The organism is Variovorax sp. KBS0712, assembly GCF_006323185.2.
Taxonomy (GTDB): Bacteria; Pseudomonadota; Gammaproteobacteria; order Burkholderiales; family Burkholderiaceae_C; genus Variovorax; species Variovorax boronicumulans.
This window is the reverse complement of record NZ_VCCD02000003.1, coordinates 457818-685133: the sequence shown is the minus strand read 5'-3', so window position 1 is coordinate 685133 and position 227316 is coordinate 457818. Positions and strand designations below refer to the sequence as shown.

Below are 227316 nucleotides of genomic sequence, written 5' to 3'. Positions count from 1 at the left end.
GGGCAGGAGACGTTTGTGGCGGATGTGACCGTCGGCGCGCCGGCTTCGGGCGGCGATTCGGTGGAGGGGCTGGGCGTCCTTTTTGGCAAGGTTTGTTAATGCGTTTTGGAGCAAGACCGCTTAAGTTGTTGATTTCACAGCGCTTTGGCGGTCATCCAGAGTTTCTGTGGATAACTTTGTTGACAAGACGGCTGGATAGTCGCCGAAGCCTTGATTTTCAAGGCTTCCGCTGGAATGCCTGTAAAAAAAGCAAAAATCAAAACCTATATAAATCAACCACTTAGCGTCGCTATTGGTTTAGGAGCAGAACCAACGGCCCCTCAGATAATCTTGCGCAGTGCAACACGCGTTTTGTGCATAAGTCGGGCGTCCGGGGCCGTTTTAGGGCTTGACAAACGCCGGACGACTGGCTTTCGGGGGGGCGCTGAGTCTGCCAACCGGGCGGTCGGCAGTTCACATTTGTCAGCTCAAGCGCGCAGCGCGCGCGACTGGTCGTGCACCGCCTGGACCAGCGCCGCGACGTGGTCGGGCGGCGTGAACTGGCTGATGCCGTGGCCCAGGTTGAAGATGTGCGTCGGGCCTGCCGTGGTGCGGTCGGTGTGGGGCTTGCCGAAGGCCTGCAGCACCTTGCCGACCTCGGCCTCGATGGCCGCGGGCGGGGCGAACAGCACGTTCGGGTCGATGTTGCCCTGGATCGCCTTGGCCTTGTCCTCGGTGCCTTCGGCCACGAGGCGGCGCGCGGCGGCCAGGTTCACGGTCCAGTCGACGCCGAGCACTTCGCAGTCGAGCGCGCGCATGGCGCCCAGCCACAGGCCGCCGCCCTTGGTGAAGACGATGCGCGGCACCGGCTGGCCGTCGGGGCCGTGGCGCTTCAGGCCGGCGAGCACGCGCGCGGTGTAGGCCAGGCTGAATTCGTGGAACGCGCCGTCGGCGAGCACGCCGCCCCAGCTGTCGAAGATCATCACGGCCTGCGCGCCGGCGTCGATCTGCGCATTGAGGTACGCGGCCACCGAGTCGGCATTGACCGCGAGGATGCGGTGCATCAGGTCGGGGCGGCCGTACAGCATGCTTTTCACGAGGCGGTAGTCGCTCGAGCCCGCACCTTCGACCATGTAGCAGGCCAGCGTCCACGGGCTGCCCGAGAAGCCGATCAGCGGCACGCGGCCGTTCAGCGCCTTGCGGATCGAGCCCACGGCGTCGAACACGTAGCGCAGCTTGTCCAGGTCGGGCACTTCGAGCGCGGCCACGGCCGCTTCGTCGCGCACCGGGCGCGCAAAGCGCGGGCCTTCGCCGGCCTCGAACGACAGGCCCAGGCCCATCGCGTCGGGCACCGTGAGGATGTCTGAGAACAGGATGGCGGCGTCGAGCGGGTAGCGCGCCAGCGGCTGCAGCGTGACCTCGGTGGCGTAGTCGGTGTTGGTGGCCAGCCCCATGAAGCTGCCGGCCTTGGCGCGCGTGGCAACGTATTCAGGGAGGTAGCGGCCGGCCTGGCGCATGAGCCAGACGGGCGTGTGATCGGTGGCCTGGCGCCAGCAGGCCCGCAGGAAGGTGTCGTTTTGCAAAGGGGCGAAAGGCATGGCCCGATTGTCGCAGGGCCCCCCGCGTTCGCCGTCAGTTGACCCACAGCGCACTTTGCGTTGCATCAACCCGCCCCGATGCGCCAGGGCGCGCGCCAGCCGCGAGCATCCGTTCCCGACAACAACTTCAGTCTGGAACGGACATGGCGCAGCAGGTTTTCGATGTGGTGGTGGTGGGCGCCGGCTCGGCCGGCTGCGTGCTGGCGCACCGGCTGGTGCGCGCCGGGCGCCGCGTGCTGCTGCTGGAGGCGGGCCCGCCCGACGACGACCGCTTCATCCACATGCCCGCCACCTTCGTGCGCGTGATCGGCACCGAGCGCACCTGGGCCTACGAGAGCGAGCCGCAGCCCGCCGCCGCCGGCCGCCGGATGTTCGTGCCGCAGGGCCGCACGCTGGGCGGCGGCAGCTCGGTCAACGCCATGGTCTACGTGCGCGGCACGCCCGCCGACTACGACGGCTGGGAGGCGCAGGGCTGCGAAGGCTGGGGCTGGCGCGACGTGCTGCCGTGGTTCCGCAAGGCCGAGGGCAACGCGCGCTTCGCCTGCGAGCTGCACGGCACGAACGGGCCGCTGAAGGTGAGCGACACGCGCTTTCGCCATCCGCTGAGCCTGGCCTTCCTGCGCGCCGCGCAGCAAAGCGGCCTGGCCTACAACGACGACTTCAACGGCGCCGCTCAGGCCGGCGTCGGCTTCTACCAGACCACCACCTTCGAAGGCCGGCGCGCGAGCACCGCCGCCACCTACCTCGCGGCCGTGCGCGACGACCCGAAGCTCACCGTGGTGACGGGCGCGCACGTGCTGCGCGTGCTCACGCAGGACGGCGCGGCCACCGGCGTGGTCTACCGCACGGGCCGCAACGGCAGCGGCGAAGAGGTGGTCGCCACCGCGCGCGACGAAGTGATCCTCTCGGCCGGCGCGCTCGCCTCGCCCAAGCTGCTGCTGCTCTCGGGCATCGGCCCCGGCGCGCAGCTGCAGGCGCTGGGCCTGCCGGTGGTGAAAGACCTGCCCGGCGTGGGCGAGAACTTCCAGGACCACCTGGAGGTGTCGGTCTACGGCCGCACGCGCGAGCCCGTGAGCCTGCTGGGCAACGACCGCGGCCTGGCGGCGCTGAAGCACGGCCTGCAATGGATGATGTTCGGCTCCGGCCTGCTCACCTCGAACGTGGTCGAGAGCGGCGGCTTCGTCGACACCACCGGCGAAGGCCGGCCCGACCTGCAGTTCCATGTGCTGCCCGTGCTCGTGGGCGACGTCGACCGCGAACCGCTGGCCGGCCACGGCCTGTCGATCAACCCCTGCTTCCTGCGCCCGCAGTCGCGCGGGCGCGTGGCGCTGCGCAGCACCGATCCGATGGCGCCGATCCTGTTCGACGGCGGCTACCTGCAGGCGCAGGCCGACGTCGACACGCTGGTGCGCGGCGTGAAGCTGGCGCGCCGCATCCTGCGCGCGCCGGCGCTGCGCGAGGTGGTGTCCGAAGAGCTGGCGCCGTCAGCCGCCGACGACATGTCCGACGAGGCCCTCGAGGCCTACGTGCGTCAGCGCGCCAAGACCGTCTACCACCCGAGCGGCACCTGCCGAATGGGCCGCGACGCCATGGCCGTGGTCGATGCGCGCATGCGCGTGCACGGCGTGGCCAGGCTGCGCGTGTGCGACGCCTCGGTGATGCCTTCGCTCGTCAGCGGCAACACCAACGCGCCGACCGTGATGCTGGCCGAGCGCTGCGCGGACTTCGCGCTGTCAGGCAACTGAGATTGCACGGTCGGTCAATCGCCGAAGCGCACTGAAACCTAGAGTCCTTCCCAACCAGGAGACACAGCGAATGAGTTCCCCGAATTCCATGACCGGCAAGGTCGCCTTCATCACCGGCGGCGGCACCGGCATCGGTGCGGCGGTGGCCGCGCAGTTCGTCGCGGCGGGCGGCCGCGTGGTGCTGATGGGGCGGCGCCTCGCGCAACTCGAAGCGGTGGCGACGAGGCTCGGCGGGCTCGCGGTGGCGGGCGACGCGGCCAGCACCGCCGACGTGCAGCGCGCCCTGGCCGCCGCGCGCGAACGCTTCGGCGGTGTCGACGTGCTGGTCGCCAACGCGGGCGGCCACGGCGTGGGCGACGCGCTGTCGACAGACGACGCCTCGTGGGCGCTGTCCACGCGCCTGAACCTCGACACCGCCTTCGTCTGCGCGCGCGAGCTGCTGCCCGAGCTCATCGCGCGGCGCGGCAACATCGTCGTGCTCTCGTCGCTCGCGGGCCACTTCGCGGGGCCGGGCGTGGTCGGCTACGTGACCATGAAGCACGCGCTCATCGGCCTCGTGCGTTCGCTGGCGCGCGACTATGGCCAACAGGGCGTGCGCGTGAACGCCGTGTGCCCCGGCTGGGTGCGCACCGAGATGGCCGACGAGCAGATGCAGGTGCTCGTCGACAAATACCGCCTGCCCGATGCCGACGCGGCCTACGCCCTCGTCACGCGCGACGTGCCGATGGGCCGCGCCGCCAGCCCCGACGACGTGGCGAATGCCGTGCTGTTTCTCGCCTCGCCGCTGGCCGCGATGGTCAGCGGCAGTTCGCTGATGGTCGATGGCGGTGCGTCCGCGGTCGACCTGCCCACCATCGCCTTCGCGCACGACGCCTGAGAAGAAGGAAGCAATCCATGAGCACCGACACCACCAAGCCCGCCGACTGGAAGACCTACGACCAGTTCGCCCTCGGCATCGCAACCAACCGCCTGCCTGTCACCGACGCACTCGCCGGCCAGACGCTGCGGCTCGCGCTGCCCGGCTTCCAGCTCACGCTGCAGCCGCGCGCGCAGCACACGCTCGACTGGCACGAAGACGGCGCACGCGGCGGCGAAGGCAAGGGCGACTGGTACGAGGCCATCGAGGTCGCGCCCGACACCTTCTTCCTCGACATCACGCAGGCCAGCCGCCCGAGCGAGGCGCTGACCGTGGTCCTCAACACGCGCACGGCCCGCGTGCTCGCGATCCGCTGCCGCATCATCGGCGCCGACGAGGCCGCGGGCCAGCCGCGCGTACCGCAGGACTTCTGGCCCGGCACGCTCGAAGGCGGCACTGCAACGGGGAGTGCACCGCACGCCACGCGCGACCTCATCGGCCTGCGTACCTGGCAGACCTACAGCCCCAACCACACCTACGAGCACACCTACCTGAGCGCCGAGCGCTATGCGTGGCAGTGCCTCGTGGGCGTGCAGCGCGGCCACGGCGACGTCGATCTCGCGAGCTACTGGAAGTTCGACGACGACCAGTACGTCTTCACCTTCCGCGAGTTCCTGATTCCGGTCGCATCGGTGTTCTTCTTCGACTTCGCGAGCGGCCGCTCGACCGGCAAGTTCCTCGGGCTCACCGGCACCGGCGCGATCGCCAACAACCCCGCCGGCGCCTTCATGCGCAAGGCCTCGCAGACCTTCTACCCGCCCGAGTTCGGGCCCGTCTGACCTCACCGTTGTCCAGGAGCTTTTGTCATGCGCACCCCTTACCAGATCGTGGCCGACCACTACGCCGCCTCCGACCGCCACGACCTCGCCGCGATGTTCGCCGACGTGGCCAACGACGTGCAGTGGACCGAGATGGCCGGCTTTCCCTGCGCCGGCACGCACGTCGGCCCCGCGCAGGTGGTCGAGAAGGTCTTCCAGGTGCTCGGCGCCGAGTGGGAGGGCTACCGCTTCGTGCTCGAGCGGCTGGTCGACGGCGGCGACACCGTGGTCGGCATCGGCGACTACCACGCGCGTCACCGCAAAACCGGCAAGCCGATGCAGGCCCGCGTCACGCATGTGTGGCAGGTGCAGGGCGGAAAGGTGCGGCGCTTCGAGCAGTTCACCGACACGCTGCTCGTCGCGCGCGCCATGCAGCCGTGACGCCTCTTTCTTTCGCACCCCTTCACGGAGCCCGCCCATGAATCTGCGCGACCTGTCGATCGAACACCTCGGCCAGGTGGGCCTGCTGGCGCAGCGCCGCCGCGGCAACCACATCGACGGCCACGAGGTCGTGCCCCGCAACGGGCAGTACCTGCCGGTGGTCGACCCGGCCACCGAGATGACCGTGGCCGAGGCGCCCGACAGCGACGCGGACGACGTGCACGCCGCCGTCGCCGGCGCGCGCCGCACCTTCGAGAGTGCCGCGTGGAAGTCGCTGCGCCCGGCCGACCGCGAGCGCATGCTGTACACGCTCTCGACGCTCATCGAGTCGCACGCCGACGAGCTCAGCGCGCTCGAAACCCTGCAAAGCGGCAAGCTGCGCGGCATCGCGCGCATGGTCGACGTGGGCGCGGGCGCGGAGTTCGTGCGCTACATGGCGGGCTGGGCCACCAAGCTCGAAGGCCAGACGCTCGACAACTCCATCGGCATCCCCGGTGCGCAGTGGGTCACGTACACGCGGCGCGAGCCGGTGGGCGTGGTCGCGGCCATCGTGCCGTGGAACTTTCCGCTCGCCATCGCGCTGTGGAAGGTGGCGCCCGCGCTCGCGGCCGGCTGCACCGTGGTGCTCAAGCCCTCGGAAGAAACACCGCTCACCGCGCTGCGGCTGGCCGAGCTGGCGCTGGAGGCGGGCTTTCCGCCGGGCGCGCTCAACGTGGTGTGCGGGCGCGGCGCCACGGCCGGCGCGGCGCTCGCGGCGCACCCGGACGTCCGCAAGATCAGCTTCACCGGTTCGACGGCGGTGGGCCGGCACATCGGCCACGCGGCCGTCGACAGCATGGCGCGCTTCACGCTGGAGCTGGGCGGCAAGTCGCCGCTCATCGTGCTCGGCGACGCCGACCCCGTGGCGGCGGCGCAGGGCGCGGCCAACGGCATCTTCTTTCACCAGGGCCAGGTGTGCACGGCAGGCTCGCGCGTGTACGTGCAGCGCAACCTGTTCGACGAGGTGGTGCGCCGGCTCGCGCAGGCGGCCGAGGGCCTGCACATCGGCTCGGGCTTCGACCCGAAGGCGCAGTTCGGGCCGCTGGTGTCCAAGCGCCACCTGGCGCGCGTGATGGCGCACATCGACGGTGCCGTGGCCGAGGGCGCCACGCTGGTCACCGGCGGGCGTCAGGCCTTCGACGGCGGCTGCTTCGTGCAGCCCACCGTGTTCGTCGATGCGCAGCCGTCGATGCGCATCGCGCGCGAAGAAGTGTTCGGCCCCGTCGCGACGGTCGTGCCCTTCGACGACGTGGACGACGCGGTGCGCCTGGCCAACGACAGCGCCTACGGCCTGGCGGCCAGCGTCTGGTCGAACGACCTCTCGGCCGTGCACCGCATCGTGCCGCGCCTGCAGGCGGGCGTGGTCTGGGTCAACGCGCACAACGTGCTCGACAACGCGCTGCCGCTGGGTGGCGTGAAGCAGTCGGGCAGCGGGCGCGACCTCGGGCGCGCGGCGGTGGAGAGCTTCACCGAACTCAAGAGCGTGTGCATGGCGGTGTAGCCCCGCCCCGGTTTCGATCACCAAGAAAGAAGGAGACACCTCATGCAAAGCAAAAGACGAATCGCGCTGTCGGCCGTTGCCGGCGCGCTGGGCCTCGCCGGCTTCAGCGGCGCCTGGGCGCAGGCCAGCCCCGACTGCGGCCTCAACACCGGCAAGCCCGCCACGGGCGAGCCCATTCCCATCGGCGCGGTGGTCGGCAAGACCGGCCCCGACGACTTCAGCGCCTCGGGCCAGGCGGCGGCCGCGTACTTCAAGTGCGTCAACGCCAACGGCGGCATCCACGGCCGGCCGGTCGACTACCTCGTGCTCGACGACCAGTGGAACCCCGAGACGGCCGCGCAGGTGGCCTCCAAGCTCGTGAAGGACCGCAAGGTGGTCGCGCTCGTGGGCAGCACCAGCTTCGTGGAGTGCGGCGCCAACGCCAAGATGTACGCCGACGAGGGCGTGATGGTCATCGCCGGCACCGGCGTGCCGCGCGAGTGCTTCAACGCGCGCAACTACGTGCCGGTGAACGCCGGGCCGCGCGTGTCGGCCACCATCGCCGCGATGTACGCCGCGCAGAAGTACAAGGCGAAGAAGATGGTTTGCATCATTCCGAACATCCCGAGCCTGGGCAACTGGGCCTGCGAAGGGCCGAAGGAATGGGGCAGGAAGAACGGCGTGACGGTCGAGACCCTCACCATCGACCCCGGCTCGGCCGACGCCACCTCGACCATGCTGCAGGCCGCCGCGAAGAAGCCCGACACCATCATCATGAACGTGCCCAAGGGCATCCTCGTGCCGATGCTGGCCGCGGCCGAGCAGCAGAACCTGGGCAAGAAGATCCACTTCGTGTCGGCCGCGCCGGCCTACAACGTCGACGTGCCCAAGGCCATCGGGCCGTACTGGAAGGGCAACTTCGACGTCAACCTCGAGTTCAACCCGCTCGAATCGGCCGGGCCCGACAACAAGAACTGGCTCGCGGTGATGGACAAGCACGGTGCCAAGAGCGACCCGCGCGACACCTTCTCGCAGGCCGGCTACCTGGCCGCGCGCCTGGCCACGCAGGCGATGCTGAAGATGGACCCGAAGAAGATCGACCGCGCCGGCGTGACCGATGCGCTGCGCAAGGTGAGCGACTTCCGCAGCGACATCCTGTGCAAGCCCTTCTACGTGGGCAACGGCAACCGCCACAACGCGAACAACAGCGGGCCCATGGCCAGCCCGGACGGCAATGGCTGGCGCTTTGCACCCGGCGGCTGCCTCACGGCGGACGACCCGGAGCTGGTCGACATCCGTGCCGACGAGCAGAAGATGGGCCTGAAGTAAGCGCGCCGGGCCATGGAGGACTACCTGCCTTTCGTCATCTCGGGCCTGGGCCTGGGCGCGGTGTACGCGCTCTCGGGCGTGGGGCTGGTGGTGCTCTATCGCTCGTCGGGCGTGCTGAACTTCGCCTTCGGGGCCATCGGCGCGCTCGGTGCCTACGTGGCCTGGACGCTGCTCGAAGCCGACTGGCCGCAGGGCCTGGCGTGGTGCGCGGCGGTGCTCGCGGCCATGGCGCTGTCGCTGGCCTACGGGCGCCTGCTGGCGCCGCGCCTGTCGCACCGCGACCCGACCATCCGCAGCATCGCCACGCTGGGCTTCGCGCTCGTGGTGGTGGGCTTCACCGAATGGACCTGGGGCGAGCAGCCGCGCCGCCTCGTGCTGCCGACCGACGGCGGCGCGCTCGAATTCGTGCTGGGCGAGGTCGAGGTGCGGCTCACCCACACGCGCGCGCTCGGCCTGGCGCTCGCGGTGCTGATGATGGGCGGCGTCGGCCTGCTGCTGTCGAAGACGCGCGTGGGTCTGAAGATGCGCGCGCTGGCCAACGACCGCGACCTGAGCGCGCTGCTCGGCATCCGCGTGCTCGGCGTCGACACGGTGGCGTGGATCTTGAGCGGCGCCTTCGCGGGCGTGTGCGGGCTGCTGCTGGCCAACATCGTGCGGCTGCAGGCCACGCTGCTGACCTTCCTGGTGATTCCGGCCTTCGCCGCCGCCATCATCGGCCGGCTGCATTCGCTGCCGGCGACCGTGGCGGGCGGCATCGCCATCGGCGTGCTGGAGGCGCTGGCGATCACGGTGCCGGGCTTCGCGGCCTTTCGCACGGCCACGCCGTTCCTCATCGCGCTGGCGATGATCGCGTTCTACCGCGCGGGGACGCGGTCGGCATGAACGCGTCGATCCTCGAAGGCGCCATGCCCGTGTCCGACGCCGCACCCGCCGCGCTCGCGCAGGCCACGCGCCGCGCCCGCCGCTCGCTCATCTTGATGGTGGCTTGCGTGCTGCTGATCGGCTGGGCCGTGCCGTGGTTCGCGAACGCGTACTGGATCAAGACGCTGACCTCGTCGCTCGCGCTGTCGGTCGCAGCGGCCGGCGTGGCGCTGCTCTACGGGCAGCTCGGGCTGGTTTCGCTGTGCCAGTACGCGCTGCTCGGCGCGGGCGGCTGGGTCGCGCTGCGCGCGGGGCACGGGCTGGGCTGGCCCTTCGAGCTGTCGGTGCTCGCGGGCGGGCTGCTGTCGTGCGTCGTGGGCATGCTCGCGGGGTTGCCGGCGTTGCGGCTCAAGGGGCTGTACCTGGCGCTCGTCACGATGATGATGGCGGGCGGCTTCCAGGTGGTCGTCAACGTGACGGGCTTTCCCGACGGCGGTGCCGGCTGGCTGGGCCGCGTGTTCGGCAGCGAGCGGCTGATGATGCCCAGGCCCGCGCTGGCGTTGTCGGACGCCGCGTACTTCCGCTACGTCGCCGTGTGGCTGGCGGCGGTGCTGGCGCTGATCGAGCTGCACCGGCGCACGCGCGCGGGCCGCTCGTGGGCGCTGATCCGGCGCGGCGAGGCGGCGGCCGTGGCGGCCGGCGTGAACATCCTGCGCTACCAGACCTGGGCCTTCGGGCTCGCGGGCTTCTGCGCGGGCGTGGCCGGCGCGCTGCTCGCGGGCGGCGTGGGGCAGCTCGACGGGCGTGCCTTCACGGCGGGCGAATCGGTGATGCTGTTCGCGCTCACGGTGGTGGGCGGCGTGTACCACTGGGCCGGCGCGCTCATCGCGGGGCTGCTGCTGCGCGCGGTGCCGGCGCTGCTGACCGACTTCGGCGTCAACGGCTACCTCGCGATGATCTTCTTCGGCGTGGCGCTGCTGCATGCGCTCATCACCGCGCCGAGCGGCATCGCGGGGCAACTGATGGGTGTGTTCGAGGCGGTGCGCCAACGCTTCGCTTCGCCGAAGGACAAGGACGCCGCGCCATGATCCGCATCGACGATCTCACCGTCGCCTTCGGCGGCGTCAAGGCCATCGACGCGCTCACGGCGCAGCTCGATGCGCCCGTGTGCGGCCTCATCGGGCCGAACGGCGCGGGCAAGACCACGCTGGTCAATGTGCTCAGCGGCCTCGTGTCGCCCAGCGCCGGCCGCGTGGCGGTGGACGGCGCCGACCTGCTGGGCCTGAAGCCCATCGCGCGCGTGCGCTTCGGCCTGCGCCGCTCGTTCCAGACCGAGCAGGTGGTGGAAGACCTCAGCGTGTGGGACAACGTGCGCGCGCTGCTCGACCACGTGCCGCACGCGCGCGGCGAGGCCGCTTCGCAGGTGGCGCGCGCGCTGTCGCACACCGGCCTGCTCGACGTGGCGACCGTCATGGGGCACCGCCTCAACCTGTTCCAGCGCCGCATGCTGGAGCTTGCGAAATCGCTGGTCGGCGCGCCCAAGCTGCTGCTGCTCGACGAGCCCGGCGCCGGCCTCACCGAGCAGGAGGCCGGCGTGCTGCGCCGCACGATCGGTGCGGTGCACGCCTTCTGCGGCGCGCAGGTGCTGCTGATCGACCACGACGTCGATCTGATCGCCGCGACCTGCACGCAGACCCTGGTGCTCGACTTCGGTCGCCGCCTCGCGCTCGGCCCCACGCGCGAAGTGCTCGACGATCCGGCCGTGCGCAAAGCCTACCTGGGAACGGAGTGACCACCCCATGCTGAACGTGACCGATCTGCGCCTGCAGCGCGGCGGCAAGGCCGTGCTGCACGGCATCGACCTGCAGGTGCCGCCGGGCGAGGTGACGGCGCTGCTGGGCGCCAACGGCGCGGGCAAGTCGAGCACCGTGATGGCCATCGGCGGCGTGCTGCCGCTCGCGGGCGGGCGCATCGAGGTCGAGGGCCACGCGCTGCACGGCCAGCGGCCCGAGCGCGTGCGCGCGCTGGGCGTGGCGGTGGTGCCGGAAGGGCATCGCGTGCTCGGCGAGTTGTCGGTGCTCGACAACCTGCGTGCAGCCGCCACCGCATTGCCCGCGGCCGGCGTGGCCGATGCGGTCGAGCGCGTGCTCGGCGTGTTCCCCGAGCTGCGCGTGAAGCTCGCGTTGCCCGCGCGTTCGCTGTCGGGTGGACAGAAGCAGATGGTCTGCATCGCGCAGGCGCTCATCGGAAAACCGCGCTACCTCGCGATCGACGAACTCTCGCTGGGGCTCGCGCCCGCGGTGGTCAAGCGGCTGGTCGAGGTGGTGCAGCAGGTCGCGCGCGAGGGCGTAGGCGTGCTGCTGATCGAGCAGTTCACGACGGTGGCGCTGGCCGTGTCCAGCCGTGCCTATGTGCTGGAGCGCGGGCGCATGGCCTTTGCGGGTTCGTCGGAAGAACTGCGCAGTCGGCCGGAGATCCTGCACAGCAGCTATCTCGCGGCGGCCTAGGCGCGCTCCTTCTGCGCCTTCCGTGCGGTGGGCATGACGAAGGCCTGGAAGTAGTCGCGCAGCCGCGCGGTGAACTCCTCGGCGATGGCCGAAGGCGCCGACTGCGGCGAGAAGGCCATCGACACCTCCACCGGGCAGCGCGGCGACAGCGGAAGGATCTTCAGGTCGCGCGCGAACACGGACGCCACGTAGGGGTTGACGATGCCGACGCTCGAGCCCTGTGCCGCCATCATGCAGATGGTGACCGAGTAGGTGGTCTCGACCGTGGCGGCGCATTCGATGCGGTGCTGCTGCAGCGTGCGCTGGAACTGTTGGTGGATCTCGTCGTCGGCATTCAGCGTGAGCAGCACCTGCTGCTTCAGGTCGCGCACATGGACGGCGTCGCGGTGCGCCAGCGCGTGCCCGGGATGCACGACGCACACCGCACTGGCCTTGTGCAGGCTGACCGCGTCGAGCTGCGGGTCGTGGAAGGCGGCGGTGCTGAGCGCGACGTCGTACAGGCCGTAGAGCAGGCCTTCGCGCAAGGCGTGCGTGCCGACGGTCTGCAGGTTGACGTGCACCTCGGGGTGCAATCGCGAGAAGGCATGGATCACCTGCGGCATCACACCGAGCCCGAGCGCCGGCGTGCAGCCCACGCGCAGCGAGCCCGCGCCCGACTTGCGCAGCACCGCCACGCTCTGCTCGATGCGGTCCAGGCCCAGGAAGTGGCGCTGCACCGTGTCGAACAGCTGGCGCGCCTCGTGCGTGGGGCGCAGCCGCCCCTTGTGGATGTCGAACAGCTTGAGCCCGGTGGCATGCTGGATCTGCGAGAGCAGGCGGCTCACGGAGGGCTGCGTGGTGTGCAGCAGCGCCGCCGCGGCGGTGGTGGTGCCGGTCTGCATCACGGCGCGGAAGGCCTCGATCTGGCGGAAGTTCAACGGTCGCGACATGCGGGGACTCCTGGGGCTGCACGGTGCAAGGCAGAAAGCATGGCATATCTTTTCTGCATAGCCTGTGAATGAAAATGAATTTTTCAGAATGATGCTGCGTTCCTAGACTGCGCCCTATCCACCCCCTCCATCGCGCCGTCGCGGCGCACAGCAAGGAAGACGCATGACACAGCACTGGCCCCGCAGGGCCGCCGGCCTCGGCCTTCTCGCACTGGCCCTGGGCGTCGCTTCGATGTCGCAGGCATCGCAGCCGCAGGCCTACCCCGGCCGGATGATCCGGCTCGTGGTGCCCTTCACCGCCGGCGGCAGCTCCGACGTGCAGGCCCGCATGCTGGCCGACCGGCTGGGCAAGCTGTACAAGCAGTCGGTGGTGGTCGACAACAAGCCCGGCGCCGGCGGGCACATCGGCGGCAAGTTCGTGGCCGACGCACCAGCCGACGGCTACACGCTGCTGCTCGGCTCGATCGGGCTGCACGCGACCTACGGCGTGTTCAAGAAGCTGAGCTACGACCCCGCGACCGACCTGAAGGTGGTCACGGTGCTGGCCGAAATGCCGCACGTCGTGGTCGCCAATCCCGCGCTGCCCGCCAACGACCTGAAGCAGCTGGTGGCGCTGGCGCGCAAGCAGCCGGACACCATCAACTTCGGCTCGGCCGGCGTGGGATCGTCCGTGCACATGATCGGCGAGCTGTTCAAGCTCACGGCCAACGCGCCGATCGTGCACGTGCCCTACAAGGGCAGCACGGCCGCGCTGAACGACCTGCTGGCCGGGCAGATCCAGCTGATGTTCGAGAACCCGCCGACCACGCTGGCCCACATCCGCGGCGGCAAGCTCAAGGCGCTGGCCGTGACCGGCAAGACCCGCCTGCCGGCGCTGCCCGAAGTGCCGACCGCGATCGAGTCGGGCTTTGCGGCCTTCGAGGCCACCTCGTGGACCACGGTGGCGGTGAGCGCCAAGGTGCCCGACGCCATTGCCGACAAGCTCAATGCCGACATCCGCAAGATCGTCGCCGCGCCGGAGTTCCGCCAGGGTCTGTCGGAGCAGGGCATGACGCCGGTGGCCAACACGCGCGACGCCGCGACGCGCTTCATCGCCGCCGAGAAGCTGCGCTGGGACAAGGTGATCCAGCAAGGCCGCATTGCCGCGGAGTGAGCCCATGTCGTCGAACCCACTTCTTGAGCAACCCCGCCTCGCGCCGGCACCCTGCCGCCGCGTGGGCGATGGCGCGCAGCACCATTTCTTCGGCTACTACAACAAGAGCGCCTGGGACCGCAGCGGGCGCTACCTGCTGGCGCAGCAGGTGCCCTGGATGGACGCCGAACTCACGCCGACGGCGGCAGCACGCATCGGCTACTTCGACCTCCAGGACAACGACCGCTTCCATGCAGTCGGCGACACCACCGCATGGAATTGGCAGATGGGCAGCCAGCTGCAGTGGCTCGACGGTGCACCGGGCCGCCAGCTGGTCTACAACAGCCGCACCGGCGATGCCGATGCGTTCTACCCCGGCTTCGGCGCCACGGTGCTCGACGTCGACACCGGCGCCCGGCGCCTGCTGCCGTTGCCGATCTACGTCGTGGCGCCCGACAGCCGCTGGGCCCTGAGCGTGGATTACCGGCGCCTGTACATCGCGCACCGCACCATCGGCTACAGCGAGGCCGGCGGGCCGTTCGAGCTGCCGCTCGCACCGGCCGACGACGGCATCCACGCGACCGACCTGGCCACCGGCACGGCGCGGCTGCTGCTGAGCTACCAGGACCTGCGCCGGTTTCATCCGCGCGCGTCGATGGACAAGGCGATCCACTGGGTGAGCCACATCGAGGTCAACCCGTCGTCGTCGCGCGTGCTGTTCCTGCACCGCTGGACCGAGCGCGTCGAGGACGAGACCTGCTTCTTGCACCGCCTGCTCACGATGAACCCGGACGGCTCCGACCTGCGCCTGCTGGAGTGCTCCGACCATCCGCTGCCGCAGCTGGCGGACGATTTCGATCCGACGGCCGTGGGCACCTTCGACTACGAGAAGTCCGAGTACCAGATCTCGCACCCGCTGTGGCAGGACGACGCGCACATCATCGTGTGGGGCCCGCACGCCGGGAAGATCCACTACCACCTGTACCACGACCGCGTGGGCGGCGAGGTCCGCGTGATCGGCGACGGCGTGCTGGTGGAGAACGGCCACATGACCTTCTCGCCGGTCAACACGCGCTGGCTGCTGAGCGACACCTACCCCGACGCCCGCACGCACGAGCGCGTGCTGTTCCTGTTCGACATGGCCACCGGCCGTCGCCACGACCTGGGCAGCTTCTACGCCTCGCCGGCGTTGAGCAAGGAGAACCGGTGCGACCTGCACCCGCGCTGGCGCCGTGACGGACTGCAGGTGTGCATCGACTCCGTGCACGAATCGCAGCGGCAGATGTACATCGTGGACGTGTCGGGGATCGTGGGCAGCCCCTGAAGGGGGTCGCCTAGTGCGTCAGCGCCGGCGACGCCGCCCGCTGCGCCTCGCGCCGCTGGAACTCGCGCGGCGACACGCCGTACTGCGCCTTGAACACGCGGCAGAAATGCGCGCTGCTGTTGAAGCCCCAGGCGAAGGCGATCTCGGACACCGAGGCGCGGCCGCCCGCAGCCTGGCGCAGCGCCTCGCTGCAGCGCTCCAGGCGCATCTGCCAGATGAAGCGGTCGAGCGTCTGGTCTTCGTCCTCGAACACGCGGTGCAGGTAGCGCTTGGAGCAGCGCAGCTGCTGCGCGATGAGGTCGAGCGACAAAGCCGGGTCGGCCAGGTGCGCGTGCACGAACTGCTTCACGCGCGCCTTCAGCACGCCGGGCAGCGGCTGCGCGCCGAACTGCTCGTCGGCGTGCGTGGCGAGCGTGGAGGCCAGCAGGCCCAGCACGGTGTCGCTGACCGAGCGGCCAACGGCGTTGGGCAGCGACGGCAGCTGGTCGGCCAGCGAGGTGAGGAACGACCCGAGCACCGCGTACAGCCCTTGCATGGCGGGCGTGTGGGCTTCGCAGGTGTGCAGATCGGGCATCTTCATGCCCTTGAACTGGTGGCGCGGGATCGTGATGGCCAGCAGGCGCGAGCGCTCGGGGTTGGTGATGGCGTAGGGCACGCGCGGGTCGTACAGGCTCCAGTCGCCCGGGTGCAGGTGGAACTCGCGGTCGCGCTGCGAGATGTGGCCGTGGCCTTCCAGCTGCAGCACCAGCTTGTAGTGCTCGTCGAGCGCGATCTCGCGGTGCGTGTCGGGCCGCGCCACGCGGTGCGAAGGCGCCTCGATCATGAACATGCCCAGCGGCCCGAGCTCGTAGGCGTCCATGCGCGCGTCGAACGGGCCGGGGTCGAGGCACTGCACGCGCAGCGCGCCGAAGTACGACTCGTTGATGCGGCCCCAGCAGGCCTGCCGGTCGGCCGGGTGTTCGAGCCGGGTGCTGAAGTGGTGTGCGTTCATGCCGTGGTTCCCTGGGGGCGCCGGAAGCGCTGGTGCAGGATAGGCAGGTCGGCGCGCGCCATCATCGGTACTTCCACCCGGGGCGGCAGGGGCGGTGCGCTCCCGGTCAACGGCCGGTGCGCGCTGGGTCAATGCCCGGGGATCAGACGACGGGCACGCGGCCCGCGTCGGCCGGGTCGACGTTGCGGCGGTACAGCATGAGCGTCGCGATCAGCCCGCAGGCCGCGGCGGCCGTCATCCACAGGCCGGGCGCGCCCTTGTCGCCGGTCATCTCGATCAGCCCTGTGGCAATGGCCGGCGTGAAGCCGCCGAACAGCGCCGTCGCAAGGCTGTAGGCCAGCGAGAAGCCCGCGGTGCGCACGCTGACCGGCATCACCTCGGTGAGCGCCACCACCATCGCGCCGTTGTAGCTGGCGTACAGGAACGACAGCCACAGCTCCACCTCGAGCATGCGCGCGAAGCTCGGCGCACCGACCAGCCACTTGAGCGACGGGTAGGCCGTGAGGATGGTCAGCACGGTGAACAGCACGAGCAGCGGCTTGCGCCCTACGCAGTCCGACAGCGAGCCCATGACCGGCAGCCAGAAGAAGTTGGAAATGGCCACACACAGCGTGACGATCAGCGCGTCGGTCGTGCTCAGATGCAGCACGGCCTTGTCGAAGGTGGGCGTGTAGACGGTGATCAGGTAGAACGACACGGTGGTCATCGACACCAGCATCATCCCGGCGACCACGAGGCCCCAGTTGGCCACCATCGAGCGGAAGATCTCGCGCGCGTCGGGGCGGTGCTTGCGCGCCATGAACTCCTCGGTCTCCTGCAGCGAGCGGCGGATGATGAACAGCACCGGCACGATCAGGCAGCCGACGAAGAAGGGAATGCGCCAGTAGAAGTCGCCGATCTCCTGGGGCGTGAAGGTCACGTTGAGCCAGTAGCCGAGCGCAGCGGCGACGACGATGGCCACCTGCTGGCTGGCCGACTGCCAGCTCACGTAGAAGCCCTTGCGCCCCGGCGTGGCCATTTCCGACAGGTACACCGACACGCCGCCCAGTTCCACGCCGGCCGAGAAGCCTTGCAGCAGCCGTCCGACCAGCACCAGCAGCGGCGCGATGACGCCGATGGTCGCGTAGCTCGGCACGCAGGCGATGAGCAGCGTGCCGACGGCCATCAGTGCGAGCGTGACGATCAGCCCCTGGCGGCGGCCCACGCGGTCGACGTATGCGCCGAGAAAGATCGCGCCCAGCGGCCGCATCAGGAAGCCCGCGCCGAAGGTCATGAAGGTCAGCATCAGCGACGCGAACTCGTTGCCCGCGGGGAAGAAGGCCTTCGAGATCTGCGTGGCGTAGAAGCCGAACAGGAAGAAGTCGAACATCTCCATGAAGTTGCCGCCGGTCACGCGCAGGACGGTGGCGAATTTCGAGGAGGAATGCGCGTTGGCAGGCGCGGAAGTCATGGTGTGTCCCCTGGGGCGGTGTTGTGGGCCCAAGGGTAGGTCGGGGTTCCCGACCGGGACCTGACGAAGGGAGTCAGGTAGCTGTCAATGCAGCGCCGCGCGTGCTTGGGCGCTTGTGCAGGTGCCTTGTGCGGCGCAATCCAAAGGAAGGGTCTTCAGTCCTCATGTCGATTGAAATCGGCCAGGAGTTGCCATGGATCACCGTCGGGGATGGAAGTCGAACTACTGGTCAGCGCAGCTTGACGGGCTCTGAGACCAGATATTGGCGACGGATTTGAATATCACTGAGTCTCGTGGCGGTCCAGGGATCTTTGTCGGGGCCGTTCAGATAGGTGAACCTGACCTCAACATCAAAATCCCCCTGTGGCTGCTTCAGCGGTGAGTACAAGAATGAGCCGCCATTGAAATAGGGCAAGCCATGAAGCGGGGCCATTTCAAATTGAAGGTTACCCCCGTCCGGGCTCCACCCATGCACGACCTTGAGCTGCAGCAGCTCCTCTAGGCGCTCGCGTGGGATGTTCATTGGGGGACGGAAATCGATCTGGAACCACGCTGGCTCGAAGCCCGCGCCGCCATCCCGTTTCGGGATCGTGCTCACGTCGATGCCGGTCCACTTGTTCAAAAAATCCGAATCGAAATCGAATCTGGAGCTGGTGTTCGGCCTCAACCCCATACCCGTGCCGGTGACAGGAAGCAACTGCTTCAGACTGTCGAACTCAGCCTCGCCGCGAATCACCTGCATGGCCGCACCGATGAACTCGATGGTCTGCTCGCGCTGCGCGTCGGTGTAGCGGAAGTTGTCATAGGCAGCCTGAGCCCTCTGCGCCTCTACCTTGTACGCCGCACGTTGAGCTTTCTTCTCGGCTTCAGTTTGCATGGCTGATTCCTCCCGGGGTACTGCTCTCCCGGGCCTGGACGGCGTAGCGGAGAGCAGTTGTGCAAAAGCCGGGTTCAGGCAGCAGATTGTCAGGATCACCGCTCTAAAGGCGCTCGACCAACTCGTCGCATGCGAAGCTGTCTTCTTCCCAAGGGGGCATGTGGTCGCCAGAGCCGCCTCCCTTGGCTTTAGCCATCGCATCCAGGTCGATGGACAGGCCGCCAAGGCCGACGTCTTAAAGGTCATTTGCGGCCTCTCGTGCACTGCGGCTCTGTTCAAAGCCTCTGTTGTCCGCTCGATGGAAAAAGCCTATTCAGTTCGGTCGCCAGTCGATCGGACCCCAGCAACTGCCACCACGCGTACACAGGTTGCCGCTGCCTGGTCGTGGGGTTTGGGGCATCCATCACTCCTAGCCACTGGCCTTCGCTATAGGTGCATGTGCGCTGCTCAAGGGGGCGAAGCGGTCAAAGCGTCGTCTGCAAACACCGCCGCGTAGTGCCCGTCCTTCGGGGCGCGCTCACCGGTCTGAGGCAGATGGCGGAGCTTCTGGTCGTTGCGCTTCTTGATCTGCTCGGGCGTCAAGTAGTCGCGGATGATTTGAAGACGCACAAGCCTCTGCGCTGTCCAGGGATCCTTGTCCGGGCCGTTCAGGTAGGTGAATCTGACTTCAACATCAAAATCCTCCTGTGGCTGCTTCAGGGGTGAATACAGGAATGAGCCGCCATTGAAATATGGCAAGCCATGGAGCGGAGCCATCTCCCACCGAAGATTTCCCCCGTCCATGGTCCACCCATGTACGACCTTGAGCTGCAGCAGCGTCTCCAGGCGCTCGCGCGGGATGTTCATTTCGGGGCCGAAGTCGATCTGGAACCACACAGGTTCGAAGCCCGCGCTGCCATCCCGCTTCGGAATCGTGCTCATGTCGATGCCGGTCCACTTATTCAAGAAACTCGAGTCGAAATCAAATCTGGCGCTGGTGTTTGGCTTCAGCCCGATGCCCGTGCGCAGGACAGGCAGCAAGCGTTTCAAGCTGTCGAACTCGACCTCGCCACGAATCACCCTCATCGCCGCCGCGATGAACTCGATCGTCTGCTCGCGCTGCGCGTCGGTGTAGCGGAAGTTGTCATAGGCATCCTGGGCTCTTTGAGCCTCCTCCTTGTAGGCCTCGCGCTGGGATTTCTTCTCGGCTTCAGTTCGCATGGCTGGCTGCTTCTGAGGTGCCGCTACCCCGACCTCTAAGGGCGTAGCGGAGCGCAGTTGTGCAAAAGCCGGGTTCAGGTAGATGATTGTCAGAATCACCGACCCAAAGGCGCTTGACCAGTTCGTCGCACGCGAAGCCGTCTTCTTCCCAAGGCTGCATGCGGTAGCCGGTGCCACCTCCCTCGGCTTTGGCCATCGCATCCACGTCGATGGACAGGCCGCCGAGGCCCACGTTTTCAAGGAGGTCATAGGCAGCCTTTCGTGCCAGGGGAAGTTCGATTGGAAGAATGTCGGAGAACGCGATGGGCTTGTTCACGGTGGGAGGGTCGCGTTTGACATGCGCCGCGATGCGGGTCAGTTGCCAGTAGTACATGCCGATGACCATGCGGTGTAGTCCCGCGCGAGCGCTGGGCTCATTGGGCACGGGGGTTGTGCCGGCCAATTCGAATATTCTGGAAGGCATCACGCTCTTCCAGAATCCCCGCATGCTGGGCAGATTCTTGTAGTCATCGGGGAACTGCTGCGCCATGGCTGCCACCCAGAAGAACTGCTGCGCATGGCGTGCCTCGTGGTACATGGTGCTAGCGAATTCTCGAACGCACTCCGTCAACTCTGTGGAGTCACCGCTCTTTGCAGCATCGATCATGAACGTGACTCCGCGTTTGCAGGCCACGAGCAACCAGTCGTTGGTGCGCATCTGCCCCTTGAGATCCTTGTCGTCGGGCTTCATGCCAAGCGCAATGGCCTCGGAGTCTCTCGGTATCAAAAATGTCGGCATCGCCCCCTCTGGCAGGCCGAACGACGTTGTGGCGAGTGCGCCCCCGATATTCGCCCTGAGTGTTCCAAGCAGGCTCTTGAAATCCTCTTCACCCAACGGCCAAGTCGCTTCCTTCCAATTGAGCGCCATCAACGCCGGTTTGATGGCCTTCACATAGGCGCCAATCACTGGGTACTCCCAGCGCGTCGCATCCTTGGCCTTCGGCTCGCTCTTTCGCAACCCCCAGTTGTTCGGATCGCAACTGGTGTGAACCGGTGCTTTGCCTTCGCTGGTGGCCTTGTCTTCATTGGCCTCGTGGTCCTTGCCCCCAATTTTCTTCTTTGGCGTGCGCTGCTCGGCCACCACACCACCATCGTGCTCGTAGGTCTGTGTCGCGGGCGTTTGCACAAAGGGCGTGTAGCTGGCCAGCACTCCATCTTCTGAATTTCGCAGCACCTCCACGGTTGTGATTTGACGCACCATGCTCTGTACGACCTCGGTCTCGCCCTGGTCGTTGGACTTGCCCTCGATGGTTCTGCCGCCTTGGAAGGTGATGCGGTATTTTTGCTCTGGCAAGCGCAGTCCACCCGCGTGCTCGATCAACACGAAGTGCTCTTCGATCAGATTCTGTTTCTCGGCAAAGCCTGCCTGGGGAAATACCGGATACAGCGCGTCGAGGCTCATAGGCCCGACCTGCGCATGCAGCGCCGCATGCTCCTGCCAGGTGCCGGCAGTGCCATGCTTGATGCCGCTCTCGCTCCACTCCGAGTAGCTGCCCCCACCGATGAGCACGACCTTCTTCTTGGCGGCGATGTGCAGCTCGCCCTCCACGCTCTTGATGACGACGTCCTTGTGCGCAACAAGAACCACCTCGTCGCTGTGCGCCTGGATCTCGATCGGGTCTTCGCTCGCGATGAGCTTGACGCCCTTCTTGTACGTGAACGCGCGGATGCCCTCGGCTGCGCTGGCCAGCCAGCGCTTGGCGGTGCCGATGGAGGTGTGCCCCTGGCTCGTGAAGGCTGTGTGCTCTCCGGTGTGCAAGTGAATGCTGCCGGGCGTGCTGGCCTCGATGCCCGCGGGGCTGGCGAGCACGAGGTGTGGTTCGTTCAGCTCAGGAAAGCGGCCATCCTCGTCCTGGCCTTCCTTGCCTTGAATCGCGGCGTTCTGCGCCTTCAAGGCCTTCTGCACGATGTCTTGATCGGTGCCTTGCTCTTGTGCCTTGTGCACTTGCGCTGCTTCGGCCAGCGCGTCGTGCTGATCTTGCGCTGCTTTTAGTCGCTGAACCGTCTCCCCCATGTCCTTGGCATGGTTCGCCGCGTTGCCCCTTGCTTCGGTGGTGATGAGCATGCCGTCCTGCGCCCTGAGCACGCCATGGGCGTCAGTCCTCAGCTCGAAGCCCTCACCCCTGGGGTCTTTTCTGCCCGCGTTGTCCTCGATGCGCGTGATCGCCCCCAGGCTCAGGCTGCTGGATTGGTGATCGCTCTTGAGCTGCGCCTGGATTTTTTCGGCCGTGTCATCCAGGATCAGGTGGTTCGACCTGCCCGCCGCACCGTTGCCTCCGCCCTCGGTCAGCTCCCGGCTCCTGAACCCGCTCAATGCGCTCTGGCCAGGGGAGTTGCCACGGCGGCAGGTTCACTTGGTTGTGCACTCTTCCCATGCAGATGGGCAGGTCCGCATCTCCCGCGATGAAGCCCACGATGACTTCCTGCCCGATGCGCGGGATCTGGATGCCCCCGAGCTGGTTGCCCGCCCAGGGCGAGCTCACCCGCACCCAGCAGCTGCTGTGCTGGTTCTTCTGTCCCTGCCGGTCCCAAGGGAACTGCACCTTGATGCGCCCCAGCTCGTCCGTCCACAGGTTCTGGCCCTCGGGGCCCACCACCAGCGCCACCTGCGGGCCGACCATGGCGGGCTTGGGCTGGGTCGGCTCTGGGCGTAATGGTTCGTTCACCGGGTGGGCCGTGAAGTCCACCTGCACGCGCCATTGCTGCTTGCGGTCGACAGTGGCTTCTCGGTTCTGGCTGTCTTCGGCCACGTCCTCGATGAGCAAGCGGGTGTCCAGGATCAGGTATTCGGCGTTGGCCGACTCCCTGGGGTGCTTCTTCAGCTGGAAGGTGCACCCGGGCACCATGCCCCGCAGGTTGCCGCTGGCCTGGGCTCTGGCGCCATGGGTGCGCAGTGCCTGCATGCGCAGCAGGGAGAGCAAGTGGCCTTCGCTGTGAGGATCGGCGCTTGCATCTGCACCCGCGTTGGGCTGGGCGTAGTGACTGCCCCCAGCTCCCGATGAATGCCACTGGTAAACCTCGCCCTCTGCCTGTCCAGTGGGGCGCGGATCGCTTCTCGAGACACTCAGATCAGCCCTGGGCCGGGTGTAGTCGTAGTCCCGGGTGGCGTACTTCCCGCTGGTGAGCTGGTGCTGGGGAACGAAGCTGTGGATGTACTCGGCATCGATCTTCCAGCCCGGGGCGTGGTATTCCACATGCTCGTACAGCGGATCGCCAGCCGCATAGGCGCCCATGGCGTCCGAGAGCACCAGGCGGTGCTTACCGTCCGAATGTTCGAAGTGGTAGCTGATGCCCCATTCCTGGCACAGGCGGGAGAAGAAGGCGAAGTCGCTCTCGTTGAACTGGGTCTGGTAGTCGCGCACGGGGTAGTGCTCGATCAGGCGCTTGTCCACGGAGAAGGCGTAGCCGCCCAGAAGTTCGTCCAGGATCTGAACGACGCTGAGGTTCTGGAAGATCCTGCAGTCGGTGCGCAGGGTGGCCAGGTGCAGCCAGGGACGCAGGGTGAGCTTGTACTGGGCGTGGCGCCCTTCCTCGCCCCACAGGGCTGCGTCGGTGATCAGGGCGTTGAGCTGGCGAGGGGAAGAGCCATCGAGTTCGATCTCGCAGCTGATCTCCTGGCCGATGAAGGCATCCAGGTCGAAGTCGGCGCAGGAAGAGACGCCGGACAGAGCCAGCGCATCCGGGGTCTTGAGAAAGAGCTCGTAGGCAAAGAGGCTGTTGACCCCTTCATGCCCCGACAGCCGCACGGGCTCCAGTGCAGCCTGACCAAGAACAACAGGGATCGCAGCAGAAGAAACAGACAGCGTGCGCGGCATCGACGACTTCCTTGGGAGGAAAACAGGTCGCGCAGTTTGCGAGTCGCCTCGCGATCACACTGATAACAATCGTCAAACTCCACGCACCGCATTCACCAGCCGTGGGATTTGTCATTCGTAGTGAAGAAGAATGGGCCTGTTTCAGTCCGGGAAACAGCGCCTCATCGAAGACGCAAGAAAGGAATGCTGCGCTCTGCCTTGAGCGTGATTCACAGCGGGCACGGCGCCCGCACGCTCAACTCTTGTACTTGATCGAACACCCGTACGGCCGCGTGCTCGCCATCGACACCGGTTTTCCGCCGGTCACTTCGCCCAGCGCCTGGTTCACGTAGTTGGTGGCGGTCTTGATGTCGTCCACGCGGGCCGAGGCGATGCTGTCGATGCCGCCGGCATACACCAGCGTGCCCTTGGGATCGATGATGAAGATGTGGGGCGTGGTGCGCGCGCCGTAGACCTGGCCGATCACGCCGTCTTCGTCCATCAGCACGGCGGTGGGCGAGGCCTTTTGCGACTTCATCCAGGCGTCGAGTGCGTCGGCCTTCAGGTAGTCGCTGGCGGCGCGTTCGGTGGAGTTGATGGCGAGCCAGACCACGCCCTTGTCGGTGGCCGCCTTCTGCGTGGCCGGCATGTTGCCGCTGCCGTAGTGCTTGCGCACGAAGGGGCAGCCGGGGTTGGTCCATTCGAGCACCACGAACTTGCCCGCGAAGTCGGAGAGCTTGTGCTTGGCGCCGGTGGTGTCGACGGCCACGAAGTCGGGCGCCTGCTGGCCCACGGCGGGCGCGGCGAAGGCGTTGGTGCCCATGAGGAAGGTGGCGCCCAGCGCGACGGCGGCAGCCACGACGGCGCGGCGGGAAGCGCGGCTGAGGGCGGCGCGTGCCTGGCGCGCGGCGCGAAGGGAGCGTGAGTCGACAGTGGGCGAGAGCGTCATGGCCAGCTTGAACTCCAAAAACAAAATTCCAAACAACAACTGCAGCTTAGAACGGTTTCTTCAAGTGCGTGTGACAACCCATGACAGCGGCGTTGTCATCTCGTTTCAATTCACTGCATCGGCGCTCAAAGCGCTGCCAACGCGGCGCGCACCTCGTCTTTGCTGAGGATTTCGGTCAGCACGACGGGCGCCTTGCCCGGCGCCTGCAGCACGTACACGGGTACGCCGCTGCGGCCCAGCGCGGTGAGCGCGGCGGTGATGGCGGGGTCGCGGCGGGTCCAGTCGGCGCGCAGCATGGCGACCTGCTTCGTGTCGAAGTCGGCGAGCACCTCGGCGTCGGCCAGCGTGCTCTTCTTGTTGTACTGGCAGGTCACGCACCAGGCGGCGGTGAAGTCGATGAACACGGGCCGGCCCGCGGCCGCCATGTCGCTCACGCGCTGGGCCGACCACGGCTGCCAGCGCTCGCCGTCGTTCGGTGCTGCCGAGGCCAGCTTCGCAGTCGGCTCGGGCACCTGCACGATGTTGCGGCCGATGGTGCCGGCCAGCACGGCGGTGAAGGCGATCATCACGGTGGCGATGACGACGCGCGTGCGTCCGGTCAGCGTGAGCGCCCAGACCACGGCGGCCAGGCACACCAGCAGCGCGAGCAGCGTGCCCGCGCCGTCGATGCCGCTTTGCTGGCCCAGCACCCAGACCAGCCAGGCCACGGTCGCGAACATCGGGAAGGCCAGCAGGCGGCGCAGCGTGTGCATCCACGGGCCCGGCTTGGGCAGCAGGCGCGCCACGGCCGGCACGAAGCCCGCCACCAGGTAGGGCAGCGCCAGGCCCAGGCCCAGCGCGGCGAACAGCAGCAGCGCCTGGGCCGCCGGCAGGCCGATGGCAAAACCGAGCGAGGCGCCCATGAACGGCGCGGTGCAGGGCGAGGCGATCACCACGGCGAGCACGCCGGAAAGGAAGTCGTTGGCCAGCGGATGCTTGGCCTGCGCGCTGCACACCGACTGCGGCGCCGCGCGGCCGAACTCGAACACGCCGGCCAGGTTCAGGCCGAGCAGGGTGAAGAGCGCCGCCAGCGCCGCCACCACGCCGGGCGACTGCAGCTGGAAACCCCAGCCGAGCTGCGCGCCGGCCGCGCGCAGCGCCAGCATGGCGCCGCCCAGCGCGAGGAACGACAGCATCACGCCGCCCGTGTAAGCCAGGCCCGCCTTGCGGTGCGCGCTGGCGTTGCCGGCCTGCCGCGCGAAGCCCAGCACCTTGATCGCGAGGATCGGGAACACGCAGGGCATGAGGTTGAGCAGCAGGCCGCCGAGCAGCGCGCCGAGCAGGGCGACGATGAAGGTGCCGGCGGGCTGGGCCTGCGCAGCGGCAGCAGGGGCCGCCTGGGCCGCGTTGGCGGCCAGCGCCGCCTGCAGCGCGGGCGACACCTCGGCGGCGCGCGGCGCAGCGGTGGCGGCGGGCCAGGTGCCCGACACCGGCGCCTCGGCGCGCCAGGCCACGGGCTGGCCGGCCTGGCGGTCGGCCTCGGCCAGCGCCACCACCACCGGCATGGCGGTGGGGCTTTCGCTGCGCTGGTCGGCCAGCGGCATGGTGGCGGTCCAGGTCGCGCCGTCCCAGGCCTGCGTCCAGTCCTTGCCGGAGACGGCCGCGGTGCGGATCACCTCGGGCGTTTCGGGGAAGAACTCGAGCGTCTTGCCGCGCACGGCGGCGGGCAGGCCTTCGAGGCGCACCTTCAGTTGCTGGCCCTCGACGGCGATAGTGCCGGGCGCACCCAGCGGCTGCGGCTGCGCGGCCTGCGCGGTGTCGAAGGCCGCCTTGTTCAGCGCGGTCGAGCCGCGCGTGGGCAGCGAGAGCGTGAACTCGCCCTCTTCAGGAATGCATTCCTTGCGGCAGACCAGCCAGGAGGCCTGCAGCTTGATGTCCATGGCCGGCGAGCCGCCGGTGAGCGCCACGTCGGGCTTGTAGAGCGTGGAGACCTCGAGCGGCACCGGCAGCAGCACGGTGTTCTCGTAGCCGTAGTTGGCAAGGGTGCCGACGGGGATCTTCTTGGGCACCGGCCAGGCGATCTCGCCGGTCGAGACGCCGGCGGGCAGCGTCCACTTCAGCTCGGTGGGCAGGCCGGAATCGCCGGCGTTCTTCCAGTAGGTGTGCCACTCGGGCTGGTGGGTGATCTGCAGCCCGACCCAGACCGGCGCGCCGGGCGCCACGCCCTGGGGCGCATGGGCGACCAGTTCGGCGCGCACGTGGGGGGTGGTGACCACGGCCCCGGTCTTCGGGGCCAGCTGGGCCGCAGCCGGCATGCAGGCTGCGGCGGTAGCTATCAGAAAAGTAGCGAAAGAGATGCGCGAAAAGGTCATGCCGGTCAGTCGGAGCCAGAGGGCGGGGCGAAGTTCCTGGGGGCCGGGTCTTCCCCGAGGCTCAGGCTGCGGTGGCCGAAGGCCAGCCCAGCACCACGCGCCGGGTGGTCGCGCTCTTCTTCTCGATCTTGGTGACGACCATGGCGCCGATCTCCGCCGTGTTGGCCACGTGCGTGCCGCCGCAGGGCTGGAAATCGATCGACGGCGCGCTGCCGTCTTCGCCCGTGCCGCCGATGCGGATGGTGCGCACCGTGCCCGTGCCGCGCGGCGGCTGCACGCTCATGCTCTTGACCAGCGCGGGGTTGGCGTCGAGCTCGGCGTCGCTGATGGCGCCCACGGTCAGCGGGTGGGCGGCCTCGACCAGCTTGGCAAGGCCCGCGGTGAGCGTTTCCTTGTCGAGCGGGTCGGTGATGTGGAAGTCGATGCGCGCGTACTCGGGCGTGATCGAGCAGCCGTTCACCGGCACCGGCACGAGGTGGCACAGCAGGTGGCTGGCGGTGTGAAAGCGCATCAGCCGGTGGCGGCGCTCCCAGTCGAGGCGGGCGGTGACGGTGTCGCCGGGCGCCAGCGCGGCCAGCAGATCGGCCTGGTCGGGCGCGGGCACGTGGACGAATTCGGCGGTCGGCTGGCCTTCGGCGTCCTTGGCCTTGCGGGTGTCGGCGATGGCGACTTCGCGGCCGTCGGCGAGCACCAGCACGCCGGCGTCGCCGGCCTGCCCGCCGCCCAGCGGATAGAACACGGTGCGGTCCAGCACGATGCCGGTGTCGTCGATGCGCAGGATGCGGGCTTCACAGGTGCGCAGGTAGGCGTCGGCGCGGAACAGGTCGTCGGTCATGCGGCGATGGTAGCGACGATGCGCGAAGGAGGTGCGCGCACGCCGGAAAGCGCCCACGACCGACACGCCCGCGCCGCGCGATTGCGCATGATCCGGCGGTCTGCGGCCGCCCGCCGCGCAAGGAATCCGCATGAACGCATCGCCGCACCTTCCCGTCCGCTTCGCTGTGTCCGCCGCGGCCGTGGCCGCCGTGCTGCTCGTCGCCGGTTGCGGCGAGACCGCCAAGCTCGCGCCCGAGCTCACGACCGGCCCCCGGCCGCAGCTGGCCGACCCGAACAAGACGCTGATCCCCACCGTCAACGTGGCGCCCGCCGTCGGCTGGACCGACACCGCCGCGCCCACCCCCGCCGAAGGCCTGCGCGTCACGGCGCTGGCGCGCGGGCTGGACCACCCGCGCTGGGTCTACACCCTGCCCAACGGCGACGTGCTGGTGGCCGAGAGCAACAAGCCGCCCAAGCCCGAAGGCAGCGGCGCCGGCGGCCCGGTCGCCAAGGTGCGCAACTGGGTCATGGGCAAGGTCATGGGCCGCGCGGGCGCCGGCGTGCCCAGCGCCAACCGCATCACCCTGCTGCGCGACGCCGACGGCGACGGCCTGGCCGAGGTGAAGCAGGTGTTCCTGGCGAACCTCAGCTCGCCCTACGGCATGGCGCTGGTCGGCAACGAGCTCTTCATCGCCAACGCCGACGCGCTCGTGAAGGTGCCCTACACCGAGGGCCAGACCTCGGTCAGCGCCACGCCCACCATGGTGACGGCGCTGCCCGCCGGTATCAACCACCACTGGACCAAGAACGTCATCGCCAGCGCCGACGGCAGCAAGCTGTACGTCACGGTCGGCTCCAACAGCAACATCGGCGAGAACGGCATGGCGGCCGAAGAGGGCCGCGCCGCGATCTGGGAGGTCGATGCAAAGAGCGGCGAGAAGCGCCTGTTCGCCAGCGGCCTGCGCAACCCCAACGGCCTGGGCTGGGAGCCCGAGACGAACGTGCTGTGGACCGTGGTGAACGAGCGCGACGAGATCGGCAGCGACCTCGTGCCCGACTACCTCACCTCGGTGAAAGAGGGCGCCTTCTACGGCTGGCCCTGGAGCTACTGGGGCGGCGTGGTCGATGCACGCGTCACGCCGCAACAGCCCGAGCGGGTGGCCAAGGCGCTGGCGCCCGACTACGCGCTGGGCGCGCACGTCGCGCCGCTGGGGCTGGTGTTCTCGCACGCGCGCGGCATGCCGCCCGAGTTCGCGAACGGCGCCTTCATCGGCGAGCACGGCTCGTGGAACCGCAAGCCCAAGTCGGGCTACAAGGTGGTGTTCGTGCCCTTCATCGGCGGCAAGCCGAGCGGGCCGCCGGTCGACGTCCTCACGGGCTTTCTGAGCGCCGACGAAAAGGCCCACGGCCGGCCCGTGGGCGTGGCGCTCGACAAGAGCGGCGCGCTGCTGGTGGCGGACGACGTGGGCAACGCGGTGTGGCGCGTGTCGAAGGCGAAGTAGCCAGGCGCGGTCGTTTCAGCGCTGCGGCCTGGCGATCCGGAACAGCCGGTGGCCGCGCAGCGCATGGCCTTCGGGCACCGCCGGGTGCTCGAAGGCGCCGGCCACGTCCTCGTGCATGCCGATGCGTGCCATCACGGCGGCCGAGCGCAGGTTGCCATTGGCGGTGAACGCCACGATTTCTTCGAGCCCGAGCCGTTCGAAGCCGACCTGCAGCGCGCCGCGCGCGGCCTCGGTCGCGAAGCCCTGGCCCCAGCTGGCGCGCGACAGGCGCCAGCCGATCTCCACGCAGGGCGAGAAAGGCAGCGTGGCCATCGGTACGTTCAGGCCGGTGAAGCCGATGAATTCGCCCGTGTCCTTGCGCTCGACAGCCCAGAAGCCCCAGCCCTTCTGCGCGATGAGCGCCCGGGCACGGTGGGCCGCTGCGTCGCTCTCGGCGCGCGTGGGCAAGGGCAGCAGGAACTCCATCACCTGCGGGTCGCAGGCCAGCGCGAAAAATGGCGCGAGATCGCTCTCGCGCCATTGGCGCACCCGCAGGCGCGGGGTGTCGAATTCGATGAGGGGCGGGTGTGTGCTTTCTTCGGTCATGCGACCGATTGTGCTCAGAACCCGGCCAGCACCACTTTGCCCTGCGCCTTGCCGCTCTCGATGAGCGCATGTGCCTTGCGCAGGTTCGCGGCGTTGATGGTGCCGAAGCTCGCATTCGCCGTGGTGCGGATGCGGCCCGCGTCGACCAGCGCGGCCACCTCGGCCAGCAGCTTGCCCTGCTCGGCGATGTCGGGCGTGGTGAAGCGCGAGCGCGTGAACATCATTTCCCAGTGCAGCGAGATGCACTTGGTCTTCAGCGGCATCGCGTCGAGCACCTTCATGTCGTCGATCACGGCGAGCTGGCCCTGGGGCTTGAGGCTTTCGATGAGCTGCGTGTAGTGCTGGTCGGTCTGCGTGAGGCTGGCGACCATGTCGACCTCGCCGATGCCGGCGGCCTTCAGTTCGGCGGCGAGCGGCTTCGAATGGTCGATGACGACGTGCGCGCCGAGCGCCAGGCACCATGCGCGCGTTTCGGCGCGCGAGGCGGTGGCGACCACGCGCAGCTTCGTGAGCTGGCGTGCGAGCTGGATGAGGATGGAGCCCACGCCGCCCGCGCCGCCGGTGATCAGCAGCGTCTGGCCTTCGCCGCCGCCCTTGGGCACCTGGAGGCGGTCGAACAGCAGCTCGTAGGCGGTGATGGTGGTCAGTGGCAATGCGGCGGCCTGGGCGTCGTCGAGGCTCTTCGGTGCGAGGGCGGCGATGCGCTCGTCGACCGCGTGCAACTCCGAATTGGCGCCGGGGCGAATGATGGAGCCTGCGTAGTAGACGCGGTCGCCGACCTTGAAGCCGGTCACGTCGCTGCCGATGGCTTCGACGGTGCCGACTGCGTCCCAGCCCAGCACCTTGGCCTGGCCGGCCTCGGGAGCGGCGTTCTTGCGGACCTTGGTGTCGACCGGGTTGACCGACACGGCCTTCACGCGCACCAGCAGGTCGCGCGCGCCGGGCACGGGGGCGGGGAGCTCGATGTCCTGCAGCGATTCGGGGTTGTCGATGGGGAGGGACTGGTGGTAGCCGACGGCTTTCATGGGAAGAAACCTTCTTTATTGAACGATGGCTGGACTGTAGGATGACAACGTCTGTTTGATAAGGTGGCCTGAATCACCAACACTTTCAAATGAAGATTGAAAATATATCGGACCTGCAGGTGCTCGTGCAGACGGCGCGTGGCGGCACGTTGACGGCGGCGGGGCATGCGCTGGGGATCACGCCCGCCGCGGCCAGTGCGACGTTGAAGCGGCTGGAGGCGCAGTTGGGGGCGCGACTGTTCGAGCGCTCGACGCGGGCGATGCGCTTGACGCCGCAGGGGCAGACGCTGCTCGACTATGCGGTGCGTGCTTTTGAGCTGCTGGATGAAGGGGAGTCGCTGGTCACTGCGGATCGCGGCGAACTCGTCGGCACCTTGCGGGTGGCCTCGCCGTCGGACCTCACGCGCAGCACCTTGCTGCCGTGGTTCGACGAGTTCCTGGCGCTGCATCCGGGGGTGCAGTTGTCGCTCTCTGTCGGGGATCGGCCACTGGACGTGATGCGCGACGAGGTGGATGTGGCGTTGCGCTACGGGGCGCTGGCCGATTCGCGGCTGGTGGCGCGGGCGTTTGCGCTGACGAATCCGGTGCTGACGGCCTCACCGGACTATCTGCGTCGGCATCCCTTGCCTCGGGTTCCGCAGGACCTGCTGCAGCACAACTGCCTGACGTTCAACCGGAGTGGGCGAAGGCATCGGGTGTGGCGGTTTGCGCAGTTGGGGCAGTGGACGGAAGTGCGGGTGAATGGGGATCGGAGTGTGGATGATGCTTCGCTGGCGCGGGAGTGGACTGTGGCGGGGTATGGGATTTCGCTGAAGTCCGCTTTGGATGTCCGTAATGACATTCGGGAAGGTCGTCTTGTGCGGCTGCTGCCTGACTGGGAGACGGAGCCTTATCCGTTGCATGCGCTGTTGCCTAGTGGGCGGTTTGTGCCGGCTCGGGTTCGTGGCTTTGTGGATTTTCTTGCGTTGAAGTTCGAGGGATTGTTGGCCGGATAGGCCTGCTTCTGGCCCCTGATCGACCAGGCCCTACCGCACGGGCCTGTCACCGAGATGTACTTTTCTGTACGTCTCCATGTACTTCCCCACCTTCACGGTTCGGGGTAATCAATAGGTTGTATTGCCCTTCGATCGACGAATAATTGTTCAACAATTTTTCGATCAGATCCGGTTCGGATTCGAGGATTGCACATCGACAGGGCGCATCGCCGTGTCGCGTCACTTGGCAGCTTCACTCCGTTGGAAGGGGATTCCTCCCATGCTCAGAACGTCTTTCATTGCCGCCGCGCTCTCATGCGCTGCAACGCTTGCGGTGGCCCAGACCAAGTGGGACCTGCCCACCGCCTACCCCGCGACCAACTACCACACCGAGAACATCACGCAGTTCGCGAAGGACGTGGACGCGGCCACCGGCGGCAAGCTGAAGATCACGGTGCATGCCAACGCGTCGCTGTTCAAGGCGCCCGAGATCAAGCGCGCCGTGCAAAGCGGCCAGGCCCAGGCCGGCGAGATCCTGCTGGCCAACTACGCCAACGAGAACCCGATCTATGCGCTGGACGGCGTGCCCTTCCTGGCCACCACGTACCCCGAAGCCCGCAAGCTCTACGACGCCTCCAAACCCGCGATGGACAAGCTGCTGGCCGCGCAAGGCATCAAGGTGCTGTTCGTGGTGCCGTGGGCGCCCCAAGGCATCTACACCAAGAAGGAGATCGGCTCGGTGGCCGATCTGCGCGGCATCAAATGGCGTGCCTACAGCCCGGCCACGGCCAAGATCGCCGAGCTCATCGGCGCGCAGCCCGTGCAGATACAGCAGGCCGAACTGAGCGCAGCGATGGCCACCGGCGTGATCGAGAGCTACATGAGCTCGGGCTCCACCGGCTACGACACCAAGACCTTTGAGCACATCAAGAACTTCTACGACACGCAGGCCTGGATTCCGAAGAACGCGATCCTCGTGAACGCCAAGGCCTTCGATGCGCTCGACGCCGCCGGCAAGGCCGCCGTGACCAAGGCCGCGGCCGACGCCGAGGTGCGCGGCTGGAAGGTCGCGCAGGAGAAGAACGATGAGTACAAGCGCCTGCTCGCCGAGCGCGGCATGAAGGTGCACAAGCCTTCGCCCAAGCTGGACACCGACATGCGCCAGGTCGGCGGCATCATGCAGGCCGACTGGCTCAAGGCCGCCGGTGCCGATGGCGCCGCCATCGTCGACGCCTACAAGAAGAAGTAAGCCGCCATGCGCCGCTTTCTTGACCGCCTGTACGACGGTGCAGGCGCCCTGGGTGCGTCCTGCGTCTTCCTGATCTTCGTGCTGATGATCGTGGCCGGCGTGGGCCGCCAGATGAACTGGCACGTGAGCGGGCTCAACGACATCGTGGCCTGGCTGTGCGCAGCCGCTGCCTTCCTGGCGATGGCGCATGCCTTCCGGCATGGTGACTGCGTGCGCGTGACGCTGCTGCTGGACGCGGTGCCGCTGAAAGTGCGGCGCGTGCTGGACGTGATGTGCCTGCTGATCGCGGCGGTGTCGGTGGCTTACCTGACCTACTGGGCCACCAGCTTCACGTACGAAAGCTACGAGTTCGCGGAGATGGCCACGGGGTTGGTGGTCATTCCCATCTGGATTCCGCAGTCGAGCTTCGTGATCGGCTGCTGGATCCTCTTGATCGCCATGCTCGACGAACTGGTGGGCGTGGTGTGCGGCGAGAAGCCCAGCTACCAGCGCGCCATCGAAGAGCGGCACGCCGCCGGCGATTTTTCTTCCGACGTCTGAACGCTCTCCATGCTCGAAACACTGCTCATGGGCGCGTTCTTGCTCGCCATCATGCTTCTCCTGCTCGCCGGCGGCGTCTGGATCGCCATGACCCTGGCCATCGTCGGCTGGGTTGGCCAGGCCTTCTTCACCAACACCCTGCCCGGCAAGAACCTGTTCTCGGCCTTCTGGGAAAGCAACGCGAGCTGGGAGCTGGCGGCGCTGCCGCTGTTCATCTGGATGGGCGAGATCCTGTTCCGCACCAAGCTCAGCGAAGAGATGTTCGAGGGCCTGCGCCCGTGGCTCAACCGCGTGCCCGGCCGGCTCATGCACACCACCATCCTGGGCTGCGGCGTGTTCGGCTCGGTCTCGGGCTCCTCGGCGGCCACCTGCGCCACCATCGCCAAGGTGGCGCTGCCCGAGCTCAAGCGCCGCGGCTACAACGAGAAGCTGGCCATCGGCTCGCTGGCCACCGCCGGCACGCTGGGCATCCTGATCCCGCCCTCGATCACCATGGTGGTGTACGCGGTGGCGGCCGACGCGTCCATCATCCGCATCTTCCTGGCCGGCTTCCTGCCGGGCTTCCTGCTGATGCTGCTGTTCTCGGGCTACATCGGCTGGTGGAGCCTGCGCCATCCGGACCAGGTGCCGCCAGCCGACCCGCCCACCACCTTCATGCAGAAGATCCGGCTGTCGGGCAACCTCATTCCCTGCGCGCTGCTGATCGTGTTCATCGTCTGGGTGCTGGTGGCCGGCTGGGCCACAGCCACCGAGTGCGCGGCCTTCGGGGTGCTGGGCTCGCTGGCCATCGCAGCCTACGGGCGCAGCCTCACCTGGCAGAACTTCAAGGACGGGATCATGGGCGCCACGCGCACCAGCTGCATGATCATGTTCATCCTGGCCGGGGCCGCGTTCCTGACCAAGACCATGGCCTTCACCGGCATCCCGCGCGAGCTGGCCGAGTGGGTCGACAGCATGCACCTGTCGCCCTATGCGCTCATCGGTGCGCTGGTGGTGGTGTACCTGGTGCTGGGCACGGCGCTGGACGGCATCTCGATGATCGTGCTGACCAGCGCCGTGGTGCTGCCGATGATCCAGAAGGCGGGCTTCGACCTGGTCTGGTTCGGCATCTTCATCGTGCTGCTGGTCGAGATCGCCGAGGTCACGCCGCCCGTGGGCTTCAACCTGTTCGTGCTGCAGAACATGACGGGCAAGGACAGCAACGTGATCGCCAAGGCCGCGATTCCGTTCTTCTTCTGCCTCGTGCTGTGCATCGCGCTGATCACGCTCTTCCCGGGCATCGTGACGATGCTTCCGGACCTCGTCATGGGCAAGGAGCGGTGACCGTGTGTCCGACGAGTTCATTTCTCTCGGTTCTGCAAGAGCGATGTCGATCCTTTCAGGGAGAAAACGACGTCTTCACTTGCCGCATTTGCGCGCCCATGAATCAACACACGCTGTACACATCATGAAAAGAAAAACTCGCACGCCACTCCAACTGCTCGCGATCTCCGGTCTCGTTGGGGTCGTTGTCGCCGGCTGTGGCGGCGGCGACGGAGGTGGGGGCCAGTCCCCGATCTTTCCGCTGCCCACCGTCGCGCCGGCGACCGCCGATCCTGCGCCGCCTCCTGTCGTGGACCCGGAGGCTCCGCAGCCGTCGCGCACCGCGCGCTGCGCCGTCGACACCACCGTGCCGGCTTCGTACGAAGAGAGGCGCTTGCCCAACAAGCTCCTGCCCAGCGATGCGTTGAGCTTCTCCGAACAATTGCTGAAGGCCAGCGGCTTCGACAAGTTCGGTCCGGCATTTGCCGAAACGCTTTGCAAGGACGGCTTGTCAGGCGCTGCCAGCTACGACGAGGCTGTCGTCTTGCTCCGGCGTGAGGGGCAGAAACTGTGGCAGGCCGCACTGGACCGTGTGCAAGGACGCGTGGTAGAGGGCCCGCTGTCCAAGAGCGACGATCGCATGCGCTACTGGGCCCGGCTCACCATGACGAAGGCCTTGCGCCAATGGAGACCCGACTTCACGCTGGACGAGGGGCAGCGCGCCGCGCTGGAGCGCGAGTTCGAGCGCGCTTCCCGCGGGCAATACGCGATCGACTTTCCGGAGGGGCCGGGCGTCAAGCGCATTCTCGTCAGCGGATTCGATCCGTTCACTTTGGGAAACCCGGACGCCGTCAGCAACTCCAACGTCCGCATCGGCAATCCGTCCGGGGCCACCATCCTCTCGTTGGACGGCGCCACCCGTACATTGCCCGATGGCTCCAAGGCGGTCATCCGCACCTTCATCCTGCCGGTCAACTATGGGCCGTTCATGGAGGGCATGCAGGAGGACACTCTGGGGCCCTGGTTCAAGCCAGGGCCCAAGCGCGTCGACGCATCGATCACCATGAGCCAGGGACGCGACGCGTTCGATCTCGAGCATTTCAACGGCCGCTATCACCTGGCAACGATCCCCGGAAACGACGACACGTACCCGCCTTGCAAGGAGGCAGGAGGGTATCCCGCCGCGGCGGACTGCGACATCCATCCAACCGCCCGCTGGATGGGGCATGAGTCCAAGCCCTGGCTGCGCGACAGTCCGCCGCAATTCACACAAGCATCGTTGCCGTTCCAGAAAATGATCGATGCCCAGACGGGACAGGGGATCGTCAATCCCGCCACCAAGAAAACAGGAGGATGGGGCGTTCGACGCAATGACCAATACAGCATCAGGCTTTGCACCAAGGCCGCAGCCGATTCGCAAGCGCTGCAAGAAGAGAACGACCTGCGCACGAAACCGCTTAAGGACGCGTTCGAAGCGGCTTGGGCGGTGGCGACGACGGTGAGCGAGCGGATGAGGATCCTGGAAGACTATAAGAAGGCTGTTGCTGCGCTCAATCTTCCTGTTGTCCCGGAGATCAGCCCGATTGAAACCAATTGCGCGTTCTCCGGGAGCGGCGGGACCTACCTGTCGAACGAGAGCGCCTATCGAAACACGTTGCTGCGGGACTTTTACAGGCTCCAGATTCCCGCTGGCCACATTCATACGCCGGTCATGACCATGTTCGGAGCAGGCAGCGGTGGTGCGATCACCGATGCCACATTCGAGAGCTACCGGGACGCCATCGTCGCGCAATCTCGCAACCTGGTGTTTGCCGTCGCCGAAACGCTGACGAGCAGTACAGCGCCATGATCTTCCTCACATTCAGGAGTGCAACCATGAAATTCCCATCTCCGTTTCGCCTCGGGCTTCTTTCGTTCGGGTTCCTTTTCGCCGCTGCGGCGGTCGTGGCTCAACCGTCGGGAGGCTTCTACCTTTTCAAGAACCAGCAAACCGGCCAGAGCATGTGCCTGCAATGGCAGATGAGCCCGGACTGGATCAAACAGGCAGGCCCTTTTGCGGACCATGAATGCAAGGTGCCCGAACAGCCTGCGTCCGCCGAGCAACAAAAGAAGCGAGCGTCCCTGCCGGCAAACCCCCTGGAACTGACCCCGCCAAAGCGGTGATGGGCGGGAGGCGCGATTTCCGTGCATGCCTCGTGTCGGGCGCTGAACGACCGAGGTCTTGCAAAGGTCAGATCATGGGCGTCACCGCCCCATCCATCGCCACGATCGCGCCGGTCACATAGCTTGCCTTCGGCGACGCCAGGAAGAGCACGGTGTTGGCGACTTCCTCGGGCGTCGCGATGCGGCCCAGCGGCAGGCGTGCGGTGGCGCGCTCCAGCGCTTCGTCGGTGTCGATGCCCTGCAGCTTGGCGTCGGCCTTCATGCCTTCCTGCAGCCGCGCGGTCAGCGTGAGGCCGGGGTTCACGGCGTTCACGCGCACGCCTTTGGCGGCGTAGGCGGCGGCCATGCCGGCGCTCACGAGCATGAGCGCGGCGTTGGCGGCACCGCCGGCCATGTGGACGGGGCTCGCAACTTTGCCGCCCTGGCCGATCACGTTGACGATGGCGCCGCGGCCGCGCGTGCCCATGCGCTTCACGACCGGGTCGATCATGTGGATGTAGGTGAAGTACTTGGCGTCCATCGCGTCGTGCCACGCGGCGGGCGTGAGCTCGTCGGGCGGGGTGCGGCGCGCGGCGCCTGCCGAGTTGACGAGCACGTCGACGGGGCCGAAGGCCTGTTCGGCGGCGTCGAGGGCGGCGACGGCGCTGGCGGGGTTCTTGAGGTCGGCGGCGTGCAGGCTGACGCGGCCTTCGGCTTGCGGGAACGCGGCGATCAGCGACTGCTGGCCCTGCTGCAGGTTCTGCAGGTCGCGCGAGACCAGGCTCACGCGCGCGCCTTCGCGCAGGAAGCCCAGCGCGCAGGCCAAGCCGATGCCCTTGCTGCCGCCGGTGATGAGAACGTGCTGGTCCTGGAGCTGGAGGTCCATGTCGGGGTCCTTGGAAGAAGGTGAATCTGTCTGCGGCGCTGCCGCCGCGCGATTGAATCACCGCCCCGAAACCCCTGCAGCGACGCGGCCGAAAGGCCGCGTCGGTTGCCCTGTGCGCGTCAGGCCTTGCGGCGCTTCGCTGGTGCTTCTTCTTCCAGCGCGGCCGGCGCGGTGTCGGTGGCGTCGCGCAGCTGGCCGTGGTGGTCGTGGTGCGCCAGCAGCTGGCGCGTGCGCTGCCAGGTCGACAGGCGCGCGGGCGCGACTTCGATGTACGACGCCAGCGCGAACAGCGACGACTGTTCCTTCTCCGGCGGCGTCTCGCTGCGGTGCTGGCGGCGGCGCAGCGGGCCCATGATCAGCATCGAGGCGAGGATCACGCCGATGACGATGGCGTACAGGCCCAGCAGCTGAAGCACCTCGGGCTGGGAGCGCGCGCCCATCACGTAGGGCCAGGCGTACCAGATGGCGCAGAACCAGATCGCGACCGTGATCGCCGGGCGCAGCACGCGCAGCCACAGGTACATGGCCAGGGTGCGCGCCGGCGAACGGCCATTGCCGAAGGCGTGCAATGGAATGCGCGCGGCGTCGATGATGGGTTCGTCCACCGCGGGTTGGCCCCACGAACGGGTGCGGGGCGGCGGGGCTTCGTGCAGCGCCGGCGAAGAGAGCGGGTTCTCAGGATGCATCAGAAGAAACTCCTCGGTCAGGGCTCGTCCACACCGCGCGCTTGCCGCGACGACGCATCAGAGCGTTGGGAAGGGCGACCACCGTGGTGGCCATCGTGATCGTCCAGAACGCGATCGGGTACCAGATCGTTCCGGCGAAATAGCGCATGAGGTCGCGGTCGTAGCGACGGTCGATCCACAGGCTCAGCAGCATCTGCAGGATGCAGGTCATGGCCAGCAGCGTGCCCTGCCAGTGCGGCAGCAGCGCCGAATGCCAGGCCGACTCGTGCGGCAGGAAGGGGCGGATGAAGCTGATCAGCAGCACCAGCGCCATCGCATAGGCCCACACCACGCTCACCATGTACTCGCTGTAGATGAGCCACAGGCGCCAGCTGCGCAGGCGCAGGATGGACGGCGTGATGCGCAGCATGGTCTGGATGCCGCCGACGGCCCAGCGCAGGCGCTGCTTCCACAGGCCGCGCAGGGTCTCGGGCATGAGGATCCAGCACAGTGCGCGCGGCTCGAAGCGCAGGCGCCAGCCGGCGAGCTGGAGCTTCCAGCTCATGTCGATGTCCTCGGTGAGCACGTCGGGGCTCCAGAAGCCCACCTCGAGCACGGCGCGGCGGCGGAACATGGCCAGCACGCCCGACACCGTGAACAGCGTGCCGATGAGTTGCTGCGAGCGCTTGATGAGGCCGATGATCGACGAGAACTCGCCCACCTGCATGCGCCCCAGCAGCGTGGTGCGCGTGCGGATGCGCGGGTTGCCGGTGACGGCGCCGATGCGATCCGAGGCCAGCATGCGCTTGAGCATCCAGGCGATGGCGTTGGGGTCGACCAGCGCGTCGCCGTCGATGCCCAGGATGTACTCGCCGCGCGCCAGCTGGCAGGCGGTGTTCAGGCCCACGGCCTTGCCCTGGTTGCTGGCGTTGTGGATCACGCGCAGGCGGCTGAACTCCTGCGTCATCTCGTCGAGCAGCTCGCCGGTGCCGTCGGTGCTGCCGTCGTTGACGGCGATCACCTCGTAGTTCGGGTAGCGCGTGCGCATGAGCTGCTCGATCACTTCGCGCAGGTGCGGCGCCTCGTTGAAGCAGGGCACGACCACGGTCACGAGCGGCTGCGAGGGCAGCAGCGGCAGCGGGTCGACCTCGACGTCGCGCTTGCGCTCGAACGACCACGCGTGCGAGAGGCCGCCCGCGATCCACACCCACGCCATGAAGAACGGGTAGTAGAAGACGAAGCCGAAGAGCACCGGCGGAATCAGGTCCACCAGCATCTGGAGCGTGTTCATCGGGGCTTCCCTCCTTCAGGCGGCAGCGTGGCGGCGTCGTGGTTGCGCCGGGGGGCGCGCGACAGCAGCGAACGCACCGAGATCGCGCGGCGCACGGTCTCCAGCGAGGGCTGGTTGTTCAGGAAGTCGTCGGGGTAGTAGCCCAGGTGGCGCACGCCGGCGCGCTGCAGCAAGGTCCACTGGCGCGTGAGCTCGGCGTCGGCCACGGGTTTCCCGGTGCGCCAGTCGCGCGCCTGCAGCTCGAACACGGTGCGGTCCAGGCCGTGCGGCGTGGCGGCCGCGCGCTGCGCCAGGCGGCCCAGCCAGGCGTCGCTGTCGGCTGGGGTGCGGGCCTCCTGCTCCATGCGCGGCATGGCCATCAGGCCGACGTAGTCGTAGGCGGCAAGCGAGGCTTCATAGTTTTGGGCAAACCATTGCTCGGCCTGCGGCTCCAGCACCGGGCGCGCGTAGAGGTTGCGCGCCGTCTCCAGCGCGGGGCGCCAGGTGCCGACGCGTGCCGCGAGTTCGTGCGTGAAGTCGATCAGGTAGCGGGTCTTGGCGGCGGTCCAGCGGGCCATGAGCGCGGGGTCGGCGCGCAGCGCGGCCACGTCGGCCGGCAGGCCCCAGCGGCGGTAGGTGTCGAGCGCGGCGGGGCTGGCGTCCTCGTCGTCCGAGAGCATGGCGTCGTCGTGGAACAGCAGGCCCTCGAAGAAGGTGTGGCGACCCAGGTCTTCGTACAGGTCGCCGACCAGCGTGCGCACGGCCGGGTCGAAGGGCGAGAGCCGGTGGTAGCGGTCGGCCGGCGCGTCGCCCTTGAGCGTGCGCACCGTGTGCGTGGCCAGCGGGTTCGACGCCGGCAGCCGGTAGGCCGTGACGGGCATCCAGGCGTAGACCTTCACGCCGGTGCGGCTGCGCAGCTGCCAGGCGGCGCGGGCGAACAGGTCGGCGCGCATCGGCAGGTGGCGGTTGGGAAAGTACAGCGCGTCGGCCACGCCGTCGCCGTCGGGGTCGGCATAGGCCTGCAGGAACACCGAGCGCGGGCGCACGGCGGCCACGCGCTCGATCAGCGCCGAGAGGTTGCGCTCCTGCTGGGCCGGGTCGGCGTCGTACACGTAGTCCAGGTCGACGTGCATCACGCGGTTGATCGGGCGCACCTCGCCGCCCACCGGGCTGCGCAGCATCTGCACGTAGTCGGGCGCCTCGTTGTCGTAGGCGGCCAGCGCGCGGCGGATGCGGCTGAGCGGAATCTCCTTCGTGTTCGCGCCGTCGTCGAGCGTGAAGGTGATCGGCATGCCCACGCGCGCCGAGGCTTCCAGCGCGGGCGTGTTGTAGGCGCCGTAGGGCCATACGGTGGCGCGCACCTTGGCGCCGGTGCGCTTTTCGATCAGTTCGCGGCTGCGGCGCAGGTCGGTCTCGATGCGGCGCAGGTAGGCGGCGTCGTCCTCGTAGCGGCCGGTCGTCGGGTCGTAGCGGTGCGTGGCCGCGGCGGGCAGCATGTTGCCCTGCGGGTTGGCTTGGATGCCGGTGTGCATCGCGTCGGTGTGGCTCGCGAACTCGACCAGCGGCGAGCGCGCCATCTCGGCGGCTTCGCGCCACAGCAGGAAGTTCTCGCGCGGCGCGGGCTTGTCGCCCCAGTGCACGGGCTGTCCTTCGGGCACCTCGAGCCAGCTCGTCACGAGCGCGAACAGCGCGGGGTAGTTGAAGCGTTGGAGCAGCGGGAACACGTGCGTGTAGGCGCTGCGGTAGCCGTCGTCGAAGGTCAGCAGCACGGGCTGCGAGGGCAGCGGCTTGCCGCCTTTGCGCGCATCGATGATCTGCTGCAGGCTGACCGGGTGGTAGCCGCTGTGGCGCAGCCAGGCGAACACTTCGGCGAGCGTGCGCTCGTCGATGGCGGTTTCGTCGGGCGAGGTCTCGAAGCTGGCGCGCACGTTGGGGCGCACGTCGTGGAACGAGATCACGCGGAAGTCGACGCCGTTGTCGGGGTCGGCGGGCAGCACCGGCGCCGCCAGTACAGGCAACGCCGTCGCCAGCAGCAGCCCGAGCAGGGCCGCGCGCAGCCGGAGGAAGAAGGTGGGGGCTTGCATCACGGACATCACTGCAGGGGCATCGAAAGGTTCAGGAACACGCCGCGCTGTTTTTCGCGCACGCCGTCGTAGGGGTGGCTGCCGAAGGTCAGGCCGTAGCGCAGCGTGAGCTTCTGGCCCAGGGCCCAGCGGTGCTCGTAGCGCACGTTCCACAGCGGGCCGCTGCCGAAGCCGGCCTGCTGGTAGCTGCCGCCGCCGAGTTCCAGCACCTGGAAGAACTGGCGGTCGTCGCTTTTCCAGGTGAGCCACTGGCCGCGCACCGACAGCTGCGCGCTGGCGTCGCGCGAGGGGCTGAAGTAGCGCACGTCCTGCAGGCGGCTGCGGCTGGCATCGACGCCCAGCCGCGTCTCGATCTGGAAGCGCGGCGTGCTGACCCAGCGCTCGCGCCAGCCGAAGTCGAGGCCGTCGCGCAGGTTGCCGTCGCTGAAGTCGAGCCGGCGCCATTGCAGGTCGAAGCGGCGCGACTCGTTGACGACGTAGGCCGCGCTGGCGCCGAACTCGCGCGCGCCGATGGCCTGCGCGCCGAAGGGCACGGCGCGGGCCTTCCAGGGCAGCTCCTTGCTGTCGCCGTCGTAGGTGGCCGACAGGCGCCAGGCGTCGCTGGCGCGGTAGTCGACGCGGCCGGCCACGCTGTTGCGGTAGCGCCCGCTGTTCGCATGCTGCAGCACGCCTTCGGCCAGCCAGCGGCCTTGCTGCCAGCTTGCGCCGATGCCGCCGCGCGCCCACTGGGCCGTGCCTTCGGAGGTGTAGCCGCGGCCCAGCGTCTGCGCGTAGAACACGCGCCATGCGTCGCCGATGAGGCCGGAGCTGAGCCGGCTGTCGACGCGCCATTCGCGGCTGGCCAGCGTGCCGCCGCCGCGCGAACCTTCGGCATCGATCTCGAGCTGCGGGCCGACCAGCGAGCGGCGCTTGCGCGCCATCTCGCGCACTTCGGCGGCGTCGGGCGCATCGGCCTCGAGCGACTCGGCACGGATGCGGGCCGCGCGGAATTCGTCGGCGTCGAGCAGCGCCTCGACATGGCCGGTGCGCACGCTCAGGTCGTCGGGGTGGTCGGCGCTCAGCGCCTCGAAACGCGCCACGGCCGCCTCGGGGTGCTCGCGCAACCGCTCGGTGAGCGCGGCGCCGTAGGCGTAGCCCGCGTTGAGCGGGGCTTCCTGCGTGAGCGTGTTGAAGCGCGGCTGCGCGATCTTCGGGCGGTCGCCGTAAAGCTGCAGCAGCGCACCCAGGCCGCTCACTTCGGAGAACTGGTCGTTGGGGCGGCCGGCTTCCGGCGCCAGCCGCATCAGCACGGGCGTGGCGCTTTCGATGCGCTGGAGCAGCGCCTCGGCGTCGTCGAAGCGGCCGGTGTCCAGGTAGGCGTAGACCAGGCCGAAGTGCAGGCTGTCGGGCATCGGCAGGTCGACGACCGCCTTCTCGAACAGCGGCACGGCATCGGCCGAGCGGCGCTCCTGCGCCAGCGCGCGGGCGGCGGTGCCCAGTGCGTACGGCGGCAACGCGGTGCCGTCGGCACGCAGGCTGTCGTACAGCGCGATGGTGTCGGCGGGGCGGCCGCGCTCCAGCAGCGCCATCATGCGGTCGGACTGCAGCCGCGTGCGCAGCGTGCGCCAGGTGTCGGCGTCCGGCGGGGCGGCCTGCGCGAGCGCGGTGTCGACGCGGGCCAGCGCGGCACTCTGGGCGGCCAGCACCTTGTCGAGGTCGGTGACGCGCGCCGCGCCCAGGCGCTGGTCGCGCGCCTTCACGGCCCAGCGCAGTTGCTGCGCCAGTGCCTGCTGTTCGAGCAGGGCGAGCGTCAGCGGCGCGAGGCTGCCGGGCTGCTTGCGTTCGGCCGCCTGCGCGTCCTCGAACGCAGCGGTGGCACCGCCGTACTCGGCCAGCAGGAAGTCGGCGTCGCGCTGCGCATCGCGGCGCGTGGGTTGCAGCGCGGAGATCTCGCCGTAGGCCGTGAGCGCCTGGAAGGGCTGGCCCTGCGCACGCGCCAGTGCGGCGCGCAGGTCGAGCAGCGCGACGCGGTCGGCGACCTCGGTGGGCGCGGGCTGTGCGAGTGCGCGGTAGAGGGTTTGCGCGCCCGCCGTGTCGCCGCTGGCCAGCCGCCAGAAGGCTTTGTGGATGCGCGGTTCGCGGGCGGCCGGCTGGCGCGCGCGCCAGACCTTGACGGTGTTGCCTTGCAGTGCGATGTCGCCCGTGCGCCGCGCGGCGCCGGCCAGCGGGCCGAGCGCGTAGTCGCCCAGCTCGCCGGGCGGCACCTGGCGGCCCACGGCCACCGCGTCGGCGAAGCGGCCGTCGGCCACCGCGATCGCGATGGCGTCGGACGCCACGCGCCGGCGTTGGTCGTCGGCCAGGGGCGCCTCCAGCCATTGGCGCAGCTGTTGCAGGGCTTGGGCCGGCGTGATGCGACCGGCACGGCGCGCGACGATGAGGGCGTCGTGCTGCGAAGCGTCATACGCCAGCGCGCTGCCCAGGGGGGCGGCCGGCGAGGGCGCGACAGTGGATTCCGCGTACGCGGTGCTGCTTCCGAAGACCAGCACGCACACGATCGGCGGCAAACCCCGCACGGCTCGTGCGAGATGGTGAGGCAATGCCTTGAAGGGCGCGACTTTGCGCCCGGCAACGACGGTGCCTCCATTTTTTTGTGGATGGATGGACACGCTACTCCCTTTTGCGTGAACTCTCCTGGGCCGTGACAAGCCGTGGCGGAAAGTTCGTGAAAAGGGACTCTAGGCCAATTTGTAAACAATAGGACCGAACATCGGGAAAGATGAGAACTAATCGTGAACAGATTCGCGATCAATTCATCCGATGTTGGCAAGTTGTATGCAAGTGTTGCCCCATGCGCCGCCCATGGCCCCGTCCTAAGATCGCGGCATGAACGCACTTCCGGTCTCTTCGCCCCGTTGGCCCCGTTTCTGGTCCCAGTTGACGACGCGCGACTTCGCCGCGCTCGACGCGGCGACCACGGTGGCGGTGCTGCCGCTGGGCGCGACCGAGCAGCACGGCCCGCACCTGCCGCTGGGCGTGGACACCGTGCTGGCCGACGGCATCGTGGCCGCCGCGCTGCCGCTGCTGCCGCCGGAACTGCCGGCGCTGTTCCTGCCGACCCAGCAGATCGGCCTGAGCCCCGAGCACGCGCGCTTCGCGGGCACGCTCACCTTCTCGGCCGAAACGCTGATCCGCATGTGGAACGAGATCGGCGCGGGCGTGGCGCGCGCCGGCGTGAAGAAGCTGGTGCTGTTCAACGCCCACGGCGGCCATGTGGGCGCGATGGACATCGTGGCGCGCGAGCTGCGCGCCGCGCACGGCCTGATCGTCTACAGCGTGAGCTGGTTCAACCTGCCGCTGGGCGATGCGAACGCGCAGTTCAGCGCCCGCGAGCACCGCTTCGGCGTGCACGCGGGCGAGATCGAGACCTCGATGATGCTGGCGCTGACGCCCGCGCTGGTGCGCATGGGCGAGGCGAAGGATTTCAGTTCCACCTCGGAGCAGCGCGCGGCCGACTGCGCGATCCTCGGCAACGGCAAGAGCGCCAAGCTCGGCTGGGCCATGGAGGACTACAACGCGCAGGGGGCGGCCGGCAATGCCGCAGCGGCCACGGCCGAGAAGGGTCAGGCGGTGATCGATGCGGCCGCGCAGCAGTTGGCCTTGCTGCTGGCCGAGGTGTCTCAGCTGCCGTTGAGCACGGCGAACACAGGGCCGCTGCCGTAAGGGCGTAGTTCAGGGCGACGCTCCCGCCGACGCGGTACCTTGCTCCGCGAATGTCCTCCGGCCTACGGCCTCCCCCTTGATTTCGCTGCGCAAGGCACCGCATCGACGTGAGCGTTGGGCAGTGCAGTGGTTGATCGGCCGCGAACCGGCAGCGTGCCCTGTGCCCAGGACACTGGGTGCTTCCCGCAGCGAAATCAAGGAGGAGGGCGAAGCCCGGGGGACATTCGCGGAGGGAAGTACCCGGTGGCCTGGGTACGTGCCCTGAACAGCAGAGCCTGGTTCAGGAAGCGCTGCGCCCCAGCACCCCGGCGAACATGTCCGCGTCGACATTGCCGCCACTCAGCGCAACGCCCACCGTCTGCCCGTGCCAGCGTTCCTTCTGCTGAAGCGCGCCCGCCAACGCAGCCGCACCCGCGCCTTCGGCCACGTTGTGCGTGTCGCTGAAGAGCACGCGCATGGCTTCGGCCACCTCGTCGTCGGTCACGGTGATCACGTCGTCGGCCTCGCGCAGGATCACCTCCAGCGATTCGGGCACCGGCGTGCGGCAGGCCATGCCGTCGGCCAGCCGCGTGGTGGCGGGCGACTCGACCGCACGGCGCGCGCGGAAGGAATCGCGGTAGGCCGTGGCATGCGCCGACACCACGCCGATGAGCTTGGTCGACACGCCGCAATGCGCGCGCGCCGCCGCCGCGCCGGCAAAGCCGGAGCCCAGGCCGATGGGCACGAACAGCACGTCGGGCGGTGAAGCTTTCAATGCGCTGAAGAACTCGACATACGCGGTCGACACGCCGCGCACCAGTTCGCGATGGAACGAGGGCACGCGGTGCAGCGCATCGCGCTCGGCCAGCACCGCCGCATGTTCGGCGGCCGCTTGAAAGTCGTCGCCGTGCTCGACCAGCGTCACGCCGAGCGCGCGCATCGCCGCGTTCTTCTCGCGCGAGTTGCCGTGCGGCACCACGATGGTCGCGGCCAGCCCGTGGCGCTGCGAGGCGAAGCCGACCGACTGGCCGTGGTTGCCGCGCGTGGCGCTGATCACGTGGCGCACGGCGGGCTGCTCGCGCGCGAGGGTCTCGAAGTAGGTCAGGCCGCCGCGGATCTTGAAGGCGCCGACCGGCGTGTGGTTCTCGTGCTTGGCCCAGACCGTGGCGCCCAGGCGCTGCGACAGCTGCGGCCAGGTGTACTGGGGCGTGGGCGGCATGGCCGCATGCACGGTGCGCTGCGCGGCTTCGATCTCTTCGCGGGTGAATCGCATCGACGTCCTTCGGGTTGCTTACTTGCGTTCGGTGAGTGCCACGCGCACGGCCAGCGCGGCCAGCACGCTGCCCATGATGTAGCGCTGCGCGCGCAGCCAGCCCGCGCTTTGCGACAGCACGGCCGTGATGCTCGCGGCGCCGACGATCATCACGGTGTTGACCAGCGCGCTGCTCGCCATCTGCGCCATGCCCAGCTGCAGGCTCTGCAGCAGCACCGAGCCGCGCTCGGGGTGGATGAACTGCGGAAAGAACGACAGATAGAACATCGCCACCTTCGGGTTCAGCAGGTTCGTGAGAAAGCCCATGCGGAACAGCTTGGCCGGCGGATCGGCCGGCAGCGCGCGGGCCTCGAAGGGCGCGTTGCCGCCGGGCTTGACCGCCTGCCACGCGAGCCACATCAGGTAGGCCGCGCCGGCGAAACGGATCGCGTCGAACGCGACCGGCACCGCCAGCAGCAGCGCCGTGAGGCCCAGCGCCGCGGCGAACAGGTGCACGAGGAACGCCATCAGCACGCCGCCCAGCGAGATGAGCCCCGCGCGGCGGCCCTGGATCAGCGTGCGCGACACGCAATAGATCATGTTCGGCCCCGGCGTGAGTGCCAGCAGCAGCGAGGCGAGGGCGAACCAGGCGATTTCGGTCAGGGTGAGCATGGGGTCAGAGTCCTTGCGATTCGAGGGTGACGGGGCCGCGCGGCGTGTCGAGCACGGCGACGAGATTGGGTGGCCCGGCGTCGACCGGCAGGCCGCCCATGCCGATGGCCGTGAGTGCGGCCGACAGCGCCGGCGCGCGCGGATGCGCCACGCGCAGCGAACGCAGCGCCAGGCCCGAGGCGGGCATGGCGTCGGTGGGGTGCACCGCGCCCCACTGGATCAGCGTGGGCAGCGCGCCGTAGAACAGGCGCTGGCCGTCGTCGCGCACCGTGATCTGCCATTCGAGCCGGCCGGCTGGCGTGTCGCGCGAGGCTTCGAGCAGGTGGCCGCGGTCGATGTGCGCATGCTCCTCGCGCGCGAGCGCCTGCGTGGCGGCGTGCGCATCGGGCACGCGCGCCACGAAGTGAATGAGCCGCGGGCCGCGCTGCGCGAGCGCGGCCTGCAGCGCGGCGTCGTCCAGGTCGAACCAGCGGTGCGTCTTCGGCCGCGACGGCGCCTTGCCGGGCTCGATCGCGATGATCTCGGCATAGGCGCGCGGGAACGCGTCGCTCGCGATGTTCAGCAGCCGGTTGTGCGTGCCCATCAGCGGGTGCACGCCGCCCGGCGCGGGCGTGACGCCGAGCGTGGCCTCGCACCACGCCACGCCCTCGGCCAGCGAGGCGGCGGCGATCACCAGGTGGTCGACTTCGGCGGGGTGCATGGTGGGGCTTTCGTTCAGAGCGTGACGTGGCCGTCGACGCAGGTCACGGCATCGCCGCCGACCCAGATCGTGCCGTCGCTGTCGCGCTCGATGTGCACGCGGCCCGCGCGGCCCAGGCACTGGCCTTGCGCGGCCAGGTAGCGCTCGGGCATGTGGCCGTCGGCGATCAGCCATTCGGCCAGGCTGGCGTTGAGGCTGCCGGTGACCGGGTCTTCCTGCACGCCGATGGGCTCGGCGAAGGCGCGCACCTCGAGGTCGATCTTCGCGCCGTCGTCGTTCGGCGTGGCGGGGCGGTTGCCGAAGGCGCGTGCCTCGCGGTTCGAGCGGCCGATGAGCAGCGAGGTGTCGTGCGCCGAGGGCACGCCGGCCACGCCGGCCTTCACGCCCAGTTCCTTCAGCGCGCGGTGGTCGGGCTGCAGCGCCAGCACGGCGTCGGCGTCGTTCAGCAGCAGGCCGAACCACACCGGGCCGTTGTCGAGCACCTGCGCCGCGATGACCTGCTGCGCCTTCAGGCCCAGCGCGCCGGCCACCTTGGCCAGCAGCGCGGGGCTCGGGGCGCTGCGCTTGAGCGGCGGCGCGGCAAAGGCCAGGCGCTCGCCGTCGCGCCGCAGCGGCACGAGGCCGGCGCCGCACTGCTGCACCACGCGGCCCGCCACCTTGGGCTTGCCGCCGGCCTGCAGCCAGGCATGGCAGCTGCCGATGGTCGGGTGGCCGGCAAAGGGCAGCTCGCCGCCGGGCGTGAAGATGCGCACGCGGTAGTCGGCGCCCGGGTCGGTCGGCGGCAGCAGGAAGGTGGTCTCCGACAGGTTGGTCCACTGCGCGAAGCGCTGCATGGCGGCGTCGTCCAGGTCCTGGCCGTCGATCACCACCGCGAGCGGGTTGCCGTAGTAGGCGGTGGCGGTGAAGACGTCGACTTGCTTGAAGGGGCGGGATTTCATCAGGGTCATTCGAGGGAAAGGTCGAGCACGCCGCGCGTGCCCGGGCGGGAAAGCAGGTCGGCGTACCAGCGCTCGACGTTGGGCCAGGCGGGCCGGCGGTACTCGGCGCCGGGCAGGCCGAACCAGCGGTGCGCCTCGCAGCCGATCGGGATGTCGGCCATGGTGAAGCGCTCGCCGGCCATGTAGGGGCGCTGCGCGAGGTGCGCGTCGAGCATGGCGAACAGCGCCTCGCTCTCGCGCACCGACGCGGCGATCAGCGCGGGCTGGCGCTCCGAGGGCGCCGTGCGCACCCATTGCACGAAGGCGTCGCGGCTGGCGCGGTTGAGCGTGGTCTGCTGCCAGTCCATCCAGCGCTCGGCGTCGAAGCGCGCGGGCAGCTCGCTCGGGTAGAGCGTGCCGTGCGAGTAGCGGGCGCACAGGTAGCGCACGATGACGTTCGACTCCCACAGCGTGACGCGCTCGGCGCCTTCGCCGTCGTCGATGGTGGGCACCATGGCGTTCGGGTTGAGCGCGCGGTATTCGGGCGTCTGCACCACGCCGAACTTGCCGCCGGCCTCGGTGCGCTGGAAGTCGAGCCCAAGCTCCTGCGAGCACCACACGACCTTGCGCACGTTGATCGAACTGATGCGGCCCCAGATGTTGAGCATGGTGTTCAGTGTCCTTGTGCGGAAAGGGTGTCGGCCGTGGCCTGCAGATATGGCTCGATGTTGCGCAGCGCGCGCGCCACGTAGTCGTCTTTTTCACCGACCGGCGCGACATAGTGCAGCGCGCTCTTCGCGGCCTCCAGGCCTTCGGTGCGCGCGATGAGCCAGGCCGCGAGGTAGGGCGCCGAGAAGCAGCCGCCCGCGGTGGCCACGTTGCCCTGCGCGAAGAAGGGCTGGTTGAGCACCTCGACGCCGGCTTCCTGCACCCAGGGCTTGGTCGTGAGATCGGTGCAGGCCGGCACCGTGCCCAGCAGGCCGAGCTTGGCCAGCAGCAGCGTGCCCGAGCATTGCGCGCCGATGAGCTGGCGCGACGGGTCGAGCCCGCGCAGCACGCCCATCAGGCCCGCGTCGGCGGCGATCTCGCGCGTGCGGATGCCGCTGCCGACGATCACCGCACCCGCGTCGCAGGCCGCTTCGAGCGTCGCGGTGGCGTGCACCGTGACGCCGTTCATCGAGGTCACGGTGGCGCTGGGCGAGGCCAGCGTCACGCGCCAGCCCGGCTTCTTCACGCGGTTGAGCACGCCGAGCGCGACCAGCGAGTCGAGCTCGTTGAAGCCGTCGAAGGTGAGGATGGCGATGTGCATCGTCGTCGGCTTTGTCAGGCGTGGGCGGGGGCCAGCAGCGCCAGCTCTTCGCGCAGCGTGACGGCAAGCGCGGCGATGGCGGTGTCGATCTCCTCGACGCTGGCAGTCACGAACGACAGGCGCAGCGTGCGCGGATCGCCTTCGCCCGCGTAGAACGGCGCGCCGGGCACGAAGGCCACGTTGCGCTCCACGGCCTTGGGCAGCAGGGTCACGGTGTCGATGCCCTCGGGCAGGCGCGCCCACAGGAACATGCCGCCCTTGGGCGCGTTGAACTTCACGTCGAGGCCGGCCATCTCGCGGTGCAGCGCGGCGATCATGGCGTCGCGCTGGCGCTTGTACAGCGCACGGATGGTGGGCACGTGGCGGTCCAGGAAGCCGTCCTTCATCACGGCCGAGACCATGCGCTGCGTGAAGATCGGCGTGTGCAGGTCGACCGCCTGCTTGGCCTGCAGCAGCTTGGGGAAGATGGCCTTCGGTGCCACCAGGAAGCCCAGGCGCAGGCCCGGGGCCAGCACCTTGGAGAACGAGCCCAGGTAGATCACGCCCTCGGGGTTGCGCGCGGCCAGCGGCAGCGGCGGGGCTTCGTCGAACCAGAGCTCGCCGTAGGGGTTGTCCTCGACGATCGGCAGGTTCGCGGCGGCTGCGGCAGCGGAGACAGCGGCGCGGCGCGCCTCGGTCATGGTGCGGCCGGTGGGGTTCTGGAAGTTGGGCAGCAGGTAGACGAAGCGCGCGTCGGCCGCCTTGCTCACGAGGTCGTCGACGATCACGCCCTCGTCGTCGCTGGCCACGCCCACGGGGTGCGGCTCCATCGGGCCGAAGGCCTGCAGCGCGCCCAGGTAGGTGGGCGTCTCGACCAGCACCTTGCTGCCCGGGTCGATCAGCACCTTGGCCACGAGATCGAGGCCCTGCTGCGAGCCGGTGGTGATGAGCACCTGCGAGGCGTCGACGTCCCAGGGCAGCATGTCGGCCACGGCCTGGCGCAGAGGCGCATAGCCTTCGCTGGCGGCGTACTGCAGCGCGGCCTGGCCATCGTTGTGCAGCACTTCGGCGCAGGCGTCGGCGAATTCCTGGATCGGGAAGGTCTTGGGCGAGGGCAGGCCGCCGGCCAGGCTGATGATGCCGGGGCGCTCGGTGACCTTGAGGATTTCACGCAGCACCGAAGGATTCATCTTGGCGGCGCGGGCGGCGAGTTTCCAGTTCATGGGAGGCTTTCTTCTTTCTGGCGAATGAGAGGTGAGTCTGAGTGTGTCGTCAGGATGGCGGGATGTCGCCACGGTGCACGACATGGATTTTGTTGCCGTCCGGGTCGCGCAGGTAGGCGCCGTAATAGCCCTGCCCGTAGCGGGGGCGGGGCCCGGGCGCGCCTTCGTCGCGGCCACCGTGGCGCAGGGCCGCCTCGTGGGCGGCGTGAACGGCCTGCGGCGAGGGCGCGCAGAACGCGACCATGCTGCCGTTGCCGGCGCTGGCGGGTTCGCCGTCCAGCGGGATGTACACGTAAAAGCGCGGCAGCGTCTGGCCCGGCGCGATCCAGCAGGCGGCGTCGGGGCCGCCGTCGGGCGTCACGGGGCGGCGGATGAGGCCGAGCGGGGCCAGCACCGCGTCGTAGAAGGCGGCGGCGCGCGGCAGGTCGGTGCAGCCGACGGTGACATGGCTGAACAGCGTCATGGTCCTCAGCTCCTGGCCTGCGGCTCGGCGCCGCGTGGAACAGCGGCAGGCGCCGCCGGTTGCGACAGCCGCTTGCCCGCGACCACCGTGGCGACCACGGCGGCGGCGAAGCCCAGCGTCACCAGGTCGAGCGGCTCGCCCAGCAGCGGGATCGACGCGAGGATCGACAGGAAGGGCTGCAGCAGCTGCGTCTGGCTTACGCGCAGCGCGCCGCCCAGGGCCAGGCCGCGGTACCAGGCGAAGAAGCCGATCCACATCGAGAACATGCCCACGTAGGTGAAGCCGACCCAGGCCGAGGCGGCCACGGGCTGCTGCGGCCACAGGGCGATGGTGGCGGGCAGCGTCACGGGCAGCGCCATCACGCAGACCCAGCAGATCACGCGCTCGGCGCCGAGCGACGGCGTGACCTGCGCGCCGTAGATGTAGCCGACCGAGGCCGCGACGACCGCGCCGACCAGCAGCAGGTCGGCCCATTCGAAACCGAAGCCGTGGCCGCTCTGCTGCGCGCGCAGCACCGAGAACACCACCACCAGCAGGCTGCCCGCGATGGCGCAGAGCCAGAAGCCCAGCCGCGCGCGCTGGTGCAGCACCCAGGCCGCGACCGCGGCCGTGACCAGTGGCAGCAGCGCCGTCACCACCGCCGCATGGCTGGCCGTGACCACGCGCAGCGCAAAGGCCAGCAAGAGCGGAAAGCCGATGCAGTTGCCCAGCACCGCCATGCCCAGCGGCTTCCACTGGTGCGGCGCCGGGCGCGGCGAGCGCGTGACCAGCAAAAAGACGGCCGACAGCACGCCCGCCAGCGCCGCGCGCCCGAGCGTGACGAACCACGGCGACAGCTGCGGCGCCTCTTGCGTGCCCGTGGCCAGCCGCGTCATCGGCAGCGTGATGGCGAACAGCGCCACGCCGACCACCCCGAGCCACATGCCCAGCGTTTCGTCCTTGATGGCGAGCTTCATACGCCCACCATCCACCAGGCCGTCAAGACCAGGATGAGGCCCATCGCGCGGTTGAACCACAGCAGGCGCCGGCCCTTGGCCAGCCACTCGCGCAGCAGCGCGCCGACCAGCGCATAGGCGAAGTTGCTGGTGAAGGCGTAGGTCAGCATCACGGGCGCGACGATGGCGAAGCGCGCGAGCGCGTCGGGCTGGCCGGCGATCCAGCCCGCCACCAGCGTGAGCGCCAGCAGCCAGGCCTTGATGTTCACGAACTGCAGCATCACGCCTTGCCCGAAGCCGACCGAGAGGCGGGCGTTGTCGGCCTTGCCGAGCTGGGCGCTGCCGCTGAGCTTGTAAGCCAGCCACAGCAGGTAGGCGATGCCCAGCCCCTTGATCGCCAGGCGCAGCGGCGGCATCGCCACCACCAGCGCGCCGAGGCCGGCCGCGCAGATCGCGAGCAGCAAGGTCCAGCCGACCGGCACCGCGACCACGAAGCGCATCGCACGCGGCAGGCCGCCGTTGGCCGCCAGGGCGGTGGAGAGCGTGGTGTTGGGGCCGGGCGAGAAGCTCATCGCCGTGGCCAGCACCAGCAGCGCGGTGAATTCTTGCCAGTTCATGTCACAGACTCTAAACTTTGGACCATTACAGTTCCAGTACAGATGATCGAACAAATCTGAAATCTGTATTGGTCATTCCTTCGACACACGCCGCCCTTTTCTTGCTCTCTGTGCGATGCAGCCCGATCCGATGCTGACCCGAACCTCCACCCAGTCCCTGACCGGGCAGCTGGCCGACCGCCTCGCCGAGCGCATCCGCAACCGGCTGCTGGCGCCCGGCGCGCGCCTGCCCTCGGTGCGCGAGTGCGCGCGCCAGCAGGGCGTGAGCCCGTACACCGTGGTCGCCGCGTACGACCAGCTGCTCGCACAAGGGCTGGTCGAGGCGCGCCGCCAGCGTGGCTTCTACGTGCGCGACGCCGCGCCGGCGCCCGAGAGTTCGCGCAACCCGGCGCATGCCGTGCCCGTGGTGCCGCCGATGATGGCCTCGCGCGTGCCGGCCGACGCCAGCTCGCTGATCCGCAGCATGTTCCACCGTCCGAGCGACAAGCCGCAGCCAGGCATGGGCGTGTTCCCGCCCGACTGGATGGCCTCGACCTTCCTGGCGACCGCGGTGCGCCGCGTGACCACCACGTCGGCGCTGCAGGAACTGTCGCTGCAATACGGCGAGCCTTCGGGCGATCTCGCGCTGCGCCGCAGCCTGTCGCAAAAGCTGGTGCGCATCAACGTGCCGGCGGGGCCGGACCAGATCGTGACCACCATCGGCGCCACGCACGCCCTGGACATCGTGAGCCGCACGCTGCTGCGCGCGGGCGATCCGGTGATGGTCGAGGAGCCCGGCTGGGCGCTGGAGTTCGCGCGGCTCGAGGCGCTGGGCATGCGCATCCTCCCCGTGCCGCGCCGCGCCGACGGACCCGACCTCGACGTGATGGCGCAGTACTGCAAGCTGCACAGCCCCAAGCTGTTCGTCAGCGTGAGCGTGCTGCACAACCCGACCGGCTACAGCCTCACGCCGGGCAGCGCGCACCGCGTGCTCAAGCTGGCCAACGAGCACGACTTCCACATCGTCGAGGACGACACCTACAGCCACCTCGCGCCCGAGCACGCCACGCGGCTCAGTGCGCTCGACGGGCTGCAGCGCACCATCTACGTCAGCGGCTTCGCGAAGATCCTGGCGCCCAACTGGCGCATCGGCTTCCTGGCCGCCTCGCCCGCGCTCAAAGAGCGGCTGCTCGAGACCAAGCTGCTGGCCACGCTGACCTCGCCCACGCTGTTCGAGCGGGCGCTGTCGTGGTGCATCGACCAGGGCCAGCTGCGCCGCCATTCGGAGCGCGTGCGCATCCGCCTGGACGGCGCGCGCGGCCGCGCCGTGAAGCTCGCCATGTCGCACGGCTGCACCTTCGCCTCGGAGCCGGCGGGGCTGTTCGGCTGGGTCGACACGGGCGTGGACACCGACGCGCTCACGCAACGCATGCTCGACCAGGGCTACCTGCTGGCGCCGGGCTCGCTGTTCCATGCGCGCCGCCCGCCGAGCACGATGATGCGGATCAACTTCGCGACCTCGCAGGACGCGAATTTCTGGAAGGTTTTCAGCCGGGTCAGGGACGAGCTCTGATTCGCTTGCAAAGGGCTTGGAGTAAGCTGGCAACACAAGAAAACCCAGCCAGGAGACCTCCCGCATGAGCAACGCCAGCAAACCCTTCGACTTCAGCCAGTTCGTCCCCGGATTCGACTTCCTGAAGAACCTCGCCGGCGGTGCCGCCGCGGGCTCCGGCTCGGTGCCCGGCATCCCCAGCCTGGCCAGCTGGGTGGCGCCCACCATGAGCGTCGAAGAGGTCGACAAGCGCATCCAGGAACTCAAGACCGTCCAGTACTGGCTCGAACAGAACGGCCACGCGCTCAAGGCGACCATCCAGGCGCTCGAGGTGCAGAAGATGACGCTGTCGACCCTGCGCGGCATGAACGTGCGGATGGAAGACATCGCCAGCGCGTTCACCAAGCAGGCAGCGGCCATGGCGCCGGCACCTGCACCGGCTCCCGCCCCGGCGCCCGCACCCCGGCCCGAACCGGAGCCCGTCGAGGAAGAGGAAGAAGAGTTCGACGAGGCCGAGGAAGAAGCGGAAGAAGAGGAAACCCCGGCGCCGAAGAAGACGTCGCGCGCCAAGCCCGCCTCGTCCAACGGCGCTGCCGGCGTGGTCGACCCGATGCAATGGTGGGGCTCGCTCACCGAGCAGTTCCAGCAGATCGCGAGCACCGCGCTGCAGGACGCGGCGCAGCTCAAGGTGCCGGCCATGGCGCAGCCGCTGGCCGACGCCGTGGGGCAGGTCATCGGCAAGGCGACGGCGGCGCGCAAGCCGGCCGCCAAGACCGCCGCGAAGAAAGCTGCAGCGAAAAAAGCCGCGCCGGCACCCGCCGCGCGCAAGAAAACCACGTCCACCGCCGCGCGCAAGCGAACCTCCGGCCGGCGCTGACGTCTTACAGACACCTTTCCAGACGACGACGCACGGGTCGGTACGCACCATGAAACTGTTTCCCACCGGCCATGCCACCCACCCGCAATGGCGCATGGCCGCCGGCCTCGTGCTGGCCCAGTTGCGCGCGCAGATGGCGCTGCCCGACTACGCGTCGAACCCGACGCTCGGGCTGCTCTACATCACCGACCACTACGCGGCCGAGGCGCAGGAGATCCTCGATCACCTGAGCGCCGAGCTGCCCGAGGTCACCGACTGGTCGGGCACCGTCGGCATCGGCGTGTCGGCCAACAACGCCGAGTACTTCGACGAGCCCGGCCTGAGCCTGATGCTGTGCGCGCTGCCCAGCGACCAGTACCGCGTGTTCTCCGGCGTGGCGCCGCTGGGCAGCTCCGAAATGAGCGGCTTCGAGGCACACACCGCGCTCGTGCACGCCGACCCGGCCACGCCCGACCTGGGCGAGCTCATCGCCGAGATGGCGGGCCGCACCGACACCGGCTACCTGTTCGGCGGGCTCTCGTCCGGCCGTGGCGGGGCGCTGCAGTTCGCGGTCGGCGGCAACGGCAACATCCGCGGCCACGGTGCGGCGGGCGGTGTGTTCTCGGGCGGCTTGTCGGGCGTGGTGTTCGGCGAGGGCGTGCGGCTGGTGTCGCGCGTCACGCAGGGCTGCCAGCCGCTGCGCACCGGCGGCGCGCGCGAGCGCGAGATCACCGAGGCCGACGGCAACCTGCTGCTGTCGCTCGATGGCGAGCCGGCGCTCGACGTGCTGCTGGCCGACCTGCAGGTGTCGCTCGACCGGCCGCAGGAAGCCATCGACGCCGTGCGCAACACGCTGGTCGGCCTGGCCGACGCGGGCAGCGACGGCATCCGCCGCACCGGCGACCTGGGCGCCGACGTGCTGGTGCGCCACATCATCGGGCTCGACCCCACGCGGCGCGGCATCGCCATTGCCGACAACGCCGAGGCCGGCATGCGGCTGAGTTTCTGCCGCCGCAACGCGCAGGCGGCGCGCGCCGACCTGATGCGCATCTGCGCCGAAATTCGTGAAGAGCTCGAGCCCGAAGAACAGACGCTGGCCACGGCGCGCGCCGTGGCAGCCGGCGAGGCCGAGGCCGCGCCGCATCCCGCGCGGCGCATCGCGGGCGCGGTGTACGTGAGCTGCTCGGGGCGCGGCGGCCCGCACTTCGGTGCGCCGGGCGCCGAACTGCAGATCGTGCGGCATGCGCTGGGCGACGTGCCGCTGGTCGGCTTCTTCGCCGCGGGCGAAATCGCACGCCACCACCTGTACGGCTACACCGGCGTGTTGACGGTGTTCACGGCGCCGGACTGACTGACTGACGGGAAAAAACGACGCGCGCGCCTGCGCACTGTGTTCGCAGGCGCTTCGCGTCGCTAGAATCCGCCCGCTTTCTTGAATCTCTGCTGCTGCAAGAAAGAGTGATCCGCGCGCCCCGAGGCACGCGGTCGATCTCTTTCGCCCCGCCACGCGATGTGACGGGGCCCGGAAACCGACACGGTTTCCCCGAATGGAATTGCAGCCATGGGCAGCCCTACCCACAGTCATTTTTCGAGACTCCAGCGCGCCTTTTCGCGCGCGAACATCGCCGTCGATTACCGCGACGGCATCTATCACCTGCGCAACGAAGCCGCGCAGGCGACCGTGCTTCTGCCGCAGAGCCTGCCGCTGGAAGAGAAAGCAGTGAACCAGCTGCTGGCCTTCGCCAGCGTGCGCTCGCCCGACGGCGCGCACGGTGTGTGCAAGGCCTGCGCGACGCCGGACTTTCATCCGGGCTCGGTTGCGCCGGTGGGCAGCGTGGTCGCGACCGATGGCGACTTCGTGATTCCCGCCGCAGTCGGCACCGACATCAACTGCGGCATGCGCCTGCTGACCACCGGCCTCACGCTGGACCAGGTGGCGCCGCACAAGACGCAGTTGCTCGCGCGGCTCACACGCAGCCTGCTCGACAACGGGCGCGACGTGCCGGTGCACACGGCGGCGTTTCGCGCGCTGTTCGACGAAGGGCCGGCCGCGTTCCTGGACGCCGTGCGCAACGACGGGCTCTGGGCGGCCTGCGACCGCGACCGGCTGCAGGCCGAGATCGGCGCGTGCATCGGCCTGGCGAGCTTCGGCGGGCAGTCGCGGCACGCACCGTCGGCCTACACCGGCGCGCGCCACGAGGTGTTCCGCGACCCGTGCCTCGGCACGCCGGGCAGCGGCAACCACTTCGTCGAGTTGCAGGTGGTCGACCAGGTGATGGACCGGCACGCGGCGTATCGCGCGGGGCTCAAGGCGGGCGAGGTCGTGGTGATGATCCACAGCGGCTCGCGCGACATCGGGTTCCATGTCGGCGGCCGCTGGATGGACCGCGCGCGGGCTGAATGGCCGCAGGGCCTGCGCCATCCGAAGAGCGGGCTGTACGGGCTGGCCGGGCCGCTGGCGCAGGAGTACCTCGAAGCCATGGGCGTGGCCGCGCGCTATGCGTGGGCCAACCGGGTCGTGCTGGCCGAGCTGGTGCGCAAGGACTTCGCCGAGCTGCTGGGCGCCACGGCGTCGACGCTGGTGGTCGACGTGCCGCACAACGTGGTGCTGCGCGAGCACGGCATGAACATCCATCGCAAGGGCGCGACGCCGGCGCATGCGGGCGACCTCGCGCTGATTCCCGGGTCGATGGGCGATCACTCGTACCTTGCGACCGGGCTGGGGCATGAGGACTGGCTGTGGTCGTGCAGCCACGGCGCCGGCCGGCGCATGCGTCGGCAGGAAGTGCGCGCGATGCGGCCCGCACCCGGCGACGCCGATGCCAGCTGGCAATGCGTGACGCTGCGCGAAGAGCGCCGCATCGAAGAGGCGCCGCAGGCCTACAAGCCGATCGGCGCGGTGATCGAGGCGCAGGAAAGCGCGGGGCTCATCCGCTGCGCCGTGCGGCTCAAGCCCTGGGTCACGTTCAAGGCATGACCCGAGGGCGCGTGTCGTGTCAGCCCAGTGCGGGTTGCACGGCGCGCGGCGCGGGCGCCGGCATGCCGGCGAACGCGAAATCGACCTCGGGCGCCAGCCCGCTCACGATGCGCGCGATCGACTTGCCCGAGCCGCAGGCGTGCGTCCAGCCGAGCGTGCCGTGGCCGGTGTTGAGGAACAGGTTCGGCAGCTTGGTCTTGCCGATCAGCGGCACGTTGCTCGGCGTGGCCGGGCGCAGGCCGGTCCAGAACTGCGCGCGCTCGGTGTCGCCGGCGCCGGGGAAGAGTTCTTCGACGCGCCGCACGATGGCTTCGCAGCGCACGCGGTTCAGGTCGCGGTCGTAGCCGTTGAGCTCGGCCGTGCCGGCGATGCGCAGGCGGTCGCCCGACTCCGACGTGTAGCGAGAGAACACCAGCTTGTATTCGTCGTCGGTCAGCGAGACCTGGTGCGCCTTCGATGCGTCCTTCACGGGCAGCGTCACCGAGTAGCCCTTGGCCGGGTAGATCGGCAGGCGGATGCCCAGCGGCGCGGCGTACAGCGGGCTCAACGAACCCATCGCAAGCACGAAGGCATCGCCGCGGATGCGCTGGAAGCGGCCTTCGTTGTCGGTCGCCTCGACGTGGTCGATGCTGCCGCCGGCTTCGCGCAGCGCGGTCACCGTGTGGCTCATGAGGAACTTCACGCCGGCCGCCTCGGCCAGCTTCACGAGTTCGCGCGCGAAGCGGTTGGCGTCGCCCGATTCGTCTTCGGCGGTGTAGGTGGCGCCGGCGAGTTGCGGACGGATGTGGGCGAGGGCGGGTTCGATCCTGATGGCCTCGTCGGCCGAGATGACCAGGCGTTCGCAGCCCAGGGCACGCATCTGCTCGGCGGGCGCGAGGGCGCCGTCGAATTCTTTTTGCGTCGTGTAGAAGTGCAGGATGCCTTGCGTGCGCTGGTCATAGTTCAGGCCGGTGTCTCGACGCAATTGCTGCAACATTTCCCGGCTGTATGTACCGAGACGAACGATCTGTTCGATGTTGTGGCGGGTGCGCGCGGGGGGGCACTCGCGCAAGAACTGCAGGCCCCAGAGCCACTGGCGCATGTCGGCGCGGATGCGAAAGAGCAGTGGCGCATCTTCCTTGCCGAGCCATTGCAGCACCTTCAGCGGCGCGCTCGGATTGGCCCAGGGTTCCGCATGGCTGACCGAGATCTGGCCGCCGTTGGCGAAGCTGGTTTCGGCGGCCGGGGTGGCCTGCCGGTCGATCACGGTCACCTCGTGGCCGAGTTGCTGGAGGTAGTAGGCCGAAGTCACGCCGAGCAGGCCGGCGCCAAGAACGATCACACGCATTGCAAGTACCTTTGAGTTTGCAGCGCTTGAACGGCGGGCGTGGAGTGCTATTGAAAAAATAGCGAGCAACCGGACGGCCGATGTCCAAGTTGCCGCTCCCCCTGTCCTCGGTACCTGAGAGATTCACCCTGCTGCACCCGCAGCGGGTTTGCTCCTTCGGTGCGCCACATGGCGTGGCGGCTCTCCAGACGGCTGTATCGATGAGTGCAGTACTGACCCCTTGCCGAAGTTCCTGGGCGTTGCCTGGAATGTCGTCGGGCCGACCTGAGCGTTTATGGGAGTTTGCGCCTTCGGTAGGGCCTCCGTGGAGGCCCGCTCTCCTGCAATTGTTGGCGATTGTAGGCGGGCCCCGCAAGCCGGCCAAGCCCTGTACATCGGCACTTCACACCGATGGGATAATTGAATGTTGATTTTTGGTAAAGCAAACTTTTTTCTACATGCAGGGGACTCCATGATCCTGGTTACCGGCGGCGCAGGCTTCATTGGCGCCAATTTCGTGCTCGACTGGATCGCGCAGGGCAACGAGCCCGTCGTGAACCTCGACAAGCTGACCTATGCGGGCAACCTCGAGACCCTCGCGTCGCTCAAGGGCAACGCGAACCACGTCTTCGTGCAGGGCGACATCGGCGACAGCGCGCTGCTCGATCGCCTGCTGGCCGAGCACAAACCCCGTGCCGTTGTGAACTTTGCCGCGGAATCGCATGTGGATCGCTCGATCCACGGCCCGGAAGACTTTGTGCAGACCAACGTGCTCGGCACCTTCCGCCTGCTCGAATCGGTGCGCGGTTACTGGAACGCCCTGCCGGCCGACCAGAAGGCGGCCTTCCGCTTCCTGCATGTGTCGACCGACGAGGTCTACGGCTCGCTCTCCAAGACCGACCCGGCCTTCACCGAAGAGAACAAGTACGAGCCCAACAGCCCGTACTCGGCCAGCAAGGCCGCCAGCGACCACCTCGTGCGCGCCTGGCACCACACCTACGGCCTGCCGGTGGTCACCACCAACTGCTCGAACAACTACGGCCCGTTCCACTTCCCCGAGAAGCTGATCCCGCTGATGATCGTCAACGCACTGGCCGGCAAGAACCTGCCCGTGTACGGCGACGGCATGCAGGTGCGCGACTGGCTCTACGTGAAGGACCACTGCAGCGCCATCCGCCGCGTGCTCGAGGCCGGCAAGCTCGGCGAGACCTACAACGTCGGCGGCTGGAACGAGAAGCCCAACATCGAGATCGTCAACACCGTGTGCGCGCTGCTCGACGAACTGAGCCCCCGCGCCGACGGAAAGCCGTACAAGGAACAGATCACCTACGTCACGGACCGCCCGGGCCACGACCGTCGCTACGCCATCGATGCACGCAAGCTCGAGCGCGAACTCGGCTGGAAGCCCGCCGAGACCTTCGACACCGGCATCCGCAAGACCGTCCAGTGGTACCTCGCGAACGGCGAGTGGGTGCGCAACGTGCAAAGCGGCGCGTACCGTGAATGGGTCGAGAAGCAGTACGACGCCACACCCGCAAAGGTTTCCGCATGAAGTTGCTGCTGCTCGGCAAAGGTGGACAGGTCGGCTGGGAGCTGCAGCGCAGCCTCGCACCGCTCGGCGAAGTGGTCGCACTGGACTTCGACAGCACCGACTTCCACGCCGACTTCAGCCGCCCCGAGCAGCTGGCCGCAACCGTGCTGGCGGTGCGCCCCGACGTCATCGTCAATGCCGCCGCGCACACCGCCGTCGACAAGGCCGAGAGCGAGCCCGACTTCGCGCGCAAGCTCAACGCCACCTCGCCCGGCGTGGTGGCCGAGGCGGCGCAGCAGATTGGTGCGCTGATGGTGCATTACTCCACCGACTATGTCTTCGACGGCAGCGGCACCCGCCCCTGGAAGGAAGATGACGCGACCGGTCCGCTCAGCGTGTACGGCCAGACCAAGCTCGAAGGCGAGCAGCTGGTGGTGCGGCATTGCGCGAAGCACCTGATCTTTCGCACCAGCTGGGTGTACGCCGCACGCGGCGGCAACTTCGCCAAGACCATGCTGCGCCTGGCCAAGGAGCGCGACAAGCTCACGGTCATCGACGACCAGTTCGGCGCTCCCACCGGTGCCGAGTTGCTGGCCGACATCACCGCGCACGCCATCCGCGCCACCTTGCAGGACCCGGCCAAGGCCGGCCTGTACCACGCCATCGCCGGCGGCGAGACCACGTGGCACGGCTACGCGCGCTTCGTGCTCGAGATGGCGCAGCAGGCCGGCGTCGAACTCAAGGCCGGCCCGCAGGCCGTGGAGGCCGTGCCCACCAGCGCCTTTCCGACGCCCGCGAAGCGGCCGCACAACTCGCGGCTCGACACCACCAAGCTGCAGACCACCTTCGGTCTGCGCCTGCCGCCATGGCAGGAAGGCGTGGCACGCATGCTGCGCGAGACGCTCTGACCGACTGATTTTTCCTGCCCCTCACAGAAGAAGACTCCCATGACGCAACGCAAAGGCATCATCCTTGCCGGTGGCTCCGGCACCCGCCTGCACCCGGCCACGCTCGCCATGAGCAAGCAACTGCTGCCGGTGTACGACAAGCCCATGATCTATTACCCGCTGAGCACCCTGATGCTCGGCGGCATGCGCGACATCCTGATCATCAGCACGCCGCAGGACACGCCGCGCTTCCAGCAGCTGCTGGGCGACGGCAGCCAGTGGGGCATCAACCTGCAGTACGCGGTGCAGCCGAGTCCCGATGGCCTGGCGCAGGCGTTCATCATCGGCGACAAGTTCGTGGGGAACTCGCCGAGTGCGCTGGTGTTGGGGGACAACATCTTCTATGGGCATGACTTTGCCCATCTGCTGGGCGGCGCCGACGCGCAGGACGCGGGAGCCACTGTTTTCGCGTACCACGTGCATGACCCGGAGCGGTATGGCGTGGTCGCATTCGATGCACAAGGCAAGGCCAGCAGCATCGAGGAAAAGCCGCTCAAGCCCAAGAGCAACTACGCCGTGACGGGCCTGTACTTCTACGACAACCAGGTCATCGACATCGCCAAGGCCGTGAAGCCGAGTGCGCGAGGCGAGCTTGAGATCACGGCCGTCAATCAGGCGTACCTCGATCTTGGCCGGCTCAACGTGCAGATCATGCAGCGCGGCTACGCCTGGCTCGATACCGGCACGCATGAAAGCCTGCTGGAGGCCGGGCAGTTCATCGCGACGCTGGAGCATCGGCAGGGGCTCAAGATCGCGTGCCCCGAAGAGATCGCGTGGCGCCATGGGTTCATCGACAACGAACAACTGGCCAAGCTTGCAGCACCGTTGCAGAAGAATGGCTACGGCAAGTACCTCAGCCATTTGCTGGCCGAAGGTGTGCGCTCATGAAGGTCACGCAGACGGCCATCGCCGACGTGTTGCTGATCGAACCCAAGGTGTTCGGCGACGCACGCGGGTTTTTCTTCGAGAGCTTCAATCAGAAGGCTTTCGACGAAGCCGTCGGCCAGCGCGTCGACTTCGTTCAGGACAACCACTCGCGCTCCACCAAGGGGGTCTTGCGAGGCCTCCATTACCAGGTGCAGCAACCACAGGGAAAACTGGTGCGCGTGGTTCGAGGGGCGGTGTTCGACGTGGCGGTGGACATCCGTCGGTCGTCGCCGACCTTCGGGCAATGGGTGGGCAGTGAACTGTCGGAAGATAACCATCGGCAGTTGTGGGTTCCGCCGGGTCTCGCGCACGGCTTCCTGGTGCTCAGCGAGTCGGCTGATTTTCTGTACAAGACGACGGACTACTACGCACCGGCGCACGAGCGCTGCATTGCGTGGAACGACCCCACGTTGGCGATCGAGTGGCCTGACACGGGCATCGCGCCGAAGCTGTCCGCCAAGGACGCGGCAGCGCCGCCCTTCCTGAGCGCCGAAATTCCCGGCTGAACACAGGTCGACCAGCAGCCGGTTTGCGGCGTTTTCTTCAGAGCCCTTCCCACGCGGGCCATCTCAAAAATATTCCAATTCCAGATGAGACAACTTGCTGACTTCAACGGGCTGGTCGCGTACGGGTGCCTGTGCAAGGGGATCGCCATCGGTCGTCCGGACGACATCAGGGCCGCACAGCCGTGAAAAGTTCGCCTGCCATCAAGGAAAAGAAAGAGAGCTTGCTGGACGCCGCAAAAGGGGCGCTTCGCAAGCGGCTGCCGCGCAAGACGCCGCAGCTGGTGGAGCTTTTCGACGCAGCCTGGTACCTCAAGGGGCTGCCGGACCGTGCACTGATCGCCAACCCGTGGGAGCACTATCTGGGAGGGGGATTCCTGAGGGGAAATCCCAATCCCATGTTCGATACCACCTGGTATCTCGATCGCCACCCCGAATTGCGTGCGGCGGAAAAGAACCCGCTGGCCCACTATCTTGAAATTGGAGAGCGTGCAGGGGATGCGCCCAGCGCGAGGTTCGACCCGCAGTGGTATCTGGATGAATACCCCGATGTCGCCGCCACGCAATTGAGCCCGTTGCTGCATTATTTGAAATTCGGTGCGGCCGAGGGGCGTTTGCCGGCACGGCTGGCGCATTTCGATTCTGTTCCTGCCTTGTCCGAATTCATGGGAGCGTTGGCGCCGTCCTATGCGGCGCGGCCTTGTTCCGTCGATCTGCCGGTTGACTCGGTTTTTTCAGTGGCGTCTCAGGCTGGCGGCGCGGGACGGATTGTTCATCGCATTGCACCCGGGTTTTGCGAGGGTCTTGATGGCCCCCCGGATTATCCGAAGGTCGGATTTGTCGCCGAAATCAACGACGCGACGACCATTGCGGGAACCCGCTATCTGATCGGGCCGACGAATTCTTTGCTGCATGACGAAAATGCGCATTTCCTGTGCAGAGAAGACGCCGCCATCAAATATGGAAAGGCGAAGCGCGCAGCGGCACCTGGACATCTGCATATCGAGGTGAGCGCTCGGCAGGCTGCCTGGATAGAGCGCGGGTTTCACATCATGCATGAGTATGAAAATAATTACTTTCATTTCATTGCGGAAACGCTTCCAAGAATGCTGCTGGCGGAAGAGGCTGATGTGCCTTTGAATGTGCCTTTTCTTTGTACAGAAGGCCTTCACCCCAACATCGCGAAGCTGCTTGAGTTGGCCAATCTTGAGCAACGTCCGGTCATCCTGCTGGAGTCGGGGACTTTGTATCGCGTGAAGCAGATGTACTATCCCTCTGACATGACTTCGGTTGTGGATGCCTACCATGGCGGTGAGATGGCTCGCCAGACGGGACTCGATGTCAATCGAATTCGTGCGGGCGTGGAAAGATGTCAACGCGCTTTTGCGACGAAAGATTTTTCGCGAGGGCGAAAGATTTTTGCAGCACGCAATGGCAGCTATCGAAAGCTATTGAATCAGCGAGAAATAGAAGCCCGCGTCGAGAAACTCGGATTCGAGGTGATGCACGCCGATGAATTGGATCTCGAGGCGCAAATCCGAGCCTTCCAGGACGCTGAAGTGATTGTGGGGCCGACGGGGGCGCAGATGACCAACATGGTCTGGTGCAAGCCTGGAGCGAAAGTGGTCGTTCTGGCTTCCGATCATCCCAGCCATCAGCTCTATTTTTGGGAGCTCCTGGGGCGGGTTTCTGGCGCCAAGGTAAAAATTGTGCAGGGGCCGCGCGCACACGTGCGAGATGACATTTACAGCGTACACGATGACTACCATGTCGATGAAGATGCAGTGATTTCTGCAATTTCCGACGAGGAATAAAAGAGCAAAGGGACTGCCGATGAAAGAAACCAAAACTCCTGAATTTTCGCTGGACAATGCTGTAGAAATACTCGACCTGGAGCGGTTGACCGATCCACGGGGAAATTTGACGTTCGTCGAAGGAGGACGTCACATTCCTTTTGATGTTCAGCGGGTTTACTATTTGTACGACGTTCCCGCGGGCGAAGCCCGGGGCGGACATGCACATCATCAATTGCAGCAATTGATCATTGCTGTTGCGGGTAGTTTTGATGTCGTTCTCGACAATGGGTACGAAAGAAGAACAGTTACCTGCAACAGGCCATTCCAAGGGATTTTCATGAAGTCCCTGGTATGGCGAGAGTTGAACAATTTTTCTTCTGGTGCCGTCTGTCTGGTTCTTGCCTCGATGAGGTACGAAGAATCCGACTACATCAGAAACTACGAAGAATTCATTTCAGTGGCACGAAAAGGTAAATAACATGACCCCATTTTTTGATATTCATGCTGGCCATGCCGAGTTGGCAGACGATTTTCAGCAGGCCTTTTCGAGGGTCATGAACAGTGGCCACGTCATCATGGGCCCTGAAGTCGCGGCCTTCGAGAAGGAGTTTGCGGCCTACTGCGGCGTCAAGCACTGTATCGGCGTGGGCAACGGACTCGATGCGCTGGCGCTGACCCTGCGTGCGCAGGGCATCAAAGCGGGTGACGAGGTCCTCGTTCCTTCGCAGACATTCATCGCCTCGTGGCTGGGGGTTTCGATGGTCGGTGCCACGCCGATTCCGGTCGAAATCGATCCGGCGACCTACCTGATGGACCCGGCCCGGATCAAGGAAAAGCTGACGAGCAGGACCAAGGCCATCATGCCGGTGCACCTGTATGGCCTGCCCGCTGCAATGGATGCCATCAACGCGATTGCGCGACCGCTCGGACTTTTTGTCCTGGAGGATGCGGCCCAGGCGCACGGTTCGACCCACAACGGCAAGCGGGCGGGCTCGCTCGGCGATGCAGCGGCGTTCAGTTTCTACCCGACGAAGAATCTCGGCGCGATGGGCGATGCAGGCGCCGTGGTGACCGACAACGATGAACTGGCGGCCAACCTGCGCATGCTGCGCAACTACGGCTCCAGCCAGAAGTACGTGCACGAGGTTGCGGGCGTGAACTCTCGCCTGGACGAGTTGCAGGCTGCACTGCTGCGCGCGAAGCTGGGCCGCCTCGACGCATGGAACGACCAGCGCCGTGCGCTGGCCGCGAGGTATTCGCAAGGGCTGGAAAGTGTGGGCGACCTTCGCACGCCGTTCGTGCCTGCGGACAGCACGCACGTGTTCCACCTGTACGTGATCAGTACGGGACGCCGTGCTGAACTGTCGGCCTACCTGACGGCACAGGGCGTCCAGACGCTCGTGCACTACCCCATTGCACCGCACATGCAGGGCGCCTACGCCGAGCTCGGCCTGCCGGCCGACAGCCTGCCGTTGGCGACCGCCGCGGCGAACGAGACCTTGTCGCTTCCCATCTGGCCGCAAATGAAGCCGGAGCAGGTGGATGCCGTGGTCGGACACATCCGCAAGTTCTTCTCCTGACAGAGCCCGTTGCATGTCTTCGGCGCTGGTCACTGTCGTCATCCCCATCTTCAACCAGGCGAAGTTCGTCGTTGAAACGGTGGACAGCGCCTTGAGGCAAACCCACCGGAATCTTCAGGTGGTCGTCGTGGATGACGGTTCGACCGATGGCGGGGCCGAACTGCTGGCCACCGAGTTCGGCAACCGGATCGTGTTGCTGCAGCAAAGGAATGGCGGTCCCTCGTCGGCCATCAACAAGGGACTTGCGGCGGCCGATGGGGCGTTCATTGCGCTTCTGGGGGGCGACGATGTGTGCGTCGAGGACCGCATCGGCACCCAACTGGAACTCCTGCACGCCACGTCGAACGACATCGTGTTCTCGAAGCCGTTCCTCATCGACGCCGAAGGCGGACCCTTGGCCGACGAGTCGTTTCCGGTGTTCTTCGATGAGCGGCCTGTACAGCCGCTGCTGCGCACCTTGTTGCTGGAAGGCAATTTCCTGTGCGCGCCTACCGCGTTCATGCGTCGCGAGGCGGTTCGGAAAACCGGGACGTTCCGCCCCGGCCTCATCCAGTTGCAGGACTACGACTATTGGCTGCGCGCCGCGGCCTCCGGATTGAAGCTCGCAGAAGCAGGGCCGCGTGTCGTTCGCTATCGCCGGCATTCGGCCAACCTCTCGTCGACGCGCGCAAGCTTTGCCTCGACGGCGGAGTCCATCCCGATCTTCAGGTCGCTTCTGGATACCGGGGCGCCGGCAGAGCTTCGGCGCGCGTTTCCCAGCCTCTTCGAACCGGTGGCCAACCCTGACACGCCATTGACCTCGTTCGACAAGGCGCTCTTTCTCCTGTCTCATCCTCGGGAAGAAATACGCATGATGGGGGTCGAACATCTCGTGACCTTGGCGGAAGACCCAGTATTCCTGGACAAGGCCGAGCGTTTTGGTCTCAACCTCACCCGATTTGCCCTGAACGCGGTGTGAGGGGGCGATGTTGAAGCAAACCGCCATGACCGAGGATGAGCGATCGGCCTGAAGGCGCCGAAGCAGTCTTCAACGTGCTCGCACGGATTGACGGGTTTCTCCGGTGATCGCCGGGCTCCCCAACGCAGGAACAATCTCATCTCATGCTGTCCAGAATCATTCGAAGGTTGACGGGCCGGTCCCCCTCGGTGGTGGATGCGCGCCAACCGCTCGGTCCGGCGCCTGTCGCAGCGCCTCCTGAGGCAGTGCGGAAGGTCGACATCTACGCCGAACACGCCAAGTGGATGGCGCTGGCCGGAGAGCGGCGATTCGGCGAGGCCATCAGCCTTTGTCGCACCGTGATCGACGTGCCGGAATCGAATTTCGTTGCGTCGCTTTTCCTGGGGCATGCCTACGCCCAGATGCAGCAGCACGCGGATGCACGGGAGTACCTCCGTGCCGCAGTGGCCTTGAATGGCAACGACTACTACGCCAACCTGTTGCTTGCGCACACCGAGAGCGCCATGGGGCATTCCGGGGAAGCTTTGTCCCTGTACATGAGATGCTGCGAGCTGCCCGCAGAGTCGATCGTCGAGCCGTTCGAGGCCGCGATGAGGATGGCGATGGCGCGGGCAGACAGCGGCGAAGGCGCAGCACTCTCCAGGCTCTTCGACATGTTGTACGCCAAGGACAAACTGCCATTGCCACTGGCCTTGAAGTTCCTGTTCTTCTGGCGCCGGGATGCCGACTTGGTGCGCATGCTCGAGCAAATGGATGAGGGGGCCGACGAGGGGCAAAAGCCGTCGTTCAGGCGCATCCGGTCCGTGAAGGACTGGGCGCTCGAAAACGGGGAGGGTTACCAGAGCTTGGGAGCGCCGCCTTCGATACGCCTCGTCGCACCGACCGAGGTCTACGCGAGCGACCCGCACGAACAGCACGTGCTCGCAAGCCAGCCCTATCTCGCCGAACTGTGCAATGCGCGGATCGTCAGCGCGTCCAGTCTGGTCTATGTGGGCGATGACTGCGTGGTGTCTGATGTGCTGGCAGACGAGCTGTATGGAAAACAGGTCAGCCTGGCGTACGACAAGACCGTGCTGGCGCAGCGGCCGGATGCGTTGCTGTTGGCACCCATTGGCACTACTGCGCATCTCGACGAGGGGATCATGTTGTCCGGCCTCGCGAGCAATGCGTATGGCCATTGGTTCGCCGAGTTTCTCCCGAAGCTTCGCCATTTCGAGAAACATCCGCGCTTCTCGAGCCTGCCGATCATCGTTGACGCCGAGATGCCTGCATCTCATTTCGACTTCATCGCTGCGCTGGTCGAGAACCCGCTGTATCGCCTGGAGGCCGGGCACGCACTGAACGTCGGATGCCTTCATGTGGCGCCGACGACGACTTTCTTTCCGGTCGAGCTGTTTCGCGACCATACGGTCCCCCCGGAGCGCCAGGCGTCATGGTCTGCGGAGTCGATGCAGTACATCAAGGACAAGATGGCAGCGCGGTATCCGCTGCCCGCCCAGCGCTCACGCAGGCTGTTCCTGTCGCGAAAGAACAGTGCCTGGCGGTTGTTGCGCAACGAAGCCGAAATTATCGAGCGACTGCAGGACCTGGGCTTCGAATCCATCTTCCTGGAGGAGTACGACTTCGCGCGCCAGGTGCGAACCTTCGGCGAAGCCGAGTTCATCGTCGCGCCCAACGGTTCCGCGCTCAACAGCCTCATCTTCGCGGCCACCGATGTGAAGGCATTGATCCTGGGCCAGCAGAACAGCTTCAACTGGGGGGGCTGGCTGGGCCCCATCCTTGATCTCGGCTTCAAGCCCGAGTTCATGGAAGGTGAAGCCACCGAAAGCACCAGCTTCAAGCATTCCGACTATGTCGTCCCGGCGGACAGGGTGCGCACGAAAGTGCTCGCCATGCTGGGCTCCTGAGGTTCAAAGAAGAAACGCCCATGACCAAGCCCGTGTATGTGACCCAGCCCTATCTGCCGCCGCTGGACGAGTTCCTGCCCTATCTGCAACAGATCTGGGACAACAAGATCCTCACCAACGGCGGGCCGTTCCACCAGCAGTTGGAGAAGGCGCTGTGCGAGTACCTGGGCGTGGAGCACATCGCGCTCTTCACCAACGGAACGATTGCCCTGGTCACAGCACTTCAGTCGATGCGGATCACGGGCGAGGTCATCACCACGCCGTACTCGTTCGTGGCCACTTCGCATTCGCTGCTGTGGAACGGCATCAAGCCCGTCTTCGCAGACGTCGACCCGCGCACCTTGAATCTCGACCCAGCACGTATCGAAGCGCTCATCACGCCGCAGACGACGGCGATCATGCCGGTACATTGCTACGGCCATCCTTGCGACACCCAGGCCATCCAGACGATTGCCGACACCTACAACCTGCGCGTGATCTATGACGCGGCGCATGCCTTCGGCGTGCAGGACGAGGGCGGCAGCATCCTGCGGCACGGCGACATGTCGGTGCTGAGCTTTCACGCGACCAAGGTCTTCAACACCTTCGAGGGCGGCGCCATCGTCTGCAAGGATGCGACCACCAAGACCCGCATCGACCAGCTCAAGAACTTCGGCCATGTGGGCGAAGTCACCGTGGTAGCGCCCGGCATCAATGGCAAGATGAGCGAGTTCAATGCCGCGCTGGGCCTGCTGCAGTTGAAGCACCTGCACACCGCGCTGGATCTGCGCCGGGCCATTGACGGCGCCTACCGGCGTTTGCTCGCCGGCGTGCCGGGCATCGTGTGCCTTCCCGATGCCGGCGAATCGGTGGCCAACTTCGCGTACTTCCCGATCCTCGTGGGACCGGAGTACCGCCTGTCGCGTGACGAGCTCTACGCCCAACTGAAGGCGCACGAGGTCCACCCGCGCCGTTATTTCTATCCGTTGATCTCCGAGTTCCCGATGTACCGCGGTCTCCCAACGGCCAGTCGCGACCACCTGCCGAACGCGAGCCGCGCGGCGGACCGCATCCTCTGCCTGCCGATCTATCCGGACCTGGGCCTCGATCAGGTCGAACGCATCGTCGATCTGATCGCGACGCTGTGAGCGCGTGCAAAGAACGGAGGGCGGCGCGATGAAGGTCGGGATCATGCAACCGTACTTTCTGCCGTACATCGGCTACTTCCAGCTGATCGCGGCGGTGGACCTGTTCGTGGTGTACGACAACATCAAGTACACAAAGAAGGGCTGGATCAACCGCAACCGGCTGCTGCAGGGTGGCGCGGACGCCGTCTTCTCGCTGCCGTTGAAGAAGGACTCCGATGCGCTGGACGTCGTCGAGCGCGAACTGGCCGCTGACTTCAACCGGCAGAAGCTGCTGAACCAGTTCATCGGCGCGTACCGGTCCGCGCCGTACTTCGAGCCCTGCATCGAGCTCCTGCGCTCGCTCGTCATGAACGAGGAGACGAATCTCTTTCGCTACATCCACGGCTCGATCGTCCAGACCTGCACGTACCTCGGCATCACGACACCCATCGCGATCTCGTCCGGCGTACCGGCCGATCATGCGCAGAAGGGCGAAGACCGTGTGCTCGCCATCTGCGAGGCTTGCCATGCCGGTACCTATATCAACACCATCGGCGGCCTGGAACTCTATTCGCGCGAGCGCTTTTCCCAGGAGGGCATTGCGCTGCAGTTCATCCGGTCCCTGCCCGTTGAGTACAAGCAGTTCGGCAAGGCCCCCTTCGTGCCGTGGCTGTCGATGGTCGACGTCATGATGTTCAACCCGGTCGACGAGATCAGAGACTCGTTGCTGCCGAAATTCGAATTGATCTGAATATGTTCAAGTGGAAAAAGCTGGGCAAGGTCTTCAGCCCCGGCCCTCAACATGGCCGCGAGTGGCTCAACGAGTTCGCGCAAGCGCCCGCGACCCTGCTCTTCGACGACTTCGTGCGCGTGTACTTCTCGTGCCGACCCAAGGCCGATGCCAAGGGGCAGTACGTGAGCTACTCGGCCTTTCTCGACCTGGATCGCCGCGACCTGTTCAAGGTGGTGAACGTCAGCGCGAATCCGATCCTGCCGCTCGGGCCGTTGGGCGCGTTCGACGAGTTCGGCATCTACCCGGTTTCGGTGGCACGCGACGGCGCGGACGTTCGCGCCTACTACGCGGGGTGGACGCGCTGCGAGTCGGTGCCGTTCAACGTGGCCATCGGCGGCGCGATCAGCCACGACAACGGGAACACCTTTGCCAAGCTCGGTCTCGGGCCGGTGATCGGGTATTCGCCCAACGAACCCTTCGTGATGAGCGGCCCGAAGATCCGCCGCTTCAATGATCGCTGGTACCTCTGGTACATCGCCGGGCGCAAGTGGAAGGTGGTCGACGGACGGGCCGAGCCGGTCTACAAGATCCGTATGGCAACGTCCGACGACGGCGTCACCTGGCACAAGGAAGACCGGGACCTCATCGAGAGCCGCATCGAGGACGACGAGGCGCAGGCCAGCCCTGATGTGTTCTTTGCCAATGGCAAATACCACATGTTCTTCTGCTACCGGTACAGCGCTGGCTACCGAGGCAAGACCTTCGGCTACCGCATCGGCTATGCCTCCAGCCCCGACTTGCTGCATTGGACGCGCGACGATGACAAGGCCGGCATCGACATCTCCGAGACGGGCTGGGATTCGGAAATGATCAGCTACCCGCACGTCTTCGAGGTGGACGGGCAGATCTACATGGCCTACCTGGGCAACCAGGTCGGCCGCGAGGGCTTCGGGCTTGCAGTGCTCGACGGAAAGCTGGAGTGAAGACATGGCAATGAAGTGGAAGAGGCTGGGCAAGATATTCGACCCGACGCAGCACACGCTCCCCAACGGTTGCGTGCAGTTCGCGCAGTCGCCGCAGACGCTGGTCTTCGACGACTTCGTGCGGATCTATTTTTCGACGCGCGCTGTCGATCCGAAGAACGGCAAGTTCCTGAGCCACGTTGCGTTTGTCGACGTCGGGCCGGACCTGCGCACCATCCTCCGCGTGGCCGATAAGCCGGTCATCCCGCTGGGCGAACTGGGCTGCTTCGACGAGCACGGCATCTTCCCGATCAACGTGGTGCGCCACGACGGCAAGATTTCAGCCTTCACTTGCGGGTGGAACCGGCGGGTGTCGGTGTCGGTCGATACGGCGGTCGGCCTGGCTGAGAGCCATGACGACGGCCTTACCTTCACCAAACTCGGTCACGGCCCCGTCATGGGCGCATCGCTGCACGAGCCCTGCCTCGTGGGCGATGCCTTCGTGCTCCTGGTCGATGGCGTGTTTCACATGTGGTACATCTTCGGCACCGGCTGGAAGCAGTACGCCGATGGCGCTGCGCCCGACCGCACCTACAAGATCGGCCACGCCACCTCGACCGACCGGATCCACTGGGCCAAGGAAGAGGCCAGGCAGATCATCTCCGACAGTCTGGGGCCCGACGAGAGCCAAGCGCTGCCGACGGTCGTTCGCATCGGCAGCCGGTTCCACATGTTCTTCTGCTTTCGCCAATCGTTCGACTTTCGTGCGACCAAGGGCCGGGGCTACCGCATCGGCCATGCCTGGTCGGACGACCTCTCGAACTGGACCCGCGACGACGATACGCCGAAGCTGGACATCCCGGAAACGGAATGGGATTCGGACATGCAGTGCTATCCACATGCCTTCACCTTCCAAGGCAAGGTCTATCTGCTCTACAACGGCAACGAGTTCGGGCGCCACGGCTTCGGGCTTGCCGTGCTCGAGTGACGCAGGGCATGACACCGCGGGGGCGTTTCGCGTTGGCGGTCGACCGGGCCTCGGCTGACGAGATCGCCCGGCATCTGCGGGAATGCAGCGACAGCTTCGCGCCGCCGCTCGCCGGGCGCGTGGACATTGCGGCCTACGCCGAAAAAATTGCGGGCAAGGCGATCCGCTTCGAGGCCTGGGATGCCGCGTTGGGCCTCGTCGGGCTGGTCGCGGTGTACGACAATGCGGGGCCCGACGTCTTCGTGACCAACGTCAGCGTCGCGCCTTCGTGGCGCGGCGCGGGCCTGGCGCAGCGATTGCTGCAGAGCTGCTTCGACCGCATGGATATTCCTCGTGCGAGGCGCTACAGGCTCGAAGTCAATCAGCGCAGCGAGGCGGCGGTCCGCCTGTACGCCCGCATGGGCTTCGTCCCGGCTTCGAAAACGGGCGAATTGATCTGCATGGAGCGCCCGGCGACGGGCGGGGATAAAAAATGAGCACAGAACGCAACTACGACAAAGAGATCGCGGACACCGCCGACCACCAGTATGCGTATGGCTTCGACTTCGACGTCATGCACCCGTACATGCTGCGGTCGTTCGAGCCGTTCATCCGGCCTGGCAAGGTGCTGGAGCTAGGCAGCTTCAAAGGCGATTTCACCCGACGTCTGGTGGCGCGCTTCGACGACGTGACCTGCGTCGAGGCCTCCGAGGTGGCACTCAATGAGGCGAGGGCGCGTCTGGGCGACAAGGCGCAGTTCATCCACTCTCGCTTCGAGGACGCGACGCTGCCGCACCGCTACGACAACATCGTGCTCACGCACGTGCTCGAACACTTAGACGATCCGGTCAAGGTGCTCAAGCGCATCAACGACGAGTGGTTGAGCGAGGGTGGGCGCTTCTTCCTCGTGTGCCCGAATGCCAATGCGCCTTCACGGCAGATTGCCGTGAAGATGGGCCTGATCACCCACAACGCGGCGGTCACGCCCGCCGAGGCGCAGCACGGCCACCTGTGCACCTATTCGCTGGACACGCTGGAGCGCGATGCTGTCGCCGCCGGCCTGCGTGTGGTGCACCGAAGCGGCATCTTCTTCAAGGCGCTGGCGAACTTCCAGTGGGACCGTTTGCTGAAGACCGACATCATTTCCAAGGAATACCTGGAAGGCTGCTACCAACTCGGGCAGGTCTATCCCGACCTGTGCTCGAGCATCTTCCTGATGTGCGAGCGCGGGCCTGAAAAATGAAAGTCTCCTTCGTCGTCGCGGTCTATCAGAACGAGGGCGCGATCTCCAAGACACACGAGAAGATCGCCGGCGTTTTCGCAGACCGCCTCAAGGCGCACCAGTACGAGGTGATCTTCATCGACGATGGTTCGACCGATGGCTCGCTGGAAGAAATCCGCAAGCTCCGCGCGAGCGATCCGAACGTGAAGGGCCTGACCTTCACGCGCAACTTCGGCCAGATGGCCGCGATGCTGGCGGGCTTCAAGGAAGCGACGGGAGATGCGGTCATCAATATTTCGGCGGACCTGCAAGACCCGGTGGACCTGATCCCCGAGATGGTCGACAAGTGGATTGCCGGGTCCGAGATCGTCATCTGCCACCGAACGGACCGTGCGGACACCTGGCTGGCCAAGACGTATTCGAGCCTGGCCTACGGCATGCTGCGCATGGCCATTCCTCAGATGCCGTCGGGTGGTTTCGACTTCGTGCTGATGGATCGCAAAGTGATGGACGAATTCAATGCCATCGACGTGCGCCACCGGTTCTTTCAGGGCGACCTGCTGTGGACTGGCTATCGGACCAGCCTGATCCCCTATGAGCGGCAAAAGCGCACCATCGGCAAGTCGCAGTACAACTTCGGCAAGAAGCTGAAGAACTTCCTGGACGCGATGCTGGACGCGTCGTACCTGCCTATCCGGTTCATCTCACTGGTGGGGCTGCTGACTTCCGGCCTGGGCGTGCTCTACAGCCTCAGCATCGTGGTCGCATGGGCACGGGGCCACACGCCATTCGAGGGCTGGGCACCGCTCATGATCGCTGTCTTGTTGATCGGCGGACTCATCATGGTGATGCTGGGCGTGGTCGGCGAGTACGTGTGGCGCATCAACGAGGAAGTGCGCAAGCGGCCGAACTACATCGTCAGGGACCGTTTCTGAAGCCCGGCGCGTGATTCGTCTCAAGACCCTCGCCGCGCAGTTTTCCAAGTTCACCGTCGTCGGGGGGCTGAACTTTCTCTTCACGCTGGTGCTTTTCTACCTGTCAGTGGTGGTGTTGCACATCAATCACCTGATCGCGCTGGTGCTGGTCTCGTTGATCGGCATGCTGCTCACCTACACGCTGAACTACTACTGGGTCTTCAAGCCGAGCGAAAAAGTCACCTTCGGATCGCGGCTCGCCAAGTACATCGGTGCGGGCCTGGTATCGGTCGGGCTGAACGTGCTGTTGCTGCACCTGCTCACCTCGAGCACGCACATCGCACCGTTCTATGGGCAGCTGCTGCTGATCCCGTTCGTCGTGCTGTTCAACTTCTTCACGGCAAGGCTCTGGTCGCTGCGGGCCGAGCAACCCTCGGTGCCGTGAAACCCGTGGCCGACAGCAAGAAGCCTGTCCAAGAGGCAGGCGGCCGCGCGACAACCCCGCAGCGCGTGTTGGAAGCGGCGGCTGCAGCACTCGTGCTGGCCGCCGTGTGCGCAGTGGTCGTCTACGCGGTCTGGTCGCGCAACCGCGGCTTCGAAATCACCGACGAGGCCTATTACCTCCTGCTCGCGATCCATCCCGCCGAGACCCGGTACTACATCAGCGCTCAGCAATGGGCGATGGCACCCCTCTGGCAGATCACGGGTAGCCTCGCGTCGTTCCGGATGGCGGGCTTTCTGCTGCTGACCGGCAGCGCGGCGGTGCTCGGCATGGGCGCGCTGACCGCGGCGCGAGGACGCGCTGCGTCCGTCATGCCGCAGTGGCCGGGCCGCATCGCCGTGATCGGCTGCGCCGTTGTTTGTGCGTTGCTGTACGCGATCACCATCAATGTGTCGCCGAGCTACAACCTGCTGGCCTCGGCGGGTGCGTACCTCTCTCTGGGGCTGGTGCTGCTGGCTGGAGACAAGACGGCGGCAGGCGGGCGCGTCGGGATGTTTGGGTTGGCCGGCGTCGCACTCGCGGTGGAGTTCGTCTGCAAGCCTTCGTCGGGCCTGGCCACCTTCGTGCTCGTGGTGATCGCCGTGCTGTGGCTGGACCGCTCGGGCGGGCGCAAGACGCTGGCGTTGGCGGCAGTGATCGCTGGCGGGCTGTTCGGGCTTGCCGCGCTGCTCTTCGCGCACACCACGCCCAGTGAGGCGGCGCAAGCTTTCAGCGGTGGCATGGCGCTCTTCAGGATGGTCCAGACCGAGCCCATCCTCACGCGGCTGGGCCGCTACGCCATCGAGTTCGGGGGCTACACGGCCGACGCGATGCGGTCGAATGTGTTTCTCATCGTCGCGGTCCTTGTGTACCTGATCAGAAAGAGCTGGGTGACGATCGGACTCGTGATCGCCGCGCTCGTCCATGCGCTTGTCGCCGCGGAGTATTTTTCGTACGGCATGGCGCAGTACATCGAGTACATGCAACGGGCATTGGTCTTGCTGGCGCTCATGCTCGCGGTCGCATGGCAGGCCGTGCCGGTGCGCTCCAGATGGCTCTTCGTCCTGCTGGCCATGCTGCCCTACACCGTGGCGATGGGGACCGGCAACGTGCTCTTCGGCCAGGTGATCATTTCCCTGGCCTCCTGGGGCGCCTTGATGGCGCTCGCCGCGTACGCCAGACCGGTAGCAACAAGGGATGCAGTGGTGTCGATGGCGATCCTGGTCGGGTTCGTCGCGCTGACGAGCGCCCAGATCCTCGTTTCCAAAGCCAAGATCCCCTATAACCTCAACGAACGCATGGACCGGCAATCCTTCGCCGTCACCGTCGGCCCGTTGGGTCGGGTGAAAGTGGACGCGGGAACCCGGCAGTTCATGCACGAGATCGATGCGGCCATCGCGAAGTGCCGCATTGCGCCCGGCGCGCCGTTCCTGGGTCTGTACAACGTCCCTGGCTTGGCGCTGGCGCTGAACGCGGTGCCCGTGGAGACTCCCTGGTTGAACAACGTCGCTCAGGCTGACGCCGTGCTTGCGTCGAACGAAGCCCTTGCCGACAAGGCTGTGCTCGCGATCCGGCTCAACACCGACGCAAGCCTGCCGCCGCTTCCGGCTGCGTTGAAGGGGTTCCCCGCCAATTTCGAGCACTGCGGGGACGCGGTGTTTCCCCATGAACAGCAGAAGATCCAGATCTGGAGCAGTCTTCGGCAAAGATGGCCGCCTGACTGACAGTGGGCATCTGCTATCTGGTAGCGGGTCCCTCGGCCGCCTGATGTTCGATGTGGGCTAGCGCGGCTGCCAGTTTCTTGGAATCGATGGCGTAGCTGTCCAGAAACAAGCTGGGGTCGGAAACCGTGTGCTCGTCGCCGGGCTGGAACAACGCGTGTTCGCCTACAAGGATCTGATAGCTGCACCCGGCGAACAGTGCCATGTTCGATTGCGAGCAGAAGAGCTGCGTATAGGGCGACGACAGCGCTAGCACCTGCGTGCCCGGCTGGCAGAAGATCAGGTTGGTGAATGCCGCTCCCATGGCGCCGACGATGGTGCGGGCTTCCGCGAACAGGCGCACCTGCTGCTCGAACGACAGCTGGCCGGTGTCCACGATTTCGTAGCCGTACGACGCGAGCACCTCTTCGACTTCCGGGGTGTTGATGATGTTCCGGCCGGTGCGACGCGCAAGGAAAACCTTTCTGCTGCCGGGGCCCGCCTCTTCGATGCCGAACCGCTGGAAGACTGTGGACCGCATGTGGCCCAGGGTCTTGAAGCAGATGGCGGAGAACTTCCACATCGGTCCGCGCAGGTTGTCGGTCAGGTTCGTGCACGCGGACGCTACGTGAAGTTTCTTGACCTTCAGCAGCGTGGAAGGTTCGAGCCGGTAAACGGGCCAATCTGGAAGCATGGCCTGCAGCGATTCGAATTCCTGCGGAAACATCTTGTCGTCGACGATCAATGGCGTTTTCTTCAGATCGTCTCGTTCTGAAAGGATGTAGGATTTTCCGAGATATTCGACGAGCCAATGGTAGTAATTGGGGCTGCAGCGGCCGCTGAGCAAGATGGCCGATGGCAGGCTGATTTCCTTCTTGTAGCGAAACCAGAGAAGAATTTCGCTTTTCTGGTCGATGGAAACAACGTAGGGCCATATGCCGGCGACAAAACCGTGGTGTGGATTCGCGGCTGGCTCATAGATGACCAGGCGATTGTTTGCTACAACCTGGAATCCGCCAATCACGGAAGCGTCGGTGATTGTCGCCAGCCATTTTTCCGGGACCTCCGCCACGCGGACAGGACGATCCACCGAGGAGTCGATCACTTCGGGTTCATTGAATCCCATGGCGTATGCGGGCTCGATATCCTCGACCTCGTGGCCGAACTTCGGAAGCTCCGAGTACGGCATGGTCTTGAGGCGGGAAAGCAAGATTTTTTCGCCCGAGTCCGGCGCATTGATCTGACGAGAAATCGCAAGTGCCTTCAGTTTTGGAAAGATGCCCTGACGGGCCGATTCGAAAATCGCGTACTTGTAGTCGGCAATCGCGGCTTCCCGAGTCCCCTCGACTTTCGATATTGGATTTAATTCGAGTTTGACGAAAGCCGAAAAATCGGCAACGCGGGAGAAAAATAGATTGAGATATCTTTTTTCCTTTCTCCCCTTGGTCGCGTAGTGGTCCGCCGCCTTCAGACCATCCTCTCTGACATCGTGATAGGTCTTCAGGTAAAAAGATTCATCGAGAAAAAAAAGAATCAGAAATTGCGTCGTCCTGGCGTAGCGCCATTTGGCAAACCTCTCCATGGGCCAGTTTGGGTGTCGGCCTTCCATTATTCCGTATCTGAAATAATGGTAGGTTGAATTCAATCCGGAGGTTGCAACGTCTTCGTATTTTTGCTTATAATAGTTGTCGTCGACAATTCCGGTTCGGGCAAGTATGCGCAGTATCAAGGTGCGAAATCGGCTCATGATGCGGGTTTGTGTTTTATTTCTATTCGGATCCGTGAATCGTTGTGTTGAGTTCAAGGATTTTTAAATGACAAAAGATAATTCTGTATTTATTCACGCGCTGGCTGATGTGCAGGCGAAAGAAATCGGCGCCGGAACAAAAATATGGCAATTCAATGTAATCCTCTCCGGGGCCCGCATCGGCGCCAATTGCAACGTGTCGGCACACTGCTTCATTGAAAGCGATGTCGTGGTGGGCGACAACGTCACGCTCAAATCCGGAGTCTATCTGTGGGATGGTATTACCCTCGAATCGAATGTGTTCGTCGGCCCTGGCGCCATTTTCACCAATGACCTGTTTCCTCGGTCGAAGGTCTACCCGGAGTCGTTTCTGCGCACTACCGTGTGCCACGGGGCGTCGATCGGTGCCGGAGCCGTGATCACGCCGGGGATCACCATCGGTCATGATGCCATGGTGGCGGCGGGCGCCGTGGTGACGCGCGACGTGGCACCGTTCTCGCTGGTCATGGGGGCGCCGGCGCGCCATGTCCGATTCATGAATGAGCAATAGACCGCTCTCGGGCTCGGTTGAAATTTGAAATCCCTGCGAATGAAAAAAATAACGACAGAGCGGGTCAGCGCCGCGGCTTTTTATGCGGTGATCCTGTTCGCGATCAGCTTTGCTCGGGACCGTGCCGTACAGCCTGACTTGTGGATCAGTGTTTCGGATTTTCTGAATTTTTCGATCATCAACGACCCCAAGACATTTGCTCGGGCCGGGCTCGAAGTGGCTGAGCAGGGGTGGCTGACACAGCCGTCCGCCTGGATTTTCAATCTTTGGCCGCCTGGGTTTGTATTGTTATTGAGTGGAATATTCAAGCTGTTTGGCATAGGAGTTCCATTTCTCGCCGTTCTTCTCGGGTTGACCATTGCTGCCGGCGCCTTCATGCTCATGACGGTCAGGCGCTATCTTTCGTTTTATGTCTCAGCACCTGTTGCGTTGCTGTTGCCGCTGGTGCCATTTATTTTTCCGGTGACGCGTTTTTTCCTGCTCCAGCCTGTAGGCCTTTCCTTTGGTGAAGGGTTCTCGGTAATTTTTTTTATTACATTCGCTTTCCTCCTGCTGATCGCCGTAAAAAACAGATCCATGATTCAAGCCTTGGCGAGCGGTGGATTTTTGGCGCTGGCTGCATACTTTCGATCTCAGTATGAATTGATCGCTCTCGTGCTCAGCTTCGGGTTTTTCGGTCTTCTGGTGTTGGTCGTGTTGGCGGATGTTTTTTTAAAAAGGAAGCCGGCCGAATCAAATAAATACCAAGCCCTGAAGATGATGGCGCTCGCGGTGTTGGCCGCACAGCTCCTGATGCTTCCATGGCGTATTTACCATTATGTCGATTCCGGCCGTTGGGGTTGGGTGCAAACGCAGGAAATTGTGATTCGAAACGCGTTGTTGCCCGAGGAGAAGTTGTTTGAAATGGGTGGGGATTTCGTGGTGCTCGGTGGAGGCCATCTGGCATGCAAGTTCGAACCCGACTATTGTGGAAAAACGGAATCTTCATTTTTTTATAGGGCGCTTTTCGATCATTTCGGCGAGTGGATCGAGTACAAGGCGTCGCTGGCAAAATCTTTCTGGTTCCCGACGATAAGGTATTTCCCAAAACTCTTGGCGGAAGATGTTCCTGCTGATTATCTGGGTAACTCGATCATATTGATTTTGTTTGCGGCATCACTCTATTTTCTTTGCGTTGCCCGTAAATCTTCTGACTTTCTTGTTTATTTCTGGATTCTTTCTTCTTTTTACGCCTGTTTCTTCGTGATATTTGTCTTGGTGCAATTTGAGGTAAGGTATTTTTTTCTTCCCAAGATTTTTTCGATCTTTATTGCATTGGCCCTCGCGAGCGTCGCCTGGTCTGCGAGGGCGAAACGCGGGGCGGCGGGGGCGGTGACGCGCGCCGATTAAAATCAATTGACTTTACAAGGGGGGACAATGAAGGCAGTGATTTTGGCGGGTGGCCTGGGCACTCGCATTTCGGAGGAGACGGGGCTCAAACCCAAGCCGATGATCGAAGTGGGCGGCAAGCCCATCCTCTGGCACATCATGAAGATTTACGCCGCGCATGGCGTGAACGATTTCGTCATCTGCTGCGGCTACAAGGGCTACGTGATCAAGGAGTACTTCGCGAACTACTTCCTTCACATGTCCGACGTCACCTTCGACATGGTCGGCAACACGATGGAAGTCCATCAACGCAAGGCCGAGCCCTGGCGCGTGACGCTCATCGACACGGGCGAAGACACCATGACCGGCGGGCGCCTCAAGCGCGTGGCGCCCTATGTACGGGACGAAGAGCTTTTCTGCTTTACCTACGGCGACGGCGTGGCCGACCTGAACATCAGCGAACTCATTGCCTTCCACAAGGCGCAGAAGGTCAAGGCCACGCTCACGGCTACATTCCCGCCCGGGCGCTTCGGCGCGCTCGACCTGCAGGCCGACAAGGTGCGCAGTTTCCAGGAAAAGCCCAAGGGCGACGGCGCCATGATCAACGGTGGCTTTTTCGTGCTGTCGCCTTCGGTGATCGACTACATCGCGGACGACGCTTCCGTGTGGGAGCGCGAGCCGCTCGAGCGCTTGGCGACCGAGGGGCAACTGGCCGCCTTCAAGCACGGCGGCTTCTGGCAGCCGATGGACACGCTGCGCGACAAGACCCACCTCGAAGAACTGTGGGCAAGCGGTCGGGCGCCGTGGAAGGTCTGGGAATGACACCCTCTTTCTGGCGCGGCAAGCGCGTCTTCCTCACGGGGCACACGGGCTTCAAGGGCAGCTGGCTCGCGCTGTGGCTGGACAAACACGGAGCCATTGTCCGAGGCTACGCACTGGCACCGTCCACCGAGCCCAGCCTGCATGCGCTGGCAGCGGCGCGTTCGGCCACGGATTCGTTGATCGGCGACGTGCGCGACCTTGGTGCACTGCGCACTGCCCTGCACGAGTTTTCGCCCGAAGTGGTGTTCCATTTGGCCGCTCAGCCGTTGGTACGGCGTTCCTACGTCGATCCGGTGGAGACCTATTCCACCAACGTGATGGGTACGGTGCACTTGCTCGAGGCGGCACGCGCCTGCGGCAGTGTTCGATCTATCGTGGTCGTGACCAGCGACAAGTGCTACGAGAACCGGGAATGGCAGTGGGGCTACCGCGAGAACGAACCCATGGGCGGCTACGACCCGTACAGCAACAGCAAGGGATGCTCGGAATTGGTCGCGGCCTCGTACCGGTCTTCGTTCTTCAATGAAGCCCGTCATGGCGAGCACGGCGTTGCGCTCGCAACGGCCCGTGCCGGCAACGTGATCGGCGGCGGCGACTGGTCGGAAGACCGGCTGGTGCCCGATCTGCTGCATGCCTTTGCCGAAGGGCGTGTAGCGGATATCCGCAATCCCCATGCGGTCCGGCCGTGGCAGCACGTGCTGGAGCCGCTTCGGGGCTACATGATGTTGGCCGAGCGCCTGTATGCCGAAGGCCCGGAATGGGCGCAGCCCTGGAACTTTGGCCCGGCGGACTCGGACGCCCGACCTGTCTCCTGGATCGCGGACCGCTTGGTCGATCTGTGGGGCGGGGGCGCGCAATGGCGCAGCAATGCACAGGAAGACCAGCCTCACGAAGCCAGCTGGCTGAAGCTCGACTGCTCGAAGGCACGGCAGACGCTGGGGTGGATGCCGCGTTGGGACCTGCGCCAAAGCCTCGGTGCCATCGTCGATTGGCAGCGCGCCTGGCTCGACGGTCTCGACATGACCGACGTTACCCTTGAACAAATCGAACAATACGAAAGCACCCCCACCCATGACTGAAATCTCCTTCAAGAAAAACGAGCTGCGCAAGAAGATCCTCGCGCTGGTCGGCGAGTACGGCGAACTGGCGAGTGAGCCCACGCCCTTCGTGCCCGGCGAAACCATGATCCCGCCTTCGGGCAAGGTCGTCGGTGCACCCGAAATGCAACTGATGGTCGATGCGTCGCTCGACGCATGGCTCACGACGGGGCGCTTCAATACGCTGTTCGAAAGCCGTCTCGCGGGTTATCTGGGTGTGAAGCACCTGATGACCGTGAACTCCGGCTCTTCGGCCAATCTGGTCGCGTTCTCGACCCTGACATCTCCCAAGCTCGGCGACCGCGCGATCAAGCCCGGCGACGAGGTGATCGGCGTGGCGGCGGGCTTCCCCACGACGGTGAATCCGATCCTGCAGTGCGGCGCAGTCCCGGTGTTCGTCGACGTGCACATCCCAACCTACAACATCGATGCTGATCTGCTCGAGGCCGCCATTGGCCCGCGCACCAAGGCGATCATGCTGGCGCACACGCTGGGCAATCCGTACAACCTGAAGGTCGTCAAGGCTGCCTGTGAAAAGCACGGACTGTGGCTGGTCGAAGACTGCTGCGATGCCTTGGGCGCACGTTATGAAGGGCAGCTCGTGGGCACCTTCGGCGATATCGGCACCTTGAGCTTCTATCCCGCCCATCACATCACGATGGGGGAGGGCGGCGCGGTGTTCACCAACAACGATGAACTCCGGCTGATCGCGGAGTCCATCCGCGACTGGGGGCGCGACTGCTACTGCGCGCCCGGCAAGGACAACACCTGCAACAAGCGCTTCTGCTGGAAGCTCGGCGATCTGCCCGAGGGCTACGACCACAAGTACACGTACTCCCACCTGGGCTACAACCTCAAGATCACCGACATGCAGGCGGCATGCGCCCTGGCCCAGCTCGACCGGTTGGACGGTTTCGTGGCGGCACGGAAGAAGAACTTCGCCTACCTGACGGAGCGCCTGCGCAGCTGCGAAGAGTTCCTGGAGCTCCCCGAAGCCACGCCGGGCTCCGAGCCGTCGTGGTTCGGCTTCCCGATCACCCTGCGCGAGGCGGCCAACACGCGGCGCGTGGACCTGCTCACTTACCTCGACCAGCAGAAGGTCGGCACACGTCTCCTGTTCGCGGGAAACCTGCTGCGCCAGCCGTACATGATCGGCCGCAACTACCGCGTGGTCGGCGAGCTGAAGAACACCGACCGGATCATGAACGACACGTTCTGGATCGGCGTCTACCCAGGTCTGACCGAGCCGATGCTCGATCACGCCGTTGAAAGCATCGAGACCTACCTCGGCCTGCGCTTTGACTGACCTTGCGCGTCCTGTTCCGGCATCGGAACTTGATGAGGTGCTGAGGTTGACGGCGCCGAGCGTGTGGGACGTGTTGCGCGGACAGGCGCTGTTCCTGACGGGCGGCACCGGCTTCGTCGGCAAGTGGCTGCTGGAATGCCTGCTGCATGCCGACAGAGCGTTGGGTCTCGGCCTGCGCGTGACGGTGCTGACGCGCGAGCCCGACCGGTTCGCGCAAGGCAGCCCGCACTTGGCGAAGGCGAAGTCGGTCGAATTGCACCGGGGCGATGTCGTCGATTTCGAGTTTCCAGGCGGAACGTTCTCGTCCATCATTCATGCGGCATTGCCGGTGGCTCCACCCGGGGCGGACCTTGGCCGGCTCGAGCACCTGTCCGAGGCGGGAACGCGTCGCGCGTGCGAGTTCGCGGCCGCCAGTGGCGTGCGCCGGCTTCTGCATGTCAGCTCGGGCGCGGTGTACGGCGCCCAGCCGGGCGTGGCGCGGCTCGCGGAATCGCAGCCGTGGCACGAGGCCGATGGTGCGAATGCGTACACCCGGGCGAAGCGCCGGGCAGAAAGCGTCGTGACACAACCTTGGCCCTTCGAGGTGGTTGTCGCGCGTTGCTTCGCATTCCTGGGGCCCTATCTGCTGCCTTCGAGCGGCGCGGCGGCGGCCCAGTTCATTGCCCAGGCCGCGAACGGCCAGGGCATCGTGGTGCAGGGAAGCGGCGAGGCGATCCGGACCTATCAGTACGCGGGCGACATGGCGCGCTGGTTGCTGAGCTGCCTGGCCTTGGGTGCACCTGGCCGCGCGTACAACGTCGGAGGCGACAACGAGGTGACCATCGCCGAACTTGCTGGCGAGGTGACGCGCGTTGCACGCACGGGCATCCCTGTCCAGGTGGCAGGGCGCACAGTTCCAGGCCTGGCCGGCCATCGGTACGTTCCGGATGTGAAGCGCGCGGCCGATGAGCTCGGGCTGACGAATGCCGTCGGTCTCGAGGAAGGAATCCGCCGAACCCTCTCCTGGCTCGCCACGCCGGGTGCCAACCGATCTTTTTCATCATGAGACATTCATTCGATCCTGCCTCCCTGCGCAAGACGGTGCTCGAGATGGCCTACGCAGGCAACGCCGTGCACCTGGGCTGTGCCTTCTCGATCATCGAGCTGCTGTCCTGCCTGTACGGGCGCCACATGCGCTACGACAAGGCCAATGCCGCGGATCCTGCACGCGACCATCTGGTCCTGAGCAAGGGCCACGGCGTGATGGCGCAATACGCCTGCCTGTACGAGTTGGGGTGGCTGGACCGCACCGACATCGACAGGTACTTCCACGACGGTTCCCGGCTCAAGGGGCTGTCGGACGCACACGTGCCCGGGTGCGAGGTGACCTCCGGCACGCTCGGTCACGGGCTTTCGGTCGGCGTGGGGCTTGCCCTGGCCGCGTCGCGGCGCAAGAGCGGCCAGAAATGCTATGCCCTCATCGGCGACGGCGAGATCAACGAGGGACCGATCTGGGAGGCCATGCTCTTCGCGGCGCACGCGAAGCTGGACAACCTCATGGTCATCGTGGACGCGAACGGTTTCCAGGCGATGGGCACCACCGACGAGGTGATGCAGCTGGGTGATCTCGGAGCCAAGTTCGCAGCCTTCGACTTCGATGTGCTGACGGTCGACGGCCATGACATGGAGGCCATCTCTGCGGCGATCACCGACCTGGAAGCGCGCCGCAACGGCCGGCCCAAGGCGCTGGTCGCGAAGACGGTGAAAGGCAAAGGTGTCTCCTACATGGAAAACGTGAATGCGTGGCACTACTCGCGCCTGAATCCTGAGCTGTACGCGCAGGCGCTGCGCGAACTCGAGGGAGCATCGGCATGAGGGCCGCGTTCTCCGCAGCCCTGGTCGAGGCGGCTTCCAGGGACGAGCGCGTGGTGCTCCTGACAGGAGACCACGGCTACGCCTTGTTCGACGAGTTCCGCAAGCGCTGCCCGGACCAGTACATCAACGCCGGCATTGCCGAGCAGAACATGGTGGGCGTGGCCGCCGGACTGGCCAAGGCCGGCTTCCGGCCGATCGTCTATGGCCTGAGCGCCTTCGTGCCGGTGCGGGTCCTCGAGCAGATCAAGATCGACGTCTGCTACGAGAAGCTGCCGGTCATCTTCACTGGCGACGGTGCCGGGCTGGTATACAGCACGCTGGGCACCAGCCACCAGAGCTTCGAAGACATCGCCTGCCTGCGCGGGGTGCCGCACATCGACATCATGTCGCCGTGCGACGCGCACGAACTCACGGCCTGCATGTCGACGGCATTGGCGCTCGAAAGCCCGGTCTACATGCGCATGGGCAAGGCCGACCTGGGCGCCGTACATGTTCAGGCGCCTTCGCTGGTGCGCGGTGAGCTGGTCCGTGTGCAGGAGGGGAATGCCCCGGTGCAGCTGATCGCCACCGGCTCCATGGTCAAGGCCGCATGCGCGTTGGGTGCCGAGCTCGGTGTGCCGGTCTGGAGTGCGCCCTGGATCAAGCCGCTCGATGCCGGGCAACTGAGTTCGCTTGCCGCGCAAAGCCGGGCCATCGTCACGCTGGAAGAGCATTCGGCGGCTGGTGGACTCGGTGCCGCGGTGCTGGAGGCGATCTCCGAGACGACGCCCGTCCCGGTGCTGCGCATTGGTGTGGGCGAGCGTTTCTCTGAAACCTGCGGCTCCTATGCCCATGCCATGCGCGAGCATGGACTCGACCTGGCGTCGGTGCGCGCGCGGGTGGCGCCTTTCGTCGGCAAGTGGAAAATGTCCTGAGATGCTGAATTCGCAGCTGCTGCGTTTCCTGCTGGTCGGTGGACTGAACACCGTGGTGGGCTACGCATTGTTCGCTGCCTTCGTGTGGGCGGGACTTGCGTACCCGCTCGCCATCGGACTGGCGACCGTGCTCGGCGTGGCGTTCAATTTCCAGAGCACAGGGCGGCTCGTCTTTGGTGGCGCCCCCTTGTCGCAACTCGGCCGCTTCGTCGCGGTGTATGTTGTCGTCTACCTGATCAATGTCGGCTCGGTTGCCTTGCTGCTGCGCGCCGGGCTCAGTGTCTATGTGGCGAACGCGATGGTCATTCTTCCATTGGCGCTGATCGCCTTTGTGCTCCAGCGCCGCTTTGTTTTCCCTGCTTCATGAAACACATCACCGTCGTCACCCCCTGCTACAACGAGGAAGAGAACGTCGAGGAGGTGTACCGTCAGGCGCGCGCCGTCTTCGAGACGATCGAGGGCGTGACGTATGAGCATTTGTTCATCGACAACTTCTCGTCCGACCGAACGCCGGACATCCTGCGCGCGATGGCCGCTGCCGATCGCAACGTCAAGGTGATCCTGAACGCACGGAATTTCGGGCATATCCGCTCGCCGTACCACGGGTTGCTGCAGGCGCGCGGCGATGCTGCGATCCTGCTGGTGGCCGATCTCCAGGACCCGCCGGAGTTGATGAAGGCCTTCGTCGAGCACTGGCACAACGGTGCCAAGCTGGTCGTGGGGGTCAAGCCCACCGCCGATGAGTCGGGCCTGATGTTCGCGATCCGCCGCGCCTACTACCGGACCGTGACGCGCATTGCCGACGTCAAGCTGATCCAGAACTTCACCGGCTTCGGCCTGTACGACAGGCAGGTGCTGGAGGAGCTTCGCCGGATTGACGATCCCTACCCCTACCTTCGCGGCCTGGTGTCGGAGGTCGGCTTCGAGGCGGTGCAGGTGCCCTACAACCAACCGCGACGCAAGCGCGGCATCACGAAGAACAACTTCTACACGCTCTACGACATCGCGATGCTGGGCATCACCTCGCATTCGCGGGTACCGCTGCGTATCGCCACGATGGTGGGCTTTGCGCTGTCGGGTGTCAGTCTTGGCGTGTCGCTGCTCTATCTGATCCTGAAGATGCTGTTCTGGAGCGAGTTCTCGATGGGCACCGCGCCCATCCTGATCGGTATGTTCTTCTTCGCCTCGGTCCAGCTCTTCTTCATCGGTCTTCTGGGCGAGTACGTCGGCGCCATCTTGACGCATGTGATGAAGCGCCCGCTGGTGGTAGAGCGGGAACGCCTGAACTTCGACAACTGAACGGCGGAGCAACCACCCCGCGCCACAAGGGCCCGGGGCGGTTCGATCCGCTTCAGCGCTCCTCGATGATCCGCCCGTGTTCGAGGTGGATGACGCGGTTGCACTCCTTGGCGATCAGCTCGGGCGAATGCGAGGCCAGCACCAAAATGCCGGATTTCGAAACGACGTCCCGCATCCGCTTCTCGGCTTTCTCGTTGAAGTCCGCATCGCCCACCGACAGCCATTCGTCCATGAGCAGGATGTCCGCCTCGACACTGGTCGAGATGGAAAAGGCCAGGCGCATCATCATGCCGGTGGAATAGGTTCGCACGGGCATGTTGACGTACTCGCCGAGACCGCTGAATTCACAGATGGACGGGATCTGCCGCTCGATCTCCTTGCGGCTCATGCCCATCACAAGGCCTCTGAGCATGATGTTCTCGATGCCGCTGGCGTCCGGCTCGATGCCCAGTGCCGGATCGATCAGGCTGGCCACGCTGCCCTGACGGACCATTTCGCCCGAAGAGGGTTCGTAAACGCCTGCCAGCGTGCGCAGCAGGGTGGACTTGCCGGAGCCGTTGTGGCCAATGAGGCCCAGCCGGTCGCCGCTTTTCAGCTCGAGGTTGATGCCGTTCAGCGCCTGCACCACGGTGACGCCGGTTTCCTTGCCGAAGCGCCCACCCGTGACCGACGCAGCAATCGTCTTCTTCAGCGAAGAGGCACCGGCGCCATAGATGGGGAAGCTGACGCCGACGTTTTTGAGAGAGATAAGAGCCATGATCAGAGCCAGTAGACGACGCGGCGGCGGTATTTGGCGAACACCAGGGTCGCAGCGACAACGGTGACCGCGGTCCAGCCCAGGATGCCCCACCAGCTGTGGGCATGTGCCACGCCACCCATCAGCGGAGTGCGCAGCAGGTCCAGCATTTGCGCGAAGGGATTCCAGAGAATGTACTTGGCGCGCCCCGGAAGATTTTCGGGAATCCAGAACACGGGGGTCAGGAACATCAACATCTGCATCACGCTGGTGACGATCTGGGTGACGTCCCGGTACCGCGTGCAGATCAGCCCCAGCAAGAGCCCCAGTGCATGCGCGTTGATCACCGCAATCAGAAACGCAGGAATGACCAGGAGCGCAGACCAGCCGAGCGAGACACCTGCCCAGAGCGCGACCGGGATGTACAGCACGATCTGGTGTGCAAACTGGATCAGGTTGCGCGAGATGCTGCGCCAAACGAACAGACTGACGGGGAAGTAGCCCTGCTTCAGGTAGTTGGTCGAGCTGACGAAGGCATTGCACGCATCCGTCACCGTGCTGGAGAAGAAGCTCCAGAAGATGATGCCGAGCGCCAGATGCGGAAAGAACTTGTCCAGCGGGGTGCCGAACAGGGAGCTGTACAGCGGCCCCATGCCGCCGATCATGGCCCCCATGCTGAGCGTGAGCCACAGGGGGCCGAGCATCGAGCGCCGGTAGCGCAGCACGATATCGAACCAGGCAAGCGTCCACCAGATGTCGGTCCGGCGTGTACCTTCCCACCAGTCAGCGAAGACGCTGCGGTGCAGATTTGAGTGAACTTGGCTCATGTGAGTCCGGAAATGTGTGCCCGAGGGGCGGTGCCGCCCTTGTCCGGGCGGTTGTTGAAACCGGCTTCGTCGAGCGCCAGTTTTTCGCTGCCGATGCGTGTCAAGAGATGTTTTCCTTTTTCATGGATGAACGGCGGGTGAGCCAGTCATCGCGAAGCTTGCCAAGGCCGGGAACCTGTCCCTCGACCGTGTGACGGAAGGGGCGCATGTTCGGTTTGGTGTGAAGTGGGCGATAATTTTACCGGCGCTGATTCGGCGACCCGATTGGAACACCGGCCATCGGCACCCGTGAACAAGTAAAAAAGCGTCCGCAAAGACATCTGACGGGCCGCGCGCACTCGACAAAGCGAGCAACCCATGAGTATCACCCGTCCCCTTGAAGTTTCCGTTGCGCTGTGCACGTACAACGGCGCGCGCTTCCTGCGCGAGCAGGTTCGCAGCATCTGCCTTCAGAGCCGTCCGCCGGTCGAGATCGTCCTGTCCGACGATGCCTCGCGCGATGGTTCGGTCGATGTGGTGCGTGCCGCCGTTGCTGAATGCGCCGCCGAGCGGCCACAACATCCCGTGGCGTTGCGGATCTTCGAGAACACCACGGCGCTGCGCGTCGTCAAGAATTTCGAGCAGGCCATCAGCGCCTGCACCAGCGAATTGATCGCGCTGAGCGACCAGGACGACGTGTGGATGCCCGACCGCCTTGAAAAAATGGTGGCTCGCTTCGAGCAGGACGACAGCCTGGTGCTCCTGCACACCGACGCGCGCCTGGTGGACACGGACCGCCACGACATTGGTCATACGCTGTTCCATGCCTTGGAAGTCTCGCCTTCGGAACTGGCGCGTGTCCACGCCGGGAATGCCTTCGACGTGTTGCTGCGCCGCAACCTCGTGACGGGTGCGACCACAGTTTTCCGTCGTTCGCTGCTTGCCGATGCCTTGCCGTTGCCGGTGGAGTGGGTGCACGACGAATGGCTGGCCATCATCGCGTCGACGACGGCGCGGGTCGACCTGCTCGAAGAGCCGCTCATCGACTACCGCCAGCACGAATCCAACCAGATCGGTGCCCGCCGCGACACCTTCAAGGAAAAGGTGCGCAAGGCGCTCGCCTCGCGCGGCAACACGCACGTCGAGCGCGCGATCAAGGCGGAGCTGTTGCTGGAGCGCCTGCTCCAGCTCGGCGATCGCGTGCCCCCCGAGATCATCGACAAGGTGCGCAGCAAGATCGTGCACCAGCGCTTCCGCGCCGCCTTGCCCGCCTCGCGCCTGGCCCGGTGCGTGCCGATCCTGCGCGAGGCCATGACCGGTCGCTATGACAAGTTCGGCCGCGGGGTGCGCGGCGTGGTCCGCGATCTTTTCGAATCCGTCTGACACAACAACAATGAACCCAACCAACGTCCCCGCGAACCCTTCCCCGCCCGGCGAGCCGACGGCCTGGCCGAACGTCGTGGTCATCATTCCGTTCTACAACGGCGCCGATTTCATCGAGCGGTCGGTGAAGAGCGTGTTCGAGCAGTCGGTGCCCGCGCACGAGGTGATCGTGGTCAACGACGGCTCGCGCCCGGAAGAGCGCGCCGCGCTCGACGGGCTGGCGGCCCGCTATCCGTTCCGCATCCTCGACAAGGAGAACGGCGGCCAGGGCTCGGCGCGCAATGCGGGCGTGGCGGCATCGACCTCCGAGTACATCTGCTTCCTGGACCAGGACGACTTCTACCTGCCGAACCACATCGAGACGCTGGTGTCGTCGATCCCGTGGGACGACCGCCTGTTCGGCTACATCTACGCCGACCTGTACGAGGCGGACGGCGACGGCAACGTGATCCGCACCGGCGTCATCAAGGACCACGCACAGCACCCGAAGCGCAGCATCTTCGACCTGCTGCGCTACGACATGTTCGTCCTGCCCTCGGCCGCGCTCGTGAGCCGCAAGGCCTTCGACGCAGTGGGCGGCTTCGACTCGCAGTTCATGGGCTACGAGGACGACGACCTGTTCCTGCGCATCTTCCGCAAGGGCTACAGCAATCACTTCGTGGACAAGGCGGTGACGGTCTGGTGCATCCACACGGCCAGCACCTCGTTCGGCATCCGCATGGTGCGCAGCCGCTTCAAGTACTTCAAGAAGCTGCTGCAGATGTTCCCCGACGAGCACCAGCGCGGCCGCTACTACCTGCGCGAATACCTGATGCCGCGCTTCCAGCTGTTCTTCGTGAACGAGGCGATCGAGGCCATCAAGAAGGACGACCAGTACCGCGGCGAGATGACGGCGGTGCTCGATGACTACGCGGCCATCGTCTTCGCGAACCCGTATGTGGGCCGCAAGAAGAAGCTGCGGTTGTGGATCACGCTGTTCCTGCTGCGCCGGAGCACGCCGGGCATGGTGCGCTTCATCGGCGCGCTGACGAAGCTGCCGATCATCCGCAGCCTGCGCAAGGTCTACAAGTCCTGATGCGCGCCGCGGCGGCCCGCAGGCCGCCGCAGCCTGGTCCTCAGCGGGCCGGCGCCGACGTCATCGCCGGGTCCATGTAGGTGGCGTGCGAGCGCACGTACTCGGCGCGCAGGTGGCCCGCGTCCTTGTAGATCGGCGTGGCGTCGGCATCGGCGCGGGTGCACCAGTCTTTCTGGCACAGGGTCGGGATCGGGTCGATCACGATGGCACCGCTGCGCTGCGCGATCTGCCGCATGCGCTCGTGCAGTGCCTTCTGCCTCGCGTCCCAGGGAGCGGTGGGCGACATCTTGCCCACTTGCATGTCGCCCAGGCGGCCGCCCTTGATGAACTCCTCGGGGCCGAAACCCTCGCCGACCGGGTTGTCCAGCAGCAGGTAGACCTGCTTGTGCTTGGACAAGGTGGTCAGCACGGTCTCGAGCATGTTGAGCGAGAAGTCCACGCCGCCGCCGCCCATGAAGCGCCGCTTGTCCTTGCCGTCGAAGAAGTAGTAGCGGTCGGCCGCTGCGTTCTCGGCGTTGGGCTTGCCGGTCTCGGTGAAGTAGCAGTTCCAGCAGCCGCCGAAGACGACGGCGTCGAACCGGTCGCTCATGGCCAGCCGCATGCCGCCGTCGCGGCGTTCGCCGCAGAGGTTGTTCTGCTCGTCGACCACGTTGGGAATCGGCGGGCAGGCGCCCCAGGTCACGAAGGAAAGCGAGTCGAGCGTGCCCGGCGAGGTCTTGGAGAGCTCGACGGCGCGCGGCCCGTACTGCTCGACGTGGCTGTCCCCGAAGAACAGCACCCGTCGCTTGCCCTGCCCGATCTGCTGCAGCACCTCGCCGTCGACCTTGATCGGGCTCAGGCCATCCGGGTAGGCCCAGTCCTTGGCGGCCGCGGCGGTCTTGTTGAAGTACGGATCGCTGTGGCGGCCCACGTAGTAGCGCGTGGTCGCCAGCAGGCCGAGCACGACGAAGCCGATCATCACGGCCACCAGCCCCGCCGTCACCGTCGGGTTCTCGCTGCGGCGCGTGTAGCGCTCGACGAACCGGTAGGTCAGCCACGCGAGCACGAACGACGCCACGAGCATCAGCGCGCGGATGCCATCGGAAGGCAGCTTGCCTTCCAGGATGCGCGCATAGGCCAGCAGCGGCCAGTGCCAGAGGTAGAGCGGGTAACTGATCAGCCCGACCCAGACCATCGGCCTGGACGCGAGCACATAGCGGTTGAGCACGCCAGTCGGCCCGGCCGCGATGCAGAAGAAGGCGCCCACCGACGGCAGGATGGCCCAGAACCCGGGGAAGGCCTTGCCGCCGCGGATGTAGCACAGGCCCAGCACGATCAGCACGAGGCCGGCGATCGACTGCGCGTGGCGGCTCCAGCCCGCCTTCGGCGGCGGGCGGTGCAGCCGCGCGTAGGCCAGCATGCCGCCGATCATCAGCTCCCAGAAGCGCGACAGCGGCGAATAGAACGCGGCCGTGCGGTGGCTGTGGATGGTCGTCACGTTGAGCAGGAACGACATCGCCGCCACCGTGCCGAGCACCGTGAGCATGCGCCACTTGCGCTTCCAGGCCAGGCCCAGCAGCACGGGCCAGAAGATGTAGAACTGCTCTTCGATGGCCAGCGACCACAGGTGCAGCAGCGGCTTGGTCTCGGCGGCGTTGTCGAAGTAGCCGGCCTCGCTCCAGAAGGCGAAGTTCGAGACGAAGCCCGCGCCCGCGGCCACGTGCTTGCCCAGTTGTTCCCATTCGTGCGGCAGCAGGGCGAACCAGCCGAAGGCCATGGTGGCCAGCAGCACCAGCGCCAGCGCCGGAAAGATGCGCTTCACGCGCCGCGCATAGAACTCGCGGTAGCTGAAGCCGTCGCCCTGGAAGCTGCCCAGGATGATGGTGGTGATCAGGAAGCCCGAGATGACGAAGAAGATGTCGACGCCGATGAAGCCGCCCTTGATCCACTGCGGGAACGCGTGGTAGCCGAGCACCGACAGCACCGCGACGGCGCGCAGCCCGTCGATGTCCGGGCGGTATTTCGGGTGAACCAGGTGGGCGTGTTCGGGGAGGGAGGTCGGGCTGCTCGTGGTCGTCATCGTCGGTGCTGAAAGCGGCGCTAGCGGGCTTTTCGTGCGGGGCTTTTCGGCCCCGATTGTCCTCGCAAACGCCGCCGTGCCTTTTTCAGGCGGCGGCGCGCTGCAGCCGCCAGTAGCGCCAGAAAGCGCCCGACAGCCACACCTTGAGCAGGCTGGTCACGTGCCAGTACAGGTACTTCTTGCTGCGGTGGCTGGCGCGCTGGGCGTCGTGGCGCGCGCGCAGGTCTTCGGCCACCTGGAGCTTCCAGCCGGCCAGCCGGGTGCGGGCGCAGATGTCGAAGTCTTCTCCGTACATGAAAAAGCGTTCGTCGAAGCCGCCGATCTTGCGGTAGGCCTCGCTGCGAAACAGCATGAACAGGCCCGGAATCCAGGCCGGCACGGCCGGCGGCTGGTAGCCGGGCTTCTTGCGGCCCAGGATCTCGAAGGGGGTCAGCAGCGCGCGGTGCGGCTCGGGCTCGGGCCGGCCCGACTCCAGGATGCGCGGCGTCATCAGGCCGGCGTCGGGTGCGGCCTGGGCGAGCATCGGGGCGAGCACGTCGGCGTCGAAGCGGATGTCGGGGTTGAGCACCAGGAACCAGGGCGTGTCGCAGCGCGCGAAGGCCTGGTTGTGGTTGGCGCCGAAGCCCAGGGGCACCGTGTTCTCGATGCGCTCGATCGGAAAGCCCCACTGTCGTCCTGCGAGCAGGTCGGCCTCGGGAATGTTCAGCGTGAGCACGACCTTGGCGATCGCGTTCCGGCTGTGCCGGTCGAGCTGCTCGAGCAGCGGCAGCACCAGCGCGAGCTGGCCGTGGCTCACGATCGACAGGGTGACCGGGGCGTGGGGTGAAGAAGGGGGCGTGGGCATGGTCTAATTTCGCTCGGGAATTCTAGGGTTCCCCCAACCCCACTCATGATTGCCCTGATCATCCTCAGTTTCTTCGTCTCCGCCATCGCGGTGCAGCTGTTCATGCGCCGCGCGCGCAGACACGCGCGCCGCTACGGCGCCGACATGCCCCAGCGTTTCCACAAGGGCCACGTGCCGCGCCTGGGCGGGGCCGGCATCATGCTCGGCATGAGCGCGGCCTGGCTGGGCGCCGGCCTGATCGAGCCGCTGAACATCGCCTGGCCGCTCAAGTCCTCGATGCTCACGCTGGTGTGCATCCTGCCCGCCGTGCTCGGCGGCATCGTCGAAGACGTGACGCAGCAGGTCAAGGTGCGCTACCGGCTGGGCCTGACCATCGGCTCGGCGCTGCTGGTGTGCTGGGTGCAGGGGCTGGGCGTGGCGCGCACCGGCTTCGAGACGCTCGACGGCTGGCTCGCGCTGCTGCCCTATGCCTCGCTGGTCTTCGCGGCCCTGGCGATCGGCGGCCTGCCGCACGCCTTCAACATCATCGACGGCTACAACGGGCTGGCGGGCACCGTGGCCGTGCTCGTGTGCCTGGCGATCTCGCACGTCGCGCTGCAGCTGGGCGACCGGCAACTGGCCGCGATGGTGATCTGCCTGGTCGGCGCCACCTTCGGCTTCCTGGTCTGGAACTACCCGCGCGGCAAGATCTTCGCCGGCGACGGCGGTGCCTACGTCTGGGGCATGGTGATCGCCGTGGCCTGCGTGACGCTGGTGCAGCGCCACCGCGTGGTGTCGCCGTGGTTCCCGATGCTGCTGCTGATCTACCCGGTGTGGGAGACGCTGTTCTCCATCTACCGCAAGCTGGCCCGGGGCCAGTCGCCGGGCACGGCCGACGCGCTGCACTTCCACCAGCTGATCTTCCGGCGCATCGTGCGCGTGGCCTTCGCGGACGACGAGGCGCGCCAGCTGCTGGCGCGCAACAACCGCACCTCGCCCTACCTGTGGATGTTCGCCGCGCTGTCGGTCGTGCCCGCGGTGCTGTTCTGGAACAACACCTTCGTGCTGATGCTGTTCTGCCTTCTGTTCGTCACGACCTACGTCGGGGCGTACCTGATGATCGTGCGCTTCAAGGTCCCGCGCTGGCTGCGGCCCTGACCGCCGGCGCCGCCTTGTTGCGAGAATTCTTCCCATCGTCCACCGCTTTGGAGCCTGACCGCCCATGACCGACCCCGTCCTCAACATCCCTCCGCGCGACAAGGCCGAGATCCTGGCCCAGGCGCTGCCGTACATCCGCAAGTTCCACGGCAAGACCATCGTCATCAAGTACGGCGGCAACGCCATGACCGACCCGGCACTGCAGGCCGACTTCGCCGAAGACGTGGTGCTGCTCAAGCTGGTCGGCATGAACCCGGTGGTGGTGCACGGCGGCGGCCCGCAGATCGAGGCCGCGCTGAACAAGCTGGGCAAGAAGGGCAGCTTCGTGCAGGGCATGCGCGTGACCGACGCCGAGACCATGGAAGTCGTCGAATGGGTGCTGGCCGGCGAGGTGCAGCAGGACATCGTGGGTCTGATCAACCAGGCCGGCGGCAAGGCCGTGGGCCTCACGGGACGCGACGGCGGCCTCATTCGCGCGCAGAAGCTCAAGCTGGCCGACCGCACCGACCCGAACGTGCACCACGACGTGGGCCAGGTCGGCGACATCGTCTCCATCGACCCCAGCGTGGTCAAGGCGCTGCAGGACGACGCCTTCATTCCCGTCGTGAGCCCGATCGGCTTCGGCGAGGAGAACGAGAGCTACAACATCAACGCCGACGTCGTCGCCGGCAAGCTGGCCACCGTGCTCAAGGCCGAGAAGCTCATGCTGCTGACGAACACGCCCGGCGTGCTCGACAAGAACGGCAACCTGCTCACCAACCTGAGCGCGCGCGAAATCGACGACCTGTTCGCCGACGGCACCATCTCGGGCGGCATGCTGCCCAAGATCGAAGGTGCGCTCGACGCGGCCAAGAGCGGCGTGAACGCGGTGCACATCATCGACGGCCGCGTGCCGCACGCGATGCTGCTCGAGATCCTGACCGACCAGGCCTACGGCACGATGATCCGGGCGCGCTGAGCGCCCTCCGCGAGCCTTCCGTCGGCGGAAGGCGCGCGCTCACTGCGCTGTGCGAGAATCAATTGATTACATCTTTGCACGCGCTCCCATGCAGAACGAAGAGACAGCTGCCCCCGGCGTAGAGACCCCGGCCGACACGCCCGCCGCCGCACCGACGCGCAAGCGCCCCAAGCCGGGCGAACGGCGCGTGCAGATCCTGCAGGCGCTGGCCGCCATGCTGGAGCAGCCCGGTGCCGAGCGGGTCACCACCGCCGCGCTGGCCGCGCGGCTCGAGGTGAGCGAGGCGGCCCTGTACCGCCACTTCGCGAGCAAGGCCCAGATGTTCGAGGGCCTCATCGACTTCATCGAGCAGAGCGTCTTCACGCTGGTCAACCAGATCCTCGAGCGCGAAGGCGCCACCGGCAGCCAGCAGGCGGCCCGCATCCTCGTGCTGCTCGTGCAGTTCGCCGAGCGCAACCCCGGCATGACGCGCGTCATGGTCGGCGATGCCCTGGTGTTCGAGAACGAGCGCCTGCAGCAGCGCATGAACCAGTTCTTCGACAAGATCGAGGCCACGCTGCGCCAGGTGCTGCGCGGCGCGGCCGCCGCCGACGGCTCGGCCACGCCCAGCGTCGACGCCCAGGTGCGCGCCGCGGCGCTCACGGCCTTCGTGGTGGGGCAGCTGCAGCGCTTTGCGCGCTCGGGTTTCCGCCGCGCGCCGTCCGAACACCTGGAAGCCACGATCGCCCTGATCGTTTGACGGCCTTGCCGGCAAGTCTGGCGCCGTAACGCTGAACTCGACGCGGCCCCTTGCGGCGCGTACGATCGATTTCCTCCCTTGCCGCCACGCGGTGTCGCGGTGACAAGTCCGTTTCGCATGACCTCTGGATCGGAGGCTCGCATGAGTGCTTGTCCTTCCCGCAGCCGCAGGCCTTCCGGGGCGCGCCATGCCTGACGCCGCCGCCGCCCGCCCGGCCCTTCTCCTGCACGCCGTCGTGCTCACCGCCGTCGCCATGGTCGCGTTCGCGGCCAACTCGCTGCTGTGCCGACTCGCGCTGCAGCACGGCGGCATCGACCCGGCCAGCTTCGGCAGCATCCGGCTCGCGTCCGGGGCAATCACGCTGGCGCTCGTCGTGCGCTTCCGGGCGCAGCCGTCGGCGCTCGGGCGCACCGGCTGGCTCCCGGCCGTCATGCTGTTCGCGTACGTCGCGTTCTTCTCCTTCGCCTACCTCAGCCTCCCGGCGGGCACGGGCGCGCTGATCCTCTTCGGCGCGGTGCAGCTCACGATGCTGGGCGCGGGGCTGGGCGGCGGCGAGCGCTTCGGGGTGCTCGCGTGGTGCGGCTTTGTCCTTGCGGCGGCCGGCCTCGTCTACCTCGTGTCGCCGGGCGTTGCCGCGCCGCCGCTGCTGGGCGCCGTGCTGATGGCGGTGGCGGGCGTGGCGTGGGGCGTGTATTCGCTGCGCGGCCGGGGCGTGGCCGATCCGCTGGCCGCCACGGCGCGCAACTTCCTGCGTGCCGTGCCATTGGCCCTGGCACTGAGCCTGGTGTTCGCCACGCGCGCGCACGCCGATGCGCGCGGCGTCGCGCTGGCCGTGGCCTCCGGCGCGCTGACCTCGGGGCTCGGGTACGTGGCCTGGTACGCGGCGCTGGGCCGCCTGTCGGCGCTGCGGGCGGCGACCGTGCAACTGTCGGTGCCGCTCCTGGCGGCGTTCGGCGGCGTGCTGTTCCTGTCGGAAGCGATCACGCCGCGGCTGGCGCTCGCCTCGGTGGCGATCCTCGGCGGCATCGCGCTGGTGCTGAGCCAGAAGTCGCGCCAGGCGGCGCGACGCTAGGCGACGGCCACGCCCACCTTGGCGCCGGCGGCGACGATCTCGCCCCAGGTCGCGTCGTCGACCCATACCCCGTCGCGCCGGCGTGCCGCGCGCGCCCGGCGCTCGGGCTCGCCCGCGATCTGCACGGCCTCGAAGCCCTGGCCCGGCGGGCTTTGCCGCAGCCAGCCGATGAACTCGCGCGCCTCCTCGTCGAAGGCCTTCTGCGTGCCGAGCTTCACGGGGTCGATCAGCACCGTCAGCATGCCGTTGAGCACCGTGCGCGCCGTGTCCGCGGGCCGGTGCCAGGTGCCGCCGCCCGTGAGCGCGCCGCCCAGCAGCTCGCAGGCCACCGCCATGCCGTAGCCCTTGTGTTCGCCGAAGGTCATGAGCGCGCCGAACAGGCCGTTGCCCTGCGGCACCACGACCACGCCCGGATCGTTGGTGGGCGCGCCGTGCTCGTCGATCAGGTAGCCGTCGGGCACCTGCTCGCCCTTGTTGTGGGCCACGCGCATCTTGCCCTGCGCCACGCGGCTGGTCGCGTAGTCGAGCACGAAGGGCTCGGCGCCCGCCAGCGGAATGCCGATGCAGCACGGGTTGGTGCCGAAGCGCCCGTCGCCGCCACCCCAGGGCGCCACCACGGGCCGCGAGAGCACGTTGACGAAGTGCATCGCCACCAGCCCCTGGGCCGTCGCCATCTCCGCGAAATGCCCGATGCGCCCCAGGTGGTGCGCGTTGGCGAGCGTGAAGATGCAGCTGCCGTGCTGCTTCGCGCGCGCGATGCCGAGCTCCATCGCCTGCACGCCGACGATCTGCCCGTAGCCGTGCCGGCCGTCCAGGCCCATCAGCGTGCCGATGTCGAGATTGACCTTCACGGCGGCGTTGGGCACGAGGCCGCCTTCGGCCACCGCATCGATGTAGCGCGGCAGCATGCCCACGCCGTGCGAGTCGTGCCCGCTGAGGTTGGCCAGCACGAGGTTGGCGGCCACCTGCTGCGCCTCGGCGGCGCTGCTGCCCGCGGCTTCGAGGATGCGGGCGACGTTGGCTTGCAGGCCGTCGGCCGGCAGGGTTCTGGACATGGATCAGGCTCCTCTTGCGTTCAATGGGATGGCGTGGCCGATGGGGCGGGTGGGCAGGGGCTGCGCCGGCCTCACATCACCGCGCCGACTTGCCACGGCACGAACTCGTTCTGCCCGTAGCCGTGCTGCTCGCTCTTGGAGTGCGCGCCCGAGGCCGTGGCCAGCACCAGCTCGAAGATGCGCTGGCCCATCTCCTGGATCGAGGCCGTGCCGTCGACGATCTCGCCGCAGTTGATGTCCATGTCTTCCTCCTGCCGCTGCCACAGCGCCGAGTTGGTCGCCAGCTTGAGTGAAGGCGAGGGCGCGCAGCCGTAGGCCGAACCGCGCCCGGTCGTGAAGCAGATCAGGTTCGCGCCGCCAGCCACCTGGCCCGTGGCGCTCACCGGGTCGTAGCCCGGCGTGTCCATGTAGACGAAGCCGTGCGCGGTGACGGGCTCGGCATATTCGTACACCGCTTCGAGGTTGCTGGTGCCGCCCTTGGCGACCGCGCCCAGCGACTTCTCCAGGATGGTCGTGAGCCCGCCCGCCTTGTTGCCCGGCGAGGGGTTGTTGTTCATCTCGCCCTCGTTGATCTCTGTGTAGTGCTCCCACCACTTGATGCGATCGACGAGCTTCTGGCCCACCTCGCGCTTCACCGCGCGGCGCGTGAGCAGGTGCTCGGCGCCGTACACCTCGGGCGTTTCGCTCAGGATGGCCGTGCCGCCGTGCGCCACCAGCAGGTCGACCGCCGCGCCCAGCGCCGGGTTCGCGCTGATGCCCGAGTAGCCGTCGGAGCCGCCGCACTGCAGCCCGATGGTGATGTGCGCCGCGCTGCACGGCTCGCGCTTCACTGCGTTGGCGCGCGGCAGCATTTCATTGATGAGCGCCACGCCCTTCTCGACGGTCTTGCGCGTGCCGCCCGTGTCCTGGATGTTGAAGGTGCGGAAGTTCTCCCCTTCGGCCAGGTGCCCGGTCGCGAGCCAGGCGTTGATCTGATTGGCTTCGCAGCCCAGCCCCACCACCAGTACGCCCGCGAAGTTCGGGTGCGTGGCGTAGCCCGTGAGCGTGCGCTCCAGGATCTGCATGCCCATGCCCTGCGTGTCCATGCCGCAGCCCGTGCCGTGCGTGAGCGCGACCACGCCGTCGACATTCGGAAACGCCGCCAGCGCCTGCGGATTGGTCTTGCGCGAGAAGTGGTCGGCAATGGCGCGCGCAGCGGTGGCCGAGCAGTTCACGCTGGTCAGCACGCCGATGTAGTTGCGCGTGGCCACGCGGCCGTCGGCGCGCTGGATGCCCATGAAGGTGGCCTCGCGTTTCGCGGGCGCGGGCTTCACGTCGGCGCCGAAGGCGTAGTCGCGTTCGAAGTCGCCCTTGTCGGGGCCCATGTCCAGGTTCTGCGTGTGCACGTGCTCGCCAGCGGCAATGGCCTTGCTCGCGAAGCCGATGATCTGGTTGTAGCGGCGCACCGGTTCGCCCTGCGCGATGGCGCGCATGGCGACCTTGTGCCCCGGCGGGATCAGGCCGCGCACGGCCACGTTCTCGACGCGCGTGCCGCCCAGCAGTTGCGAGCGCGCGATGACGACGTCGTCGGCGGGATGGAGTCGGATGTAGGGGGTCATCGTGGGTATCGTTCTCGGAGCCGGCGCGGGTGCGCCGGCGGTGGTCGTTACTGCATGATCTTCGGCAGCCACAGCACGGTGGCAGGCCAGTAGGTGATGATGCCCAGGCTCAACAGCAACGGCACCAGCCAGGGCAGGATCGCCATCGTCGTGCGCTCGATGCTGAGGTTGGCGATGCGCGCCAGCACGAACAGCACCATGCCCATCGGCGGATGCAGCACGCCGATCATGAGGTTGAGCACCATCACCACGCCGAAGTGCACCGGGTCGATGCCCAGCTGGTTCGAGATCGGCAAGAGGATCGGCACCAGGATCGTGATGGCCGCGGTGGTCTCCAGGAAGCAGCCCACGAACAGCATCAGCAGGTTCGCGAGCAGCAGGAACATCCAGGCTTCCTTGGTGAAGTTGAGCACCCAGCCCGCGATGTCGGCCGTGACGCCCGTGGCCGTCAGCATCCAGCCGAAGATCGAGGCGGCCGCCACGATGAAGAGCACCGTCGAGGTCGATTCCACCGTCTCCAGGCACACCTTGACGAACATCTTCCACTGCAGCGTGCGGTACCAGAAGAAGCCCAGCACCATCGCCCACACGCAGGCGGCAATGGCGCCTTCGGTGGCGGTGAACAGGCCCGTCGCCATGCCGCCGATGAGCAGCACCGGCGTCATGATCGGCAGCACCGCCTCGAACTTGAAGATCTTGTCGGCCGCGAAAAGAATCACCAGCGCAATGGCCACCGCCGGCTGGGCCGGCGCGCCGAACTTGTCGACCGCGAACCACAGCAGCGTCGGCCACAGGCACACCACCAGCAGTTCGACCAGCGCCTTCATGAGGCGCGGCCACTGGAACTTCACGTCCGCGCCCCAGCCGTTCTTGTGCGCGTAGTAGGCCACCGTGAGCATCATGAGCAGCGTCATGATGAGCCCCGGCATCAGCCCCGCGATGAACAGCGCGCCCACCGACACGTTGGCCATCATCCCGTAGATCACGAAGGGCAGGCTCGGCGGAATGATCGGCCCCAGCGTGGCCGAGGCCGCGGTCACGCCGACCGCGAACTCGGTCGAGTAGCCGTGCTCCTTCATGGCCTTGATCTCGATCGTGCCCAGGCCCGCCGCGTCCGCGATGGCGGTGCCGCTCATGCCCGAGAAGATCACCGAGCCCAGGATGTTCACGTGCCCCAGGCCGCCCTTGAGCCAGCCCACCAGCGCGAGCGCGAAGTTGTAGATGCGGTTGGTGATGCCGGCGTTGTTCATCAGGTTGCCGGCGAGGATGAAGAAGGGAACGGCGAGCAGCGGAAAGCTGTCGACGCCGCTCACCATGCGGTGAATGACGACGAAGCCCGGCAGGTTGCCGCTCCAGAGGATGTAGACCAGCGAGGCACCGGCCATGGCCACGGCGACCGGGATGCCGGCGCTCATGAAGAGCAGGAAGGCGATCTTCAGCATGTTGTTGTCGTGATGGAGTGGGGTTGCGACCTCAGCGGTCGTCGATCGTGGATTCGGGCCGCTCCAGCACGCAGTAGCCGCGGCGCCAGTGCACCACGCTCACCTGCACCGAGCGCACGCACATGGCGACGAAGCCCAGCAGGCACACGCCGTAGACGATGTTCATCGGCAGGTCGACGATGGTCATGCTCGCGTTGTTGCCGATCTTGAGCATCATCTGCACCGTCATGACCACCGCCGCCGCGAAGAACGCCGTGCGCAGCACGTCGACCAGCAAGCCCAGCGCGCGGCCCATGGCCGGCGGCATGTGGCGGTAGAAGAAGTCGACCTGGATGTGGTTGTTGCGCGCCACGCCGATCGACGCGCCCACGAACACCGTGCCCACCAGCAGGTAGCGCGCGATCTCCTCGGTCCAGGAGGCCGAGTCGTTCAGCACGTAGCGCGTCACGAACTGGTAGAGCACCGTGAGGCCCAGCACCCAGAAGATGCCCAGGGCGGCCCAGGCCTCCACGGTGGTGCCGGACAGGTCGACGGCCTCGTCCTTGGCGTGGAACTCGCCGTCGTCGCCCAGCAGCTTGTCGTCGCTCATCGTGTGGCCTTACTTGATCGCGATGATGCGGTCGTAGTCCTGCTGGCGGTAGCCGTGGTCGGTGGGCTTGGTGTTCTTGAGCACGGCCTCGCGGAACGCCCCCTTGTCGACCGTGATCACGTTGTTGCCCTTCTTCTTGAACTCCTCCACCAGCCGGGTCTCGGAGGCGATGATCTCGCGGCCGGTTTTTTCGGCGGCTTCCTGCATCACGTCGTTGAACATCTTCTTCTCGTCGGCGCTGAGCTTGGCCCACAGCTGGCCCGAGACCACGGTGAGCAGCGAGTCGACGATGTGGCCGGTCAGCGAGATGTTCTTCTGCACCTCGTAGAACTTCTTGGCTTCGATGGTGGGCAGCGGGTTCTCCTGTGCATCCACGGTGCCGCTTTGCAGCGCGAGGTAGACCTCGGCGAAGGCGATCGGCGTGGCGTTGGCGCCCAGCGACTTGGGGAAGGCCAGGTAGGCGGGCGCGTCGGGCACGCGGATCTTCAGGCCCTTCATGTCCTCGGGCTTGCTCACCGGCTTGGCCGCGCTCGAGGTGACGTGGCGCGCGCCGTAGTAGTTGAGCGCCGTGATGTGGTTGCCGGTCTTGTCGTCGTAGCCCTTGGCGAGCTCCTTGAACACGTCGCTCCTGGCGTACTTCAGCTGGTGCTCCGCGTCGCGGAAGATGAACGGAAAGTAGGTGATCGCCAGCGGCTTGTAGCTGTTGCCCGCGAAGCTCGCGCCGGTCAGCACGATGTCGACCGTGCCCAGCGTCAGGCCCTGGTTGATGTCGGCTTCCTTGCCCAGGCTGGAGGCCGGGAACACCTGGATGTCGTACTTGCCGTTGCTGCGCTTCTTGATCTCCTCGGCCGCCCACACCGAGTACTTGTGGAAGGGCTCCGAGGTCTCGTAGACGTGCGCCCACTTGAGCTTGGTCTGCGCCGAGGCGATGCCTGTCGCGCCCAGCACGCCGGCTGCGAGGGCGCAGGCGGCCAGGGCCTTGAGGGCGGTGCGTTTGCTGTTCTTGCTGCTGCTGATCATGGGGTGTGTCTCCGTTGTAGTGAACTGGCAGGAAGGCTGGCGAAAAATCAGGAAGGCTTGGCGCGGCGCCAGCTCGCGCTGAAACGGTGGTGCGAGTTGTCCATGTGCGTGTGCATCGCGCTGCGCGCGGCGTCGGCGTCGCGCGCGGCAATGGCGTCGCGGATCGCCTCGTGCTCGGTGATGGCGGCGCGCCACGAGGTCACGGTCTCGAAGTAGCCGCCCAGCCGCGTGAAGATCGGGCCGCGGCGCGAATCCCAGAAGCCCTGCACCGTTTCGACCAGCACCACGTTGCCGCTGGCGTCGACGATGGCCAGGTGAAAGGCGCGGTCGCCGTCCAGCGGCATGACGTTGCGGTCGGCCATCTCGCGCATGGTGGCTATGGCGCGCGTCATCGCGTCCACGTCCTTGCGCTTGCCCGAGAGGGCGGCGATGGCGGCGGTCTCGCCCTCGATCACGCGGCGCGCGCGGATCAGCTCCAGCGGCCCCCACTCGGTGGGCGCCACCGGCGCGCTGGCGCGGTGCGAGCGGTCGAGCACGTACACGCCCGAGCCGGTGCGCACCTCGACCCAGCCCTCGACCTCCAGCGCGATGAGCGCCTCGCGCACCGAGGGCCGGCTCACGCCCAGCTGCTTGGCCAGGTCGCGCTCGGCGGGCAGGCGCGCGCCCACGTCGAATTCGCCCTTGGCGATCAGCCCCCGGAGCTGGTCGGCAATCTGGCGATAGAGGCGTTGGGGTTCGACGGTCTGGAGCGGCACGGGAGCAGGGTGTGGGTGCGGGCGAGGCGGTGGATCGGCTTAAGGGTTGTCCTGAATTGGACAAGTGGTAAGGCCAATTCAGAATACGGCGATTCACAGTTGTGACCCATCGGGCCTAACCCGAACTCACCCGCGCACCCGCAGAACCCCCAGGAGACACCGACCATGAGATTGAAGGGAAAGACCGTGCTCGTCACCGCCGCCGGCCAGGGCATCGGCCGCGCCAGCGTGCTGGCGCTCGCGGCCGAGGGCGCCCATGTGTGGGCCACCGACGTCAACGAGCAGCTGCTGTCGGCCTATGCCGGCGTGGCGAACGTCACGGCCCTGAAGCTCGATGTGCTCGACAAGGCCGCCATCGGTGCGGTCGTGGCGCAGCTGCCCACGCTCGACGTGCTCTTCAACTGCGCGGGCGTGGTGCACAACGGCACCATCGAGCAGGCCGGCGACGACGACCTCGACTTTGCCTTCCGCCTCAACGTGCGCGCCCAGATGTGGACCATCCAGGCCGTGCTGCCCGGCATGCTCGCGGCCGGGCGCGGCAGCATCATCAACATGGCCAGCGTGTGCTCCAGCATGAAGGGCCTGCCCAACCGCTTCGTCTACGGCACCACCAAGGCGGCCGTGCTCGGCCTCACCAAGAGCGTGGCGGCCGACTACGTGGCCCGCGGCATCCGCTGCAATGCCGTGTGCCCGGGCACGGTCGACACGCCCTCGCTGGGCGATCGCATCAACGCCAACGCCGACCCCGAGGCCGCGCGCAAGGCCTTCGTGGCGCGCCAGCCCATGGGCCGGCTCGCGCAGGCCGAGGAGATCGCGCCGGTGGTCGTGTTCCTGGCCAGCGACGAATCCATCTTCGCGACCGGCCAGTACTTCACGGTCGACGGCGGCATCACGATATGAACCGGCTCGATTTCGAAGGCCGCCATGCGGTGGTCACCGGCGGCGCCACGGGCCTGGGCTTGGGCATCGCGCAGCGGCTCGTCGCATCGGGCGGCAGCGTCACGCTGTGGGACCGCGACGAGGCCGCCGGGCGCGCGGCCGAAGCGCTGGGCGCCAAGGCCTTCGCACTGAAGGTCGACGTGACGCAGCAGCCGTCGGTCGCAAGGGCCGTGGCCGCCACGCTCGCGCACGCGCCGCGCATCGATGCGCTGGTCAACAGCGCCGGCATCACCGGGCCCAACGTCAAGCTGTGGGACTACCCGGTCGACGACTGGCGCCAGGTGATGGAGGTCAACGTCAACGGCGTGTTCCTGTGCTGCCGCGAGGTGGTGGCGCAGATGCGCAGGCAGGGAACGAAGGGCGAGGGCCGCATCGTCAACATCGCCTCGGTCGCCGGCAAGGAAGGCAACCCCAACGCCAGCGCCTACAGCGCGAGCAAGGCGGCGGTGATCGGCCTCACCAAGTCGCTCGGCAAGGAGCTGGCCGACACCGGCATCCGCGTGAACTGCGTGACGCCCGCGGCGGTGAAGACCGCCATCTTCGACCAGATGACCCCCGACCACATCGCCTTCATGCTCTCGAAGATTCCCATGGGCCGCTTCGGCACCGTGGAAGAGGTGGCCGCGATGGTCGGCTGGCTCTGCACCGACGATTGTTCGTTTTCCACCGGCGCGGTCTTCGACCTCTCCGGTGGCCGCTCCACCTACTGACCCCATTCCCTATTTCAATGCACTGAAAGGAACGCATGAAACTCGTCCGCTACGGCAACCCCGGCAAAGAGAAGCCCGGCCTCATCGACAACGAAGGCAAGCTGCGCGACCTGAGCGCCATCGTCAAGGACATCGGTCCCGACCAGCTCGGCGATGCCGCCCTTGCCAAGCTGCGCAAGACCAAGCTCGACAAGCTGCCGCTGGTCAAGGGCAAGCCGCGCTTCGGAAGCCCCGTGGCCAACGTCGGCAAGTTCATCGCCATCGGCCTGAACTACGCGGACCACGCGGCCGAGTCGGGCCTGCCGGTGCCCAAGGAACCCATCGTCTTCATGAAGGCCACCAGCTGCATCCAGGGCCCGAACGACCCGGTGATGCTGCCCAAGGGCTCGGTCAAGTCCGACTGGGAGGTCGAGCTCGGCGTGGTCATCGGCACGAAGGCGCGCTACGTTTCGCAAAAGAGCGCACTGGATTACGTGGCCGGCTACTGCACCATCAACGACGTGAGCGAGCGTGAATACCAGATCGAGCGCGGCGGCACCTGGGACAAGGGCAAGGGCTGCGACACCTTCGGCCCCATCGGCCCCTGGCTCGTCACGCGCGACGAGATCGAGAACCCGCAGAAGCTCGCCATGTGGCTCGACCTGAACGGCCAGCGCGTGCAGACCGGCAGCACCAAGACCATGATCTTCAGCGTGGCCAAGCTCGTGAGCTACGTGAGCCAGTTCATGACGCTGATGCCCGGCGACGTGATCACCACCGGCACGCCGCCCGGCGTCGGCATGGGCATGAAGCCGCCGCTGTTCCTGAAGAAGGGCGACGTGATGACGCTGGGCATCGAAGGCCTGGGCGAGCAGCGCCAGGAAGTCGTGCCCTTCAAGCTCTGAGCACGCGCACCAGCTCGTCGTACACCAGCCGCACGCGCGCCGGCACCGGCGCGCGCTGCGGGCGGTAGACGTGGATCGGCCAGGGCTCGGGCGCCTCGGCGGCCAGCACCTCCGCCAGCGCACCCGACTGCAGCCACGGCTGCGCCAGCGGCCCGATGAGCTGGCCGAAGCCGATGCCCGCCAGCACCGCGGCGCATTCGGCGTCGATGTTGTCCGTCACGAACGCGGGCGACGACACGGTGAACACCCGTTTCTTGCTGAAGGCCCACGGCCACGGCCGGCCCGAGCTGTGGTCGATCAGCGCCGTCACCGGCAGCGCCGACAGCGCATCGACGGTGCGCGGCGCACCGACCCGCTCGATGAGTGCGGGTGATGCCACCACGCACAGCGACATCTTTCCCACACCCCGGGCCACGAAGCGCGCGTCGCGCATCGGGCCGACGCGCACGCCGAGGTCGATCTGCTGGTCGACCACGTCGGCATGCTGCTCGGACAGCCGCAGGTCGAGCACCAGCCCCGGGTGTGCCTCCAGCAGCGGCGCCAGCGCCTGCGGAATCAGCCGGGCGTACACATGCGGCGCCGTGACCCGCACTGTGCCCGTGTGCTGCGACAGCGCGCGCCGGTCGATGCGGTGGAAAAGTTCGTCCACGCCGCCCACGGCCACGCGGGCGCGCTCGGCCAACTGGCGCCCGAAATCGGTGAGCTGCACGCCGCGCGTGCTGCGGTGAAAGAGCGGCTCGCCCAGTTCTTCTTCAAGCTCGCGCACGGCGCGCGTCACCACCTGCGGCGACACCGACAGGCGCACGGCCGCCTCGCGGAAGTTGGCGGCATCGGCGGCGGTGAAGAACACGCGCAGGGCTTCGAGGCGGTTGGACATGGGGTGTTCCTTTTTAGGGAATTCTGAAGTCGCCAGAGCTTCATTTACTGGAACGCGTGGATTTTCCACACTGCATGCACTTCTTCAACACTCCTCCAAGGAAATTCCATGACCTCCATTCAAGACAACATCCAGGGCAAGGTTGCCATCGTCACCGGCGCGAGCAGCGGCCTGGGCGAATCGACGGCGCGCCACCTGGCCGCGCGCGGCGCCAAGGTGGTGCTCGCGGCCCGCCGCACCGACCGGCTCGACAAGCTCGTCGCCGAGATCCGCGAGGCCGGCGGCGACGCCATCGCCGTCGCCACCGACGTGGCCAAGCGCGCCGATCTGGAAAAGCTCGCTGCCGCCACCGTCGAGGCCTTCGGTCGCATCGACGTGCTGGTCAACAACGCGGGCGTGATGCCGCTGTCGCCGCTGGACAAGCTCAAGGTCGACGAGTGGGACCGCACCATCGACGTCAACATCAAGGGCGTGCTCTACGGCATCGCCGCCGTGCTGCCGCGCATGCAGGCGCAGGGCAGCGGCCACATCGTGAACGTCGCGTCGATCGCCGGGCTGAAGGTGTTCACGCCCATCGGCACGGTCTACAGCGCCACCAAGCACGCGGTGCGGGCCATCTCCGAAGGCCTGCGCGTGGAGGTGGGCAACAGCGGCGTGCGCGTGACCATCGTGTCGCCCGGCGCCGTGGACTCGGAGCTGAAGTTCGGCAGCAGCGACGCCGAGAGCGCCGCCGGGGTGAAGGCCTTCTACGACGCCAACCAGATTCCGGCCGACTCGGTGGCGCGCGCCATCGTCTACGCGGTGGAGCAGCCGGCGAACGTGGACATCAACGAGGTCGTGCTGCGGCCCGTGTCGCAGGAGTTCTGATCCCGCCGGGCAAGGGTGCGGCCCCCTGGCGGCCGCCCCTTGCTTTGGCTAACCTTTATTAACCCAGCGCCGCCCAAGGTCATTTGCGGTCAAAAGTGCAAAGCCCCTGCAAAATAGAACGACCGTTCGTTTTATTCGGAGCTTTCACGATGTCTGCCACCGCCGTTCCCGCCAAGCCGGCCCGCGCCGCCCCCAAAGGCCAGCAGACCAAGGCCATCATCGTCGACGCCGCATTGGCGCTGGCCGCGCAGATCGGGCTCGAGGGCCTGTCGATCGGCGCCGTGGCCGAAATCACCAAGATGAGCAAGTCGGGCGTGTTCGCCCACTTCGGCTCGCGCGAGGAACTGCAGATTTCGGTGGTGCGCGAATACCACGCCCGCTTCGAGCAGGAGGTGTTCTTCCCCGCCCTGCAGGCGCCGCGCGGCCTGCCGCGCCTGCGCGCCATGTTCGCCAACTGGATGAAGCGCACCTCGACCGAAATCGACTCGGGCTGCATCTACATCAGCGGCGCCTCCGAATTCGACGACCGCCCGGGCCCGGTGCGTGACGCGCTGGTCGAGTCGGTCAGCATCTGGCAGGCCGCCGTGCTGCGCGCCATCGTGCAGTCCAAGACCGAAGGCCACCTGCGCGCCGACGCGGACGAGCGCCAGGTCGGGTTCGAGATCCACGGCCTGATCCTCGCGCTGCACTACGAAGCCCGCTTCCTGCAGGTGCCCGGCTCCATCGGCCGCGCCAACGTCGGCTTCGACAACATCCTTGCGCGCGCCGCCACGCCGGACGCGCCGCCTGCTTCCAACGCCGCCGAGTCTGCGCCCGCCGCGCGCGGCACGCGCCGCCTCAAGACCGTGCGCTGAGCGCCACGGCGGCCCGTTTCGTTTTTCCGTTTTCGTTTTTTCCAATCTATCTAGCTTCGACCAGGAGAGTCCCGGATGCCTACCTACAACCCCCCCGTGCGTGACATGCAGTTCGTGCTGCACGAAGTGCTCAACGTCGCCGAGGAACTCAAGGCACTGCCGGCCCACGCCGAGACCGATGCCGACACCATCAACGCCGTGATCGAAGAGGCCGGCAAGTTCGCGGCCGAAGTCACCTTCCCGCTGAACATCAGCGGCGACGAAGAAGGCTGCGTGCTCGACAAGGCCACGCACGAAGTCAAGACGCCCACCGGCTTCAAGGACGCCTACGCCAAGTACGTCGAAGGCGGCTGGCCCGCGCTGTCGTGCGACCCGGCCTTCGGCGGCCAGGGCCTGCCGTTCGTGGTGAACCAGTGCCTGTTCGAAATGCTCAACAGCGCCAACCAGGCCTGGACCATGTACCCGGGCCTGTCGCACGGCGCCTACGAGGCACTGGCCGCGCACGGCACCGACGACCAGAAGAAGACCTACCTGCCCAAGCTCACGAGCGGCGAGTGGACCGGCACCATGTGCCTGACCGAACCCCATTGCGGCACCGACCTGGGCCTGCTGCGCACCAAGGCCGAGCCGCAGGCGGACGGCACCTACCGCATCACCGGCAGCAAGATCTTCATCTCGGCCGGCGAGCACGACATGACGAGCAACATCATTCACCTGGTGCTGGCCCGCCTGCCGGACGCGCCCAAGGGCAGCAAGGGCATCAGCCTGTTCGTGGTGCCCAAGTTCCACGTCAAGGCCGACGGCTCGCTGGGCGAGCGCAACCCGATCTTCTGCGCCGGCCTGGAGCACAAGATGGGCATCCACGGCAACGCCACCGCGCAGATCGTGATCGAAGGCGCCACCGGCACGCTGGTGGGCGAGCCCAACAAGGGCCTGGCCGCGATGTTCGTGATGATGAACGCCGCCCGCCTGGGCGTGGGCAACCAGTCGCTGGGCCTGACCGAAGTGGCCTACCAGAACGCGCTGGCCTACGCCAAGGACCGCATCCAGATGCGTTCGCTCTCGGGCGTGAAGGCCAAGGACAAGGAAGCCGACCCCATCATCGTGCACCCCGACGTGCGCAAGATGCTGCTCACGGCCAAGGCGTATGCCGAAGGCGGCCGCGCGCTGCAGATCTTCTGCACGCTGCTGCTCGACAAGGAACACAACCACCCCGACGAGAAGGTGCGCAAGGACAGCGGCGAGCTGGTCGCGCTGCTCACGCCCATCGTCAAGGCCTTCATCACCGACAACGGCCACATCGCGACCAATTCGTGCATGCAGGTCTTCGGTGGCCACGGCTTCATCAAGGAATGGGGCATGGAGCAGTTCGTGCGCGACAACCGCATCAACATGATCTATGAAGGCACCAACACCATCCAGTCGCTGGACCTGCTGGGCCGCAAGATCCTGGGCAACAACGGCGCCTCGCTGAAGAAGTTCGGCAAGCTCGTCGCCAAGCTGGTGGAAGAAGAAGGCGTGAACGAGAAGATGGCCGAGTTCATCAACCCGATCGCGATGCTGGGCGACCAGCTCACCAAGTTCACCACCGAGATCGGCTTCAAGGGCTTCCAGAACCCCGACGAAGTGGGCGCCGCCGCCGTCGACTACCTGCGCGTGGCCGGCCACTTCGTGTTCGGCTACCTGTTCGCCCGCATGGCGCAAGTGGCCCTGCGTGAAATCGCCGCCGGCAACAACGATCCGTTCTACGTCGCCAAGCTGCAGACCGCACGCTTCTACTTCGCCAAGCTGTTCCCCGAGACCGTGATGCTGATGCGCACCGCGCGCGCCGGCAGCAAGGTGTTGATGGACACCGACGCCGCACTCGCCTAAGCGACACACAGTCTTTCTTCATCGACCCACCGGGAGCCCGCTCATGAAAGCAACGCTTGCAGCCGTCTTGTTCACCGTCACCGCCGTCTCGGCCATCGCCCAGAGCACGCCGGTGGGCCTGTGGCGCAACGTCGACGACAAGACCGGCGAGGCCAAGGCCGAGATCCGCATCGCCGACGCCAACGGCGCGCTGCTCGGTCGCATCGAGAAGTCGTTGAAGAAAGACACCAAGCCCGACGCCACCTGCGACGAATGCGCCGACGACCGCAAGGGCAAGCCCATCGCGGGCCTGGAGATCATCCGTGGCGGCAAGAAGGCCGAGGGCAAGGACGTCTGGGAAGGCGGGAAGATCCTCGACCCCGAGAACGGCAAGGAATACCGCGCGAGCTTCACGCCCATCGACGGCGGCAAGAAGCTGGAAGTGCGCGGCTACCTCGGCCCCTTCTGGCGCACCCAAACCTGGAACCGTGTGCAGTAAGCGGCGCAACGGAGGCCATGTGACATGAGTGTCTCATCGGGAAAGTTGATCGGTGGCCTTGCCCTCGTGGCGGTTGCTGCTGCTGCGGCCGCTGTCATCTTCTTTCTTGGGATATTCGCAACTGTCCCCATTGCTACCGGGTACAGAGGCGGCTCGGCGACATTCCCGTGGTGGGTCGGTTTCGGTTGGGCGATCTGCGGCCTGTTTGGTTTTGGAGGACTGGTTCTCCTTGCGAACTCACTGGCAGCAGACGAGTCGCCACCGACCTCAAGGGCCGACTCGGACTCGGCATAGCGCGTCACCGATGCAGCGGAGATTCCCTTTTGTGCTTGATAGCTTGACCCACTCCCGTAGCTGCTCACTTCGTGTAGCAGCCTCCCCCTCAAGGGGCAACACCAGCGGCCCGGTCAAACCGGTTCCGCAGTGTTCCCCGAACTGATTCATAACTTCGAAACTCAGCCATGTCCCGATTTCAAGTGAAGAAGGTCGCCGTGCTCGGCGCCGGCGTGATGGGCGCGCAGATTGCCGCCCACCTCGTCAACGTGCGCGTGCCTGTCGTGCTGTTCGACCTGGCCGCCAAGGAAGGCCCGAAGAACGGCATCGTCACGCGCGCCATCGACAACCTCAAGAAGCTCAAGCCCGCGCCCCTGGGTGACGTGGCCGACGCGGGCCTGATCGAGCAGGCCAACTACGACGACGACCTCGCCAAGCTCGGCGAGTGCGACCTCATCATCGAAGCCATTGCAGAGCGCATGGACTGGAAGCTCGATCTGTACAAGAAGATCGCGCCGCACGTGGCCAAGCATTCGATCCTGGCCTCGAACACCTCGGGCCTGTCGATCACCAAGCTCAGCGAAGCACTGCCTGAAGCCCTGAAGCCGCGTTTCTGCGGCATTCACTTCTTCAACCCGCCGCGCTACATGTTCCTGGTGGAGCTGATCAACACGCCCACCACGCAGCCCCAGGTGCTCGACGACCTCGAGGCCTTCGTCACCAGCACGCTCGGCAAGGGCGTGGTGCGTGCGCACGACACGCCCAACTTCATCGCCAACCGCGTCGGCATCGCCGGCATGCTGGCCACGCTGAAGGAAGTCGAGAAGTTCGGCCTCACGCCTGACGTGGTGGACGACCTCACCGGCAAGAAGCTGGGCCGCGCAAGTTCGGGCACTTTCCGCACCGCCGACGTGGTGGGCCTGGACACCATGGCCCACGTCGTGAAGACGCTGCAGGACAACCTGAACGCCGAGACCGATCCGTTCTACGCCAACTTCGCGACGCCGCCCGTGCTCGCCAAGCTGCTGGAGCTGGGCAACCTGGGCCAGAAGGCCAAGGCCGGTTTCTTCAAGAAGGTCGGCCGCGACATCCTGCGCTTCGACCTGAAGAGCGGCGAGTACGTGCCCGCTGGCGCCAAGGCCGACGAGGTGTACGGCCGCATGCTCAAGAAGCCCGCGGGCGAACGCCTGAAGCTGCTGCGCGAGAGCGAAGGACCGCAAGGCCAGTTCCTGTGGGCCATCCTGCGCGACGGTTTCCACTACGCCGCCGTGCACCTGGCCGACATCGCCGAGAGCGCGCGCGACATCGACTTCGCGATGCGCTGGGGCTTCGGCATGAAGCAGGGCCCGTTCGAACTCTGGCAGGAAGCCGGCTGGGCGCAGGTCGCCAAGTGGGTGCAGGAAGACATCGACGCTGGCAAGGCACTCAGCACGGCGCCGCTGCCCAAGTGGGTCTTCGAAGGCCCGGTCGCGCAAGCCGGCGGCGTGCACACGCCTGAAGGCTCGTGGAGCGCCTCGCAGAACAAATTCGTGCCGCAGCGCAAGCTGCCCGTGCACGACCGCCAGCTGTTCCCCGAGAGCGTGCTCGGCGCGAACGCGGCCGATGCCAACACGTCCGGTACCACGATCAGCGACGAAGGCGATGTGCGCGTGTGGACGCTCGACGGTGAGGTGCTCATCGCGAGCATCCAGTCGAAGATGCACGCCATCAGCCCCGACGTGGCCGAGGCGCTCGGCGCCGCGGTCGACCTGGCCGAGGCCGAATACAAGGGCCTGGTGATCTGGTCGCCCGACGAGGTGTTCTCGGTCGGCGCCGACCTGCAGGCGATGCTGCCGGCCTTCGTGGTCGCGGGCATCGGTGCGGTCGAAGGCGCGGAAGAAGAGCTGCAGAACGTCATGCTCAAGATCCGCTATGCCAACGTGCCGGTGATCTCGGCCGTGCGCGGCATGGCGCTGGGCGGCGGCTGCGAGCTGGCCATCCACTCGGCCAAGCGCGTCGTCGCGATGGAGAGCTACATCGGCCTGGTCGAAGTCGGCGTGGGCCTGATCCCCGGCGCGGGCGGCCTGACCTACATCGCACGCCGCGCAGCCGAGAACGCATCGGCCTCGACGGGCACCGACCTGCTGCCCTTCCTCACCGAAGGCTTCACCGCCGCGGCGATGGCGAAGGTCGGCACCGGCGCGCTCGACTCGAAGAAGCTGGGCTACCTGCTCGACAGCGACGTGATCGTGCCGAACAAGGACGAGCTGCTCTACGTGGCACTGCAGCAGGCCAAGGCCATGGCCGACGCCGGCTACCGCCCGCCGCTGCGCCGCACCTTCCGCGTGGCGGGCCGCAGCGGCGCCGCGACGATCAAGGGCCAGCTCGTGAACATGCGCGACGGCGGCTTCATCAGTGCGCACGACTTCCACATTGCCAGCCTGATCGCCAACGTGGTCACCGGCGGCGACGTGGACGCGGGCTCGCTCGTGACCGAGGAATACCTGATGACGCTGGAGCGCAAGGCGTTCTGCTCGCTCATCGTGCACCCCAAGACGCAAGAGCGAATCATGGGCATGCTCAGCACCGGCAAGCCCGTGCGCAACTAAGGACAGATTTCATGAGCAAGCAAGTACAAGACGCCTACATCGTCTCCGCCACCCGCACGCCCATCGGCAAGTCGCACCGCGGCTACTTCCGCAACTACCGTCCCGACGACCTGCTCGCGACCACGCTGAAGGCAGCACTCGCGGCAGTTCCTGGCCTCGACCCGAAGGCCATCGAAGACATCATCTGCGGCTGCGCGATTCCCGAATCGCAGCAGGGCCTGAACGTCGCGCGCATCGGCGCGGTGCTGGCCGGCCTGCCGACCAGCATCGGCGGCATCACCGTCAACCGCTTCTGCGCCTCCGGCCTGTCGGCCGTGCAGATGGCGGCGGACCGCATCCGCGTCGGCGAGGCCGACGTGATGATCGCGGCCGGCGTCGAGAGCATGAGCATGGTGCCGATGATGGGCAACTCGCCCTCGCTGTCGCCCTCCATCTTCGAGCGCGAAGGCGACGTGGGCATTGCCTACGGCATGGGCCTCACGGCCGAGAAGGTCGCGCAGCAGTGGAAGGTGAGCCGCGAGGCGCAGGACGCGTTCGCGCTGGCCTCGCACCAGAAGGCACTGGCCGCGCAGGCCGCCGGCAAGTTCGCCGACGAGATCACTCCGATCGAAGTGACCGACCGCACGCCGAACCTCGAGACCGGCGAGTCGATCGCCAAGACCCGCACCGTGAGCCTGGACGAAGGCGCGCGTCCCGACACCAGCATCGAGGGCCTGGCCAAGCTGCGCACCGTGTTTGCCGCGCGCGGCACGGTGACGGCCGGCAACAGCTCGCAGACCTCGGACGGCGCGGGCGCGCTGATCCTGGCCAGCGAGAAGGCCATCAAGCAGTACGGCCTCACGCCGCTCGCGCGCTTCGTGAGCTTCGCCAGCAAGGGTGTGCCGCCGCACATCATGGGCATCGGCCCGATCGAGGCGATTCCGGCTGCGCTGCGCTATGCGGGCCTGAAGCACGAGGACATCGACTGGTTCGAACTCAACGAAGCCTTCGCCGCGCAATCGCTCGCGGTGATGAACACGCTGGGGCTCGACCCGTCGAAGGTCAACCCGATGGGCGGCGCCATTGCACTGGGCCACCCGCTGGGCGCGACCGGCGCGATCCGCGCGGCCACCGTGGTGCACGCGCTGCGCCGCGAGAAGCTGAAGTACGGCATGGTCACGATGTGCGTGGGCATGGGACAAGGCGCCGCAGGCATCTTCGAACGCGTCTAGCGGCTACTGCGCGGGCGATCTGCGGCGTTGCGGGGCCCGTCGGGAAATCCTCACGACCCGTCAGGTCGCTCCGGTTTCCCGCCACCCGCGCCTTGCATCTCATCCCGCTCGCTACGCCGCAGGGCGGTGGTTGATCAACGAAGAAGGAGGCAGGCCCATGCAAGCGCACCAGATCCCGGTCGATGGCGGTGTGCAACTGGCGGTGCGCCGCTACGACCCCGCCGACGCCCCGCGCGCCAGCATCGTCATCGGCGGTGCGATGGGCGTGCGCCAGTCGTTCTACGAGCCCTTCGCGCACTGGCTCGCGGGGCAAGGCCTGCGGGTCTGGACCTTCGACTACCGCGGCAGCGGCGACTCGCTCGGCGATGCGCCGCTGCGCGGTTTCCAGGCCGACCTGTTCGACTGGGCGCGCGACTACGAGGCGGTGATCGACGCCGCCAAGGCCGCGCTGCCCGACCAGCCGCTGTACCTGCTGGGCCACAGCCTCGGCGCGCAGCTGCCGGGCTTCCTGCAGCGGCCCGGGCAGGTCGACGGCCTCGTGAGCATCGCGGCCGGCAGCGGCTACTGGCGCGAGAACGCGCCGAAGCTGCGGCGCAGCATCCTCTACTTCTGGTTCGTGCTGGTGCCGCTGGCGACGCGCCTGTGGGGCTACTTCCCAGGCCGCAAGCTGAAGAAGGTCGGCGACCTGCCGCGCGGCGTGATCCTGCAATGGCGCCGCTGGTGCCTGAACCCGCGCTACAGCGTGGGCGCCGAAGGCGAGCCCGCGCTGCAAAGCTATGCGCGCGTGCGCTTCCCGGTGCTCGCGCTCTCGATGACCGACGACGAGCTGATGACGCATGCGGGCACGCGCAGCCTCGTGAGTTTTTATGCAGGCGCGCCGAGCGCGGTGGAGCGCATCGCGCCGGCCGACGTGCAGGCGCGGCGCATCGGCCACTTCGGCTTCTTCCGCGAGCAGTTCAGCCAGAGCCTGTGGCCGAGCACACTCGACAAGCTGCACCGGCTCGCCGCGCTGACCGCGCCTGCGGCAGTGCAGCACGCCAACGTCCCGCACACGACTGCGTGAGGTCATCCTCCGAAGGCACACTGGCGATCACCATGAGCAGCACGACCCCACACCCCCTCGACAAAGCCCTGGCCCTGCACCACAGCGACATCCGCGTGGGGCACTTCACGGGCACCACGAGTCCCGACTACTGGAACATGGTCGGCCCGTTCGGCGGCACCACCGCGGCGCTCGCGCTGCAGGCGGTGCTCCAGCACCCCGACCTGCTCGGCACGCCCATCGCGCTGACCGTCAACTACGCGGCCGCGCTCGGCGAAGGCGCGTTCGACATCCAGGCCATCGCCGTGCGCACCAACCGCTCGACGCAGCACTGGACGGTGACGATCACGCAGCCCGGCGCCGACGGCGCTGCGAACATGACGACCACCGCCACCGTGGTCACGGCCGCGCGCCGCGACACCTGGAGCCAGGCCGACCTCACGATGCCCGAGGCGCCGAAGCCCGAGGCCGTCGATCGCATCCGCATCGGCCCGTCGGGCGTGGCCTGGCTCGAGCAGTACGAGATGCGCCCCTTCAGCGGCGGCATTCCCGCCAAGTGGGACGGCAGCCTGCAGCACAGCGAAACGCGCCTGTGGGTGCGCGACGCGCAGGCCCGCCCGCTCGACTTCGCCTCGCTCGCCGCGTTGAGCGACGTGTTCTACCCGCGCGTGTGGCTGCGCCGCGCCACGCACGTGCCCGCGGGCACGGTGTCGATCACCACCTACTTCCATGTCGGCGCCGCCGAGCTGGCCGAGGTCGGCACGGGCTACCTGCTGGGCTGCGCGGCGGGGCAGCAGTTCTTCAATGGCTTCTTCGACCAGAAGGCGCAGCTGTGGAGCGAGAAGGGCGCGTTGCTGGCCACGTCGAACCAGATCGTCTACTACAAGGAATGACTGTCATGGCGCTCACCAAGGCTGCATTGATCGTCGGCGCGGGCGACGCCACCGGCGGCGCCATCGCCCGCCGCTTCGCGCGCGAAGGCTACGCCACCTGCGTCACGCGGCGCAGCCTCGACAAGCTGCAGCCGCTGGTGGCGCAGATCGAGGCCGACGGCGGCCGGGCCCACGCCTTCGCCTGCGATGCACGCAAGGAAGAGGAAGTGGTGGCGCTCATCGAGCAGATCGAATCGACCGTCGGGCCGATCGAGGTGATGGTGTTCAACATCGGCGCGAACGTGCCCGAGAGCATCCTCACCGAAACCGCGCGCAAGTACTTCAAGGTGTGGGAGATGGCCTGCTTCTCGGGCTTCCTCAACGGCCGCGAAGTGGCCAAGCGGATGGTGGCGCGGGAGATGCCGGCCGGCGGCCACCGCGGCACGATCATCTTCACGGGCGCGACGGCTTCGCTGCGCGGCGCCGCCAACTTCGGCGCCTTCTCGGGCGCCAAGATGGCGCTGCGCGCGTTGGCCCAATCGATGGCACGCGAGCTGGGGCCGCAGGGCATCCACGTCGCGCACGTCGTGGTCGACGGCGCCATCGACACCGAGTTCATCCGCAGCAACTTCCCCGAGCGCTATGCGCTGAAGGACAGTGACGGCATCCTGAACCCGGACCACATCGCCGACAGCTACTGGATGCTGCATGCGCAGCCGCGCGACGCGTGGACGCACGAGCTGGACCTGCGCCCCTGGTCCGAGAAGTTCTGACCGGCGCCGCGCTACGCATCGCATCGCGACGCACAGCCCCAAGGAGACGACACCCATGACGAAATCCGTCGCGTTCTATTTCGACGTCGGCAGCCCCGCCGCCTACCTGGCCGCCACGCAGCTGCCGCACGTGTGCGCCGACACCGGTGCCGAGCTGGTCTGGAAGCCCATGCTGCTGGGCGGCGTGTTCCAGGCCACGGGCAACCATTCGCCCGCCGAGATCAAGGCCAAGGGCCCGTACCTCACGACCGACCTGCAGCGCTTTGCCAGGCGCTACGGCGTGCCCTTCGTGCACAACCCGCACTTCCCGATCAACACGCTGCTGCTGATGCGCGGCGCCACCGGCGTGCAGATGAAGATGCCCGAACGCTTCGGTGCGTACATCGACGCGGTGTTCCATGCGATGTGGGTCGAGCCGAAGAACCTCAACGACCCCGCGACCGTCGGCGCCGTCTTGCAAAATGCAGGCTTCGACGCCGCGGGCCTGCTCGCGCTGGCCGGCGCGCAGGACGTGAAAGACCGCCTCAAGGCGGTCACGCAGGAGGCGGTGGAGCGCGGCGTGTTCGGCGCCCCCACCATGTTCGTCGGCGACCAGATGTTCTGGGGCCAGGACCGCCTCGATTTCGTCCGCGAAGCCATCGACGCCTGAGCGCGTCGCCCCCCGTTTTACCTACCCAAGGATCTTTCCATGAGCGACATCCTCGTCCACACCGAAGCCGGCGTGATGACCATCACCTTCAACCGCGTCGACAAGAAGAACTCGATCACCAGCAGCATGTACGCCGCGCTGGCCGACGCGCTCGCCACGGCCGAGAGCGAAGCCGCCGTGCGCTGCGTGCTGATCCAGGGCGACCCGACGATCTTCAGCGCCGGCAACGACATCGGCGACTTCCTCAACGGCCCGGCCTCCACGCAGGAATCGCCGGTGTTCCGCTTCCTGCGCGGCATCGCCACCTTCCCCAAGCCCATCGTCGCCGCCGTGTGCGGCCCGGCCGTGGGCATCGGCACCACGATGCTGTTCCACTGCGACCTCGTCTACGCAGGCGACAACGCGGCGTTCTCGATGCCCTTCGTCAACCTGGGCCTGTGCCCCGAGGCCGCGTCGAGCCTGCTGGTGCCGCAGATGCTGGGCTATCACCGCGCCGCCGAAGCCCTGCTGCTGGGCGAGCCCTTCATGGCCGAGGCCGCGCTCGAAGTGGGCCTGGTCAACCGCGTGGTGCCGCCGACTGAAGCCAACGGCATCGCGCAGACGCAGGCGCGCAAGCTCGCGGCCAAGCCGCTGAGCGCGCTGATCGAGACCAAGCGCCTGCTGAAGAAGGCGCAGATGCCCGCCGTGCTCGAGCGCATGGGCGAAGAAGGCGCGAGTTTCGGCCGCATGCTGCGCGAGCCCGCTGCCAAGGAAGCGTTCGGTGCGTTCATGGAGAAGCGCAAGCCTGATTTCTCGAAGGTCTAAGCCTTCCGTGGACTTGCCTGCGGACGGTGCCTGCGTACACTGTTCCTCGTGCCTGCTCCAGACGTCAACCCGCCCACAATGCCCGCCACGCGGGCGATGCGTGCTACTGAAAAAGTAGCATTCGGGCCGACGCGCCGGCATGCTTTGGGCTTACTTGCGGGCACGCTCGCGGCGCCCTCGCTGGTGCTGGCGCGCGTGCGGCCGTTGCGCATCGGGGTCATCGGCTCGTGGTCGGGGCCCTATGCGGGCGGCGGGCGGCAGTTCGACGCCGGCATGGCGGTCTGGCTGGCCGACCACAAGCAGCAGATCGCGGGCCGGCCGGTCGAGCTGCTGCGCCGCGACGTGCCCGGCAGCGCGCCCGAGCAGGCGCGGCGCCAGGCGCAGGACCTCATCGAGAGCGAGCGCGTCGACCTGCTCACGGGGCTGGACTTCAGCTCCAACGCCTACGCCGTCGGCACCGTTGCCACGCAGGCGCGCGTGCCGACCGTGATCATGAACGCCGCCTCCTCGGGCATCCCCGGGCGCTCGCCGTTCATGGTGCGGGTGTCGTTCACCATCGCGCAGGTCACGGCGCCGCTGGCGCGCTGGGCGCTGCAGCAGGGGCTGCGCGACGTGTGCACCGTGGTGGCCGACTACGCCTCGGGCGTGGACGCCGAAAGCGCCTTCGTCTCCGGCATCACCGCGGGCGGCGGGCGCGTGGGCGCGATGCTGCGCGTGCCGCTGAACACGCTCGACTATTCGGCCTACATGCTGCGCCTGCGCGAGCTCAAGCCGCAGGCCGTGTTCTTCTTCCTGCCGTCGGGCCAGATGCCGGCCATCTTCCTGAAGTTCTGGCGCGATCGCGGCATGGCCGATACCGGCATCCGCCTGCTCGCCACGGGCGACGCCACCGACGACCACTACCTGGACGGCATCGGCGAACTGGCCGAGGGACTGGTCACCAGCCACCACTATTCCTTCGCCCACGAGTCGCCGGCCAACCGGCGTTTCGCGGGCGCCTTCGAGACCGAGTACGGCAGCCACCTGCGCCCGGGCTACTTCGCCGTGGCGGCGCACGACGGGCTCGCGGCCATCGACGCCGCATTGAGCGCGCCGGGCGCGCGCGGCGGCAAGGCGGGCGCCGAGCGGCTGGTGGATGCGTTCCGCGGCCTGCGGCTGGACAGCCCGCGCGGGCCGGTCGAGATCGACGCCCACACGCGCGACGTGGTGCAGTCGGTCTACATCCGCCGCGTGGAGCGGCGCGACGCGCGCTGGATCAACCGCGAGTTCGAGTGCTTCGAGCGCGTGCGCGACGCCGGCATGGGCGTCGCCTGAAGGCGGCTCAGGCCGCCGGCTGTTCGATGGGGCGGGGGCGGCCGTTGTCGTCGATGGCGACGTAGGTGAAAGTGGCCTGCGTCACCTTGATGTACTCGCCCTGGGCCCGGAAGCGCTCGGCGAACACCTCGACCGTCACCGTGATGGAGGTGCGGCCCACGCGCACCAGCTTCGAATAGAACGAGAGGATGTCGCCCAGCCGCACCGGCTGCTTGAAGATGAACTCGTTGACCGCCACCGTCGCCTGGCGGCCCTTGGCGTAGCGCGCCGGGATCACCGAGCCGGCCAGGTCGCACTGCGCCATGACCCAGCCGCCGAAGATGTCGCCGTTGGCGTTGCAGTCGGCCGGCATCGGAATGACCTTGAGCACCAGCTCCATGTCGGTGGGCAGGCTCTTGAGGGTGGCGGCGGCGGCCGCTGCGGCGGAAGCGGCACTGGAAGGGGTGGACATGGGCACAATCTGAAGCAACAACAACACCCACGATTGTCCCCCATGCGCCGAAGCGGCGAAGCCCTTTCCTCCTCTCCCCATGCGCCTGGCGGCCATCCGCCGGACCGCGCCGACCGTTCCGACTGGGCGACCCTGCGTCGCCTCTTTCCCTATCTCTGGCAGTACAAATGGCGCGTGATGGCCGCGCTGGCTTTCATGGTGGGCGCCAAGGTGGCCAACGTGGGCGTGCCGGTGCTGCTGAAGAACCTCATCGACACGATGACGCCCAAGCCCGACATGGCGCAGGCGCTGCTCATCGTGCCGATCGGGCTGTTGCTGGCCTACGGGCTGCTGCGCTTTTCCACGGCGCTCTTCGGCGAGCTGCGCGAGCTGATCTTCGCCAAGGCCACCGAGGGCACGGCGCGGCAGATCGCGCTGGAGGTGTTCGGCCACCTGCACTCGCTGAGCCTGCGCTTTCACCTGGAACGCCAGACCGGCGGCATGACGCGCGACATCGAGCGCGGCACGCGCGGCGTGCATTCGCTCATTTCGATGTCGCTGTACAGCATCGTGCCGACCATCATCGAACTGGCGCTGGTGCTCACCATATTGGGCGTGAAGTTCGACGCGCTGTTCGTGTGGATCACGGGCGTGGCGTTGGTGCTGTACATCACCTTCACCGTCACGGTGACCGAGTGGCGCACGCAGTTTCGCAAGACCATGAACGAGCTCGACTCGATGGCGCAAAGCCGCGCGGTCGATTCGCTGCTGAACTACGAAACGGTCAAGTACTTCAACAACGAAGACTTCGAGGCCAAGCGCTACGACGCCAGCCTCGACCGCTACCGCAAGGCCGCCATCAAGAGCCAGCGCACGCTGAGCATGCTCAACACCGGCCAGCAGCTGCTGATCGCCGTGAGCCTGGTGCTGATGCTGTGGCGCGCCACCTCGGGCGTGGTCGAAGGGCGCATGACGCTGGGCGACCTGGTGATGGTCAACGCCTTCATGATCCAGCTCTACATTCCGCTCAACTTTTTGGGCGTGATCTACCGCGAGATCAAGCAGAGCCTGACCGACCTGGACAAGATGTTCGTGCTGATGGAGAAGGAGCGCGAGGTGCGCGACACGCCCGGTGCGCAGCCGCTGGCGGGCGTCGATTCCAGCATCCGCTTCGAGGACGTGAGTTTCGCCTACGAACCCGATCGCCCGATCCTCAAGCACGTGAGCTTCGAGATCCCCGCCGGCAAGACAGTGGCCGTGGTCGGCCCGTCGGGCTCGGGCAAGTCGACGCTCGCGCGGCTCCTGTACCGCTTCTACGACGTGCAGCAGGGCCGCATCACCATCGGCGGCGAAGACATCCGCGCCGTGCAGCAGGCCAGCGTGCGCCGCGCCATCGGCATCGTGCCGCAGGACACGGTGCTGTTCAACGACACGGTCGAATACAACATCGCCTACGGCCGCCCCGGCGCGACGCGCGAAGAGGTGGAAGGCGCCGCACGGGCCGCGCGCATCCACGACTTCATCGCCGCCACGCCCAAGGGCTACGAAACGACGGTGGGCGAGCGCGGCCTGAAGCTCTCGGGCGGCGAGAAGCAGCGCGTGGCCATCGCGCGCACGCTCTTGAAGAACCCGCCGATCGTGATCTTCGACGAGGCCACCTCGGCGCTCGACTCGGCCAACGAACGCGCGATCCAGTCCGAGCTGCGCAGCGCCGCGCAGGGCAAGACCACGCTGGTCATCGCGCACCGCCTGTCGACCGTGGTCGAGGCGCACGAGATCCTGGTGCTCGAATCGGGCGTGATCGTCGAGCGCGGCACGCACGCGAATCTGCTGGCCCAGCAGGGACGCTACGCCCAGATGTGGGCTTTGCAGAAGAGCGAAGCAGTGCCGATGCTCTAGCCCGATCATTCATCCCTTCTTTCCTTTCACCGATTCCAGGAGTTCAGACGTGTCGACCAAGATTCCCCTGCTGGTGCTCAACAGCCTCTCGAGCGCCCACCAGGCCCAGATTGCCGAGGTCTACGACATGACCTACGCCTTCGGCGACGCGCAGCGCGCCGCCGCCATCGCCGAGCACGGCAGCAAGTTCCGTGCGGTGCTGACCATCGGCGTCATCGGCCTCACGCCCGCCGAGATCGACGCCATGCCGGCGCTCGAACTGGTCTGCTGCATGGGCGCGGGCTACGAAGGCGTGCCGCTCGAGGTCACGCGCGCACGCGGCATCGCCACCGCCAACGGCGCCGGCACCAACGACGACTGCGTGGCCGACCACGCCTTCGGCCTGCTCATCAGCATCGTGCGCGAGTTCCGCACGCTCGACCGGTTGTGCCGCGAAGGCGTGTGGCGCGAGGCCATTCCGCAGCCGCCGAACGTGTCGGGCAAGAAGCTCGGCATCCTGGGGCTGGGCACCATCGGCCAGAAGATCGCCAAGCGCGCCGCCGCCTTCGACATGGAAATCGGCTATCACAACCGCAAGCCGCGCGAAGGCGCCACGCACCGCTACTTCGACGACCTGAAGTCACTCGCCACCTGGGCCGACTTCCTGGTGCTGGCCGCGCCGGGCGGGCCGGCGACCAAGCACCTGGTCAATGCCGAAGTGCTCGACGCGCTGGGGCCGCAGGGTTATCTCGTGAGCATCGGCCGCGGCAGCGTGGTCGACACCGAGGCGCTGGCGAAGGCGCTGCGCGAACACCGCATCGCGGGCGCGGGCCTGGATGTGTACGAGAGCGAACCCAAGCGCCCCGAGCCGCTCATCGGCCTGGACAACGTGCTGCTCACGCCGCACATGGCGGGCTGGTCGCCCGAGGCCACGCAGAAGTCGGTGGACCACTTCCTCGCGAACGCCGAAGGGCACTTCGCGGGGCGCGGCGTGCTCACGCCGATCTGATCAGATTCGATCAGGACAGGGCCGGCGGGCGCCGCGCCGCCCAGCCGCAGGCCTGGTCGTAGGCATGGCCCAGCCGCAGCACGTCGAGGTCGGCATGGATCGGCCCGGCCAGTTGCAGGCCCATCGGCAGCCCGCCGTCGCCGAAGCCCGCGCGCACGTTCAGCGTGGGCAGGCCCGCCAGCGTGAAGGGCGTGACGATCTCCATCCAGCGGTGGTAGGTGTCGCTCTTCACGCCGTTCACCTCGGCCGGCCAGTGCAGCTCGGCGTCGAACGGGAACACCTGCGCGGTCGGCGCGACCACGAAGTCGAAGCGCTCGAAGAGCTTGAGGAAGGCTCGGTACACGTTCGAGCGGTAGTGCGAGGCCTGGTACAGCGAGGCGGCGTCCAGGTGCCGGCTTTGCTCGATCTCCCATTGCGCCTCGGGCTTGAGCTGGGCGAACAGCTTCGGGTCGCTCAGGTAGGCGCCGAGCTTGCCGCCCACCAGCAGTTGCCTCAATCGCAGCCAGGCGCTCCAGTTGTGCTCGCGCGGCACGTCGAGCGTGCAGGGTTCGACCTCGCAGCCGATGGTGCGGAAGGTGTCGAGCGCCTGCTCGCCGAGTTCGCGCACGCCCGGCGCCAGCGGCAGCTCCGGCCAGAGGCTGCCGAGCCAGCCGATGCGCAGGCCGCGCCCGTCGCCGTCCAGCTGCAGGTCGTCGGGCGAGGGCAGGGCGTGCGGTGACGACAGCGGCACGCGCGTGTCGAAACCCGCCTGCACGGCCAGCAGCCGGGCCGTGTCTTCCACGGTGCGGCCCATCGGGCCCTCGCAGCCCAGCTGCTGGAAGAAGAGTTCCTGCTCCGGGTCGCCGGGCACGCGGCCGCGCGACGGGCGCAGTCCGATCACGTTGTTGAAGGCGGCGGGGTTGCGCAGCGAGCCCATCATGTCGCTGCCGTCGGCCACGGGCAGCATGCCCAGGGCCAGCGCCACGGCCGCGCCGCCGCTGCTGCCGCCCGCGCTGCGATCGGGCGCGTAGGCGTTGCGCGTGATGCCGAACACGGTGTTGTAGGTGTGCGAGCCGAGGCCGAACTCGGGCGTGTTGGTCTTGCCGATGACCACGGCGCCGGCCGCACGCATGCGGGCGACGTGCAGGCTGTCGGTGCGCGCGGGCGAGCGCGGCGACAGCGGCGAGCCCATCGAGGTCGGCAGGCCGGCGGCGTGGCTCAGGTCTTTCACGGCCAGCGGAAAGCCGTGCATCCAGCCGCGCCGTTCGCCGCGCGCCAGCTCGGCGTCGCGTTCGTCGGCCTCGGCCAGCAACTGGGCGGGGTCGCGCAGGGAGACGATGGCGTTGAACTGCGGGTTGAGCGCGTCGATGCGGGCGAGCGACGCCTGCATCACCTCGCGGCAGGACACGTCGCGGGCCGCGATCTTGCGCGAAAGTTCGGTGGCGCTGAGCTCAGGCAGGTCGTCGAAAGGCATGGCGCATGCGGGAAAAGGAGGGGGCGCCCAGTATGGCGCGGCGCTCGCATAATCGCCGCGTATGGAAACAAAGTGGCTCGAAGACTTCATCAGCTTGGCGGAAACCCGCAGCTTCAGCCGCTCGGCCCAGTTGAGGCACGTGACGCAGCCGGCGTTCTCGCGGCGCATCCAGGCGCTCGAGGGATGGGCCGGCACCGACCTGGTCGACCGCAGCTCCTACCCCACGCGCCTCACGCCCGCGGGCCAGACGCTGTACAGCCAGGCCATCGAGATGCTGCAGTCGCTGCAGAGCACGCGCGCCATGCTGCGCGGCCACTCGGCCGCCGGCCAGGACGTGATCGAGATCGCCGTGCCGCACACGCTGGCCTTTACCTTCTTTCCCTCGTGGGTCACGAGCCTGCGCGAGCACTTCGGGCCCATCAAGAGCCGTCTCATCGCGCTCAACGTGCATGACGCGGTGCTGCGGCTGGTCGAGGGCAGCTGCGACCTGCTCATTGCCTACCACCACCCCTCGCAGCCGCTGCAGCTGGACGCCAACAAGTACGAGATGGTCAGCCTGGGCGAGGAAACCGTCGCCCCCTGGGTCAAGGCCGATGCCGAGGGCGCGCCGCGCTACCGGCTGCCGGGCCGCCCGGGCCAGCCGCTGCCCTACCTGGGCTACGCGCCGGGCGCCTACCTCGGGCGCGTGGTCGACCAGTTGCTGAAAGAGTCGGGCACGGCCATCCACCTGGACCGCGTCTACGAGACCGACATGGCCGAAGGCCTGAAGGTGATGGCGCTCGAAGGCCACGGCATCGCCTTCCTGCCGCAGAGCGCGGTGCGCAAGGAGATCAAGGCACGCAAGCTGGTGAGCGCGCTGCCGCCCGAGATCGACAGCCTCGAGGCCAAGATGGAAATCCGCGCCTACCGCGAGCGGCCCACCGCGCCGGTCCCGGTGAAGGGCGGCGCCGGCCGCTCGGCGGCCCGGGCCGGGCTGTCCGAAAGCCTGCAGCCCAAGCGCACGGCCGACGCCCTGTGGTCCTACCTGGTCGGAACCCAGCCGCCGCAGTGAGCGGGCGAGTGTGAATGGCTGCAGATTTGTGCGCTGCACAATCTATAAGCACCACGCATACGGCCCCCCGCAATCAGCATTGGCGGCGAGGCCGCGCCGCCACTACAGTCGCGGCAGTTTTTTTCGGCCGTTGCACGCCGGGGATCGCCGGTCGCTGCTTGCGCCACGCACAGCCGCCCGAATGCCGGGCACAAAGGCTGCTTAGTGAAAGTCGGACAATGCGAAATGTCTGGATTGCACCAGGCTGGCGCCCCGATGGGCGCGGCCGGTGCGAGGCGGGCGGCGATGCCCGTGGAATGCACCGGGTTGGTCCGGGTATCCCGCAAAATGCGAGTGTCTAGAATTTCGTTCTATTTGTTTCAGTCACCCTCAGGAGCTTTTCGTATGAAAAAACAAGTATTGGCATTGGCTGTCGCAGCGCTCGCCACCAGCGGCGCCTTTGCACAGGCCAATGACACCCTGGCCAAGATCAAGGCCTCGGGCACCATCACCGAAGGCGTGCGTGAGTCCTCCGGCCTTTCGTACACGCTCGGCAATGGCCAGTACACCGGCTTCCACTACGACGTCTGCGCCAACATCATCAAGGACCTGGAGAAGGCCGCCGGCAAGAAGCTCGAAGTCAAGTACCAGCCCGTGACTTCGCAGAACCGCATCCCCCTGGTGCAGAACGGCACCGTGGACATCGAGTGCGGCTCCACCACCAACAACGCCACCCGCCAGAAGGACGTGGCTTTCGGCGTGACCACCTACGTCGAAGAAACCAAGATCGTCGTCAAGGCCAACTCGGGCATCAACTCGCTGGCCGACCTGAAGGACAAGACGGTCGCCACCACCACCGGCACCACGCCGCTGCAGACGGTGCGCAAGCAAAAGCGCGCCGAGAACCTGACCTTCAAGGAGGTCTATGGCAAGGACCACTCCGACAGCTTCCTGCTGCTGGAAACCGGCCGTGCCGACGCCTTCGTGATGGACGGCTCGATCCTGGCTGCCCTGGCTGCCAAGTCGAAGTCGCCCAAGGACTACAAGATCCTGAACGACGTGCTGGCCGTGGAACCCATCGCCATCATGATCCGCAAGGACGACCCGGCTTTCAAGAAGGCCGTGGACGACAGCATCAAGGCCCAGGCCAAGTCGGGCGAACTCGCCAAGCTGTATGACAAGTGGTTCCTCAAGCCGATTCCCCCGGCCAACGTGACCATCAACCTGCCGCTGGGCGAAGCCACCAAGAACGCGTGGGCCAACCCGAACGACAAGCCGGCCGAAGAGTACGTCACCAAGGAATAAGCGCGCGTCGCTGCGTGAATGGACGCCCACCTTTCGCGGTGGGCGTTTCTTTTCAAGGGACGGTTTTTCGAAAAGAAGCTGAAGGAGTAAACACACATGGGAAACTGGGATTGGCAGGTCTTCCTGCAAGACCCCGGGGGGGAATATCCGAGCTACCTGCAATGGATGCTCTCGGCCTGGGGCTGGACCGTGTCGGTCGCGCTGCTGGCGCTGATCGTCGCGCTGGTGCTGGGCTCGCTGATCGGCATCATCCGCACGCTGCCCGACAGTCCGTGGCTGGTGCGCTTCGGCAATGCATGGGTGGAGCTCTTTCGCAACATCCCGCTGCTGGTGCAGATCTTCCTCTGGTATCACGTGATTCCGGCGCTGGTTCCCGTGATGAAGGGCGTACCGAGCTTCATCCTCGTGGTGCTGGCACTGGGCTTCTTCACCTCGGCGCGTATCGCCGAGCAGGTGCGCTCCGGCATCCAGGCGCTGCCCAAGGGCCAGCGCTACGCGGGCATGGCGGTGGGTTTCACCACGCCGCAGTACTACCGCTACGTGATCCTGCCGATGGCGTATCGCATCATCATCCCGCCGCTCACGAGCGAGACGATGAACATCTTCAAGAACTCGTCCGTCGCGTTCGCCGTGTCGGTCACCGAACTCACCATGTTCGCCATGCAGGCGCAGGAAGAAACCTCGCGCGGCATCGAGGTCTACCTGGCGGTGACGGCGTGCTACGTGGTGTCGGCCCTGGCCATCAACCGGCTCATGGCGTTCATCGAGAAGAAGACCCGCGTGCCGGGCTTCATCGTCTCGGCCAGCGCTGGCGGCGGAGGACACTGACATGATGAATCTCGACCTGTCCTTCTACAACTGGGACGTCATCAGCAACTTCGTCATCAAGGGCTTCTACTTCAGCATCATGCTGACGGTGGTGGCCACCATTGGTGGCGTGATCTTCGGCACGATCCTGGCGCTCATGCGCCTGTCGGGCAAGAAGTGGCTCGATGCGCCCGCGGCCCTGTACGTCAACGGCATGCGAAGCATCCCGCTGGTGATGGTGATCCTGTGGTTCTTCCTGCTGGTGCCGGCGTCGTTCTATTCGCTGTTCGGTTCGCTCGGCTCGAACTACCGCTCGGAAATCTCGGCGGTGATCACCTTCGTGGCGTTCGAAGCGGCCTACTTCTCCGAGATCATGCGCGCGGGCATCCAGTCGATCCCGCGCGGTCAGGTGAACGCGGGCCAGGCGGTGGGCATGACCTACGGCCAGAACATGCGCCTCGTGGTGCTGCCGCAGGCCTTCCGCAACATGCTGCCGGTGCTGCTCACGCAGACCATCATCCTGTTCCAGGACACCTCGCTGGTCTACGCCATCGGTGCCTACGACATGCTCAAGGGCTTTGAAACGGCGGGCAAGAACTTCGGCCGTCCGATCGAGGCCTACCTGCTGGCGGCGGTCGTGTACTTCGCCATGTGCTACGCCCTTTCCTGGCTGGTGAAACGCCTGCACAAGAAAATCGCCATCATTCGCTGATCGAGTTGGCTGAACTGAACCGGAGAGAAACAAATGTCCGAAAAAATGATTGAAATCAAGAACGTCTCCAAGTGGTACGGCCCGGTGCAGGTGCTCAACGACTGCTCGGTGAACATCTCCAAGGGCGACGTGGTGGTGGTGTGCGGCCCGTCGGGTTCCGGCAAGTCCACGCTCATCAAGACCGTGAACGCGCTCGAGCCCTTCCAGAAGGGCGAGATCACCGTCAACGGCATCCCGCTGCACGACCCCAAGACCAACCTGCCCAAGCTGCGCTCCAAGGTCGGCATGGTGTTCCAGCACTTCGAGCTGTTCCCGCACCTGTCGGTGACCGAGAACCTCACGATCGCGCAGATCAAGGTGCTGGGCCGCACGCCCGACGAAGCCAAGACCCGCGGCCTGAAGATGCTCGACCGCGTGGGCCTGATGGCGCACAAGGACAAGTTCCCGGGCCAGCTGTCGGGCGGCCAGCAGCAACGCGTGGCGATCGCCCGTGCGCTGAGCATGGACCCGATCGTGATGCTGTTCGACGAACCCACCTCGGCGCTCGACCCCGAGATGGTCGGCGAAGTGCTCGACGTGATGGTGAGCCTGGCCAAGGAAGGCATGACCATGATGGTGGTCACGCACGAAATGGCCTTCGCCCGCAAGGTCGCGAGCCGCGTGATCTTCATCGACGTGGGCGGCAAGATCCTCGAAGACTGCCCGAAGGACGAGTTCTTCAACCACCCGGAAAACCGTCAGCCGCGCACCAAGGACTTCCTGAACAAGATCCTGCAGCACTGATCCGCTGCCGCACCCAAACAAAAAGCCACGCTGTCCGCAGCGTGGCTTTTTTCATGGGGCTTGGCCTGAAGCTCAGGGCAGCCGCGCGATGTGCTCCGTCAGCAGGTCGAAGAAGCCCTGCGCATCGCCGTCGACGATCCACTGCACATTGGCCGGCCGCTTCAGGCTGCCGTGCCAGTCGGCCACGGTCTGGCCGAAGCCCATGCCTTCGCGGCTGTCGATCTCGACGTGGATGCGGCGGCCCTGGAACAGGTCGGGCCGCAGCAGGTAGGCCGTCACGGTGGCGTCGTGCACCGGGCCGCCCGGCATGCCGTAGTGGGCCATCTCCTGCGGCGCGTAGGCGTCGAGGATGTCGGCGACGATCGCGCCCGCGCGGTTGCCCAGCTGGCGCAGCCGCGCGATGCGCGCGTCGCTCGTGAGAATCTTGTGCGTCACGTCCAGCGGCAGCATCGTGATCGGCACGCCGCTCTTGAGCACCGCCTCGGCCGCATGCGGGTCGGCGAACACGTTGAACTCCGCCACCGGCGTGATGTTGCCGCCGTTGAAATGCGCGCCGGCCATGAGCACCAGCTCGCGCAGGCCGCGCACGATGTCGGGCGCCTGTTCGAGCGCCAGTGCGAGGTTGGTCTGCGGGCCGAGCATGGCGAGCGTCACGCTGTGCTCGGGTGCGGCGCGCAATGTGCGCACGAGGTAGTCGACGGCGCTGCCTTCGGCCAGCGGCACGGCGGGCTCGTGCACGGCCACGCCCGTGAGGCCTTCGCGGCCGTGGATGTTGGCGGCGTAGATCGGTGTGCGCTGCAGGGGCCGTTCGGCGCCCGCGTAGACCGCAAGCTCCGGCCGTCCGGCCCATTCGCAGGCCAGGCGCGCATTGCGCGAGGTCTTGGCCAGGGGAACATTGCCCGCCACCGTGGTCAGCGCCTGAATCGCCAGCGATTCGGGCGCCGCCAGGGCGAACAGCAGCGCGATCACGTCGTCCGCGCCGGGGTCCGTGTCGATGATCAGGGTGTGCATGGCGACATTGTCATGCCGCCCCCGATCCACGGCGATGCGCGGCTTACTTCGCGCGCGCGGCGATGGCCTTCTCGGCCTTGGCCACCAAATCGACGCCGACGGTCGACTTCCACTTGTCGTACACCGGGCGCGTGGCCTTCACGAAGGCGTCGCGCTCGGCCGGCGTGAGGTTGGTCACCGTCACGCCCATGGCCGCGATGTCCTTCAGCACGGGCTTGTCGGCTTCGACCAGGCCCTTGCGCGCGATGGCGATTTCCTGCTTGCCGGCATCCAGCGCGGCCTGGCGCACGATGGCCTGATCGGCCGGCGTCCACGAGGCCCAGATTTCCTTGTTCACGACGAACACCAGCGGGTCGGCCACGTAGCCCCAGGTGGTGACGAACTTCTGGCCCACCGTGTGCATCTTGAGCACGGTGAACAGGAACAGCGGGTTCTCCTGGCCGTCGACCGCGCCGCTGGCGAGCGCGGGCTGTGCGTCGGCCCAGCTCATCTGCGTGGGGTTGGCGCCCAGCGCGGTGAGCATGTCGGAGTAGATGGGCGAGCCCACCACGCGGATCTTCATGCCCTTGATGTCGGCCGGCGACTTGATCGGCTTCTTCGAGTTGGTGATTTCGCGGAAGCCGTTCTCGCCCCAGGCGAGCGGCACCACGCCGGCCTTGTCGAGCGTCTTGAACATGTCCTTGCCCACTTCGCCTTGCGTGAGCGCGTCGATGGCCGCGTAGTCGGGCATCAGGAAGGGCATGGAGAACAGGTTGAGCTGCTTCACTTGCGGCGACCAGTTGATGGTCGAACCCACGGCCATGTCGATCACGCCCTGGCGCAGCGCGCTGAACTCGCGCGTCTGGTCGCCCTGGATCAGCGACACGCCCGGGTACAGCTTGATGTTGATGCGGCCCTGGGTGCGCTCCTTCACGAGGTCGGCCCAGATCTTGCCGGCCTGGCCCCACGGCGTGGGCGGGCCCAGCACCAGCGACATCTTGTACTCGGGCTTGTAGGTGGCCTGCGCCATCGCGCCGGTCGAGAACAGGCCGAGCGTGGCGGCGACGGCGGCAAGGCCCAGCAGGGTGCGGCGGAATTTCATGAGAGAGGTCTCCTCTTGGTCTGTCGATGGATCGAAAAAATCAGTAGCCCAGCTTGCGCGGCAGCCAGAGCGCGAGTTCGGGGAAGGCGATCACCAGCACCATCACCACGAACATCGAGAACAGCATCCAGCCCACCCACTGCACGGTTTCTTCCATGCGCACCTTGGCGATGCGGCACGAGACCATGAGGTTGACCGCCAGCGGCGGCGTGAACTGGCCCAGCGCCACCTTCAGCGTGAGGATCACGCCGAACCACACCGGGTCCCACTTGTAGTGCTGCACGATGGGCAGCAACAGCGGCACGAAGATCAGGAAAATCGACACGCCGTCCAGGAACATGCCCACGGTGATCAGCAGCAGGATCAAGAGCGCCAGGATGCCGTACTCGCCCAGCCCCGAATTCACGATGGCGCGCGTGACCGGATCGATGACGCCCAGCGTGGACAGCGAGTACGCGAAGATGCCCGCCAGCGACACCACCAGCAGGATCACCGCCGACAGCTCGCCCGACTCGCGCAAGATCACGAACAGGTCGCGCACCTTGATCGTCCGGTGGATGCACATGCCCACGAACAGGCCGTAGAACACGGCGACCACGGCCGCCTCGGTCGGCGTGAACCAGCCCGCGCGCATGCCGCCCAGGATGAGCACCGGCGCCGCCAGGCCCCAGATCGCTTCGCGAAAGCTCTTCCAGAACGGCGGGCGCGGCAGCGTCGATTCGAGCGCGCCCATCTTGTGCTTGCGCGCCAGCCACACGGCCGGAATCATCAGCGCCAGGCCGGCCATCACGCCGGGGATCATGCCGGCCGCGAACAGCGCCGGCACCGAGGCGCCGGGCACCAGCACCGAGTACACGATGAACGCGACCGAGGGCGGAATCAGGATGTCGGTGGCCGCCGCGGCGCCCACCACGCTGGCCGAGTAGGCAGCCGGATAGCCGGCGCGGCTCATGGCCGCGATCATCACCGCGCCCACGGCGGCGGCGTTGGCCGGGCCCGAGCCCGAGATGCCGCCCAGGAACATGGCCACCGCAATCGCCACCAGCGGCAGCATGCCGGGGCCGCGGCCCACGATGGCGATGGCGAAGTTGACCAGGCGCAGCGCCACGCCCGAGCGGTCGAAGATGGAGCCGACCAGCACGAACATCGGAATCGCCAGCAGCGGGTACTTGCCCAGGCCGGCGTAGAAGTTCTGCGGCACGGCCAGCAGGCCGAACCACTGGGCGTCAGCGTTGGCCAGCGCAATGCAGGCGGCGCCCGCCAGGCCGAGCGCGGCGCCGATGGGCACGCCCACCAGCATCATCACGACGAAGGCGACGAAGAGCAGGGTGGCGATCACTTGGCGTCGCCCTTCTTGCTGTCGCTGTCGTCAGACTTGTAGTTCGTCTTGCGGCCACGGCGCACCATCAGGCCGATGGCGCGCCCCGCGATCGCGAACGACACGATGGGCAGCCAGATCGAATACCACCAGGCGGGCAGGCCGATGCCGGGCGTGGTTTCCTCGAAGCGGTAGTCGTCCCACACCATGCGGATGCTGAGCGCGCCGATCAGCGCGAACAAGATAGCGATCATCAGCGCGCCGAACTGCGCCAGGCGCTTGCGCCGCGCCATGGAGCCGCTCTCCGAGAAATACTCGATGCGGATGTGCCGGTCGCGTGCCACCGCGGCCGAGCCGGCCACCAGCGCCAGCATGATCATCAGGAACACCGAGAACTCCTCCGTCCACGCGAAGGACGAGTCGGTGAAGTAGCGCACGATGACGTTGGCAAACGTGATGAGCGCCAGCGCGCCCATGATGAGGACCGTGAGCCAGTCTTCGATGGCGAGGGGAACCTTGGTGGGTTCGTCGGCGGCTTCGATGTCGGGGGGGAGGGGACTGGCGGCGTCCAGCGTGGGGCCGGACTCGGGAGGAGTTGTCATCGCAGGAAAGGGCAGCTGAGGCAGGCGCCAAGTCACCGGGCGGACGCCGGGACGCGATCCGTACACCTTGACAGGCGAGCAGCGCTCGATGCTAGGGGGTCAATGACCATTCATATATCGGGGGTTTCCTTAGCTGTGGCGGTGTGTTGACGGCGTCGGCTGGGGGGCCTTCGGGGCGCGTGCACAGGACACCGGGTACTCCCCTCCGCGAATGTCCCCCGCCCCTCCTTGATTTCGCTGCGGGGAGCACCCGATGCCCTGCGCACGATGAGTGCGCCCGTGGGGTTGGCGGTTCGACCGCTGCGGTGGATTGCAGATGGATGTGCGGGGGCGTACCACTGAGCTTTCGTGAGCGACAGGCACTGGCGAAGCAGAAGCCCGAGGGGTTGGTGCCGGATGCGGTCGAGATAGACATGGCTGCGTTCAATGTTCGCTTCAGACTGGTTGTTGTCGTTCGATCGGGCGGACCGGAGGGGTGCTATCGGCCACAACCGGACCTTCACAAGCAGGTTAGATTGGCGTCCATGACACGCTCACGAACACCACTTGAGGCCGCTGCAGGCAAACTCATTGCGGCAATTCAGAAGGAGTGGGGCATCGAAGCTGGGGGGCCGGAGGCGGCCGCGAGCGAGGAGGCAATGCATGCGGCCCACGGTCTGTTGCAAGCCGCTTCGAAATCCGGGGCAATCGAGAGCGTCATCGGCTCGAGCTCCGTAGCGACGTACTTGGGCGAGCAGTGGGTTCAGGCTCATCCACAGGTGCTGCCATACATCGAGGCCCTTGAAGGCGCTCAATGAGCAACCGACGTCAAGCGGCCAAAAGCGGAAGTAGAAGAGCACTCATGACCAGCGAAGAACATATCGAGGGCTTAGAAGGCTGGTTCCAGCCTTGGAACGAGCACGATCTGGCGGCTCGACCGCTCTTAAAGATCGGTGGGACATACACCATCTACACGGGACGTCTGACCGAAGGTGAGGTCGCAACTCTGGGCAGGCTGCTTCTTGGATTGCCAGGGGCACGGCCAGGCTCGATGGGCTTCTTCAGTGATTCTTCTGGCGATCCATGCTTAGAAGCGTCGTTTGAGCCATCCGGCATAACCATTGAGGGGCAGGCGTCGTCGGAGCAGTGGACTGCATGGGACATAGCGTTCAGAACCGCCGTCGAGAAAGCCAAGCTGCCGCGCTTCCCAGCGTAGAGGTATAGGTCAACTTGGGGCCGTGTGGTGCCGACCGCCAGTGGGCTACATTCGGCCAATAACGGCCCTTTGTCGTCGCGTCTCCGCTCCTTGTCGGCCGCTCCATCAACTTCTTGTGACGCTCCCCAGCAACCCTTGAACTATGCGCACTCTCATAGCCGCAGCGGCTTCGATAAATCTTCTCGCGGCCTGTGGCAGTGCACCATTGGCGCCGTATCAACCCCCAGTCGCCGGCAGCAAGGCACGAATCAAGTTCTACGACGATGCAAATGGTGTGAGTGCGACTATCGCCGCGAGTGCCCGCTGCTCGGACATTCGTGCGGCACCGACATGGCGGTGGCTGGATGTTCCTGCCGGCAGTCGTGTATACGTCCGGCATTCCAACAGTACAGGGTACCCTGGGAGCACATGCGGCATCAGCTTCTCCTTCGTCCCCGAAGAAGGCGCCTCGTACATCTCAGACCTCAAGGAAAAGATCATCTATTGCACGTTTGAGCAGTGGCGCCAGACCGAAGAGAACGGCGAGAAGCTTCGAATTCCCACGCTACACAAGGAATCTGGCTGCAAACCTGATGAATGACCTCTCCGGGAGGGCTGGCACAGGATATGACGCCGCAGGCAGAACGAGGTAGCACTTGAACGGCTGCTTCGGCGCAATGCGAGTGCCCGCAACGAGCCCATAGCTGAAGTTAACCCGCAGCCAACAGAAGCGTCGAAGGCTTCTGGAGCCCCTCATAATCAAAACCTGCCCCTGCTTGTTCGAGATACCGACCTTTCGTCATGGATAAATTCTTGCTGCAGCAGCAGGTGCTGGAACGGCTCGCCGAAGACTTGCTGCAAGCCGAACAGGCAATGCGCGCAGCCCATGAAACGGCGACTCATGAAGAGAACATCGCCGAAAACAAGTACGACACATTGGGACTCGAAGCCGCCTACCTGGCCACCGGCCAAGCTCGGCGCGCCGAAGCCATACGCCAGGCGATGGCCAATTGGCGCCAATTCCGCCCGCGTCCCTACGACGCCAGCATAGGAATACGGCTCGGCGCGTTGGTCTGCCTGGTCGATTCCGACGACAAGCAGCAACAGCTCTTTCTCGGCCCGGATGGGGGCAGCATGACGTTGGTCAGCGGCAGTCAGCTTGTTCAGGTCATCAGCAGCGAAGCCCCTTTGGGTAGGGCAATGCTGGGCAAATGCGAGGGTGATGAGGTGTCGATACAGGTCGCTCCAATCCGACAGCAGTTTGAGGTGCTGCGGGTTCTTTAAGCCGCGACTGGACAGAAGCGGCACGCGTGACGTTGAGAGTCAGTCGAAGGCGGCAGACCTCGACCTGCATGGACGCAAACTAGGGTCTCGACGAACGTTCCTCGAAGATGGGCTCCGATTTCCCAGTTGTAGATTTCAGCTGCGCGTTGGCGAGATCTCCAAGACGCCTGATAGCCCCTTCCAAGCGCGGGTCGCCGAGATACCCGTAGTTGATGCGCAGGTGCCGGGTGTATCGGCGGTCGGCTGAAAACAAATGGCCCGGCGCTACGCCTATGCCGAGCCGAAGAGCGTCCTGGTGCAATGCGAGCGAGTCGACACCTTCTGGCAGCGCGAGCCACAGGAAATAGCCACCCTCGGGGCGCGTGACCCGCGTTCCAGTCGGAAAGTATCGATCGATAAATCGCAAGCATGCAGCCTGCTGGCGGCTGAGCGAATGCCGCAGGGCGCGCAGGTGACGATCGAAACTCTTGTGTTGCAGGTACTCCTGCAACGCCAGTTGCGAGGGGAGTGCCGTCGCCAGCGAGCTCATCAACTTGTTGCGACCCAAAGTGGCTGCAAAGCGACCGCCCGCTACCCAACCGATGCGATATCCGGGTGCCAGGGATTTCGAGAAAGAACTGCAGTGCAGCACCCAGCCATCCCGGTCCCAGGCCTTGGCTGGTGGCGGTCTCCGAGCCCCATGCGCGAGCTCGCCGTACACGTCGTCTTCGATCAGCGGTATGGCGCGGGTGGCGAGCATGCTGACCAGTCGCTCTTTGGCTGCGTCGCTCATGGTGCAGCCCATTGGATTCTGGAAGGTCGGCATGAACCAGCAGGCCTTCACCGGATGCTGCTCGATCACGCGAGCAAGAGAGTCGAGATCTACGCCTGTTCGCGGGTGCGTCTCAACCTCGACCGCGCGAAGACCGCGCCGCTCCAGTGCCTGCAACGCACCGTAAAAGGTTGGCGTTTCGATCGCCACGACGTCGCCTGGCTGCGTCACCGATTCGAGCGCAAGATTGAGTGCTTCCATCGCCCCGCTGGTGATGACCAGTTCAGACGCAGGAACATCCATCCCGACGCTGCCGTAACGCAGGGAGATCTGATGGCGCAATTGGGCGTTGCCTGGTGACAAATCTTCGACGGTCTGCCAAGGATCCATCCGCTTGAGCGCTCGCGTCAGGCCGGCGGCAAGTTGCTCGAAGGGAAACAGCTCTGGCGACGGAAAGGCCGAGCCGAGCGGGACCATATCGCGCTCGCGAGCCTGCGCAAGGACCTGAAAGACAAGCGACGAGACGTCGACCGACATGGACCGCAGGACAGGCTCGCTGGCGGTGAGTTCGTTGGCCGGCGTTTCCGCGCCCGCTCGAACGAAGTATCCCGACCGCTGCCGCGCTTCGACAAGCCCTTGCGCCTCCAGCAGGTAGTAAGCAGAGAACACGGTGGACGCACTGATGCCCATTTGCGACTTCAGTTCGCGCACGGAGGGAAGGCGATCGTTCGCCTTCAGGCTACCCGCGCGAATACGCTGAGCGATGTTGTCGGCAAGCTTCTCGTAGCGGTTCATGGGCATCTCTTTCTGATACGGTCGTTCTGGACCGCTCCAGAGATTGTCATATCAGACGTCGGCCCGCCCCGGCGCGACTGCCGGCCTCCTTGCATCTGATACGAAAATTTTCAGCTGATCTGGTTCTGTACGTATCAGCCTGGAAGATGAACACTCGACAGCACGATGAGAGTGCTTCTGTAGTGCAGGCAGACTGCTCCGCCTTTCGACCCATGTCTTGCGTGCCTTTCGACGCGCCTTGCGGAGGCCCATTTAGCTCACCGCAACCGTTTCGTTAGATTGATTGATTGATTGATTGATTGATTGATTGAATTTCCGTTTCTTCATCGGTCTATTGAGCTAATCGCCGCACTCGGGCACTTCGCCGTCTGTCACCATTGATATCCCTTCAATCATGAATTCAATCCCTATCTCTTTTGTTATTTTCAAGGTTCTCGTGCTCAGCGTTGGCATGTATTTAGCCGTCAAGTGGCATTACGAACGGGGACAGAAGGACAAGAATCAAAAGACAGCTGCAGTGGTACTGACATCCATCAAGGTGGGCGGGGCGTTCGTCGCTTCTGCGTTCCTCGTGCTCTTCCTCACCTTTGAATTTTGCAATTGGATGGGTCTGGACCTGACCATGCAGTGATTGGAAGTTTTCGGTCGATAGCCCGGATACGGTGCGACTGACGGCACGACCCTTTCAGAGACGGACATCGGCACGATGGCGCGGTATTTGGCTGGCATGCCGACGTGCGAGGCGAGCTCGCCGATGGCAAAGTTCTCGCCCAGAATTCATGTCAAGTGATCGCCCGGCTGCATCGTCTCGCTGTGATTTGTCAGTGCGCCGAGAGCAGATACTTCATGCCCTGCGTAAAGCCACGCGGCGCGACGGTGAGATGGTCCTCGTCGTTCAGGACCGCTGACTTCAGCTTCAAGCTTGGGTACTTTCTGCTCTGAAGCGCCGTCTCCAGCGCCTGGTTGTCGGCAACCATGTCCACCGTCTGGTTGTAGCGCCGAACACCTTTGCGCAGCGCCTCATAGGCGCCGACATAAAGATAGACATTCGCCTTCAGGTCCCGATTCTGTTTGGCGTAGCTCGCTTCGAGCTTCAAGGCATGTCGCTTGTCGTACCAGAGAGATGGGCTGCCGAGGATATAGCCGCTGAACAAGCCGGGCTCGGTGAAAAGGATCTGCATCCCAAGCAGGGCGCCGTAGGAGTGACCGAGAAAGATTGCTCTGGCCGGGTCGGCCCGGTAGCGAGCGGCGATGAACGGCTTTACCTGGTTGCGCAGATATTCTTGATAGGCGCGCGCCTGACCGTGGACCGCATTGGCAGGCGCGGTGCTGGGGCCGTTCGGTGTCGGTGTGTAGTCGCGCTGGCGGCTGACCGCCCCGTCCTCGCCCTTTGCGTAAGACAGACCGACGAGGATGAATTCCTCGATCTGAGGCCCTTCAACGTTCAGGCGGCGCCCCAACTGCCGGACGATCGGGAAAGCGTAGTCGGCGTCAGTCACATACAGCACGGGGTAGCGCTGCCGCGGCTGCTTCGCATAGGACGGCGGCAAAGCAATGAAGACTTGGTAGCCGCGGCCTGAAACCGGATCGGGCACGTCCCATACCTCGCTGTCGACAATCTCGTAAGGCCGCCCCTTGCCGGGCTGCACCTTGGGCGTCGTTTGGGCCTGGGCGCGTGCCGGATCGCCAGAGATGCCGAAGCTGGCGATGAGGGCAACCAGCAAGGCATTCAGAAAACGTTGTTGCATGTGATGAGGTCTTCGCAGATCGGGGGAAATTCTGGTGCAGACCGAGAGGATGGCTTTCGTTCGACACCTGTCCCATGTTGAGTGTCTGCTTGTGACCGAATCGTTCCGGCGCAAAAAAACGGACGGTTGTTGGCCCCTGGTGACCTTAGGGTGTTCGCGAACTGGGCGGCGTGAGCCAAGGTTCGGTTCTGGCCGATAGCACTCATTCGCGCGAGGCCAGAAGATGTCGGCAACCGCTGCATAGCCGTCCTTCGTGTGCGCCCGCTTCAGACTGTTGCGAGACCGGCCTGCACGCCTGGCTATCTCGCGAATGCACAACCATTCATTTCATTTGCATCTTTTACTCAGAGCAAATCAGCCGGCGCATCATGCCTTGTGCATGTCGTATGGATGCACTTTGGGTCTCGGCTCGACCCACCCGGCCGCTCCGGTATCCAACTACTTCAATTGGAGACCCAAATGAAAAAATTCATTCCCAGCGCCATCGCCAGCCTCCTGATCGCAGGGGCAATCTTGCCGGCCGCCGCCAAGGAGAAAGTCGTCGACCGGAGCATCACGGAAGCGGAAGTCCTGGGGGCCCAGCAGGCCTGGTGCAAGGCGCTGGTCGACATCAGCGCCGCGAATTCCAGCGGAGGGCAGCCGGCCGCCAGGGCGCTGGCCGAGAAGGTCATCGACAGCGCCTACGCCTACCAGCTGGGCGCAGTGCTGTTCAAGCCGACGCTCACGACATCGCCGCAAACCTTCCGCACCGCTCGCGACGGCGCGCTGGCGTACTTCGTGGGCGGCAACCCTGCCTTTCCCAACGACACCGGCTTCGCCCTGAAGGGCTGGACCAAATGCGAGATTGCCAACAGTGCCGTGCTCATCCACGGCGACGTGGCCAGCACGCTGGGTAACGTGCTGTTCACCGACCCGGACGGCAAGGTCACCACGGTCGACAAGACCTGGACTTTCGTGAAGGACGGTGCCGGCAAGCTGCGCATCGTCGTGCATCACTCGTCGCTGCCGTACGCTGGCCGTTGAACACCGCGTTCGAGTGCAGGCAGGCCCAGGCTCTGGTGCGGCGCCTTCAAGGGGCCTTCATCTGGTGATGAAGGCCCCTCGGAGGAGCGTCATTGGTGGCTCAAAGGCGCGAATCGGTGGCAGCACGCCGCACGCTTGCACTTCGAGCGGCAGTGGCCAGAGTGGCTGAACGCCTGTCTGTCTTGGGTCAGTAGGCACCCATGTAGTCGCGCTTGCCGATCTCCATACCGTTGTGGCGCAAGATGGCATAGGTGGTGGTCACGTGGAAGAAAAACTGCGGCAGTCCATAGTGCAGAAGGTATGCGCTTGCGGTCAGCTTCTTTTCCTTGGGGGTGCCGGGGCGCAATACGATCTCGCGGCTCTCGCTGGAATCAAATTGCTCAGGCTTGAAGGAGCCGATATGGGCCAAAGCCTTGGCGATCAACGCTTGCAGGTCGGCGAAGCTGACCTCGGTGTCGGGCCAGGACGGCACCTCGGCACCCGCCAGGCGGGAGGCAATGCCCTTGGAGAAGTCTGCGGCGATCTGTACCTGACGTACCAGCGGAAACATGTCAGGGAACAGCCGCGCCTGCAGCAGCGCATTGGGATCGATATTTTTCTGCGTCGCCTGGTCTTCGGCCTTCTTGAGCACGTCGGACAGGGCGCGCAGCATCTGCTGCATGACGGGAACGGAGGCGTTGTACAGCGGGCTGGTCATGGTGAGTTCACTTCTAAAATTTTGGGCACGATGGCCGGAGTTGGCGTGGCAGGGGCCCTGCCGACCATGCAAGGCTAACAGCACAGGGCGAACTGAATCGCCCCGGCTTTTGTGGCTAGCTTTTCTTCCCGCTGGTAGTCGGAGCAGCCGCGTTGAAGGGCAGTTCACTGGCAAGAAGTGGACGTCAATTGCAGATGCACGACAGACCGCGATCGCTGCATAGCAGTTGGTTGACCTCTCGCATCGAAGGACCGCTTCGGGCCCTGAGCGGCTGTACGTTCTTCTCCGAAGCAGCCGTTCGACACCCTCCCCGGATGCCTGCAAAACGGGGGCTATGCATTCTGGGGTTCGGCTCTAAGCACGTAGCGGAATCTGTCCCACTCGGGCTCAGCAAGGTTGAAAAGGCTCAGGAGCGGTTCAACAAGCCGAATCACATCTGAGGCGTCAGAAGGCTTCAGAAAGAAGTTGCCCGGCACCACGACGACTCCGTCAAGATCGACCTCGCCGTGCAAGGTCAAGGGGATGTTCTGAGCGTCGAGTTCGCCATAGCCCTGCAGGTCGAACGCGCCAGAAAGTGCAACCCCGAAGCGTGTCGAATGCGCGACTCGCTTGATGGAAAGCGACTCGAGGCGCACCGGATGGTGCGCTGTGAAGTAAATCGAGCATTCGACCGACTCAGGGTTGGAGCTTGTACGCAAAGTTGCTCCGTCCAGATTTGTCCAGTCCCGAACAGGCCATTGAAGCCATTCACACAAGACCGAGCATTCCCAGTCCTCTCCTTCCCATGAAATGGGAGCACACGGCAAGGAAAGATTCCAAAACAGACCGCGCGGGACACCGGACGAGGTGTTCTCGAATACATGACCGTAGAGTTCGCCGCGTTGGTCTTGTGCGCTGGAAATCGATAGGGTCATGAGATGCTCAACGTGCGTCGGTTTTGAGTGTCTGGTTCTGGCCGATTGTGTTGAAAAACTCGCCTCGAATCTTGCCTGCGTTGGCGATCGCACAGGATTCGCAATCGAGTTAACGAAGCGAGAGCGCGCAGCACGCCGCTGCGTTCACCTCACACGCTTTTCACGGCTGCATGTCCTTCAATTGGCATCAACCACTTGGCCATCCGCCGCAGATTCTGGGCTGTAGCCGCCAGCAGGAACTCGTCCTGCGCACCACTGAGCCCGCGAAGCCGGAGCCGATCCAGCTTCATGATGCGCTTGAGGTGCGCGAACAGCATCTCCACTTTCTTGCGATCCCTGCGTGACTGGCTGTACTCCGGTGTCCTTGCAATGGATCGTGCCGTCTCGCGTGCACCTTCATGGACGCTTCTCGCGATCTTGCGGAATGGCGTGTTCGGGCAGCACCGATCTTTCATCGCACAGCCGACGCAGTCTGACTGACTCGCTCGGTAGATCACCGTGTCGGCCTTCGTGACGTGGCTGCGCGGGATCGTGAATCGGCGTCGTTCATTACGCAGCGCATGGCCTTCGGGGCATACGTACTCATTGCGCTCTGGTTCCCACTCGAACTCGCCGATCGACAGGCTGCCGTCCTTGCGGGCCGTCTTGTCCCACACGGGCACATGAGGTTCGATCTGCTTGTCTTCAACCATCCAACCAAGCAGCGGTGCAGTGCCGTACGCCGTATCACCCACAAGCCGTCGCGGCTTGATGTCGAAGCGCTCTTCGACCCGATCGATCATGGTTCGGGTGGAGTCGACCTCCGGTGTGCGATGCGCAGGCGTGGCCTCCACGTCCATGATGATGCCGGCCGACAGATCGATCAGATAGTTGGTCGAGTACGCGTAGAAGGCCGGACCACCCGGTGCTGCGGTCCATTGCGCAGCCGGGTCGGTCGGAGAGATGTTCCTGGATGGTGCCTGCGTGTCGTGCGGCACCTCGGGCGCACCGTCGGCAACCGGATTAGTGGCGTCCAGCGCTTCGAGGTACTCGCGCACCGCACGGCTGCACTGGGTGCCTTGGCGCCACTGCGCAACCTCGGAGGCAGGAACATTGCGCGCGCGGTTAGCGTCGGCCTTGATGACGCTGGCATCGATGGCAAATCCCTCCCCTTGCACCAGCCCTTCGGTCATGCAGCGGTGCAGCACCGCCTCGAAGACGAATCGAAATGCATTGCTCTGGCGGAAGCGGCCATGCCGGTTCTTGGAGAAAGTGGAATGGTCGGGCACCTTGTCCTCCAGGCCCAGGCGACAGAACCATCGGTAGGCCAAGTGGAGATGGACTTCCTCGCACAACCGGCGCTCGGATCGGATGCCCAGGCAGTAGCCGATGACCAGCATGCGGATCATGAGTTCGGGATCAATCGATGGCCGGCCGGTGTGGCTGTAGAACGGCGCAAGATGTTGGCGTAGCTCGCTCAGATCGAGGAAGCGATCAACGCCTCGAAGCAGGTGATCACGCGGGACGTGATCGTCGAGGTTGAATGCGTAGAACAACTGATCTTGAGCGGTGCCTTGACCCATCATGATGCATACCTCCATCGATCACGAAGCGCATGCAAACTGCAAGCCAGCTACGGGGATTCGGGAGAGTTTTTCAACACAATCGGCCGATTCCAAGCATTTAACTTGCCGCATGGGCGGCGGCCCATCCCTCGGTGCTTCTGTATGTGCCCAGCCCTACCGTGTCGAACTCGTCTTTGCCCCCTATCGCTTCCACTCCTATGGCGCGAAGAGCTTGGCTGACTGGGCTGTTCGGCCACTCAATGGTTTCGCCATCGCGATCACTGAGGAGAAGGGCGACCCGGCCGCTACTCCAGACCACAACATCTTGCCCTCCAGTTCCGCCAAAGAACTCGGTGGAGACGTATGCGACTGGGCCTGACAGCGACAGTTGGCTTGCGAATTGGGCTACGCCTTGCGCCACATCTGCTATCGCGGGCTGCTTGGGCTCGGCGGTTTGGCAAGCGGCAGTGATCTCCCGCAACACGGCGTCGGTCAGCGGCAGGAGCACGAATCCTTGGACCAACGGGCAGAGTGTTGTCGAGCCGAATGGAGCTGTGACTCCCGTGAGGACCGCCGCTGAAGCGACCAGGGCCTTTACGTCATGCATTTCTATATCTTGTTCGCGATTTGGAGGGTGTGGCTGTGCGACAGGTCTTGGCCGGATGGCGGCGACTAGAGTGGCCATCTTGTTGCCGCTGGCATCGACAACTGAGGCGCTCCGGGAGATTGCCTCAGTCACGGTTGTTAGTAATCAAACCAAAATACCATTCGAGAAAAGCTTCCACGTATCTCGATGCCTTTCATTAGGTCGATTGCAAATTGAAAGTCGTTGGATAGCCGGGATGTCTCAATCCCCGAGAACTCGAGCGCACTCTTCAACTCATGGAGGAAAAGCCAGCCAGGATATGCATACTGTGGAGCTGATATCCATTCCCCGATGTAGTCCAATGCATGACTCCGCTTCGACTCAAGGCATTCATTGGCCAGCTCCCGTGAAATCGTCGCAGTGCCCCAACCATCGGCATCCTCGACAGTATCCACAATGACCCGTCCATAGTGCGCCACCGCCATTGATGAAGCCGGGTCCGGGAAACCTCTTGCGGGGATAAAGCAGGGTTTCTCCCACATCCCTGCCAACGCAATGAACGTCTCAGTGTCACGTGGGGGGGAAAAGAACGCAATCCCGCTCGGACTAGAGAACGAGCCGGAATCAGACGACTCAACGACTAGTTTGATATCTAGACCCATTCAATTCCCCCTGCGTGTTATGTCTGATGTCCTAGGCAATCAAGCCGCTTGCGGCAGAGATGGTCGCTTACACATTAGTTGAAGCTGGGCCAGCTACGGCGACCGCCAGCTATTGGCCGACTGTAGCCGGATAGGTTGTCGACTCAAGGGGACCAGAGCGGCAGTAAATATTGCCCCCACGCAGGCAACCAAAAGCCCTTAGTGTTCGACATGAATGTGTGGCAGCGGGCGCTACTTGCTTGGCCGGGGGACATTCGCGGAGCAAGGTACCCCGTCGGCGTGAACGCCCCCCAAAAGGCGAGTGGAAAGACTCAGTCCATCCAGGACCGCGCCCGGTCCAGATGCTCACGGCACTCGCGCACCATGCGTTCCAGCAGTTCCGCGCAGGTCGGGATGTCGTCGATCAGCCCGATGCACTGGCCGGCCGAGACCACGCCGTTGTGCACCTCGCCCGACTCCAACGCCGCGCGGCCGCGTGCGCCGGCGACCAGCGGGCGGATGTCCTCGAACTCGCAGCCGCCGGGACGGCGCTCGGTGGCCACCACTTCTTCGGAGATCGCGTTGCGGAACACGCGCGCCGTGTTGTGCAGCGTGCGGAACATCAGCTTGGTGTCGCGCTCGGTCGCGGCCACCAGCGCCTGCTTGATGTTGTCGTGGATCGGCGCTTCCTGGGTCACGCAGAAGCGCGTGCCCATGTTGATGCCCTCGGCGCCCAGCGCCAGCGCGGCGGCCATGCCGCGGCCGTCGGCGATGCCGCCCGACGCGATGATCGGAATGCGCAGTTTGCGCGCCGCCACCGGCAGCAGCACGAGGCCGGGCACGTCGTCCTCGCCCGGGTGGCCCGCGCATTCGAAGCCGTCCACGGACACCGCGTCGACGCCGTTGCGCTCGGCCGAGAGTGCGTGGCGCACCGAGGTGCACTTGTGGACGATCTTCACGTCGTGGCGCTTCAGGGCCTCGATGAAGTCCTTCGGGCTGTTGCCCGCGGTCTCCACGATCTTCACGCCGCTGTCGATGATGGCCTGCACGTACTCGGCGTACGGCGGCGGCTTCACCGCCGGCAGGATCGTGAGGTTCACGCCGAAGGGCTTGTCGGTCATCGTGCGCGTGCGCGCGATCTCGTTGCGCAGGTCGTCGGGCGTGGGCTGCGTGAGCGCCGTGAGAATGCCCAGGCCGCCGGCGTTCGACACGGCCGCGGCCAGCTCGGCGCGGCCCACCCATTGCATGCCGCCCTGGATGATGGGGTAGCGGATGCCGAGCAGTTCGGTGATGCGGGTCTTCATCGTCGCAGCCGCTTACAGCGTCGTCACGAGTTCCGGCACGGCCGTGAACAGGTCGGCCACGAGACCGTAGTCGGCCACCGAGAAGATCGGCGCCTCTTCGTCCTTGTTGATCGCGACGATGACCTTCGAGTCCTTCATGCCGGCCAAGTGCTGGATCGCGCCCGAGATGCCCGCGGCGATGTACAGCTGCGGCGCGACGATCTTGCCGGTCTGGCCCACTTGCCAGTCGTTCGGTGCGTAGCCCGCGTCCACTGCAGCGCGGCTGGCACCGAGGCCCGCGTTCAGCTTGTCGGCCAGCGGCGTCATCACTTCGGTGAACTTCTCGGCGCTGCCCAGGGCACGGCCACCCGAGACGATGATCTTGGCTGCCGTCAGTTCGGGCCGGTCGCTCTTCGTGACTTCACGGCCCACGAAGGCGCTCTTGCCGCTGTCGGCGACGCCTTCAGCCGTTTCAACGGTGGCGCTGCCACCGGTGGCGGCTGCGGCGTCGAAGCCGGTCGTGCGCACGGTGATCACCTTGGTGGCGTCGGTGCTCTGCACGGTGGCGATGGCGTTGCCGGCGTAGATCGGGCGCTCGAAGGTGTCGGGGCTCTCGACCTTGGTGATGTCGCTGATCTGCGCCACGTCGAGCTTGGCAGCCACGCGCGGTGCGACGTTCTTGCCGTTGGCGGTCGAGGGGAACAGGATGTGGCTGTAGTTACCGGCGATCGCCAGCACTTGCGCTGCGACGTTCTCGGCGAGGTTTTCGGCCAGCGATGCGCTATCAGCGGCGATCACCTTGGAAACGCCGACGATCTGCGCGGCGGCCTTGGCGGCTTCCGCTGCGTTGGCACCGGCCACGAGGATGTGGACGTCGCCACCGCAAGCCAGGGCTGCGGTCACGGTGTTGAGGGTGGCCGGCTTGATGCTGGCGTGGTCGTGTTCGGCAATGACGAGTGCGGTCATGTTCGTTTCTTCCTCAGATCACTTTGGCTTCGTTCTTGAGCTTGTCCACCAGGGTGGCGACGTCGGGCACCTTGATGCCGGCGCCACGCTTCGGGGGCTCGCTGACCTTGAGGGTCTTCAGGCGGGGCTTCACGTCCACGCCCAGGTCTTCGGGCTTGAAGGTGTCCAGCTGCTTCTTCTTGGCCTTCATGATGTTGGGCAAGGTGACGTAGCGCGGCTCGTTCAGGCGCAGGTCGGTCGTGATGACCGCGGGCAGCGTGAGCGTCAGCGTTTCCATGCCGCCGTCGACTTCGCGTGCGACGGTGACCTTGTCGGCTGCGAGGTCGACCTTCGAGGCGAAGGTGGCTTGGGGCAGGTCGGCCAGCGCAGCCAGCATCTGGCCGGTCTGGTTGGCGTCGTCGTCGATGGCTTGCTTGCCCAGGATGATCAGCTGGGGCTGTTCCTTGTCGACCAGCGCCTTCAGCAGCTTGGCCACGGCCAGCGGTTGCAGTTCTTCAGCGGTCTCGACCAGGATGCCCCGGTCTGCGCCGATGGCCATCGCGGTGCGCAGGGTTTCCTGGCACTTGGCATCGCCGCACGAGACGGCGATGACTTCGGTCACGATGCCCTTTTCCTTCAGCCGAACCGCTTCTTCGACAGCGATCTCGTCGAAGGGGTTCATGCTCATCTTGACGTTGGCAATGTCCACCCCGGTGCCGTCGCTCTTGACGCGCACCTTCACGTTGTAATCGACGACCCGTTTGACAGGCACCAGAACTTTCATGGCTGTTCCTCTTGAATGACAAAAATGGGAAAGGGGGTTACTCGAGCTTGGCGCCCGACTGCTTGATCAGGCGCTCCCACACGGGGCGCTCCTGCTTCCAGGCCGCGGCAAAGAGCTCGGGCGAGCTGTCCTTGATCTCGAAGCCCATGGCCGCCACGCGCTCGCGCACGTCGGGCTGCTGCGTGGCCTTGCGCACTTCGTCGGCGATGCGGTCGACGATGGCCTTGGGCGTCTTGGCGGGCGCGGCAACGGCGAGCCAGCCGGTCACGCGGTAGGCCTCGTCCTTCAGGCCTTGCTCGGCCAGCGTGGGCACGTTGGGCAGCGTGCTCATGCGGCGCTCGCCGGTCACGCCGACGGCCTTGAGCTTGCCGGCGTCGATGTGCGGCTTGGCCGCGAGCGCGCTGGCGTAGGCCATCTGGATCTGGCCGCCGATGAGGTCTTGCACCATCGGTGCCTCGCCCTTGTAGGCGACGTGGTTCATGTCGGCCTGCTGCGTGAGGCTCATGTGCGCGCCGGCCAGGTGCGGGTAGGCGCCCACGCCGTACGAGCCGTAGGCCACCTTGCCCTTGTTCGCGGCCACGTACTTCAGCAGCTCGGGGCCGGTCTTGGCGGGCACGCTGGGGTGCACCACGAGCACCAGCGGCGCCATCGCGATCTGGTAGACCAGCGTGAGGTCGCGCTGCGTGTCGTAGGGCAGCTTCTCGTAGAGGAACTCGTTGGTCATGAGCGAGTTGCTCAGCGACAGCACGATCGTGTAGCCGTCGGGCGCGGCCTTGGCGACCGTGTCGGTGCCGATGATGCCGGCCGCGCCGGGCTTGTTGTCCACCACGATGGGCTGGCCCATGCTGGCCGACATCTTCTGGCCCAGCACGCGCGCCAGCACGTCGGTCGCGCCGCCGGCCTGGAAGGGCACGACGAGGCGGATCGGCTTGTTCGGATAGGGCGCCTGCGCATGCGCGGAGGCCAGCGCGAACAGCGCGGCGGTCGAGGCTGCAGCGCACAGCAGGGCGCGGCGGGTCGAGGGTTGATGGGTCATGGTTTGTCTCCCGTTCGGTTTCAGAAAATCGTGTCGAAGAAGAAGCAGATCAAGATCACTTCAGCGCGATGCGCGTCTTGAAGGGCAGGGGCTCCAAGGCCTTGTGCAGCCGCTCCTGCAGTGCCGCGGCTTGCGCGCCCGCTGCGGCAGCGTCGATCTGCACATGCACGAGGCTTTCGCCTTCGGTGCTCACCGCGGGCCGCGCTGCATCGCCCACGCCGAGTGCGGCGCAGACCTCGGCGACCGTGGCTGCCACCACCTGCCGCGCGGCCATGGCGCGCAGCTCGGGCTTGTAGATCTTGCCGACGTTGGTCATCGGCATCGTGGCGATCACCGACACCCACTTGGGGCGCGCGGGCGCCTCGTCGACGCGTGCAGAAGTGAAAGCCAGCAGCTCGTCTTCGGTGGCCGAGGCGCCGGGCACCAGCGTCGCGAAGATCACGGGCAGTTCGCCTGCGTAGGCATCGGGGGCGCCGACGGCGGCGCACAGCTGCACGGCGGGGTGCGCGCCCAGCGCGTCTTCGATGGTCTTGGGGTCGATGTTGTGGCCGCTGCGGATGATCAGGTCCTTCGAGCGGCCCGTGAGGTGCAGCCGCTCTTCGGCGTCCATCCAGCCCAGGTCGCCGGTCGCGAGCCAGCCGTCGGCGGTGAAGGCCTTGGCGTTGTCGGCCGGATCGACGAAACCCGAGAACACGTTGGGCGACTTGAACAGCACCATGCCGGTCTCGCCCTGCGCCACTTCGCGGTCGCTGGCGTTGCCGTTCTCGTCGAGCGCCACGATGCGCACCTGCGCATAGGGCAGCCGAAAGCCGACGCAGCCCGCGGGCCCGTTCACGCCGGGCGGCGTGATGGTCGAGATGCCGGCCATCTCGGTCATGCCCAGGCTCTCGTGCACATGCAGGCCGAACAGGCGCTCGAAGCGCGCGGCCAGCTCGGGCGACAGCACGGCGGCGCCGGTGCGGCAGTAGGTGATGGAGGAGATGTCGGCGCCGTCCAGCGGCACGTTGGCCAGCGCGGCCAGCACCGTGGGCACGGCGGACAGCGAGGTGGGGCGGTACTTCTCGACCAGCTTCCAGTAGTTGGCCAGCACCTCCTTGTTGCGCAGCAACGAGGGCGTCGGAATGATCACCTCCACGCCCGCCGACAGCGACGAGAGCGAGGCCGGCAGCACGCCCGCCACATGGAACAGCGGGTAGCCGTTGATCGAGATGCCCTGTTCGTTCATGCCCGCCAGCTGCACGCTGGTCCAGGCGGTGAACACCTGCGCACCGTGGCTGTGTCGCGCGAGCTTGGGCGCGCCCGTGGTGCCGCCGGTGTGGAAGTAGGCGGCGATGTCGGTGGGCGCGATGTCGCGGCCGCTCACGAGGCGGTCGCTCGGTTGCGCGGCGCGCAGCACGTCGAACTCGGCCACGCCTTCGGGCAACGCACCCGCAGAACCCGGTGCCTCGTCGTGCGGCGCCACGCGCAGCACGGTGGTGAGCGTGGGCACCTGGCCGCGCAGGCGCATCGCCTTCGACCACATGCCCGATTCGCTGTCCGAGCCGTAGGCGATGAGCACCTTGGCGCGGCCCGCGGTCATGAGCGCGACCAGCTTCTCGTCGGTGAGCAGCGGGTTCAGCGGCTGCACGATGCCGGCCGCCTCGCCGCCCCAGAGCGCCAGGTGGTACTCGAGGCAGCCGGGCAGCAGCACCGCCACTGCATCGTCAGGCCCCACGCCCAGCGTGTGCAGCAGGTTGGCCGTCTGGTGGATGCCCGCGAGCAGCTGCGCATACGACCAGCGGATGGGTTCATCCGCCGGGTTGCCGCTGCGCAGGAAGGTCAGCGCGGTCTTGTTGCCGAAGGCTGCGCCGGAATTGCGGAAGAGCTCGTAGGTGCTGCGCACCGTGAGCGCTTCTTCGAGCGGCGTTTCTTCCAGCCGCCGGATGTCGGCGAGACCGCGCACCGGGAACAGGGGGCGGAACGGCGCGCCGGCCGTTCCCGTGGGGTTGTTCTTGTCGTTGCCTGTTGTCATGTTGTCTCCTTGAGGGGTCTTGCCGGCTGCGGACGGAGGCCGTGTCTTACTGGTTCGTGATCTTGTTGTCGCGAATGACCTTGCCCCAGCGCTCGAAGTCCTGGCGCATGCGCGTGGCGGTCTGTTCCGGCGTGCCGTAGGCCGCGAAGGAGCCCACGCTCTGCAGCTTCTCGCCGACTTCCTTGTCGGCCAGCGCCTTCTTCAGCTCGGCGCTCATGCGCTCCACCACGTCCTTCGGCGTGCCGGCCGGGGCCAGCAGCCCGCCCCAGGAGGTGGCGTCGAAGCCGGGGAAGCCCTGCTCGGCCACGGTCTTCACGTCGGGCAGCAGGCTCACGCGCTTGCCGGAGCCCACGGCGATCGGGCGCAGCGTGCCGGCGCGGATGTGCGGGATCACGGCGACGAGGTCGGAGAACATCGCCGGCACCTGGCCGCCGATGAGGTCGGTCACGGCCGGGGCGCTGCCGCGGTAGGGCACGTGCTGCATCTCGAACTTGCCGATGTTCTTCAGCTGCTCGGTCGTCAGGTGGCCGAAGCTGCCGGCGCCGGCGGTCGTGTAGTTGAGCTTGCCGCCGTCGGCCTTGGCCTTGGCGATCAGGTCCTGCAGGCCGTTCACGCCGGGCAGCGCCTTCGGGTTCACCACCATCACGATCGGCAGGTCGTACACCGTGCCCACGGGCGTGAAGTTCTTGAAGATGTCGTAGGGCACGGTGCCGTACAGGTGCGAGGCCAGCAGCGTCGGCGTGGCCAGCATCACGAAGGTGTAGCCGTCGGGTGCCGCCTTGGCCGCAAAGGCCGCGCCGATGGTGCCCGAGGCGCCGCTGCGGTTGTCGACCAGGATGTTCTGCTTGAGCGCGAGCGACATCTTCTGCGCCACGATGCGCGAGGCCACGTCGGTCGGGCCGCCGGGCGGGAAGGGCACGACCAGCGTGATCGGCTTGGTCGGCCAGGCCTGGGCGAAGGCGCTGCCTGCGAGAAGGGGAAGGGCCAGCGCGATCAGGGCGCGGCGCACGGGATTACGGGGGGAGCTAAGGAACGGAAAGGCCATGGACTTCTCTTCAGGGATGCGGGCGTTGTCTTCGCTGTGTGCGATCAGACGACGCCGTTCGTTTTCAGCGCTGCCAGCTTTTCATCCGACAGGCCGAGCAGGGACTTCAGCACGTCGTGCGTGCCTTCGCCCAAAGTGGGCGGCGCGCTGCGCACGGGCAGGCGCTCGCCATCGAAACGGTAGGGAGGCGCCAGCACATTGACCTCGCCGGCCACCGGGTGCGGCTGCTTGGTCACCAGGCCGGCGTCGGTCGCGCGCGGGGAGTTCAGCGCTTCCAGCAGGCCCAGCACCTCGCCGCAAGGAATGCCCGAGGCGTTGAGCTTTTCGAGCAGCGCGGCGCGCGGGCGCTTCGCGAGTTCGGCGTTCAGCTCGGGCAGCAGCGCGGCGCGGTTGGCCGAGCGCAGGATGTTGGTCTTGAAGCGTTCGTCGGCCGCGAGGTCGGGGCGCTCGATCACTTCGGTGCAGAAGCGCATGAACTGCGCGTTGTTGCCCACGGTGATCACCAGGGGGCCGTCGGCCGCGTCGAACACGCCGTAGGGCACGATCGACGGATGCGAGTTGCCATAACGCGGCGGGTCTTCGCCCATCAGCAGCGCTTCGAGGCCGTAGTAGGCGGTGATCATCAGGCCGCAGTCGAACAGCGCCATCTCGATGTGGCGGCCGGTGCCGGTCTTCTCGCGCTGGTAGAGCGCGGCCAGCACGGCTTGCGCCGAGTACATGCCGGTGAACAGGTCGACGGCGGCCACGCCGAACTTCAGCGGCGGCTGGTTGGCTTCGCCGTTCAGCGCCATCAGGCCGGCCTCGCCCTGCACCACGAGGTCGTAGCCGGGGCGTGCGGCCTCGGGGCCGGTGCGGTCGTAGCCCGAGATCGAGCAGTAGATCAGGCCCGGGTTCTCCTTGCGCAGCTGTTCGTAGCCCAGGCCCAGCTTGTCGATGCCGCCGAACTTGAAGTTCTGGATCACCACGTCGCATTGCTTGGCGAGGTCGCGTGCGATCTGCTGGCCTTCGGGCGTCTGCAGGTCGAGCGTGACGGAGCGCTTGTTGCGGTTGACGCTGTTGAAGTAGGCGGTTTCGGTCTTGCCCACGCGCAGGCCCCAGTCGCGCGTGTCGTCGCCGCGGCCCGGGTGCTCGACCTTGATCACCTCGGCGCCCATGTCGGCCAGCACCATGCCGCACCACGGGCCGGCAAGGATGCGGGACAGATCGAGGACGCGCACGCCGGCGAGCGGCAGCGAGGAATTCAGCGAGGGCATGGGAACAACTCCAGGAAAACGAAAGACCCCCGCATCTGCATCGGCATGCACACGCGGGGAGGGGCGCGGCGCGTCAGGACGCGTCGGGCTGGGGTGCGTGGCGCAACGCGACGAAGTCGGCCTTGCGCTTGCCGAGGAAGGCGCCGATGCCTTCGGCGGCTTCGGCATCGGCCTGCGACGCCACCATGTAGACCGCTTCGGCCTCGAGTTGTTCCTCGAGCGTTGCACGGTGCGCCTGGCGGCACAGCGTCTTGATGCGTGCGCTGGCGCGCTGCGGGCCGTTGGCCACCTTGGCGGCGAGTGCGATGGCCTCGGCCAGCGCGCCGCCCTTGTCGGTCAGGCGGTTCACCGCGCCCATCGCGTGCAGGCGCTCGGCCGTGAGGCGGTCGCCGGTGAGGCACAGCTCGGTGAGCAGCTGGCGCGAGACGAACTCCGCGAGGAAGGCCGTGGCGCCGCCGTCGGGCGTGAGGCCGACCTTGACGTAGGCCACCGTGTAGAACGCATCGCGCGCCGACACCAGCATGTCGCAGGCCAGCGCCATCGACAGGCCCGCGCCGGCCGCGCCGCCTTCGACCGCCGCGATCACGGGCTTGCCGCAGTCGCGGATCGCGCGGATCAGGTCGTGCAGGCCTTCGAGCTTCTCGCGGCGTTCCGCCTCGGGCAGTTCGCGGCGCTTGGCCAGCAGGTTCAGGTCGCCGCCCGAGCAGAAGAAATCGCCCGCGCCGGTGAAGACGATGGCGCCCACCTCGGGGTCGTTCTGCGCGTCGGTGAGCGCGGCCGACAGCTCTGCGTACAGCGTCGGCGTGATCGCGTTGCGCGCGGCCGGGTTGCTGTTGGTCAGGATGCGGACGGCGCCTTCCTGGCTGATCAGGACGGTCTTGTTGTCGCTCATGCTGCCAGCTCCTTGCCGAGCGCAATGTAGCGCTGCAGGTGGTGGTCTTCGTCGCCGAGCTGGTGGTCGATCATCACGAGGCGCTTGGCGTAGTGGGGCAGCGGCAGCTCCCACGTCATGCCGATGCCGCCGTGCATCTGGATGCTTTCTTCCGCCACCAACGCGCCGATGCGGCCGATGCTGAACTTGGCGGCCGACAGCGCGCGCTCGCGCGCCACGCGGTCGCTGCCGTCGATGGCGGCGGCGGCGTTGATCACGGCCGAGCGGGCCTGCTAGATCTCGAGCAGCAGGTCGGCCATGCGGTGCTGCAGGGCCTGGAAGCTGCCGATGAGGATGCCGAACTGCTTGCGCGTGCGCAGGTACTCGAGCGTGGCGGTCTTGGCGGCTTCCATCGCGCCCAGCGCTTCGGCGCACAGCGCGAGCACGCCGCGGCCGATGGCGCGTTCCAGCGTGGCCGCGCCCTGGCCTTCGGCGCCCAGCAGCGCGTCGGCGCCGAGCGTCACACCGTCGAGCGTGAGTTCGGCCACGCGGCCCCCGTCGATCGCGGGGCAGCCGCGCACGGTGAGGCCGGCGGTCTTGGCGGGCACGAGGAACAGCGAGATGCCGGCTTCGTCGTCCACGTTGCCCGAAGTGCGGGCCGAGACCAGGAACAGGTCGGCCTGCTCGCCTTGCGGCACCACGGCCTTGGCACCCTTGAGCACCCAGCCGTCGCCACGGCGTTCGGCGGTCGTGGCCACGCGCGTGCGTTCGTAGTGCGTGTCGGCTTCATCGTGTGCAAAGGCCGCCACGGTCACGCCGTTGACGATGTCGCCGATCTTCTCTTTCTGCGCGTCGCTGCCGGCGGCGCTGATCGCCTCGCCGACCATCACGGCGCCTAGCAGCGGCTCGACCACGAGGCCGCGGCCCAGGGCTTCGAAGACCACGGCGATGTCGAAGCCGCTGCCGCCGAAGCCGCCATCGGCCTCGCTGAACAGCGCGCCGATCACGCCGAGCTCGGCGAAGTTCTGGAAGATCTCCTTGCTGAAACCGTGCGCCGACTTCGCGATGCGGTCGCGCGCATCGAAGGCGTACTGCTCGGCGATGAAGCGGTTCAGGCTGTCGGCGAGCATGCGCCGGTCTTCGGAATGTTCGAAGTTCATTGCGTCTCTCCTTACAGGCCAAGGATCATCTTGGAGATGATGTTCTTCTGGATTTCGTTCGAGCCGCCGAAGATCGACAGCTTGCGGTTGTTGAAGTAGCGCGAGGCGGCGGCCTTGGCGTAGGCCGGGCCGAAGGTCTCGCCGCCGTTCTCGGTGTAGCCGTCCTGCAGCGCTTCGGCGACGAAGGGACGGCCGTACACGCCCATGGCGCGGCGCGCGAGCGACGAGATTTCCTGGCGGATCTCGGTGCCGCGAATCTTCAGCATCGAGCTTTCCGCACCGGGCACGCCGCCGCCGGCCACCGCCGCGATCACGCGCAGGTTGGTGGTCTTCATGTTCTCCAGGTCGATCTCGACGCGCGCCAGGCGTGCCGCGAAGGCCGGGTCTTCGGCGAGCGGCTTGCCGTTCTTGGTCTGCGAGGCGGCGATGCCCTTGAGCTGTTCGAGCGCGGCCACCGAGAAGCCCACGCCCGCGATGTTGGTGCGCTCGTAGGTCAGCAGGTACTTGGCGCAGGTCCAGCCCTTGTTCTCTTCGCCCACGAGGTTCTCGGCGGGCACGCGCACGTCGGAGAAGAACACCTCGTTGACTTCATGCTCGCCGTCCAGCGTGATGATCGGGCGCACTTCCACGCCGGGCGAGGTCATGTCGACCAAGAGGAAGCTGATGCCTTCCTGCTTCTTCGCCTCGCGGTTGGTGCGCACCAGGCAGAAGATCATGTTGGCGTGCTGGCCCAGCGTGGTCCAGGTCTTCTGGCCGTTCACGATGTAGTGGTCGCCCTGCGCGTCGATGCCGCGCACGGCCGTGGTCTTCACCGCGGCCAGGTCGGAACCCGCGCCGGGTTCCGAGTAGCCCTGGCACCACCAGTCGGCGCCGCTCAGGATGCGTGGCAGCCAGTAGCGCTTCTGCGCTTCGTTGCCGTACTTGATGAGCACCGGGCCCAGCATGTTGACGCCGAAGGGCACGATGCGCGGCGCGAAGGCCAGGGCGCATTCGTTCTCGAAGATGAACTTCTCGACCGCGGTCCAACCCGGGCCGCCGTACTGCTCGGGCCAGTGGTTGGCGAGCCAGCCGCGCTCGTTCAGGATGGCGTGCCATTCCTGCATGTCGGCCTTTTCCAGGATCTTGCCGCTGCGCACCTTGTCGGACAGCCGCGCGGGCAGCTTGTTCGCCAGGAAGGTGCGCACTTCGCTGCGGAAGGCTTCTTCTTCGGTCGTGAAGTTCAGGTCCATCGCGGACTCCTCAATGAATCAGTAGATTTCGAACAGGCCCGCGGCGCCCATGCCGCCGGCGATGCACATCGTGACCACGGCGTACTTGGCGCCGCGGCGCTTGCCTTCGAGCAGCACGTGGCCCGTGAGGCGCGCGCCGGTCATGCCGAAGGGGTGGCCGATGGAGATCGCGCCGCCGTTCACGTTCAGGCGCTCCGACGGAATGCCCAGCTTTTCCTGGCAGTAGATCGACTGCGAGGCGAAGGCTTCGTTGAGTTCCCACAGGTCGATGTCCTGCACCTTCAGGCCGTGGCGCGCGAGCAGCTTGGGCACGGCGAAGACCGGGCCGATGCCCATCTCGTCGGGCTCGCAGCCGGCCAGCGCCAGGCCGCGGAACGCGCCCAGCGGCTTCAGGTTGGCGCGCTCGGCGTCCTTGGCTTCCATCATCACGCAGGCCGAGGCGCCGTCGGACAGCTGCGAGGCGTTGCCGGCGGTGATGAACTTGTCGTCGCCCATCACGGGCTTGAGCTTGGCCAGCGCCTCGTAGGTGGTGCCGCGGCGGTTGCAGTTGTCTTCCGTGGCGGTGACTTCGCGGTGGGTGACCTCCTTGGTCTCCTTGTCGGTCACGGCCATCGTGGTGGTGCAGGCCACGATCTCGTCCTTGTAGCGGCCGGCCAGCTGCGCTTCTTCGGTCTTGCGCTGGCTCTCGGCGGAGAAGCGGTCTTGGGCTTCGCGGCTGATGTTGTAGCGCTTGGCGACGATGTCGGCGGTGTCGATCATCGCCATGTAGAGCTCGGGCTTGTGCTCGACGATCCACGGGTCCAGGCTGAGGTCGCCACCGTCACCGGGGCTGCGGCCGCGGATCTGCGAGATGCTTTCCACGCCGCCCGCGATCATGGCCGGCGCGCCGTCCACCACGATGCGGCCGGCGGCCATGGCGATCGCCTGCAAGCCCGAGGCGCAGAAGCGGTTCACGGTGGTGCCGGCGATGCTGATCGGCAGGCCCGAGCGGATGATCGACTGGCGCGCGATGTTGCGGCCGGTGGTGCCTTCGGGGTAGCCGCAGCCGAGGATCGCGTCCTCGATCAGGGCCGGGTCCAGGCCCGAGCGCTCGACCGCGGCCTTCACCGCGAACGAGGCCAGCGTGGCGCCGGAGGTGATGTTGAATTCGCCGCGGTGCGCCTTGGTGAGCGGGGTGCGGGCGGTAGAAACGATGACGGCTTCACGCATGGGTTTGTCTCCTGGACGGTGGGCTCTAACGGTTACTCGGATTGATTCAGGCTGGCGAAATCGGCGCCGCGTTCGACCAGCTCCACGAGCAGCGGCGACGGCTTCCAGAAAATCGGGTCTGCCTTGGCGAACTCGCGGATGTCGGCGAGCACCTTGGGCAGGCCCACGGTGTCGGCGTACTTCATGGGGCCGCCGCGGTGGCGCGGGAAGCCGTAGCCATAGAGGAAGGTCACGTCCACGTCGAGCGGGCGCAGCGCGATGCGCTGCAGCACCACGTTGGCGCCTTCATTGACCATGGCGGCCATGTAGCGGCGCATGATTTCTTCTTCGGTGAAGGCGCGCGGCGTGATGCCGGCGCGCACGCGCTCGGCGTCGATGATGGCCAGCACCTCGGGGTCGGGCACGCCGGTGCGCGCGCCTTCGGGGTACAGGTAGTAGCCGCGTTGCGTCTTCTGGCCGAACCAGCCGCGTTCGCAGATGCGGTCGGCCACCTGCACGTAGCGCGCCTGCGGGTCGCGCGTGGCGGCCTTGCGCTTGCGCGTGGCCCAGCCGATGTCGCCGCCGGCCAGGTCGGACACCTGGAACGGGCCCATCGGGTAGCCGAAGTTGCGCACGGCCGCGTCGATGTCGTAGGGCGATGCGCCGTCTTCCATCATGTGGTCGGCGGCCTGGCGGTACACGGCCAGGATGCGGTTGCCGATGAAGCCGTCGCACACGCCGGCGCGCACGGGCACCTTCTTGAGCTTCTTCGCGAGCTCGAAGCCGGTGGCGACCACGTCGGCGCTCACCTTGGCGGGCACCACGATCTCCAGCAGCTTCATGATGTTGGCGGGCGAGAAGAAGTGCAGGCCCACCACGTCCTGAGGGCGCGAGATGCTGGCGGCGATCTCGTCGATGTCCAGGTACGAGGTGTTGGTGGCGAGCACGGCGCCCTTCTTGCACACGCGGTCGAGTTCGGCGAACACGGCCTTCTTGACGCCCATCTCCTCGAACACGGCCTCGACCACGATGTCGACATTCGCGAAGGCGTCGTAGCTGGTCGAGCCCGAGAAGCGCGCCATCACGGCGGCCTTGGCTTCGGGCGTCATGCGGCCCTTGGCGATGAGGCCGTCGTACACCTTCTCGACGTGGGCACGGCCGCGCGCCAGGCTGGGCTCGTCGCGCTCGACCATGGTCACGGGCAGGCCTGCGTCGAGCATGGCCACGGCAATGCCCGCGCCCATGGTGCCGCCGCCGACGATGCCGGCCGAGGTGAGCGCGCGCGGGCTGGCCGAGCGGGTCTCGGGCGCCTTCAGCACTTCGCGTTCGGCGAAGAAGGCGTGGATCAGGCCGGCGCGCTGCGGGCTGTCGATGCACTGCAGGAACAGTTGGCGTTCGAGCGCCATGCCTTCGTCGAAAGGCAGCGTGAGCGCGCCTTCGACCGCTTCGACGATCTTCATCGGCGAGAACAGGCCGCGGCTCTTCTTGGCGGTGTCGGCGCGCGCGGCCTCGAGGGCGGCGCGGGCAGCTTCCTTGTCGGCCAGGCCGGCGGCGTCGCGCGTGCGGCGCACCGGGGCATTGGCGCCGACCAGTTCCTGCGCGTAGGCGAGGCCTTCGGCGCGGGCATCGGCTTCAGCGCCGAGGCGATCCACGAGGCCGAGCGTCAGCGCTTCCTTGGCGCCCGCATGGCGGCCGCTGAGCATCAGTTCGAGCGCGGGCTTCACGCCGATCAGGCGCGGTGCGCGTTGCGTGCCGCCCGAGCCGGGCAGCAGGCCCAGCGCTACTTCGGGCAGGCCGAGCTTGGCGGTGGGCGCGGCGAGGCGGTAGTGCGCCGACAGGGCAATTTCCAGCCCGCCGCCGAGCGCCGCGCCGTGAATGGCGGCGACCACCGGCTTGGTGCAGTTCTCGATCTTCAGGCAGACCTCGGGCAGCGAGGGCTGCTGCGGCGCCTGGCCGAACTCGCGGATGTCCGCGCCGGCGATGAAGTTGCGGCCCGCGCCGACGATCAGCACCGCCTTGGCGCCGCTGTCGGCCTCGGCCGCGTCGATGGCGGCGGCCAGGCCGCGGCGCACGTCCACGCCCAGGGCGTTGACGGGCGGGTTGTCGATGGTCACCACGCACACGTCGCCTTGACGCTGGAAGGTGACGGGACCGTTGGACGTGGAAGGGCTGGGAGTGGGGGTGGCCATGTGCGTGTCGCTTGTCTCTTGCTTGCGTGGCAGGCCCTCGTGAAGTTTCGAGGGGTCCGGGGCTCTGGGGAGCCCTGCATTCTTGGCCGGCATCGGCGCTTTGACAATTCCATAGGTGGTTGACAGACTGTCAAAGAATTTTTGACACAATCCGCTCATGGACCTGCAATCGCTCACCCTGCTGGTGGAAATCCTTGACGCGGGCAACCTGAGCGCGGCGGCGCGCCGGCTCAAGATGACCCGCGCCAACGTCAGCTACCACCTGAACCAGCTGGAGCGTTCGGTGGGCGCGCAGCTGATCCGGCGCACCACCCGCCGCGCCGAGCCCACCGAGATCGGCCTGCGGCTGTACCAGCACGGCGTGGCCATCCAGGGCGAGCTGCTGGCGGCGCGCGAGTCGGTCACCGCGCTGGGCGAGGGCCTGCAGGGCCGCGTGCGCCTGAGCGTGCCCAGCGGCTACGGCCAGCTCGTGATGGCCGACTGGCTCATCGACTTCAAGCGCCAGTACCCCGGCATCGTGCTCGACGTGGTGTTCGAGAACCGCATCGAGGATTTGCTGCGCGACGAGGTCGACATCGCCATCCGCGTGATCCCCGAGCCGCCGCAGAACCTCGTGGCGCGCGAAATGGGGCCGGTGCGCTACGTGGCCTGTGCCACGCGCGCATATGCCGAGCGCCACCCGCTGCCTGTGCAGCTTGATGCGCTGCGCGCCACGCCGGTGGTGACGGCCGCCGTCATCGGGCGGCAGCTGCGCATCTCGGCCTACCAGGGCGAGACGCGGCGCGAGGTGATCCTGGAGCCGACGCTGATCTCGGAAAACTTTCTGTTCCTGCGCCAGGCCATCCTCGCGGGCCTGGGCGTGGGCCTCGTGCCCGACTACGTGGTGCAGGAAGACGTGCGCCGCGGCGACGTGGTGACCACGCTGGACGACTGGCGCCTGTCGATCTTCGGCACCCAGATGTTCATGCTCTACATGCCGAACCGCCAGCACACGCGGGCGATCCGGACGTTCATCGATTTCATCCTGGCGCGGGTGCGGCCGGAAGAAGCCGAAGAAGCTCAGTCGCAGCGGTAGACGACTTCTCCTGCCGGCACACCCTGCGCCGGCACCTCCGACAGCGTGCTGCTCAAGAAGCGCATCGGCGCGCCGAAGTTGCGGCAGTAGTTCTCGGCGTCCTGCGCGGTGGGCGACTTGAACACGCCGTCGGCCAGGAAGGTGACGCGCGGCGCGGGCCGCGAGACGCAGCCCGCGCCGATGAGCAGGGCCGGAACGAGGACGGAGAGAGCAGCGAATCGGCGCATGGGGCAGGGCGGAGAGAAGAGGCCGCGACTGTAGCCGCTCGGCGGCCTCAGTCGGCCAGCCACACGCTGCCGTCCGCCGCCTCGCGCAGCGCCAGCGGCGTGAGGCGCGCCCCGCGGCAGGGGCCGCCCACGCAGCGCCCGGTGTCGGGTTCGAAGATCGCGCCGTGCCGCGCGCACATCAGGTAGCGCCCGGAGCTTTCGAGGATCTGGCCTTCGAAATCGAGCGGGCCGCCGGCGTGCGGGCACTGGTTCAGGTAGCCGTGCACGGCGCCCTGCCAGCGCACCGCGAAGGCCGGCGCGCCGCCGGGCGCGGTGAACAGGGCCGCGAGGCCGCCGTCGGCGAGTTCGGTGGCGATGGGGTGTGCGGTCGGGGCGGGCGCGGTCATGGGGTGCGAGCCTACCAAGGTCCGCCACGGGGCTGGCGCCCGGGGGACACCCCCGCGTCATCGCATGTTTCGGCTATGTCATCCGACCAATAGACGCAGGGGCGTGCCGTTTTCACAATGCATCCGCTCGCTTTCCTTCGTCCGTGCATCCTTGTCTCAAGGGGGATTCCCACCGATGAGCACGCTGAAACAGGGCTGGCGCGGGGCCGATGTCCGTCGCCTGCAGGAGGCCCTGAACCGCAAGCTGCAACCCAGCCCCGCCCTCGTCCCCGACGGCGACTACGGCCCCGTCACCCGGGCGGCCGTGCTGCGCTTGCAGGCTGCGCACTGGCTGTGCGAAGACGGCGAGGCCGGCCCCTGCACCCGCAACGTGGCCTTCGACAACGAAACCCACGCGCCGCTGCTGCACCCCGTGGCGCTGATCCCGCAACCCGCGCCCGCACTGTGCTGGGCCGCGGCCACCGCGATGCTCACGCGCGCCACCGTGCAGACCGTGGTCGCGCGCACGCCCTGCGAGCTGATGGGCGCCGACGGCGCCTTGCGCCGCCGCGTGGACAGCGACCGCCATGCGCAAGGCAGCGACGATGACGACAACCGCCGCTTCGCCGCTGCGCACGGCCTCACGCTGCGGCCCCACGGCCCGTGGACCGTCGCCGCGCTGCGCACCGCGCTGCACGCCGGGCCGCTGATGTTCGACCTGCGCTGGGGCGCCAAGGGCGGCGCGCCCGCCGGCCAGCCGGGCCACATGGTCGTGCTCGCGGGCATCCGCGGCGACAACGACCCCGGCGGGGGCGGCACCACGCTGCGCCTGTTCGACCCCTGGCCGCCGGGCCGGGGCGCGCGCAGCTCGACCAGCCATGTGCGCTGGATGCAGGCCGTGGCCGAGCGCGTCTGCGGGGTGTTCCAGCGGTAGTGGCGCCTGGCTGCCGTGGCCATTGGCACCAGCGCATGAAAAAATCCTGACTTTCCGCGAACCGTTTTGGCGGGTGGCTGCCTCTTTCCATGCGGGAGGGGCGTTCTGCTCCCCCGCATTCACACGTCACGGATCGAAGGAAACCACCATGCTTTACGTCAAGAATGTTCCCGGCTGGGAACGCGCCCTGCGCATCGCCCTGGGCCTCGCCGGCCTCGCCTTCGCCGCCATGAACTGGCCGGCGAATGCCCTGGCCGTCGCGGTCGGCCTCATGGGCGCGATGCTGGCCCTCACCGGACTCGTCGGTTTCTGCCCGATGTGCGCGATGGTCGGGCGCAAGCTCGACAAGGGCCGCTGACCCATGGCCACCGCAGCGATCGACCGCACCTGCCTGATCCTGGCCGCGCAGACCGGCGACCCCGTCGCCCTCGAAGGCCTGCTCGCCGCCTGCCAGACCGACGCGCGCCGCTACGCCCGCCGGCACTGCCAGGCCAGCGACGTGGACGACGCCGTGCAGGAATCGCTGCTCGTGGTCGCGCGCCGCGTGCGCGGGCTGCAGGCGGCCGCGGCGTTCTCGTCGTGGCTGTTCACCGTCATCCGGCGCGAATGCCTGCGCCTGCAGCGCGCGATGTTCCGCCACGACCCGCTCGACGAAGACACCGTCGAACGCCAGCTCGCGGCCCGCAGCGACCACGCGCTGCGCATCGACCTGGCCCATGCGCTCGAATCGCTGCCAGCGCACTACCGCGAGGTCGTGCTGCTGCGCGACTTCGAGGAACTCACCATCGCCGAGATCGCCGAGCGCCTGGGCGAGCCGCCGGGCGCCGTGAAGAGCCGGCTGCACCGGGCGCGCCTGCTGGTGCGCGAGTACCTGCTGGGGTAGCCCGGGGGTGCTCCGGTCGAGGGGCGATGCGACAATCTCGCCGCAATGACAGACACCCTCACGATCACCCGCCCAGACGACTGGCACCTGCACGTGCGCGATGGCGCCGCCCTCGAAGCCGTCGTGCCCCACAGCGCCCGCCAGTTCGGCCGCGCGCTGATCATGCCGAACCTGCGTCCGCCCGTGACCACCGCCGCCCAGGCCGTGGCCTACCGCGACCGCATCCGCGCCGCCGTGCCCGCGGGCACGTCCTTCGAGCCCGTGATGTCGCTCTACCTGACCGACAAGCTGCCGCCCGAAGAAATCGCGCTGGCCGCCGAAGCCGGCGTGCGCGCGCTCAAGCTGTACCCGGCCGGCGCCACCACCAACAGCGATGCCGGCGTGACCGACATCCGCAAGACCTACAAGACGCTCGAGGCCATGCAGAAGCACGGCCTGCTGCTGCTGGTGCACGGCGAAGTGACCGACCCCGCCATCGACCTGTTCGACCGCGAAGCCGTGTTCGTCGACCGCGTGATGATCCCGCTGCGCCGCGACTTCCCCGAACTCAAGGTGGTGTTCGAGCACCTCACCACCAAGGAAGGCGCCCACTACGTGCGCGACGCCGGCCGCTTCACGGCCGCCACCATCACGGCGCACCACCTGCTGTACAACCGCAACGCCATCTTCACCGGCGGCATCCGCCCGCACTACTACTGCCTGCCCGTGCTCAAGCGCGAGACGCACCGCGTGGCGCTGGTCGAGGCCGCCACGAGCGGCAGCGACCGCTTCTTCCTGGGCACCGACAGCGCGCCGCACCCCGCGCACCTGAAGGAACATGCACTGGGCTGCGCCGGCTGCTACACCGCGCTCACCGCCATCGAGCTGTACGCCGAGGCCTTCGACAGCGTGAACGCGCTCGACAAGCTCGAAGGCTTTGCCAGCTTCCACGGCCCCGACTTCTATGACCTGCCGCGCCACACCGACACCATCACGCTGAAGCGCGAAACCTGGACCCTGCCCGAGACCGTGCCCTACGGCGAAGCCACGCTCAAGCCGCTGCGCGGCGGCGAGACGGTGAACTGGAAGCTCGCATGACGGCGCCGGTGCCCCTGTCGTCGCTGCGCGTGATGCTGCTGATCGACGCCGACAACGTCTCGGCCGACGTGATCGAGCAGGCCGTGCAGCGCACGATGGAGGACTACGGCGCCATCCACGTGCGCCGTGCCTACTGCAACGCCGAGATGGCCGTGAACCGCCAGGCGCTGTTCAAGCGGCTGTCGGTGCGGCCCATGGTGAACCTGTCGGCGGGCAAGAACAGCACCGACATCGCGCTGGCCGTCGACGCCATCGACCTCGTGATCGCCGAGCGGCCCGACGTGGTGGTGCTGGTGTCGTCCGACTCCGACTTCGCACCGCTCGTGATTCGCCTGCGCGAAAAGGGCTGCCGCGTCTGCGGCATCGGCCAGCAGGGCAAGACCGGCGAAGAGACCGTCGGCGTCTACGACAGCTTCATCGACCTCGCGCACCACGGCATCAAGCCGGCCGTGCGCACCGCACCGGCCAAGAAGGTGGCGGCTGCGAAGAAGACGCCGGCCGCGAAGACCGCCCCCGCGAAGAAGGCTGCGGCCAAGACCGCGCGCAAGACGGCGGCAAAGACGGCCAAGCCGGTGGCACCGCCACCGCCGCAGCAGCCTGAAATTTCCGAAGCCGCCGAGTTCATCCTGCAGGCCGTGCCCGCGCTGCGCCGCGGCACCGACGTGCCGCTCAACGACGTGGCCAAGGCCCTGCGCACCGCCGGCCTGCTCAGCAAGAGCGGCAGCTCGCTCAAGCTGTTCGACAAGCTCACGGGCGAGTTCGCGGTGATGCAGCACCCCGACCGCATCCGATGGACGGGGGCGCCCGCGCCTTGAGCCCGGGCCTGCCAGCGGTCGCGGCCATCGATTGGGCCGCACCCTGGCTGGCGCCGTACCGTGATCCCGGCGAAGCCGTGGCGCGGACCATCGCACAGGGTGGCACCGTCGCCGCCGCGCTGCAGGCGGCCAAGCCACCCGCCGTGCCCGACTTCGTCACGCAGGACGCGCTGCCCGAGGGCCAGGCCTACGAGGCCCACATCTTCCGCACGCGCACCGTGCCCACGCGCGACAACCTGCACGACTTCTTCAACGGCCTGGTCTGGCTGGCCTTTCCCGAGACCAAGCGCCGGCTCAACGAACTGCAGGCCACCGAGATCGCACGCGCCGGCGTCGGCGCCACGCGCGGGCCGCTGCGCGATGCGCTCACGTTGTTCGACGAGAACGGGGCCGTGCTCGATGCACCGCCTGCGCTGTGGGAGGCGCTGGTGGCGCGCGACTGGCAGGCGTTGTTCGTCACGCGGCGCAGCCTGTGGCATGAGGCGCGCCTGTTGCTCTTCGGTCATGCGCTGCTTGAAAAACTGGTGACGCCGCGCAAGCCGATCACCGCGCATGTGTTGTTGACGCACCGTGCGACCGGCGCCGCAGCCGTCGACGATGCGGCGATCGCCCGAAGCATCGGTGCGAAAAGGCTCGAAGCCAAGCCTTTCGTGCCCCTGCCGGTGCTCGGCGTGCCCGGTTGGTGCATCGAGAATGACGCGGCTTCGTTCTACGCCGACCCGCAGGTCTTTCGACCGTTGCCGGGTTCGTCGGAAGGCTGAAGCCACGCCAGCACGCACGGGTTCGGGAGGGCCCTCGGCTGGCGGTCGCATCGCGCGCAAGTGCGCGCGACGTACGTCAAAAAAATCAGGGAGGTTAAAAAAAAGATGGACACCGTCCTCATCGTTCTCAAGCTCGGGCTGGTTCTCTACGGGATCTACAGCTTCATCACCTACATGTCGCGGCGCTCCGAGAACCGGAATGCCTTGAAAGACTTTCGCAGCAGCTCGCCGGTGCTGCGCAGCATCACCGACGAAGAAAAATCGGCGCTGCAACCCTTTCTCATGGGGCAGGGCCTCGTGATCGGCGACAACGTGCACGAGCTCGACGGCGCGTTCGTGCGCCACGGCCTCCAAACGCAAGGCGCGACCACGCTGCACGACACCCTCGGCGATGTCGACGTGCTGCTGCCCTACGACGCCATCCATTACGTCGAGGCGTACAACGAGGCGCAGGTGGTGTTGTCCGGCAAGTGCGCGGTGGTGATCCGCCTGAACGGCTTCGAACTGCTCGAAGGCCGGGCGCGCGCGCAGCGCCAGCAGGCCCAAGACCAACAATGGCAGCGCGGCGAGCTCGGCGCGCTGCCGTCGCTCGATGAGACCGTGGCGGCCGAAGTGGCGACTGGCGCGGTGGTGCCGGAAGCCGCGGTGGCATCGATCGCGACCGACCCGAACGCGCGCTACCAGCGCGGCGAGGTCGACATCCTGAGCCAGCGGACCGAAACGCCCGAGGAGGTCGAGAGCCGCATCGGGCGCGGCGGCTGGGCCTCGGCCTTCGCGTGGCTTCTGGCGTTCGTGCTGTTGTGGGTCGCCACCTGGGACGCCACGCGCGCGGCGCGCATCTCCCTGCTGGGCGCAGGCCTGCTCGCGGGTTTGTGGGCCGTGTGGCTGTTCGTGCGCAAGCCGCCGGCCACGGCGCCGGAGCGGGAACCGCAGCCCGTGAACCGCGTGCGCGGCATGCTCAACCAGATTTCGGTGACGAATGCTGGCAACACGTCGGTCCAGAGCGTGGGCCTGTTCATCGGCGACAAGTTGAGCCTCGTGTTGCCCTCGCACTGGCGTAACGCGGCAGCGGTGGCGCACGGCGAGGTGATCGAAGCCGAGCTGCGCACCAGCGACTACAGCGCAGTGGGCTTCGGCCCCAAGTGGTCGGTGAGCGACGAGTGGCGGCGTTTCCAGCCCGTGTACTGGGGACGGCACCTGCTGCATCTGATCATCGGCCTGCTCGCCGCAGGTGCGGTCGCGCTGTCAGTGCCCGACCTGCGCAGCGAGGCTGCGCTGGCGGCGCAGTGGGTCATGAATGGCAGCGGCACCACCGCCTATGCCGACGTCGGGCAACTGGCCGACAATCCGCCGCCCTGGGGCAGCCGCGCGCGCATGGCAGGCGAAGGCCGGTGCGAGATCGACCTGAGCGGCCGTGCCGGCGTGCCCGCCACCGATTGCACCCTGGTGCGCTGGGACGGCACCGCACCCGTTGTTCCCGCGTTGGACATTCCGCAGACCGTGCTGGCGCTCGCCAGCCCCCACTTCATTCGTGTGTCCGAGGACTACACGATGTCCAGCCTGATCGAGGTGCAGCGGCTTCTGCAGGGCGGACGGGTGGACGACAGGCTCGCGGCCTACAGCGCGCGCGAGCGCACGCTGTGGATCGCGCGGGGTTTCGACCAGTCGGTGGCGGCGATCGAGGCCGCCTGCAAGGACGCCGATGGCCTGTCGCCCTCCGCCTGCGAGAGCCTGCAGCGCGACCTCGTGCGCACCATCGACGCCACCGTAGACAAGGACGGCGTCGACATGCCCGTGATCACCTGGCAGGCGTTGGCCGCGAGCGTGGCGACGGGCCAGGAGAACGCATCCCTGAGGCTGTCGCAGCAACAGCTGGCGTCTGTCCGGCGTGCGTTGCAACAAGCCGTCGACAGTACGGTGGCTGCGAAGATCGAGACGGCGCGCACCGCCATCGTGCCCGCCAAGGGCGGCGTGCTGCTGGCGTCTGCCACGCGCATCGTGGACACGCCGGCGCAGCCCGGCAAGGTCGAAGATGGCGAGAGCACCCCGCTCGCCCGCTGGACCCGCCTGCAGCTCAACGCCACACCAGACAGCCTGAAACCCTTCACCCTCGAAGGCCTCGTGACCGCCAGCGGCAAGGACACCACCGGCACGCCGTGGGTGTGCGTCGACCCGAGCCTCGATGGCTCGCGCATGACCGCAGCGGGCGCGCACGCGCTGTGGTGGCTGTTCGCCGCGGGGCTGGTGCTGGTCAACGGCGTGCTGTTCGTGCTGCGCTGGACGCAGGACAGCCGCCGCCGCGACCGCCTCGAGGCCGACATCGCCACCCGCCCCGCGCCGGGCACCGGAGGCCTTTTCTGACAGGCCTTGACTCCTGCGGGGAATATCGGGGCGCCAGAACTTTTGCTCCTATCATGGCTCCACCGGAAGCAACACCGAGGGCCTCCCCGTCGCGCGCGGCTTGAAGAGGGCCCCGGGGCCCTTATCTAAGGGGGCAGATTTCCCCACGGAGAATTCAACTTGAAACGTATCCTTCTGTTTGTCCTGACCAACGTGATGGTCGTCGCGGTGCTCGGCGTGGTCGCCAGCCTGCTCGGCGTCAACCGCTTTCTCACGGCCAACGGGCTCAACCTGACGGCGCTGCTCGGCTTTGCGCTGGTCATGGGTTTCGGCGGCGCGATCATCTCGCTGCTCATCAGCAAGCCCATGGCCAAGTGGACGGCCGGCCTGCGCATGATCGACAACCCCCAGTCGCCCGACGAGGCCTGGATCGTCGGCACCGTGCGCAAGTTCGCCGACAAGGCCGGCATCGGCATGCCCGAGGTCGGCATCTTCGAAGGCGAGCCCAATGCCTTCGCCACCGGCGCGTTCAAGAACTCGTCGCTCGTGGCCGTGTCCACCGGCCTGTTGCAGGGCATGACGCGCGAAGAAGTCGAGGCCGTCATCGGCCACGAAGTCGCGCACATCGCCAACGGCGACATGGTCACGATGACGCTGATCCAGGGCGTGATGAACACGTTCGTCGTGTTCCTCTCGCGCGTGATCGGCTACGCGGTCGACAGCTTCCTGCGCCGCGGCGACGACCGCTCGTCGGGCCCCGGCATCGGCTACTACGTGAGCACCATCGTGCTGGACATCGTGCTCGGCTTCGCCGCCGCGATGGTGGTGGCCTGGTTCTCGCGCCAGCGCGAGTTCCGCGCCGACGCCGGCGCCGCCGCACTCATGGGCAACCGCCAGCCGATGATGAACGCGCTCGCCCGCCTGGGCGGCCTGCCGGCCGGCGAGCTGCCCAAGGCCGTCGAAGCCATGGGCATCACGGGCGCGATGGGCAAGCTGTTTGCCACGCACCCGCCGATCGAAGAGCGCATCGCGGCGCTGCAGAACGCGCGCTGAGCACGGACAGGCCGCGCAGCGGCACAAAGAAAAAGGGGCTGGTGATTCACCAGCCCCTTTTTCATTCACCGAAGAACGGTGTGTCGTTCAGTCAGAGGCCTCAGAGATTGAGCGCCGAGACGGCTTCCAGGCCCTGCTTGATGTTGTTGCGCGCGGCACCTTCCACCGACATGCGCAGGCGGGTCGTGCCAACGAGCGAGTCGAACGCGCCGCCCGTGTAGGTCGACTTGATGACCTGGCGCATCGCCACTGACTTGTCGGAGGTCTTGATGAGCGACCAGCCCGCTTCCATGTCGACCGTGAACGCGGCGCCGAACGTGGGCTTGGTCAGCTTGACGATCGAGACCGACAGCTCGTAGTCGCCGCTCTTGCCCTTGACGACTTCCTTGAACAGGGCCGATTGCGTGACCGACTTCTCGATGGCGGCACCCAGGTCTTCGTTGGTGATGTCCGAGCTCCACAGCGGGTTCGTTTCATTGCCGCCGCCGGTCTTCACCGACACCGAGTAGGGCAGCTTCTTGCTCGAAGCGATGCTGGTGGGCGTCATGGCCTCGCGGTTGGCCGACGAGGCGCAGCCCGCGAGCACGACGACGACGGAGAGAACGGCCAGGGCGCCTGCGCGGCGAAGGGTGGTGGTGTTGATCATTTGGTTTTGTCCGATTCTTTGAAGATGTTGCCGACCACTTCGTCGACCATTTCGGGCGGCGAGAGGCGTGTGAGGGAGGTGTGGAGCGAATTGCCGGTGGCCAACGGGTAGTCGGACTTCGGTTCGCGGATCGTGACGGTGAGCTCGACGAGGTACATGGTGATGTCCCACATCCACTTGTCGACGTAGGTGACGACAGCGTCGACTGGCTCGGGGGGCTTGGCTTCTTCCGTGACCTCGAAACCGCGTTTGCGCAGATTGCCGGCAATCAGCTTCTGGAGCGTGCCGTCTTCACCCTCGAGCTTCCTGACCTGCACCACGCGCAGCTTGTCGAGATTTGCCGAGGGATCGACGGTCGCTGTTGCGCGGTTGACCGCGCAGCCGCTCGCGAACACGGAAACAGCCACGGCTGCGAGAAGCAGCCTGATGACTCTTTTCAAATGAACTTCTCCTCCGCCCGGAATGGGCCGAAGGAATGTAGCTGGAAATGTGTAAAAACGTTTCCTGAGCACCGATCCCTGGCGAAAAATTCGCCGCGCCGCAGTCAGACTGCACAGTTGCAGCCTTCTGGGCGCTTCAGGCCGTTCAATTGCCGGTGGCGGCAGGCTCGTCGGACGCGGGCGTGTCCGGTGCGGAGTCGGCGGGTTGCGGCGCAGCTTCTGGTACTGCTTCCGGTGCCGCTGCGGCCGAAGCGGCGGCGGCCTCTGCTGCAGCCTCGGCCCGCTTCTTGTCGTCCCGCACGCGCTGCAGCGTGCGCGTCACGTCGCCGGGCTTCATGCCGTACATGTCGGCGAATTCCTGTTCGCTGCGACCGCTGGCTTCGAAGGCGCGCAGCAGGGCTTCGCGCTTGGCGGCCTGCTGGGCGAGTTCGGCCAGGGCTTCGTCGACGATGGCGTTGTTGTTGGCATCGCGCGAGCGCACCAGCACGGCATAGGCCTCGTGGTCGAGGCCCGAGGCTTCGATGGCCTTGGCGATGCGCGTCACCAGCTGCGGACGCAGGTCTTCGCCGGGGTTGCGGTGCGAGCGGCGGCGGTGCAGCTCGAGGATGGCGTGGTGCACGTGCTCGGGCGCGACCGGGTCGAGCGCGTTGCCGTCCAGGTCATGTCGCGCATGGCCGGCGGCCACGCTCTCGAGGTAGCGCGTGGAGCGCGCATGCTGGCCCATCGCGATCTTCAGGTCTTCGGCCTTGAAGTCTTCGGGATGGCGCGCGATCAGCTCTTCGTACACGCCGAGCTTCAGCGGCACGAAGCGTGCGCCGAACAGCTGTGGGTACAACTCGAACAGGCGCTCGAGCACCGGGTTGACCTTGCGCGGTGCGCGCTGGGCTTCGGGCTGCTGTTGCTGCTGCGGGCCGCGCGGCTTGCGCCCCTGCTGCGGCTGCTGCTGCCCGTGCGGACGCTGCTGCTTCGCCCGCGGCGGGCGTTGTTGCTGCTGCTGTTGCGCGGGGGCGGGCTGCGCCGCCGACGCGTCAGCGCCTGCGTCGGTGCTGCCCGCGCCGGACTTCAGCTGCTGCAGCTGCTCGGCCATGTCCGGGCGCTGGCGCCGTGCGTTGCGCGAGTTCGTGTTCGGGGCGGCGGTGGATGCGTCGGTCATACGGAAGGCTCGGCGATGGGCGCGAGGGATGGAAAGGGAAGAAAAAGAACAACCGGTCCCGCGCGGTCAGCGCGGCCGGAACATCCTGCGGGTATTGTCAGGGCGGATGGTCATGCGCGTGCAGCGCCTCGGTCACCTCGGTCAGGGACCTGCCGCCCGATCAGCAGCCGGAACGGCAACAGCATCAGCACGCCGACGCCGAGCTTCACGCCCAGGTCGCCGAGCGCCCAGGTGAGCCAGGGGCCGTCGGTGCCTGCGAAGGCGATGCCCCAGAAGACGATGCTGTCGAGCACGGCCGCGATCACCGTGGCCACCAGCGGCGCGCGCCACCACAGGCCCCGGCGCAGGCGGTCGAACACGCGGATGTCGAGCAGCTGCGAGGCGATGAAGGCCAGGCCCGAGGCGGCGGCGATGCGCGCCGGCGCGAGCAGCAGCGACACCGCCACGGCCACCGCGAAGCCGACCCACGCCACGCGCCGCGCCATGCCGGGGCCGAAGCGCCGGTTGACGAGATCGCTCACGAGGTAGGCCACCGGGTAGGTGAAGGCGCCCCAGGTGAGCCAGTCGTTGATCGCGAACTGCACCAGGAGGTTGGACGCGAGCACCACGGCGGCCATCGCCAGCGTGGCGACGGCCAGCTGGCCGGTGGTGGGACGGTGGAAGTGCATCGTCAAACCGCGCTGCCGAGCACGCTGCGCGCCACGGCCTCGGCCACCTTGATGCCGTCCACGCCGGCCGACAGGATGCCGCCCGCGTAGCTCGCGCCTTCGCCGGCCGGGTAGAGGCCGCGCACGTTGAGGCTCTGGAAGTCGTCGCCGCGCGTGATGCGGATGGGCGACGAGGTGCGCGTTTCCACGCCGGTGAGCACGGCGTCGTGCGTGTCGAAGCCCTTGATCTTGCGGCCGAAGGCGGGGAAGGCTTCGCGCATCGCCTCGATGGCGTAGGCGGGCAGGGCTTGGTGCAGGTCGGTCGGCGTGACGCCGGGCTTGTACGACGGCGTCACGCTGCCCAGCGCGGTCGACGGCTTGCCGGCGATGAAGTCGCCCACCAGCTGGCCGGGCGCGTGGTAGTTGCTGCCGCCGAGCACGTAGGCGTTGCTTTCGAGCTGGCGCTGCAGCGCGATGCCAGCCAGCGCATCGCCGGGGAAGTCCTTCGGGTCGATGCCCACCACGATGCCCGCGTTGGCGTTGCGCTCGTTGCGCGAGTACTGGCTCATGCCGTTGGTGACCACGCGGCCCGGCTCGCTGGTGGCCGCGACCACGGTGCCGCCGGGGCACATGCAGAAGCTGTAGACCGAGCGGCCGTTGCTGGCGTGGTGCACCAGCTTGTAGTCGGCCGCGCCCAGCAGTGGGTGGCCTGCGTGGCGGCCCCAGCGGGCGCGGTCGATCAGGCCCTGCGGGTGTTCGACACGGAAGCCGATGGAGAAGGGCTTGGCCTCGATGTGCACGCCGCGGGCGTGCAGCATCTCGAAGGTGTCGCGCGAGCTGTGGCCCAGCGCCATCACGACGTGGTCGGCGCGCAGTTCGCTGCTCTGGCCCGTCGTCTGGTCGAGCACGGTGAGGCCGCGCAGGTGACCCTCTTCGATGTGCACGTCGGTCACGCGCTGCTCGAAGCGGATCTCGCCGCCGAGCGCCACGATCTGCTCGCGGATGTTCTCCACCACCTTCACCAGCTTGAAGGTGCCGATGTGCGGGTGCGCGACGTACAAAATTTCGGGCGGCGCGCCGGCCTTCACGAACTCTTCCATCACCTTGCGGCCGAGGAAGCGCGGGTCCTTGATCTGGCTGTAGAGCTTGCCGTCCGAGAAGGTGCCGGCGCCGCCTTCGCCGAACTGCACGTTCGACTCGGGGTTGAGCACGCTCTTGCGCCACAGGCCCCAGGTGTCGCGGGTGCGTTGGCGCACGGTCTTGCCGCGTTCGAGCACGATGGGCTTGAAGCCCATCTTCGCGAGCATCAGCGCCGCGAAGATGCCGCAGGGGCCGAAGCCGATCACCACGGGGCGCGTCGCATCGTCGGGCGCCTGGCCCGGCGGCGTGTAGCGCATGTCGGGCGCGGGCTGGATGTGCGGGTGGCTGGCGTGCTTGGCCAGCAGCGCGGTTTCGAGCGCCGCGTCGGCCAGCTGCACGTCGCAGATGTAGACCGTGAGCAGGTCGACCTTGCGGGCGTCGAAGCTGCGCTTGTAGACGGTGTGGGAGGCGATCGCTTCGATCGGAACGTCGAGCGTTCGGGCGATCAGGGTGGCCAGCGCCTCTGGGGCGTGGTCGAGCGGGAGTTTGAGTTCGGAGATTCGCAGCATGTCGTGGGGCTTGTGGTTATCAAGCAGACCGACGATTTTAAGCGCCCGAGGCGCTATGAAACTTGTAGCTGGATCAGGCGGGCAGGAAGCCTTCGACGGAGAGGTAGCGCTCGCCCGTGTCGTAGTTGAAGCCCAGCACCACCGCATCGGGCGCCAGCGAGGGCAGCTTCTGCGCGATGGCCGCGAGCGTCGCGCCCGACGAGATGCCGACCAGGATGCCTTCCTCGACCGCGCAGCGGCGCGCCATTTCGCGCGCCGGTTCGGCGTCGACCTGCAGCACGCCGTCGAGCAGCGAGGTGTCCAGGTTCTTCGGAATGAAGCCCGCGCCGATGCCCTGGATGGGGTGGGGCGCCGGTGCGCCGCCCGAGATCACGGGCGAGGCCACCGGCTCCACCGCGAACACCTGCAGCTTGGGCCACTTCTTCTTGAGCACCTTCGCCACGCCGGTGATGTGGCCACCCGTGCCCACGCCGGTGATGAGCACATCGATGCCCTCGGGAAAGTCGGCCGCGATCTCTTCGGCCGTGGTGCGCACGTGCACGTCGACGTTGGCTGGGTTGTTGAACTGCTGCGGCATCCACGCGCCCGGCGTGCCGGCCACGATTTCCTCGGCGCGGGCGATGGAGCCCTTCATGCCGTTGGCGCGCGGCGTGAGGTCGAAGGTGGCGCCGTAGGCCAGCATGAGGCGGCGGCGCTCCACCGACATGCTGTCGGGCATCACCAGGATCAGCTTGTAGCCCTTGACGGCCGCGACCATCGCCAGGCCGATGCCGGTGTTGCCCGAGGTCGGCTCGACGATGGTGCCGCCGGGTTTCAGTGCGCCGCTCTTCTCGGCGTCTTCCACCATCGACAGCGCGATGCGGTCCTTGATCGAGCCGCCGGGGTTGGCGCGCTCCGACTTGATCCAGACCTGCTGCTTCGCATGGCCGAACAGGCGGTTGATGCGGATGTGCGGCGTGTTGCCGATGGTCTGGAGGATGTTCTGGGCCTTCATGGAATCTCCTTGGGTGCGAGGGTCGGATGGTCAGCGCGCATTGTGGCGCCCCCTGGGCCGGGTTGCACCCGGCCCGCGACCGTTTCAGCACGAGGGGATGGCGGGCCGTTGCGGTTCAGGCCTCCAGGGCTTCCAGCGGCCCGAAGAACTCGTAGCGAAGCTGCTGCTTCGGCACGCCGAGCGCCAGCCCGTTCGCATACACCGCCTGCATGAAGGGCTTCGGTCCGAGAAAGTACAGGTCGACGTCGCGGTCTTCCGGCAGCAGCCCGGCCAGCAGCTCGCGGGTGACGAAGCCGGTCGCGTGCGGCGTGTCGCTCTCGCGCGGCGCGTCGTAGACATACAGCGGCTTCACGTTCGCATGCCGCTGCGCGAGTGCGTCGACGCGGGCGCGGAACGCATGCGCGCCGCCGTGCCGCGCCGCATGGACGAAGTGCACCGGCCGGCCCGTGTGCGCCACCGATTCGAGCATGCTCATCGCGGGCGTGATGCCCACGCCGCCCGTCACCAGCACGAGGGGGCGCACCTGCTCGCCCGCGGGCTGCAGCACGAAGTCGCCGCACGGTGCCTGCACCTGCAGCCGCGTGCCGACCGCGGCGGCCTCGTGCAGCCAGTTCGAGGCGCGGCCGCCTTCTTCCTTCTTCACGCTGATGCGGTACCACGGCTTGCCCGGCGCGTCGGACAGCGAGTAGTTGCGCCGCACCGGCTGGCCGTCGATCTCCAGCACCAGCGTGAGGTACTGCCCCGGCGAGAAGGCCAGCAGCGCGCCGCCGTCCACGGGCTCCAGGTAGAACGAGGTGATGACCTCGCTTTCGTCTTCGCGCCGGGCCACGCGGAATTCGCGCGTGCCGCGCCATCCGCCGGGCTGCGCCGCGTTGGCGCTGTAGACGGCTTCTTCCGCGGCGATGAGCAGGCCCGCCAGCGATTCGTAGGCCTCGCCCCACGCGGCGATCACCTCGTCGGTCGCGGCATCGCCGAGCACCTCCTTCACGGCGCGCAGCAGGTAGTGGACGACGATCGGATAGTGCTCCGGCAGCACGCCCAGCGCGGCGTGCTTCTGGATGATGCGGGGCAGGGCGCCGGCGATCGCTTCGAGCCGGTCGATGTGCGCGCCGTACGCGATGACCGCCCCCGCCAGCGCGCGCGCCTGCGTGCCGGCGGCCTGGTGCGCCTCGTTGAAGAAGGCCTTCACCTGCGGATGGCCCTCGAACATGATCTTGTAGAAGTGGCTGGTGATGGCCTCGCCGTGGGCCTGGAGCGCGGGCACGGTGGACTTGACGATGGCGATGGTTTGCGGATTCATGGTCTGGCGGTCCTTCGGTTGAGATGCGTTGGTCATCTCACGATCCGTGCCAGCCGGAAGGCCGTTGCAAGTGCTTGACGTCATTGGGGATTTACCGGGCGTGGTCAAATTCGCAACAACTCCAGCGTTGTACTTATGACCACATTGCGTGTCGATTCGACCACCGAGGCCTCACCACCCGAGCCCGAAGCCGAGGCCGCCCGCTACCGATCGCTGCTCGCCGCCGCGCGCGGACTGGTCCGCTGCGATGCGGCAGCGCTGCTGCAGCTCGACGTCGACGTGCTGAAGCCCGTCGCGGTCGACGGCCTGAGCGATGAGACCCTCGGGCGCCAGTTTCCCGTGGCCGCCCATCCGCGTTTCGCGCGCCTGCTCGACAGCGAACGGGGCCTGCGTTTCGCCCACGACAGCAACCTGCCCGACCCGTACGACGGCCTCGTCGCCGGCCAGCCGGGCATCCTGCCGGTGCACGACTGCATGGGCGCACCGCTGCGCCTGCGCGGCACCCTCTGGGGCCTGCTCACGCTGGACGCGCTGGAGCCGCACGCCTTCGATGCCGTGGGCCCGGCGCAGATGGAGGCACTGATCGCCCTCGTCGAAACCGGCATCGAGGCCGCCCACACGATCCGCGAGATGCAGGCGCGCGCGATGCGCGAGCAGGCCGTCGCGCAGGCGTTGCGCGCAGGGCGTGGCGCGCCGCGCGAGCTGCTGGGCAGCAGCCCGGCGATGAAGCAGCTGTGCCACGAGATCGACACCGTCGCCGTGTCCGACCTCACGGTGCTGCTGCTTGGCGAAACCGGCGTCGGCAAGGACCTCGTCGCGCAGCGCCTGCACGCGCGCTCGCGCCGCAGCGAGCAGCCGCTCGTGCAGGTCAACTGCGCGGCGCTGCCCGAGTCGCTGGCCGACAGCGAGCTCTTCGGCCACAAGCGCGGCGCGTTCACCGGCGCCGTGCAGGACCGCGACGGCAAGTTCGAGATCGCCGACGGCGGCACGCTCTTTCTCGACGAGGTCGGCGAACTGCCGCTGAGCGTGCAGGCCAAGCTGCTGCGCGTGCTGCAAAGCGGCGAGGTGCAGCGCCCCGGCAGCGACCGCATGCGCAAGGTCGACGTGCGTGTGATCGCGGCCACCAACCGCGACCTGCCCGCGGCGATCGCGCAGGGGCGCTTTCGCGCCGACCTGTACCACCGGCTGTCGGTCTATCCGCTCGTGGTCGCGCCGCTGCGCGAACGCGGGCGCGATGTGCTCGTGCTCGCCGGCAGCTTTCTCGAGGAGAACCAGCACCGGCTGGGCGCGCGCAACCTGCGGCTCTCGCCGGCGTCGAAGGCCGCCATGCTGGCGCACGGCTGGCCGGGCAATGTGCGCGAGCTCGAGCACGTGATCAGCCGCGCCTCGCTGCGGGCATTCCGGGAGCAGCCGCGCGGCTCGCGCTGGACGGCCATCGAGCCGCATCACCTGGCGCTGGACAGCGCTGCCGTCGTGGGAGGCGTCGTGGCAGCGCCCGCACAGGCCCCGGCGAATGAACACGCGGGGCCTGCCATCGCTGGCGGCACGTTGCGCGAGGCGACCGAGGCCTTCCAGCGGGCCTGGCTCTCGGAACTGCTGGCCCGCCACGGCGGCCGCGTGGCCAGCGCCGCGCGCGAGGCCGGCATCGACCGCAGCAACTTCCATCGGACGTTGCGCAAGCTGGGCCTGGTGCAGGCCGGCGACCACGAAACGCCGGGCTGATGACCGGCGCGCGGCATCGCCTGAAGGGTCATTGATGGGGCGGGCGATAATCGAGCGGTGAAGCACGCCAGACCGCCGCTGGTGCAAGCCCGAAAGGGACGATGCTCTGCCCTCGGGCAACAGCATCGGGTCGAAAGATCGCACTGGAGGAACGTCCGGACTGCACAGGACAGCGCAGGAGTTAACGACTCTCCACCGTGAGGTGAGGATCAGAGCAACAGAGACGAGCCGATTCAGTTCGGGTGAAACGGGCAATCTCTGCGCGCAGCAACACCAAGTAGGCCAGTATCGAGGTGGTTCCGCTGAGCTGGCGGGTAGGTGGCATCGAGCCGTTTGGCGACAAACGGCCCAGAGTAATGGCGGTCACGCCGGGGTCTTCGCAAGAGGGCCCCGGTGCACAGAATCCGGCTTATCGGCGAGCTTCACACTTTTCTTTCTTCCCCCTTTTTCCCTGGGCCGCGCGCTGACGTCGTGCGCGGTCGCGTGCAAGACTCGGTAGAAACCCGTACAATTGTTAGCAAGCTAACTAATTGATAACGCCGTGGCCGATACCGAACCCATCTCCCCGTTGCGCGAACACGCGCTGATGCGGCTCGGCACCTCGCTGTCGGTGCTCCAGCGCGGCTACCGCGCGGCGGCCGACAAGGCGGTGGCGCACGTGGGCCTGTCGCAGACGCTGGCCTGGCCGGTCGTGGTGCTCGGGCGCATGGAAGACGGCGTTCGGCAGGGCACGGTGGCCGAGGCGCTGGGCATCGAAGGGCCGTCGCTGGTGCGCTCGCTCGACCAGCTGGTCGAGGCCGGCTTCGTCGAGCGCCGCGAAGACCCGGCCGACCGCCGCGCCAAGACGCTGCACCTCACGCCCGCCGGCCGCGCCGTCTGCGAGCCCATCGAGGCCGCGCTGCGCCAGATGCGCGCCGCGCTGTTCGAAGGCATTCCCGACGAGGACATCGCCGCCACCTTGCGCGTCTTCGGCGCGCTCGAGGCCAAGCTCGGCCGCAGTGCCGCCGGCATGCAGAGCCTGCAGCAGGAAGGGCGCGGCCAGTAAATGGCACTGTCGATGGCCCTGCCGCGCTTCACCCGCGCGGAAGTTCTCTTTTCCGTCAAGAGCTTCGCCGCCGCGATGCTGGCGATGTACCTGGCCAGCCGCGCCGGCCTGCCGCGCCCGTTCTGGGCGCTCATGACCACCTACGTCGTCGCCCATCCGCTGGCCGGCGCCGTGCGTTCCAAGGCGGTGTTCCGCTTCTGCGGCACGCTCATCGGCAGCGTCGCCACCGTGCTGATGGTGCCCGCGCTGTCCAACGCGCCCGAGCTGCTCACGCTGGTGCTCGCGCTGTGGGTCGGGCTGTGCCTGTACGTCTCGCTGCTCGACCGCACGCCGCGCTCGTACGTCTTCATGCTCGCGGGCTACACGGCCGCGCTGATCGGCTTTCCGTCGGTGCAGACGCCGCTCGTGCTGTTCGACACCGCCGTGGCGCGCGTGGAAGAGATCGGCCTGGGCATCTTCTGCGCCACGCTGGTCCACAGCCTCGTGCTGCCCGCGGGGCTCGCGCCCACCGTGCTGGGCCTGCTCGATCGCACGCTGAAAGACGCGCGCCAGTGGATCGGCGACCTGTTCCAGCCCGGCGACCGCAGCACGCCCAAGGACGCCGACCCCAAGCGCCTGGACGACGACCGCCGCCGCCTCGCCGGCGACATCACGCAGCTGCGCCTGCTCTCGACCCACGTGCCCTTCGACACCACGCACCTGCGCTGGACCGCCGGCGCGATCCGCGCCATGCAGGACCGCGTGGCGGCGCTCACGCCCGCGCTGTCGGCCGTCGAAGACCGGCTGCAGGCACTGGCGCAAGCCGAAGGCCGCCTCGCGCCCGACGTCACCGCCGTGCTCGCGCTGGCCGCGCAGTGGCTGCGCGACGAAAGCGATCCGGCCGTCGATGCCTCCGCTCGCCTGCAGGCGCTGCGCCAGGCGATCGCCGCGCTGGGCAGCGCGCAGGACGCGGGGTTGACGCCCTGGGCCCGTGCGCTGCGCATCGGCCTGGCAGGCCGGCTCGAAGAACTGGTCGACGGCTGGACCGCCTGTGCCCGGCTGCGCCGCGACATCGACGAAGGCTTGAAGGGCGGCGCGCCGCTGCGCCGCACGGCCGCGCTCGGCCAGCGCGCGATGCACCGCGACCATGGCATGGCGCTGCTGTCGGCGTTGGCCGCCGTCATCGCCATCTGCGTGTGCGGTGCGTTCTGGATCCTCACGGGCTGGACCATGGGCTCGGCCGCCACCATGATGGCCGCCGTCTTCTGCTGCTTCTTCGCCACCATGGACGACCCCGTGCCCGCGATGCACGGCTTCCTGAAGTGGACGCTGTGGTCCATTCCCATCTCGGCCGTCTACGTGCTCGTGCTCATGCCCACGGTGCAGGACTTCGGCATGCTCGCGCTGGTCTGCGCGCCGCTGTTCCTGGTGCTGGGGCTGTACCTGCCGCGCCCGACGCACTTCATGGCCGCGATGGCGCTGGTCTTCGGCGTGTCGGGCACGCTGGCGATGCACGACACCGCCAGCGCCGACCTCGTGAGCTTCATCAACAGCATGACCGGCCAGATCGTCGGCGTGGTGATGGCCGCGCGCGTCACGCGGCTGGTGCGCTCGGTGGGCGCCGACTGGAGCGCGCGCCGCATCCAGCGCGCCACCTGGCGCGAACTCGGCGACATGGCCGCCTCCACGCAGCCGCAGTACGCGCAGAGCGACGCCTACGCCGTGCGCATGCTCGACCGCATCGGCCTGCTGGCACCGCGCATCGCGCAGGCCGGTGGCACCGTGGAAGGCGTGGCCGCCAACGACGCGCTGCGCGACCTGCGCATGGGCGCCGACATCGCCGTGCTGCAGCGCGTGCGCGCCCAGCTGCCGATGGCCACCTCGGCCGCTCTGCTCGGCGGCATCGCGCGCTTCTTCCGCCAGCGCGGCGAAGGCCGCATGGCACCGCGTCCGGCGGCGCTCCTGCCGCAGATCGACGAGGCGCTGGCGGCCGTGCTCGCCGCGCGCGACACCTCCACCGCGTCGCGTGCCGCCGTCACCGCGCTGGTCGGCCTGCGCCGCAACCTGTTCCCCGACGCACCGCCTTCGCTCGCGGCTGTGTCTTCCTCTTCACCGCAAGGAGCTTCCGCATGATCGGCGAAGCCAGTTTCTACGGGCTCTACGTGCCCTGGCTCATGCTGCTGGCCGGCGCCGCGCTGCTCGCCCTGTGGGGCGTGCGCCGGTTGCTCGCCGCCACCGGGCTGTACCGCTGGGTGTGGCACCCGGCGCTGTTCGACATGGCGCTGTACCTGCTGCTGCTGTACGGCCTGAGCCGCCTCACGGCGCACCTGCAATGACGTCCGCACCGACAACTCAAACAACACAGAGATTCCCATGAAAGCCAATCCCTTCGCAGACAACCCCCGGGCGCAGAGCCTGCTGCGCGTTCTCCTCACCGTGGCCGTGGTGGCCGCCGCCGTCTGGGCGGGCTTTCGCCTGTGGGACCACTACGAGCTCGCACCGTGGACGCGCGACGGCCGCGTGCGCGCCAACGTGGTCCAGATCGCGCCCGACGTGTCGGGCCTCGTCACGGCCGTGCCGATCCGCGACAACCAGCCGGTCGCCGCCGGCACGCTGCTGTTCGAGGTCGACCGCGCGCGCTACGACCTCGCCGTGCGCCAGGCGCAGGCCGCGCTCGCCGCGCAGCGCGCCGTGAGCGCCCAGGCCCAGCGCGAGAACGCACGCAACACGGGGCTCGACGAGCTGGTGTCCAAGGAGTCGCGCGAACAGACCCGCGCCCGCGTCGAGCAGGCCCAGGCCGCCGTCGCGCAGGCCGAGGTGGCGCTCGATTCGGCGCGCCTCAATCTGCAGCGCGCCGAAGTGCGCGCGCCGGCCGACGGCCTCGTCACCAACCTCGACCTGCGCCAGGGCAGCTACGCCGCCGCCGGCCGGCCGGTGCTCGCGCTGGTCGATGCGCAGTCGTTCTACGTCGAGGGCTATTTCGAAGAAACGAAACTGCCGCGCATCCACCTGGGCGACCGCGTGCGCGTGACGCCGATGGGCGGCGGCGCGGTGCTCGAAGGCGCGGTCGACAGCGTGGCCGCCGGCATCGCCGACCGCGACCGCTCCACCAGCGCCAACTTGCTGCCCAGCGTGAACCCGACCTTCAACTGGGTGCGGCTGGCGCAGCGCATCCCGGTGCGCGTGAAGCTCGACCCGCTGCCCGAAGGCGCGCGCCTCGTGGCCGGCCAGACGGTCACGGTGCAGGTCCTCGAACACGACGCGGCCCACGCGGCCGCCACGCCGAAGAAGGGATGACCGCCATGACCCGCTTCGCCTTTCGCATGGCTTCGCTCGCGGTCGCGGCCGGGCTCGCGGCCTGCGCGGCGGTCGGCCCCGACTACCGGCGGCCGCCCGAGGCGCTGGCCAGCCAGCCCGCTGCGGCCAAGCCTTTCGCCGAAGCACCGGCGAATGCTGCGCCGCTGCCCGCGCACTGGTGGCGCCTGTACCACGACCCGCTGCTCGACCGGCTCGTCACCCAGGCCCTCGCGCACAACACCGACCTGCGCCAGGCCGTCGCCAACCTCGAGCGCGAACGCGCCATCGAAACCGAAGTGGCCGGCGCCAAGTACCCGACGATCGGCGTGAACGGCGGGCCGTCCTTCGGCCACGTCTCGGGCCTGTCGCTGCTGCAAAAGGGCTACGAGCCGCCGAACACCTTCAACTACAGCGCGGGCGCGTCGCTGTCGTACCAGGTCGACCTGTTCGGCCAGATCCGCCGCGCCATCGAGGCCTCGGCCGCCAGCAGCCAGGCCGCCGAAGCCGCGCTCGACCTCGTGCGCGTGAACGTCGCGGCCGGCACCGCGCGCGCCTACGCCGAAGCCTGCTCGGCCGGCCTGCGGCTGCAGATCGCGCAGAAGTCGGTCGCGCTGCAGCAAGACGCCGTGAATGTCACCGAGCGCCTGCAGCGCGGGCCGCGCCGGCGCCATCGACGCCGGCCGCGCGCGCGCCCAACTCGCGCAGCTCGATGCCGCGCTGCCGCCGCTGAAGGCCCAGCGCCAGGGCGCGCTCTACCGCCTGGCCACGCTCACCGGCGCGCTGCCGCAAGACTTTCCGCGCGAGGTGGCCGACTGCACCGCGCCGCCGCGCGTGGCCGGCGCGCTGCCGGTGGGCGACGGCGCCGCGCTGCTGCGCCGCCGGCCCGACATCCGCCAGGCCGAGCGCAGCCTCGCTGCCTCTACCGCGCGCATCGGCGTGGCCACGGCCGACCTCTATCCGAAGGTCACGCTGGGCCTGTCGGGCTCGTCGGCCGGCCATGCCACCGGCTTCGGCCGCCAGGACACGCTGGCCTGGAGCGTGGGCCCGCTGATCTCGTGGACCGTGCCCAACACCGGCGCCGCGCAGGCCCGCATCGCGCAGGCCGAAGCCGGCACGCGCGCCGCGCTCGCCAAGTTCGACGGCACCGTGCTCACCGCGCTGCGCGAGACCGAGACCGCGCTCGGCACCTACGCCCGCGAGCTCGACCGCCGCGCCGCCCTGCAGGCCTCGCGCGACGAAAGCGCCAAGGTCGCCGCGCAGGCGCGCCAGCTGTACCGCAACGGCCGCACGGCCTACCTCGACGCGCTCGACGCCGAACGCGCACTGGCCGGCGCAGACGCCGCCTTGGCCGCCAGCGAGGCGCAACTGGCCGACGACCAGGTCGTGCTGTTCATGGCGCTCGGCGGCGGCTGGGAGCCGGCCGATGACGCGCTCGCACAAGGCCAACAAGGCAAGCCCGCCACGACCGTCCGCTGAGCGGCACGTGCCGCTCGCCGGCCACAACGCTCAGCGCGTGAACAGCCAGCCGCCCTTGGGCTGGCGCATGAGTTCGTGGCGCTTGATGGCGCGCTCCTCGCCGTCGTCGCCCACGTAGACCACGTCGAAGCGCAGCAGCCGGGGCGACACCAGCTTCCAGTTCTGGATGCGCTGCACCGTCACGCAGGCGGTCTTGTCGTGGTACTGCATCTCGGCCATCGGCCCGCCCTGGAAGCCCGTGCCGTCGAACAACCGGCCGGGCGCCGCGAAGGGGTTGAGCACCGCGCCGTTGCGCGCCGTGATGCAGCCTTCGGTACGCAAGAAGGATTCGATGGTCGGCGACGCGCTCCCCACCACCTTGCCCACCGCGGGGCTCGGGGGCTTGCCGCCGACGGCTTCGCGGATGCGTTCCACCTGCACCGCGGTGATCGGCGCGAGGCCGTCCTTGGAAACCACGGCGGGCGGGGCGGCTGTTGTCGCTGCGGGCGGCGAACCGACCGGCGCGTCGGGGAACAGCAGGGCCGTGAGGTAGCTGCAGCCCGCCAGCAGCGTCAGGGGCAGGGTGCAGGCCAGGGTGCGGATCGGTGTGCCGAACTTCATGGTGCTGGTATCTCCCGTGTGCGGCGCGGGGCCGCTGTCTTCAGGTGGCAGTTTGCGGTGCTGCCTCGTCGTCCTCAAGCCTCTTTCAAAAACGCTCGTTCGGCGCCAGATAGCGCCACTGTCCCGGCTGCAGCCCGGCCAGCGAGACGCGGCCCACGCGCAGGCGCCGCATGCCGACGATGCGCAGGTTCACGCCGTCGCAGATGTGCGCGATCTGCCCGGGCCGCGCGCCCTTCAGCGCAAAGCGCAGGCCGGTCTGCTCGGGCGACTGCCGGCCGATGCTCACGCGCGCGGGCGAGCGCTCCAGCCGCGCCAGCACCTCGGGGCTCACCGGGCCGGCCACGTCGACCATCACTTCGTGTTCGAGGATGCCCGCGTCTTCCTGCAGTTTGCGCTCGATGCGCCATTCCTGCGTGTAGGCCACGAGGCCGCTGGCGCCGGTTTCGAGCGGCGTCATGCAGCGCTGGCCGCGCGCATGCGCCGGCAGGAAGCGCTGGCCCTCGCGCTCGGGCTCGTGGTGGTTGGCGGCCACCAGCAGCTGGTGGGCGTTGTCGGTCGGCATGCCGGCGGGCTTGTACAGCACCATCGTCACCGGCACCACGGGCTCGGGCCGCGCGCCGGCGGCGATCTCGACCTGCTGGTGCGGCTGCACGCGCGACTGCGGCAGCAGGGCGGGCACGCCGTCGACACTCACGGCGCCGTTTTCGATCAGCAGCTCGGCCTCGCGGCGCGACACCTGGGCCAGCGCGGCCACGCGCTTGGCCAGGCGCACGCCTTCGTCGTCGGGCGCAGAGGGGCGGTTCGAGCGGTTCATCGCGCGTCGGCCAGTTGACGGATGCGCGCCACATGCGCCGCCAGCGAACGCGCGGCCACCGGCCACATGCGCTCGGGCACGTCGTCGTAGGCGAGCGGCAGCCACTGCTCGGGCGTGCCGTCGGGCAGCCGCTGCATCGCGGCGGCGATCTTGGCCTCGCGCTTGAGGCGGTGCGCCTTCAGGTGCGCGATGGCCGTGCGCGCAAAGCCGATCACGTAGCCGTGCGCCGGCAGGATGAAATCGATGCCGCCGGCCGCGCAGGCCGCGTCGAGCTTGTCGAGCGAATCGAGGTACGCCGTCATGTCGCCGTCCGGCGGATCGACCACCGTCGTGCTGCCGTTGAGGATGTGGTCGCCCGAGAACAGCAGGCCGTCTTCTTCCAGCACCAGACACAGGTGGTTGGCCGCATGGCCGGGCGTGTGGATGGCGCGCAGCGTGTGCACGAGGGGCGTGCCGTCGGGCGCGGTGCCCGAGAGCACCAGCCGTTCGCCGTCGGCCAGCTCGCGTTCGGCGCTGAAGCGCGCGGTGGAACGTGCCGTGGGTGCGGACGACAGCCCGAGGATCGGCGGCTTGCGCTCGGCGGCGCACAGCGCCTGCAGCGGCGCGGCGCCCGGCGAGTGGTCGGCGTGCGAGTGCGTGCAGACGATCAGGCGGATGTCGCCCTGCGTGGCTTCCATCAGCCGCGCCAGGTGCGTGGCATCGTTCGGGCCCGGGTCGATCACGAGGTAGCCGGTGGCCGCGTCGCCCACGAGATACGTGTTGGTGCCCGGGCCGGTCATGGCGCTGGGGTTCGGCGCGGTGAGTCGCTGCACGTTCTTCAGCAGCGCCACGGGCTGCGTGCTCTGCCAGTCGAGCGCGTGCGCGATCTGGCCGTCGGGGCACACCAGCGCGAGCTCGCCGAAGGGCGACTCGTGTTCCATGTAGCGCGCGTCCTCGCCCTTGAGCAGGCCGGCGCGCGGGCAGCTGGTCCACAGCGGCTTCTCCTGGCCGTCGGCACCGGGCGCGCAGGCGGCGAGCACCGCATCGACCGTCGCATAGGCCGCCATGCGCTGCAGCGTGCGGATGGTCGGGAAGATCATGAAGAAGCTGCCCGCCTCGTGGCGCGCCAGCGCATCGGCCGGGCGCACCCAGCAGGGCTCGAACTGCTCGCTCTCGTCGGCCGTGGGCACCTGGCCCTCGGGCATGCGCGCCACCAGGAAGGGCACGTCGAAGCGCTTGGGCAGGTCGCGGTCGGTGATCCAGTGCGCGAAGGTGAAGACCTCGTCGGCCGACAGCACCAGGCCGCGCGCGGCGCACTGGTCGGCGAAGGCCGTGCCGGCGGTGGCGTTGCGGTCCATCGCGGCGACCTCGCCGGCAGCCACCGCGCGGCCGTCGGCATGGCGGGCCAGCAGGATGCCGAGTTCTTCGAAGGCCTCGCGGATCGCGGCGATGGCCTGCGTGTGCTGCGTGTCGCTTTGCGTGGCACGCCGCGCCGCGATGCGCGCGGCGGCGGCGTCGGCCGCGTCGATGTGGCCCCCCGGAAAGACGTAGGCACCGGGCGCGAAGCTCGCGGTGGCCGAGCGGCGGGTCATGAGGACCTCCAGGCCGGCGTCGGTGTCGCGCAGCAGCAGGACGGTGGCGGCGGCGCGCACGGGCACCGGTTCGCGATGGGTGTGGAGTTGTTGTGTGGGGCGGACCATGGAGCGATTATGGAGAGGCAAGGGGCGCGGTGCATAAGCACATGTGCAAACAGATATCAGCCGCGCGCCACAATCGGCGCCTGCACCGTCCGCCTCGAAGAAAGACCGACATGGCCCATTCTCCCTTCCCGCGTCGCGCCCTGCTGGCCGCTGGCGCCTTGCTCTGCACCGCTGCCGCATCGACCCTGGCGCTGGCCCAGCCCGACTGGCCGCAACAACCCGTCACACTGATCATGGGCTTCCCGGCCGGCTCGGGCGTCGACGTGGTGGCCCGCGCCATCCAGGAGCCGCTGTCGCGCCAGCTCGGCAAGCCCGTGATCATCGACTACAAGTCGGGCGCGGCCGGCAACATCGCCAGCGAGTACGTCGCCCATGCCAAACCCGACGGCTACACGCTTTCGTTCGGCACCGCCGCCACGCACGGCAGCAACGCCGCGCTGTACAAGAAGCTGCCCTTCGACGTGGAGGCCGACTTCGTGCCCGTGGCGCCCGTGCTCGACGTGTCGAACGTGCTCACCATCAACCCCGAGGTGATCAACGTGCGCACGCTCAAGGAGTTCGTCGAGCTGGTGAAGGCCAACCCCGGCAAGTACAACTACGCCTCCACCGGCAACGGCGCGGGCACGCACATGGCTTTTGCCGAGTTCAACTCGCGCCTGGGCCTGAACATGGTCCACGTGCCCTACAAGGGCGGCCCCGAGGCCATCACCTCGGTGGTGCGCGGCGAGACCTGCTGCATCATGAACCAGGTGCAGACCGTGCTGCCGCACTACAAGGCCGGCAAGGTGCGCCTGCTGGGCGTGACCACCGCCACGGCGGTGCCGGCCGTGAAGGAGGTGCCGACCATCGCCTCCAGCGGCCTGCCCGGCACCAAGGGCTTCGACAGCGCCATCTGGTTCGGCATCTTCGCGCCCAAGGGCACCGACGCGCACATCGTCGACAAGCTCAACGCCGCCGTGAAGACCGTGCTCGAGCAGCCCGAGATCCGCGAGCGCTTCGAGAGCCAGGGCAACACCGTGCGCATCGAGTCGCCCGCGCAGTTCAAGAAGACCGTGCACGCCAACCGCGTGAAGTGGGCCGAAGTCGCCAAGGCGGCGAACATCAGCATCGACTGATCACAAGGTCTTGGTCAGCGTGAGGATGAAGCGCGCCTTGTTCGGCGAGTAGGTCGTCTGGCCGACGGTGCCGAAGCCGTAGTCGAAGCCCGGGTTGGCCACGGAAACGTACGAACTCTTCTTGTTCGCGCCCTGCACCGAGCCCGTGAGCGTGAGGCCGCTGCCGAAGTCGTAGGTCGCGCCGACGTTGTAGTCCACGTAGCTCCTGTAGCCCAGGCCGCGGATGTCGCTCGACATGTTCGTGTAGCCCACGGCCGCCTTCAGCGTGACCTTGGGCACGATCTCCTTGCTGTAGGCCAGGTTCAGGTAGCCGGTGTTGCGGCCCGTGCGGCCCGAGCCGGTCTTGGCGCCGGCATAACCGAAGTAGTCCTTCGACACCGTGTGCGAGTACTTCAGCGTGAACGAACCCAGCGTCGCGTCGGTGTAGCCCGCGCTGGCGTACAGCTCCGTCGTGTTGCCTGTCGAATTGCCCGGGTACAGGTAGGTGAGGGCGCCCACGTCCATGTCGAGCGGGCCGGCCTTGAACTTGTAGCCGCCATACAGGTCGCTCTCCAGGCTGTTGCCCTTGAGCCAGTTGACGCTCGAATTCCAGTTGCCGACGTAGAAGCCACTGTCGCCGAAGGCGTAGTCGAAGCCGCCCTGCACGGCGGGCTTGAAGCCGCGGGTCTTGGCGTAGTCGTTCTTGCCCAGCATGTCCTGGTCCTGGTCCTGGCCGCGGAACTTGTAGTTCGTGGTCAGCGCCACGTTGCCCGTGAGCTGCGCATTGGCGAGCATCGGCAGGGCGAACAGGGTGGGAAGAACGAGCACCGGCAAGGCGGTACGAAGGAGGTGTTTCATCGAAAGAATTCGCTAACGGATGGAGGAGCCGGCAGCGTAGAAGCGCGGGTCTAAAAGCCGCGTAAAAAACGAAGGCCCCGGCGCAAAAGTTGTGTGTCGGGCATCGTCATCGCGACCACGCCCACCACCACGCAGGCCAGCCCGATCCACGCCGTGGCCGCCAGCGTTTCGCCCAGGCACACCACGCCGATCGTCACGCCGATGGGCACGCGCAGGTAGGCCTGCGCCGAGGTCGACATCGGCCCCAGCGTCTTGATGAGCCGGAAGTAGATCGTGAAGGCCAGCGCCGTGGAGAGCACCGCCAGCGCCAGCACGGCGAGCATCGACGCGGCCGAGGGGGCGAGCGTCCAGGGCCTGTCGATCGCCAGGCTCGCGGGCACGAGCAGGGCCGCGCCGCTCAGCAGCGAACCGGCCGCGGGCACCATCGGGTCCAGGCCCTTGAACACGCGGCCGAACATCGCGGCGCAGCCGTAGCAGACGGCGGCCACCACCAGCGCCAGCTGCGCCAGCAGCGAATGCCCCAGCCCCTGCAGGGCCTCGAAGCCGACGATCAGGCAAATGCCCGCCAGACCCGCCCCCACGCCGAAGAGGCGCTGCAGCGTGGGCTTGCCCGCCCCGCCCAAGCCCCACCCCAGCAGGAAGATGAAGATCGGCGAGGTCGAGTTGAGGATGGTCGCCAGCCCGGCATCCACGCTGCGTTCGGCCCAGGCGATCAGCGTGAACGGCAGCACGCTGTTCAGGCAAGCCTGCAGCGCGAAGCGCCGCCATGTCGCGCCGTCTTTGGGCAAGCGCACGCCGCGCACGCGCAGCACCGCGAGCAGCAGCAATCCGGCGATCAGGGTGCGTGCCGCGATCAGCGTGACCGGCGGGATCGTCGCCACGCCGATCTTGATGAAGGTGTAGGAGGCGCCCCAGCAGGTCGCGAGCACCGCGAGCAGCGTCCATTCGAAGGCAGGGACGTGGGGTCGGACTGAAGCGGCGAGCGGGGTCGTTGGCATGGTGCGCCGATCTTCGCGAGACCGGCCCCTCGACACTTCGCTCATGGGCGAAATGTGGACGAAATGTGGGCGCGAAAGCCTCAGTGATCGTGCCCGTGGCTTCGCGCCGGGGCACTGCCGTTCAGCAGCGCCGCCAGGTCGACTTCCTGCTCCGCCGCCGCGCCGGCGATCACGCGCTGCTCCAGCTCGTCCAGGTGTTCCAACGCCACGGCCAGCGCGGCGTCGAGCGAGTCGCCCATGAGCGCTTCGATGATCTGTTCGTGCTCGCGCGGCGCGCAGCTCGCGGCCTCGGCCGAGTCGTACAGCGCCTTGTACAGCTCGGTGTTCGAGATCAGCCGCCGGATGTACGAGAGCAGCTCGTCGCTGCCCGCCATCTGCGCCAGCAGCAGGTGGAAGTCGCCGGCCAGGCGGATCGCGTCCTCGCGCCGGCCTTCCTTGAACGCCTTCTGCTCCGCCTGCACGTGCTTGCGCAGCGCGGCCACCTGGTCGCGCGCCAGCCGGCCGAACAGCGTGGCGACCAGCCCGGCCTCCACGATGCGGCGCGCGCGGTAGATGCCGCGCATGTCGTCGATCGACGGGTTGGGCACGAAGGCGCCGCGGTTGTGCTCCAGCACCAGCCGCTTCTCGGAGCCCAGCCGCGCCAGCACCTTGCGCACCGCGCCGCGCGTGCAGCCCAGCGCCTCGGCCAGCGCGCGCTCGCGCAGCGGCGTGCCGGGGCGCAGCTTGCCGCTGAGCAGCGCCTTGGACACGGCGGCGTAGACGCGCTCGTCCACGTTCGCGTCGTCAGCGGACTCGATGGGTTCAGTCGAAGGGGCGGGCGCGGCGGATCGGCGGGTGGCGGCAGGCATGGGCCTGCGGATTATTGCCTGCACCCCGCCACCTCCGGGAAAGCCCCCGGATTGACGCGGCCCGCCCGGCTCCGTACCATTCGCGCCGTTTGGTTAACCAAAATATTTAAAATGGTTAACCAAAAGAAGATCGAATTTCCAACCACCCGAACACACAGAGACATCCCATGAAACTCGCCAAATGGCTGGCCCTGCTGCCGGTCGCCGCCTTCTTCAGCGGGGGATGGCTGTCGTCCGTCGCGCCCACCTTCGTGCTCGGCATGCCCTTCCTGATGGTCTGGAACGTGAGCTGGCTGGTGCTGACCTCGCTCATCATGGTGGTCATCGACCGCGCCGAGGGCGACCTCGACGCGCAAGATGCCCAGGCCGCAGGAGACGCGCGATGAACGCCGCACTCGGCGTGATCGCGCTCTTCGTGGCCGGCGCCCTCGGCCTGGCCGTGCTCGCGCGGCGCGGGCGCACCATGAGCCTGGAGCAATGGGCGCTGGGCGGGCGCGGGCTGGGCACGATCATGGTGTTCCTGCTCATGGCGGGCGAGTCGTTCTCGACCTTCACCTTCCTGGGCGCCAGCGGCTGGTCGTACAGCAAGGGTTCGCCGGCCTTCTACATCCTGGCCTACGGCGGCCTGGCCTATCTCATGGCCTTCTGGATGCTGCCGGCCATCTGGCGCTACGCCACCGCGCACAAGCTGGTGTCGTTCTCCGACTTCTTCGCCCACAAGTACGACAGCCGCCCGCTCGGCGTGCTGGTGTCCGTCGTGGCGCTCATGGGCATGGTGGCGCTGCTCACCATCCAGCTGCGCGGGCTGGGCATCATCGTGTCGGAGGCCTCGTACGGCTCCATCGCGCCGCAGGTGGCGATCTGGATCGGCACGCTCGTGATGGTCAGCTACATCCTGTTCTCGGGCATTCACGGCTCGGCCAGCATCGCCATCGTGAAGGACATCCTGATCCTCGTGCTCGCCGTGTTCCTGGGCGTGTACCTGCCCTGGCACTACTACGGCGGCGTCACGCCGATGTTCAGCGCCATCCACGCGGCCAACCCCAGCTTCTTCGAGTTTCCGAAAGAGGGCCTGAACCTCACCTGGTACAACTCGACCATCCTGCTCACGGCGCTGGGCTACTACCTGTACCCGTTCAACCTGACCTCGGTGTACGCCGCGCGCAGCGCGAGCGCGGTGCGCCGCAACACCATCCTGATGCCGCTGTACCAGGTGGTCATCGCCTTCCTGTTCCTGGTGGGCTTCGCGGCCATCCTGCAGGTGCCGGGGCTCAAGGGCTCCGAGGTCGACCTGGCCCTGTTCGGCCTCGTGAAGCACACCTTCGACCCGTGGTTCGTGGGCGTGATCGGCGGCACGGGCGTGCTCACCGCGCTGGTGCCGGGCTCGATGATTTTGCTCACCGCTTCCACCGTGATCGGCAAGAACGTCTACAAGGAAGGCTTCGCGCCCCACGCCACCGACAAGCAGGTCTCGCGCGTGGCGCGCGGCGTGCTGCCCGTGTTCGCGCTGGTGGCCGTGTACTTCGTGCTGCGCGGCGGCACCACCATCGTGGCCGTGGCCATCTTCGCGTCGAGCCTGCTCACGCAGCTGCTGCCCTCGCTGCTGTTCAGCCTGCTGAAGAAACCCTTCGGCAGCAAGCACGCCGCCTTTGCGGGCATCCTCGCGGGCGGTGCGGTGCTGGCCTTCACGATGACCACCGGCGCGAACCTGGGCACGCTGTTCCCGGCGGCGCCCGTGGTCTTCAAGTCGCTCAACACCGGGCTGGTGGCGCTGGCGGTCAACGCGCTGGTCTTCGTGGCGGTGGCGCTCGTCACGCCGCGCGTGCTGCCGCGCACCGTGGCGGCGCAACCCGCCTGACCGGTCTTCCCTTGCCTCCGACCCACGAACGAAACCGAATGACCCAGCTCCTGATCCGCAACGTGCGCCCCCTGGGTGCTTCTCCTGTCGATGTGCGCGTGCACGACGGCCGCATTGCCGAGATCGGCGCGGCGCTGGCCGCACCGGCCAGTGCCACCGTCGAAGACGGCGAGGGCGCCTTGCTGCTGCCCGGCCTCGTCGAAGGCCACACCCACCTCGACAAGACGATGTGGGGCATGGACTGGTACCGCAACGAGGTCGGCACGAACCTCACCGACAAGATCGAGAACGAGCGCGCCTTCCGCCACGCCAGCGGGCACGATGCCGCCGCCCAGTCGCTCGTGCTGGCCAAGGCCTTTCTCGCGCTCGGCACCACGCGCTTGCGCACGCACGCCGACGTCGACACGCAGGCCGGCCTGCGCCACCTCGAAGGCACGCTGCGCACGCGCGAGACGCTGCGCGAGGTGCAGCAGATCCAGGTCGTCGCGTTTCCGCAGTCGGGCCTGCTCGGGCGCCCCGGCACGGCCGAGCTGCTCGACCAGTCGCTCGCCATGGGCGCCGACGTGCTCGGCGGCCTCGACCCCTGCGCCATCGACGGCGACCCCGTGAAGTCGCTCGACGTGCTGTTCGGCATCGCCCACAAGCACCAGCGCCCCGTCGACATCCACCTGCACGAGCCCGGCGCCATGGGCGCCTTCTCGCTCGAGCTGATCCTGCAGCGCACCGAGGCGCTCGGCATGCAGGGCCAGGTGGCCATCAGCCACGGCTTCTGCCTGGGCGACGTGAGCGAACGCGAGCGCGACGTGCTGCTCGCGCGCATGGCGAAGCTCGGCGTGGTGCTCATCACCAGCGCGCCGGCCTCGCGCAACGTGCCGCCGCTCATGGCGTGCCGCGCCGCCGGCGTCACCGTGCTCGGCGGTAACGACGGCATCCGCGACACCTGGTCGCCCTACGGCAACCCCGACATGCTCGAGCGCGCCATGCTCATCGGCCTGCGCTACAACCTGCGCCGCGACGACGAGCTCGAAGTGGCGCTCGACACCGTCACCCATTCCGGCGCGCGTGGCTGCGGCTTCGCGGCCTACGGGCTCGACGTGGGCTGCCGCGCCGACCTCGTGCTGGTCGACGCGCAAACGCCCGCGCAGGCTGTGGTGGGCCGCCCGGTGCGCAAGCTCGTGGCGTCGGGCGGCCGCGTGGTCGCGCGCCACGGCACGCTCGTGCCCGGCGCCGTGCCCGCGTGAGCCGCACCGCACGCCCTGCAACCGACAACCCGCGCACCGGCGCGGGCCCGGTCTTCTTCGCCTGCGTGGTCGTGCTGGTGGCGCTCAACCTGCGCGCCTTTCTCACGTCGAGCAGCCCCTTGCTCGAACCGATCCGCGCCGCGACCGGCATCGGCTTTCACGCCGTCGCGCTGCTCACCGTGCTGCCGATGTTCGCGATGGGCGCGGTGTCGCTGTCGGGCGCGGCCGTGGGCCAGCGGCTGGGCGCGCGCGGCGGCATCGCGCTCGGGCTCGGCGCCATCGCGCTGGCCTGCGCCGGCCGCTACGTGGCGGGCGGCGCCGCGGCGCTGCTGTGGAGCGCCGCGCTCGCGGGCGCGGGCGTGGGGCTGGTGCAGGCGCTCATGCCCGGCGTGGTCAAGCAGGCCTACCCCGCGCGGCTCGGCCTCATGACCGGGCTCTACTCGGCCGCCATCATGGGCGGCGGCGGGCTCGGCGCCATGGCCAGCCCGTGGCTCGCGCGCGCCGTGGGCGGCGATGCGCAACTCGACTGGCACGCCGGCCTTGCCATGTGGGCAGTGCTCGCGGTGGTGGCGCTGGCGGCGTGGCTGCGCGGTGCGCGGCAGCTGCCGTCCGCGTCGTCATCCGTGCGCGCCGCCGACCCCTCGCTCGACCGCGCCTGGCTGCGCTGCTTCGGCCACCGCCGCGCGTGGCTGCTGGCCCTGTGCTTCGGTCTCATCAACGGCGGCTACACCAGCCTCGTCGCGTGGCTGCCGCATTACTTCCATGCCGAGCGCGGCTGGACGGCGCAGCAGGGCGGCGCCGTGCTCGCGCTAATGACGCTGGCGCAGGTCGTCGGCGCGCTCACCTTGCCGGCGCTCGCGCGGCGCGGCGGCCAGCGCGACCTGCGGCGCTGGCTGGTCGGCGCGCTGCTCGCGCAGCTCGCGGGCTTTGCGGCGCTCGGGCTCGCGCTGCCCGTGCCGGCGGCCGTCATCGCCGTCGTGCTCGGCGCCGGTTTGGGCGGTGCGTTCTCGCTGTGCATGGTGCTCGCGCTCGACCACCGGCCCGACCCCGCGCAGGCCGGTGCGCTCGCGGGCTTCATGCAGGGCGTGGGCTTCATGATCGCGGCGCTCGCGCCCTTCGTCACCGGCTGGGTGCGCGAGCAGACCGGCGGCTTCACCATGGCCTGGGCCTACCTGGCCGCCGTCACCGTGCTGCTGCTGCCCGCCGTGCTGCGCTTCGACCCGCGCCGCTACGCGAGTGCCACGGCCGGCCTGTTCGGTGCGCAGGCCGCGCCCGCGCCGTCCCCCATCGAGCAGGCCCACAAGGCCTGAGACCCAAGGAGATCCGACCCATGTACAACGAACACTTCATGCAGCGCGCCCTGGCTCTTTCGGCCCGGGCGCTCCAGGAGCCCGGCACCGAGCCCTTTGGCGCCGTCGTCGTCAAGAACGGCGAGGTGGTGGGCGAAGGCTTCAACCATTCCGTCGCGCACCACGACCCCACCTCGCACGGCGAGGTCGAGGCCATTCGCGATGCCTGCCGCCGGCTGGGCACCGTCGACCTGTCGGGCTGCGAGCTCTACACCTCGTGCGAGCCCTGCGCCATGTGCGTGGCGGCCATGCACATCGCGGGCATCGGCCAGCTGTACTACGCGGCCACGCTCGCGCAGTCGGGCGACGCATTCAAAGGCGTGACCGTGGCGGCGCGCCACCCCATCGACGTCGACGTGCTGCGCACCGAAGCCGGCGCACCGCTGGCCGCGCGTGCGCAACCGGCCGAGCAGAAGATGGACGCCGAAGCCGTGCGCATCCTCTCGGCGTGGGCCGAGCCGCGACGCGGCAACTGAAGCGCTACGCAGCGGCAGCGTCGCCGCGCGTTGCGGCTTCGAACTCGGCGCGGTTGAGCAGGCCGAAGTACAGCACGTCGTACCACTGCAGCCCCAGCGGATATTCCGTGGCGCGGCTGCGCGTGCTGTCGCAGTCGTCGTCGAAGCGCAGCCCGAAGAAGGCGTCGAGTGGCGCTGCCTGTTTTTTCGCACCGGCTTCGCGCAGCACCTGCGCCGCCGCCGCGATGTCTTGCGGCAGCGCATCGAGCGCGGCGCCGGCCTGCTGGCAACGCGCGAGCTCTTTCTCGACACAGGCCCGCAGCGGGGCCTCTTCCGATTCGGTCATCGTGTCGAGCTCGACCGTCTCCAGCAGCAGGTGCTCGTTGCGGTGGGCTTCGAGAAAAGCCAGGGTCTCGTCCAGCCAGCCCGGCAGCTGCGTCGAGCCCGTCGCGGGTGTGGCCGCTGCGGGCGCGGCAGCCGCAGGTGGTGCCTTCGGTGCGGCGGACGGCGAGAACCAGCCCTTGAGCCGGTCGACGAACGACGTGGCCTTCGGCGCGGCCACGACGGGCGGGGCTGCGGGCGCGGGCGCAGGCAACGGCGCTTGCGCCGCCAGGAACCGCATGATGTCGATGAGCCGCTTCACCCGCGCAAAGCCCGGCTCGAAGCGGCCGCTGATCGCGTACAGCCGGACCTTCTCATCCCCCTCGTCGCTGTCGAGTCCGTCGGAGATCAGCGACGCGCACAGTTGCGGGTCGCCCGACATCAGCAGCCGGTACATGAACGGAATGTCGTAGTTCCATTCGGACAGGCCCGAGATGGTTTCGGGCCGGTCCGTGTACGCCGTGGGCCGGTTGGTGAGGCTGTAGAGGTAGGAGCGATTGGCCATGGATCAAAGTGTGAATGGCGGCTGCAATGCGAGCGCGTCGCCGTGACAAGAATGAAGAAGAGCCACCCCTCGCGAAGCGGCCTTCGGCCTGGTCGGCAGATTCTGCCTTCGCCAGATTTACACTCCGCCCCATGCAAGGAAAGCAAGGCAACGGCGACGTTCAGCGCGGTCTGCAGCCCGTGGTGGAGCTGCGGTCTGAAGGCGCGTCGTACCTGTATTCCGTGCGCGCGCCGCGCTCCAAGGGTGTGATCCCGCCCAGCTCGTACAGCCACACCGGCTTTGCCAGCGTGGCCGATTGCCTGCGCGACATTGCACGCGCGCTCGGCGGCAACTTCAGTCGCATCTACGTGCGCCTCGAAGGCCACTGCGTCGGCGAGCGCGACATTGCCGAACTGCGCAAGGCGCCCGACATCGTCGCGGCCGAACTGCAGGCCCTGTGCCGCGCGGTGATCGCCGAGCAGCAGAAGCAGCAGCAACAAGACCAGAGCGAAGCCACCACGCCGCGCTGCTAGCCGCGCGAAGCGACGTGCCGTTCGCTCACTGCGGCACGTTCACGATGGTCGCCTGCATCATCGCCACCACCTTGTAGTCCGTGTCGCCCGCCTTCGCGAAGGCACGCACTTCGCCCGTGCACACCGCGAGCAGCTTGCCCGAACTCTGCACGCGGCCCACCGCCAGGAAGCGCTCGCCCAGCGCGGGCCGCATGAAGTTGATCTTGAACTCCGCCGTCACCACGTCGCAGCCCTGCGGCGCCTTCGTGAGCCCCGCGTAGCCGCAGGCGCTGTCGACGATGCTCGTCACCGCGCCCGCATGCACATAGCCGCGCTGCTGCGACAGCGCTTTTGAAAACGGCATCTCGATGTGCACCTCGCCGTCGCCCACATGCACCAGCCGCGCGCCGAGCGTGGCCATCAGGCCCTGTGCATTGAAGCTGTCGGAGATGCGGGTGTGAAGGTCGGTCATGGCTGGCAAGCGAAAAGAAGCAGAAGAAAAAGGGCGCCCGTAGGGGCGCCCCGAGGGGGCACTGCATTCTGCCGCGCGGCGCTACGCCCCGCGCCAGTGCCTCAGTCCCACGCCGGCGACAGCCCTTGCGGATCGGTCAGCCGCTCGCCCCGGTCGAGCGCGGCGATCTGCGCCATCTCGGCCTCGGTCAGCGTCAGTTGCTGCGCCTTCAGGTTGCTTTCGAGGTTCGCGCGCTTCGTCGACGACGGGATCACCGCGTAGCCCAGTTGCATCGCCCAGGCCAGCACCACCTGCGCGGGCGTGGCGCCGTGCGCCGTGGCAATCGCGCCGATCACCGGGTCGTTCAGCACCTTGCCGTAGGCCAGCGTCATGTACGAGGTGATGCGGATGCCCTGGCTCTGCGCGAAGGCCGCCACCTTGCGGTTCTGCAGGTAGGGGTGCAGCTCGATCTGGTTCGTGGCGATGGCCGGCGCGCCCACGGCGGCAATGGCCTCCTGCATCAGCGCGATGTTGAAGTTCGACACGCCGATCTGCTTCGTGAGCCCCAGCGCCTTGGCCTCGGCCAGCGCGCCCATGAACTCCGCCACCGGCACCGCGTTGCCGGGCGAGGGCCAGTGGATCAGCGTGAGGTCGACGTGGTCTGTGCGCAGCTTGGCGAGGCTGTCTTTCAGGCTGGGCACCAGCTTGCTCTTCGCGTAGTGGTCGGTCCAGATCTTGGTGGTGATGAACAGGTCGCTGCGGGCCACGCCGCTTTCGGCAATCGCCTGGCCCACCTCGGCTTCGTTGCCGTAGATCTGCGCCGTGTCGATCGTGCGGTAGCCCAGGTCGAGGCCGTTCTTCACCGAGTCGATCACCACCTGGCCCTGCAGGCGGAAGGTGCCGAGGCCGAAGGCGGGAATGGGGGTGTTGATGTTGTTCGTGGTCATGGCGTGTGTGTTCCTTGTGTTCAAAGAAAGAAAAAGAAGAGGGGGAGGACTCAGTGCCCGACCGGCACCGGCCCCGAGGCGCGCACCGGAATGCCGGCACGGCGGTCGAGCGAGCCGCTCCACTGCGTGAGGGCCAGAGAGACCAGCACGACGAGTGCGCCGATCCAGGGCGTGTGCATCAGCCCGAGGTGCGTCACGATCAAGCCGCCGGCCCAGGCCGCGCCGGCAATGCCCAGGTTGAAGGCCGCGATGTTCAGGCCCGAGGCCACGTCCACCGCCTGCGGCGTGAAGCGTTCGGCCTGCTTCACCACGTACACCTGCAGCCCCGGCACGTTGCCGAACGCCACCGCGCCCCACATCAGCACCGCCACCAGCGCCAGCCACTTGTGCGGCGCCGCGAAGTTGAAGACCAGCAGCACGGCCGCCAGCAGCGCAAAGATGATCTTCAGCGCCGGAATCGGGCCCATGCGGTCGGCCAGCTTGCCGCCCCAGATGTTGCCCACCGCCACCGAGATGCCGTACACCAGCATCACCCAGCCAACCGCGCCGGCACTGAAGCCCGACACGTCGGTGAGGATCGGCGCCAGGAACGTGAACGGAATGAACGAGCCGCCGTAGCCGATGGCCGTCTTGGCATACACCAGCAGCAGGCGCGGCTCGGCCAGCACCTTCGCTTGTTGCGCCAGCGAGGCCGGCGGCGTGTGGCGGATGTTGCCCGGCACGAAGATCCAGCTGCCGATGAAGGCGACCACGCCCAGCGCCGACACGGCCAGGAAGGTCTCGCGCCAGCCGAAGTGCTGCCCGATGAACGTGCCCAGCGGCACGCCCGTGACCAGCGCCACCGTGAGGCCCGTGAACATGATCGCGATGGCGCTTGCCGCCTTTTCCTTCGGCACCAGGCCGGTGGCAATCGTCGAGCCGATCGAGAAGAACACCCCGTGCGCCAGCCCCGTGAGCACGCGGGCGGCAATCAGCGATTCATAGCTGGGCGCCTGCCAGGCCAGCAGGTTGCCGACCGTGAACAGCGCCATCAGCCCGAGCAGCAGCGCTTTGCGCGGCAGCTTGCCCGTGAGGGCGGTGAGCACCGGCGCGCCAATGGCAACGCCCAGCGCATAGAGGCTGACCAGCAGGCCCGCCGAGGGAAGGCCGATGCCGAGGTCGGCAGCGACGGTGGGAATGAGGCCAACGATGACGAACTCGGTCGTTCCGATGGCGAAGGCGCTGAGGGTCAGCGCGAGTAAGGCGATTGGCATGAGAGCACTCCTTGTGGGATGGGAGGAGTGTCTTGCGGTTACCTTTGCAGATTAAGAGGGTATGGGGAATAAGATAGTTGCGATCAAGTCAACAGTCAGTTTGGACTTCGCTCTCGTTCGACCGCGCGGATGAGTCGAGAAAGATGAAAGCTAGCCAGGTTGACGTCCTCGGGGGAGAGGCGGGCAGGCTCGCTCTGCAGGAACGACGGTAGTGCTTTGGGTTCGAGGACCCATAAATCGCGAAAGCCGCCTGAATTGGCCACGAACCATCCAGGGAAGACAATCACTGGCCGTGTCTCGAACTTTCGCCCCGTGCTCTGCGATAGCAACTGCTTCAACCAGCTTGCCTGGGCTTTTGCCTGAACGATGGGGTCACGATCTGGAGCGAACGATCCAATTTTGAGAGTTTGTCCATCGAAGACCACCTCAGCTTTACCAGACGCTGGCTTGCTCCAGGTCTTTGTCTCGACGGTGAAAATTCCCGGTGGACCAATTAGTACGTGGTCAAGGTTGAAGCCATCGCCCACTACGTCGTGGAAGACCTGAAATCCGTCTTGGCGCAAGCGCTCCAGAAACTGCCCAACAACTTTTTCTCCTTCTATCGCTTGTCGTAAGTTTCGAAGCTTTGGCAAGTTTCTATAGATTCGGAAGACTGCGTATGCAACTCCGAAGCCCGCGCTGATGGAGAAAATAACTGGGCTCGGAGCCATATCGAAGTAGAGCCGATACCACTCCAGTCCTGCAATGATTGTCAGGAACAGTGCCAGCATCAGCGGCTGTGAAACCGCGTTCTCGAGTAGTTCCTCTCGTTCCTCCGCAACGGATTGCCCTGGAGCACGTAATGGCTTGTCTTTGAGTGGCGAGCGCGTTTTGGATTTCATTCTGGGACGTTCGCCACGTTCGCCTCTAGCTAGTGATTGGCCCCACGGATCAGGGCTTGATGCTCCGTGGTGGGCCCAAAGTTACCTTGAGCTCTATTTCCTAAAAATAGACACCACGGCCGCTCGTTCACCATCGAGCTTCTGTACTGGCTGGGCCGGTGCTCTCGATGCTCGCAACGTTGCCAACTCCACTACTTCCGCTGAGGTGCTGAAGTAGTTGTCACGCAGGCCGCAGAGTTTCTCCACATCGCCTGCAGAAAAACCTAGATAACGTGGAATTCCCTCTGCAGGCAAGACGCCTTCGCTGATGAGCAACTCCACCGTCCGACGAAGCAGCCTCGGCACCTCAGGTTTCCATTTATCGTCTCCGGGTTCGGCCTTTGATCCCCAGCGCGCAGAGCGGCGCTTGAAAAGAATGAGCTTTTCCTCGTCACTAAGCAGGCCCAAGACGTGCAAGCGCATCATCATTGCAGCAACAGATGCTCCCCAGCGCTGTTTGAGGATGAGCAGGTTGTCCAGGTTGGGTGGAACGCGCACTTCGGTCGCGAAGGTTTTTGCGGGAAGTAGCAACGCGCTGGCAAAGCGGTGCGCTTGCTTTTCCATTTGGTTATAGCGATCGCGTTCGTCTGCTCTAGGTATGTGCTTGTGTAGAACGAGATGTCCGATTTCGTGAGCTAGGTCAAAGCGGCTGCGGAATGCATTGGCCTTGTCAGCCGACAGCAGCACGATTGGATTGCCCAGCAAGGAACTCCAGCTGGAAAGGCCTTCGATGGCAGAAATCTCAGTTTCCTCGCGTACGACGATGATGCCTGCGCTCTCTGCAGCCAAAGCTAGATCATGGATGGGGCCGCTACCTAGTTGCCACAGTTGGCGGCACTCTTCTGCGGCGGCCTCAATATCCGCGTCATTGATTTGCTCGGGGTCTTGAAAACTGCGCTGAGGCAGGTTGACCTTCGGGTAGTCCACATGCTCGGAGAGCAGTACTGCGATTTCCTGTGTCCACTCTGTCCGCGCTTCTAGTTTGGCGCGAGCCGCTTTAAGAGCCGATGCGTTGCTGCGATAAAGCGGCGTTGACACAGGCTGCAGCATCGGACGGGTAAGCCATTCCGTCCGCAGGTTGAGAGCGGATGCCACACGCTCAAAGGTTTCCGCTTCGGGGGCCTGATCGCCCTTGCACCACTTGGTGACTGTGGATGCCGCTACGTCGACAAGGCTTGCGAGTTGGCCTTTGGTGAAGCCTCGTGCGGAAAGCGCTTGCTCAAGCCGTGCGGGTTGCAGTTCATTGATTCCCTTGGTCATCGCCGGTTTTCTTCTTTGGCTGTGCCTTGAGTTTTGGCACTGCCGTATCAGGTTGGACCGCTGTATCGGTCTGATCGTAGAGTTTGATGAAGTCAGTCATGGTGTTGATATAGAGCCAAGACTTCATGTCGGGGGCTGGGAGAGACACCATCACTTCCGTCAACTGGGCGATTCCGTTGGTGTCAACACCATCCATTACCCCGAGGATGAAGATGGTGCCGGCCGATACTTCGCGTGGTTGCGCGAAAAGGTCAGCTTGAACGTATTTTCGGTTGATGTTGTCGTTGACTTCTGCCAGCTTGATGCGCGTTGCACTGCGCCGCAGATTGATCCATTTGTGTCCGGGAACGTTCAGCCGAACGATGCTGAAGATGCCCAGCCGTCCCACTACCAGTCGTGTGCCGCATAGTGGGGTGGGCTCAGCGCCGTGAGCTAGTAGCGCCTCGTGGAACGTTTCGTTTATGAAAAAGTGCTTGTTTTGCCCAGCAATGGATGGCTTATGTCCTGGCGCAAAAGCGGCAGAGTGTTGACGCCCCTGGTGGTCGCCCGCGTAGTAAGCGTCCTCGAAAGCCATGAGGGCATCACGAGGAATATTCTTGACAACGAGCTGTTCGAGCTTTTTGGTGCCTGCGGACGGAGTGGGCATGCGTTTATCCCGATGAATTGTTTCGAGTGGCGGGAATAGTACATCAAAAAGTTTCGTGTGAAGGGTGTTTTTTCCTCCTGGGTTCCGTTCGAATTCGCATTGGAGGAGGCCTTTTCCGCTGAAATGTCGCGATGCGCCCGCGCTCTAGATACACTGCGCCGCGTCGCGCTGGGTGGTGCGGCCGGGTTTGGAAGCCTGATGAACCTCTGCGCAACTTGGAGTCCATCTCATGGCTGAATCCGCTCGCGCCTGCGCGCAATCTCGCATTCCCTCCGCTTCCCTCGACGACCTCGCCCTGCAAGCCTGCGACGACGCCGACAACCTCAACGCTGTAATGCGCGCCTACACCGCGCTAGAAAAGCTCGTAGACACCAGCGCCCTGAACGACAGCGAAGAACTCGCCCCCACCCGCACCGAACTGAGCGCCTTGCTGCGCCTGCTCAACGAAGCGTTGCTGGCGCGCATCGCCACCGTCAACGCGACAGCCGATGCCGTACGCGATGCGCTGCAAGCGCACCCCTCGTTCAAGCCGACCTAGCCCCCGGCTGCCGGCCTGAAGCCTCTGCTCACGACCGGCCCGCAACCCTCAAGCCGCCTTCGTCTCCGGCAACACCGCCGTCAACGCAAAGTCCACCAGCATCAGCCAAGTCTCTTCGAGCCCGGTGATGTTGTGGTGGTCCGAGTTCGACACGGTCTGCACGCTCACGGGCGTGGGCCAGGCGGCGATGAGTTTTTCGGAGCGTTCGTGCGGCACCACGTCGTCCTTCGCGGCAAGCAGCACCTGGGTCTTGGCGGCGACTTCCTTGCTGTGCTCGATGGAGTTGAAGCGGTGGCGCAGCAGCAGCGACAGCGGCACGAGCGGAAAGCGCTTCTTGGCGACTTCGAGCAGCGAGTCGTAGGGGGTGATGAGCTGCAGGCTCGCAAACTCCTGCCGCGCCACGAGCTGGATGGCCACGCCGGTGCCCAGGCTGCGGCCCACCACGTGCAGGCGCGCCTGCGGAAAGGCGCGGCGCAGGTGGCTGGCGAACTGGGCGGCGTCGGCCACGGAGGCGATTTCAGACGGCGCGCCCTGCGAGTCGGCCACGCCCCGGTAGTTGAGGGCGGCAAAGCCGAAGCCCTCGGGCAGCCAGTGCAGCATCTGCGCGGTGGCGCGCACGTCTTCGCCGCGGCCGGCGAAGTAGATGAACAGGTCCTGCAGCGCGTCTTCACCCTGCGGGTGGTACACGTAGCCGCGCACCATGCCGCCGGGCACGGGGTGCGAGTAGGTCGAGAAGTCGTCCGACAGATGCACCACGGGCAGCTTGCGGGCGTTGAAAAGAATGTGGCCCTGGCGCGTCGCGAGCAGGGTCCAGTAGGCGGCCAGGCTGCCAATGGCGGCGGCCGAGGCCGACAGGGCAATGCGGGCAATCTTGGCTTGGGTGTTCTTCTGCAAATCAGGGCTCCCGAGAAAGTGGCGGCGTGGCATCGCAAGGGCAGGGCCCGGCCGATGCACAACGCGCAAGGGGCGTAGTTTCACCGCGTTCGCGAGGCGGTGCGTTGCGAGGTGTATGGCCGTGGCGCGCGGCGCGTCGGCCGGGGGCTGAAGATAATCCCCGCATGATCGCCATCGACTGCTACTACAGCCTTTCCTCGCCTTGGGCCTACCTCGGCGGCCCGCAACTGCAAGACATCGTGCGCCGCCACCATGTGCAGCTCACGCTCAAGCCCTACGACTTCCAGGCGGTGGTGCCGCAGACCGGCGGCATTCCGCTGAAGACGCGCCCCGAGCCGCGCCGCACGTACCACGCGCTGGAGCTGTCGCGCTGGCGCGATTACCTCGGCATGCCGATGAACCTGGAGCCCGCGCACTACCCGAAGGGCGCGCCGACCGACCCGAACTGGAACAAGTACCCCGGCTGGATGGTGATCGCCGCCCAGCTGCAGGGCCTGGACGCGCAGCCGCTGTCGCACGCGCTGTTGCGCGCGCTGTGGGCCGAGGAGCGCGACACGGCGCAGGCCGCGGTGCGCATCGCGATCGCCGACGAGAACGGCTACGACGGCGCGGCGCTGCAGGCGCTGGAGCAGTCGGCCGAGGTGCTGGCGGTGTACCGCGCCAACAGCGCCGACGCGGTGGAAGCGGGCGTGTTCGGCGCGCCCACGTTCATCCTGAACGGCGAGCGTTTCTGGGGACAAGACCGGCTGGCGTTTCTCGACCGGGCGCTCGACAAGCTGCGCGCCGGCGGCTGAGCGGCAACCTCTCTTTTTCTTCAGAGGAACGAACGCGGCAGCAGCGCGGGCACGAGCGTGCGGTGCAGCCGCTCGCGCCACCAGCGCAGCGCCTGGCCCTGCGCGCCGGTCTTCCACGCGAGCCAGAAGGCTTCGGGCGCGCGCGGTTCCTCGGTCGGCAGTTCGACCAGCGTGCCGCGCGCCAGCTCGTCGGTGATGCAGGCGCGCGGCAGGAAGCCGTGGCCCAGCCCGGCGACCTGGCAGGCGACCTTGGCGGCCATCGACGGCACGGTGATGCGCGGCTGGCCGGCCATGAGGCCCACGGTGCGGTCCGACAGGGTGCGCGCGGTGTCGCCGACCACGATGGCGTTGCAGTCGATGAGGTCGCCGCGCTGCACGGGGCGCTTCAGCCGCGTGAGCGGGTGGGTGGGCGCGACGCAGAAGGCGAACTCGAGGCTGCCCACGGCCACGGCCTGGTGGCCGCCGCCGGCCGGGCCTTCGCCCGCGGCCACGACGATGTCGGCGCGGCCCTCGCGCAGCGCCTCCCAGCTGCCGGTGAGCGCCTCGCAGCCGATGCGCAGCCGCGTGCCGCAGCGCAGGTCTTCGAAGGCGCGGATGTCGTCCATGAAGGCCTGCGTGGGAATGAGCGAGTCGTGCACCAGCCGCAGCTCTGATTCATAGCCTGTGGCAATCTGCCGCATGCGCGATTCGAGGTCGCTCGCGGCGCCGAGCAGCCAGCGGCCTTCCTTGAGCATTTCTTCGCCGGCGGCAGTGAGGGTCACGCGCGGGCCGTTGCGCTCGAACAGCAGCATGCCCAGCTGTTCTTCGAGCTTGCCCACGGCGTAGGAGATGGTGGAGGGCACCTTGTTCAGCCGCGCGGCGGCGGCGGCAAAGGAGCCGTGGCGCGCGATGGCGTCGACGACCTCGATGGCTTCCAGGGTGAGCTTGAGCACGGGGCGTTCCTCGCAGCAAAAAGGAATGATCGAAAACTTCGATCATTGATGGTGAAAAGTTTCGTCGATGGGGCCCTGCGTGCACCGGATGATTCAGCCCACGCCAAGGAGATTCCCTCCGAAAGCGATTGTGAACCGAATCGAATATCCACGCACCCAACTTTGCCGAAGGAGCCTTCCATGACCGTCCAAGCCACCCCCACCGCCGGCGCCAAGCTGCTCACCCCCACCGACCACACGCTGGTGATGATCGACTTCCAGTCGCAGATGGCCTTTGCCACGCACTCGATCGACGCCGTGAACCTGCGCAACAACGCCGCGCTGGTGGCGCAGGCGGCGGCCGGCTTCAAGGTGTCGACCATCCTCACGACCGTGGCCGAGAAGAGTTTTTCGGGCCCGATGTTCAGCGAGATCACCGACGCCTTCCCCGGCCAGAAGATGCTCGACCGCACCTCGATGAACACCTGGGAAGACGCCGCCGTGATCGAGCGCGTGAACGCCATCGGCAAGCCGCGCATCGTGCTGGCCGGCCTGTGGACCAGCGTGTGCATCGTGGGCCCGGCGCTGTCGGCGCTGGACCAGGGCTTCGAGGTGTACGTGATTGCCGACGCCTGCGGCGACGTGTCCACCGAGGCGCACAACCGCGCCATGGAGCGCATGGTGCAGGCCGGCGCGCAGCCGATGACCTCGCTGCAGTATCTGCTGGAGCTGCAGCGCGACTGGGCGCGTGGCGACACCTACGAATTGACGACCGGTATTGCGAAGAAGGTGGGCGGCGCCTACGGTCTGGGCGTGACGTACGCCAAGACGATGTTCGGCGCCCACGAGGGTTGAGCGCAGCGCACCCGGAAGGCCGACCGACCATGAAGACCTATGTCGTTTCCCTCGCGCTCGGCCTGCTGGTCGGCGTGATCTACGCGCTCTTCCAGGTGCGCTCGCCGGCGCCGCCGGTGATCGCCCTGGTGGGCCTCTTGGGCATCCTGCTCGGCGAGCAGATCCCGCCGCTGGTGCGGCAGGTGTTCGACCGGCCGGCCGCCACCTCGTGGCTGCATGACCAGGTCAAGCCGCACGTGTTCGGCGCGCTGCCGACCTGCGCGCAGCCCGGGGCGGTGAAGTCTGCCGCCACCGGCAGCCGCCCGTCCGAGCGGAGCGACGCATGAACGCCCCCGACCCGCAACGCCGCCACTTCCTGGGCGCCCTCGGCGCCTTTGCAGCCACCTCCCTCGCACCCGCATCCACCATGGCCACCACCCAGACCCCCGACCTCATCCTGCGCAACGGCCGCTTCACCACGCTGGACCGTGCCAACCCCACGGCCGACGCGGTGGCCATCAAGGACGGCCGCTTCACCCGCGTGGGCCGCGCCGAAGACGTGCTGCCGCTGGCCGGCAGCCAGACCCGCGTGATCGACCTGCAAGGCCAGCGCGTGCTGCCGGGCCTCATCGACAACCACCTGCACATCATTCGCGGCGGCCTGAACTACAACATGGAGCTGCGCTGGGACGGCGTGAAGAGCCTGGCCGATGCCATGGGCATGCTCAAGCGCCAGGTGGCGATCACGCCCGCGCCGCAGTGGGTGCGCGTGGTGGGCGGCTTCACCGAGCACCAGTTCGTCGAGAAGCGCCTGCCGACCCTGGCCGAGCTGAACGCGGTGGCGCCCGACACGCCGGTGTTCATCCTGCACCTGTACGACCGCGCGCTGCTCAACGGCGCCGCGCTGCGCGCCGTGGGCTACACCAAGGACACGCCCGCGCCGCCCGGCGGCGAGATCGTGCGCGACAGCGCCGGCAACCCCACGGGCCTGCTGCTGGCCAAGCCGAACGCGGCCATCCTGTACGCCACGCTGGCCAAGGGGCCGAAGCTGCCCTTCGACTACCAGCTCAATTCCACGCGCCACTTCATGCGCGAGCTCAACCGCCTGGGCGTGACCGGCGCCATCGACGCGGGCGGCGGCAACCAGAACTACCCCGACGACTACGAAGTGATCCAGAAGCTGCACGACGACGGGCAGCTCACGATCCGCCTGGCCTACAACCTCTTCACGCAGAAGCCCAAGGCCGAGAAGGACGACTTCCTGAACTGGACGGCCAACTCCAGATACAAGCAGGGCGACGACTACTTCCGCCACAACGGCGCGGGCGAGATGCTGGTGTTCTCGGCGGCCGACTTCGAGGACTTCCGCCAGCCGCGCCCCGACATGGCGCCCGAGATGGAAGGCGACCTCGAAGGCGTGGTGCGCATCCTGGCGCAGAACCGCTGGCCGTGGCGCATGCACGCGACCTACGACGAAACCATCAGCCGCTCGCTCGACGTGTTCGAGAAGGTCAACAAGGACACGCCGCTGGCCGGCCTGAACTGGTTCTTCGACCATGCCGAGACGATTTCCGAGAAGTCGATGGACCGCATCGCCGCGCTCGGCGGCGGCGTGGCGGTGCAGCACCGCATGGCCTACCAGGGCGAGTACTTCGTGGAGCGCTACGGCCCCGGCGCAGCCGAGGCCACGCCGCCGGTCAAGAAGATGCTGGAGCGCGGCCTGAAGGTGTCGGCCGGCACCGACGCGACGCGCGTGGCCTCGTACAACCCGTGGGTGTCGCTGTCGTGGCTGGTCACGGGCAAGACGGTGGGCGGCATGCAGCTGTACCCGCAGCGCAACTGCCTGGACCGCGAGGCTGCACTGCGCATGTGGACCGAGAACGTCACCTGGTTCTCGAACGAAGAGGGCAAGAAGGGCCGCATCCAGGAAGGCCAGCTCGCCGACCTGGTGGTGCCCGACCGCGACTTCTTCGCTTGCGCCGAATCGGAGATTGCCGACACCACGGCGCTGCTCACGATGGTGGGTGGCAAGGTGGTCTACGGCGCCGGCCCGTTCGCCGCGCACGACGAAGGCGGCCTGCCGCCCGCCATGCCCGACTGGTCGCCCGCGCGCACCTTCGGCGGCTATGCGGGCTGGGCCGACACGGCCGAGGGCGCACCGCTGCAGAAGGTGATGCGCAACGCCGCGATGTCGTGCGCCTGCGCCAACGACTGCAACGTGCACGGCCACCAGCACGCGACGGCCTGGAGCAGCAAGCTGCCCATCGCCGACCTGAAGAGCTTCTGGGGCGCGCTGGGTTGCGCCTGCTGGGCGGTGTGATGAAGGCCATGCACTGGACCCTTTCGCCCGCCGTGCGCTGGATCGCCTTGCTGCTGCTGTGCGCGGCCTACCTGCAGGGCGGCCTGAACAAGGCGTTGGACTTCAACGCAGCCATCGCCGAGATGAACCACTTCGGCCTGTCGCCGGCCGGCCCGCTGGCCGTGGCGGTGATCGTGCTGGAGCTGGGCGCCGCGGCGCTCATCCTCACCGGCTTCTGGCGCTGGCTCGGCGCGCTCGCGCTGGGCGGCTTCACGCTCATGGCGACTTTCGTCGCGCTGCGTTTCTGGGAGATGCCGCTGGGGCAGGAACGCTTCATGGCGGCCAACGCCTTCTTCGAACACCTGGGCCTGGTCGGCGGCTTCCTGCTCGTCGCCTGGCTCGACCTCCAGGAGCGCCACGATGACTGAGCCCCAAGCCAAAGCCGCCGGCGCCTTCGCGCCGCTGCGCCAGCCGGTCTTCGCCGTGCTGTGGGCCGCCACGGTGCTGGGCAACATCGGCAGCTTCATGCGCGACGTGGCCAGTTCGTGGCTGGTGACCGACCTGTCGGCCAGCCCGACGGCGGTGGCGCTGATCCAGACGGCGGCGACGCTGCCGATCTTCCTGCTGGCGATTCCGGCCGGCGTGCTGTCGGACATCCTCGACCGGCGGCGCTTCCTGATCTTCGTGCAGGTGCTGCTGGCCGCGGTGAGCGGCACGCTGCTGGTGCTCTCGCACACGGGCACGCTCACGGTCGAGTACCTCATTGCGCTGACCTTCGTGGGCGGCATCGGCGCGGCGCTCATGGGGCCGACCTGGCAGTCGATCGTGCCGGAGCTGGTGCCGCGCAGTGAGCTCAAGGGCGCGGTGGCGCTGAACTCGCTGGGCATCAACATCGCGCGCTCTATCGGGCCGGCGGCGGGCGGGCTGATCCTGGCGAGCTTCGGCGCGGCCGCCACCTACGGGCTGGACGTGCTGAGCTACGTGTTCGTGATCGCGGCGCTGTTGTGGTGGAAGCGCCCGGCGGCGGTGGACAGCGGGCTGTCCGAGAACTTCTTCGGCGCCTTCCGCGCCGGCCTGCGCTACACGCGGGCCAGCAAGGAGCTGCATGTGGTGCTGCTGCGCGCGGCGGTGTTCTTCCTGTTCGCCAGCTCGGTGTGGGCGCTGCTGCCGCTGGTGGCGCGCCAGATGCTCGGCGGCACGGCGAGCTTCTACGGCATCCTGCTCGGCGCCGTGGGCGCGGGCGCCATCGGCGGCGCGCTGGTGATGCCGCGGCTGCGTGCGCGGCTCGATGCCGACGGCATGCTGCTGCTGGCCTCGCTGCTCACCGCCGCGGTGATGGGTGCCCTGGTGTTCGCGCCGCCGCAGTGGCTGGCGGTGCCGATGCTGGGCGTGCTCGGGCTGGGCTGGATCATTGCGCTGACCACGCTCAACGGCGTGGCGCAGTCGATCCTGCCGAACTGGGTGCGCGGGCGCGGGCTGGCCGTGTACCTCACGGTGTTCAACGGCGCCATGGCCGCCGGCAGCCTGGGCTGGGGCCTGGTGGCGCAGCAGATCGGCGTGCCGGCCACGCTGGTGGCGGGCGCCGTGGGGCTGGTGGTGATGGGGCTGGTGTTCCACCGCGTGCGGCTGCCCGCGGGCGAGGCCGACCTGCAGGCCTCGAACCACTGGCCCGAGCCGCTCTTGGCCGAGCCGGTGGCGCACGACCGCGGGCCCGTGATGATCCAGGTCGAGTACCGCATCCGCAAGGAAGACCGGCCGGCGTTCCTCGATGCGATGAAGCGCCTGTCGCTGGAGCGCCGCCGCGACGGCGCCTACGCCTGGGGCGTGCACGAGCACACGGCCGATGCCGAGCGCGTGATGGAGTGGTTCCTCGTGGAGTCGTGGGCCGAGCACCTGCGCCAGCACCACCGCGTGTCGCACGCCGACGCCGACCTGCAGGCCGAGGCGCTGCGCTTTCACATCGGCCCGGGCAAGCCCGAGGTGCATCACTTCCTGGCGCTCTGAGCGGCGCGGATTCTTCTTTCTCTTTCCCTTTCACCCTTTCGTCCATCTCAAGGAAAAACCATGACCACACTGACCCTTCGCGACGGCACCGAGCTCTATTACAAGGACTGGGGCAGCGGCCAGCCCATCGTCTTCAGCCACGGCTGGCCGCTGAGCGCCGACATGTGGGACGCCCAGATGCTGTTCTTCGCCGAGCGCGGCTACCGCGTCATCGCGTTCGACCGCCGCGGTTTTGGCCGCTCCAGCCAGCCCTGGACCGGCTACGACTACGACACCTTCGCCGACGACATCGCCGAGCTGATCGAAAAGCTCGACCTGAAAAACGTGATCCTGGCGGGCTTCTCGATGGGCGGCGGCGACGTCACGCGCTACATCGCGCGCAAGGGCAGCGCGCGCGTGGCGAAGCTGGCGCTCATCAGCGCGGTGACGCCGCTGTTCATGAAGACCGCGGACCATCCCGTGGGCCCCGAGGCGTCGCTCTTCGCGGGCATCCGCGCCGGGCTGGCCGCCGACCGGGCGCAGTTCATCGACGACTTCAGCACGCTGTTCTACGGCACCAACCGCCCGGGCGCGAAGGTGTCGCAGGGCGTGTTCAAGCAGACGCTGCAGATCGCGCTGCAGGCCTCGATCAAGGCCACCATCGACTGCGTGACGGCGTTCTCCGAGACCGACTTCCGCCCCGACATGGCGAAGATCGACGTGCCCACGCTCGTGATCCACGGCGACGACGACCAGGTCGTGCCCTTCGAGGCCACGGGCAAGCTGGCGGCCGAAATGATCAAGGGCAGCCAGCTCAAGCTGTACGCCGGCGCGCCGCACGCCACCTGCACCACGCACGCGGCGCAGGTCAACGCCGACCTGCTGGCGTTCATCCAGGGCTGAGGCCGGGTGTGTCGAAAGGGCCGCGCCCTGCGGCCCTTCCGGCGCGAAGGGCGGCGCCGGTGGCGATAATCCGGCGATGCGAATCCGCTTTACCAAGATGCAGGGAGCCGGCAACGATTTCGTCGTGCTGGACGAAACGCGCGGCACGCTGGGCCTCACGGCCGCGCAGTACCGCTTCCTGGCCGACCGCCATTTCGGCGTCGGCGCCGACCAGATCCTCACGGTGCGCCCGTCGCCCGCCGAGGGCATCGACTTCCAGTACGTGATCCACAACGCCGACGGCGGCGAGGTGGAGCAGTGCGGCAACGGGGCGCGCTGCTTCATGCGCTTCGTGAGCGAGCACGGCCTGACCGAGAAGAAAGACGTGCGCGTGCAGACGCTGGCCGGCGTGATCGAGCCGCGCATGGGCGACGACGGCCGCGTGACGGTCGACATGGGCGCCCCGGTCTTCGAACCGGCGCGCGTGCCCTTCGACACGGCCGGGCTCGACCCGCAGCACGAAGGCGCGTGGCAGACCTGGCACCTGGCGCTGGGCACCCGGGCCGGCAGCGCTATCGTTTCGGTAGCGGTGCTGTCCATGGGCAACCCGCACGCGGTGCAGGTGGTCGACAACGTCGACACCGCGCCGGTGGCTGAGCAGGGCCCGCAGATCGAGCACCATCCGCGTTTCCCGCAGCGCGTGAACGCCGGTTTCATGCAGGTGGTCGACCGCACGAACATCAAGCTGCGCGTGTTCGAGCGCGGCGCCGGCGAAACGCTGGCCTGCGGCACGGGCGCCTGCGCGGCGGTGGTGGCGGGCATCCGCCTCGGGCTGCTGGACACCCGCGTCGACGTGCAGACGCACGGCGGCATTCTCACGATCGAGTGGCAGGGCGACGGCCGGCCGGTGCTCATGACAGGACCGGCCACGACGGTGTTCGAGGGCGAGATCGACGTGCCCGACATTTCGGAACAGCCATGACCCAATTCACCCACGACAACAACGCCATGAACCCGATCACCGAAGACGACATCGCGAACTACCTGTCGAACACCCCCGACTTCTTCGAGCGCCACGCCCAACTGCTGGCGCAGGTGCAGCTGACCAGCCCGCACGGCAACCGCGCCGTGAGCCTGCAGGAGCGCCAGGCCGAAATGCTGCGCGAGAAGATCAAGGCGCTGGAGCACCGCCTGATGGACATGGTGCGCCACGGCACCGAAAACGTCGTCATCGCCGACCGCTTGCAGCGCTGGACCAAGGGCCTGCTGACCACGCGCGACCCGCGCAGCCTGCCGTACCGCATCGCGGTCGACCTGCAGTCGCTGTTCCTGGTGCCGCAAACGGCCATCAAGGTGTGGGACTGCGGCACCGAGTACCTGAACGAAGCCTATGCCCAGTGGGTGAGCGACGACGTGAAGGCGCTGGCCACCTCGCTCACCTCGCCGTACTGCGGGCTCAACGCGGGCTTCGAGGCGGCCAACTGGCTGCCCGAGCCGCAGGGCGCCGCGTCGATCGCGCTGATTCCGCTGCGCGCCGACGCCGAATCGCCGGCCTTCGGCCTGCTGGTGCTGGCCTCGCCGGACGCGCAGCGCTTCAACGCCGAGATGGGCACGGACTTTCTCGAGCGCATCGCCGAGCTGTCGTCGGGCGCGCTGTCGCGGCTGCGCCCTTGAGCCGTTCCACGCGAAGCGGGTGGCGCCGCCGGCCTTGGCTGACCGGCCTGTGCGTGGTCTTGCTGGCCGGCGTGCTCACCTATGCCGCCATCGCGGGCGTGATCTGGCAGCGTGCCGAGGCCGCCCTGGCCGGCCCGCTGCCGCGCGCGGCCGACGTGGCGCTGGTGCTGGGCAACCGCGCCTACCTCGACGGCAAGCCCAACCCCTGCCTCACGGGCCGGGTCGACCAGGGCATCGTGCTGGCGCGCGCCGGTCGCGTGCAGACGCTGGTGTTCTCGGGCGGTGTCGACGTGGAAGACGGCCGCATCGAGGCCGAGGTGATGCGCGACCACGCCACGGCCGAGGGCTACACGGGGCCGATGGTGCTGGAGTCGGTGTCGTCGTCCACACGCGCCAACCTGTCGCTGTCGCGCACGGTGCTGGAGGCCAACGGCGTGCGCAGCGTGATCATCGTGTCGGAGCCCTACCACCTGTGGCGCATCGAGCGGCTGGTGCGTGCCAGCGGCTTCGACCAGGCCTTCGACGTGCAATACGCCGCCGCGCCCACCTCGTGCTGGCGCCGCTGGGGCATGCTGTTCAAGGGCGCATTGCGTGAGCCCGCCGCCATCGTGAACAATGCATCGCTCGGTTATCTGTTCTAGCTAGCGCGGGCGCCGCGTGGCGCACGGAGCACGGAGCACGACCACACCATGGAATGGATCGACAAATACCTCGAACACGTGCGCGTGGAGCGTCGGCTCGCGCCGCGCACGGTCGAGCTGTATGCCTTCCACCTGCGCGCGCTGACCGACCACGCGGCCGAGGCCAACCTGCCGCTGGACCGCGTGCAGACCGCCCACATCCGCCGCTGGATGGCGCAGCTGCACAGCGCCGGGCGCGAGCCGCGCGGCATTGCGCTGGTGCTGTCGTGCTGGCGCAGCTTCTACCGCTGGCTCGGCCATGAAGGGCTGATCGGCTTCAACCCGGTGCAGGACGTGCATGCGCCCAAGGCGGGCCGGCCGCTGCCGAAGGCGCTGGGCGTGGACGACGCGGTGCGCCTGGCCGAGCTGTACGACCCCGAGGCCGACCCCTGGACCGAAGCGCGCGATGGCGCCATCGTCGAAATGCTCTATGGCTGCGGCCTGCGCGTGAGCGAACTCACCGGGCTCGACGCCCAGGCCAGCGCCACGGCGCTCGGCTGGGTCGATCTCGACGCCATGGAAGCCCACGTGCTCGGCAAGGGCAGCAAGCGGCGCAGCGTGCCCGTGGGCAACAAGGCGGCCGAGGCACTGCGCGACTGGCTCGCGGTGCGCGGCGAGCGCCAGGAGCCGGCGCTGTTCGTGAGTGCGCGCGGCGCGCGCATGTCGTCGCAGGCCGTGTGGAAGCTGCTGCGCGAGCGCAGCCTGAAGGCCGGCCTGGCCGCGCCGGTGCATCCGCACATGCTGCGCCACTCGTTCGCGAGCCACGTGCTGCAGTCGAGCAGCGACCTGCGCGCGGTGCAGGAGCTGCTGGGCCATGCCAACATCGCGACCACGCAGGTCTACACGCGGCTGGACTTCCAGCACCTGGCCAAGGTCTACGACGCGGCGCATCCGCGCGCCAAGGCCCGGCCGGACAAGGACGGCAAGTAGCCGCCACAGCCCGTCGCCTGCATCGTTTTCTTTCGTCTTTCATTTCTTCTTTCATTCATCTCCCATGAAAACCCTCCGCCTCAAGCCGGGCAAGGAGCGCTCGCTCCAACGCCGCCATCCCTGGGTCTTCGAATCCGCCATTGCGCGCGGCGGCGCGGACTCGGGGGAAACGGTGCGCGTGGAGTCGCACGACGGCCACTTTCTCGCGTGGGCGGCCTTCGGCCCCACCTCCAAGATCCGGGCACGGGCCTGGAGCTTTGACGAGAAGCAGCGCATCGACGCTGCTTTTTTTTCCACGGTCTGTGCGCGCGCGGTGCATGCGCGCGGCCTGTTCGACCTGCAGAGCGACGGCGTGCGGTTGGTGCACGGCGAGGCCGACGGCCTGCCGGGGCTGATCGTCGACCGCTATGGCGACACGCTGGTGGCGCAGTTCTTGTCGGCCGGCGTGGAGCGCTGGAAAGACGTGCTGGCCGATGCGCTGCTCAAGGCCACGGGCCTGACCAAGCTCTATGAACGCTCCGACGCCAGCGGCCGCGAGCGCGAGGGCCTGAAGCCGGTCACGGGCTGGCTGCGTGGCGAGGGCCCGACCCAGATCACCATCCGCGAGCACGGCTGGCAGCTGTCGCTGGACATCGCGACCGGCCACAAGACCGGCTTCTACCTCGACCAGCGCGACAGCCGCCAGCGCTTTGCCGAGCTGGCGCAGCACCGGCGCTTCCGGCGCGTGCTCAACTGCTTCTGCTACACGGGCGGCTTCACGGTGGCCGCGCTCGCGGGCCTGAAGGCGGCCGGGGCGCTCGAGGGCGCCTCGCTGGTGTCGGTCGATTCGTCGCAGCCCGCGCTCGAGCGGGCGCGCGCGCACCTGGCGCTCAACGGCTTCGAAGGGCAGGGCATCGCCACGGAGTTTCTCGACGCCAACGTGAACACGGTGCTGCGCGAGTTCATCGACCAGGGCCGCACCTTCGACGCCATCGTGCTCGACCCGCCGAAGTTCGCGCCCACGGTGGCGCACGCCGAGCGCGCCGCGCGCGCCTATAAAGACATCAACCGCCTCGCGCTCAAGCTGCTGGAGCCGGGCGGCGTGCTGCTGACCTTTTCCTGCTCGGGCGGCATCAGCGCCGACCTGTTCCACAAGATCGTGGCCTCGGCCGGGCTGGACGCGGGCGTGGACGGTTACATCGCCGAACGCCTGGGCGCCGCGCCCGACCACCCGATGACCATCGAGTTCCCGGAAGGGGAGTACCTGAAGGGGCTGGTGGTGGTGAGAAAGCCGCTGTGAACGGGGGCTTGACCCCGTCGGCAACGCAACTCAGTGGCATTGGCTAAACTGCCCGCCAATCCCCCGCCTTTTTCTGTTTTCCGTTTCCGGAGCACTTTTCCATGGCCCTCATTCCCGCGACCATCCTGACCGGCTTTCTCGGCTCGGGCAAAACCACGCTGCTCAAGCGCATCCTGACCGAGGCCCATGGCCAGAAGATCGCGGTCATCGAGAACGAGTTCGGCGAGGAGAACATCGACAGCGACATCCTCGTGACCGAGTCGAAGGAGCAGATCGTGCAGATGAGCAACGGCTGCGTCTGCTGCACCATCCGCGAAGACCTGCGCGAGGCGCTGCAGCTGCTGGCCGCCAAGAAGCGCCAGGGCCTGCTCGACTTCGACCGCGTGGTGATCGAGACCACCGGCCTGGCCGACCCCGGCCCGGTGGCGCAGACCTTCTTCATGGACGACGAGATCGCCGAGAGCTACCTGCTCGACTCGATCCTGACGCTGGTCGATGCCAAGCACGCGCCCCAGCAGCTGAACGACCGCCAGGAAGCGCGCCGCCAGGTGGGCTTTGCCGACCAGATCTTCATCAGCAAGAGCGAGCTGGTGTCGGCCGAGGAGACCGACGCGCTCATTCACCGTCTGAAGCACATGAACCCGCGCGCGCCGCAGCAGAAGGCGCACTTCGGCGACGTGCCGCTGAAGGACATCTTCGACCTGCGCGGCTTCAACCTGAACGCCAAGCTGGACATCGACCCCGACTTCCTGAAGGACGACGACCACGACCATCACGACCATGACCACGCGCATGGCGAGGCGTGCGACCACCCCTCGCACAAGCACGAAGGGCACGGTCACCATCACCACACCGATGACGACGTGAAGAGCTTCGTCTACAAGGCCGACCGCGCCTTCGACCCGGCCAAGCTGGAAGACTTCCTGGGCGCCATCGTCAACATCTACGGCCCGCGCATGCTGCGCTACAAGGGCGTGCTGAACATGAAGGGCACCGAGCGCAAGGTGATCTTCCAGGGCGTGCACCAGCTCATGGGCAGCGACCTGGGCCCGGAGTGGGGCAAGGACGAGGCGCGCCAGAGCCGCATGGTGTTCATCGGCATCGAGCTGCCGCGCGAGATCCTGGAGCAGGGTCTGGAGCAGTGCCTGGTCTGAGCACGTTCGCCTGAGTTGACGAAATAAAAACGGCGCTGGCCTTGCGGTCAGCGCCGTTTTTCATGGGGCGGGCCGTGCCTACTTGCCGAAATTCCCCATCGGCTTGCCCAGGAGCTTGAGCTGGCCTTCGCTGAACTCGACCTGGCTGACCAGGTCGTCGCCCGTGCGCTTCACGTAGCCGTTGGCTTCGCCCTGTTCGATCAGGCCCGCGAGCATTTCAGGCGGCGGCGTGCGGCCGCTCTCGGCGCCGGTTTCGGCCAGCTTCTCGATCCACTTCACGGGCAGGCGCGCGTTGGCCTTGAGCACGCCGCGCTTGAGCACCAGCGCGTTGCCGGGCAGCTGCAGGTCTTCGTCGGTCACGCCGGCGAGGGCCACCGAGTAGCTGAGCTCGGCGCTGTGGCCGCCGATCTCGACCAGCAGGCGGTCCAGTCCGGCTTCGGGGCTGTGCTTGGCCATGGCCTTGAGGTCGGGCGCGAGCTGCTCGATGAGCGCCTGCATCGCGTCCTTCTGGGCCTTGCTGCGCTGGCCGCAGCCGGCACCGGCGGTCGACTGCAGCCAGGCGTCGGCCAGCTTCTTGTAGCCGGCCGCCTGGATGCGGCGTGCGCTGCTGGCGATCTCGAACTTGTCGATGGCGGTCTCGTTGACCTTGCCCTTGCCCTTGAAGGCGCCTTCGGAGGCGTACAGGCCGTCCTTGATGGTGGCTTCGCCGGTCAGGTCGATGCTTTGCAGCAGCACCTTGATCGCCTTGGCGGGGGCGGCCTCGGTGCCCGCGCCCAGGCCCAGGCCCTTGGGCGCGTTCAGCTCGAAGCTGTCGAGGCGGCCTTCGGACTTGCCGGTGGCGAGCATCCAGCCGGCGCTGCCGTCCATGTCGGCCTTGGCGGTGAACTTGCCCATCTTCAGCTGCACGCCCTTGGAGGCGGTGCTGACGTCCAGGCCCGGCATCGTCATGTCGTAGCGCACGTGGGTGCGGGCCGCGTTCATGTCCAGGCGGGCCTGTGCGCCTTGCCAGGCGAACTCGCCCTTGCCTTCTTCGGCCAGCTTGGCGGGCGCGACGGTGAAATCGCTGGTGAAGCCGCCGCCGAAGCCGACCTGAGTGCGCGCGGTCAGCGGCTTGGCCTTGCCGAACAGCTTCTCGGCCTCGGCCTGCGCCTTGGCGTCGAGCACCAGCTCGCTGTCGATGACGGCCGCGGCCAGCGCGGCGCCGGCGATCGGGCCGTGGCGGATGGTGTCGCGGATGGTGATGCGCACGGGCTTGGGCGGGGTGGCCGCGGCGTCGCTGTCGTCTTCGGCGGGTTCTTCCTCGTCGCCTTCGGTCGCGGCTTCGGCGACGTCGGTCGTGGCGGCGGCCGGCGCGGCGGCGGGTGCCGACGCGGCAGGGGTGGTGGCGGCTTCGGCCTCGGCCGGGCAGCCCAGTTCGAGCGTCACGGTGCTCACGGCGCCGAGGAAGTTGCGTTCGTAGCTGCGCTCGATCACGCGTACCAGCGCGGTCTGCTTGGGCAGTTCCCCCAGGGCGACGTCGTAGCTCGATTTGATTTGCGTGCCGGCCCACCAGGTGCTGCCGCCGTAGGCGACGGCGATGGCCGCGGCCAGGACTCCCAATACTGCTTTTTTGCTCAAGATTATTTTCCGATCGGTTGTTTGAAGGGCCGCCGCGGTGTCTCCCCGACCCGCGGCGTGCCTGCGCCACCCCCTGTGGCGGCGCCGGGCGATGCTAACGGAGCAGGGCAGTGCGTCACCCGATGGCCTTGCGTTTCGAGTTCTCTATACAATCGCGCGCCTGTTCCGGGAGCCATGCTTCGTCCACAGGGGCGAGATATGACTTACGGCACGGGGCGCCAAGGGTTTTTGGCGGGCTTTCGGGGGTATAACCCCGGGGTTCACCACTTGAGGACGCCCCCGACAACGTGAGCCGACGCGGCCTGACACCCGCAACGGTTCCCTTGGGAGGAGACACCCAGTGAAAGCGCGTTCCAGTTCGTACAAGGAGCCAGTCACCGTGAAGAAACCCGCCGCCAAGGCCACGCCAGCCACCAAGCCCGCCGCAAAGAAGGCGACGGCTGTGAAGGCTGTACCCGCGACGAAGAAGGTTTCTGCCACCGCTGCTGCTGCCTCTGCCGCGAAAGAGAAAAGCGCTGCCAAGAAGCCTGCGGCAACCCCGGCCAAGACCGGGACCGCGGCTGCCAAGAAGTCCGCCAAGCCCGCAACCAAGTCCGCGGGCGCGGCGCCTACGTCATCCCAACCGGTCGGCCGTCCTGCGGCCGCCCTTTCTGCTCCCCCGACCCCCATGAAAAAAACGGCTGCCGCCTCTTCTTCCGCCCCGGCGACACCCTCGATCCCCGCTACGCCCGCTCCCGCTGCGCGTGGTGGCCGCGTGTCCCGGCTGTCGCAACTGACCGTGCCCTCGATGCCGCAATCCGTGGCCTCGACCGCCGCCAAATCCAGCTTCTCGCAGGCGCCTTCCACCGCGCTGGTGCCGCCGCCGCCCCTGGCCGTCAAGAAAGACCCGAAGCTGGCCAACAACTGGAAGACCAAGACGCCCGCCGAGCTGAGCGACGCCGAGGTCATCGCGATGCCCGACGACGAGTACATGAACGACAAGCAGATGGCGTTCTTCCGCCTGAAGCTCGAAGAACTCAAGCGCGGCATCCTCGAGAACGCCGGTGAGACCACCGAGCACCTGCGCGAAGACACCGTGGTCGTGCCCGACCCGGCCGACCGCGCCACCATCGAGGAAGAGCACGCGCTCGAACTGCGCACGCGCGACCGCGAACGCAAGCTGCTCAAGAAGATCGAGCAGTCGATCCAGCGCATCGACGCCGGCGACTACGGCTACTGCGACGAGACCGGCGAGCCCATCGGCGTCGGCCGCCTGCTGGCCCGCCCGACCGCCACGCTTTCGCTCGAAGCGCAGCAGCGCCGCGAGCTGAAGCAGAAAATGTTCGGGGATTGAACGGCTGCACGGTAGAACGGAACCCGCGCTTTCGATAACCTTCTCTGAATGCCAAAGGAAGAGTCAGGCCGCCTTTTCTCGAAGGTGGCCAAGTTCGTTCGAAATCCCCTGAAAGACTGGTCGGAGCTGGACACGCCGTCCTCCGACTCGTCGCTGCCCGAGCAGACCTACAGCCGCGAGATGCTGAAGGAAATGATCGAGCGACGCCAGCGCAACGACTTCGTGCGCCGCCGCGAGTTCGACATGCTGCGCAAGCTGCGCCAGCGCGAGGCGGCGGCCCATGCCTTCGAGGCGACGGTCACGCCCTCGTCGTTCAACCTCAACAGCACCTCCGAAAAATCCGAAGGCCGCGCACTCACGCTCAAGAAGATCGACGAGATCGAAGAGCAGATGTCGCAGCAGTGGTGGAAGGGCCGCGGGCCGAACGGCGAGACGCTGGTCAATCCGCCGCCCGACGCGGGCGCTGAAACGCTGCCGCCGGTCGACAGCGGCGGCGACCAGCTGCCGGCCGATCCAGGCGCACCGGCGGCTTCCGCGCCCGTGGCCGCAGCGCCAGCGGTTGCCGCTGCGGCAGCCGCGCCCGCGCCGCAGCCATCGCGCCTCGCGCATGACGGCGCGCTCGAAGAAGCGGTGATCCGCTTCGCGCACGGCGACGACACCGGCGCCGAAGCCATCCTGCTGCAGGCGCTGGCCGCCGAAAGTGCGTTCGCCGCCGACGACGCGACCGCAGCCGTCACGCTGGAGCGCGACGACGCCCGCTGGCGCGCGCTGTTCGACCTGTACCGCGCCACCGGCGACGCCGCCAAGTTCGCGGCCGCCCGCATGCGCTATGCGCAGCGCATGAAGCGCATGGGCCCCGACTGGGTTTCGCTCGACGAACTCGCGCGCAGCGTGAAGGCCGTCACCGCCAGCGAAGACGCCGAAGCGGCCTCCGACACGACGGGCGCCGCCGACTGGGCCAGCCCCGCGCACCTGACGCGCGAGGGGCTCATGGCGCTCACGCGCGCGCTCTCGCAGGCCGGCATGGTCTGGACGCTCGACTGGCGCGCGCTCACCGAGATCGATCCGCCGGCCGCCGCGCCGCTGCGCATCCTGTTCGCGCACTGGTCCGATTCGCCGGTGCAGCTGCGCTTCTTCGGCGCCTCGCAGCTCATGGCCGTGCTGGCCGCGGCCACGCCCAACAACGAGCGCCATCCCGACGACGCCTGGTGGCAGCTGCGCCTCGCGGCGCTGCGCATGATGCACCTGCCCGACGACTTCGAGCTGGTGGCGCTCAACTACTGCATCACCTACGAGGTGTCGCCGCCGTCCTGGCAGGACCCGAAGGGCGAGTGCACCTCGCTGGCCGCGCCGCCGGCGAGCCGGCCGAGTTCGGTCTGGTCGCTGCTGTCGGTCGGGGGCGATTCCGAGAGCTTCCCGTCCACCGACAGCGGCTTTGCCGCGCTGGCGGGCGACCTGCGCGGCGATTCGCTGTCGTGCTGGCAGCGCCTGGACCACGACCTGCGCCACACGACGGCGCCGGTCATCTCGTGCGCGGCCCTGCTGCGCATGGACCTGACGGCGGCCGGCACGCTGCTGAGCTGGGTCCGCGAGCGCGATGCGAACGGCGAGCGGGTGCAGTTCGTCGATGCGCACCGGCTGATTGCCGCGCTGTTCGGACTGATCGGCATCACCGACCACGCCACGGTCGCCGTCCGCAAGAACTGACCCCGTCACAGGGGTTTCTCGGCCCCTGCGCGGCCGTGTTTTCCGCCAGCAGTTTGTCCGACCGCAAGGGTTGCATTGGCGGGGCCCATCCCCAGATGGCTGCGATGGAACAGTTTCACGGCACCACCATCGTGAGCGTGCGCCGCAAGACCCCCCAAGGCGATCAGGTCGCCATCGGCGGGGACGGGCAGGTCACTCTCGGCAACATCGTCATCAAGGGCACGGCGCGCAAGGTGCGGCGGCTCTATCACGGCAAGGTCCTGGCGGGTTTCGCCGGCGCCACGGCCGATGCCTTCACGCTCTTCGAGCGTTTCGAGGCCAAGCTCGAGAAGCACCAGGGCCATCTGACCCGCGCAGCGGTCGAGCTCACCAAGGACTGGCGCACCGACCGCGTGCTGCGCAAGCTCGAGGCCATGCTGGCCGTGGCCGACGCCACGACTTCGCTCATCATCACCGGCAATGGCGACGTGTTGGAGCCTGAAGACGGCGTGATCGCCATCGGTTCGGGCGGCGCCTACGCCCAGTCGGCGGCCAAGGCGCTGATCGACAACACCGAGCTCTCGGCCGAGCAGATCGTGCGCAAATCGCTGGCGATCGCCGGAGAAATCTGCATTTACACGAACATGAACCACACGGTGGAAGCGCTCTGACCATGTCCATGACCCCCCAGGAAATCGTCTCCGAGCTGGACAACCACATCGTCGGCCAGCCCGCCGCCAAGCGCGCCGTGGCCATCGCGCTGCGCAACCGCTGGCGCCGCCAGAAGGTCGACGAGAAGCTGCGCCACGAGATCACGCCCAAGAACATCCTCATGATCGGCCCGACGGGTGTCGGCAAGACCGAAATCGCCCGCCGCCTGGCCCGCCTGGCCGACGCGCCGTTCATCAAGGTCGAGGCCACCAAGTTCACCGAGGTGGGCTACGTGGGCAAGGACGTCGACTCGATCATTCGCGACCTCGCCGAGATCGCCGTCAAGCAGACGCGCGAATCTGAAAGCGTGAAGGTGCGTGCGCGCGCCGAAGACGCGGCCGAGGAGCGCATCCTCGACGCGTTGCTGCCTCCGGCGCGCGGCGCCGATGGCGCTGCGCCCGCACTCGACAGCCCCAACCCGACGCGCCAGGCCTTCCGCAAGAAGCTGCGCGAGCACCAGCTCGACGACAAGGAAATCGAGCTCGACCTCGCCGAAACGCGTGCGCCGCTGGAGATCATGGGCCCGGCCGGCATGGAGGAAATGACCGAGCAACTGCGCGGCATGTTCGGCCAGCTCGGCGGCGGCAAGCGCAAGACGCGCAAGCTCAAGATCGCCGAGGCGATGCGCCTCTTGATCGACGAAGAGGCCGCCAAGCTGGTCAACGAGGACGAGATCCGCACGCAGGCCATCGCCAACGCCGAGCAGAACGGCATCGTGTTCATCGACGAGATCGACAAGGTCGCCACGCGCAGCGAAGCGCAGGGCTCCGACGTCTCGCGCCAGGGCGTGCAGCGCGACCTGCTGCCGCTGGTGGAGGGCACGGCCGTGTCGACCAAGTATGGCGTGGTGCGCACCGACCACATGCTGTTCATCGCGAGCGGCGCGTTCCACCTGAGCAAGCCGAGCGACCTCATTCCCGAGCTGCAGGGGCGCTTTCCGATCCGCGTCGAGCTGCAATCGCTCTCGGTGTCGGACTTCGAGAGCATCCTCACGCAGACGCGTGCCTCGCTCGTGAAGCAGTACCAGGCGCTGCTGGCCACCGAAGGCGTGACGCTCGACTTCGCGCCCGACGGCATCACGCGGCTGGCGGCCATTGCCTTCGAGGTGAACGAGCGCACCGAGAACATCGGCGCACGCCGTTTGTCGACCGTGATGGAGCGCCTGCTCGATGAGGTAAGCTTCGATGCCACCCGCATCGAGGGCCAGACGGTCCGCATTGATGCCGCTTATGTCGACGAGCGCCTCGCGGCACTAAGTCACGACGAAGACCTTTCGCGCTTCATCCTCTGAAGCCGCCTCCCTCGGCCCCTGTAACGGGGTCGTCCTTCACGCATCACTTTCACTGCGTGAGCTAAGTACTTCATTTTCAACACAATTCGCCGATTTCCAGGTTTGGAAATCGGCGCTAAG

General features: G+C 67.1%; 213 protein-coding genes, 1 other RNA gene, 3 pseudogenes and 2 riboswitches. Of the genes and pseudogenes, 128 read left to right on the top strand and 89 right to left on the bottom strand.

All coding sequences use genetic code 11. The annotated features are described in order from the left end of the window. Positions 1-467 precede the first annotated feature (467 nt). Complete coding sequence (gene hemE / locus FFI97_RS27955; protein WP_062476208.1) at positions 468-1577, bottom strand: uroporphyrinogen decarboxylase; 1110 nt, start codon at positions 1575-1577, stop codon at positions 468-470. 143 nt (positions 1578-1720) lie between these two features. On the opposite strand from hemE, the pseudogene FFI97_RS27950 reads away from it, so the two are divergent. The 10 genes and pseudogenes from FFI97_RS27950 to FFI97_RS27905 form a co-directional block, all read left to right on the top strand. Next, positions 1721-3313, top strand: a pseudogene (locus FFI97_RS27950) (GMC family oxidoreductase); the annotation flags it as partial. 79 nt (positions 3314-3392) lie between these two features. Beyond that, positions 3393-4199, top strand: a complete 807-nt coding sequence (locus FFI97_RS27945) for an SDR family NAD(P)-dependent oxidoreductase (RefSeq protein ID WP_062476213.1) — start codon at positions 3393-3395, stop codon at positions 4197-4199. Positions 4200-4216: 17 nt separating this feature from the next. Next, a complete protein-coding gene (locus FFI97_RS27940) occupies positions 4217-5017 on the top strand; it encodes a MoaF C-terminal domain-containing protein (protein WP_062476216.1) in 801 nt (266 codons plus the stop codon). A gap of 27 nt (positions 5018-5044) precedes the next feature. After that, positions 5045-5437, top strand: a complete 393-nt coding sequence (locus FFI97_RS27935; protein WP_062476218.1) for a nuclear transport factor 2 family protein — start codon at positions 5045-5047, stop codon at positions 5435-5437. A gap of 37 nt (positions 5438-5474) precedes the next feature. Beyond that, a complete protein-coding gene (locus FFI97_RS27930; protein ID WP_139701525.1) occupies positions 5475-6977 on the top strand; it encodes an aldehyde dehydrogenase family protein in 1503 nt (500 codons plus the stop codon). 42 nt (positions 6978-7019) lie between these two features. After that, positions 7020-8285, top strand: coding sequence for an ABC transporter substrate-binding protein (locus FFI97_RS27925; RefSeq protein WP_139701524.1), 1266 nt, complete (start codon positions 7020-7022; stop codon positions 8283-8285). 12 nt (positions 8286-8297) lie between these two features. Then, complete coding sequence (locus FFI97_RS27920) at positions 8298-9167, top strand: branched-chain amino acid ABC transporter permease (RefSeq protein ID WP_139701523.1); 870 nt, start codon at positions 8298-8300, stop codon at positions 9165-9167. Next, positions 9164-10234, top strand: a complete 1071-nt coding sequence (locus FFI97_RS27915; protein ID WP_313906296.1) for a branched-chain amino acid ABC transporter permease — start codon at positions 9164-9166, stop codon at positions 10232-10234. Before FFI97_RS27920 ends, FFI97_RS27915 begins: the two co-directional genes overlap by 4 nt. Continuing rightward, on the top strand, positions 10231-10938 hold the full coding sequence (locus FFI97_RS27910) for an ABC transporter ATP-binding protein (RefSeq protein ID WP_139701522.1): 708 nt from the start codon (positions 10231-10233) through the stop codon (positions 10936-10938). The genes FFI97_RS27915 and FFI97_RS27910 overlap by 4 nt, the downstream gene beginning before the upstream one ends. Positions 10939-10945: 7 nt before the next feature. Beyond that, positions 10946-11653, top strand: a complete 708-nt coding sequence (locus FFI97_RS27905; protein WP_095743477.1) for an ABC transporter ATP-binding protein — start codon at positions 10946-10948, stop codon at positions 11651-11653. Here the strand turns inward: FFI97_RS27905 and FFI97_RS27900 are convergent. Continuing rightward, a complete protein-coding gene (locus FFI97_RS27900; protein ID WP_139701521.1) occupies positions 11650-12582 on the bottom strand; it encodes a LysR substrate-binding domain-containing protein in 933 nt (310 codons plus the stop codon). The two genes, FFI97_RS27905 and FFI97_RS27900, sit on opposite strands and share 4 nt — an antisense overlap. Positions 12583-12814: 232 nt before the next feature. On the opposite strand from FFI97_RS27900, the gene FFI97_RS27895 reads away from it, so the two are divergent. Together FFI97_RS27895 and FFI97_RS27890 are read left to right on the top strand one after the other, a co-directional pair. After that, positions 12815-13735, top strand: a complete 921-nt coding sequence (locus tag FFI97_RS27895) for a tripartite tricarboxylate transporter substrate binding protein (RefSeq protein WP_260685213.1) — start codon at positions 12815-12817, stop codon at positions 13733-13735. A gap of 4 nt (positions 13736-13739) precedes the next feature. Continuing rightward, positions 13740-15038: a hypothetical protein gene (locus FFI97_RS27890; protein ID WP_139701519.1), complete on the top strand. Its 1299-nt coding sequence runs from the start codon at positions 13740-13742 to the stop codon at positions 15036-15038. Between the two features lie 10 nt (positions 15039-15048). Here the strand turns inward: FFI97_RS27890 and FFI97_RS27885 are convergent, their stop codons facing one another. From FFI97_RS27885 to FFI97_RS27850, 9 genes are all read right to left on the bottom strand, one after another. Beyond that, entirely contained in the window at positions 15049-16029 is a 981-nt protein-coding gene (locus FFI97_RS27885; protein ID WP_139701518.1) for a helix-turn-helix domain-containing protein, read from the bottom strand. Between the two features lie 142 nt (positions 16030-16171). Beyond that, complete coding sequence (locus FFI97_RS27880) at positions 16172-17479, bottom strand: MFS transporter (protein ID WP_139701517.1); 1308 nt, start codon at positions 17477-17479, stop codon at positions 16172-16174. Between the two features lie 229 nt (positions 17480-17708). Continuing rightward, the gene (locus tag FFI97_RS27875) at positions 17709-18356 is read right to left on the bottom strand and encodes a hypothetical protein (protein WP_139701516.1); all 648 of its coding nucleotides are present in this window, start codon (positions 18354-18356) and stop codon (positions 17709-17711) included. 447 nt (positions 18357-18803) lie between these two features. Further along, complete coding sequence (locus FFI97_RS27870) at positions 18804-19556, bottom strand: hypothetical protein (RefSeq protein WP_139701515.1); 753 nt, start codon at positions 19554-19556, stop codon at positions 18804-18806. Beyond that, positions 19546-21909, bottom strand: coding sequence for a type VI secretion system Vgr family protein (locus FFI97_RS34165; RefSeq protein WP_260685207.1), 2364 nt, complete (start codon positions 21907-21909; stop codon positions 19546-19548). The genes FFI97_RS27870 and FFI97_RS34165 overlap by 11 nt, the downstream gene beginning before the upstream one ends. Next, a complete protein-coding gene (locus FFI97_RS34160; protein WP_260685206.1) occupies positions 21827-23410 on the bottom strand; it encodes a type VI secretion system Vgr family protein in 1584 nt (527 codons plus the stop codon). Before FFI97_RS34160 ends, FFI97_RS34165 begins: the two co-directional genes overlap by 83 nt. Positions 23411-23645: 235 nt before the next feature. Further along, complete coding sequence (locus tag FFI97_RS27860) at positions 23646-24338, bottom strand: redoxin domain-containing protein (RefSeq protein WP_185993734.1); 693 nt, start codon at positions 24336-24338, stop codon at positions 23646-23648. Between the two features lie 125 nt (positions 24339-24463). Next, positions 24464-26689: a thioredoxin family protein gene (locus tag FFI97_RS27855; protein ID WP_185993733.1), complete on the bottom strand. Its 2226-nt coding sequence runs from the start codon at positions 26687-26689 to the stop codon at positions 24464-24466. Between the two features lie 61 nt (positions 26690-26750). Further along, positions 26751-27524, bottom strand: a complete 774-nt coding sequence (locus tag FFI97_RS27850) for an alanyl-tRNA editing protein (RefSeq protein WP_139701513.1) — start codon at positions 27522-27524, stop codon at positions 26751-26753. Between the two features lie 130 nt (positions 27525-27654). Between FFI97_RS27850 and FFI97_RS27845 the strand changes: the two genes are divergently transcribed. Beyond that, positions 27655-29007, top strand: a complete 1353-nt coding sequence (locus tag FFI97_RS27845; protein ID WP_139701512.1) for a PQQ-dependent sugar dehydrogenase — start codon at positions 27655-27657, stop codon at positions 29005-29007. Positions 29008-29022: 15 nt separating this feature from the next. Here FFI97_RS27845 and FFI97_RS27840 read toward each other — a convergent pair whose 3' ends face one another. Next, on the bottom strand, positions 29023-29592 hold the full coding sequence (locus tag FFI97_RS27840) for a GNAT family N-acetyltransferase (RefSeq protein ID WP_139701511.1): 570 nt from the start codon (positions 29590-29592) through the stop codon (positions 29023-29025). A gap of 14 nt (positions 29593-29606) precedes the next feature. Next, a complete protein-coding gene (locus FFI97_RS27835; RefSeq protein ID WP_139701510.1) occupies positions 29607-30617 on the bottom strand; it encodes a zinc-binding alcohol dehydrogenase family protein in 1011 nt (336 codons plus the stop codon). Positions 30618-30706: 89 nt separating this feature from the next. On the opposite strand from FFI97_RS27835, the gene FFI97_RS27830 reads away from it, so the two are divergent. The 6 genes from FFI97_RS27830 to FFI97_RS27805 all read left to right on the top strand — a co-directional run bounded on the left by FFI97_RS27830 (position 30707) and on the right by FFI97_RS27805 (position 36845). After that, the gene (locus tag FFI97_RS27830) at positions 30707-31612 is read left to right on the top strand and encodes a LysR family transcriptional regulator (protein WP_139701509.1); all 906 of its coding nucleotides are present in this window, start codon (positions 30707-30709) and stop codon (positions 31610-31612) included. Between the two features lie 259 nt (positions 31613-31871). Beyond that, complete coding sequence (locus FFI97_RS27825) at positions 31872-32840, top strand: TRAP transporter substrate-binding protein (protein ID WP_139701508.1); 969 nt, start codon at positions 31872-31874, stop codon at positions 32838-32840. A 6-nt stretch (positions 32841-32846) separates the two neighbouring features. Beyond that, positions 32847-33380, top strand: coding sequence for a TRAP transporter small permease (locus FFI97_RS27820; RefSeq protein ID WP_139701507.1), 534 nt, complete (start codon positions 32847-32849; stop codon positions 33378-33380). Between the two features lie 9 nt (positions 33381-33389). After that, positions 33390-34703 carry a TRAP transporter large permease gene (locus FFI97_RS27815; protein WP_139701506.1) on the top strand — a complete coding sequence of 438 codons (1314 nt, stop codon included), beginning with the start codon at positions 33390-33392 and terminating at the stop codon, positions 34701-34703. Positions 34704-34707: 4 nt separating this feature from the next. Further along, a complete protein-coding gene (locus tag FFI97_RS27810; RefSeq protein ID WP_260685205.1) occupies positions 34708-36531 on the top strand; it encodes a hypothetical protein in 1824 nt (607 codons plus the stop codon). Between the two features lie 26 nt (positions 36532-36557). Then, positions 36558-36845 carry a hypothetical protein gene (locus tag FFI97_RS27805; RefSeq protein ID WP_139701505.1) on the top strand — a complete coding sequence of 96 codons (288 nt, stop codon included), beginning with the start codon at positions 36558-36560 and terminating at the stop codon, positions 36843-36845. A gap of 67 nt (positions 36846-36912) precedes the next feature. Here FFI97_RS27805 and FFI97_RS27800 read toward each other — a convergent pair whose 3' ends face one another. From FFI97_RS27800 to pgaA, 5 genes are all read right to left on the bottom strand, one after another. Then, a complete protein-coding gene (locus tag FFI97_RS27800; protein ID WP_139701504.1) occupies positions 36913-37710 on the bottom strand; it encodes an SDR family oxidoreductase in 798 nt (265 codons plus the stop codon). A gap of 119 nt (positions 37711-37829) precedes the next feature. Continuing rightward, positions 37830-38396 carry a PgaD family protein gene (locus tag FFI97_RS27795; RefSeq protein WP_095743490.1) on the bottom strand — a complete coding sequence of 189 codons (567 nt, stop codon included), beginning with the start codon at positions 38394-38396 and terminating at the stop codon, positions 37830-37832. Next, complete coding sequence (pgaC, locus tag FFI97_RS27790) at positions 38386-39666, bottom strand: poly-beta-1,6-N-acetyl-D-glucosamine synthase (protein WP_139701503.1); 1281 nt, start codon at positions 39664-39666, stop codon at positions 38386-38388. The genes FFI97_RS27795 and pgaC overlap by 11 nt, the downstream gene beginning before the upstream one ends. Then, on the bottom strand, positions 39663-41729 hold the full coding sequence (gene pgaB, locus FFI97_RS27785; RefSeq protein WP_139701502.1) for a poly-beta-1,6-N-acetyl-D-glucosamine N-deacetylase PgaB: 2067 nt from the start codon (positions 41727-41729) through the stop codon (positions 39663-39665). The genes pgaC and pgaB overlap by 4 nt, the downstream gene beginning before the upstream one ends. 8 nt (positions 41730-41737) lie before the next feature. Beyond that, the gene (pgaA, locus tag FFI97_RS27780) at positions 41738-44281 is read right to left on the bottom strand and encodes a poly-beta-1,6 N-acetyl-D-glucosamine export porin PgaA (RefSeq protein WP_185993732.1); all 2544 of its coding nucleotides are present in this window, start codon (positions 44279-44281) and stop codon (positions 41738-41740) included. A gap of 310 nt (positions 44282-44591) precedes the next feature. Here pgaA and FFI97_RS27775 point away from each other — a divergent pair, with 310 nt between their 5' ends. Next, positions 44592-45428 (top strand): creatininase family protein, encoded by an 837-nt coding sequence (locus FFI97_RS27775; protein ID WP_070060276.1) that lies wholly within the window; start codon positions 44592-44594, stop codon positions 45426-45428. A 280-nt stretch (positions 45429-45708) separates the two neighbouring features. On the opposite strand, the gene FFI97_RS27770 is transcribed toward FFI97_RS27775, so the two are convergent. Genes FFI97_RS27770 through FFI97_RS27725 form a run of 10 tightly spaced genes read right to left on the bottom strand, consistent with a single transcriptional unit; the run spans position 45709 to position 53474 of the window. Continuing rightward, positions 45709-46680 (bottom strand): threonine dehydratase, encoded by a 972-nt coding sequence (locus FFI97_RS27770; protein ID WP_070060275.1) that lies wholly within the window; start codon positions 46678-46680, stop codon positions 45709-45711. Between the two features lie 18 nt (positions 46681-46698). Next, complete coding sequence (locus tag FFI97_RS27765) at positions 46699-47331, bottom strand: LysE family translocator (RefSeq protein ID WP_062480600.1); 633 nt, start codon at positions 47329-47331, stop codon at positions 46699-46701. Between the two features lie 4 nt (positions 47332-47335). After that, a complete protein-coding gene (locus FFI97_RS27760) occupies positions 47336-48031 on the bottom strand; it encodes a VOC family protein (protein WP_070060274.1) in 696 nt (231 codons plus the stop codon). A 14-nt stretch (positions 48032-48045) separates the two neighbouring features. Then, positions 48046-48969 (bottom strand): PhzF family phenazine biosynthesis protein, encoded by a 924-nt coding sequence (locus FFI97_RS27755; RefSeq protein WP_172438398.1) that lies wholly within the window; start codon positions 48967-48969, stop codon positions 48046-48048. Positions 48970-48974: 5 nt separating this feature from the next. Continuing rightward, on the bottom strand, positions 48975-49616 hold the full coding sequence (locus FFI97_RS27750; RefSeq protein WP_139701500.1) for a glutathione S-transferase family protein: 642 nt from the start codon (positions 49614-49616) through the stop codon (positions 48975-48977). A gap of 5 nt (positions 49617-49621) precedes the next feature. After that, on the bottom strand, positions 49622-50257 hold the full coding sequence (locus FFI97_RS27745; protein WP_139701499.1) for a DJ-1/PfpI family protein: 636 nt from the start codon (positions 50255-50257) through the stop codon (positions 49622-49624). 14 nt (positions 50258-50271) lie between these two features. Further along, complete coding sequence (locus FFI97_RS27740) at positions 50272-51459, bottom strand: PLP-dependent aminotransferase family protein (RefSeq protein ID WP_062471189.1); 1188 nt, start codon at positions 51457-51459, stop codon at positions 50272-50274. Between the two features lie 49 nt (positions 51460-51508). Beyond that, on the bottom strand, positions 51509-51916 hold the full coding sequence (locus FFI97_RS27735) for a VOC family protein (RefSeq protein ID WP_062471216.1): 408 nt from the start codon (positions 51914-51916) through the stop codon (positions 51509-51511). A gap of 11 nt (positions 51917-51927) precedes the next feature. Continuing rightward, positions 51928-52878: a DMT family transporter gene (locus FFI97_RS27730; protein WP_139701498.1), complete on the bottom strand. Its 951-nt coding sequence runs from the start codon at positions 52876-52878 to the stop codon at positions 51928-51930. Next, positions 52875-53474 carry a LysE family translocator gene (locus tag FFI97_RS27725; protein WP_139701497.1) on the bottom strand — a complete coding sequence of 200 codons (600 nt, stop codon included), beginning with the start codon at positions 53472-53474 and terminating at the stop codon, positions 52875-52877. Before FFI97_RS27725 ends, FFI97_RS27730 begins: the two co-directional genes overlap by 4 nt. Before the next feature lie 130 nt (positions 53475-53604). Between FFI97_RS27725 and FFI97_RS27720 the strand changes: the two genes are divergently transcribed. From FFI97_RS27720 to FFI97_RS27705, 4 genes are all read left to right on the top strand, one after another. Beyond that, positions 53605-55026, top strand: a complete 1422-nt coding sequence (locus FFI97_RS27720) for a PLP-dependent aminotransferase family protein (RefSeq protein ID WP_070060300.1) — start codon at positions 53605-53607, stop codon at positions 55024-55026. A gap of 64 nt (positions 55027-55090) precedes the next feature. Then, a complete protein-coding gene (locus FFI97_RS27715) occupies positions 55091-55882 on the top strand; it encodes a PhaM family polyhydroxyalkanoate granule multifunctional regulatory protein (protein WP_139701496.1) in 792 nt (263 codons plus the stop codon). A gap of 49 nt (positions 55883-55931) precedes the next feature. Beyond that, a complete protein-coding gene (locus FFI97_RS27710) occupies positions 55932-57212 on the top strand; it encodes an FIST C-terminal domain-containing protein (RefSeq protein ID WP_139701495.1) in 1281 nt (426 codons plus the stop codon). Positions 57213-57422: 210 nt separating this feature from the next. Continuing rightward, positions 57423-58838 carry an RtcB family protein gene (locus FFI97_RS27705; RefSeq protein WP_139701494.1) on the top strand — a complete coding sequence of 472 codons (1416 nt, stop codon included), beginning with the start codon at positions 57423-57425 and terminating at the stop codon, positions 58836-58838. Positions 58839-58857: 19 nt separating this feature from the next. Here the strand turns inward: FFI97_RS27705 and FFI97_RS27700 are convergent, their stop codons facing one another. Then, positions 58858-60165: a D-amino acid dehydrogenase gene (locus FFI97_RS27700; protein WP_139701493.1), complete on the bottom strand. Its 1308-nt coding sequence runs from the start codon at positions 60163-60165 to the stop codon at positions 58858-58860. A gap of 91 nt (positions 60166-60256) precedes the next feature. Next, positions 60257-60363, bottom strand: a riboswitch (glycine riboswitch). Positions 60364-60406: 43 nt separating this feature from the next. Next, positions 60407-60498, bottom strand: a riboswitch (glycine riboswitch). Between the two features lie 118 nt (positions 60499-60616). On the opposite strand from FFI97_RS27700, the gene rfbB reads away from it, so the two are divergent. The 18 genes from rfbB to FFI97_RS27610 all read left to right on the top strand — a co-directional run bounded on the left by rfbB (position 60617) and on the right by FFI97_RS27610 (position 78402). Beyond that, on the top strand, positions 60617-61696 hold the full coding sequence (gene rfbB, locus FFI97_RS27695) for a dTDP-glucose 4,6-dehydratase (RefSeq protein ID WP_139701492.1): 1080 nt from the start codon (positions 60617-60619) through the stop codon (positions 61694-61696). Then, positions 61693-62583, top strand: a complete 891-nt coding sequence (gene rfbD / locus FFI97_RS27690) for a dTDP-4-dehydrorhamnose reductase (RefSeq protein WP_260685204.1) — start codon at positions 61693-61695, stop codon at positions 62581-62583. Before rfbB ends, rfbD begins: the two co-directional genes overlap by 4 nt. A 39-nt stretch (positions 62584-62622) precedes the next feature. Beyond that, positions 62623-63510 carry a glucose-1-phosphate thymidylyltransferase RfbA gene (gene rfbA / locus FFI97_RS27685; protein ID WP_095949492.1) on the top strand — a complete coding sequence of 296 codons (888 nt, stop codon included), beginning with the start codon at positions 62623-62625 and terminating at the stop codon, positions 63508-63510. Further along, complete coding sequence (gene rfbC / locus FFI97_RS27680) at positions 63507-64055, top strand: dTDP-4-dehydrorhamnose 3,5-epimerase (RefSeq protein ID WP_139701490.1); 549 nt, start codon at positions 63507-63509, stop codon at positions 64053-64055. The genes rfbA and rfbC overlap by 4 nt, the downstream gene beginning before the upstream one ends. Positions 64056-64237: 182 nt before the next feature. Next, on the top strand, positions 64238-65866 hold the full coding sequence (locus tag FFI97_RS27675) for a glycosyltransferase family 61 protein (protein ID WP_139701489.1): 1629 nt from the start codon (positions 64238-64240) through the stop codon (positions 65864-65866). A gap of 19 nt (positions 65867-65885) precedes the next feature. Continuing rightward, the gene (locus FFI97_RS27670; protein ID WP_083259083.1) at positions 65886-66326 is read left to right on the top strand and encodes a sugar 3,4-ketoisomerase; all 441 of its coding nucleotides are present in this window, start codon (positions 65886-65888) and stop codon (positions 66324-66326) included. Between the two features lies 1 nt (position 66327). Further along, the gene (locus tag FFI97_RS27665) at positions 66328-67428 is read left to right on the top strand and encodes a DegT/DnrJ/EryC1/StrS family aminotransferase (protein ID WP_139701488.1); all 1101 of its coding nucleotides are present in this window, start codon (positions 66328-66330) and stop codon (positions 67426-67428) included. Positions 67429-67441: 13 nt separating this feature from the next. Continuing rightward, a complete protein-coding gene (locus tag FFI97_RS27660) occupies positions 67442-68386 on the top strand; it encodes a glycosyltransferase (protein WP_185993731.1) in 945 nt (314 codons plus the stop codon). 143 nt (positions 68387-68529) lie between these two features. After that, complete coding sequence (locus FFI97_RS27655; RefSeq protein ID WP_139701486.1) at positions 68530-70293, top strand: glycosyltransferase family 61 protein; 1764 nt, start codon at positions 68530-68532, stop codon at positions 70291-70293. A 20-nt stretch (positions 70294-70313) separates the two neighbouring features. After that, entirely contained in the window at positions 70314-71420 is a 1107-nt protein-coding gene (locus FFI97_RS27650; protein WP_095949497.1) for a DegT/DnrJ/EryC1/StrS family aminotransferase, read from the top strand. 43 nt (positions 71421-71463) lie between these two features. Further along, the gene (locus FFI97_RS27645; RefSeq protein ID WP_260685203.1) at positions 71464-72150 is read left to right on the top strand and encodes a WbqC family protein; all 687 of its coding nucleotides are present in this window, start codon (positions 71464-71466) and stop codon (positions 72148-72150) included. Between the two features lie 2 nt (positions 72151-72152). Next, on the top strand, positions 72153-73115 hold the full coding sequence (locus FFI97_RS27640) for a glycosylase (RefSeq protein ID WP_139701484.1): 963 nt from the start codon (positions 72153-72155) through the stop codon (positions 73113-73115). Then, positions 73087-74082, top strand: a complete 996-nt coding sequence (locus tag FFI97_RS27635; RefSeq protein ID WP_221937721.1) for a hypothetical protein — start codon at positions 73087-73089, stop codon at positions 74080-74082. The genes FFI97_RS27640 and FFI97_RS27635 overlap by 29 nt, the downstream gene beginning before the upstream one ends. An 8-nt stretch (positions 74083-74090) precedes the next feature. Further along, on the top strand, positions 74091-74558 hold the full coding sequence (locus FFI97_RS27630; protein ID WP_185993730.1) for a GNAT family N-acetyltransferase: 468 nt from the start codon (positions 74091-74093) through the stop codon (positions 74556-74558). Beyond that, on the top strand, positions 74555-75304 hold the full coding sequence (locus FFI97_RS27625; protein WP_139701482.1) for a class I SAM-dependent methyltransferase: 750 nt from the start codon (positions 74555-74557) through the stop codon (positions 75302-75304). The genes FFI97_RS27630 and FFI97_RS27625 overlap by 4 nt, the downstream gene beginning before the upstream one ends. Next, on the top strand, positions 75301-76218 hold the full coding sequence (locus FFI97_RS27620) for a glycosyltransferase family 2 protein (RefSeq protein ID WP_070060249.1): 918 nt from the start codon (positions 75301-75303) through the stop codon (positions 76216-76218). Before FFI97_RS27625 ends, FFI97_RS27620 begins: the two co-directional genes overlap by 4 nt. A 10-nt stretch (positions 76219-76228) precedes the next feature. Continuing rightward, positions 76229-76642: a GtrA family protein gene (locus FFI97_RS27615; protein WP_139701481.1), complete on the top strand. Its 414-nt coding sequence runs from the start codon at positions 76229-76231 to the stop codon at positions 76640-76642. 5 nt (positions 76643-76647) lie between these two features. After that, complete coding sequence (locus FFI97_RS27610; protein WP_139701480.1) at positions 76648-78402, top strand: hypothetical protein; 1755 nt, start codon at positions 76648-76650, stop codon at positions 78400-78402. A gap of 13 nt (positions 78403-78415) precedes the next feature. Here FFI97_RS27610 and FFI97_RS27605 read toward each other — a convergent pair whose 3' ends face one another. Continuing rightward, positions 78416-80125, bottom strand: coding sequence for a glycosyltransferase family 61 protein (locus tag FFI97_RS27605; RefSeq protein ID WP_139701479.1), 1710 nt, complete (start codon positions 80123-80125; stop codon positions 78416-78418). Positions 80126-80192: 67 nt separating this feature from the next. On the opposite strand from FFI97_RS27605, the gene FFI97_RS34360 reads away from it, so the two are divergent. The 10 genes from FFI97_RS34360 to FFI97_RS27555 are packed head-to-tail and all read left to right on the top strand — an operon-like array spanning position 80193 to position 89335. Next, on the top strand, positions 80193-80675 hold the full coding sequence (locus tag FFI97_RS34360; protein WP_070060245.1) for an acyltransferase: 483 nt from the start codon (positions 80193-80195) through the stop codon (positions 80673-80675). Positions 80676-80714: 39 nt separating this feature from the next. Beyond that, a complete protein-coding gene (locus tag FFI97_RS27595; RefSeq protein WP_139701478.1) occupies positions 80715-82064 on the top strand; it encodes a hypothetical protein in 1350 nt (449 codons plus the stop codon). Between the two features lie 27 nt (positions 82065-82091). Further along, positions 82092-82865 (top strand): glucose-1-phosphate cytidylyltransferase, encoded by a 774-nt coding sequence (rfbF, locus tag FFI97_RS27590; RefSeq protein ID WP_070060243.1) that lies wholly within the window; start codon positions 82092-82094, stop codon positions 82863-82865. Continuing rightward, on the top strand, positions 82862-83944 hold the full coding sequence (gene rfbG, locus FFI97_RS27585) for a CDP-glucose 4,6-dehydratase (protein ID WP_185993729.1): 1083 nt from the start codon (positions 82862-82864) through the stop codon (positions 83942-83944). The genes rfbF and rfbG overlap by 4 nt, the downstream gene beginning before the upstream one ends. Beyond that, positions 83937-85268: a lipopolysaccharide biosynthesis protein RfbH gene (gene rfbH, locus FFI97_RS27580; protein WP_070060241.1), complete on the top strand. Its 1332-nt coding sequence runs from the start codon at positions 83937-83939 to the stop codon at positions 85266-85268. The genes rfbG and rfbH overlap by 8 nt, the downstream gene beginning before the upstream one ends. After that, on the top strand, positions 85261-86313 hold the full coding sequence (locus FFI97_RS27575) for an NAD(P)-dependent oxidoreductase (RefSeq protein WP_185993728.1): 1053 nt from the start codon (positions 85261-85263) through the stop codon (positions 86311-86313). The genes rfbH and FFI97_RS27575 overlap by 8 nt, the downstream gene beginning before the upstream one ends. Before the next feature lie 44 nt (positions 86314-86357). Continuing rightward, entirely contained in the window at positions 86358-87122 is a 765-nt protein-coding gene (locus FFI97_RS27570) for a transketolase (protein ID WP_260685202.1), read from the top strand. Further along, on the top strand, positions 87119-88036 hold the full coding sequence (locus FFI97_RS27565; protein ID WP_095949508.1) for a transketolase family protein: 918 nt from the start codon (positions 87119-87121) through the stop codon (positions 88034-88036). The genes FFI97_RS27570 and FFI97_RS27565 overlap by 4 nt, the downstream gene beginning before the upstream one ends. Before the next feature lies 1 nt (position 88037). Next, positions 88038-88403, top strand: coding sequence for a GtrA family protein (locus FFI97_RS27560; RefSeq protein ID WP_139701474.1), 366 nt, complete (start codon positions 88038-88040; stop codon positions 88401-88403). Beyond that, entirely contained in the window at positions 88400-89335 is a 936-nt protein-coding gene (locus tag FFI97_RS27555; protein ID WP_139701473.1) for a glycosyltransferase family 2 protein, read from the top strand. Before FFI97_RS27560 ends, FFI97_RS27555 begins: the two co-directional genes overlap by 4 nt. Before the next feature lie 52 nt (positions 89336-89387). On the opposite strand, the gene FFI97_RS27550 is transcribed toward FFI97_RS27555, so the two are convergent. Together FFI97_RS27550 and FFI97_RS27545 are read right to left on the bottom strand one after the other, a co-directional pair. Beyond that, positions 89388-90092, bottom strand: coding sequence for an ABC transporter ATP-binding protein (locus FFI97_RS27550; RefSeq protein ID WP_070060235.1), 705 nt, complete (start codon positions 90090-90092; stop codon positions 89388-89390). Positions 90093-90094: 2 nt separating this feature from the next. Further along, a complete protein-coding gene (locus tag FFI97_RS27545) occupies positions 90095-90898 on the bottom strand; it encodes an ABC transporter permease (protein ID WP_070060234.1) in 804 nt (267 codons plus the stop codon). Positions 90899-91255: 357 nt separating this feature from the next. On the opposite strand from FFI97_RS27545, the gene FFI97_RS27540 reads away from it, so the two are divergent. Together FFI97_RS27540 and FFI97_RS27535 are read left to right on the top strand one after the other, a co-directional pair. Beyond that, entirely contained in the window at positions 91256-92260 is a 1005-nt protein-coding gene (locus tag FFI97_RS27540) for a glycosyltransferase family 2 protein (protein WP_139701472.1), read from the top strand. A 10-nt stretch (positions 92261-92270) separates the two neighbouring features. Beyond that, positions 92271-93335, top strand: a complete 1065-nt coding sequence (locus FFI97_RS27535; protein ID WP_139701471.1) for a glycosyltransferase family 2 protein — start codon at positions 92271-92273, stop codon at positions 93333-93335. Between the two features lie 40 nt (positions 93336-93375). Here FFI97_RS27535 and FFI97_RS27530 read toward each other — a convergent pair whose 3' ends face one another. After that, positions 93376-95394, bottom strand: a complete 2019-nt coding sequence (locus tag FFI97_RS27530; RefSeq protein WP_139701470.1) for an acyltransferase family protein — start codon at positions 95392-95394, stop codon at positions 93376-93378. An 85-nt stretch (positions 95395-95479) separates the two neighbouring features. Further along, positions 95480-96238, bottom strand: coding sequence for a glycosyltransferase family 2 protein (locus FFI97_RS27525; protein WP_139701469.1), 759 nt, complete (start codon positions 96236-96238; stop codon positions 95480-95482). A 45-nt stretch (positions 96239-96283) separates the two neighbouring features. Here FFI97_RS27525 and FFI97_RS27520 point away from each other — a divergent pair, with 45 nt between their 5' ends. The 4 genes from FFI97_RS27520 (at position 96284) to FFI97_RS27505 (ending at position 100144) form a co-directional block, all read left to right on the top strand. After that, positions 96284-97375 (top strand): glycosyltransferase family 4 protein, encoded by a 1092-nt coding sequence (locus FFI97_RS27520; protein WP_062471143.1) that lies wholly within the window; start codon positions 96284-96286, stop codon positions 97373-97375. Positions 97376-97439: 64 nt separating this feature from the next. Continuing rightward, entirely contained in the window at positions 97440-98333 is an 894-nt protein-coding gene (gene argB / locus FFI97_RS27515; protein ID WP_062471140.1) for an acetylglutamate kinase, read from the top strand. An 88-nt stretch (positions 98334-98421) separates the two neighbouring features. Beyond that, entirely contained in the window at positions 98422-99072 is a 651-nt protein-coding gene (gene slmA, locus FFI97_RS27510; RefSeq protein ID WP_062471138.1) for a nucleoid occlusion factor SlmA, read from the top strand. Positions 99073-99259: 187 nt separating this feature from the next. Further along, the gene (locus FFI97_RS27505) at positions 99260-100144 is read left to right on the top strand and encodes a DMT family transporter (RefSeq protein WP_139701468.1); all 885 of its coding nucleotides are present in this window, start codon (positions 99260-99262) and stop codon (positions 100142-100144) included. On the opposite strand, the gene FFI97_RS27500 is transcribed toward FFI97_RS27505, so the two are convergent. The 6 genes from FFI97_RS27500 to FFI97_RS27475 all read right to left on the bottom strand — a co-directional run bounded on the left by FFI97_RS27500 (position 100141) and on the right by FFI97_RS27475 (position 106603). Further along, positions 100141-101199 (bottom strand): malate/lactate/ureidoglycolate dehydrogenase, encoded by a 1059-nt coding sequence (locus tag FFI97_RS27500; protein WP_139701467.1) that lies wholly within the window; start codon positions 101197-101199, stop codon positions 100141-100143. The genes FFI97_RS27505 and FFI97_RS27500 overlap by 4 nt on opposite strands. Positions 101200-101270: 71 nt before the next feature. Beyond that, positions 101271-102797 carry a UxaA family hydrolase gene (locus tag FFI97_RS27495; protein WP_139701466.1) on the bottom strand — a complete coding sequence of 509 codons (1527 nt, stop codon included), beginning with the start codon at positions 102795-102797 and terminating at the stop codon, positions 101271-101273. Between the two features lie 47 nt (positions 102798-102844). Then, the gene (locus FFI97_RS27490; protein WP_139701465.1) at positions 102845-104239 is read right to left on the bottom strand and encodes a TRAP transporter large permease; all 1395 of its coding nucleotides are present in this window, start codon (positions 104237-104239) and stop codon (positions 102845-102847) included. Positions 104240-104270: 31 nt separating this feature from the next. Next, a complete protein-coding gene (locus tag FFI97_RS27485; protein ID WP_070060225.1) occupies positions 104271-104828 on the bottom strand; it encodes a TRAP transporter small permease in 558 nt (185 codons plus the stop codon). A 9-nt stretch (positions 104829-104837) separates the two neighbouring features. After that, positions 104838-105848, bottom strand: coding sequence for a sialic acid TRAP transporter substrate-binding protein SiaP (locus tag FFI97_RS27480; protein WP_139701464.1), 1011 nt, complete (start codon positions 105846-105848; stop codon positions 104838-104840). A gap of 47 nt (positions 105849-105895) precedes the next feature. Then, on the bottom strand, positions 105896-106603 hold the full coding sequence (locus FFI97_RS27475; RefSeq protein ID WP_139701463.1) for a FadR/GntR family transcriptional regulator: 708 nt from the start codon (positions 106601-106603) through the stop codon (positions 105896-105898). Between the two features lie 165 nt (positions 106604-106768). Between FFI97_RS27475 and FFI97_RS27470 the strand changes: the two genes are divergently transcribed. The 3 genes from FFI97_RS27470 to FFI97_RS27460 are packed head-to-tail and all read left to right on the top strand — an operon-like array spanning position 106769 to position 109136. Beyond that, positions 106769-107503 (top strand): SDR family oxidoreductase, encoded by a 735-nt coding sequence (locus tag FFI97_RS27470; protein WP_062471114.1) that lies wholly within the window; start codon positions 106769-106771, stop codon positions 107501-107503. Next, positions 107500-108252 carry an SDR family NAD(P)-dependent oxidoreductase gene (locus tag FFI97_RS27465; protein ID WP_139701462.1) on the top strand — a complete coding sequence of 251 codons (753 nt, stop codon included), beginning with the start codon at positions 107500-107502 and terminating at the stop codon, positions 108250-108252. Before FFI97_RS27470 ends, FFI97_RS27465 begins: the two co-directional genes overlap by 4 nt. Before the next feature lie 35 nt (positions 108253-108287). Then, positions 108288-109136 carry a fumarylacetoacetate hydrolase family protein gene (locus FFI97_RS27460; RefSeq protein WP_070060222.1) on the top strand — a complete coding sequence of 283 codons (849 nt, stop codon included), beginning with the start codon at positions 108288-108290 and terminating at the stop codon, positions 109134-109136. Here FFI97_RS27460 and FFI97_RS27455 read toward each other — a convergent pair. Further along, on the bottom strand, positions 109126-110013 hold the full coding sequence (locus FFI97_RS27455; protein WP_139701461.1) for a LysR family transcriptional regulator: 888 nt from the start codon (positions 110011-110013) through the stop codon (positions 109126-109128). The genes FFI97_RS27460 and FFI97_RS27455 overlap by 11 nt on opposite strands. Before the next feature lie 108 nt (positions 110014-110121). Here FFI97_RS27455 and FFI97_RS27450 point away from each other — a divergent pair, with 108 nt between their 5' ends. The 12 genes from FFI97_RS27450 to FFI97_RS27395 all read left to right on the top strand — a co-directional run bounded on the left by FFI97_RS27450 (position 110122) and on the right by FFI97_RS27395 (position 123610). Continuing rightward, positions 110122-110880, top strand: a complete 759-nt coding sequence (locus tag FFI97_RS27450; RefSeq protein WP_139701460.1) for an SDR family oxidoreductase — start codon at positions 110122-110124, stop codon at positions 110878-110880. Between the two features lie 149 nt (positions 110881-111029). After that, positions 111030-111734, top strand: coding sequence for a TetR/AcrR family transcriptional regulator (locus tag FFI97_RS27445; protein WP_070060219.1), 705 nt, complete (start codon positions 111030-111032; stop codon positions 111732-111734). 75 nt (positions 111735-111809) lie between these two features. Continuing rightward, positions 111810-113606, top strand: a complete 1797-nt coding sequence (locus tag FFI97_RS27440; protein WP_070060218.1) for an acyl-CoA dehydrogenase C-terminal domain-containing protein — start codon at positions 111810-111812, stop codon at positions 113604-113606. Positions 113607-113649: 43 nt separating this feature from the next. Then, positions 113650-114084 carry a DUF2147 domain-containing protein gene (locus FFI97_RS27435; protein ID WP_139701459.1) on the top strand — a complete coding sequence of 145 codons (435 nt, stop codon included), beginning with the start codon at positions 113650-113652 and terminating at the stop codon, positions 114082-114084. Between the two features lie 461 nt (positions 114085-114545). Beyond that, positions 114546-116945 carry a 3-hydroxyacyl-CoA dehydrogenase/enoyl-CoA hydratase family protein gene (locus FFI97_RS27430; protein WP_139701458.1) on the top strand — a complete coding sequence of 800 codons (2400 nt, stop codon included), beginning with the start codon at positions 114546-114548 and terminating at the stop codon, positions 116943-116945. An 11-nt stretch (positions 116946-116956) separates the two neighbouring features. Further along, positions 116957-118156, top strand: coding sequence for an acetyl-CoA C-acyltransferase (locus tag FFI97_RS27425; RefSeq protein ID WP_062471086.1), 1200 nt, complete (start codon positions 116957-116959; stop codon positions 118154-118156). A 157-nt stretch (positions 118157-118313) separates the two neighbouring features. Continuing rightward, positions 118314-119219, top strand: coding sequence for an alpha/beta fold hydrolase (locus FFI97_RS27420; RefSeq protein WP_139701457.1), 906 nt, complete (start codon positions 118314-118316; stop codon positions 119217-119219). A 32-nt stretch (positions 119220-119251) separates the two neighbouring features. Beyond that, a complete protein-coding gene (locus FFI97_RS27415; RefSeq protein WP_139701456.1) occupies positions 119252-120091 on the top strand; it encodes an acyl-CoA thioesterase in 840 nt (279 codons plus the stop codon). Positions 120092-120096: 5 nt separating this feature from the next. Beyond that, positions 120097-120843 carry an SDR family oxidoreductase gene (locus tag FFI97_RS27410; RefSeq protein WP_095949525.1) on the top strand — a complete coding sequence of 249 codons (747 nt, stop codon included), beginning with the start codon at positions 120097-120099 and terminating at the stop codon, positions 120841-120843. A gap of 55 nt (positions 120844-120898) precedes the next feature. Beyond that, positions 120899-121492: a 2-hydroxychromene-2-carboxylate isomerase gene (locus tag FFI97_RS27405; RefSeq protein ID WP_139701455.1), complete on the top strand. Its 594-nt coding sequence runs from the start codon at positions 120899-120901 to the stop codon at positions 121490-121492. 39 nt (positions 121493-121531) lie between these two features. Continuing rightward, on the top strand, positions 121532-122296 hold the full coding sequence (locus FFI97_RS27400; RefSeq protein WP_070060210.1) for an enoyl-CoA hydratase: 765 nt from the start codon (positions 121532-121534) through the stop codon (positions 122294-122296). 195 nt (positions 122297-122491) lie between these two features. Then, positions 122492-123610 (top strand): ABC transporter substrate-binding protein, encoded by a 1119-nt coding sequence (locus tag FFI97_RS27395; RefSeq protein ID WP_139701560.1) that lies wholly within the window; start codon positions 122492-122494, stop codon positions 123608-123610. Positions 123611-123617: 7 nt separating this feature from the next. Here FFI97_RS27395 and FFI97_RS27390 read toward each other — a convergent pair whose 3' ends face one another. Next, entirely contained in the window at positions 123618-124061 is a 444-nt protein-coding gene (locus FFI97_RS27390; RefSeq protein ID WP_139701454.1) for an acyl-CoA thioesterase, read from the bottom strand. 42 nt (positions 124062-124103) lie between these two features. On the opposite strand from FFI97_RS27390, the gene FFI97_RS27385 reads away from it, so the two are divergent. Together FFI97_RS27385 and FFI97_RS27380 are read left to right on the top strand one after the other, a co-directional pair. Further along, the gene (locus tag FFI97_RS27385) at positions 124104-125939 is read left to right on the top strand and encodes an ABCB family ABC transporter ATP-binding protein/permease (RefSeq protein WP_139701453.1); all 1836 of its coding nucleotides are present in this window, start codon (positions 124104-124106) and stop codon (positions 125937-125939) included. Between the two features lie 49 nt (positions 125940-125988). Continuing rightward, positions 125989-126927, top strand: a complete 939-nt coding sequence (locus FFI97_RS27380) for a 2-hydroxyacid dehydrogenase (RefSeq protein ID WP_139701452.1) — start codon at positions 125989-125991, stop codon at positions 126925-126927. 10 nt (positions 126928-126937) lie between these two features. On the opposite strand, the gene FFI97_RS27375 is transcribed toward FFI97_RS27380, so the two are convergent. Continuing rightward, a complete protein-coding gene (locus FFI97_RS27375; protein WP_139701451.1) occupies positions 126938-128380 on the bottom strand; it encodes an amidase in 1443 nt (480 codons plus the stop codon). A gap of 61 nt (positions 128381-128441) precedes the next feature. Between FFI97_RS27375 and FFI97_RS27370 the strand changes: the two genes are divergently transcribed. The 5 genes from FFI97_RS27370 to FFI97_RS27350 all read left to right on the top strand — a co-directional run bounded on the left by FFI97_RS27370 (position 128442) and on the right by FFI97_RS27350 (position 133017). After that, a complete protein-coding gene (locus FFI97_RS27370) occupies positions 128442-129431 on the top strand; it encodes a LysR substrate-binding domain-containing protein (protein ID WP_095949530.1) in 990 nt (329 codons plus the stop codon). A 384-nt stretch (positions 129432-129815) separates the two neighbouring features. Beyond that, positions 129816-130715: an amino acid ABC transporter substrate-binding protein gene (locus tag FFI97_RS27365; protein WP_062471058.1), complete on the top strand. Its 900-nt coding sequence runs from the start codon at positions 129816-129818 to the stop codon at positions 130713-130715. A gap of 96 nt (positions 130716-130811) precedes the next feature. Further along, on the top strand, positions 130812-131543 hold the full coding sequence (locus FFI97_RS27360; RefSeq protein WP_139701450.1) for an amino acid ABC transporter permease: 732 nt from the start codon (positions 130812-130814) through the stop codon (positions 131541-131543). 1 nt (position 131544) lies between these two features. After that, positions 131545-132234: an amino acid ABC transporter permease gene (locus FFI97_RS27355; protein ID WP_070060204.1), complete on the top strand. Its 690-nt coding sequence runs from the start codon at positions 131545-131547 to the stop codon at positions 132232-132234. Between the two features lie 45 nt (positions 132235-132279). After that, the gene (locus FFI97_RS27350) at positions 132280-133017 is read left to right on the top strand and encodes an amino acid ABC transporter ATP-binding protein (RefSeq protein WP_056576214.1); all 738 of its coding nucleotides are present in this window, start codon (positions 132280-132282) and stop codon (positions 133015-133017) included. A gap of 72 nt (positions 133018-133089) precedes the next feature. Here FFI97_RS27350 and FFI97_RS27345 read toward each other — a convergent pair whose 3' ends face one another. From FFI97_RS27345 to FFI97_RS27330, 4 genes are read right to left on the bottom strand one after another with little or no spacing between them, the layout of a single operon-like run. After that, positions 133090-134028, bottom strand: coding sequence for a nucleoside hydrolase (locus FFI97_RS27345; RefSeq protein ID WP_139701449.1), 939 nt, complete (start codon positions 134026-134028; stop codon positions 133090-133092). Positions 134029-134071: 43 nt separating this feature from the next. Beyond that, entirely contained in the window at positions 134072-135109 is a 1038-nt protein-coding gene (locus FFI97_RS27340; RefSeq protein WP_062471046.1) for a DctP family TRAP transporter solute-binding subunit, read from the bottom strand. A gap of 40 nt (positions 135110-135149) precedes the next feature. Then, a complete protein-coding gene (locus tag FFI97_RS27335; protein ID WP_062471043.1) occupies positions 135150-136448 on the bottom strand; it encodes a TRAP transporter large permease in 1299 nt (432 codons plus the stop codon). Continuing rightward, entirely contained in the window at positions 136445-137029 is a 585-nt protein-coding gene (locus tag FFI97_RS27330; protein ID WP_139701448.1) for a TRAP transporter small permease, read from the bottom strand. Before FFI97_RS27330 ends, FFI97_RS27335 begins: the two co-directional genes overlap by 4 nt. Positions 137030-137553: 524 nt before the next feature. On the opposite strand from FFI97_RS27330, the gene FFI97_RS27325 reads away from it, so the two are divergent. The 4 genes from FFI97_RS27325 (at position 137554) to FFI97_RS27310 (ending at position 139487) form a co-directional block, all read left to right on the top strand. Further along, entirely contained in the window at positions 137554-137826 is a 273-nt protein-coding gene (locus FFI97_RS27325; RefSeq protein ID WP_139701447.1) for a hypothetical protein, read from the top strand. A gap of 44 nt (positions 137827-137870) precedes the next feature. Continuing rightward, positions 137871-138224 (top strand): hypothetical protein, encoded by a 354-nt coding sequence (locus FFI97_RS27320; protein ID WP_139701446.1) that lies wholly within the window; start codon positions 137871-137873, stop codon positions 138222-138224. A 142-nt stretch (positions 138225-138366) separates the two neighbouring features. Continuing rightward, positions 138367-138804 (top strand): hypothetical protein, encoded by a 438-nt coding sequence (locus FFI97_RS27315; protein WP_139701445.1) that lies wholly within the window; start codon positions 138367-138369, stop codon positions 138802-138804. 200 nt (positions 138805-139004) lie between these two features. Next, a complete protein-coding gene (locus FFI97_RS27310) occupies positions 139005-139487 on the top strand; it encodes a GreA/GreB family elongation factor (protein WP_139701444.1) in 483 nt (160 codons plus the stop codon). Positions 139488-139566: 79 nt separating this feature from the next. Here FFI97_RS27310 and FFI97_RS27305 read toward each other — a convergent pair whose 3' ends face one another. Then, positions 139567-141033 carry a PLP-dependent aminotransferase family protein gene (locus tag FFI97_RS27305; RefSeq protein WP_139701443.1) on the bottom strand — a complete coding sequence of 489 codons (1467 nt, stop codon included), beginning with the start codon at positions 141031-141033 and terminating at the stop codon, positions 139567-139569. A 394-nt stretch (positions 141034-141427) separates the two neighbouring features. Here FFI97_RS27305 and FFI97_RS27300 point away from each other — a divergent pair, with 394 nt between their 5' ends. After that, the gene (locus tag FFI97_RS27300) at positions 141428-141664 is read left to right on the top strand and encodes a hypothetical protein (protein ID WP_139701442.1); all 237 of its coding nucleotides are present in this window, start codon (positions 141428-141430) and stop codon (positions 141662-141664) included. A gap of 190 nt (positions 141665-141854) precedes the next feature. On the opposite strand, the gene FFI97_RS27295 is transcribed toward FFI97_RS27300, so the two are convergent. Then, entirely contained in the window at positions 141855-142781 is a 927-nt protein-coding gene (locus FFI97_RS27295; RefSeq protein ID WP_139701441.1) for an alpha/beta hydrolase, read from the bottom strand. Positions 142782-143240: 459 nt separating this feature from the next. On the opposite strand from FFI97_RS27295, the gene FFI97_RS27290 reads away from it, so the two are divergent. Continuing rightward, positions 143241-143804, top strand: coding sequence for a hypothetical protein (locus FFI97_RS27290; protein ID WP_139701440.1), 564 nt, complete (start codon positions 143241-143243; stop codon positions 143802-143804). A 187-nt stretch (positions 143805-143991) separates the two neighbouring features. Here FFI97_RS27290 and FFI97_RS27285 read toward each other — a convergent pair whose 3' ends face one another. The 3 genes from FFI97_RS27285 to FFI97_RS27275 form a co-directional block, all read right to left on the bottom strand. After that, positions 143992-144501 carry a DUF1993 family protein gene (locus FFI97_RS27285; protein WP_062471023.1) on the bottom strand — a complete coding sequence of 170 codons (510 nt, stop codon included), beginning with the start codon at positions 144499-144501 and terminating at the stop codon, positions 143992-143994. Between the two features lie 332 nt (positions 144502-144833). After that, positions 144834-145415 (bottom strand): hypothetical protein, encoded by a 582-nt coding sequence (locus tag FFI97_RS33705; protein WP_185993727.1) that lies wholly within the window; start codon positions 145413-145415, stop codon positions 144834-144836. Between the two features lie 149 nt (positions 145416-145564). Next, positions 145565-146980: an IS1182 family transposase gene (locus tag FFI97_RS27275; RefSeq protein WP_139701439.1), complete on the bottom strand. Its 1416-nt coding sequence runs from the start codon at positions 146978-146980 to the stop codon at positions 145565-145567. Between FFI97_RS27275 and FFI97_RS27270 the strand changes: the two genes are divergently transcribed. Continuing rightward, positions 146979-147338, top strand: coding sequence for a hypothetical protein (locus tag FFI97_RS27270; RefSeq protein ID WP_139701438.1), 360 nt, complete (start codon positions 146979-146981; stop codon positions 147336-147338). The genes FFI97_RS27275 and FFI97_RS27270 overlap by 2 nt on opposite strands. A 1180-nt stretch (positions 147339-148518) precedes the next feature. Here the strand turns inward: FFI97_RS27270 and FFI97_RS27265 are convergent. The 12 genes and pseudogenes from FFI97_RS27265 to FFI97_RS27210 all read right to left on the bottom strand — a co-directional run bounded on the left by FFI97_RS27265 (position 148519) and on the right by FFI97_RS27210 (position 163180). After that, the gene (locus FFI97_RS27265; protein WP_139701437.1) at positions 148519-149490 is read right to left on the bottom strand and encodes an NAD(P)H-dependent flavin oxidoreductase; all 972 of its coding nucleotides are present in this window, start codon (positions 149488-149490) and stop codon (positions 148519-148521) included. Between the two features lie 12 nt (positions 149491-149502). After that, positions 149503-150435: an electron transfer flavoprotein subunit alpha/FixB family protein gene (locus tag FFI97_RS27260; RefSeq protein ID WP_139701436.1), complete on the bottom strand. Its 933-nt coding sequence runs from the start codon at positions 150433-150435 to the stop codon at positions 149503-149505. A gap of 13 nt (positions 150436-150448) precedes the next feature. Continuing rightward, the gene (locus FFI97_RS27255; RefSeq protein ID WP_070060185.1) at positions 150449-151198 is read right to left on the bottom strand and encodes an electron transfer flavoprotein subunit beta/FixA family protein; all 750 of its coding nucleotides are present in this window, start codon (positions 151196-151198) and stop codon (positions 150449-150451) included. Positions 151199-151235: 37 nt separating this feature from the next. Further along, positions 151236-152234 carry a Bug family tripartite tricarboxylate transporter substrate binding protein gene (locus FFI97_RS27250; protein WP_139701435.1) on the bottom strand — a complete coding sequence of 333 codons (999 nt, stop codon included), beginning with the start codon at positions 152232-152234 and terminating at the stop codon, positions 151236-151238. 55 nt (positions 152235-152289) lie between these two features. Next, complete coding sequence (locus FFI97_RS27245; RefSeq protein WP_139701434.1) at positions 152290-154245, bottom strand: acyl-CoA synthetase; 1956 nt, start codon at positions 154243-154245, stop codon at positions 152290-152292. A 46-nt stretch (positions 154246-154291) separates the two neighbouring features. Then, positions 154292-155290: a Bug family tripartite tricarboxylate transporter substrate binding protein gene (locus tag FFI97_RS27240; protein ID WP_062478541.1), complete on the bottom strand. Its 999-nt coding sequence runs from the start codon at positions 155288-155290 to the stop codon at positions 154292-154294. A 44-nt stretch (positions 155291-155334) separates the two neighbouring features. Continuing rightward, positions 155335-156543: a CaiB/BaiF CoA transferase family protein gene (locus FFI97_RS27235; RefSeq protein WP_139701433.1), complete on the bottom strand. Its 1209-nt coding sequence runs from the start codon at positions 156541-156543 to the stop codon at positions 155335-155337. Positions 156544-156616: 73 nt separating this feature from the next. Beyond that, the gene (locus tag FFI97_RS27230; RefSeq protein ID WP_139701432.1) at positions 156617-157435 is read right to left on the bottom strand and encodes an oxepin-CoA hydrolase, alternative type; all 819 of its coding nucleotides are present in this window, start codon (positions 157433-157435) and stop codon (positions 156617-156619) included. Beyond that, positions 157432-158574 (bottom strand): annotated as a pseudogene (locus tag FFI97_RS27225) (acyl-CoA dehydrogenase family protein). Before FFI97_RS27225 ends, FFI97_RS27230 begins: the two are co-directional and overlap by 4 nt. Before the next feature lie 11 nt (positions 158575-158585). After that, positions 158586-159803, bottom strand: coding sequence for an acyl-CoA dehydrogenase family protein (locus tag FFI97_RS27220; RefSeq protein WP_139701430.1), 1218 nt, complete (start codon positions 159801-159803; stop codon positions 158586-158588). A gap of 18 nt (positions 159804-159821) precedes the next feature. Beyond that, the gene (locus FFI97_RS27215) at positions 159822-161012 is read right to left on the bottom strand and encodes an acetyl-CoA C-acyltransferase (protein WP_062478557.1); all 1191 of its coding nucleotides are present in this window, start codon (positions 161010-161012) and stop codon (positions 159822-159824) included. Between the two features lie 32 nt (positions 161013-161044). Next, the gene (locus FFI97_RS27210) at positions 161045-163180 is read right to left on the bottom strand and encodes a 3-hydroxyacyl-CoA dehydrogenase NAD-binding domain-containing protein (RefSeq protein ID WP_139701429.1); all 2136 of its coding nucleotides are present in this window, start codon (positions 163178-163180) and stop codon (positions 161045-161047) included. Positions 163181-163337: 157 nt separating this feature from the next. Here FFI97_RS27210 and FFI97_RS27205 point away from each other — a divergent pair, with 157 nt between their 5' ends. Continuing rightward, a complete protein-coding gene (locus FFI97_RS27205) occupies positions 163338-164255 on the top strand; it encodes a LysR family transcriptional regulator (RefSeq protein WP_062478562.1) in 918 nt (305 codons plus the stop codon). Here the strand turns inward: FFI97_RS27205 and FFI97_RS27200 are convergent. Together FFI97_RS27200 and FFI97_RS27195 are read right to left on the bottom strand one after the other, a co-directional pair. Next, positions 164240-164482 carry a hypothetical protein gene (locus tag FFI97_RS27200; RefSeq protein WP_139701428.1) on the bottom strand — a complete coding sequence of 81 codons (243 nt, stop codon included), beginning with the start codon at positions 164480-164482 and terminating at the stop codon, positions 164240-164242. The genes FFI97_RS27205 and FFI97_RS27200 overlap by 16 nt on opposite strands. Before the next feature lie 47 nt (positions 164483-164529). Then, the gene (locus FFI97_RS27195) at positions 164530-164868 is read right to left on the bottom strand and encodes a Rieske (2Fe-2S) protein (protein WP_062478568.1); all 339 of its coding nucleotides are present in this window, start codon (positions 164866-164868) and stop codon (positions 164530-164532) included. A 175-nt stretch (positions 164869-165043) separates the two neighbouring features. Between FFI97_RS27195 and FFI97_RS27190 the strand changes: the two genes are divergently transcribed. The 8 genes from FFI97_RS27190 (at position 165044) to htpX (ending at position 172710) form a co-directional block, all read left to right on the top strand. Further along, positions 165044-165781, top strand: coding sequence for a peptidoglycan-binding protein (locus FFI97_RS27190; RefSeq protein ID WP_185993726.1), 738 nt, complete (start codon positions 165044-165046; stop codon positions 165779-165781). A 148-nt stretch (positions 165782-165929) separates the two neighbouring features. After that, positions 165930-166139, top strand: coding sequence for a DUF2892 domain-containing protein (locus FFI97_RS27185; protein WP_139701426.1), 210 nt, complete (start codon positions 165930-165932; stop codon positions 166137-166139). A 3-nt stretch (positions 166140-166142) separates the two neighbouring features. Then, the gene (locus FFI97_RS27180) at positions 166143-166664 is read left to right on the top strand and encodes an RNA polymerase sigma factor (RefSeq protein WP_062478577.1); all 522 of its coding nucleotides are present in this window, start codon (positions 166143-166145) and stop codon (positions 166662-166664) included. A 45-nt stretch (positions 166665-166709) separates the two neighbouring features. Next, complete coding sequence (gene pyrC, locus FFI97_RS27175) at positions 166710-167741, top strand: dihydroorotase (protein WP_139701425.1); 1032 nt, start codon at positions 166710-166712, stop codon at positions 167739-167741. After that, complete coding sequence (locus FFI97_RS27170) at positions 167738-168556, top strand: NYN domain-containing protein (RefSeq protein WP_062478583.1); 819 nt, start codon at positions 167738-167740, stop codon at positions 168554-168556. The genes pyrC and FFI97_RS27170 overlap by 4 nt, the downstream gene beginning before the upstream one ends. Beyond that, a complete protein-coding gene (locus FFI97_RS27165; RefSeq protein WP_139701424.1) occupies positions 168532-169317 on the top strand; it encodes a DUF3025 domain-containing protein in 786 nt (261 codons plus the stop codon). Before FFI97_RS27170 ends, FFI97_RS27165 begins: the two co-directional genes overlap by 25 nt. A 105-nt stretch (positions 169318-169422) precedes the next feature. Further along, positions 169423-171678, top strand: coding sequence for an IgaA/UmoB family intracellular growth attenuator (locus FFI97_RS27160; protein WP_139701423.1), 2256 nt, complete (start codon positions 169423-169425; stop codon positions 171676-171678). A 159-nt stretch (positions 171679-171837) separates the two neighbouring features. Continuing rightward, entirely contained in the window at positions 171838-172710 is an 873-nt protein-coding gene (gene htpX, locus FFI97_RS27155) for a protease HtpX (RefSeq protein ID WP_139701422.1), read from the top strand. Positions 172711-172810: 100 nt separating this feature from the next. Here htpX and FFI97_RS27150 read toward each other — a convergent pair whose 3' ends face one another. From FFI97_RS27150 to hmpA, 7 genes are all read right to left on the bottom strand, one after another. Beyond that, entirely contained in the window at positions 172811-173356 is a 546-nt protein-coding gene (locus FFI97_RS27150; protein WP_070060168.1) for a hypothetical protein, read from the bottom strand. Then, on the bottom strand, positions 173353-173796 hold the full coding sequence (locus tag FFI97_RS27145; RefSeq protein WP_070060167.1) for a hypothetical protein: 444 nt from the start codon (positions 173794-173796) through the stop codon (positions 173353-173355). The genes FFI97_RS27150 and FFI97_RS27145 overlap by 4 nt, the downstream gene beginning before the upstream one ends. Before the next feature lie 145 nt (positions 173797-173941). Next, positions 173942-174949 carry a ProQ/FinO family protein gene (locus FFI97_RS27140; RefSeq protein ID WP_139701421.1) on the bottom strand — a complete coding sequence of 336 codons (1008 nt, stop codon included), beginning with the start codon at positions 174947-174949 and terminating at the stop codon, positions 173942-173944. A gap of 110 nt (positions 174950-175059) precedes the next feature. After that, positions 175060-175617 (bottom strand): VUT family protein, encoded by a 558-nt coding sequence (locus FFI97_RS27135; protein WP_139701420.1) that lies wholly within the window; start codon positions 175615-175617, stop codon positions 175060-175062. 2 nt (positions 175618-175619) lie between these two features. Continuing rightward, on the bottom strand, positions 175620-177245 hold the full coding sequence (locus FFI97_RS27130; protein WP_139701419.1) for an NAD(P)/FAD-dependent oxidoreductase: 1626 nt from the start codon (positions 177243-177245) through the stop codon (positions 175620-175622). Positions 177246-177318: 73 nt separating this feature from the next. Next, positions 177319-178239: a cysteine synthase A gene (cysK, locus tag FFI97_RS27125; protein ID WP_062478599.1), complete on the bottom strand. Its 921-nt coding sequence runs from the start codon at positions 178237-178239 to the stop codon at positions 177319-177321. Between the two features lie 115 nt (positions 178240-178354). Further along, the gene (gene hmpA, locus FFI97_RS27120; protein ID WP_139701418.1) at positions 178355-179539 is read right to left on the bottom strand and encodes an NO-inducible flavohemoprotein; all 1185 of its coding nucleotides are present in this window, start codon (positions 179537-179539) and stop codon (positions 178355-178357) included. Between the two features lie 135 nt (positions 179540-179674). On the opposite strand from hmpA, the gene norR reads away from it, so the two are divergent. The 7 genes and pseudogenes from norR (at position 179675) to FFI97_RS27085 (ending at position 187058) form a co-directional block, all read left to right on the top strand. Next, positions 179675-181261 (top strand): nitric oxide reductase transcriptional regulator NorR, encoded by a 1587-nt coding sequence (gene norR, locus FFI97_RS27115; protein ID WP_139701417.1) that lies wholly within the window; start codon positions 179675-179677, stop codon positions 181259-181261. 59 nt (positions 181262-181320) lie between these two features. Next, positions 181321-181689, top strand: an RNA gene (gene rnpB, locus FFI97_RS27110) — RNase P RNA component class A. 158 nt (positions 181690-181847) lie between these two features. Next, positions 181848-182306, top strand: coding sequence for a MarR family winged helix-turn-helix transcriptional regulator (locus FFI97_RS27105; RefSeq protein WP_139701559.1), 459 nt, complete (start codon positions 181848-181850; stop codon positions 182304-182306). Further along, positions 182307-184418, top strand: coding sequence for an FUSC family protein (locus FFI97_RS27100; protein ID WP_260685200.1), 2112 nt, complete (start codon positions 182307-182309; stop codon positions 184416-184418). Beyond that, positions 184415-184621, top strand: a complete 207-nt coding sequence (locus FFI97_RS27095) for a DUF1656 domain-containing protein (protein ID WP_062483051.1) — start codon at positions 184415-184417, stop codon at positions 184619-184621. Before FFI97_RS27100 ends, FFI97_RS27095 begins: the two co-directional genes overlap by 4 nt. A 37-nt stretch (positions 184622-184658) precedes the next feature. Beyond that, entirely contained in the window at positions 184659-185582 is a 924-nt protein-coding gene (locus tag FFI97_RS27090) for an HlyD family secretion protein (protein ID WP_095743575.1), read from the top strand. Continuing rightward, positions 185579-187058 (top strand): annotated as a pseudogene (locus tag FFI97_RS27085) (efflux transporter outer membrane subunit). The gene FFI97_RS27090 and the pseudogene FFI97_RS27085 overlap by 4 nt, the downstream one beginning before the upstream one ends. A gap of 30 nt (positions 187059-187088) precedes the next feature. On the opposite strand, the gene FFI97_RS27080 reads toward FFI97_RS27085, so the two are convergent. From FFI97_RS27080 to FFI97_RS27070, 3 genes are all read right to left on the bottom strand, one after another. Further along, entirely contained in the window at positions 187089-187658 is a 570-nt protein-coding gene (locus tag FFI97_RS27080; protein ID WP_139701416.1) for a hypothetical protein, read from the bottom strand. Positions 187659-187743: 85 nt separating this feature from the next. Next, positions 187744-188472 carry an RNA pseudouridine synthase gene (locus FFI97_RS27075; protein WP_139701415.1) on the bottom strand — a complete coding sequence of 243 codons (729 nt, stop codon included), beginning with the start codon at positions 188470-188472 and terminating at the stop codon, positions 187744-187746. Continuing rightward, on the bottom strand, positions 188469-190151 hold the full coding sequence (locus tag FFI97_RS27070; RefSeq protein ID WP_139701414.1) for an MBL fold metallo-hydrolase: 1683 nt from the start codon (positions 190149-190151) through the stop codon (positions 188469-188471). Before FFI97_RS27070 ends, FFI97_RS27075 begins: the two co-directional genes overlap by 4 nt. A 110-nt stretch (positions 190152-190261) precedes the next feature. On the opposite strand from FFI97_RS27070, the gene FFI97_RS27065 reads away from it, so the two are divergent. After that, on the top strand, positions 190262-191266 hold the full coding sequence (locus FFI97_RS27065) for a Bug family tripartite tricarboxylate transporter substrate binding protein (protein ID WP_139701413.1): 1005 nt from the start codon (positions 190262-190264) through the stop codon (positions 191264-191266). On the opposite strand, the gene FFI97_RS27060 is transcribed toward FFI97_RS27065, so the two are convergent. The 3 genes from FFI97_RS27060 to FFI97_RS27050 all read right to left on the bottom strand — a co-directional run bounded on the left by FFI97_RS27060 (position 191267) and on the right by FFI97_RS27050 (position 193949). Then, positions 191267-192103 (bottom strand): TorF family putative porin, encoded by an 837-nt coding sequence (locus tag FFI97_RS27060; protein ID WP_139701412.1) that lies wholly within the window; start codon positions 192101-192103, stop codon positions 191267-191269. A gap of 50 nt (positions 192104-192153) precedes the next feature. Continuing rightward, entirely contained in the window at positions 192154-193101 is a 948-nt protein-coding gene (locus FFI97_RS27055) for a DMT family transporter (RefSeq protein ID WP_139701411.1), read from the bottom strand. A gap of 80 nt (positions 193102-193181) precedes the next feature. After that, positions 193182-193949, bottom strand: coding sequence for a GntR family transcriptional regulator (locus tag FFI97_RS27050; RefSeq protein WP_139701410.1), 768 nt, complete (start codon positions 193947-193949; stop codon positions 193182-193184). A gap of 167 nt (positions 193950-194116) precedes the next feature. On the opposite strand from FFI97_RS27050, the gene FFI97_RS27045 reads away from it, so the two are divergent. The 5 genes from FFI97_RS27045 to FFI97_RS27025 are packed head-to-tail and all read left to right on the top strand — an operon-like array spanning position 194117 to position 198873. Next, positions 194117-194335 carry a DUF3311 domain-containing protein gene (locus FFI97_RS27045; protein WP_095948148.1) on the top strand — a complete coding sequence of 73 codons (219 nt, stop codon included), beginning with the start codon at positions 194117-194119 and terminating at the stop codon, positions 194333-194335. Further along, positions 194332-195807, top strand: a complete 1476-nt coding sequence (locus FFI97_RS27040) for a sodium:solute symporter (protein ID WP_139701409.1) — start codon at positions 194332-194334, stop codon at positions 195805-195807. Before FFI97_RS27045 ends, FFI97_RS27040 begins: the two co-directional genes overlap by 4 nt. Before the next feature lie 38 nt (positions 195808-195845). Beyond that, entirely contained in the window at positions 195846-197048 is a 1203-nt protein-coding gene (locus tag FFI97_RS27035; protein ID WP_139701408.1) for an amidohydrolase family protein, read from the top strand. Then, positions 197045-198358, top strand: a complete 1314-nt coding sequence (locus tag FFI97_RS27030) for a cyanate transporter (RefSeq protein WP_144004534.1) — start codon at positions 197045-197047, stop codon at positions 198356-198358. Before FFI97_RS27035 ends, FFI97_RS27030 begins: the two co-directional genes overlap by 4 nt. 20 nt (positions 198359-198378) lie before the next feature. Continuing rightward, entirely contained in the window at positions 198379-198873 is a 495-nt protein-coding gene (locus FFI97_RS27025; RefSeq protein ID WP_139702979.1) for a nucleoside deaminase, read from the top strand. Positions 198874-198877: 4 nt separating this feature from the next. Here FFI97_RS27025 and FFI97_RS27020 read toward each other — a convergent pair whose 3' ends face one another. Further along, complete coding sequence (locus tag FFI97_RS27020; RefSeq protein WP_139702980.1) at positions 198878-199738, bottom strand: hypothetical protein; 861 nt, start codon at positions 199736-199738, stop codon at positions 198878-198880. Positions 199739-199869: 131 nt separating this feature from the next. Here FFI97_RS27020 and FFI97_RS27015 point away from each other — a divergent pair, with 131 nt between their 5' ends. Next, positions 199870-200250, top strand: a complete 381-nt coding sequence (locus FFI97_RS27015; RefSeq protein ID WP_139702981.1) for a hypothetical protein — start codon at positions 199870-199872, stop codon at positions 200248-200250. Between the two features lie 25 nt (positions 200251-200275). Here FFI97_RS27015 and FFI97_RS27010 read toward each other — a convergent pair whose 3' ends face one another. The 6 genes from FFI97_RS27010 to FFI97_RS26985 form a co-directional block, all read right to left on the bottom strand. Then, positions 200276-200701 carry a PaaI family thioesterase gene (locus FFI97_RS27010; protein WP_070060148.1) on the bottom strand — a complete coding sequence of 142 codons (426 nt, stop codon included), beginning with the start codon at positions 200699-200701 and terminating at the stop codon, positions 200276-200278. Between the two features lie 101 nt (positions 200702-200802). Next, positions 200803-201627, bottom strand: coding sequence for a 2,5-didehydrogluconate reductase DkgB (gene dkgB / locus FFI97_RS27005; RefSeq protein WP_139702982.1), 825 nt, complete (start codon positions 201625-201627; stop codon positions 200803-200805). A 50-nt stretch (positions 201628-201677) separates the two neighbouring features. Continuing rightward, the gene (locus tag FFI97_RS27000; protein ID WP_070060146.1) at positions 201678-202880 is read right to left on the bottom strand and encodes an MFS transporter; all 1203 of its coding nucleotides are present in this window, start codon (positions 202878-202880) and stop codon (positions 201678-201680) included. A 95-nt stretch (positions 202881-202975) separates the two neighbouring features. Next, positions 202976-203761 (bottom strand): nuclease-related domain-containing protein, encoded by a 786-nt coding sequence (locus FFI97_RS26995; protein ID WP_139702983.1) that lies wholly within the window; start codon positions 203759-203761, stop codon positions 202976-202978. A 93-nt stretch (positions 203762-203854) separates the two neighbouring features. Further along, positions 203855-205060, bottom strand: coding sequence for an XRE family transcriptional regulator (locus FFI97_RS26990; protein WP_139702984.1), 1206 nt, complete (start codon positions 205058-205060; stop codon positions 203855-203857). Then, on the bottom strand, positions 205041-205706 hold the full coding sequence (locus FFI97_RS26985; protein ID WP_139702985.1) for a hypothetical protein: 666 nt from the start codon (positions 205704-205706) through the stop codon (positions 205041-205043). The genes FFI97_RS26990 and FFI97_RS26985 overlap by 20 nt, the downstream gene beginning before the upstream one ends. 229 nt (positions 205707-205935) lie before the next feature. Here FFI97_RS26985 and FFI97_RS26980 point away from each other — a divergent pair, with 229 nt between their 5' ends. Then, entirely contained in the window at positions 205936-206244 is a 309-nt protein-coding gene (locus tag FFI97_RS26980) for a hypothetical protein (protein ID WP_139702986.1), read from the top strand. A gap of 48 nt (positions 206245-206292) precedes the next feature. Here the strand turns inward: FFI97_RS26980 and FFI97_RS26975 are convergent, their stop codons facing one another. Next, positions 206293-207138 (bottom strand): alpha/beta hydrolase, encoded by an 846-nt coding sequence (locus FFI97_RS26975; protein ID WP_235944225.1) that lies wholly within the window; start codon positions 207136-207138, stop codon positions 206293-206295. A gap of 164 nt (positions 207139-207302) precedes the next feature. Here FFI97_RS26975 and FFI97_RS26970 point away from each other — a divergent pair, with 164 nt between their 5' ends. Beyond that, positions 207303-207932, top strand: coding sequence for a 2-hydroxychromene-2-carboxylate isomerase (locus tag FFI97_RS26970; protein WP_070060143.1), 630 nt, complete (start codon positions 207303-207305; stop codon positions 207930-207932). Between the two features lie 20 nt (positions 207933-207952). Here FFI97_RS26970 and FFI97_RS26965 read toward each other — a convergent pair whose 3' ends face one another. Continuing rightward, positions 207953-208864 (bottom strand): LysR family transcriptional regulator, encoded by a 912-nt coding sequence (locus tag FFI97_RS26965; RefSeq protein WP_062474265.1) that lies wholly within the window; start codon positions 208862-208864, stop codon positions 207953-207955. 180 nt (positions 208865-209044) lie between these two features. On the opposite strand from FFI97_RS26965, the gene FFI97_RS26960 reads away from it, so the two are divergent. From FFI97_RS26960 to FFI97_RS26905, 12 genes are all read left to right on the top strand, one after another. Continuing rightward, the gene (locus tag FFI97_RS26960; RefSeq protein WP_062474264.1) at positions 209045-209698 is read left to right on the top strand and encodes a hydrolase; all 654 of its coding nucleotides are present in this window, start codon (positions 209045-209047) and stop codon (positions 209696-209698) included. Between the two features lie 29 nt (positions 209699-209727). Then, a complete protein-coding gene (locus FFI97_RS26955; protein WP_139702988.1) occupies positions 209728-210024 on the top strand; it encodes a DUF1427 family protein in 297 nt (98 codons plus the stop codon). A gap of 80 nt (positions 210025-210104) precedes the next feature. Further along, the gene (locus tag FFI97_RS26950; protein ID WP_139703039.1) at positions 210105-211997 is read left to right on the top strand and encodes an amidohydrolase; all 1893 of its coding nucleotides are present in this window, start codon (positions 210105-210107) and stop codon (positions 211995-211997) included. 8 nt (positions 211998-212005) lie between these two features. Next, positions 212006-212404, top strand: coding sequence for a DoxX family protein (locus FFI97_RS26945; RefSeq protein ID WP_139702989.1), 399 nt, complete (start codon positions 212006-212008; stop codon positions 212402-212404). Next, on the top strand, positions 212397-213980 hold the full coding sequence (locus FFI97_RS26940; protein ID WP_070060141.1) for an MFS transporter: 1584 nt from the start codon (positions 212397-212399) through the stop codon (positions 213978-213980). Before FFI97_RS26945 ends, FFI97_RS26940 begins: the two co-directional genes overlap by 8 nt. A 60-nt stretch (positions 213981-214040) precedes the next feature. Continuing rightward, the gene (locus FFI97_RS26935; protein WP_139702990.1) at positions 214041-214862 is read left to right on the top strand and encodes an alpha/beta fold hydrolase; all 822 of its coding nucleotides are present in this window, start codon (positions 214041-214043) and stop codon (positions 214860-214862) included. Between the two features lie 76 nt (positions 214863-214938). Further along, the gene (gene dapF / locus FFI97_RS26930; protein WP_139702991.1) at positions 214939-215823 is read left to right on the top strand and encodes a diaminopimelate epimerase; all 885 of its coding nucleotides are present in this window, start codon (positions 214939-214941) and stop codon (positions 215821-215823) included. After that, a complete protein-coding gene (locus FFI97_RS26925; RefSeq protein WP_139702992.1) occupies positions 215820-216515 on the top strand; it encodes a DUF484 family protein in 696 nt (231 codons plus the stop codon). Before dapF ends, FFI97_RS26925 begins: the two co-directional genes overlap by 4 nt. Beyond that, entirely contained in the window at positions 216512-217156 is a 645-nt protein-coding gene (locus FFI97_RS26920) for a YdcF family protein (RefSeq protein WP_260685199.1), read from the top strand. Before FFI97_RS26925 ends, FFI97_RS26920 begins: the two co-directional genes overlap by 4 nt. Positions 217157-217204: 48 nt before the next feature. Continuing rightward, on the top strand, positions 217205-218125 hold the full coding sequence (locus FFI97_RS26915; RefSeq protein WP_139702993.1) for a tyrosine recombinase XerC: 921 nt from the start codon (positions 217205-217207) through the stop codon (positions 218123-218125). A 64-nt stretch (positions 218126-218189) separates the two neighbouring features. Next, positions 218190-219404, top strand: coding sequence for a class I SAM-dependent rRNA methyltransferase (locus FFI97_RS26910; RefSeq protein ID WP_139702994.1), 1215 nt, complete (start codon positions 218190-218192; stop codon positions 219402-219404). A 101-nt stretch (positions 219405-219505) separates the two neighbouring features. Then, positions 219506-220558 carry a CobW family GTP-binding protein gene (locus FFI97_RS26905; protein WP_139702995.1) on the top strand — a complete coding sequence of 351 codons (1053 nt, stop codon included), beginning with the start codon at positions 219506-219508 and terminating at the stop codon, positions 220556-220558. A gap of 78 nt (positions 220559-220636) precedes the next feature. On the opposite strand, the gene FFI97_RS26900 is transcribed toward FFI97_RS26905, so the two are convergent. Further along, positions 220637-222175 carry a YdgA family protein gene (locus FFI97_RS26900; RefSeq protein ID WP_260685198.1) on the bottom strand — a complete coding sequence of 513 codons (1539 nt, stop codon included), beginning with the start codon at positions 222173-222175 and terminating at the stop codon, positions 220637-220639. Positions 222176-222617: 442 nt separating this feature from the next. Between FFI97_RS26900 and dksA the strand changes: the two genes are divergently transcribed. The 4 genes from dksA (at position 222618) to hslU (ending at position 227196) form a co-directional block, all read left to right on the top strand. Next, complete coding sequence (dksA, locus tag FFI97_RS26895; RefSeq protein WP_409574652.1) at positions 222618-223508, top strand: RNA polymerase-binding protein DksA; 891 nt, start codon at positions 222618-222620, stop codon at positions 223506-223508. Positions 223509-223556: 48 nt separating this feature from the next. After that, positions 223557-225215 carry an STAS domain-containing protein gene (locus tag FFI97_RS26890; protein WP_139702996.1) on the top strand — a complete coding sequence of 553 codons (1659 nt, stop codon included), beginning with the start codon at positions 223557-223559 and terminating at the stop codon, positions 225213-225215. Between the two features lie 104 nt (positions 225216-225319). Continuing rightward, positions 225320-225865 (top strand): ATP-dependent protease subunit HslV, encoded by a 546-nt coding sequence (gene hslV / locus FFI97_RS26885; protein WP_056508874.1) that lies wholly within the window; start codon positions 225320-225322, stop codon positions 225863-225865. 2 nt (positions 225866-225867) lie between these two features. Beyond that, positions 225868-227196: an ATP-dependent protease ATPase subunit HslU gene (gene hslU / locus FFI97_RS26880; protein ID WP_139702997.1), complete on the top strand. Its 1329-nt coding sequence runs from the start codon at positions 225868-225870 to the stop codon at positions 227194-227196. The last annotated feature ends 120 nt before the right edge of the window (positions 227197-227316 follow it).

Bases quoted from the DNA above. Each gene is read 5' to 3' on its own strand.
- FFI97_RS27140 (WP_139701421.1), bottom strand. From the start codon at position 174,949: ATGACCGACGCATCCACCGCCGCCCCGAACACGAACTCGCGCAACGCA.
- FFI97_RS27290 (WP_139701440.1), top strand. From the start codon at position 143,241: ATGAAAAAATTCATTCCCAGCGCCATCGCCAGCCTCCTGATCGCAGGG.
- FFI97_RS27650 (WP_095949497.1), top strand. From the start codon at position 70,314: ATGACCAAGCCCGTGTATGTGACCCAGCCCTATCTGCCGCCGCTGGAC.
- pgaC (WP_139701503.1), bottom strand. From the start codon at position 39,666: ATGAACACGCTCCAGATGCTGGTGGACCTGATTCCGCCGGTGCTCTTC.
- FFI97_RS27745 (WP_139701499.1), bottom strand. From the start codon at position 50,257: ATGCACATCGCCATCCTCACCTTCGACGGCTTCAACGAGCTCGACTCG.
- FFI97_RS27520 (WP_062471143.1), top strand. From the start codon at position 96,284: ATGATTGCCCTGATCATCCTCAGTTTCTTCGTCTCCGCCATCGCGGTG.
- FFI97_RS27355 (WP_070060204.1), top strand. From the start codon at position 131,545: ATGATGAATCTCGACCTGTCCTTCTACAACTGGGACGTCATCAGCAAC.
- FFI97_RS27170 (WP_062478583.1), top strand. From the start codon at position 167,738: ATGACGGCGCCGGTGCCCCTGTCGTCGCTGCGCGTGATGCTGCTGATC.
- FFI97_RS27700 (WP_139701493.1), bottom strand. From the start codon at position 60,165: ATGCGTGTGATCGTTCTTGGCGCCGGCCTGCTCGGCGTGACTTCGGCC.
- FFI97_RS27540 (WP_139701472.1), top strand. From the start codon at position 91,256: ATGAGTATCACCCGTCCCCTTGAAGTTTCCGTTGCGCTGTGCACGTAC.
- FFI97_RS27560 (WP_139701474.1), top strand. From the start codon at position 88,038: ATGCTGAATTCGCAGCTGCTGCGTTTCCTGCTGGTCGGTGGACTGAAC.
- dkgB (WP_139702982.1), bottom strand. From the start codon at position 201,627: ATGACCACGAACAACATCAACACCCCCATTCCCGCCTTCGGCCTCGGC.
- FFI97_RS27025 (WP_139702979.1), top strand. From the start codon at position 198,379: ATGTACAACGAACACTTCATGCAGCGCGCCCTGGCTCTTTCGGCCCGG.
- FFI97_RS27920 (WP_139701523.1), top strand. From the start codon at position 8,298: ATGGAGGACTACCTGCCTTTCGTCATCTCGGGCCTGGGCCTGGGCGCG.
- hmpA (WP_139701418.1), bottom strand. From the start codon at position 179,539: ATGAATCCGCAAACCATCGCCATCGTCAAGTCCACCGTGCCCGCGCTC.
- FFI97_RS33705 (WP_185993727.1), bottom strand. From the start codon at position 145,415: ATGACCCTATCGATTTCCAGCGCACAAGACCAACGCGGCGAACTCTAC.
- FFI97_RS27020 (WP_139702980.1), bottom strand. From the start codon at position 199,738: ATGGCCAATCGCTCCTACCTCTACAGCCTCACCAACCGGCCCACGGCG.
- FFI97_RS26925 (WP_139702992.1), top strand. From the start codon at position 215,820: ATGACCCAATTCACCCACGACAACAACGCCATGAACCCGATCACCGAA.
- FFI97_RS27620 (WP_070060249.1), top strand. From the start codon at position 75,301: ATGAAAGTCTCCTTCGTCGTCGCGGTCTATCAGAACGAGGGCGCGATC.
- FFI97_RS27890 (WP_139701519.1), top strand. From the start codon at position 13,740: ATGTCGTCGAACCCACTTCTTGAGCAACCCCGCCTCGCGCCGGCACCC.
- rfbA (WP_095949492.1), top strand. From the start codon at position 62,623: ATGACGCAACGCAAAGGCATCATCCTTGCCGGTGGCTCCGGCACCCGC.
- FFI97_RS27730 (WP_139701498.1), bottom strand. From the start codon at position 52,878: ATGAAGCTCGCCATCAAGGACGAAACGCTGGGCATGTGGCTCGGGGTG.
- FFI97_RS27875 (WP_139701516.1), bottom strand. From the start codon at position 18,356: ATGCAAACTGAAGCCGAGAAGAAAGCTCAACGTGCGGCGTACAAGGTA.
- FFI97_RS27870 (WP_139701515.1), bottom strand. From the start codon at position 19,556: ATGCGAACTGAAGCCGAGAAGAAATCCCAGCGCGAGGCCTACAAGGAG.
- slmA (WP_062471138.1), top strand. From the start codon at position 98,422: ATGCAGAACGAAGAGACAGCTGCCCCCGGCGTAGAGACCCCGGCCGAC.
- FFI97_RS27035 (WP_139701408.1), top strand. From the start codon at position 195,846: ATGACCCAGCTCCTGATCCGCAACGTGCGCCCCCTGGGTGCTTCTCCT.
- FFI97_RS27340 (WP_062471046.1), bottom strand. From the start codon at position 135,109: ATGAAATTCCGCCGCACCCTGCTGGGCCTTGCCGCCGTCGCCGCCACG.
- FFI97_RS27045 (WP_095948148.1), top strand. From the start codon at position 194,117: ATGAAACTCGCCAAATGGCTGGCCCTGCTGCCGGTCGCCGCCTTCTTC.
- FFI97_RS27565 (WP_095949508.1), top strand. From the start codon at position 87,119: ATGAGGGCCGCGTTCTCCGCAGCCCTGGTCGAGGCGGCTTCCAGGGAC.
- rfbH (WP_070060241.1), top strand. From the start codon at position 83,937: ATGACTGAAATCTCCTTCAAGAAAAACGAGCTGCGCAAGAAGATCCTC.
- FFI97_RS27805 (WP_139701505.1), top strand. From the start codon at position 36,558: ATGAAATTCCCATCTCCGTTTCGCCTCGGGCTTCTTTCGTTCGGGTTC.
- argB (WP_062471140.1), top strand. From the start codon at position 97,440: ATGACCGACCCCGTCCTCAACATCCCTCCGCGCGACAAGGCCGAGATC.
- FFI97_RS27545 (WP_070060234.1), bottom strand. From the start codon at position 90,898: ATGAGCCAAGTTCACTCAAATCTGCACCGCAGCGTCTTCGCTGACTGG.
- FFI97_RS27255 (WP_070060185.1), bottom strand. From the start codon at position 151,198: ATGAAAGTTCTGGTGCCTGTCAAACGGGTCGTCGATTACAACGTGAAG.
- FFI97_RS27900 (WP_139701521.1), bottom strand. From the start codon at position 12,582: ATGTCGCGACCGTTGAACTTCCGCCAGATCGAGGCCTTCCGCGCCGTG.
- FFI97_RS26935 (WP_139702990.1), top strand. From the start codon at position 214,041: ATGACCACACTGACCCTTCGCGACGGCACCGAGCTCTATTACAAGGAC.
- FFI97_RS27530 (WP_139701470.1), bottom strand. From the start codon at position 95,394: ATGACGACCACGAGCAGCCCGACCTCCCTCCCCGAACACGCCCACCTG.
- FFI97_RS27240 (WP_062478541.1), bottom strand. From the start codon at position 155,290: ATGGCCTTTCCGTTCCTTAGCTCCCCCCGTAATCCCGTGCGCCGCGCC.
- FFI97_RS27740 (WP_062471189.1), bottom strand. From the start codon at position 51,459: ATGAACTGGAAACTCGCCGCCCGCGCCGCCAAGATGAATCCTTCGGTG.
- FFI97_RS27375 (WP_139701451.1), bottom strand. From the start codon at position 128,380: ATGCCTTTCGACGACCTGCCTGAGCTCAGCGCCACCGAACTTTCGCGC.
- FFI97_RS26910 (WP_139702994.1), top strand. From the start codon at position 218,190: ATGAAAACCCTCCGCCTCAAGCCGGGCAAGGAGCGCTCGCTCCAACGC.
- FFI97_RS27320 (WP_139701446.1), top strand. From the start codon at position 137,871: ATGACCAGCGAAGAACATATCGAGGGCTTAGAAGGCTGGTTCCAGCCT.
- FFI97_RS27460 (WP_070060222.1), top strand. From the start codon at position 108,288: ATGAAACTCGTCCGCTACGGCAACCCCGGCAAAGAGAAGCCCGGCCTC.
- FFI97_RS27190 (WP_185993726.1), top strand. From the start codon at position 165,044: ATGAGCACGCTGAAACAGGGCTGGCGCGGGGCCGATGTCCGTCGCCTG.
- FFI97_RS27555 (WP_139701473.1), top strand. From the start codon at position 88,400: ATGAAACACATCACCGTCGTCACCCCCTGCTACAACGAGGAAGAGAAC.
- FFI97_RS27285 (WP_062471023.1), bottom strand. From the start codon at position 144,501: ATGACCAGCCCGCTGTACAACGCCTCCGTTCCCGTCATGCAGCAGATG.
- FFI97_RS27360 (WP_139701450.1), top strand. From the start codon at position 130,812: ATGGGAAACTGGGATTGGCAGGTCTTCCTGCAAGACCCCGGGGGGGAA.
- FFI97_RS27235 (WP_139701433.1), bottom strand. From the start codon at position 156,543: ATGCCCTCGCTGAATTCCTCGCTGCCGCTCGCCGGCGTGCGCGTCCTC.
- FFI97_RS27210 (WP_139701429.1), bottom strand. From the start codon at position 163,180: ATGGCCACCCCCACTCCCAGCCCTTCCACGTCCAACGGTCCCGTCACC.
- FFI97_RS26955 (WP_139702988.1), top strand. From the start codon at position 209,728: ATGAAGACCTATGTCGTTTCCCTCGCGCTCGGCCTGCTGGTCGGCGTG.
- FFI97_RS26915 (WP_139702993.1), top strand. From the start codon at position 217,205: ATGGAATGGATCGACAAATACCTCGAACACGTGCGCGTGGAGCGTCGG.
- FFI97_RS27065 (WP_139701413.1), top strand. From the start codon at position 190,262: ATGGCCCATTCTCCCTTCCCGCGTCGCGCCCTGCTGGCCGCTGGCGCC.
- FFI97_RS26960 (WP_062474264.1), top strand. From the start codon at position 209,045: ATGACCGTCCAAGCCACCCCCACCGCCGGCGCCAAGCTGCTCACCCCC.
- FFI97_RS27665 (WP_139701488.1), top strand. From the start codon at position 66,328: ATGACCCCATTTTTTGATATTCATGCTGGCCATGCCGAGTTGGCAGAC.
- FFI97_RS26980 (WP_139702986.1), top strand. From the start codon at position 205,936: ATGGCTGAATCCGCTCGCGCCTGCGCGCAATCTCGCATTCCCTCCGCT.
- FFI97_RS27305 (WP_139701443.1), bottom strand. From the start codon at position 141,033: ATGAACCGCTACGAGAAGCTTGCCGACAACATCGCTCAGCGTATTCGC.
- rfbD (WP_260685204.1), top strand. From the start codon at position 61,693: ATGAAGTTGCTGCTGCTCGGCAAAGGTGGACAGGTCGGCTGGGAGCTG.
- FFI97_RS27050 (WP_139701410.1), bottom strand. From the start codon at position 193,949: ATGCCTGCCGCCACCCGCCGATCCGCCGCGCCCGCCCCTTCGACTGAA.
- FFI97_RS27660 (WP_185993731.1), top strand. From the start codon at position 67,442: ATGTCTTCGGCGCTGGTCACTGTCGTCATCCCCATCTTCAACCAGGCG.
- FFI97_RS27880 (WP_139701517.1), bottom strand. From the start codon at position 17,479: ATGACTTCCGCGCCTGCCAACGCGCATTCCTCCTCGAAATTCGCCACC.
- FFI97_RS27465 (WP_139701462.1), top strand. From the start codon at position 107,500: ATGAACCGGCTCGATTTCGAAGGCCGCCATGCGGTGGTCACCGGCGGC.
- FFI97_RS27505 (WP_139701468.1), top strand. From the start codon at position 99,260: ATGCCTGACGCCGCCGCCGCCCGCCCGGCCCTTCTCCTGCACGCCGTC.
- FFI97_RS27425 (WP_062471086.1), top strand. From the start codon at position 116,957: ATGAGCAAGCAAGTACAAGACGCCTACATCGTCTCCGCCACCCGCACG.
- FFI97_RS27480 (WP_139701464.1), bottom strand. From the start codon at position 105,848: ATGATCAGCAGCAGCAAGAACAGCAAACGCACCGCCCTCAAGGCCCTG.
- dapF (WP_139702991.1), top strand. From the start codon at position 214,939: ATGCGAATCCGCTTTACCAAGATGCAGGGAGCCGGCAACGATTTCGTC.
- FFI97_RS27640 (WP_139701484.1), top strand. From the start codon at position 72,153: ATGTTCAAGTGGAAAAAGCTGGGCAAGGTCTTCAGCCCCGGCCCTCAA.
- FFI97_RS27760 (WP_070060274.1), bottom strand. From the start codon at position 48,031: ATGCACCCCGCCGAAGTCGACCACCTGGTGATCGCCGCCGCCTCGCTG.
- FFI97_RS27180 (WP_062478577.1), top strand. From the start codon at position 166,143: ATGGCCACCGCAGCGATCGACCGCACCTGCCTGATCCTGGCCGCGCAG.
- cysK (WP_062478599.1), bottom strand. From the start codon at position 178,239: ATGAAGGCCCAGAACATCCTCCAGACCATCGGCAACACGCCGCACATC.
- FFI97_RS27295 (WP_139701441.1), bottom strand. From the start codon at position 142,781: ATGCAACAACGTTTTCTGAATGCCTTGCTGGTTGCCCTCATCGCCAGC.
- FFI97_RS27100 (WP_260685200.1), top strand. From the start codon at position 182,307: ATGGCACTGTCGATGGCCCTGCCGCGCTTCACCCGCGCGGAAGTTCTC.
- FFI97_RS27550 (WP_070060235.1), bottom strand. From the start codon at position 90,092: ATGGCTCTTATCTCTCTCAAAAACGTCGGCGTCAGCTTCCCCATCTAT.
- FFI97_RS27230 (WP_139701432.1), bottom strand. From the start codon at position 157,435: ATGAGCGACAACAAGACCGTCCTGATCAGCCAGGAAGGCGCCGTCCGC.
- FFI97_RS27315 (WP_139701445.1), top strand. From the start codon at position 138,367: ATGCGCACTCTCATAGCCGCAGCGGCTTCGATAAATCTTCTCGCGGCC.
- FFI97_RS27815 (WP_139701506.1), top strand. From the start codon at position 33,390: ATGCTCGAAACACTGCTCATGGGCGCGTTCTTGCTCGCCATCATGCTT.
- FFI97_RS26985 (WP_139702985.1), bottom strand. From the start codon at position 205,706: ATGCCCACTCCGTCCGCAGGCACCAAAAAGCTCGAACAGCTCGTTGTC.
- FFI97_RS27655 (WP_139701486.1), top strand. From the start codon at position 68,530: ATGCTGTCCAGAATCATTCGAAGGTTGACGGGCCGGTCCCCCTCGGTG.
- FFI97_RS27105 (WP_139701559.1), top strand. From the start codon at position 181,848: ATGCGGCTCGGCACCTCGCTGTCGGTGCTCCAGCGCGGCTACCGCGCG.
- FFI97_RS27860 (WP_185993734.1), bottom strand. From the start codon at position 24,338: ATGACGCTCTCGCCCACTGTCGACTCACGCTCCCTTCGCGCCGCGCGC.
- FFI97_RS27040 (WP_139701409.1), top strand. From the start codon at position 194,332: ATGAACGCCGCACTCGGCGTGATCGCGCTCTTCGTGGCCGGCGCCCTC.
- FFI97_RS27930 (WP_139701525.1), top strand. From the start codon at position 5,475: ATGAATCTGCGCGACCTGTCGATCGAACACCTCGGCCAGGTGGGCCTG.
- FFI97_RS27015 (WP_139702981.1), top strand. From the start codon at position 199,870: ATGCAAGGAAAGCAAGGCAACGGCGACGTTCAGCGCGGTCTGCAGCCC.
- FFI97_RS27495 (WP_139701466.1), bottom strand. From the start codon at position 102,797: ATGACCCCCTACATCCGACTCCATCCCGCCGACGACGTCGTCATCGCG.
- FFI97_RS27625 (WP_139701482.1), top strand. From the start codon at position 74,555: ATGAGCACAGAACGCAACTACGACAAAGAGATCGCGGACACCGCCGAC.
- FFI97_RS27220 (WP_139701430.1), bottom strand. From the start codon at position 159,803: ATGGACCTGAACTTCACGACCGAAGAAGAAGCCTTCCGCAGCGAAGTG.
- FFI97_RS27060 (WP_139701412.1), bottom strand. From the start codon at position 192,103: ATGAAACACCTCCTTCGTACCGCCTTGCCGGTGCTCGTTCTTCCCACC.
- FFI97_RS26970 (WP_070060143.1), top strand. From the start codon at position 207,303: ATGATCGCCATCGACTGCTACTACAGCCTTTCCTCGCCTTGGGCCTAC.
- FFI97_RS27390 (WP_139701454.1), bottom strand. From the start codon at position 124,061: ATGTCCACCCCTTCCAGTGCCGCTTCCGCCGCAGCGGCCGCCGCCGCC.
- FFI97_RS27260 (WP_139701436.1), bottom strand. From the start codon at position 150,435: ATGACCGCACTCGTCATTGCCGAACACGACCACGCCAGCATCAAGCCG.
- rfbC (WP_139701490.1), top strand. From the start codon at position 63,507: ATGAAGGTCACGCAGACGGCCATCGCCGACGTGTTGCTGATCGAACCC.
- hemE (WP_062476208.1), bottom strand. From the start codon at position 1,577: ATGCCTTTCGCCCCTTTGCAAAACGACACCTTCCTGCGGGCCTGCTGG.
- FFI97_RS27345 (WP_139701449.1), bottom strand. From the start codon at position 134,028: ATGCACACCCTGATCATCGACACGGACCCCGGCGCGGACGACGTGATC.
- FFI97_RS27915 (WP_313906296.1), top strand. From the start codon at position 9,164: ATGAACGCGTCGATCCTCGAAGGCGCCATGCCCGTGTCCGACGCCGCA.
- FFI97_RS27415 (WP_139701456.1), top strand. From the start codon at position 119,252: ATGAGCAGCACGACCCCACACCCCCTCGACAAAGCCCTGGCCCTGCAC.
- FFI97_RS27300 (WP_139701442.1), top strand. From the start codon at position 141,428: ATGAATTCAATCCCTATCTCTTTTGTTATTTTCAAGGTTCTCGTGCTC.
- FFI97_RS27490 (WP_139701465.1), bottom strand. From the start codon at position 104,239: ATGCTGAAGATCGCCTTCCTGCTCTTCATGAGCGCCGGCATCCCGGTC.
- FFI97_RS27485 (WP_070060225.1), bottom strand. From the start codon at position 104,828: ATGAGCGACGACAAGCTGCTGGGCGACGACGGCGAGTTCCACGCCAAG.
- FFI97_RS26890 (WP_139702996.1), top strand. From the start codon at position 223,557: ATGCCAAAGGAAGAGTCAGGCCGCCTTTTCTCGAAGGTGGCCAAGTTC.
- FFI97_RS27535 (WP_139701471.1), top strand. From the start codon at position 92,271: ATGAACCCAACCAACGTCCCCGCGAACCCTTCCCCGCCCGGCGAGCCG.
- FFI97_RS27405 (WP_139701455.1), top strand. From the start codon at position 120,899: ATGACGAAATCCGTCGCGTTCTATTTCGACGTCGGCAGCCCCGCCGCC.
- FFI97_RS27830 (WP_139701509.1), top strand. From the start codon at position 30,707: ATGAAGATTGAAAATATATCGGACCTGCAGGTGCTCGTGCAGACGGCG.
- rfbB (WP_139701492.1), top strand. From the start codon at position 60,617: ATGATCCTGGTTACCGGCGGCGCAGGCTTCATTGGCGCCAATTTCGTG.
- FFI97_RS27925 (WP_139701524.1), top strand. From the start codon at position 7,020: ATGCAAAGCAAAAGACGAATCGCGCTGTCGGCCGTTGCCGGCGCGCTG.
- FFI97_RS27370 (WP_095949530.1), top strand. From the start codon at position 128,442: ATGGAAACAAAGTGGCTCGAAGACTTCATCAGCTTGGCGGAAACCCGC.
- FFI97_RS26990 (WP_139702984.1), bottom strand. From the start codon at position 205,060: ATGACCAAGGGAATCAATGAACTGCAACCCGCACGGCTTGAGCAAGCG.
- FFI97_RS27670 (WP_083259083.1), top strand. From the start codon at position 65,886: ATGAAAGAAACCAAAACTCCTGAATTTTCGCTGGACAATGCTGTAGAA.
- FFI97_RS27385 (WP_139701453.1), top strand. From the start codon at position 124,104: ATGCGCCGAAGCGGCGAAGCCCTTTCCTCCTCTCCCCATGCGCCTGGC.
- FFI97_RS27205 (WP_062478562.1), top strand. From the start codon at position 163,338: ATGGACCTGCAATCGCTCACCCTGCTGGTGGAAATCCTTGACGCGGGC.
- FFI97_RS27400 (WP_070060210.1), top strand. From the start codon at position 121,532: ATGAGCGACATCCTCGTCCACACCGAAGCCGGCGTGATGACCATCACC.
- FFI97_RS27430 (WP_139701458.1), top strand. From the start codon at position 114,546: ATGTCCCGATTTCAAGTGAAGAAGGTCGCCGTGCTCGGCGCCGGCGTG.
- FFI97_RS27605 (WP_139701479.1), bottom strand. From the start codon at position 80,125: ATGAGCCGATTTCGCACCTTGATACTGCGCATACTTGCCCGAACCGGA.
- FFI97_RS27820 (WP_139701507.1), top strand. From the start codon at position 32,847: ATGCGCCGCTTTCTTGACCGCCTGTACGACGGTGCAGGCGCCCTGGGT.
- pyrC (WP_139701425.1), top strand. From the start codon at position 166,710: ATGACAGACACCCTCACGATCACCCGCCCAGACGACTGGCACCTGCAC.
- FFI97_RS27250 (WP_139701435.1), bottom strand. From the start codon at position 152,234: ATGACCCATCAACCCTCGACCCGCCGCGCCCTGCTGTGCGCTGCAGCC.
- FFI97_RS27150 (WP_070060168.1), bottom strand. From the start codon at position 173,356: ATGATCAACACCACCACCCTTCGCCGCGCAGGCGCCCTGGCCGTTCTC.
- FFI97_RS27525 (WP_139701469.1), bottom strand. From the start codon at position 96,238: ATGCCCACGCCCCCTTCTTCACCCCACGCCCCGGTCACCCTGTCGATC.
- FFI97_RS27595 (WP_139701478.1), top strand. From the start codon at position 80,715: ATGAAAAAAATAACGACAGAGCGGGTCAGCGCCGCGGCTTTTTATGCG.
- FFI97_RS27445 (WP_070060219.1), top strand. From the start codon at position 111,030: ATGTCTGCCACCGCCGTTCCCGCCAAGCCGGCCCGCGCCGCCCCCAAA.
- FFI97_RS27070 (WP_139701414.1), bottom strand. From the start codon at position 190,151: ATGGTCCGCCCCACACAACAACTCCACACCCATCGCGAACCGGTGCCC.
- FFI97_RS27195 (WP_062478568.1), bottom strand. From the start codon at position 164,868: ATGACCGCGCCCGCCCCGACCGCACACCCCATCGCCACCGAACTCGCC.
- FFI97_RS27130 (WP_139701419.1), bottom strand. From the start codon at position 177,245: ATGCTGCGAATCTCCGAACTCAAACTCCCGCTCGACCACGCCCCAGAG.
- FFI97_RS27910 (WP_139701522.1), top strand. From the start codon at position 10,231: ATGATCCGCATCGACGATCTCACCGTCGCCTTCGGCGGCGTCAAGGCC.
- FFI97_RS27705 (WP_139701494.1), top strand. From the start codon at position 57,423: ATGGGCAGCCCTACCCACAGTCATTTTTCGAGACTCCAGCGCGCCTTT.
- FFI97_RS26945 (WP_139702989.1), top strand. From the start codon at position 212,006: ATGCACTGGACCCTTTCGCCCGCCGTGCGCTGGATCGCCTTGCTGCTG.
- FFI97_RS27095 (WP_062483051.1), top strand. From the start codon at position 184,415: ATGATCGGCGAAGCCAGTTTCTACGGGCTCTACGTGCCCTGGCTCATG.
- FFI97_RS27435 (WP_139701459.1), top strand. From the start codon at position 113,650: ATGAAAGCAACGCTTGCAGCCGTCTTGTTCACCGTCACCGCCGTCTCG.
- hslU (WP_139702997.1), top strand. From the start codon at position 225,868: ATGTCCATGACCCCCCAGGAAATCGTCTCCGAGCTGGACAACCACATC.
- FFI97_RS27365 (WP_062471058.1), top strand. From the start codon at position 129,816: ATGAAAAAACAAGTATTGGCATTGGCTGTCGCAGCGCTCGCCACCAGC.
- FFI97_RS27275 (WP_139701439.1), bottom strand. From the start codon at position 146,980: ATGATGGGTCAAGGCACCGCTCAAGATCAGTTGTTCTACGCATTCAAC.
- FFI97_RS27725 (WP_139701497.1), bottom strand. From the start codon at position 53,474: ATGAACTGGCAAGAATTCACCGCGCTGCTGGTGCTGGCCACGGCGATG.
- FFI97_RS27080 (WP_139701416.1), bottom strand. From the start codon at position 187,658: ATGAAGTTCGGCACACCGATCCGCACCCTGGCCTGCACCCTGCCCCTG.
- rfbF (WP_070060243.1), top strand. From the start codon at position 82,092: ATGAAGGCAGTGATTTTGGCGGGTGGCCTGGGCACTCGCATTTCGGAG.
- FFI97_RS27350 (WP_056576214.1), top strand. From the start codon at position 132,280: ATGATTGAAATCAAGAACGTCTCCAAGTGGTACGGCCCGGTGCAGGTG.
- FFI97_RS27800 (WP_139701504.1), bottom strand. From the start codon at position 37,710: ATGGACCTCCAGCTCCAGGACCAGCACGTTCTCATCACCGGCGGCAGC.
- FFI97_RS27135 (WP_139701420.1), bottom strand. From the start codon at position 175,617: ATGCACTTCCACCGTCCCACCACCGGCCAGCTGGCCGTCGCCACGCTG.
- FFI97_RS27850 (WP_139701513.1), bottom strand. From the start codon at position 27,524: ATGACCGACGACCTGTTCCGCGCCGACGCCTACCTGCGCACCTGTGAA.
- hslV (WP_056508874.1), top strand. From the start codon at position 225,320: ATGGAACAGTTTCACGGCACCACCATCGTGAGCGTGCGCCGCAAGACC.
- FFI97_RS27310 (WP_139701444.1), top strand. From the start codon at position 139,005: ATGGATAAATTCTTGCTGCAGCAGCAGGTGCTGGAACGGCTCGCCGAA.
- FFI97_RS27710 (WP_139701495.1), top strand. From the start codon at position 55,932: ATGAAACTGTTTCCCACCGGCCATGCCACCCACCCGCAATGGCGCATG.
- FFI97_RS27330 (WP_139701448.1), bottom strand. From the start codon at position 137,029: ATGACAACTCCTCCCGAGTCCGGCCCCACGCTGGACGCCGCCAGTCCC.
- FFI97_RS27845 (WP_139701512.1), top strand. From the start codon at position 27,655: ATGAACGCATCGCCGCACCTTCCCGTCCGCTTCGCTGTGTCCGCCGCG.
- FFI97_RS27765 (WP_062480600.1), bottom strand. From the start codon at position 47,331: ATGCTCACCCTGACCGAAATCGCCTGGTTCGCCCTCGCCTCGCTGCTG.
- FFI97_RS27750 (WP_139701500.1), bottom strand. From the start codon at position 49,616: ATGCTCAACATCTGGGGCCGCATCAGTTCGATCAACGTGCGCAAGGTC.
- FFI97_RS27645 (WP_260685203.1), top strand. From the start codon at position 71,464: ATGCAACCGTACTTTCTGCCGTACATCGGCTACTTCCAGCTGATCGCG.
- norR (WP_139701417.1), top strand. From the start codon at position 179,675: ATGACCACATTGCGTGTCGATTCGACCACCGAGGCCTCACCACCCGAG.
- FFI97_RS26905 (WP_139702995.1), top strand. From the start codon at position 219,506: ATGGCCCTCATTCCCGCGACCATCCTGACCGGCTTTCTCGGCTCGGGC.
- FFI97_RS27160 (WP_139701423.1), top strand. From the start codon at position 169,423: ATGGACACCGTCCTCATCGTTCTCAAGCTCGGGCTGGTTCTCTACGGG.
- FFI97_RS27885 (WP_139701518.1), bottom strand. From the start codon at position 16,029: ATGAACGCACACCACTTCAGCACCCGGCTCGAACACCCGGCCGACCGG.
- rfbG (WP_185993729.1), top strand. From the start codon at position 82,862: ATGACACCCTCTTTCTGGCGCGGCAAGCGCGTCTTCCTCACGGGGCAC.
- FFI97_RS27500 (WP_139701467.1), bottom strand. From the start codon at position 101,199: ATGTCCAGAACCCTGCCGGCCGACGGCCTGCAAGCCAACGTCGCCCGC.
- FFI97_RS27200 (WP_139701428.1), bottom strand. From the start codon at position 164,482: ATGCGCCGATTCGCTGCTCTCTCCGTCCTCGTTCCGGCCCTGCTCATC.
- FFI97_RS27570 (WP_260685202.1), top strand. From the start codon at position 86,358: ATGGCCTACGCAGGCAACGCCGTGCACCTGGGCTGTGCCTTCTCGATC.
- pgaB (WP_139701502.1), bottom strand. From the start codon at position 41,729: ATGCAAGCCCCCACCTTCTTCCTCCGGCTGCGCGCGGCCCTGCTCGGG.
- FFI97_RS26940 (WP_070060141.1), top strand. From the start codon at position 212,397: ATGACTGAGCCCCAAGCCAAAGCCGCCGGCGCCTTCGCGCCGCTGCGC.
- FFI97_RS27795 (WP_095743490.1), bottom strand. From the start codon at position 38,396: ATGCATCCTGAGAACCCGCTCTCTTCGCCGGCGCTGCACGAAGCCCCG.
- FFI97_RS27410 (WP_095949525.1), top strand. From the start codon at position 120,097: ATGGCGCTCACCAAGGCTGCATTGATCGTCGGCGCGGGCGACGCCACC.
- FFI97_RS27855 (WP_185993733.1), bottom strand. From the start codon at position 26,689: ATGACCTTTTCGCGCATCTCTTTCGCTACTTTTCTGATAGCTACCGCC.
- FFI97_RS27055 (WP_139701411.1), bottom strand. From the start codon at position 193,101: ATGCCAACGACCCCGCTCGCCGCTTCAGTCCGACCCCACGTCCCTGCC.
- FFI97_RS27440 (WP_070060218.1), top strand. From the start codon at position 111,810: ATGCCTACCTACAACCCCCCCGTGCGTGACATGCAGTTCGTGCTGCAC.
- FFI97_RS27420 (WP_139701457.1), top strand. From the start codon at position 118,314: ATGCAAGCGCACCAGATCCCGGTCGATGGCGGTGTGCAACTGGCGGTG.
- FFI97_RS27270 (WP_139701438.1), top strand. From the start codon at position 146,979: ATGATGCATACCTCCATCGATCACGAAGCGCATGCAAACTGCAAGCCA.
- FFI97_RS27245 (WP_139701434.1), bottom strand. From the start codon at position 154,245: ATGACAACAGGCAACGACAAGAACAACCCCACGGGAACGGCCGGCGCG.
- FFI97_RS27450 (WP_139701460.1), top strand. From the start codon at position 110,122: ATGACCTCCATTCAAGACAACATCCAGGGCAAGGTTGCCATCGTCACC.
- FFI97_RS27775 (WP_070060276.1), top strand. From the start codon at position 44,592: ATGAACGCACTTCCGGTCTCTTCGCCCCGTTGGCCCCGTTTCTGGTCC.
- FFI97_RS27770 (WP_070060275.1), bottom strand. From the start codon at position 46,680: ATGCGATTCACCCGCGAAGAGATCGAAGCCGCGCAGCGCACCGTGCAT.
- FFI97_RS27895 (WP_260685213.1), top strand. From the start codon at position 12,815: ATGTCGCAGGCATCGCAGCCGCAGGCCTACCCCGGCCGGATGATCCGG.
- FFI97_RS27905 (WP_095743477.1), top strand. From the start codon at position 10,946: ATGCTGAACGTGACCGATCTGCGCCTGCAGCGCGGCGGCAAGGCCGTG.
- FFI97_RS27470 (WP_062471114.1), top strand. From the start codon at position 106,769: ATGAGATTGAAGGGAAAGACCGTGCTCGTCACCGCCGCCGGCCAGGGC.
- FFI97_RS27185 (WP_139701426.1), top strand. From the start codon at position 165,930: ATGCTTTACGTCAAGAATGTTCCCGGCTGGGAACGCGCCCTGCGCATC.
- FFI97_RS27010 (WP_070060148.1), bottom strand. From the start codon at position 200,701: ATGACCGACCTTCACACCCGCATCTCCGACAGCTTCAATGCACAGGGC.
- FFI97_RS27165 (WP_139701424.1), top strand. From the start codon at position 168,532: ATGGACGGGGGCGCCCGCGCCTTGAGCCCGGGCCTGCCAGCGGTCGCG.
- FFI97_RS26950 (WP_139703039.1), top strand. From the start codon at position 210,105: ATGGCCACCACCCAGACCCCCGACCTCATCCTGCGCAACGGCCGCTTC.
- FFI97_RS27455 (WP_139701461.1), bottom strand. From the start codon at position 110,013: ATGTCCAACCGCCTCGAAGCCCTGCGCGTGTTCTTCACCGCCGCCGAT.
- FFI97_RS27835 (WP_139701510.1), bottom strand. From the start codon at position 30,617: ATGAAAGCCGTCGGCTACCACCAGTCCCTCCCCATCGACAACCCCGAA.
- FFI97_RS34160 (WP_260685206.1), bottom strand. From the start codon at position 23,410: ATGCCGCGCACGCTGTCTGTTTCTTCTGCTGCGATCCCTGTTGTTCTT.
- FFI97_RS27630 (WP_185993730.1), top strand. From the start codon at position 74,091: ATGACACCGCGGGGGCGTTTCGCGTTGGCGGTCGACCGGGCCTCGGCT.
- FFI97_RS27075 (WP_139701415.1), bottom strand. From the start codon at position 188,472: ATGAACCGCTCGAACCGCCCCTCTGCGCCCGACGACGAAGGCGTGCGC.
- FFI97_RS27090 (WP_095743575.1), top strand. From the start codon at position 184,659: ATGAAAGCCAATCCCTTCGCAGACAACCCCCGGGCGCAGAGCCTGCTG.
- FFI97_RS27000 (WP_070060146.1), bottom strand. From the start codon at position 202,880: ATGCCAATCGCCTTACTCGCGCTGACCCTCAGCGCCTTCGCCATCGGA.
- FFI97_RS27755 (WP_172438398.1), bottom strand. From the start codon at position 48,969: ATGAAATCCCGCCCCTTCAAGCAAGTCGACGTCTTCACCGCCACCGCC.
- FFI97_RS27720 (WP_070060300.1), top strand. From the start codon at position 53,605: ATGCTGACCCGAACCTCCACCCAGTCCCTGACCGGGCAGCTGGCCGAC.
- FFI97_RS26995 (WP_139702983.1), bottom strand. From the start codon at position 203,761: ATGAAATCCAAAACGCGCTCGCCACTCAAAGACAAGCCATTACGTGCT.
- FFI97_RS27840 (WP_139701511.1), bottom strand. From the start codon at position 29,592: ATGACCGAAGAAAGCACACACCCGCCCCTCATCGAATTCGACACCCCG.
- FFI97_RS27945 (WP_062476213.1), top strand. From the start codon at position 3,393: ATGAGTTCCCCGAATTCCATGACCGGCAAGGTCGCCTTCATCACCGGC.
- FFI97_RS27325 (WP_139701447.1), top strand. From the start codon at position 137,554: ATGACACGCTCACGAACACCACTTGAGGCCGCTGCAGGCAAACTCATT.
- FFI97_RS27825 (WP_139701508.1), top strand. From the start codon at position 31,872: ATGCTCAGAACGTCTTTCATTGCCGCCGCGCTCTCATGCGCTGCAACG.
- FFI97_RS27715 (WP_139701496.1), top strand. From the start codon at position 55,091: ATGAGCAACGCCAGCAAACCCTTCGACTTCAGCCAGTTCGTCCCCGGA.
- FFI97_RS34360 (WP_070060245.1), top strand. From the start codon at position 80,193: ATGACAAAAGATAATTCTGTATTTATTCACGCGCTGGCTGATGTGCAG.
- FFI97_RS27265 (WP_139701437.1), bottom strand. From the start codon at position 149,490: ATGAAGACCCGCATCACCGAACTGCTCGGCATCCGCTACCCCATCATC.
- FFI97_RS27940 (WP_062476216.1), top strand. From the start codon at position 4,217: ATGAGCACCGACACCACCAAGCCCGCCGACTGGAAGACCTACGACCAG.
- FFI97_RS27215 (WP_062478557.1), bottom strand. From the start codon at position 161,012: ATGCGTGAAGCCGTCATCGTTTCTACCGCCCGCACCCCGCTCACCAAG.
- FFI97_RS27935 (WP_062476218.1), top strand. From the start codon at position 5,045: ATGCGCACCCCTTACCAGATCGTGGCCGACCACTACGCCGCCTCCGAC.